Source organism: Pseudomonas sp. PMCC200344, from assembly GCF_030053095.1.
In the GTDB taxonomy this organism is placed as follows: domain Bacteria; phylum Pseudomonadota; class Gammaproteobacteria; order Pseudomonadales; family Pseudomonadaceae; genus Aquipseudomonas; species Aquipseudomonas svalbardensis.
Window position 1 is genome coordinate 687,558 of record NZ_CP125618.1, and the last position, 230,686, is coordinate 918,243.

The window sequence follows — 230,686 nt, forward strand, 5'->3', positions numbered from 1 at the left end:
CGTGCCGGGTGTCTGCTCGATGCTCGGCGGTGCTTCGGTGCTGGGCGCGCCGCTGGTGTATCGCAATCAGAGCTTGTCGGTCCTGTCGGGTGTATTGCCCGCCGACGATCTCAAGCGTCGTCTGGCCGATGCCGATGCCGCCGTGATCATGAAGCTGGGGCGCAACTTTCCCAAGGTCCGTCAGGTACTGGAAGAACTCGGGCTGGCGGAACGTGCGCTGTACGTTGAACGCGCGACCATGGCCAATCAGAAAATTGTCCCGCTGGATCAGGTCGAGCCGATGTCGTCGCCGTACTTCTCACTGATCATTGTTCCCGGTGAAAGGTGGCAAGGCTGATGTCCAGTCCAGTTCCGGCGATTGTCATTCTGGGCAATGGCAGCCTCGCCACCGCGCGCAGGATCCAGCAGGTGTACCCCGGCGCGTTGATTCATGGCCTCACCGAACGAGTGCAAGGCGCGGACCGCGTCTATCACGAGTTCGGCGCCACCTTGCGTGAGTTCTATCAGCAGGACACGCCGATCATCGCCTTATGCGCTGCGGGCATCGTGATCCGCACGCTGGCCCCGCTTCTGCTGGAAAAAGGCGCCGAGCCGCCAGTGCTGGCCGTGGCTGAAGACGGCAGCGCCGTGGTGCCGCTGCTCGGCGGCCTCGGTGGCGTGAACGTCATGGCGCGCGAGATTGCTGCCGGTCTCGAGGTTGCTGCGGCGATCACCACCAGTGGTGAATTGCGCTTCGGCACCTGCTTGCTCAATCCACCCAGCGGTTACGCCCTCGGCGATTTGGAACTGGGCAAGCGCTTCGTCTCGGATTTGCTCGCCGGCCAAAGCGTACGCGTCGAAGGGGCTGCGCCGTGGCTGGCGCAGGCGCAGTTGCCGCAAGATCCTCAAGCGCATCTGTCGATCCATGTCGGCCATGCCGAGCGGACACCGGCAGCCAATGAATTGATGATTTACCCGCGCAATGTGTTGGTGGCGGTGAGCGGTGAGGTGACGGGTCTGCCAGACGCCATTCGCGCGACCCTGCATCAAGCGAAAATCGCCGTGCAATCGGTGGCGTGCCTGTTGGCGAGCGATCTGGACATGGCTAGCGCGGCATTGCGCGAAGCGGCACTTGAACTGGGTGTACCTCTGCGGTTTGCGTCGGTCAGCGGCGGCGTTAGCGAGTTGTCCCGCCACACCGTGCCGAACGCTACCATCGTGTCAGCGGATACCGGCATTGCCATCGCGGTGGCCACTCAGCCGCTGGACGCTGCGCAGATCGGCCGTGCACGCGGTCGTTTGGCGGTGATCGGCCTGGGCCCTGGCGCTGCCGAACTGATGGTGCCAGCGGTCAAGGCCGAACTGGCCAGGGCCACCGACGTACTCGGTTACGAAACCTACGTGCGCATGGCCGGGCCGTTCCGTGAAGATCAGGTGCTGCATTGCACTGACAACCGCGAAGAGATGCAGCGTGCCCGCCACGCCTTCGAGCTGGCGGCGCAAGGCCGTTCGGTGATTGTGGTTTCATCCGGCGACCCCGGAGTGTTCGCCATGGCGGCGGCGGTGCTTGAAGCGTTGCATGAGTCGAGTGAGCCGAGCTGGCACAGCGTCGATCTGGAAATCCTTCCGGGTGTTTCCGCGTCACTGGCGACGGCTGCTCAAGCAGGCGCGCCCTTGGGCCATGACTTCTGCGTGATGTCGCTGTCGGACAACCTCAAGCCTTGGGCGATCATCGAGAAGCGCCTGGACCTGGCCGCCGAAGCCGATCTGGCGTTGGCGTTCTACAACCCGATCTCGCGGTCGCGTCCTTGGCAGTTGGGTCGGGCACTGGAGATTGTCGCGCAACACCGCACTGCAGAAACGCCCGTGGTGTTGGGACGAGACATTGGTCGCCCGGGCCAGACCTTGCGCGTGACTACGCTGGGGCAGTTGACCCCGGATCAGGTGGACATGCGCACCATGGTGTTGATCGGCTCGTCCACCACCTGTGCATTTCCTCGTGCCGAGGGTGGTGAGTGGGTGTATACGCCGCGTTGGTACGGTATCAAGCCTGCCTCCTGAACCACAGCGGCCCCGCGTGGGCCGTTTTTCACTTGATACATTACCGTCTGCTGGTTTGGCACTTTCACTTTGGCGTTGATGCGTCATTTACTTCACCAGTCGTTGTGGGATTTATGACTCTCGCCACGACGAATCAATACTGTTTTCTGTCGCTGATTTCTTCCTTTATGCAGTGCTTTTTTTTTAGTCGATAACTTCGGCGTTGCGCATGAGTCACAGCGCCGCCTGTTTGTTGATGGTCCCGACCATTTTTGTTTGTCTAAGTGCGATTATTTAAGTCGGCAATATAAAGTTTTATTATTTTCAAATTTGATTGTATTGAAATTAATTGAATTTCATCGGGTTTGAAGTGCCTGCTTTTACGATTTAGTTTTGTCTCGTGTGAAGTGGTTGCTTTGCATAGTGGTTGGGTCTCGTTCAAAAATACGAAATGGTTGACGTTGTCGTCGAGCGGTATTTACGCGGCTGGCTTACAGAACTTAATTGCATGTATTGAAGCTGGAGAGTGCCTTGTCTAATAGTCATTTGGATGTTCCGTATGTCGGTGAATATGTAAAGTTCGCAAAACTTTTTAATCTTAAAGATCTTGAACAGGCGTTAATTTCGCACAAAGGTACCGATGAGTATGACGACGTCTTCAGGTATTACTCAGGCTGCATCGACTTGCTCGATTCGCCCAGGATGCTGGAGCCGCTGGGCCTGTTGAAACAGGCTTTGGCCTCTTTTGTCGGGCCTGAGGGTCGACCACGACGAACGACTGAGTCGCTTCCTCCCGAGCGCGCGGCCCCCGACGTGACAGGCATCTACGAACGGCTCGAAGGTTTCGAGGCTCGTTTGTCGAGCGGCGTGCAGCAATTGCAAACTCCAAAGACCGACGTTCCGGACAATCTGCACTTCGTCTGGCTCGGCGGTGGTATAGGAAATATCCAGCGCGACTACATCAATATCTGGAAGCAGACACTGTCTGGGCAGAACTACACCCTCAAACTCTGGTACGACAGCGATGCATTGCTGGCCTACGAAACCAATCGAATTATTGTCGAGGCGGCCAAGGCTGACGCCATGCTTAATGGCGGGCAGGCCAGTAGTACCGCTATTGAGCTAGGCGATAAGTATGAACCGCGGGTCATTGCTCTCAAGCAGCAGATGTTTGCGCACATTAATAAAGCGGTAGAGCGCGGTGAGAGCGCCGACGACGCCAGGATAGATCTGTTGGTTCGAGCCTATAGCCAAGATGAAGGACGGTTGAAAGTACTCAGGGAAAAAAACCGCCAGAGTCTGTTGTCGTTGAACGAGGGCGCTATTGTTCTTCGCGATCTCGCCACCGAGGCGACACCGTTGTACTTGCAGGACATCTACGAGCGAGAAATCAGCTTGCGTGGCAACTTTGCTGCCGCCTCCGATGTTGTCCGCGCCGAGGCGCTGTTCGCCGACGGTGGCAGTTATGCAGACGTGGATAACCTGCCGCCGCTGTTAGAAAACCTGGGCGGGGTGGATATCAGCCGGTTTGGCTCGGATGCACGCCTGGGTGTTTTGCAGCTGATACTTGACCACAGCCCTGAGTGGATGCCGGGTCGGCAGGTTTTACGCAGCAGGTACACCAGCTATTTCGAGCAAATTCCCGAGGAACACCGTGAGGCGCTGGAGAATTTTGCCAAGAGCAGCCCTGATATCAGCAGTGTTTTCCGGCGCCCGGTAGAGCGCCAAGTGCGACCGGATGGACTGCGTGCCGTCGCCGAGCAAAGCACGTTGAGTAATGCGTTCATGATGGCTCATCCCGGCTCTGCGATGCTCAAGGCCGTTCTCGACCGTTTCAGCTTTAACTATGAGGTGCTTGATGCCACTACTCGGTTAGCCCTTGAAAGGAAGATTGCTCCTTCCGATTCTCATGCTGTGGCCGACCTTGGCATGGAGATTATCGAGAAAAGGTTAAGGCTCTTGGGCGAGCTGTCGGCGGAGGAGTTTCAGTCCGCCGCATTTCTGACTGTAGCGGTTGCAAAGTACTTCAGGGACGGTATTCGTCCCGATAGCGAGGTGACGATTTATTTGACCGGACCCGCCGCCATGCGTGATGGCATCGCGGATTACGCAAAGATGCATTTCACGCAACAGAGTGCTGAAGCCTCGCGAGCGGATGTCGCCATCCCAGCCATCGCAACCGTCAACCTGGCGACCGAGGAGGAGCTGGATCACTCTTGGAAGGAGAACGAGAATGATTTCACTCAATGGCTGAGCAGAGAAAAAATACGATGGGAAACGGGGCAATTCAAGGCGCGCTATGCCGGCGATGTCACACAGCTGCTCAAGTACCAGCGTATTGATTTCGAAGAAGGCTGGCCGGTGATCGAAGGTCGTCATGTGTTGATCACCGATCTGTTGCAGCAACTGGCCGATGATCTCGGTGAGCCATTTCGCCAGGCAATGAGTCAGCGCCATAACGGCAGCGTGACGTTTGATAAGCCGTTGTCCCTGAGCTTCGATGACCGGCAAGCGATCATTGCTCAGGACGCCAACATCCGCCCCCCGGCATCCCTCCCGGACGCGGCGACACAAAATCTGTCGGTGGATGAACTGCTGAGCCAGGTCGCCAAAGACCCACTTCTCACCGTGAAGCTAAACCCGCTGCAACGTCTGTTGCTGGGTGGGCTATTGGGGGTCAATGCCCTGGATAACCATCATTTTGATGCCGCCAGTGCAACGCTTGAAAACCTTGCCAATACGATGTCGGAGTTGGGAGTCATCCACCGTTACGGGGCCATTGAGCGGGAGTTGTTCAAGCAAAGTCATTCGGCTTTCCTTGCCGGGTTGACGCGTGCTTCCAACCCGCCTGTCGCCTTGTCCGAAACGAGTGTTGATCTCAAGAAACAGGCACTCGAACGTCCGCTGACCCTGGTGGAATGGGGACGTTTGGTCGCCAGGATTCAGCAAGTGGCGAAGCTCGAATACCGCGACCGTATTGGCGAGCGAATCGGTGAAGTGCTGGAGAGCTTTGATCACGGCAGTTTCAAATTGGTGCCCCAGGACTTGTTGCTCGAAGGATCGGGCGATCGGGTTGCCGGACGCTGTTACCCACTGGCACTGGCCATGGCTGCTGCGCTCCACAAAGGCAACAATGCGGCAAACACTTTGAGAGAACGCTTTTACCTGGCCGTCATCGAGCCTGAGGCCGCGGACTCAAAGGCGTTTGTGAGCATGATCGAGGAGTTGCGTGACGCGCCTGTCAATGACATAGGCAAGCCACTGATGCGCTCTAATCTGGCTCAGGTCGTAGCGATACTGGAAGAAAAAACGGCCAGTACGACCGTAATGCTCAATTCGGACAACCACTCGATGCTAGTGGCGAAAATCTTTGAAGGCGAGCACAGCATTTACCTGCTCTACGACCCGAATTTAGGGATCTTCGAGATTGTTACGTCGTTGGCGTTCAGTGACGCATTGACGCACTTTTTCCTGCGCAAACAAATGGCGGCGCACTACGCAGCCTTTGGCGATGCGCAACGGCCGACCTTCGATCTGATCGAGCTCGATGGCGCCAAACTGAACAAGCTAGTGCTTGCCTCCGGCAGTGAGGTATCAAGCCTGTCCGAGCCGGGTGCTTTGCCTGAACAAGCGCTGCCCAGGGTTCGGCAACGTGTGGCCAGTGCCCGTGGACAGTCGCTGGTCAACAATGCGGCGCTGGGCAGTTCATTGCTGGAACTGGACGCGCACTGGTGGGGTGGGCAGATCGCGCAGGCGACGCGGCAGTTGCAGGAGCAACACGGACTGGCGTCGGATTCTGTTGCGTTGTTCGAGACACTGGAGATAACCCCGACAGGGGAATACACAATCAGTCTGGTCAACACCGATGCCGGGCAGACCATTGAGCGTGTCACCACCGGCGATCACCGGTTTCTGAGAATTAAAAACTTCCTCTCCGAAACCTTCCATTCATTGGCCGCGCGCCCGCGTGCGTCGGTCAATCCGCTTGATCCGACGGACGCCGGCAGCGTTCATACGCTCAATGCCGGGTTCACCGTACAAGCCTTGATGAACGTACTGCGTCGTCACGAGAGTGCAGCGAGCGGTGGCGACAAGGCCCTGACCACCGCCATTCGCCTGCATGCCTACGTCAACTATGCCCAACTGGCCCATGGCAACGTGGTGGATGTGATTGGTGTTGTGAAACTGGTCCGCCAGGCACTGGACGATGAAAAGCTGATCGCCCGCACCAGCGCACCGTTGGTGCAAAAGGCCTTGGGGCATATCGCCAATGAAGGCGTCGGTACTGTGCTGGGGCTGGTGAATGTCGGGTTTGATATTTACCAGTTGAGCCATGCCACCAATGAGATTGAAAAGGCGCAGTTCGGGACGCAGTTGGCCTTCGACTCCGCGAGTACGGTGTTGGGCGCAGCGGGTCTTGGGGCAGCCCTGGCTGGTGCGGGTACGGTGGCCGCGGTGCTGGGGGGCGCCGGGGTGATTCTTGGCGGGTTGGCAGTGGGCGTTACTGCGCTGGCCGAAGGTTTTGCAACGATTGCGGAGGAAGCCAAGGAGGTCGCGCTGTTTTTTGATGGGCTTGAAAAGGCGTATGTACAAGGCGGCTATTACCTGGACAGGGCGTCGAATGCCTGGATTGCGCACCCCTTGCTGGTGTTTGCCGATTTGGATTTGCGCGCATCCACCGTCCATTTCGACAGTCCGAAATTGTTCCCGCTTCGGGACCATTTCGGGGTCCCGGATTACGATGTGGATTACACCCGAGCCGTCGATATTCGCCAGGGCCTCGGGTTGCCGGATTCGGCGCGTTTCTCACCACAGACAGGACAGACAATCGTTCTGCCCGGCAGACCCAGGACCTGGTACGGCTACAGATACAAGTTGCTGCCGTTCGTCACGTTTCGTCACGCCGGCGGTTACGACACGGCACGTCGACTGGAGAAAAAGAACGAACAGGGGCAATGGCAGTTTCTGTTTTCGTTCTTCTCGTTTCCCGGTGAGTACGTGATCAACCAGCTGATCCCGGCCTACAAACCAACGGTATTCAATGTTCGTCTCGATAACGTCGAGCGTTCACTCGCAATACCTGCGCTGCCGAAGATGTGGCACGGGCTGCTGTCCTACCGGATAGAAGGCGCAGGTGCTCAATGTTCCGTGCTGCTTACCCCCGGGGTGCGCCTTGAACTCGCCGCACCCGGTCACATTGCTATGGAATGGGTGCTGCGCACCCCATGGTTGACGGAGACAGACATCCGGGTAGAAGCCGGTGGGCGTCTTGTTTCGAAGACGCTGGATGTGACATTCAATGGCGGTGGCGTTCACCATGTGTTGCTTCAGCTGGCGGGTAACAAAATCGTGCAAGTAGATCTTGTTGCACGGCGGTTGGAGGTTGTCGAAGAAGACGCTGATCCGGCCGTCGGGGAACAAGCGTTGCTGGATCACTTCAAGACACTGACCCATGAACATCGCCTGGCCACGTCTTACACCCCCGTTCGCAACTTCGTGGTGCCGTTCGAAAAGCCGGGAGAACCCAGGAAGGTAACCGCGTATTACGACTCGGCGCAGGATCGTTTTCTGTACATCCGCGATCCGAATGTCCTGTCTCCCGATGAGGTGATACTGGGCGCGGTGGTGGAGGGCTCGGCTTACTTCTATCACCCCGGGTCTTTCTATGTCTGGCAGGTCGATGCGATCACCGGCACGCTGGTTCAGCGCTATCGTTTGCTTATTGGAGATGGCCTGGCGATTGTCCGCTTCGAGGCCGTGACCAATGGCGGCATTCAAGTCGTGCAGCAGCTCACTGGAAAGGACGGCCAGCGCAATGAGCTGACCTATGTGGTCCATGACCGGGCCATGTTGCTCAGCTCGATCACCCGCGGTCAGGATCCTGCGTTGCAGCTCGTTTTGGAGGCTGACACGCTGAGGGACTGGAAGCAGGTGCTGGGCGACTATGTGTTGCTCGCAGAGTCCGCCACTACAGTGAACTGGCGTCCCGGTGCACTGGTTTCGATTTGTTGGCAGATCAATGACAAGTTGCGGGATCTGGTCTGGGTGCGCAGCAGTGATGGGTTGATTATTCGGGCACCTGCCAGGCGTCACCATGCGCGGGGATGGCCAGACTCGATCAAGGCCTTGAATGAGCTTCTGCTCACCACTCCCGCCGGTGTCGAGGGCGACGTGTTTGTTACCTACGACAAACCTCGTCAAAGCCTCATGTGTCAGCAAAGGTCGATGGTGGATGGTCGCGCACAATGGTCGTCCAGCAACATCTCCCCCCCAGGGCTGAAAAATGTTATCGCCGTTGGGCGGGGTTATCTCGCGTTGACCGACTCGGGTCTGTTCTTTGACTTTACGCCGGACGGGGATCTGAGCTTTGGCGGGCTGACCGAACACTGGTTCAAGGATCGGGCTCAGTGGTGGTCGGTGCTGGAAACGGTTGCGGTGCAATACCCGGTGTCGAGTTTTGCCATCCTGGGTTTGACCGGTTTCAAGGGAGATGCCTTGTGCGCCTGGTACCTGGATGGTCGGCTGCTGCTCGCTGAAATGGGGCACGGCAAAGAAGTACGGTTGCTGAGTATTACTCCAGACAATCAGGCCACCTGGCTGTTTGATCTTTCAAACGGCAGGATTGTCCGTCAGGGTTTTATCGATCCAGACCGCTTGAGCACGGCATTTGCCCAGGGAACGAAACTCTTACTGGCTGAGGCATTGCCAGCCCCGACGCAGGAATGGGCGAGCTGGACCTTTAGCGACGTAACTGTGGAAGGCTCTGGCCTGAGGGCAACGACGCTTGAAGGTGTGGAGGTGGATTTGCAGTACAACGAACCGGTACGGATTACCGGCGTTGACAGCCATTGGGTCGCTGCACAGGAAGATGAATTGAGTGAGGGCCTGGCGGCGCTGGCGAACGAACATCGATGCGCCGATTTTCTGTCCGTCAAAGACCCTGACTACCAACAATGGTACGTGGTCCGGACCGGACGGTTGATCCGCATTCCGAAGACCGCGATTGCTGCGCCATTCACGCTCGTCGGCACCCAGCATCAAACCAATGTGATGCTGCATGACCACGGGAATGGTTTTTTGCACACCTATCCGCAGAACAACAAGGTCGGGCCGCTCGGCTATGTCCAGCGAAACGCCGAAGTCCTGGTAGTCGAGGGGGCGAAAACGAGGACGGACCTGCTCCCGTTGATTGCCGATGATGTCAGCATCCTGGTGCTCAAACTGGGTCAAGGTTCAACGACCTGTCGGCTCACCCGAGCCGCGTGGTTGAAACTTGAATCGGTCATCGTCGATTGCCGCCATTCGCTTGACCACTCGCCCTCGGTTCCGGGAAAACTGATCTGGGATATCGTGGTTGCGGATCAGTTGTGGGCGAGCCGGGTCGATGAGCACTTGGTGATTGTGGATGCGGACAGCGGACACAGTTTGATCTTTCGCGACGTGTTCTCGACCGATGTCGTTTTGCAACGGAACGTATTTCTGACGATGAGCAGCTATCAGTCCTTCGCGGTGTCAACACTGGTGAGTGCCCTGGCCAGGAAGGGCAGCACGAACAGTGTGTTACTCAAAGACATTTTGCCCACCGCAATAGTTGAAAAAATAGAAGATTGAGTTCTGACAGCCACTGACACATTGAACCTGTTCGATGTGTCAGTGGCTGTCTTTTTTTTTCATAAGGATATGAAAATGAAAAGTACAACGACGGGAACGCTAAATCAGACTGACACTATTTCCACGCCGTTTGATCGCAGCGAGTTGGAGTTTGCGTTGAGCGGTTTCAAAGACATGCCGGAGCATGCAGCGGCCTTGCGTTACTTCGACGGTGCTACCGAAGCGTCGAGTCTTGACGCCCAACTGACGCCGATAAGCCTATTGAAGGAAACCCTCGAATCAATAAACCCGAAAGGTTCGGCTGCCACACTGCAAAAAGTCCGGGATAAATTGACGGACTATTTCCTGCGTTTGAGTACAACTGTCGAACTACTGAATACAGCCAAACCCGTCCCTAAAAAGTTGCACTTTGTCTGGGTGGGCGGGGGCATTGGCGCTATTCAGGGAGACTACATCAATGTCTGGAGGCAAATGCTTGCCCCACAGGGTTACAGCCTCAACCTGTGGTATGACAGCGATGCTTTGCTGGCCCATGAGACCCATCGCATTATCGTCGAGTCAGCCAAAGCGCTGGGGGCGATTTCTGCGCCACATGGCGCAGTCGATACGTCTGCTGCGCTGGCTCGTCGTTACATCGAGCGAACTCGAGTGTTGCGACAGCAGATGTTCGAGCATATCCAGACTGTCACTCAGGCGGGCGGGAGCGCCGATCAGGCGCGGATCGATCTTTTAGTCAGTGCCTATGGCCAGGACGAAGGTGCGCTCAAGGCGCTCAAGGCCCGCAATCTTCAATCTCTGCAACGCGTGGAAATTACCCATCGAGACATACACGTAGAGCTTATCGATCAACCGTTGTTCGATATCTATGAGCGCGAAATCTCGTTTCGCGCCAACCTGGCAGCCGCATCCGATATCACACGTTTACAAGTTCTGAATGTCGAGAGTGGAACCTATCTTGACGCTGACTTGCTGCCGTCTCTGCATAAAGTGCTCGGCGGTGTGGATCTCGTCGCCTTCAGTGCCGAAGAACGTATAGGTGTGATGCAGGTATTGTTCGATCACAACCCGACACTACTTCCGAATCGGGGGCAGGCCTATGCGGATTTTCGCCCCAAGGTGGCTGAACAACACAGAGAGGCGATAACAGCATTTGCCAAAAGCATGCCGTCCCTCGGCGATATTTTTGCGCCGTTCAATGACGTCATGGTTGCAGCGAACGGGCTGCGCGTCGGGAACAAAAACATGCTTGACTCGATGCCTGATCAAATCAAGACGCCATTCAACGGATTATCCAATGCCCTGTTGAGTGGGCATGCGGGTTCTGCGCAACTCACCGCCGTTATGGAAAAAATTCGCAGCAACTATCAGTTCCTGGACCGGGTCGTTGCGCAGGCCTTGAGCAGCAATGTATCGCTTCAGGATCACCGGGTATTTTCCGATCTGATTGTCCGGGCGCTGGAGAGAAACCACGGTTCGATTTCAAGTTGGGAGGCGAATATGCAAAGCCTCACCAGTTTTGCGCAGGCGATCAATGACTATGATGCCGACGGCATCAAATTCGGCGCCCAATCGGCCATTGCGATGAGCGGGCCGACGGCGGTGTCCAGCGGTTTGAGTGACTTTGTCGAAGACCATGCGGTGCTTGAAAGCCGCCAACTGATCAGCGACAAGGTTGACCTGTTCGACGGCTTTAACCTCGCCACCGAAGAAGAAACCCATCACAGCTGGAAAGACAATGCCAGGACTGAGGCGGCCTGGTTCGAGCTTGAAACAACCAAAGCGAGCCAGGGCGGCTATAAGGCCCATTTCAAAGGCAACATCACGGAGCTGCTTAAAGGTCGGCTTATGACGTTTGAAAAGGGTTGGCCTGTGATTGAAGGCCGTCCCGTTTTACAGACCGACCTCTTGCAGCAACTGATGGATGACCTCGGTGTCCCCTTCATCCGGGCCATGAACGAAAAACTCAGCGGCGACCTGAGCTTCGATAAGCCTTGGTCCCTGAGCTTCGATGAGCGTCAGCGGATCCTGGCGCAAGCCCGTGTCGAACTTCCGGTCTCACACGGTTTTGAGCCGATCGGTAACTTGAACGAAATGATTGCCCGTATTGGCCACGGCTCTCTGCCGCTTGATCAGTTGAGCCCGGTGCATCGAGTACTACTCGGGGGGCTGTTCGGCGCGCAGACGCTGGATAATGCCGGATTCGACGATGCCTGGCGGCGCACCCGAACCCTCGCTCAGAGCACCGCCGACCTGGGTTTCGCCCAGCGTTATCTGGCCATCGAGCAGGCCTTGCTCGCACGCAGGCATCCTGCATTCGAAGCCGGGTTTGTAGTTGCCCAGGCATCGGTTGAGCCATCGAAAAACAGCGCTCAGGTGCTCAAGGCCCTTGCGTTCGAGAAGCCGTTGACCTTGCGTCAATGGGGCGAGCACATGGCCCGCATCAGGTTTCAGGCCCAATACGAACTGCGCCAGCACATCTTCCAGCGCAGCGCCACGGTGCTGGAAACCTTCATCGCGCAAGGTGCTTCGACGGGGAGGTTGATGCCCCAGGGGTTACTGGTCAGAGGTGAAGGCGATCCCGGAAGGCGCTGTTATCCACTGGTGTTGGCTATGGCGGCAGCCCTCGAAAAAGGCCCCTCGGCCGTGGACGCTTTGAGCGGCAGGTTGGCCAATGCCAACCTTGCGCCCGACGCCAATGAAACCCATGCTTTTCTGCGGACCCTCGATGAGCTGCGAACCGTGCCAATGGCGCGGTCGGGCACTTTGTCAGGAGAGTCCGGGCTGAATCAGGTCATGCAGACACTGGAAGCCAGGACTTCCACCAGTACCTTGATGCTCAACACCGAAAGCCATTCCCTGTTGGTGGCAAAAGTCGTCAATGGCGAGTCGAGTGCCTATCACTTCTACGATCCGAATTTCGGTGTCTTCGGATTTGACCAGGCGCAGGACCTGCACCGTGGTCTGGAGCGATTTCTGAGCAGCCCTGAGCTGGCCAAACTCTATGAGATCAGTTACTTGATGGAAGCGACGTTCAACGTCGTCGACCTCAATGGCCCGCGTATTGCCGATCTGACACTGCCGTCGCAGATCAATGTGTCGGGTTTGCTGAGCCATGATCCGATCAGCACCGGTGTAACGGTGGCGCCATGGGAACACCATGCTGAGTTACGGGCCCGTTCATTGGCGGAAAATGCCCGACTGGGGCGTGGACTGAACGAGCTGGACGCCCGTCACTGGGCGCAGCAGATTCAGCACAGCGCTGATCGCCTCCACGCGGAAAGTAACCTTGGGCGAGACTTTGTTCCGGTGTTCGACAGTGTGCGAGAGGTGTCGGGTGGACACTATGAAATCAGCCTGGTCAATCTCAAGGACCCCACGCGCACCGTCAGGGTGTCAAGCACCGACGGAGTTCTGTCGCGGATCCGCTCCTACCTGACGGAGACCTTCCAGACACTGTCGGTCAAGCCGTCCGTACCGGGTTATGTCGACCCGACCGATGTCAGCGCCGTGCATACCTTGAATGCGGCTTTTACGGTTCAGGCGCTGCTGGTGGCGCTCCAGTCCCATGAGCAAATCAGCGACATCAATGAAGACCGGAGCCTGACGACTGCCGTGCGAATGCACGGTTACCTCAGTTACGCGCAACTGGCCCATGGCAATCTGCTCGACATCGCGGATCTGGTCAAACTGTTCAGGGTGGCGTTAAACGACGCACCGCTGGTCGCCCGGACCTCCTCCTCGGTAGTGGTCAACGCGCTGGGACATATTGCCAGGGATGGTTTGGCCACGGTGATGCAGCTGGCTACTCTGGGTTTCGATATCTATCTGCTGGCCAATGCCAAGGACGATCTGCAACGGGCGCAATACGGCACGCAGTTGGCGTTCGATTCCGCGGGGTTGGCACTGTCTGCGGCCGGCATAGGCGCCGGCCTGGCAGGTGCCAGTACGGCAGCTGCGTTTCTTGGCGGGGCCGGTGTGATTCTGGGCGGGCTGGCCATTGGCGTGAGCGCGCTGGTCGAAGGGTTCAACGGCACATTGGAGCGAGGACGGCGGATCGGTCAGTACCTGAACCGCGTCGATAAGGCGTATCGCTCGGGCGGTCACTCGATCAGGGAGGGTGTGTTTTATCCGAGTCCTTATGCGGTCATCCGCGAGATTGATTTGCGCAACCAGCGACTGACGTTTGGTAGTCAGGAAATTTTATCGGCCAACACCTCCGTGCTGCACCCGCCGAATGACAATCCTGATCGTTCGAAAGCCATCAACATTCGACAACACCTTAAGTTGCCGGAGCATGCGGCTATTGGCGATTTGACGACCTTTCAGGCCATTGTCCTGCCGTGTGTGGCCAACACCTGGTTCGGTTTCAATTACTCGGCCCTGCCGTTTTCGACCACGCGTTCCGAGCATTTTGAAACTGCGCTGAAGCTGGAGTACGACACAGCAGGCAATCGCCAGTTCTGGTTCACCTTTTACAAGTTCCCCACCGAGTACATCTTGCACAACTTGTATCCGAAAGAGGTCGAGACGACGATCAGTGTCTTGCTGGATAAGGAGCCGCGTTCGTTGCTGGTGCCCGAGCTGCCCAAAATGTTGCACGGCAAGCTGTCCTACAGTGTTGAAGGGGTGGGCGGTCATTGTGCGCTGACACTCGCCCCGGGCGTGCGATCGGTCAATCTGTCGCTGGCACAGAAGGCTCGCCCCATGGCCTGGACGCTGCGTGCGCTCTGGTTGAGCGAAGAGGACATCGTTGTCGGCGAAGGCCTTTTGAAGGTGGGAACTGTCGACGTTCACGTCATGGGTACGCCTGAATTGGTTATCCAGACTTCGCATAACTCGTTTCGAGTCAACTGGGCAAAACAGCAGTTGCTGCTCGAAGAGCTGGAGAACGATCCGACTGTCGACACTGCGATTATCCAGGCCCGAGTCAGGAAACTGGCCCGCACCAATCGTTTGGCCAGCCCATTCACAGCGGTACAGAATTTCCCGGTTCCGTTCGCAGACCCACAAGAACCACAACTCACCACGGCTTTTTATGAGCAGGCCCGTGATCGTTTTATCTACGCTCGCGACCTCCCATCAGCACTGGCGAACCAAGCCAGGCTGGGCGCGGTGATGGGTGGGCAGGCGTATTTCTATTGCTCCCGGGAAGCACTCATCTGGCGCTCTGACGTGGTCACCGGGCAGGTCAATCGATTCTATAGGCTGATGGATCCGGTGCCCGGTTCGAGCATTTCGGTGTTCCAGGTCCTGGGGCCGGGGGTCATTCGGATTGTCCAGCAAGTGACCCAGCGCACTGGGCGTGAAGCCGAGGTGGTCTACCTATTGGGTGAGGACGAAGTCTTGCTGCTGGCGATTGCAGGTCATCTGACCGACCGTCAGCAAGACCTGCTGCTCAAGGGCGCCATGCCTGGGTGGTCGAACTTCCTGTGGGATTACGAACTGTTGGTCAAGGACTCGAAACTTTGGCCTTTGACCCAAGTGATAGTCGTGGATTATCAGCCAGCGGCGTTTGTCTCGATAACACCTTTGACCCAGGGCAGAAAGGAACCGGTCAGCACGTGGGTCCGTGCTGCTGATGGCCTGCTGATTCGTCCCAATGTGCCGCAGATTGAGGGGCCGGGCGGCGCGGTCAGCCCGATGTTGCTGACACCCGCGACCAGCACGGGCGATACCGTCCTGTTCTTTGACAAGCACAATCGGACCCTCTATCGCCAGAAGATCGGGATGACTGTCACCGGTGTGGATGCCCAGGCTGAGCGTATCGGGCCCTGGAATGTGATTGAAGTCATCGCCAATGAAAAACGCTACGTTGCGTTGACCAGGGAAGGGCTGTATTTCGATATCAACGAGCAAGGGCAGTCGCAGCTGGCCGGAGTCTCCGAAGACTGGCTGGAGGATGCCAGAGGGCCGTTGGGCATTGGCTTTGAGTTTTGGACCGACGTTGAGGCGCTTGCGAAGGCGCATCAAGCGTCGAGCTTTTCGATTCTTGGTCTGGGCACCGGCGTACGGGATGAAAAACTGTGTGCCTGGTACGTCGACCATCGATTGCTGATTGCTGATGTGGGCCCCGGCAAGGTAGTGCAGTTGGTGGCAACGCCTCCAGATGAGGAGGCGGGCTGGCTGCTGGATATTTCCGTTGGGCAACTTTACCGCCAAGCGTTCCTTGAGCCTGAAAAACTACCGACACTCTTTGATAATGGTCTTCAGCTTCTGCGGAAGGACCTGTTGCCTGTGCTACAAAAGGTCTGGCCCGAATGGTCTTTTGCGCAGGTATGGACACAGGGTGCCGGTCTGCGAGGGCGGACGCTTGAAGGGGTTGAACTCGAGATGATGTTCGGTGAACCGGCACGTATTGTCGGCGTCACGGGAGACTGGGTTCTGGCGCAACAGGGTACGAATTACCCATACGATGCGGGGGTGAGGCAAGCGTTAAAGGCGCTGGTGAGCAAGCATCCCCACGAAGCATTTGTATCGGTTGGCGGTTACTCGGGCTACCAATGGTACGTCGAGGGCATCGATCGTGTGGTGGGTGAGGTCAATACGAGCCTGGAAACCCGACTGCTGGGTGTTCGAAACAAAGCTGTTGCCTTGTTACATGAAACGCCCAGCCAACTGACATACAGCGCTTCGAAGGATGTGTGGCTGGAGAACAGCGTTGCACGTCGTGAAGCCGAGGTGTTGATGCTGGAGTTTCAGGGTGAGCTCAATGACGTTATGCCGTTGATACCTGACGGCGTTACCCAGTTGATCTTGAGTTATGGGCCCAGAGCGATCAGCTGCAGCGTATCGAGCACTGTCTGGCAGCGGCTTGAATGCATTGTGGTTGATTGTCGTCGTTCGTTGAGCGCTGAGTCTCTGATGCCTGGCACATTGATTCTGGATACCGGGGCGCAGGATGTGTGGCGGGTCAGCCTGGTTGAAAGGCAGTTGCTGTTCACCGATCCGAACACCGGGCACAGCCTGATCTTGCGCGATCACTCCGACGATTTGGCCGAGCGCCGCGCGGTGAGCCTGAGTCTTCAGGTTCATGGCACCACAGTGACCGTAACCCTTGATCAGCTAGTGCAGGCACTGGCCATCGATGGCGAGGACAGGCAGCTCGCCGCGCTAATGACGAAGGTGGGCGTCACGGAACCAGATAGCCCTTCACCCCGGTAAAGATGATCTGCGCCGCCAATGCGCAGACGAACAACCCCATCAACCGGCTGACGATCTGCAAGCCCTGGTCACCGAGAATCCGCTCGATGCGGTTGGACAGATAAAGCACCACGCCGACCGTAAAACTGGCCAGGGCAATACTGAGAATGGCCGTGAGTTTGTCGTCCCAATGAGGCTGACTCACGCCCATCACCAGCAAGGCGCCGATGGTGCCGGGGCCGACCGTCAGGGGAATGGTCAGCGGGACGATGGTCACGTCCTGCTGCACGTTGTCGGTTTGCACCGCCGACTTGCCCTGGGCCATGCCCAGCGCCGAGATAAACAACACACTGCCGGCGCCGATGCGGAAGGCGTCCACGGTGATGCCGAAGACACTGAAAATCACTCGCCCGAACAGGTACAGCAAGACGCTGGAGACCAGCGTGGCTGTCGCCACTTTCCAGGCCAGTCGACGCTGTTCCTTGCGCGAATAACCGCGGGTCAGGCTGATGAAGCAGGACAATACGAAGAACGGGCTGTAGAGCACCAGCATCTTCAGGTAAACGCTGAACAACACGTGGAGCATGGTGCAAGCTCACTGGCGAGGGAAGTCGAGGGGGAGTCTATCAGGCGCTGCGGGGTCTGTCGGCTCAGGACGTTTGAGTCGCTGCCCGGATCTGCTGATCGCGCTGGGCCACCCAATGCTCGATCAGGTCACGCAGTTGCGACAGCTCGACCGGTTTGGCCATATGCCCGTCCATACCGGCCTGGCGTGCACGTTCTTTGTGCTCGGCGAGGATGTGCGCAGTCAACGCCACCACCGGCGTGCGAGTCCGCTGATTACCGACTTCCCAGGCACGCAATTGCTGAGTTGCGGAGAAGCCGTCGAGGATCGGCATTTCGCAATCCATCAGGACCAGGTCATAACGCTGGGTTTTCATCGCCTGCAAGGCTTCTTCGCCATTGCTGGCGGTATCCGGTTGCAGGTTGAGCTTGCCTAGCATGCCGCGAATCACCTTGGTCGAGATGCTGTTGTCTTCGGCCACCAGGATGCGGAAATCGCTTGGCACCTTCACCGGTAAGGTCGGGCCGATGGGCAGGTGCTGTGAGATGGAGAGGCCCTTGTTTCGCTGGTTCAACTCGTCGGCCAACGTCGTCTTGAGGGTGTAACCGGCCACCGGTTTGGCGAGGATGCGTTTGATCCCGGAGTTGCGCGCGATGATCTTGCTGGGCGCATTGCTGATGCCGGTGAGCATGATCAGCAGGATGTCGTGGTTCAGGCTCGGGTCTTCCTTGATCTTGGCCGCCAGTTGCATGCCGGTCATGCCGGGCATGTTCTGGTCCAGCAAGACCACGTCGAAGTAATCGCGCAAGTGAGCCTTGGTGCGCAGCAGCGCCAGCGCTTCCTTCCCGGACGCTACGGCACTAACGTTCAGGCCCCAGGCGGTGCACTGTTGCACCAGCACTTTGCGACAGGTGTCGTTGTCGTCCACCACCAGTACCCGTGCACCCTGCAGGGGGCCATCAAGGTCAGATGTCGGGTGTTCGAGGCGGTCAGGGTCCAGCGGCAGGGTCAGCCACAAGGTGCTGCCCTGGTTGGCGCCGCTCTTGATCCCGAACTCCCCTTGCATCAAGCGAATCAGCTGACGGGCGATCACCAGTCCCAGGTTGCCTCCCAGACGGGTGGCCGAGAGGAAGTGCTTGCTGTGCAGTTCGGCGTGCATCAATGCGTCGCGCTCTTCGGCGTCCATCGGCTCACCGCTGTCCTGCACGGCAATGCGCAAGCGCGGTTTGGCACTGCGCTCATCGAGCGCGACGACGATCAGGATTTCGCCTTCGTCGGTTTTCTTCAGGGCGTTTTCCAGCAGGCTCAGCAAGGTCTGACGCAGGCGAGTCGGGTCACCGCTGATGACGCGCGGCACTTGCGGCTGGATAAAGCTGATCAGCTCGACGTTCTGCTGTTCGGCCTTGGCGCGGAAGATGCTCAGACAATCTTCGATCAGTGCGTTGAGGTCGAACTGCACATCGTCCAGTTCGATCTGCCCGGATTCGAGCTTGGAGATGTCGAGAATCTCGTTGATCAGTGTCAGCAGTTCGTTGCCGGCACTGTGGATGGTCTGTACATAGTCGCGCTGCTTGACCGAGAGCGGCGTGCCCAGCAGCAGCTCGGTCATGCCCAGCACGCCATTCATCGGGGTGCGGATTTCGTGGCTGATTTTTGCCAGGAATTCGGCCTTGGCGTTGATCTCGGCGTTGCTGGCGGCCAGGTCGCGGCTGACGCTGAAACGGTCTTCGGTGATGCTGCGCTGACGTTCGCTCAAGGCAATGCTCATCAACAGGCCACTGATACAGATGAACACCAGCAACGTGGTGATCAGACCTTGAGGCTCCACCAGGGTCAGCCCCAGCAGGGCGGGCAGGATAATCAGCGTACCGGCGTTGAACACCACCATTGCCGCCACGAAAAGACGTGCCGGACGATAGCCTTTTTGCCAGTGATAGGCGCTGACGAACAACATGGTCAGGCCCGCGAGGGCGACCAGCGCGTAGGTAATGATGTTCAGCGGTAGCGTGTTGACGAACAACAGCAGCAAGCCGCAGACACTGATGAGCAGGATGTCGCCCAACAGCAGCTTGTTCAGCGGGTGCGGGCCGAGCGGGGCGAAGAAACGATAGGCGAACATCAGGCCGCAGGGTGCCGTCAGCAGCAGGGCGAGGTAAGCGCCCGGTGTCTGGACCGCGTGCCAGTTCGGCAACCACGGGCCGGCCAGGTTCAGCAGCAGGACCAGGCTGAGCATCAACAGCCCTTCGCAGCCCGCCAGCCAGAGACTGCTGCGTGAACGGGAGTAGGCATAACGAATGAGGTTGTGCAGGATCAGCATCGCGATACAGCCGAACAACAGTCCGTAGATCAGCGTCTGATTCTGATTGGCCGCGGTCATGACCGCCGACTGCAGGGTGATGTAAGGCCTCAATTGATGGTCGGAGACCAGTCGCAGGTAAACATCGAGAGGTTTTTCGTTTTGCGGCAACGGCAACATGAAGTCGCTGCTGGGCAGTGGCCGTTCAGCCTGGGGCTGGCCGGTGCCGGTGTTCAGTTGCTCGATCAGCGTGTCGCCGTCCAGCACATACAGATTGAGGTGCGACAGGTCGGGCGCGGATACCCGCAGCAACTGTTCATGCTTGCCGGGAGCGAGTCTGAAACGCAGCCATAACGCGCCATCGGGCTCGGCGGCGGTGAGGCGGTCGAGTTCAATGGGGCTGAATTGATTGGTGTAGCGAGCGGAACGGATGTCGCTGAGCTGCAAGTCGCCCTGTTCGTCGAGCAATACCGCCCAGCCACTGCCTTGCGCGGCCTGGGCCGGGAGCATGCAGAGCAAGGTCAGCAGAGTGACGGTGAAACCTATGGCAATCCTGAGCCAGCGCACGGCGAAATCCCTTCGTAGGTTGATGCCAGAATATAACTATGCGCGGCGCCGGAATAGTCCGGCAAGGGCCCGAAGCCCTTGCCTGGCCGAATGGCGTTCTTATTCCTGATTTTCGCCACGCTCGCGGGCAATGGCACGGTAGCCAATGTCCTTGCGATAGAAACAGCCTTCCCAGTCAATTTTGGCCGCCAGCTTGTAAGCCTGCTGCTGAGCGGCATCGACGCTGGCACCCATTGCCGTGGCGCAGAGCACCCGACCACCGGCCGTCACCACTTGACCGTCCTTGAGTGCAGTACCGGCGTGGAAGACTTTGCCTTCCAGTGCGGCAGCTGCATCGAGGCCGTTGATGGCAACGCCTTTAGCGTAGTCACCAGGATAGCCGCCAGCCGCCAGCACGATGCCGACGCTCGGACGCGGATCCCATTGTGCTTCGACCTTGTCCAGGGCTTGCGCCAGCGCCGCTTCGACCAGCAACACCAGGCTCGACTGCAAACGCAGCATCACCGGTTGGGTCTCAGGGTCGCCGAAACGGCAATTGAACTCGATAACTTTTGGGTTGCCGGCTTTGTCGATCATCAGCCCGGCGTACAGGAAACCGGTGTAGACGTTGCCTTCCTCGGCCATGCCGCGCACGGTTGGCCAGATCACCAGGTCCATGACGCGCTTGTGCACTTCGCTGGTGACCACCGGCGCAGGGGAGTAAGCACCCATGCCGCCGGTGTTCGGACCGGTATCGCCGTCGCCGACGCGTTTGTGGTCCTGGCTAGTGGCCATCGGCAATACGTTTTTGCCGTCGACCATGACGATGAAGCTGGCTTCTTCGCCGTCCAGGAACTCCTCGATCACTACGCGTGAACCGGCGTCGCCGAATGCGTTGCCGGCCAGCATGTCGCGCACGGCGTCTTCGGCTTCGGCCAACGTCATGGCAACGATCACGCCTTTACCGGCGGCCAGGCCATCGGCCTTGATCACGATCGGTGCGCCTTTTTCACGCAGGTAAGCCAGGGCAGGCTCAATCTCGGTGAAGTTCTGGTAGTCGGCGGTCGGGATCTTGTGGCGCGCCAGGAAATCCTTGGTGAAGGCTTTCGAGCCTTCCAGCTGAGCAGCGCCAGCGGTCGGACCGAAGCAGTCCAGGCCACGGGAGCGGAACAGATCGACGACACCCGCGACCAGCGGCACTTCCGGGCCGACGATGGTCAGGGAAACGTTTTTCTCGGCGAAATCTGCAAGCTGTTCAAGGGCCAGCACATCGATAGCGACGTTCTCGCACTTGGCTTCAATGGCGGTGCCGGCGTTGCCGGGCGCCACGAAAACTTTCTGCACACGCGGATCCTGAGCCACTTTCCAGGCCAGGGCGTGTTCACGGCCACCGCTGCCAATGATCAAAACATTCATTTCAAAAACCTCGGATGACGCTAATTCTGTTTTTAGAACCTAAAGCGCTTCACGCTGTAGGAGGGCGCAATGAAGTCGGTAGATGCAAGGCGGAGTCGACCTCGATGAGCGGAGTTGCCTTTTGGCAATGAGCATCATCGAGGTCGGCTCCAACGCAGCAGATGCCGGCTTCAGTGCGGCCGTCGTCTAGTTAGTGACGGAAGTGGCGCATGCCGGTGAATACCATGGCGATGCCGGCCTCGTCAGCCGCAGCAATCACTTCGTTATCACGCATCGAGCCGCCAGGCTGGATCACCGCAGTGATACCGACCTTGGCCGCGTTGTCGATACCGTCGCGGAACGGGAAGAATGCATCCGATGCCATAACCGCACCTTGTACCTGCAAACCAGCGTGTTCAGCCTTGATCGCAGCAATGCGTGCGGAATTCACACGGCTCATCTGGCCAGCGCCGACACCGATGGTCTGACGGTTCTTGGCGTAGACGATGGCGTTGGACTTAACGTATTTGGCGACTTTCCAGGCGAAGATCAGGTCGTGGATCTCTTGCTCGGTCGGGGCGCGCTTGGTCACGACTTTCAGGTCGTCGGCACCGATCATGCCGATGTCGCGGCTCTGCACCAGCAGGCCACCGTTGACGCGTTTGTAGTCCCAGGCAGCGGCGCGATCAGCCGACCACTCGCCGCAAACCAGCAGGCGCACGTTGGCTTTTGCCGCCACGATGGCGCGAGCTTCTGCGCTGACGGAAGGGGCGATGATCACTTCGACGAACTGACGCTCGACGATGGCCTTGGCGGTTTCAGCATCCAGTTCGCGGTTGAAGGCGATGATGCCGCCGAACGCCGACTCGGTGTCGGTGGCGTAGGCCAGTTCGTAAGCCTGGCGGATACCGCCTTCGGCGTCCGGGCTCACGGCCACGCCGCACGGGTTGGCGTGCTTGACGATCACGCAAGCCGGTTTGACGAAGCTCTTCACGCATTCCAGCGCGGCGTCGGTGTCGGCCACGTTGTTGTACGACAGCTCTTTGCCTTGCAGCTGGGTGGCGGTGGCGATACCGACTTCGGCCGGTTTGGCTTCAACGTAGAACGCCGCGCTCTGGTGCGGGTTCTCGCCGTAGCGCATTTCCTGAGCCTTGACGAACTGGCTGTTGAAAGTGCGTGGGAACTCGCTGCGACCTTCGGTGCTGAGGGTGTCAGCCGCCTGGTTCACGGTGCCCATGTAGTTGGCGATCATGCCGTCATACGCTGCGGTGTGTTCGAAGGCCTTGAGCATCAGGTCGAAACGCTGAGCGTAGGTCAGGCCGCCAGCCTTGAGGCTTTCGAGGACGCTGGCGTAGTCGCTGGCATTCACCACGATGGCCACGTCTTTGTGGTTTTTTGCAGCCGAACGGACCATGGTCGGGCCGCCGATATCGATGTTTTCGATCGCGGTCGGCAGGTCGCAGCCTGGCTTGTTGATGGTGGCTTCGAACGGGTACAGGTTGACCGCTACCAGGTCGATCGGCTTGATGCCGTGCTCGTTCATGATGGCGTCGTCGATACCGCGACGACCGAGGATCCCGCCGTGGATTTTCGGGTGCAGGGTTTTCACCCGACCGTCCATCATTTCTGCGAAACCGGTGTAATCCGCGACTTCCACTGCGGCAACACCGTTGTCGCGCAGCAGCTTGAACGTTCCGCCGGTGGAGAGGATCTCGACGCCCAGGGCTTCAAGCTCTTTGGCGAATTCGAGGATCCCGGTCTTGTCGGAAACGCTGATCAAGGCGCGGCGGATCGGCAGGCGGGTAGTCTGGTCGGTCATTTCAATTTCCATCAAAAGCAAAGGAGTCAGCAAAAAAGGCGACCGTTTTTACGCGGGCGCCTTTCTGGTTTGATTGAATGCTTACAGCAAATCGTACTGCTTGAGTTTCTTGCGCAGCGTGCCTCGGTTCAGCCCGAGCAGCTCGCTGGCCTTGGTCTGGTTGCCCTTGACGTAGTTCATCACGCACTCGAGCAGGGGAGCCTCGACTTCGGAGAGCACCAGGTTGTACACATCCGTGACGGCAGCGCCCTCAAGGTGGGCGAAATAATTGTGCAGCGCCTTCTCGACACTCCCGCGAAGGGTCTGACCTTCTTCGCTCGGCGTATTGAGGTGCTGTTTCAAATTCACGTTGTCGCTCACGGGTGTTGTTCCACTCACTAAAGTCTCGGTCATCATCGTCATGCGGCCACCTCGTCTCCGTCCCCTGTCAGGCTCTTGTAACGTTCGGCGAAGAAGCCCTGAACGTTGGCGCATTGTGCTTCCGTATCTTCCAAACGATTGAAGTGGGCGCGAAACTCCCTGGCGCCCGGCAAGGTTGCGAGATACCAGCCCACATGCTTTCGAGCAATGCGTACGCCCATGACGTCTCCATAAAAGACGTGCAGCGCAGCCAGATGCTCTAGCAGAATGCGTTCCACCTCGATCAGTTCCAGTGCCGGGAGTTTCTCGCCGGTACGCAGAAAATGATCGATCTCACGAAAAATCCATGGCCGCCCCTGGGCGGCCCGGCCCACCAGCAGGCCATCGGCACCGGTCGCCTCGAGCACGTACCGGGCCTTCTCTGGCGAATCGATATCGCCATTGGCAAAGACCGGAATCGACACGGCCTGCTTGATCGCGGCAATGGTGTCGTACTCGGCTTCGCCGGTGTACAGATCGGCACGGGTGCGGCCATGAACCGCCAACGCCGTAATGCCTGCCTGCTCGGCGATCTTCGCCACGGTCAGGCCGTTCTTGTTGTCCCGGTCCCAGCCGGTGCGGATCTTCAGGGTCACCGGCACATCAACCGCAGCCACTACAGCCTGCAGGATCTCGGTCACCAGTGCTTCATCCTTCAACAGCGCGGACCCGGCGGCCTTGTTGCAGACCTTCTTCGCCGGACAGCCCATGTTGATATCAATAATCTGTGCGCCCAGTTCGACGTTGGCCCGGGCTGCATCGGCCAGCATCTGTGCATCACCACCGGCGATCTGTACCGAGCGGGGCTCGGGATCACCTTCGTGGATCATGCGCATCCGCGATTTGCGGGTGTTCCACAAGCTCATGTCGCTGGTGACCATTTCCGAGACTACAAGTCCTGCGCCCAGTCGCTTGCACAGCTGACGAAAGGGTTGGTCTGTGACCCCCGCCATCGGGGCGAGAATCAAGCCGTTGTGCAATGTGTAAGGACCGATGCGTACCGCCGACATAGGACTTCCCTGTTGTGGGGTCGGATCATGAGAGTTCGAAAAAGGGTTGGCATGATACCCGCTCTCGATGACTGGATAAAGGCTGAATTGAACAAAATCTGAACAGTTATTCTGTTATCGCCAGCGGTTAGGTATGAGCGGTCAAAGTCAGAAATATGCCGTCAAAGCCGTAACACTGAACCGTTTCACTCGGGCGAATGGAAGCTCAGGCTGTAATTCACCGCTTTGGTACCTGGATCGAGGATATCCAGTGCGATGTGGATCGGCGTTTGCGGAGGCATTTCCGCCATCCCTTCGAGATCGCCGTTGAGGTACTCGCCGGGCTTGAAGCGACGGCTGGCGATCAGGTGGCCGTTGAGGTCGGCAAAACGCAACTCCAGCAGCGGGAAAGGCTGGGAGAAGGGCGCGCGGTTGTAGATGATCGCGTCGACCACCAGTGCACCGTTGAAGTCCGGGTGACTGCGGACCACCAGGTTGCTGCTTTTGATTTTGGCGATGTCGACTTTGGATGGCACGGTGCAGCCGATTTGCGGACACACTTGCTGGAACCACGGACGGTACTGGTCCTGACGCGCCAGTTCCTCGAAATGGTAGGCGATGTACTGACCGGCGAGCGCGGCGGCGCCGAGCAGGACCAGCAGCAGCCAGAAAAATCGGCGACCCCAGGGTGAACGGCGCTTTTGCCAGTCCAGCTGCAGTGGGTCATCGGTCAGGTCTTGCAGGGCTTCGGCGCGGACAGCCGGCTCACGCTTTTTGCGCTGAGGCTGGATCGAGGGCCGATCGTCGTCGATATCATCGGTCGCCGACAGGCGTTCGTGATGCATCGGTGCGTCTAGCGGGTCGTGCAGGCGCAGCTGTGGTGGTAGAGACTTGTCGTCCAGCTCCACCGGTTCCAGGGACAGCAAAGGTTCGGTGCGCGAGTATTTGCTCGGATCGAGTTCCAGCTCCGGCAAGTCGGCTTCAGTGGTCTGCGCACGATCGGCAGCCGATTCGCTGAACAGGCTGTCGGGCCACGGCGCTTCTTCGTGCTCGACGGTATCCCGGCTGGCACTCAGGTTGTCTTCGCGGGGCCGGCCGAATTCCGTGGTCGGCTGGATCTCTCGTTGTTCGAGGCGGGCGAGCTCTTCGTCCAGGTCCAGACTGTCCAGATCCAGCTCGGCCGCGGTCCATTGCTTTTGGCTGATGGCTCGCGGCTCCGGCGGTTCGACGATGACCGGGGCAGCCGGCGTGATCACGTCCTTGCCGGACCGTTGCTCAAGTAGCTGCTTGGCGGCGTTGAACACCTGCAAGCACGAGCCGCAACGAACCACTCCGCGGGCCACGCTCAATTGAGCATGGCTGACGCGGAAACTGGTTTGGCAATGCGGGCACTGGGTGACGAAGCTGTCGGTCATGCGGCGATCCGGTTTATACAGGCGTTCATTCTAGCGCCGACGGCCAGTGATGCGCACCCAGCCATCGCGATTGGTGATCGGGTCCAGATCGAAGTCCTGGGCGTAAGCCTTGGCGACTTCTTCACCTTGCTCGGCGAGGATGCCCGACAGCGCCAGACGACCACCGGATTTGACCAGGCTGGATAATTGCGGCGCCAGGGAAACCAGCGGGCCGGCAAGAATGTTGGCCACCAGCACGTCGGCCTGAACCTGCGGCAGATCTTGCGGCAGATACAGCGGGAAGAGCTCTTCGGCAATGTTGTTGCGCCCGGCGTTGTCACGGGAGGCTTCCAGGGCTTGCACGTCGATATCGGTGCCGACGGCTTCCTTGGCGCCCAGTAGCAGGGCAGCAATCGCCAGAATCCCCGAGCCGCAGCCGAAGTCCAATACGTTGCAGTCCTTCAGGTCCTGGCCGTCGAGCCATTCCAGGCACAGCGCGGTAGTCGGGTGAGTGCCGGTGCCGAACGCCAGGCCCGGATCCAGCAGCAAATTCACCGCGTCAGGCTCTGGCGCGGCGTGCCAGCTTGGAACGATCCACAGGCGCTGGCCAAAACGCATCGGCTGGAAACCGTCCATCCAGCTACGTTCCCAGTCCTGGTCTTCGATGACTTCGCTGTGATGTTCGGGCAGCGGACTGCCGGTCAGCAATTCAAGGTGGGCCAGCACGGTGGCGGCTTCGGTGCCACCTTCGAACAGGGCCAGCAGGTGCGTGTGCGACCACAGTGGCGTGGTGTTGAGTTCCGGCTCGAAGATCGGTTGATCTTCGGCGTCCATGAAAGTCACCGATACGGCGCCCACTTCAAGGAAAGCGTCTTCGTAGGTTTCGGCTTGTTCTGGGCTGATGGCGAGACGGACTTGCAGCCAAGGCATGGCGGGCACCTTTGAAAAATATTGATTGCAGCCTAGCGGGCTGCGAGAAGCGCGCAAGTTTACGCGAGCGCGGGGCTTTTGTGGGAGCAGCCTTGTTCGCGTGCAGATTATGAAACCTCCAGAAACAACAAAGCCGCTCGAAAGCGGCTTTGTTGGTATGGATCACATTTTAGTGCTGATTCCCTGCATTATTGGCTGTGAGCCATTGCAGGCCTTTGTTCGTCAGACGATAGCGTTGCGGGCGGCTGTTGGGGTGTTCAGGCAGCGTCATTTCAAGCACCCCGGCGGCCATGGCCGGCAGTATGTAAGCTTTACGGAAATGATCGGCGTTTTTCAGGCCCATAGTGGTCTGAAGTTCCAGCCTGCTCATGTTGCCTTCAATGGCCCTCAGCACCGAAGCGACTTCCATGGTGACTTCCATGGTTGTTTCTTCTGCTCTCTGTGACTGAGGGTGCGCTGGAAGCCGTACGACATACGAAATCCGATCATCGTCGGTTTCAAATAGTGGCGCAGGTGAGCCATTGACCGCCATGACCTTGAGGATTTTCGGGATGCCTGTCGAGCGGCCTTCGGTCAGACTCAGTTCTTTCAGGAACTCACCAATTCGCCGGTTACGGTAGCGGCGGCTCACGGCGCGGCCTATTCGCAGGTCCTCCATCCTCTTCCATACTCAACACTGGAAAGTAAGCAGGCTGAATTGATTGGCAAGCCGCTAGCAGTTCGAGCTGGATCTTGTCGAGCACCTGATCGGAAAGTCCCCGTGGAGGAAAGTTCGGCTGACCATTGGCATCGCAATTCTGCCCAATCACAACGTAACCACCGCCCAGGTTTTCGAAGTCGTTGGCGAAAGCGCAGAGCGTGCGAATGATCGGATCAGGATTCCAGCCCGATTTGTATTCGATTCGCTCACCCTCGACTGTCCTCTGGTGCAGGAGGTCGTTGAGATTGATGGGCAGTTTTTCAGGCATAGGCTGGCTCTGGTTCGTCGGCGTTGCGCTGATTAGAGGGCGATTATGGCCAGCCCGGACAGACCAGTGCCTGCCAGATTAGCCCCGCAGGGACGGATGAAACCTTCAGAAACAACAAAGCCGCTCGAAAGCGGCTTTGTTGGTATGGATCACAGCTTAATGCTTTTCGCCAGCCAGCTTGTGTTCCAGGTAGTGGATGTTGATTCCACCTTTGCAGAAGCCTTCATCGCGGACCAGGTCGCGGTGCAGCGGGATGTTGGTCTTGATCCCGTCGACAACGATTTCGTCTAGCGCATTGCGCATGCGCGCCAGGGCTTCGTCACGGGTTGCGCCGTAGGTGATCAGCTTGCCGATCAACGAATCGTAGTTCGGCGGAACGGCATAGCCACTGTACAGGTGCGAATCGACGCGAACGCCGTTGCCGCCTGGTGCGTGGAAATGCTTGACCGTGCCTGGGCTCGGCATGAAGGTTTTCGGGTCTTCGGCGTTGATCCGGCATTCCAGCGCGTGACCGCGGATGACCACGTCATCCTGAGTGAACGACAACTTGTTGCCAGCGGCGATGCTGAGCATCTCCTTGACGATGTCGATGCCGGTGACCATTTCCGAAACCGGGTGCTCAACCTGAACGCGGGTGTTCATTTCGATGAAATAGAACGCGCCGTTCTCGTACAGGAATTCGAAAGTACCCGCGCCACGGTAGTTGATGTCGATGCACGCCTTGACGCAGCGTGCGAGGACTTCAGCCCGTGCCTTCTCGTCGATGCCCGGTGCCGGCGCTTCTTCGAGAACCTTCTGGTGGCGGCGTTGCAGCGAGCAGTCGCGGTCGCCCAGATGGATGGCGTGGCCCTGGCCGTCGGAAAGTACCTGAACTTCCACGTGACGTGGGTTGGTCAGGAATTTTTCCAGATAGACCATCGGGTTGCCGAACGCCGCGCCTGCTTCGGTGCGGGTCAGCTTGGCGAAGGAGATCAGGTCTTCTTCTTTATGCACAACGCGCATGCCGCGACCACCACCGCCGCCAGCGGCTTTGATGATCACCGGGTAACCGACTTCGCGACCGATGCGCAGAGCAGTTTCTTCGTCTTCAGGCAACGGGCCGTCGGAACCCGGAACGGTTGGAACGCCAGCCGCGATCATGGCGTGCTTGGCCGATACCTTGTCGCCCATCAGGCGAATGGTGTCAGCTTTCGGGCCAATGAACGCGAAGCCGGAGTTTTCGACCTGTTCGGCAAAGTCGGCGTTTTCCGCAAGGAAACCGTAGCCTGGGTGAATGGCGGTAGCGCCGGTCACTTCAGCCGCGGCGATGATTGCCGGGATGTGCAGATAAGAATGCGCGGCCGAGGCCGGGCCGATGCAGACGGATTCGTCTGCCAGACCCAGGTGCATCAGCTCTTTGTCGGCCTTGGAGTAAACGGCGACAGTCTTGATACCCATCTCTTTGCAGGCACGCAGAATCCGCAGGGCGATCTCACCGCGGTTGGCGATCAGAACTTTTTCCAACTTCGCAGTCATCAAAGTCTCTCCGCGGTTCAAACGATGGTGAACAGCGGTTGGTCGTACTCAACCGGCTGGCCGTCTTCGACGAGGATAGATTCGATCACACCGCTGGTTTCAGCTTCGATGTGGTTCATCATCTTCATGGCTTCGACGATGCACAGGGTGTCGCCTTTCTTCACGGTCTGGCCGACTTCAGCGAAAGACGGCGAGCTTGGCGAAGACTTGCGATAGAAGGTGCCGACCATAGGCGAGCGGGCAACGTTGCCGTTCAGCACTGGCGCGGCCGGAGCAGCAGGAGCGGCAGCGGCAACCGGGGCAGCAGCAACAGGCGCCGGCGCCGGAGCATGCATTGGAGCCGGTGCGTAGTACTGCTGAGCCGGGGTCTTGCTGTGACGGCTGATGCGTACGGACTCTTCGCCTTCCTTGATCTCGAGCTCGTCGATGCCGGACTCTTCCAGCAGTTCGATCAGTTTCTTAACTTTACGGATATCCATGAATCATCAACTCCCAAGGGTCGGTCAGGGGCGTTACGCTTGTTGTTCAAGCCGTTGCCTGTCTTTCAAGCAGCTCTAATGCGGCCTCCAGGGCCAGTCGATAACCGCTGGCGCCAAGGCCGCAGATCACTCCCACCGCTACATCGGAGAAGTAAGAGTGATGGCGGAAAGGTTCGCGTTTGTGCACGTTAGACAAATGCACTTCGATGAATGGGATGCTCACCGCCAGCAGCGCGTCACGTAATGCGACACTTGTGTGCGTAAAAGCTGCTGGGTTGATCAGAATGAAGTCCACACCTTCGCTGCGGGCAGCGTGGATGCGGTCGATCAATTCGTACTCGGCGTTGCTTTGCAGGTGCAGCAAATGGTGGCCGGCTTCACGGGCACGGCGTTCCAGGTCCTGGTTGATCTGCGCCAGTGTCGTAGCGCCATAGGTACCCGGTTCACGGGTGCCGAGCATGTTCAGGTTGGGTCCGTGCAGAACCAGTAGCGTCGCCATCTGCTGTTCCTTGTGATCTGTGTGCAATTGTCAGAACCCGGCGACTATGCCGCAAAGCCTTTGTGACTGTCCAGTTCTATGCAATAGCCAGCACGATGGCCGATGTTTGCGCGAAATATGTGACCGGGTTATTAAATCCGGTCATTTGCTTTCGCAACACGTTCGGCGAAGTCGGTGGCGTTGATCTCGCCGATCACTCGCACATCGGTGTGTTCGACGCCGTCCTTGCCGAAAAGCATCAGCGCTGGCGGGCCGAACAGTTTGTAGCGGTCGAGCAGGGCGCGTTGCTCGGCGTTGCTGGCGGTGATGTCGAAGCGGATCAGTCGATAGCCTTTGAGGCGTTCGACGACCTTGGCGTCGTTGAGCACTTCACGTTCGATGACTTTGCAACTGATGCACCAGTCGGCGTACCAGTCGAGCAGCAGAGGGGCGCCTGAAGATTTGGCTTCGGCGAGGACGCGGTCCAGTTCCGCCGGGGTGCTGATGGTTTGCCAGGCGCTGGTGTTTTGCGATTGCTCGGTACCCATGGTGATGCGAGGCTGGCCAATCGGATTGAGCGGATCGGTCTGGCCGCTGAATGCGCCGTACCAACACGCTAGCGCATAAAACAGGAAGAATATTCCCAGTAGTTGGCCCAGGCGTTTTCTCGGCGGTTTGTAGACGAACTCCAGCGCACCCATGAACAACCCGACACCAGCGGCCAGCAAGCCGATCAGCAGCAACGTGATCTGGCCCGGCAGTACTCGACTGAGCAGACCGATCGCCAGCCCCAGCAACAAAACGCCAATCGCGTTTTTCACATAGATCATCCAGGGTCCGCTTTTCGGCAGCCAGGCGGCGCCACCGGTGGCGACCAGCAACAGCGGTGCGCCCATGCCGAGACCGAGCATGAATAATTTCAGACCACCGCCCACTGCATCGCCGCTGGCGCTGATGTACAGCAGCGCGCCGGCCAGCGGCGCCGAGACGCAGGGCGACACCAACAGGCTGGAAACCACGCCCAGCACGGCGGCGCCCCACAACGAACCACCCTCGGTGCGACCGGCGATCCGATCCAGCCGACTGCTGATAGCGTGAGGCAGCTTGAGTTCGAAGACGCCAAACATCGCCAAGGCAAACAGCGCAAAAAACATCGCGAACGGCACCAGCACCCACGCCGATTGCAGCCGCGCCTGAAGATTGAGCTGTGCGCCGAACATCCCCATCAACGCCCCGAGCAGGGCGAAGCAGGCGGCCATTGGCAGCACGTAGGCCAGGGACAGATTGAAGCCGCGCAAACCACCCACTTGACCGCGCAACACCACGCCGGACAGGATCGGCAGCATCGGCAGCACACACGGTGTGAACGTCAGGCCCAGGCCTGCGAGGAAAAACAACGCCAGTTCGCGCCAGCTCCAGGCGGGTGTCGTGCCTGCGCTGCCGTCAATACTCAGGCGTTCCGTTTCGGGTGGGTAACACAACCCTTTGTCGGCGCAACCCTGATAGGTCACGGCCAAGGTAAAGGCGCGTTGATCGGTGCGCGGCAGCTCTACATCGAGAACCCCGTGGTAGACCTCGACATCGCCAAAGTACTCATCGTGTTTTTGTTCGCCCTTGGGCAGTTGCGCGGCGCCCAGGTCAACATCGGCCGGATCTGCGCGAAACTGAAAACGATGCCGGTAGAGGTAGTAACCCTCTGTTGCGATGAAACGCAGCTTGATTGATTGCGGCGTGCTTTCGGCCAGGCTCAGCTGAAAGGCTTCACGCACCGGCAGAAAGTCGGCGCTGTTGTTGATCGAGCCCAACGTCGAACTGGGCCGACTGTCCAGCAACCCGGCGGCGGTGGCCGGCAGGGCGAGCACTAAAAGCAGCAGGCAGAGCAAACGGCGCATGACAATCTCGCGTATCGAAAGTGAAGCCATGATAGCGGACAGTCGCGGGGTGTGCAGGGCGGGAAGTCTTGCGGTGATTGCAATGACGCTTTCGCGAGCAGGCTCGCTCCCACAATGGAATGCGTACCCCTGTGGGAGCGAGCCTGCTCGCGAAGGCGACCTTTCAGACGCGAAAGGCTTGGACGGCTGTATGCAACCGTCCACCCAACACCAGCAAATTCTCTCCCTGTACGCGCCCTTCGCCAATCCGCAGCAAATTATCCCCACCCAATTGGTGAATCCGCTCACTGTGATCGCGGATTTCGCTGACGGCGCCGCTCTGCTGGGCGGTGACATCGGCGATGCGCACGGCGGTATCGGAAATGGTCTGGATCGCGCCGACGATCTTATCCAGCGCACCGTCGGCGGCCTGGGCCTGATTGGCAGTGGCTTCGGCGTGTTCGACTTGGGCGCGCATGCCTTCTACTGATTGTCGTGCGGCGGTTTGCAGTCCCGCGATCAACGTCTGAATCTCTGCGGTGGCGCCGGCGGTGCGTTGCGCCAGTGAGCGAACTTCTTCGGCCACCACCGCAAACCCTCGACCCATTTCCCCGGCACGGGCCGCTTCGATGGCGGCGTTCAGGGCCAGCAGATTGGTCTGGTCGGCAATCGAACGGATGACCGTCAGTACGCCGCCAATGGTTGCCGACTCCTCGGCCAGGTGTTCGATCATTTGCGCGTTGCCTTGCACTTCACCGACCAGCGCGTGCAGCCCGGTGAGGCTCAAACCGATGACTTTCTGGCCGTGTTCCACCGCCAGCCCGGCATGGCGGCTGGCGTCGGCGGCCTGGCTGGCATCGCCGGCAACCTGTTGAATGGTCGCTTCCAGCTCGCCGAGAGAATCACGGATCAGCGCCGTGTCGCCGGCTTGATGTTCGGCGCCGCTGTGCAGGTCATTGCTCAACTCGGCCAGGGTTCGGCTGCTGCCGGCGACCTGTTCGGCGTTGAGGCGAATGGTCCCGACCAAATCGACCAGATAGGCGCGCAAGCGATTGAGCGAAGCTTGAATGTCGTGCAGTTCACGATTGGTAGCGCCTAGTTCAATGTTCCGGCTGAAGTCGCCCTCTGCCCAGGTCGAAAGGGCCGGGGCGAGGTTGGTCAGCGTCCGGGCCAGTTTCCGTTGCAAGGTGTCGATCAGCAAAGCAATCAGCAGAATCAGGCCAATCATCACCCCTTGCATCAGCCGCACTTCGCCCTGGATCTGTCCGTGCTGGGCGCGAACCACCGGCTCCAGTCCGGCAATGGCCTGCTGCACGGCGGCGATTTTCAGGTGAGTGGCAGCGCTGAGGTCGGTGCGTTTCTGGATCTGGTCACGTGTGCGCGCCAGTTCGGCGGGATAGCGCGTCAGCAGGCTGTTGAGTTCGCGTTTGAGGCCGACGCCAGCATCCTCGGCAACGGCCTTTTCGTTGTTCTCCAGACCCATCATTGCCGCGAAATCATCCGTGTTCGATTCACTTTTGCTCGTCACACCCAGCAGCGGCAAGGCGTCCAGCAGCTCGGCCTGGGTGCGGATGTTGCTGACTTCGCGCTCGACATCGGCGGCCAATTCGCTGCGGCCGCTGCTGACCAGTTTGTCCCGGGCCAGAGACAACGTGCCCAAGTGCTGGGAGGCCGCGAGCAACGGCGTCAGATACGCCGCGTTAGCGCTGGCGTACTGGCTGAGCTGATCGAGGCTGGCACCGAGTTCGCGTTCGGCTTGCAGCAGCAGCGCTTGCGGATCGCCCGCGAGTTTACCGGCGGCCAGCAGGTCGGTTTTGCTGAATTCTTCGAGGTTCGACAGGCTCGGGCGCAGGGTGTCGGCCAATGCCGGCGGCAACTCGCCGAGTTCCTTTTGCACCCCGTCGATGGCCTGGCTGGCGCTGCTCAGGCGCAGGGCATCGCCGCTGGCGAGGTAGTCGTCGATGTTACGTGCAACTTCATTTTGAAATTGCTGGGACAAGCCCAAGTAACGCTCCATCAATAGATAGGGGCGTTCCAGGGCTTTTTGCGACCACCAAAGCGTGGCGCCAAGGGCTACGCACACGGCGACTAAAAGGAGGGTGTTGAGATTGGTCAGCAGCTTCAGGCGCATCGCGGGTCTACCAGCGGCAGAATGGTAAGCGCCTGAATTTATTGCGTTTGTGTTACAGGGTTATGACCGAATGGGTCGATTCCGATGAAAAGGTGGCACTTTGCTTTGACGTCCGCGCAGCCTGCACGCGGTTGCGTCCGGCGTCTTTAGCGCGGTACAGCGCTTCGTCTGCCTGGCTGGCCATCATCAGGCTGTCGGAGTGTTCACACAGTTCCACCACGCCGGCGCTGAACGTGCACCAGAGGTCCTGCGGTTGAGCCGGGTAGTGAATCTCGGCAAAGCGTCGACGGATTTCGTCGAGCACTTTGTGGGCCGATTCGAGATCGGTGTCCGGCATGACGATCGCGAACTCTTCACCGCCGTAACGGCCGATGAAATCGGTCTTGCGCAAGCGTTGCTTGAGAAACAGCGCCAGGCTCTTGATCACCCGATCGCCCATGGGGTGGCCGTGGCTGTCGTTGACCCGTTTGAAGTGGTCGATGTCGAGCATTGCAAAGCTCAGCGGCTTGTTCTCGCGACGGGCGCGGAACGAACAGTCTTCGAGCAATTGCAGAATGTGGGTGTGGTTGTACAAGCCGGTCAGGCTGTCGCGCACCATCCGCGCTTTAAGATTGCGTGCCCGCGCCGCGCGGTTGCGCACGGTGGTGATCAGGTGCCGGGGCTTGATCGGTTTGGTCAGGAAGTCGTCGCCGCCCTCGCTCATGGCGTCGAGTTGTTTGTCCAGATCGTCTTCGGCCGACAGGTAAATGATCGGCACACTGACGTAACGGTCGTTGTGGCGGATCACTTTGGCCAGTTCAGTACCGGTGCAGGCCGGCATGTACATGTCGAGGATGATCAGGTCTGGCTGGAAATCCGCGAGTTCGGCCATGGCCTGGATCGGTTCGATCAAGGTCCGCGTGACGATCCCAGCGCTGTTGAGCAGGCGCTCGGTGTGCAAGGCCTGGGCGCGGGAATCGTCGATGATCAGCACTTTATAAGGTTCGTACTGGGCGACGCAGGTCAGGACTTCAATCTTCTCCAGCAGGTTCGAGGCTTCGAGGGTGCCGGTCAGGAATTCCTGGCCACCGGCACGCACGGCGGCGAGGCGGGTCGGGGTATCGGTTTCGTTCAGGCTGAAGAACAGCAGCGGCAATTGATGATCGAGGCCTTCCTGGGCTTCGGCGGCCAGTTTCAGGCCAATGCCGGCACCACTGAAGTCCACGTCCATGACGATCGCCGCAGGCAAGCGCTCGATCATCGAAGAGCGGAACGCCGCAACGCTGTCGAGAGCTTGAGCGCTGAGTCCAAAAAATTCCAGCTGCTTGGCCAGACGCTCGGCGCGGTCGTGATCCTGCAGCATCACGTAGATCGGCTTGCGCAGCGGCGGCAGAAAGGTCTGGTCCAACTGATCGCCATGGCGCAAGCCGGTGCGTGACAGGCGCTGCATCAAACGATTGAGGTCAGTGATCAGTCCGCTGCTCAGGCGTCCGCGATTGGCGTCGACAGCCTCCAGCGACTGACCGATGTGGCGTGCCAGTTGGGTGTGTTCGGGTTGTTCGAAGCGCTCGGCGAAACGCAGCAGGCGCAGGTTGGCCTCGCTCAGTTCCGATAAGTCGGTGGTGGACCACTCGCTGCGTTGCAGGCGCTGCCATATCTCAAGAATTTGACGTGCCTGATGAATTACCCGCTGGGCAAAGTGGTGCTTGAGGCGCTCACGGCTGGGGTCTTCTGGCTCGGTCATATCCTGACTACTAGTTAGGGTGCATGCTGAGATCGACTGGTGGCTCTATGCTAGCACCTCTTTTCCATCGCATGAGTGTCGTACGTCAATTAACTGCAAAGCGACCTTATTCAGTTTCTGACCGACTGGTCGCATAGGATCGAAGCTGTGCTTCATTTATAGTGGCCGTCGATCGTGGTCATTGTGCGGTTAGTGTTTACGCAGGATTTAATGCGCGGCAAACGAGGCACGATGAGATAGGGTTGTGGTCGAACCGATGAACTCAAGTGATTGAAAGGATATCGCCATGCTGGACTGGAAGAACCGCGCGGGCAGCGCGCCTGAACGTACCGCTGAACCGAAATCGGCCACCCGTAGTTACTTGGGTGGACTGTTGTTCAGCCGGGCGCTGGCCACTCTGATTGGCCTTTACTTGCTGGTGGCTATTGCGCTGGGCTGGTACTGGAGCCAGGAACCTGCGCTGTTCCCGGTTCAGCAGAACGCCCAGATGGCCGCCGAGAAAGAAGGCAAGCAAATGGTCATTGGCTACACCACGGTCGAAACCCTCAAGACCGTCGCCGGTACTTTGCTGACCAAACCGGGTGGCTATATCTCCAACGACCGTTTCCCGCCGGGCCTGTGGATGGACAACACGCCGAGCTGGGAATATGGCGTGCTGGTCCAGGTCCGCGACTTGACGCGTGCCTTGCGTAAAGACTTCGCCCGTTCGCAGTCGCAATCTGCCGAAGACTCCGATCTGGCCAAGGCCGAGCCGCGTTTCAACTTCGACAACAAAAGCTGGGTGCTGCCATCCAGTGAGTCCGAGTACCAGGAAGGCATGAATTCCCTGAGCCGTTATCAGGCGCGCCTGTCCGATCCGTCGCAGAAAAACGCGCTGTTCTACGCCCGCGCCGACAACCTGAACAACTGGCTGGGCGATGTGGGTACTCGTCTGGGTTCACTGTCCCAACGGCTGTCGGCCAGCGTTGGCCGGGTCAAACTCAACACTGCGCTGAAAACCGAAGTCGTCGCGCCGGGTCAGGTGCCGCAGGTTGACGAAGAAATCGTCGAAACCCCGTGGATGCAGATCGACAACGTGTTCTACGAAGCTCGCGGTCAGGCGTGGGCCTTGTCCCATCTGCTGCGCGCCATCGAAGTCGACTTCGCCGATGTGCTGGCCAAGAAGAACGCCACGGTCAGCGTGCGTCAGATCATTCGTGAACTGGAAGCCTCGCAGGAACCGGTCTGGAGTCCTATGATCCTTAATGGCAGCGGCTTCGGGGTGCTGGCCAACCACTCGCTGGTCATGGCCAACTACATCTCCCGGGCCAACGCCGCAGTGATCGATTTGCGTCAATTGCTCAATCAGGGCTGAGTCATGGTCGATAGCGCCAGAGAGGTCGCGCACCGCGCGGCCTCGGATGCCGAACAGATCGCCTGGGTTGACGAGCAGGACAACCTGCTCGGCGCCCTGGTCCGCTCCGACCTGCGGGAACGCGGACTGATCGGACGCGGCACTTACATCATGCTGTTCAATTCTGCCGGTGAACTCTGCGTACATCGACGCACGCTGAGCAAAGCCATTTATCCAGGTTTCTGGGATGTGGCAGCGGGGGGGATGGTGCTCGCTACCGAAACCTACGCCGAATCGGCTGCCCGCGAGCTGGAAGAAGAGCTGGGCGTGAGCGGTGTGGAACTGACTGCCCATGATCACTTTTTCTTCGAAGACACCGGTAATCGGCTCTGGTGTTCGGCGTTTTCGGCGGTGTGGGACGGCCCGTTGATCCTGCAACCCGAAGAAGTCCTTGAAGCGCGCTTTATTCCCGTTGATCAAGTCCTGCTGGAAATCCAGCAAAAGCCTTATTGCCCGGACTCTCTGGCTGCGTTGAAGCGGTATCTCCGGGCCCGTGGGCCGGACGTCGCAAAAGAGGCATAAATTGGCGCCGATTGGCTCTTAGCAAGTCGGCTTTTTGCCGTTACACTGCGCGACCTTTTCAAACTGAACCGACACTCCTATTTGTAAGGGCGTCCGGTCAGTAGCGCTGCCCCTGCCTGAGTGGGGCTTCGCGGTCGATGGCACTTGCCCAAGTGCTGCGACCAGTCTTTGTCCTCCCAAGAGGATTGCCGGTGGCCAAAAAAGCCGCATCCTTCGCCGCCCTTGGTGGCCTGGTATTTTCCACCGACGCAGGTCGTCATTGCCCGGATTGCAGTAAACCGGTGGATGCCTGCATCTGCAAACAGACCGTTATCCCGGCCGGCGACGGCATCGCCCGTGTGCGTCGCGAAAGCAAGGGGCGCGGCGGCAAGACGGTGACCACCATCACCGGCGTGCCATTGGCCGAAGACGCACTCAAGGACCTGGCGACCACGTTGAAGAAACGTTGCGGGACCGGTGGTGCGTTGAAAGACGGAATCATTGAAATCCAGGGCGATCATGTCGAGCTACTCTTGGCCGAGCTGATCAAACACGGTTTCAAAGCGAAGAAGTCCGGCGGCTAGCAGCCTCTGTGAAAACCACCCTCGGCTTGATCCAGCCCTGATCCGATTCAGGTTTGGCGTCGTCTACATGGTTTTCACAGAGCCTGTTCTGACCGGTTTCTAAACTCACTGCGGTCAGCGAGGTCTATCCCCTCGTTGACGAACCGTCATTTTCATTCTTTAGACTGCGCCGGCCTGAACCCAGGCGACGCTCTATGACTTCTTTATAGGGGACTTCAATGTCCGTACGACGCACACGTAAAGACGATGGCAGCCAATGGACAGTTGCGGACAGCCGCAGTGTTTACGGGATTCGCCATTGGGGGGCCGGGTACTTCGCGATCAATGACGCCGGTCGCGTCGAAGTTCGTCCGAACGGTCCGACCAGTTCGCCTATCGACCTCTTCGAGCAAGTCGACCAGCTGCGTAAAAGCGGCCTGTCCTTGCCGTTGCTGGTGCGTTTCCCTGACATTCTGCAAGACCGCGTGCGTCAGCTGACCGGCGCGTTCGACGCCAACATCGAGCGTCTGGAATACCAGAGCAAGTACACCGCGCTGTACCCGATCAAGGTTAACCAGCAAGAAGCGGTGATCGAGAACATCATTGCGACCCAAGACGTGTCCATTGGTCTTGAAGCCGGCTCCAAGCCTGAGCTGCTGGCCGTGCTGGCCCTGGCGCCGAAGGGCGGCACCATCGTCTGCAACGGCTACAAGGACCGCGAATTCATTCGTCTGGCGCTGATGGGCCAAAAGCTCGGCCACAACGTGTTCATCGTGATCGAGAAAGAATCCGAAGTCGAACTGGTGATCGAAGAAGCCGCCTCGCTCAAGGTCAAACCTCAGGTTGGCCTGCGTGTGCGTCTGTCGTCCCTGGCGTCGAGCAAGTGGGCCGACACTGGCGGCGAGAAATCCAAGTTCGGTCTGTCGGCGGCGCAACTGCTGTCGGTGGTCGAACGTTTCCGCGCGGCGGGCCTGGATCAGGGCATTCGCCTGCTGCACTTCCACATGGGCTCGCAGATCGCCAACCTGGCTGACTACCAGCACGGCTTCAAGGAAGCGATTCGTTACTACGGCGAACTGCGCAACCTTGGCCTGCCGGTGGATCACATCGATGTCGGCGGCGGTTTGGGCGTGGACTACGACGGTACGCACTCGCGTAACGCCAGCTCGATCAACTACGACATGGACGATTACGCCGGTGTTGTGGTCGGGATGCTCAAGGAATTCTGCGACGCGCAGAATCTGCCGCACCCGAACATCTTCTCCGAAAGCGGCCGTTCCCTGACCGCTCACCACGCGATGCTGGTGGTGCAAGTGACCGACGTCGAGAAGCACAACGACGACGTGCCGCAGATCGACAACAAGGAAGAACTGCCGGAAACCGTGCAGTGGCTGGTTGACCTGCTGGGCCCGACCGACATCGAGATGGTCACCGAAACCTACTGGCGCGCCACGCACTACATGAGCGACATCGCGACCCAGTACGCCGATGGCAAGTTGACCCTGGCCGAGAAAGCCCTGGCCGAGCAATGCTACTTCGCGGTGTGCCGTCGCCTGCACAACTCGTTGAAGGCTCGTCAGCGTTCGCACCGTCAGGTGCTCGACGAGCTCAACGACAAGCTGGCCGACAAGTACATCTGCAACTTCTCGGTATTCCAGAGCCTGCCGGACACTTGGGCCATCGGCCAGGTCCTGCCGATCCTGCCGCTGCACCGTCTCGACGAAGAGCCGCTGCGCCGTGCGGTGCTGCAAGACCTGACTTGCGACTCCGACGGCAAGATCAAGCAATACGTCGACGAGCAGAGCATCGAAACCAGCCTGCCGGTTCACGGTTTGAACGACGGTGAAGACTACCTGCTGGGTATCTTCCTGGTCGGCGCCTACCAGGAAATTCTCGGCGACATGCACAACCTGTTCGGTGACACCGACTCGGTGAACATCTATCAGAACGCTGACGGCAGCGTGTACCACGCGGGTATCGAAACCCACGACACTATTGAAGACATGCTGCGTTACGTGCACTTGTCGCCGGAAGAGTTGATGACCCACTACCGCGACAAATGCGCCAGTGCCCGCATCACCGCCGCCGAGCGCACCCAGTTCCTCGACGCGCTGCGTCTGGGTCTGACCCGTTCCTCTTACCTGTCTTCTTGAGGTAAGGCACCGCTCTCATCAGGTTGTCTGAAAATGTTCCGCACGCTGCGGAAATTTCAGATGACTTGGTGAGATGCCTCTCTGATTTCAAGCGAAATGACTTACATTCTTGGCCATCCAAGCGATGTGGTCTTCTTTTCGCGTAGGTCATTTCCTAAGTTGTACTTCGGCACTCTACTCGGCCAACTCTCTCGGAGAGAATCCCCGACCGCCCCTCCAGTAGAGAATCGCCGATGTTCGATCCAGTCAACGAGCCGTCATTTCGTCTGGATGTAGAGGGCCTGCCCGACCCCTTTGAGGTCTTGGCCTTTACCGGTAGAGAAGCCATCAGCGAGCCTTTTGTGTTCGACGTGGATCTGCTGATCGATGACCCGACACTCGACCTTGCAAGCCTGCTGTACCGTCCGGCCTTTTTGCATGTCGGGCCTGCGGGAAACGGCTTTCACGGACAATTGCATGAACTCGTCCAGCGTGACCATGACTTGGCTGTCAGGCTCTGTCGCGTACGTCTGGGGCCGAAGCTGGCGTGCCTTTCCCTGCGCTTTAGTCAGCGAATTTTCAGCGCACGCTCGGTGCCGCAAATCCTCAGTCAGGTGCTCAAGGAACACGGTATTGCCGGCATGAATCGGCGCTTTGAGCTGGGTGGCGATTACCCGCGCCGTGATTTCTGTACGCAGTACCGGGAATCAGACCTGCAATTTATCCAGCGTCTGTGTGCCCAGGAACGGCTTCACTACCATTTCGAACACGGCCAGCGCGGGCATTGCGTGGTCTTTGGTGAGGGGCAGGGGCACTTTCGTTTCGGTGAGCGCGCGGTCTTCCAGGTCGAGAGAGAGCAGCCGGCCGTGCGTCAGTTCAAGCTTCTGGGGTGCGCTGGGCAACGAACCGCGCCGATTGCCGAAGGTCGGACGGACCTGACGGCGCTGCGCAGCGGTCAGTTGATGCCGCTGTCCGGTCATCCAATCGCCGACTGGAATCATCTCTGGCTGCTGACCCATGTGGAGCATCAGGGCCGCCAGGATTTAGCGGCGTCCTACAGCAACCAGATCCGCGCGATTCACGGGGAGGTGCCATTTGTGTCACCTCATTCTGCAGTGAAACCCAGAATGCACAGCCTGCAACGGGCCTGGGTGGTCGACATTGATGAGTCATGCCCCGATCCGTCCAGACCGGTTGCCGTGCAATTTGACTGGCTCTATCAGGGCGAGGGCGCGGTGCCCAGCCACTGTTGGCTGCCGGTGGCCGCTGAACTGGGCGACGCGGCAGTCACGCAGTTGAGTGAGGGGGCCGAGGTGGTGGTGAGCTTTATCGAGGGGGATCCGGATCAGCCGCTGATTACCGGGATTCTTCACACCCCTTCGTCCGTTGAAGAGGCTGATGAGGTCGGCTCGCCGCGCACACCCGCGACAGATGATGTCGAGGGCTTGCTGGAGCTTCTGCAATCGAGCGAACCCTTGATGTTGCTATGTCTGCTGCCCGGTGGCGGCAGTTTCAACCATTGCACGCAGGCCCTCTGCACCTGCCGGGCGGCGATGCGGTTTGATCAGAGCGGTGCGGCATGATCGCCGCGACCCCGCAATGGCTATTGCTGGATATACCGGGTGCGTCACAGGCGGGGGCGATGCTGCAACAGCAATTTGCGCATGCCCGTTGGTTCTGGTTGTTCGAAGGCACTGAGTGGCATGCGTTGCGTGAACACGGCCCGGCCCTGATCGACCTTTGGACATGCCCTGCGCTGGCCGGGTTGTGTGACAGCGAAGTGCCCCTCTGGCGCGGCTTGCTGATGGCCAGCGAGGTGTCGTCGTCGCAGCTGCTGGAGCATTTGCGCCGCATGCTCACGGTCACGTTCGGTCTGCATCACCGAGCCTTGTTGAGTTACTACAACCCGCAAACGGCCAGTTACTTGTTCGATGCCTGCGATGCGCAGGAGCTGAGTCGCTGGCTGGGTCCTATCAGCCATTTGCGCTGGTTCGGCGGGACGTGGGCCGATCGTGCGATCGGCAGTCAGGGCTGGCAGCAGTTGGTCAATCCGGGTCTTGCCGTCAGCCCTTTGGCGGTTGAAGAAAACCTCAGTCCTCGTCAGCAGGAAAAACTGCAAACCTGCCTGCTGGAGCAGCATGCCTGGCACTGGAGTCGATCCACCGGGACTGACTACAACACGCTGTGGTCCCACGTGCAGGAAGGGTTGGCGCTGGATTTTACTGAGCGCCCGGTACTCGATGACTGGTTGTGGCTACGCTTGCAGTACCCCGGCGCTTTGCCTGGGCACGCATTGCCGGGACTCACCCAGCAGGAGCGTCTCGATAGCCTGCGCAACCTGTGGCAGAACGATCAGCCCTGAACACGAGGTTCAACATCGATGGCGAGCACCACACGGCGGTTGTTCAGCCTGATAATCGGCGGCGTAATGCTGGCTGTGATGACGGCGTGCTCGCCGCTGAAGTTGCTCAATGCGCTGACCCCCGACGCAACCTGCGACAAGACCGAGGGCATTGCCTATGGCGCTGATCCTCGGCAAAAACTCGATGTGTATGTGCCGCGCCCTCCCGTGAAAAACGCCCCGGTAGTGGTGTTTTTCTACGGCGGCAGCTGGAACAGCGGTTCACGCAGCGATTACGCTTTTGTCGGCGAGGCCTTGGCGTCCCGGGGGATTATTGCGGTGCTGGCGGACTATCGGTTGTATCCGCAGGTGCGTTATCCGCTGTTCCTTGAAGATGGCGCCCGGGCTGTGGCCTGGACCCATGAACACATTCGGCAGTTTTCTGGTAATCCGCAGCGGTTGTACCTGATGGGCCATAGTTCCGGGGCCTACAACGTCGCGATGCTGGCGTTGGACCCCGGGTTACTGGGGGCGGTGGGTCTGTCACCGCACAACCTCAGCGGTTGGATCGGCCTGGCCGGGCCCTATGATTTTCTGCCAATCAAAAATCCGCAGGTGCGCCCGGTGTTTTTCTGGCCGGATTCACCGCCGCGGTCGCAGCCGATCAATCATGTCAGTCGCGGCGCGCCACCGGCCTTGTTGATCGCGGCGAGCGACGATGAGCTGGTCAACCCGGCCCGCAACTCCGGTGGTCTGGCGCGCAAACTGCGCGAGGCGGGCGTGCCGGTGCAGGACCTGTATTTCTCGCGCACCAGCCACGCCACGCTGGTGGCGACGCTGTCCCGGCCGATGCGCGGTTTGGCTCCGGTGCTGGATGTGGTCACGGCCTTCGTCAAAGCCACGCCGACTCAGTGAGCTTTGCCTGCGAACCAGCCGTCGTTTTTGTGCAGGTACCAGGCAAACGCGCCGAGAGTCAGGCTGCGCAGCAACATGAACAATAAAAAGGTTATCCACAGTCCATGGTTGCCAAAACCTTGCAGCGCCCAAGCGAACGGCAGCAACAAAACCACGGTCAGCAGCATGCCGTTGCGCATTTCACGGGCACGGGTGGCGCCGATAAACAACCCGTCGAGCAGGTAACTCCCGACCGCAATCAGCGGCAGCGCGGCGAGGTAGGGCAGGTAAATGAACGCCGTGTCGCGCACGCTCTGAATGTTGGTCTGCATCTCGATAAACAGATGCCCGGCGAACAGGAACAGCACGGCAAAACCCAGGCTCGCCAGCAACGACCAACCGCAGGCCACCACCAATGAGCGGCGTAGGGCCTCTCGATCACGAGCACCAATGGCATGCCCACAAAGGGCTTCCACGGCGTGGGCCAGGCCGTCCAGCGCATGGGCGGTCAGCAGCAAACCGTTGAGCAGCAGCGCGTTGGCGGCGACGGTGGCATCACCCAGTCGTGCGCCTTGCACGGTGATCAGGAAAAACACCGATTGCAGCGCCAGGCTGCGGATGAAAATGTCGCGGTTGACCGCCAATAGCGGCCGCCAGCTCTGCCACAACGCCAGCGCGGCCCAGGCGATGTGGCCGGGATAGGCGCGCAGGGCATTGCGGGTCATCAGCAGGCCGATCAGCGCGCCGGTCCATTCGGCGATCACCGACGCTCGGGCCGAGCCGACCACACCCCAATCCAGCCCGAGAACGAACCACAGGTTCAGCGCGATGTTCACCAGGTTGGTGCTCAGCAGAATGGCCAGCGGCGCCCGGGCGTTCTGAGTGCCGAGGAACCAGCCGACCAGCGCATAACTGGCCAGTGCTGCCGGCAGACCGAACAGGCGCGTGTGGAAAAACTCGCGGGTCAGCTGATCCAGCTCCGCCGACGGCTGCATGAAGTGCAGCGCGACGCCGCTCAACGGGACACCCAGTGCTCCCAGGACAATGGCCAGGCCCATTGCCAGCAACAGACCCTGCAGCAAGATCTGCCGCAATGCCGCGCCGTCCCCACGCCCGGCGGCCTGTGCGGCGAACCCGGTGGAGCCCATGCGCAGAAAACCCATGGCCCAGGCGAGAAAGGTATACAGGCTGGCCCCGACCGCGACGGCGCCCAACTGATGGGCGTGGGGCAAGTGGCCGATGACGGTACTGTCGACCAGCGCCACCAGCGGTACGGAAATGTTCGAGAGAATCATCGGCGCGGCGAGCGCCCAGACTCGACGATGGGTAGGGCGGTCGCGCCAGTCGGCGATCAGGTTGGACATGCAGGCTCCTTCGGGGAGCGGGCATTGTAGCGGTTGATTCGGGATTTGCTGTGAATCAGAAATCGACCCCTCACCCCAGCCCTCTCCCCACGGGGGAGAGGGGGAAAGGGAGCCGATCTTCATGGTTTTCAGAACCTGAGTTCGACGCGGAATTTCAGGTCGATGTAGCTCCAAGAACACCTCGGTCAGTCCCCTCTCCCTACGGGCGGTCCGACGTTTCGGGAGGGCTAGGGTGAGGGTTGGATTTCAAGCCGATCAATGAATTATCCAGCTCAACAACCACAACCCCAGCAGCAACCAGATAATCCCCATGATGATCGACGCATTCATGAACGCCCGAATCGCCGACCACAACAGCATCAACCCCAAAATCAGCGCAATGATGCTGATGATCGACGCGTCCATGCCCAGCGCACGGGACAGCCCGTCGACAAAGTTGCTGCCTGCGTGGCTCAACAGATTGAACAAGCCGCTGAGGCCGTCAACGATGAAGCGAATTACTGAACCGAGTGCCTGGCCGAGCCATTCGAAAAAACTTTCTACCTGCATGTCGTGAGCGTCCTTGATGAAAGTGGTGGCGTGGTTGCCGGACTTGAGCCTTGGGCTATCGAGCAGGGTGCCGAGTTCCCTCCAAGCATAGTGGTTTTGCAACGCTTGCCGCTTGCCTTCATTCCTTATCCCCCCGAAGCTATACGCCTTCAGGAGAGCCCGATGAACCTTGTTGAACTGACCGAACGCCTGCACGCCATCCGTGACCGCAAGGACTGGCGGCAATTTCACAGCCCGAAAAACCTGGCCATGGCCGCGAGCGTGGAAATGTCCGAGCTGGTGGAGATTTTCCAGTGGCTGACTGAAGACCAGTCGCGCCAGTTGCCGGCGGACAAGCTCGCCCATGCCGGGCAGGAAATCGGCGACATCGTGCTCTATCTACTGCTGCTGTGCAGCGAGTTGGGGTTGGACATGAATGACGTGGTGCGCAGCAAACTCGCGGACAGCGAACGGAGGTTCAGCTGATGAGCGACCGTCATTTCGATCAACTGGCGACTCGCTTCGCCGAAAAAATCTACGGCGGTGCCAAAGGCGCGATCCGTTTGGCGGTGCTTCAGGCCGACTTGGCCGAAACCCTGCCGGACCGACCTTTGCGCGTACTGGATATCGGTGCTGGTCTGGGCCACATGTCGTTGTGGCTGGCCCAGCGTGGTCATGAGGTCACGCTGGCCGAGCCCGCCGAGCCGATGCTCGAAGGTGCCCGCCAGCGCTTTGCCGACGCCGGGCAAACAGCAACGTTCATTCAGGCGCCGTGGCAGGATCTGCTCGGCCAACTCACCGAACCCTACGATTTGGTGCTGTGCCACGCCGTGCTGGAATGGCTGGCCGAACCGCATGCGATCCTGCCAGTGCTGCATCAATTGACCAAGTCAGACGGCTGGTTGTCCCTGGCCTTCTACAACCGCGATGCGCTGATCTATCGCAACCTGCTCAAAGGCCACTTCCGCAAGATGCGCAAGAACGACATGGCCGGCGAAAAGCAAAGCCTCACTCCGCAACAGCCGCTTGATCCGCGCGAACTGGCGGCGCAACTTGAAGGCTTGTGGCAGGTCGAAACCCAGAGCGGGGTGCGGGTTTTTCACGACTACATGCCGGTGGAATTCCAGGCCCGCGTCGAACTGGTGGACTTGCTGGAAATGGAGCTGGCCCACCGTCGTCACCCAAGCTTTGCCGGGCTTGGGCGCTACTTGCACTGGATCTGTCGGCCGGTCTGATCGGAGCGCGAAATGAACAGTCGTTCGGGGTTATTGGTGATCTGTCTCGGGTTGGTGGCCTGTCAGGGCAGCAATCCTTATGTGGCGTCATCCAACCCTTTGCCACCCGCGCCGCCTCAGGCGGCCAACACCTTTGACCGCAGCGCCTACCCGGCCCCGCCGCGCGACTACGGGCGATACCGCAGCTGGGCCTGGCTCAACGGGCAGCTGCCGCCGGGCACCGCCTGGGCGGATTCAGCGCAGGTCGCCGAAGCCGTCAGCAATGCGCTCGATCAACGTGGCTTGCGCCCGCTGCACGATAACCGCCCGGCCGACCTGTTTGTCAGCGCCGACCTGCACCTGGAAACCCGCCTGCGTCAGGTTCGGGACGACTATGGTTATTACGGCGGTGGTTATGGCGGTTACAACCGCTACGGCAGCGGTTACGGCATGTACAACACCGTGCCGATCGTTCGGACTTATCAGGAACAGGTTGTGGTGGTGCGGGTTGATCTGTTTGATGCCGGCACCGGTCAACCGGTGTGGAGTGCCAGCGCCGAAACCAGTAACCGAGGTAGCCAGAGCGAGCGTGTCGATGCGATACGGGAGGCTGTAGAAAAGGCGATGTCGGCGTATCCTCCTAGTTAGCTTCTGTCGTTAAGAAGCTTTGCGCAGGTTCATGTCTTCTACCGGAGAAATACCATGTTCCGCCGTCTCGCTTTACTGGCTGTGGCCGTGCTGCTCAGTGCCTGCGCCAACCAGGTCAATCATGACTTCGATGCCAGCCGCGACTTCGCCGCCTATCGCAGCTGGAGCTGGAAAGAACCCGCCCTGCAATATCGCCCCGATGATCCACGGATCAAGAGCGACCTGACTGAACAACGCATCCGCCAATCAGTGACCGATCAGCTGGATCAGCGTGGCCTGCGTCCGGCTGCGGGTGGCCAAAAGGGCGATTTGAGCGTGCAGACCTATCTGATCGTCGAACAGCGCCAGCAACAAGTAACCACCAACTACGGCGGCGCTTGGGGTAATCCATGGAACGGCTACTGGGGTGGGCCGATGTACAACGAAACCCGCAACGTCAGCTACAAAGTGGCGATCATCCAGATCGACCTGCTCGACGGCAAGGACGGCAAACTGGTGTGGCGCGGCAGTGACGAGCAGATACTCAGCCGCACAACGAACCCGTCGGATCGCAGCACGGCGATACGCGAAACGGTCGGGCGAATTCTCGCCAACTACCCACCCAAATAAACAGCTGGACGATCTTTTGCTTGTGATCTGCGCGCAGCCCGGGAAAGCGCCAACTACACTGCTGTTCACCCATGGAGGTAGCCTTCGGCTGTGCACCGGCAAAGGAGTGCGCGATGTCTCCCCGTTTGCAGTTTCGCAGCCCGTCCCGGCAACGGGGGGCGATCGGTTTGATGGCGGCGCTGACATTGGGCATGGCCCTGATGTTCTTGCTGGTCGTGGTCGACAGCGGTCGTTTGTACCTGGAAAAACGTGACCTGCAGCGCGTAGCGGACATGGCCGCACTTGAAGCATCCACCCGAGGGGGTGATTGCGCCGCGGGCAACACCGCCACCGTCTATGCCACCGCCAGCGCTAACCGCAACGACTTCACCCTTCCTGACCCCAATCGCAATCTGCTGGTCGCTTGCGGCGCCTTGACCCTGGATGCCAATAACCTTCGGGTATTTGGCGCCGACCCAAGCAAGAGCGAAGCCATTCGGGTGATCGCCAGCCATTCGGTCCAGCAGAGTGTCGCCGGTGGTGTCGGCGCCCTGTTCGGTGGCGCTCCACGCGCGGCGACCATCAACCTGACGGCCAGCGCTGTCGCCGCATTACCGCCACCCCTGGCTTCGCTGACCATCCGCAGTACGGCGCTGAGCGTCGATACCAGCAAGTCCGCCACGCTCAACGCGCTGTTCGGTGGTTTGCTCGGGGGCAACCTGAACATCAACGCGGCGGGCTGGAACGGACTGGTGAACACCAACATCAGCCTGCTCGGCTACCTTGACCGATTGAAGGTCGACCTTAACCTCAGCGCTGCCGGGTATGACCAGGTATTGGGCAATACGATTGCCGTCAGCCAGCTGATTCAGACCGCCGTCAATGTACTGGACCCCGGCGGCACACTCGGCGCGACCGCAACCATTGCGAGCCTTCAAGCGCTGAAGGTCGCGGCAGGCGCAACCACCGTCGTACTCGGCAACGTGCTGCACGTCGAGGCTGGCAGCACCGTGACGGCGCTGGCGACCAACCTGAAAGTGTTCGACCTGATCGAGGCGGTCGTGCAACTGGCCAACAAGAAAAACGGCCTGGTGGCGACGTTGCCGATCAATCTGGCGGGCCTGGCGCAAATCACCGCCCGGGTGCAGGTGCTGGAGCCTCCGCAGCTGTCAGCCATTGGCAATCCGAAAAACGCCGCGCTGGCTCCACTGGGGCCTAACCGCATCTATGTGCGAACTGCCCAGATCAGGACATTGCTGTCGATCGACTTGCCGGTGCTCAATTCCATCGTGGCGCTGATCAATGCGGTGGCTGATCTGGCAGGCCCGCTGACCAACACACTCAACGCCTTGCTCAATCTCAATCTGGTGGGAGTGCTCAATTCACTGACCTGTGCCTTGCTCGTGCCCTGTCAGACTCCCGACATCATCGTGCTGCCGCCACCGATACGTATCGACGTGGGGCTGGACGTCGCCAGCGCCAACAGCTATGTCACTGCCTACAGTTGCGTCAGTACCACCAACAAAACCCTGACCACCAATACCAGCACTTCGCTGGTAAATCTGAAGATCGGCAAGATCGATCCAGCCACCGCTTTCGGCAGCAACACCACGCCACCGGCGGTAGTGGTGCAGCCGTTGAAGGTGATCGATATCGGGGTGAAAACCTGTCTGAGGATTCTGTTCCTGCCCATCTCCTGCGACCCACGAATTCCGGGCGTCGGCGGCAGCATCAGTATCATGGCCGACACGACCGTGGCGCAGAGCGCCAACATGCCGCACGTCTATTCCGCACCGCCGGCCACCAGCCTGCCGGAGATCAACCAGCCACCGTTCTACTATTCCTATTCCACCAGCAATATCGTCAGCAGCCTTACCGACACGGCGACCAATATCAAAGTCAACATGTACGGCCCGACGGGCAGTCTGGTCGGTGGTCTGGGGGCGATCCTAAACACTGTCACCACGTTGCTGGTCAACGCAATCAACAGCGTGCTCAGCCCGTTACTCGACACCTTGATCAACACACTGTTGCTCAGCCTGGGGATCGATCTGAACAAGGTCGATGTCGGCGCCAACCTCAGTTGTCACTCGGGACGAGCGACGCTGGTGATCTGATCGTCGGCGGCAATCGGCAGTTCGATACAAAACCGTGCGCCCTCGACCGAGTTTCTGACGCTCAGTTTTCCGCCCATGTTCTCGACGATGCCGTAACTCACCGACAACCCGAGCCCGGTGCCGACACCCACGGGTTTAGTGGTGAAGAATGGCTCGAAAATCCGCTCCAGCAACCGCGGATCGATACCGCCGCCATTGTCCTCGACCCACAGTCGCACCGAATACTCATCACGTTCGGCGTACACCGAGATCCACGGTTTGAACTCGCGGTCGGCCTCGCGTTTGCCGAGCAACGCATCCCTAGCGTTGACCATCAGATTGATCAACACCTGTTCGAGCTGATCGACGTAACCGCGCACTTGCACGTCAAACCCGGTCTCGTTGACCCGCAGATCGACCCCTTTGCCGCGCATCCCTTCGGCCAGCAGCGACAGCGTGCCTTCGATGGCTTGCGCCGGATTAAACGGATGCTGCTCGATCTCCGAGCGGCGGCCAAACACCCGCATGTGATCCACCACCCGCGCGGCGCGCTGGACCTGTGCATCGATGCGGTTGAGCTTGTCGGTCAGGTAGTCGATCTGCGCATCGCCGTTGCTCAGACGCTTGAGCACGTTGACGATGGCCATGCGCATCACATTCAACGGCTGATTGATTTCATGGGCCAGCCCTGTGGCCATTTCACCGAGGGTGGCCATTTTTGCACTTTGGGTGAGCTGCTGCTGGGCGCGGCGGACCTCGGTGTTGTCGCGACCCACGGCCTGAATCTCCAGCAAATGGCCGTGTTCATCGAACACCCCGCGATCCGACCACACCCACCAGGCATGTTCCCGTCCCGGCAGTTGCAGGTTGATTTCCGCGGTGCTGACCGGGAATTCCGGGCTGAGTCGGCTAAGCCGCTGGAGAAACGCTTCGCGCTGTTCCTGCGACATCCAGCTGCCCAGATTCACCCCGGGCAGTTGCTCGGGCTGGCACTCCAGGTAAGTCGCCAGCGGACGGTTGCCGAAGGTCAGGGACAGGTCCGGGCGGTAGCGGCAGATCATCGCCGGAGAGTCTTCCACCAGGATCCTATAGCGTTCTTCACTCTGCTTCACCTGTTCGGCGGCCAGGGTTGCTTCGGTGACGTCCAGCCACAGGCCGACGGCTTCCACCGGCAAACCAAGGTCGTCGCGCAGTAGCTTGGCTTCATCGAGTAGCCAGTGGTATTCGCCGCGACTGTCGCGCAGCCGATAACGGGCGCGCACCGAACCTTCGCGCAGCAAATGCCGGGTACGTTCGAAATACCGATCGCGGTCCTCTGGGTGCACCCTTTCAACCAAGGCTCCCGTCGCGCAATCAGCCAGTGTCCAGCCGAGCAGCGGCAGTAGGCTGTCACTGAAAAACGTCGGTTGCAGCGCACCTTCAACATAGCGCTGCACGTAGATCACCGCCGGTGAGCTGGCGATCAGATTGTCCAGTCGGGCATGGGCCGCCGCGGCGTTTTGTTCCTGGTTTTTGATGTCGCTGATGTCGAGCATGAAACCCACCAACCGCCGGTTTTTACCGATGCCCAGGACCTGGCCTTGCAGGCGATACCAGTTCGGCGTTTGTGCCAAACGCACGCACAGCAGCAGCGGGGTGCCGTCGCCTTGCAAGGCTTGCAGACGACTGCTCAGCTCTTCACGGTCGGCGGGGTGCACCCGATCAAGCCAGTCGTGCAGCGGCAAACGATCGATCGCAAGGTTCAGGTGACTGGCCAACGACGGCGCCAATTGCACCTCGCGACTGTCGCTGAACACCTCCCACCATCCGGTGCCGAGCAAGGCTTGCAGCGACTCCAGCCGTTCCAGTTGCAGATGGTGCCGGTGCTCGCGCAAGCGCTCAAGTAATGGGCCTGCCAGCGCGGCGGTCAGTTGTAACCAGTCGCGATCATTCAGGTCGGGTGCCTGTTGCTGCACCGGATAAAGGCCACACAGCAACCAGGCGACCACACCCTGGGCATCGTGATAGGGCACCGCGAACCCTTCGGCATTACCGAAGATGCCTTGCAAACGGGGATGTTCAGCGGGCGTCAGGCATTGCGGCGCAGAGCCGTTCAGACTGTCGAGCCCCGTGCCCAGGCGCTGAGCGTTTTGCCACAAGTGGGGCGCGTCGAAGGCCGTGTAATGCTGGTGAATCTGCCAGCCTTCTTCCTGTTCATCGAGTAACGCCACTGCAATGCATGGCATGTGGAAACGCTGGGCCAGGCCTTGCAGCTGTTCCACCAACACCTCGGGCAGGCGCGTCAGGTTGCACCGGCGCAACTGTTCGCCGATCTGCGCTGCGAGTAATTGGCATTGCTCGCGGCTGCGTGATTGCCGGCGATCGAGCAACAAGTCGCCGATGTCCAGCAACTGCAACAGCCAGGCATCGGCCAACGGCTGGACCCAGCCACGCAAGTGCAGGGGTTGTCCGTTGAGGCTGTAAAAGTCCAGGTCCAGACTCTGTCCCTGCCAGTCGACGGGCGAGCCTTCAACGGCGAGGCAGCTGTGAGGCATGAGGAAATCGAGCAGGTGTGGTGCTTGCGCCGCGGGTGTCTGCTGGGCCAGCACATGCCGCAGCGGGCCGGTCAGGTGAATCACTCGACCTTCGGCATCCAGATGCATCTGCAAACCGAAACTTTGCACGCTCAGGGTGTCCACTGGCTGAGGCGGATGGCGGTTGAGCAGGCGCCCGAAGAGTTTGTCTGCGGAACTCAAAATTGCAGGCTCGAACTGGCGGTGAGGTTTGCCGGCAGATTGGGCACTTGGCCAATTCCAGGCAAGGTCAGAAACGGGATGACCTGCTGCAGTTTGCTGGTGGGGTAGCTGATGCTGACCTTCAACACCCCGCCCACGTAGGTGGCGCTGGCGTCGGTGGCGACATTGAAATTCAGTGCGGCAGGAATCCAGGCCAGCTGTCGGCTCAGTTCTGTCGTGGCCACGGTTTTTATCGCGGTGTCGTATCCGGGGGTGCTCGGATCCAGCGCCACGCTTCGGCGCACCGCTTCGGCGGTCGACTGGGTGAACGATTGCATCAGCAACAGCGGCAAGCTGTAAGTGACGATTCCATAGAACACGGCGAAAAAGATGAGAAACACCAAAGCGAATTCAATCGCTACAGCGCCTTTTTGCTTACGGGGGAGGCCTATTTTCATGACTGCGTCTACCCTGATATTCACAACGTGATATCAGCATAGAATCATTCAGCCAAAACGGACGTTTTTTACCGGATGCAGAGCTTTGTATTACTGATCTGGCTGACGCTATGCGCAGCACAGGATGCTCGAGAACGACACATCGCCAATGGCCTGACCCTTGGCGCAGCGGTGTTGGCGCTGGCGTATCTCCTGTGGACGGGCACTACCTGGCTGGGGGCCGAGGCGGTGCAGGGCGGCTGGGCTTTTTTGCTGGCGCTGGCCTTTACCTTGCCCGGTTATGCGCTGAGACGCTTGGGCGCAGGCGATGTGAAACTGATGACCGGCCTGGGCCTGGCGACGGACGGCATGCACCTGCTCGGCGTGTTCATCGGTGCCGGATTGGCCAGTGTGCTGTGGCTGCTGCTGGCGCCAAGAGTCTGGCTTCATATGGGCCAAGGGCTTAGAAATCATCTTCGATATCTGGGGCCTGGAATGTCAAAGAAACAGCCCTTTGCACCCTTTGTATTAGTGGGCCTGTTGCTCACACTCGCCTGGTTTCACTAGTCGACTGTTTTATATACAGAGTCGGAAAGTACGTCTACTTTCAATTCAGTAGTTGTACAGCCTGTGGCTGTCGCTAGAGGAACGGTCAACGTTGACCTTGCATGGAGTCGCACGTGAACAAGCTTTCTTCGGCAGTAAAAATCCTTGTGGTCGACGACCAGCCGTTGATTGTCACAGAGCTCTGTGAGTTTCTTGAAGGTAGCGGTTACCGTTGCGTTCCTTGCGAGACTGGCAAGCAGGCAGTCGAGCGTTTCAATGAAGACGAAGCGATCGGCCTGGTGCTTTGCGAGTTGCACATGCCCGGTCTGGACGGGATTCAACTGGTTCAGGAGCTGCAACGGTTATCCGGCAAGCACCGTGTGTTTGAAGCAATCATGCTCACTGGGCGTGCGGACAAGCAGGATGTGATCAAGGCTTTGCGGGCCGGGTTTGCCGATTACTACCAAAAGCCGATTAATCTGGGTGAGTTGCTCGAAGGGATTGCGCGTCAGGCAGTGGTTTTGCAGGAACGGCAGAAGAATCTGCAGCTGGGGCATCTGGATCAGAAGCTGCAGTATCTTGCCGAGTCGATCGATGATCTGTATCAGGATCTGGATAAGGTTCGGCGTGGGCCGCGGTTGTCGGTTTCCGCTGATGACGATGTCAGTGCTGCGGATCGGGTTGAGATTCCGGCGATTTTCAGTCAGCTGTCGCCAAGGCAGTTGGAGGTGGCGCGGTTGGTGGGGAAGGGGCAGACGAATTATCAGATTGCCTGTGAGTTGGGGATTACCGAGAACACGGTGAAGCTTTATGTGTCGCAGGTTTTGCGGTTGACGCATATGCATAATCGGACGCAGTTGGCGCTGGCTTTGTTACCCAGTCATTCTGGGTTGCGTCAGGGGGTGACTGCGCATTAGGTTTTTGTTGGTGTACCTATCCATTCCGGCGGTAACGACCGCGACTCACTTTTTTATAAGCGCCTGGAATGCCTAAAGCCAGTCAGTTAAGCCGTAACGCGATCTGTAGCAGCAGCCTCGCGGGCTCGGCAGCTGCTACAAAGAGTGTCGCGGTTGGAATTGCCCGGATCAAGACTATCCCCCCGTCCCACCGTCCACCTGCCCGCTCTCATACTGATCAAAGTACTCCGGGATCTCATGCCGATAGCTTTTCAACCAACGCTGCATGCTCAGCTCGCGCTCGGTCGCGGTTGAGGTTTGCGGCTTCTGGGACGCCGCTTTGTTGCTTCTTTGCAGTTGCAGCCAGCCTTCGGTTTCCTGTTGTTGGGCCGAAGCGGGGCCGGGGTCGATGGCGTGAGCGGTGAGGGGCAGGGCCAGCAGGCCGATGCAGCAGACGATGGTCGGTTTCATCAAAAGCCTCTCCCTATTGAAGCGTCGGTGTGGCGGCGGCGACCTGGTTTACGGCGGTCGGGCCGGACTTGCTCGGTGTCTTGAGTCTTTGCGCGCGGGCCTGTGCTTCGGTGACTTGGGCGGGGCTCAGGCCGAGACGGCTGACGAGTTCGGCCGCGCGGCTCCAGTCGTCCTGGTAGATCAGCAGTGTTACCAGATTCAACGCGGCCAGTTGGTCGCTTTGTTTGAGCTCCATGGCCGTCAGGAATTCAAAACGCGCATCCTCGACGCGTAATTGATTGAGGTACACCACGCCGAGGTCGTTGCGAATTTTCTCGTCGGTCGGCGCTAGCCGTGCGGCCCGTTGCAAGTGGGCTTGTGCCAGGCCGTTGTCGCCCTTGGCGGCGGCGAGTTGGCCCAGGCCGTGTTCGGCTTCGGCGGCCAGGCAACTGCCGAGCAGGCTGCGGTACAACGGCTCGGCTTCGCTGCGGCCCAGCAGTCGATAGACCTTGGCCTTGCGCAGGCGCACGTCGGCCAGGTTGTCGGGCAGGCTTTGCAGGTTGGCGAGGCTGGCGTGCAGTTTGCCGTCATTGGCCATGTCATCGGCGAGGTTCAGCGACAGCTGTTCTTCGGAGGTCAGCTTGCCGCAACTGGCCGTGTTGGTCAGGGCGCTCCAGGACGTCGCACCGTTGCTCGCGCAACCGCCTAACAACAGCAGAGTCAAACCGGCAATTATTGCTTTCATAACGATCCCTCTAAGAACCAAAGGCATGGGACAGGGCGGTGAAGCCCGGGCCGGCCAGTACGATCAATAACGCCGGGAAGAGAAACAACATCATCACGACGGACATTTTGGCGGACATCTTGGAGATGTATTCCTGCAAGCGCGTCAGGCGCCGGTCATCGAGCAATTGCTTGAGGGTCAGTAGGGATTTCATCGCACCGCCCCCCTGATGGATCAACTGCTCAAGGATGACGCAGGTGTCGGTGAACTCGTCGACGGCCAGCAATCGGGTGGCTTTGTTCAGTTCTTCGCCCAGTTCCAGGCCGGAATCGACCCGGGCCAATACCAGACGCAATTCATGGGTCAGGGCCGGCAATAATTGTTTGCCTTCATTGCTCAACACGCGCAGCGACTGCTCCACCGCCATGCCCGATTCGAACAGGATGCGCAGCAGCGGAATGAAGGTGGAAATCTCGCTCGCCAGTTGTTTTTGCCGACGCTGCGCGGCAGCAGCCAGCAACCGTTTGGGCAACAGATAGCCGATGCCGGTGGCGAACACCGGGGCCATCCAGTGGTTGTCTGCCTGAGGGAAGAACACGCCCTGGATCAGCAAGGTCAGGGGCAGCGCCAGCACCGGAGCGCCTATCTGGAACGCCGCGAACAGTGAACGTCGCCGGGCGCTGCGCCAGCCGAGACGGTTAAGCAATGCCTGGGTTTCGTTATCCAGGTTGACCGAGCGCTGACCAATTCGGCTGCTGCCCAGCAGCTGTAGCCACTGATTTACCCGGTTGTCGCTCGCCAGTTTGCCGTCGAGTCGTTGCGCCACCTGGCGAACCCGCCGACGGTGTTCCAGCAAACCGCTGAGCAGCAACCACGTTGCCCCCAGAAACAGCAATGCGCAGATCAGCAAAAGCACTTTCATACGCTGCGCAACATGTGCCAGAGCGCCAGGCTGCCGACCACCTGCAAGCCGAACGCGGACGCGAGCATGATTTGCCCAGAATCGTCGTGCCACATGGCGAGCAAGTAATGAGGGTTGGTCGCGAGGAAATAGCCGGCCAGACCAATCGGCAAACAGCCCAGGACCCACGCGGTCACCCGGGTTTCACCGGTCATGGCCCTGAGCTGGCGCGCAGCCTGCTCGCGCTCCCGGATCATCTTGATCAGGTTTTCCAGCAATTCGCTGGCATTGCCGCCATAGCGGTGATTGACCTTCAAACCGAGCGCGAACAAGCGAAGTTCGTCTTTCTCATACAGCTCGGCGAGGTCAGCCGCGGCATCCGGCAGACTGACCCCCAGCTGCACGTTGCGCTGAACCCGCCCCATGGCGTTTTTCAGCGGGTCTTCAGCGGCGTCGATGGCCCCCAGCACCGCATCGGCCAGGGTGCGCCCGGACTTCAGACTGCGCACGGTGTGATCGAGCATTGGTGGCAGTTGTTCGATCATGCGCTGGAGTCGGCGCTGATAACGCCAATTGACATACAGACGCAGCATCAGCGGCGGTAGCAGTAACAGAACCAGCAAGCCGACCCAGCCACCGGTAGCAAATCCGAGCAAGATGCCAAAGGCCCAGAGCAGCAGCCATACCCCCAGACGCTCGGTGGGACGCCCAAGGCCGGCCCGCAGAAAGGCCCGATCCAGACTGACCCAGGAGGTTTTCGCCAGCACCGGCTGCGGTTGCCCCTGGGTCAGGCGTCCCAGTACCCGCTCGGTGCCGGTCTGGCGCAAACCGCGATAAAACAGACGGATCGACAGTCCGAGCAAGACCAGGCAAACGAGGATGAGCAGCACCGGTTTGAGCATGCTGTGGCCTTCAGTACGAAGAGGGAGAGAGCGCCAACTCACGGCGCAGTTTGTCGCCGGCGGGATTGACCGCCTCGCGCATGAATCCGAAACCGCTGCGCCGGTCGAGCCGGAACAACGTGTTGGTGACATACACGTCATCACGCATGCCGATCACCTCCACCACTTCGCTGACGCAGCGGCGACCGTCGGGCATGCGCGTCAGCTGGATCACTACGTCCAGTGCAGCGCAGATCATTTGCCGCAAGGTCCGTTCGGCGATGGTGCGGCCCGTCAGGCCCACCAGTGTCTCCAGGCGCAACAGTGCATCCTGGGCGTTGTTGGCGTGCACGGTACTCATGGAGCCGTCGTGGCCGGTGTTCATTGCGGTGAGTACGTCCACCACTTCGACGCCCCGAATCTCGCCGAGGATGATTCGGTCCGGGCGCATCCGCAGGGCGTTGCGAATCAGGTCACTGGACTTCACTTCGCCGTGGCCTTCGGCATTCGGCGGTCGGGTTTCCAGACGCACCACGTGAGGGTGGCCCAGTTGCAGTTCGGCGACGTCTTCGATGGTGACGATTCGCTCGTGAGGGTTGATCAACTGGCTGAGAATGTTCAGCAGCGTGGTTTTGCCAGTGCCGGTGCCGCCGCTGATCAGGATGTTGCAGCGCTTGCCCACGGCCTCCTGAAGAAAGTCGAAGATCGCCTGATCGATGGTTTGCATCGCCATCAAGTCCGAGCTTTTGAGCATGTCCTTGCGAAACTTACGTATCGACAGGCAGGGACCATCGAGCGCAATCGGTGGAATGATCGCGTTGACCCGGCTACCGTCGGGCAGTCGTGCGTCGACCATTGGCGACGACTCATCGAGCCGTCGACCGAGGGGCGCGAGAATCCGTTGCATGACCCGTTCGACGTGATGCGCATCGATGAAGCGCAGGTCGCTTTGATGCAGTACGCCGTCGCGTTCAATGAACACCCGGTGCGGGCCGTTGACCAGAATCTCCGTCACTGCCGGGTCCCGCAGCAGCACTTCCAAGGGGCCGAAACCGGTGAGTTCGTCGACGATTTCTTCGGCCAGACGCTCCATTTCATAGCGGGAAATCGCCAGGTGCAGTCGGGCGATGTACTCGGCAACCTTGTCGATGACGAACTGCGAGAGCACCTGCCGCGAACCCTCCAGCAGGTTTGTGCCGGACTCCTCGATGGCATCGATGATGTAGCGGTGCAGCACCAGTTTCAGACCTTCGTGGTCGGTGTTGCCAGTGGTGGTGCGCACAGGGGCACCGAAGAGTTTTTCACCGCTCATTGCGCACCCCTCAACCGGTTGAACCAGCCAGACTTGGGCTTGGCCAGGCCCTCGGAGCGCTTGGCCAACCGATCGCCGAGGGCGCGCAGGCTTTGAGTCAGGCCTTCGCGGGGGGCCAGTTCAAACAACGTCACACCTTGGTTCTTGGCGTTAAGCCGCACTTCCGGGCTGTAGACGAGGGTCGCGATGATCTCCATGCCGAAGCTTTTGCTCAGGGTCTCGGAGTCCGGTGCGACGTTGCGCAGGTAGCGGTCCACCAGCAGTTTGGCGTGATCAAGCTTCATGCCTTTTTCACGCCACAGGTTGAGTACCGCCAGGTTGCGACGGCAGTCGAGTACGTTCTGATCGGTGTACCACAGTAACTTGTCGCAATGGGTGACGAAGGTGCGTAGTGCTTCGCTGTCCGGCTGGCCAGTCAGGTTCACTACGATGTGCTGGAAGTGTTGGCGCAGGGCGCTGAGCAGCATGTACAACTCGGCGGTGCTGGTGTGTTCCAGCGGCTCATCGTGGTTGGCGTAGGCGAGGATCCGCAACCCGGCGGCGCAGGTGGTGAACGCGCTGTCGATCAGCGTCGCGTCGAGGCGCCGCAAGTGCCGGAGTGCATCGCCGAAGTGGAACGAACTCTCCAGCCCGAGCAAGGCCAGGCTGTCACCGCGTGGCAGGCCCAGGTCCAGCAACAGCGTTTGCTGTCCGCTCTTCTGCACCACTTGCGCCATGTGCGTGGCGAGCAGCGCGCCGTCGGCGTTGATCTGCACGCCGTAGAGCACCGTCAGGCTACCCAGTTGGGTGTTCGAGGCCACGGGCGGCAGGCGTTTGCTCAGCCGTCGCACCAACCCCGCGACTTCACTGGAACGCGAACCATAGGCCACGAAATCCCGTGCACCGGCGCGCATGGCATTGAGAACGAGTTGGTTGTCCATGCCATCGCCCAGCGCGACGATCGCCAGCATCGGTTTGGCTTCCAGGGCACCTTCGATCAGTGCGCTTTGGGCCACCACGTGTTCGCGGTCCAGACCCACGAACACCAGGCTGGCGAAGGTCACGTCCACCAGGGTCAAGAGTTCATCGAGGTTGCCGCCACCGGCGCTGATCACTCGGCCCAAAGGAGCAAGCGCACCTTGCAGCCACTCGAAGTCGGTGCTGTTGCGCGTGATCGCGAGGAAGGTCTGACTCAGGTTCTGGCTCTGGCTCATTGCGATAATCCGCTGCGTTTATCGAAGTTGCCGTTTTCGAGGAAGTACAGGCGATACCAGTTCGGGTCATAGTTGCGCAGCTTTTCACCCGGCAACGACGGCAGTTGTGCGTTGGCAGCCAACGGTTGGACCAGGTGCGGCGTGACGATCATCAGCAGCTCACGCTCTTCGCGGTTGACCGATGAGTTGCGAAAAAACGCACCGAGAATCGGGATATCGCCCAGGCCTGGAAACTTGCTGACTTGCGAACTGTTGTGAGTGCTGATCAAACCGCTGATGACGAAACTCTCGCCATCGGCCAGCGAGACGCTGGTATCGGTGCGGCGAATGGTGAACGCCGGGACGGTGGTGCCGCCGATGGTCACGCCATTGTTGTAGTCGAGTTCGCTGACCTCCGGCGCCACTTTGAGGGTGATGCGGTCATGGCTGACCACGGTCGGTGTGAGCGTCAGGCGGATGCCGAATTCTTTGTACTCGATGGAGTAGCTGTCGCTGTTGGCGCTGGGCACCGGGATCGGAATTTCACCACCGGCCAGGAAGCTCGCGCTCTGCCCGCTGAGGGCGACCAGGCTCGGCCGTGCCAGGGTGTAGGCGAAGCCGCTGCCTTCCAGGGCGTTGACGATGCCGAGGAATTTGCTACTGCCGCCACCCCAGACAATGTTGAAACTGTCGTTGAGCAGCGGAATGCTGGGCACCGCGATCCGGGGATCAAGGTTGAACAGCGGCACCACGCCCGGCGTCACGGCCGTGTTGGGCACCGTACCGGGTGCGCCGAAGAGGAAGTTGTTCGAACCCTTGCCGAAAATCGACGTGCCGGCCTCTTTCAGTTTGGTCCGGCTGACTTCGACGAAACGAATGTCGGTCTGTACTTGCGACGGTAGCAGTGGGTCATCAGAGGGCAACCGTGTCGCGGTGGTCATCGCCGCGGTGGCCTTGCCCTGAACGAACACCATGCTTTGGCGCGGAGCACTGGCGCAGGCGGTCCAGACCATCAGGCTGGTAGCGCCGGGGGCCATCCCGGTTAGCAAAAACGCTTGATTACCGTTGACTCGCACGTCGGCGATTTTCGGGTCCCCCACTGCCACTCGAGTGATCGCCACCGGCGATTGCACCTCCTGTTGCAGCCCTTCACTGACTTCCAGCACCGCAGGCAACGAACCCAGCGCGGCGCAATTGCCGGCGGCTGCGAATGTTACGCCAAGCGGCACGCCGCTCAGTAAAGAGACCCAGAGCAGGCCTTGAAGCAGGGGCATGGAACGACTGCGCATTTAGATGCGTCCTTGCTCGATTCAGGGGGTTTGTTGGGTGATTTCGTTGCCGCGGATGACTTCCACGCTCGTTTTGCGCGGCGTTGTGCCGCCGTGGGTGGCGACAGGGTTGGGTGGGGGCGTCATGGCCAGTTGGCTGAACTGGATCAACTCGCGGTTGGCACTGGCAAGGTTGGCGGATGAATCGCTTTCGCCGGCCCAGTAACGAGCCAGACGTTTTTCATCGGCGCTGCGTACGGCCAGGCGCAACACGCCGGCCTGGGCCGCCAACATCAGGCGACTCAGTAGTTGTTCGGGGACGGCAAGCAAGACGCTGCGGGCGCTGGCGCGCAATTGTTCCTGCCTGAGTTTTTCTTCGATGCTGCGGGCGGGGCTTGCGGGTTGACCGTCGTTGGTCAACCCCATCTGTTCGCCCACCCCGAGCACCCGCAAGGCCGGCACCACCAGTTGTGCCGACGGCTGAAGGTTGTTGTTGTCCGTGCGCAAAAACAGCAGCACATCGACATAGTCCCCCGGTGTCAGTTGCCCACCGGCATTGATCACTTCATCCACCGCGACGGCGAGGGCGCGTTCATCGGGACGAATCATCCGCGCCAGTCTGCCGCCGGATTCGAAACTTTCATCATTGAGCCAGGTGCCGGCACTGAGGGCGCGCCAGGGCGTTCGGCCAATTGCTTGATCGAGGCGGCTCAGGCTGCCGGCCGGGACGGCACGGAGTTTTTCCAGGGTCACGTCGGCGGCGCTGATCGGCATGAACGGTGGCACATCATGCAGCAACACCACCACCGGTTGGCGGGTGGGGTCGTCCACGGGGGCAGGCGTCTGGGCGATGGGTGCAGGCGTGACGATCCCGGGTTGCACGACAGGCTCGGGAGCGGGTTGGCGGCTCAGCGTGAGGCCCCAGTAACCGGCAATAATGGCGCCCACCAGAAACAAACCGGCCAGGCCCAGAGTGATACGACTGTTCATGACGGCTCTCCCTTTCCTGCTGCTTGAGACCTCGTCGCATCCACCGAGACAACTTCGCAATCAGGCAGCTATGAACATGGAACTATTTCGCTATTTGACGGTAGCTCAGCTAGAGCAAAAAGCCATTAAGGGCCTGAAAATAACTAACGAAAGTAAGTCGTCAGGGCGAAAACGTGACTTTTTTGGCGTCAACGAAGCGACTAATACTTTAGTGATAATTCGTTCTTACAGTTGTGGGTACGGGGAATGCCGACAATGCTGATGCTGGCAAAGGGGAACCATGTTGCGACCGTGCAACACCCGTCGTTGTCCAGGAGTATCGCCATGTCCTTTACGAAAATTGCTCAGAAGATCAAATCCGAAATCGCTTTTTACAAAGGCCTGGCCAAAGATACTGAGGGTGCTTCGGGGATCGAATACGCCATTATTGCGGGCATGGTGGCAGTCGCTTTAGCGGCGTTTGTGACGCCGATCTCCGATGCTATCACCACCATGTTTGACACTATTCAGGGCGCACTATAACGGTGAGGCGAGTTCTTGCCGGCAACTTGCGAATGTGCCAAAGGGGTTCTAACGTCAGCGCTTAGTCCATTGCAGGTGTTGCCCATGAACGCTCCCTCACTTCCACGCCAACAGCTACTTCTGGTCGATGATGAGGAGGATGCGTTGCTGGAGTTGGCGGAGTTGCTCGAGGGCGAGGGCTTCAATTGCTTTACCGCCACCTCGGTCAAGCTCGCGCTGAATCATCTGACGCACCACCCCGATATTGCGTTGGTGATCACTGATTTGCGGATGCCGGAGGAGAGTGGCATGTCGTTGATCAAGCGGTTGCGAGAACATACGTCCCGCCAGCATTTGCCGGTGATTGTGACGTCGGGGCATGCGGACATGGAGGATGTGAGTGACATGTTGCGGTTGCAGGTGCTCGACCTGTTTCGCAAGCCGATTTATCACGTGCGGTTGTTGGAGACGTTGAATAATTTGTTTCCACAGCCTCGCATGGATTTAGTGAGTCCGTGAGGACGGCGAATCCTTGGCATGAGCTAGCAGTGAATTGATCGTTCCCACGCTCTGCGTCCCAAGAGCCGAACGCAGAGCTCGGAAACGTTCGGGTCAGGCAACCGGCCGCCAATGCCCCGCCATATGCTCAAGATCCCCTGCACCCACCAACCTCAAATCCCCACTGGATCCCGCCGCACTGGCCAGTAATGTCACCTCACTGGGCAATCGCACCGGTTTGCGAAATTGCACCGCAATTTCGACATTCGCCGCCGGCAGATGATCGGCAAGCGCCGCCAGGGTTCGGGCCTTGTTCCACAACCCATGGGCGATGGCCGTCGGGAAACCGAAGAGTCTGGCGCTGACGGCACTCAGGTGAATCGGGTTGTAGTCGCCGGACACTTTGGCGTACTGCCGCCCAATGTCCGACGGCGCTTTCCAGCGGGCCACTTCCGACATCTCCAGTGTCGATGCCAACACGTCCTCGACGGGCTCTCCTTCGAGTTTGACCCCGCGGCACAACATCTGACTTTCAGCTTCCCACAACGCCCCCAGCTGATCGTCGAGCGTCGTCACCAGATCGAACGTCGCGCCCTTTTCATGGGGCTGAAGGTTTTGCACTTGAACGCTGACCCGCACACGATTCACACCGCCCATTGGGCGAAAGATACGAATGCGGTTACTCAGGTGAATCAACCCCAGCAGCGGGAACGGAAATTCCTTGGCCGTCAGCAATTGCATCTGCAAGGCGAACGCGAGGATGTGTGGATAGGTGGGCGGCAACAAACCGTTGTCGGCAAAACCGCAGACCTTGCGATAGTCCGCCAGGCGCTTCGGATCGACATTGATCCAGCAGCGCAAACCCGAATCGGGCAGGGTGGTGCCGGTGATCTTGCGTCGCGTCGCGGCCCGCACGTACAGTCCCGACAGGCTTGGTTCGCGGTTGAGTAGGTGCCAATCGATAATCATGCCTAAGCCCCCAAAACACTTTGTCCGCACACCCGCAGCGCTTGCCCGGTGAACGCGCCGGTGCCCGGTTGAGCCAGCCACGCCACCGCTTCGGCGACGTCTTGCGGCAGGCCGCCCTGGCCCAGCGAACTCATGCGCCGCCCGGCCTCACGCACGCCGAACGGAAGATGCGCGGTCATCTGGGTTTCGATGAAACCGGGTGCTACCGCATTGATGCTGATGCCGCGCTCATTCAGCAGCGGCGCCCAGGTCTGAGCCAGACCGATCAGCCCGGCCTTGCTCGCGGCGTAATTGGTTTGCCCGCGATTGCCAGCGATGCCGCTGATGGACGCCAGCAGGATCACCCGGCCGTTGTCGTGCAGGGTGCCGCTGTCGAGCAGTGCCTTGGTCAGCACTTGCGGTGCATTGAGGTTGACCGCCAACACCGCGTCCCAGAATTCCGGGGTCATGTTGGCCAGGGTTTTATCCCGGGTGATGCCGGCGTTGTGGACCACGATGTCGATGCCGTCGGGCAGTTGCTCGATCAACTGCGCGGCGGCGTCTTCGGCGCAAATATCCAGGGTGATGCTGCGACCGCCGAGGCGTGCGGCGAGGGCTTCGAGGTCGGTCTTGGCCGGTGCTACGTCGAGCAGGATCACGTCGGCCCCGTCGCGGGCCAGGGTTTCGGCGATGGAGGCGCCGATGCCGCGCGCAGCACCCGTGACCAGCGCCTTGCGGCCGGACAATGGGCGAGTCCAGTCCGTCACCTGTGTGTCGCAAGCATTCAAGCAAATCACTTGCCCGGAAACGAACGCACTTTTGGGCGAGAGGAAAAACCTCAGCGGGCCTTCCAGTTGATCCTCCGCCCCTTCGCCGACATAGATTAGCTGCAAGGTGCCGCCGCTGCGCAGTTCCTTGGCCAGCGAACGGCTGAAACCTTCCAACGCTCGCTGGGCGCTGGCGGCGAACGGATCGCTCAAGGTCTCCGGCGTGCGCCCCAGAATCACCAGGTGCGCGCTGTGGTCGAGGTTTTTTATCAGCGGCTGGAAGAATTCGCGCAGCTGTTTGAGTTGATCGGTCTGCACCAGGTCACTGGCGTCGAACACCACGGCTTTGAGTTTGGGGCCGTGGCCGGGAATCCACGGGGTGGCCAGTGAAGGCTCGGTGCCGTAGCTGTAAATCGCGTCGGTCAGGCGGTTGGCGAAGGCGCCGATTTTCTCCGTCAACGGGCCACCGCCTAACAACAGCGCCCCCTCGACAGGCCGCAGCCGGCCTGCTTGCCAGCGCTCCAGCCGAACCGGCGACGGCAGACCCAGGGCCCCGACCAAACGATGGCCGATGGACGAATTGGCGAAGTCGATATAGCGGTCAGACATGGAACGCGCTCCAGCAGCTGGGGTTCAAAGTGTGGACCATGAATGGCGATCAGTCGTTCGATCCACGAGATAAGGCCTACGCTTGTGGGTTATGGCCTTCACAGAATAGGAAGCTTTTCATGACTCAGCTGCGCCGCGTTGCGATTATTGGTGGTAACCGTATCCCCTTCGCCCGTTCCAACGGGCCGTACACCACCGCCAGTAATCAGGCGATGCTCACCGCCGCGCTCGAAGGTCTGATCGAACGCTACAACCTGCACGGTTTGCGCCTGGGCGAAGTGGTGGCGGGGGCGGTGCTCAAGCACTCCCGGGATATGAGCCTGACCCGCGAATGTGTGCTCGGCTCGCGGCTGTCGCCAACCACCCCGGCCTATGACATTCAGCAGGCGTGCGGCACCGGTCTGGAAGCGACGTTGCTGGTGGCGAATAAAATCGCGCTGGGTCAGATCGAATGCGGCATCGCCGGCGGCGTTGACACCACCTCCGACGCGCCGATCGGCGTCAACGAAGGCCTGCGCAAAATCCTCCTGCAAGCCAACCACGCCAAAAACACCGCCGACAAACTGAAAACCTTCCTGCAACTGCGCCCCCGTCACCTGATCCCGGATCTGCCACGCAACGTTGAGCCACGCACAGGCCTGTCGATGGGCGAGCACTGCGAGATGATGGCCCAGACCTGGAACATTCCGCGCGCCGAACAGGACCAACTGGCGTTGGAAAGCCACCAGAAAATGGCCGCGTCCTACACCGAAGGTTGGCACAACGATTTGATAACGCCGTTCCTCGGCCTGACCCGCGACGACAACCTGCGCCCGGACCTGACCCTGGAAAAACTCGCGTCACTCAAGCCGGTGTTCGAGAAAAGCGCCAAGGGTACCCTGACGGCGGGCAACTCGACGCCGCTCACCGATGGCGCGTCGCTGGTGCTGCTGGGCAGTGAAGAGTGGGCCAAGGAGCGTGGCCTGCCGATCCTTGCCTATTTGCGTGACGGCGAGACGGCGGCGGTGGATTTTGTCAACGGTGCGGAAGGATTGTTGATGTCGCCGGTGTATGCAGTGCCGCGTTTGCTGGCGCGCAACGGCCTGACCTTGCAGGACTTCGATTACTACGAAATCCACGAAGCCTTCGCCGCGCAGGTGCTCTGCACGCTGAAGTCCTGGGAGGATCCGGAATATTGCAAAACCCGCCTCGGTCTCGATGCGCCACTGGGCCCCATCGACCGCAGTCGCCTCAACGTCAAAGGCAGTTCACTGGCGGCGGGGCATCCGTTTGCCGCGACCGGCGCACGCATCGTCGCGAACCTGGCGAAGTTGCTGGATGCGGCGGGGCAGGGCCGAGGGTTGATCTCGATCTGCGCCGCCGGTGGCCAAGGGGTGACAGCGATTATTGAGCGCTGAGGACGGCGGTGCTTTGTTGGGCCAGCTGCCGGTTGCGGTTGGCGTAACTCTCGGCCATGACCGAGCAGACGATCAGCTGCAACGGGTGGTAGATCATAATCGGCAGCAGAATCAGCCCAAGCCCCGGGTTGGCGCCGAAGATCAGCGCCGCCATTGGCGCACCGGCGGCCAGGGATTTCTTGCTGGCGCAAAATACCGCGGCGATTTCATCGGCCGGGCTGAATTTCAACGCGCGAGCGGTGCGGGTGGTCATCCACAGGATGATCGCCAGCAGGATCGCACTGCCGATCAGTGCCGTGAGGATCACGCTGTTGCCTTGCTTTTGCCACATTCCCGAGATCATCGAATTGCAGAACGCCGCGTAAACCAGCAACAGAATCACCAGCTTGTCGACGATGTTGGTGTAGCGCTTGTGGCGAGCGAAGAACTTGCCGAGGAACGGCCGAACCAATTGGCCGAGCACCAGAGGCAACAGCAACATGGCGCAGAGGTCGAGCAGGGTTGAGCCCAGATCGATGCCGCCCGCGCCGCTGCCAACCACGAAACTCACCAGCAACGGCGTCAGGAAGATCCCCAGCACGCTGGACAGGCTCGCGTTGAGAATCGCCGCCGGAACGTTGCCGCCCGCGCTGCCGGTCAGGGCCACGGACGAGGAGATGGTCGAGGGCAGGGCGCAGAGGTACAGGAAACCCAGCATCAGCAGCGACGGCATGTGTGAACCCAACAGCGTGTCGCTCAGCAGCCAGATCAGCGGAAACACCGCGAAGGTGAAACCCTGGACCATCACGTGCAGCTTCCAGTTTTTCAGGCCGTGAGTGATCTGTTCGCTGGACAGGTTGACCCCATGCAGGAAGAACACCAGGAACACACCGATGTTGATTACGTATTCAGCGTGCATTCCGCCGCCGGTGGCACCGAAGGTCGGGAAGAAATACGCCAGCAGCGTGGCGATCAACATGCCGCACAAGAACCAGTCGGTGACCACGCGTTTGAGGTGTTTGAAGGCATGCATAACAGGCACCGAATACATTTGTAAGAATTGGTGACTTAGCCTAACGTCGGCTCCATCAGCCGTCTTGCGACATAAGGCCAAACAATGCCGACTAACGGACAACTTTCCCTCGAACGGACGATTCCGACGCTGACGGCGCTGCCGCGTCCGCTGTATGCCCGTGCGGAAAGTCTCAACGCCGGCTCATGGACGCCGCCACATCGGCACGATTGGGTGCAGTTTTCCTACGCGATCAGCGGCGTTCTCGGCGTGCACACCGCCGAAGGCAGTTTCTTTGCGCCGCCGCAGTGGGGAATCTGGATTCCGGCTGATCTCGAGCACCAAGTGGTGACCTCGATGCGCGCCGAAATGCGCAGCCTCTATGTGCGCCGCGAGGATTGTGAATGGGCGGACGGGCGTTGCCGGGTGCTGGAAGTGACGCCGTTGGCCCGGGAGCTGATCAAGAGTTTTTGTTTGCTGCCGGTTGAATATCCACAGGGCGACAGCCAGGAATCGCGGCTGGTGAGTGTACTGCTGGATCAGTTGGCGCATCTGCCGGAGGTTGGCTTCTCGCTACCGTTACCGCGCCATGAACGGTTGCTGGGGTTATGCAACGAGCTGATCGAAAGCCCTGAGCGCAATGTGACCTTGCAGGCGTGGGCCGAGCGGTTGGGGACGTCGGAGAAGACCTTGATGCGGTTATTCCAGCGTGAAACCGGGTTGAGCTTTCGAGGGTGGCGCCAGCGGATGCGGTTGCTGTCGTCGTTGAGTTTGCTGGAGGAGGGGGACAGCGTGACCAATGCCGCGCTGTCTTGCGGGTATGACTCGACTTCGGCGTTTATTGCTGCGTTCAAAAGCCTGTTTGGGTTTACGCCTGGAGAATTGTTTCGGCAGTGAGAACCAGCCCCCTCACCCTAACCCTCTCCCCAAGGGGCGAGGGGACTTATTGGGGATATCTCGAGAAAATCTTCGACCTGAAATATCGAGTCGAGCTCAGGATCTGAAAGCGATGGAGATCGGCTCCCTTTCCCCCTCTCCCCTCTGGGGTGTTTGTACCGGACACATGGTGGACACATGTTCGGGGACATGGTGGACGTCTTCAAAGCCGCTTTCCTGATACAACGGTCTGCAAGCTCAAGTCAATTTTGGCAATGCGATGTCTGCTCCAATAGATGTCGTAGATGCCATCCTCGGTCGTTTCTCTGATGGCTATGTGCTCGCCGATGAAGGCCTTTCCAATCGCATACTTGCGGCTTTTCCAGTACATCTCGCCATTGGCCTGAACCTTTCTGATCAAATCCCCTTCGGCGTACTCCAGTGCTTGCCGATGCTCCTGGTATTCACGAGGACTACAGCTGTAGCGAGTCGCTGGAACCTCCATTTCCAATGCTTGATGGGGGCGTTTCTGGTTGTAGATATCGCGCCAGATATCGAAGGCGTTCTGTGCCCCAAGCAGGTCGATGAAGCACTGACCTTGCAAAACTTCAGCCTTGAGGCTGCGGTGAAAACGCTCAAGCTTGCCCTGAGTCTGCGGGTGATAAGGCCTGGAGTGGCCCACTCGGATGCCCTGGCTCATCAGCCAGACCTCTAACGCGGTATAAACCCCGCTCTGATCGCCCCACGGTGCACCGTTATCCATGGTCATGCGCATCGGCAAGCCGTAGCGCCGAAACACGTGGATAAGCTGCTCCTGCACGGTCTGACGCTGCTCGTTGCCACAGGCCGCGATGCACAGCGAGAACCGCGAATGGTCGTCCAATACCGTCAAGGGATGGCAGCGACCATGGCGCATGCCGACATGTCCCTTGAAGTCCATCTGCCAAAGATCGTTGGGGGCTTCATGCTCAAATCGGATAAAGGGTTTGGTATTTGCCGCCTGCGGGTCGATTCGCGAATTACGCTGCAAAATCGCATGCACCGTGCTGACGGCGGGCATCAAATACCCCTCATCCTCCAGATTGCGTTTGAGCTTGCGGGCGCCCCAGGCCGTGTGCTCCACCCCCAAGGCCAGAATCTGCTTTTCAACCGTATCAGCGCAGCGTTTGGGTGAATGTTTTGGGCGCCGAGACTGGTCGTGCAAGCCGTCTGCACCAGAGGTTTCGAACCGGCCAAGCCATTTGTATCCGGTGCTTGGGCTGATATGAAAGCGTCGGCAGAGTTGTCGGATATTGGCCCCTTCTTGCCGAGCTAACAGTACAAATTCGGAACGAAGCTGCATGGTGGACACCTCTTCCCAAGACACAAACCATCTCCTTTCAGATGAGCAATGTGTCTATTTAAAAGTGTCCACCATGTCTCCGAACACCTGTCCACCATGTGTCCGGTACAAACATGGGGAGAGGGCTGGGGTGAGGGGTGGATCTAAAACCACCCCACATCTCAAGTCCTGAACCGCCGAACCAACCCATCCAGCTCATTCGACAACCCCGCCAGACTCTGCGAATCCAGCCGCGCCGAGTTCGCCAGTTCCGCCACCAATTGCGCATCACCATGAATCTGGCTGATGTGTCGATTGATGTCTTCAGCCACCTGATGCTGTTCTTCCGCCGCGGTAGCGATCTGGGTGTTCATGTCGCGGATCACGTCGACCGACTCCCGAATCAGCCCGAAGCTGCTGCGTGCTTCACCGATCCGCGTCACCGATTGCTGGGACACTTCCAAGCTGGCGTGCATTTGCTGAGTCACCTGACTGGTACGTTTGGCGAGGTTGCCCAGCAAGCCGTCGATTTCCGCCGTGGAATCCGCCGTGCGTTTGGCCAGCGCCCGAACTTCATCAGCCACCACCGCAAACCCACGACCCTGTTCACCGGCCCGCGCCGCTTCGATGGCCGCGTTTAGCGCCAGCAGGTTGGTCTGTTCGGCAATCGAGCGAATGGTCCCGAGGATTGACTGAATGTCGTTGCTGTCGCGCTCAAGCTGTTGCATCGACTGGGCCGACTGTTCGATTTCCTGGCTCAAGCGATCAACGCTGGTCACGGCCGCATCAATCTGCTGCTGACCTTCACGCGCCTGACGCTGGCCGCTGTCAGCCGATTCCGCTGCCTGGCTGCAAGAGCGCGCGACTTCGTTGGCGGTGGCGACCATTTCGTGGAACGCCGTGGAGACCATGTCCACCGCTTCACGCTGACGCCCGGCGGCTTCGGCCATGTCGCTGGAGACCTGGGTCGAACTCTTGGAGGTGGCGAGGATCTTGGTCGCGGCGCCGCCAATGCTCTGAATCAGGTTGCGAATCGCTGCCAAAAACTGGTTGAACCAGTTGGCCAGTTGCGCGGTTTCGTCGCTGCCACGGATTTGCAGGTTCTTGGTCAGGTCACCTTCACCTTGGGCGATGCCTTCCAGACCGCTGGCCACGCTGCGGATCGGCCGCACGATAAGGCTGGCGAAACTGGCGCCGACGATGGCGAAGAACACGGCCAGCACGGCGGCGATGATCGCGATCAGCCAGGTCAGTTGGGTTGCCGAACTCATCACGTCGGTCTGCTTGATCAGGCCGATAAAGGTCCAGCCCAGCTGCTCCGACGGCCAGACGTTGGCCATGTAGCGTTCGCCGTTCAACTCGACTTCCACCAGCCCTTTGCCGGCCTTGGCCAGTTGCGCGTAGCCCTCGCCGAGGCTGCTCAGCGCTTTAAAGTTGTGTTCCGGTTGCTTCGGATCGACCAGCACGGTGCCGGTGTTTTCCAGCAGCATCAGGTAGCCGGTTTCACCGAGCTTGATCTGCTTGACGATTTCGGTGAGCTGCTTGAGCGTCACGTCGATGCTGACCACACCGCCATGGGTGCCCAATTTGTTGTCGATGGTGCGCACGGTACTGACGTACGTCGCATCGTCCTGGGCCCAGTAATAGGCCTCGGTGCGGAACGGTTTGCCGGGTTTGGCCTGGGCAGCCTTGTACCAGGGGCGTTGGCGCGGGTCGTAATTGCTCAGCTTCGCATCGTCCGGCCAGGACACATAACCGCCCGCCGCGGTGCCGAGGATGGCATAGGCGTAGGACGGGTGACTGTTACCCAGGTCCTGAAGGAGGCCGAAGACCTTCTTGTCCATCTCGCCTTGGGGAATGCTCTCGGCGTTGGCGCTCATGTAGGTCTTGAGGCTGTCGTCGGAGTTCTTGATCAGCGGTTGGGTCGCCAGGAAATCCACGTTCTGGCTGATGCCGTCAAAGAACAGTTGCATGGCGTTGCTGACCTGACGAATCTCGCGGCCACTGCCGTCGACGAAACTGTCCTTGGCATCACTGCGCAAGTTCAGCACAACCAGGGTAGCGACCAGCACCACCGGCAAGCAGGCGATGATTGCAAACGCCCAGGTCAACTTCTGTTTGATGTTCATCCGCGCTCCAGATTTTTCTTGTAGGCCCACGCAGTGCAGATGACTCGCGGATTATTGGTAGCCGTAAACGTTTTTGATCGACCCGGTTCCGTGATTGCGCCATCGTTGTTGTTGCCGAAACGATTGTCGGACAAATCACTTTGTCTCTGATGACTTCGGCTAGCCGAGGCGGAAATTGAGGCCTATTAAGAAAAATCCTACGAAGGGTATGAATCGAGATGTCAGCCTCTGTCGCAAATACCTGCTTAGCCCTTCAGCAACAAGTGACGCAGGGTCAGCTATGATCTGTGGCGGCCGATGACGACCGGCGGTTGTTGACCGATTAATCCGGCACATTGTGTGCTTGTTGACGGTCACAGGAACGTTCATAGGTCGGCAACCCCTCCCCCGAATGAGTGGATTGCCGTATAACGAATGACTTTCGCGTGTTTGGTAATAAAGGACCCCCAATAAAAGCTGATGAAGACTCCAAAACGCATTGAACCCCTGATCGAGGACGGTCTGGTCGACGAGGTGCTGCGCCCACTCATGAGTGGTAAAGAAGCAGCTGTTTATGTGGTGCGCTGCGGCAACGAGTTACGTTGCGCGAAGGTCTACAAGGAGGCGAATAAACGCAGTTTCCGTCAGGCGGCCGAGTATCAGGAAGGCCGCAAGGTGCGCAACAGCCGTCAGGCTCGAGCGATGGCCAAGGGCTCCAAGTTCGGCAAGAAAGAAACCGAAGACGCCTGGCAGAATGCCGAAGTGGCGGCGCTGTTCCGTCTGGCCGGTGCTGGCGTTCGGGTCCCTCAGCCTTACGACTTCCTTGAAGGCGTGCTGCTGATGGAACTGGTGGCCGACGAGTACGGTGATGCCGCGCCGCGTTTGAACGACGTGGTGCTGGAACCGGATCAGGCGCGCGAATACCACGCGTTCCTGATTTCGCAGATCGTGCTGATGTTGTGCACCGGTCTGGTGCACGGCGACCTGTCGGAGTTCAACGTACTGCTGACCCCGACTGGCCCGGTGATCATCGACCTGCCGCAAGCGGTGGACGCGGCGGGCAACAACCACGCGTTCAGTATGCTGGAACGGGATGTTGGCAACATGGCGTCGTACTTCGGGCGGTTTGCGCCGGAGTTGAAAAAGACCAAGTACGCCAAGGAAATGTGGGCTTTGTTTGAAGCCGGCACCTTGCACCCGGCCAGCGTCTTGACCGGCGAGTTCGACGAGCCGGAAGAGTTGGCCGACGTTGGCGGGATCATGCGCGAGATCGAGGCGGCACGCCTGGATGAAGAGCGCAAGCAAGCGGTGCGTGCGGCAGATGATGCGCCACCGGGCAAAACCGAAGAGCCGCCTCCGCCTTGGATGCAGTGATCGGTTAACGAAAAACCCGGCTTCGGCCGGGTTTTTTGTAGATGCCAGCCACCTGACCTCCAAACGCTGGAGATCAAAGGTGGGAGCCGTAGTTCGATAAATCGCGACACCCACACTCAAGGACTGAATGTGAATTCCACCCGCAACGCCCAACTGATCATCACCGCCCGTCTGGTCTCGGACTTCGGCGCCTTCCTCAACATGGTCGCCCTGGTCACCTACGTCTACCTGCTCAGCAACAGCGCCATGAGCGTCGGGGTCTTTCTCGCCAGCCGCGTGGCCGGTGGAATATTCGCCAGTCTCATCGGTACGACGTTTTATCGCCGCTGGGCCGGGCGCCTGCCGCTGATTGCCTTCGACCTGTTACGCGCCGGGCTGCTGGGTCTGCTGCTTGTGCTACCTGTCGCCCAGCAGATGCTGCTGTTACCGGTGATTGCGTTCGGCCTGGGATTCGGCAACTCGATGTTCGCCATCGGCCTCAACAGCCAGTTACCGCACTTGATCGAGGCTGAGCATTTGCTCAAGACCAACGCCGGGATCACCTCGGCGTCGTCGGCAGCCATGGTCGGCGGAAGTCTGGTGTCAGGACTATTGGTGGCGGCATTCGGCTTTGAAACAGTGTTTGCATTGAACGTGGTCACTTATCTGCTGGCCGCATTGTTCATCTTGCCGCTGCGCTTCTCGAAACCTGCGCCCAGTGACAAACCCAACCACGAACGTGGTGAATGGGCGGCTCTGCTCCAGGGACTGCGCAGCACACCGGTGGTGGCGGCGATGCTCGCGGTGGCCATGGCCGACACCCTTGGCAGTGCCGCGCACAACGTGGGTTTTCCGATTATTTCCAAACTGCTGACGCCCGAGTCCGCCAGCACCACGCTGGGTCTGATGCTGGCGGTCTGGGCCAGCGGAAAACTCATTGGCGCGCGCATCGCCAGCCGGCTGAAAGGCTCGGATAACGTGAACCTGGAGCGGCGATTTTTCTTTGGTGTGTTGCTGATGTCCTGCGGCTTCATTCTGATGTTTCAGCAGCAGACCCTTTACGGGCTGCTGTTGTTTTCGCTGCCGGCGGGATTGGGCGACGGGTTCTCGGAAGTCGGCCTGATGTCGCGCCTGCAGCGTGAACCGGACAGCCTGCGCCTGCCGATTTTCAGCTTCCTGACGCTGTTGCAAATGACCGGGTTCGGCGTCGGCATGCTGATCGCCGCGCCGTTCTATTCGTGGTGGGCGCCGGGTGCCGTGGTGCTGTTGTTCCACGGGATACCCCTCACCACCTTGTTGGTGGTGAAGGGGCTGGCAATCAGGGGCGAGCGGGTTGTGCGCAACAGCCCGACTCCAGGTTCTTGAGGATCGGGCAGTCGGGACGGTGATCACCGTGGCAGTGTTCGACCAGGTCCTGCAGGGTGTCGCGCAGTTGGCCGAGTTCGCGGATTTTCTGGTTCAGTTCGTCGATGTGCTGACGGGCCAAGGCCTTCACATCGGCGCTGGCTCTTTGGCGGTCCTGCCAAAGGGCCAGCAGTTTGCCGACCTCTTCCAGTGAGAACCCCAGGTCCCGGGAGCGCTTGATGAACGCCAGGGTGTGCAGGTCGTCGTCGCCGTACACCCGATAGCCGCTGTCGGTACGATGGGCGGCCTTGAGCAAGCCGATGGATTCGTAATAACGGATCATCTTCGCGCTCAGGCCGCTTTGGCGGGCCGCTTGGCCGATGTTCATCGGTTGTCCTCCAGATCCTTGGGTTTCCAGGTTTTCAACAGTAACGCATTGCTTACCACGCTGACGCTCGACAACGCCATGGCCGCACCGGCCAGCACCGGGTTGAGGAAACCGAAGGCTGCCAGCGGAATGCCGATCAGGTTGTAGACGAAGGCCCAGAACAGGTTCTGACGAATCTTCGCGTAAGTCTTGCGGCTGATCTCCAGCGCCGCCGGTACCAGCCGTGGGTCGCCGCGCATCAGGGTGATCCCGGCCGCGTGCATCGCAACGTCGGTGCCACCGCCCATGGCGATGCCGATGTCGGCGGCGGCCAGGGCGGGTGCGTCGTTGATGCCGTCGCCGACCATGGCCACGACGCCGGTTTTCTTGAGTGTGGCGACGGTGGCGGCTTTGTCCGCCGGCAGTACTTCGGCGTGGACATCCTTGATGCCCAGCGCCTCGGCAACCACTTTGGCACTGCCGCGATTATCGCCGGTCAGCAGGTGGCTGCTGATGTTGCGTGCGCTGAGTTGTTGCACGGCTTGCAGCGCGCCGGGTTTGAGGGTGTCGCCGAAGGCGAAGAGGCCCAATACTCGTGGCTCGGAGCTTTGCTCGATCAGCCAGGACAGGGTCCGGCCTTCGGTTTCCCACGCGGCAGCAGACTCAGCCCATTCTCCTGCGCTCAAGCCGCTCTCTTCCAGGAGACGACGATTGCCCAACGCCAATCGACGACCGTCGAGAGTGCCCGCGATGCCACGGCCGGTCAGGGACTGGCTGTCGCTGACATCGGCCACCGTCAAACCGCGTTCGGCGCAAGCGTCCAGAACCGCCTTGGCCAGTGGATGTTCACTGCCGCGTTGCAGGGCGCCGGCCATTTGCAGCAATGCCGCTTCGTCATTGTTGATTGCGCTCAAATGAGCGATGCGCGGAGTACCCGAAGTCAGCGTGCCAGTCTTGTCGAAGACCACCGCACTGACTTCATGGGCACGCTCCAACGCTTCGGCGTCCTTGATCAGAATCCCGTAGCGCGCCGCCACCCCGGTGCCGGCCATGATTGCCGTTGGCGTGGCCAACCCCAGGGCGCATGGGCAAGCGATTACCAATACCGCCACGGCATTGATCAGCGCCGTTTCCATGGGCGCGCCGTACAACCACCAACCGATCAAGGTTGCCAACGCAATCAGCAGGACCGCAGGGACAAACACCTGACTGACTTTATCCACCAGTTTCTGGATCGGCGCCTTCGCCGCTTGAGCGTCTTCGACCAGGCGGATGATGCGGGCGAGCACGGTTTCCGCGCCCAAGGCCAGGGTGCGAACGAGCAACCGGCCTTCGCCATTGATCGCGCCGCCGGTGACCTTGTCGCCGGGTTGTTTGGGCACCGGCAGGCTTTCGCCGCTGATCAGCGCTTCGTCGGCGTGGCTCTGGCCTTCGACCACTTCACCGTCCACCGGGAAGCGTTCGCCGGGTTTGACCATCACCAGATCATTGAGGCGCAAGGCGCTGATGGCGACATCCTGCTCGCGGCCGTCGATCACCTGAATCGCCCGCTCCGGGCGCAAGGCTTCGAGCGCGCGAATGGCACTGGCGGTCTGGCGTTTGGCGCGGCTTTCCAGGTATTTGCCCAGCAGCACCAAGGCAATCACCACCGCCGAGGCTTCGAAATACAGGTGCGGCATGCGCCCGGCGGCGGTGGCCCATTCGTAGAGACTCAAGCCATAACCGGCGCTGGTGCCCAACGCGACCAGCAAATCCATGTTGCCCGCACCGGCGCGCACGGCTTTCCAGGCCGCGACGTAAAAGCGCGCACCGAAGATGAATTGCACCGGCGTGGCCAACGCGAATTGCACCCAGGCCGGGAGCATCCAGTGCACACCGAACGGTTGCAGCAGCATTGGCAGCACCAGCGGCGAGGCGAGGACGATCGCCATGATCAAGGCCCAACGCTCGCGGTGCAGGCGTTGTTGTTGATTATCGGTTTGCGGGTGTTCGACTTCCCAGACGCTGGCGTTATAGCCCGCCTTGGTCACTGCACCGATCAGGGTTTGCGGATCGATCTGGCCGAGCAGCTCAAGGTGGGCGCGTTCATTGGCCAGGTTGACGCTGACGCTCTTGACCCCCGGCACCTTGGCCAGCGCTCGTTCGACCCGGCCGACGCAAGAGGCGCAGGTCATGCCGTCGATGCTCAATTCCAGACTCTGTTGCGGCACGCTGTAACCCGCCTGCTGCACGGCGTCCATCAAGGCCGGCAGGCTGTCGCTGGGCGCTTGAACCCGGGCCTGTTCGGTGGCCAGGTTGACGCTGACGGCAGAGGCGCCGATGACTTTGCTCAAGGCACGCTCGACACGCCCGGCGCAACTGGCGCAGGTCATGCCGGCAATCGGCAGATCGAAAGTGGTGGATTCGGACATCGGTCACGCTCCCTGTAGAAGATGACTACAGGATCAACCTTGCCATGCGGGCAAGGTCAAGCGCCATGTCTCAGATCAACGATTGATCGTTCCCACGCAGAGCGTAGGAACGATCGATGTGGCGATCAGTAGTCCAGGGCCGCAGGCTTGAGGTACATCCCTTCCTGCGTCATCGCAATCCGGAACTTCAGCACGTCACCGGCCTTGAGCGTGATGTTCTGCGAACCCGGTGCGAGCATGCCCGGATTGCAACCCGGCGCCTGGCCCGGCAGCAGCTTCAGGCGCAAGGACACATTGCCCGGCGGCAGGTTGAACGAGGTGCTTTGTTCCTGGAACAACCGCGCCGACAGCTGATCGTGAATGTACACGCCGATCTCGCAGGAGGTCGCGACTTCCAGGCGCTCGCGGGAAATGATCAGTACGCCATAGTCCTCCCCGGCGGCCTGAACTGAAGGTGTCGCGGCAAATAGGCTGAGAAAGCCTAACAGGCTGAGAGCTGACCAGCGCATGGCTGAATCTCCTGATGTCGAGTCATTGATGGACGCAGCTTGGCCGAGCGCGACGGCGATTGCCAGCCCGGCAGCTCACTTCAGAACTTGACCTTGCCATGATGGCAAGCTCGAGACTGCACACAACTTCACGAAAGGAGTCATCCCATGCAAGTGTTCAGCGTTCAAGGCATGTCCTGTGGTCACTGCGTCAAAGCCATCACCCAAGCGTTGCAAGCCAAGGATCCTGCGGCCAGCGTGCGTATCGATCTGGCCGCGAAAGAAGTCGGTGTCGAGAGTGCTTTATCGGCGGAGCAGGTGATCGCGGTGATCACCGGAGAAGGCTACGAGGTGAAAGTTGCCTGAGACAAAGCGCAATCCCACATGGAATTGCATTCATCCAGTGTTTTTTAATAGTTAGCGACCTAACGGAATGTTCAAGGCGGCCATGCGCGGCTAGACTGTTGGGCTGCCGACCCTGTCCAACTGGATGCCTGATGAATTTCCGTTCCATTTTGATTCTTGGCGCCTTGAGCGCCTTCGGTCCGCTGGCGATCGATTTCTATCTGCCGGCCTTCCCGGCGATGGCGCTCGCCTTCGGCACCGATGAAAAACACGTTCAGCTGACCCTGGCGGCGTATTTCCTGGGCTTGTCCATCGGTCAGCTGGCTTACGGCCCGGTGGCGGATCGCTTCGGGCGCCGCATTCCCTTGCTGACCGGTGTAGGGCTGTTCACCGCGGCTTCCCTGGCCTGCGCCTATGCGCCGAACCTCGAATGGTTGATCGGCGCACGCTTCGTTCAGGCGTTGGGCGGGTGCGCGGGGATGGTGATCGCGCGGGCGATTGTCAGCGATAAATGCGATGCAGTGGGTTCGGCGAAGGTCTTTTCGCAGTTGATGCTGGTGATGGGTCTGGCGCCGATTCTTGCGCCCATGCTGGGCGGGCTGTTGGTCAACACCACCGGCTGGCAGTCGATCTTTCTCGTGTTGACCGGTTTCAGTGCGCTGGCAGGATTGGCCGTGGCGCTCGGGTTGCCGGAAAGTCTGCCGGCCCATGTGCCGCGTCAACCGTTGTCGGGGGCGTTGCGTCAGTACGGTCGACTGTTGTCGGACCGGGTGTTCCTCGGCCACGCCTTGACCGGTGGCATCGCCATCGCCGGGATGTTTGCCTACATCGCCGGTTCACCGTTCGTTTTCATCAAGCTGTATGGCGTGCCGCCCGAGCATTTCGGCTGGCTGTTCGGCACCAACGCGGCGGGCTTCATTCTGGTCGCGCAGCTCAACGCGCGACTGCTGGCCAAGCGTGGCCCGGCGCTTCTGCTGGCGCGCACCGTGTGGATCTACGTTGGCGCCGGTCTGGCGCTGCTGGCCGTCAGTTCGCTGCATACCGCGCAGCTATGGCCATTACTGATTCCGCTGTTTGTCTGCATCGCCAGCCTCGGTTGCATCCTGCCCAACGCCTCGGCCTGCGCCATGAACGGGCAGGGCGCTCGCGCCGGCAGTGCGTCGGCGATGCTCGGTTGCCTGCAATTCAGCGTTGCCGCCGGGGCAGCAGCACTGGTAGGCGTTTTACACGACGGCAGCGCCATGCCGATGGCCATGGTCATCAGCCTGTGCGGAATTCTGGTGGTGAGCGTGGCGATGCTCACCCGGCGTTTGCAAAATGCCCGGGCACTGGTGCAAGCCCAGGTCTGAGGACGGACTCAGCCAGCCGCGCGTTGCTGCTGGTCGGGAAATTGATGAGGGGCGTGCAGGCGCGCTTCAAGGGTTCGGGTGAAGGCGCGGGCTTCGGCTTCGCTACGGAACGTCACAGCATGTTGGTCCAGGCGGACCTGCCACTGGGATTTAGCCACTTCTTTTATCAGGATCTTCATTGCTGACCTCCTTATGTAAAAGATTGCATCGCAGAGGTTTCGATTGTAGACCCGAATACGATCGCAATTATGACAACGGTCAACTCTCTGACTGACGGTGTCGTCCTTTACCGGACGACACGTCTGTCAATGTGTTTCAGAATCCTTCAAGCACAATCTTGCCCCTGGATTTGCCGCTCTCCAGAAGTTCGTGGGCGCGACGCAGGTTGGCCGCGTTGATGGTGCCGAAGTGTTCACCCACCGTAGTTTTCAGCGTCCCGGCGTCGATCAGCCCGGCCACGCGGTTAAGCAATTTGTGCTGCTCGATCATGTCTGCGGTTTCGAACAGCGAGCGGGTGTACATGAACTCCCAGTGCAGCGACAGGCTCTTGCGCTTGAGCTTGGTCACGTCCAGCGCCTTCGGATCATCGATCAGGGCCAGTTTGCCTTGCGGCGCCAAAGCCTCGACCAACTGATCCAGGTGGTGATCGGTCTGGGTCAGGCTGGCGACGTGAGTCACTTGATCGACACCCGCGCGTTTGAGTTCTTCGCTCAACGGCTGGCTGTGATCGATCACCAGGTCGGCACCCAGTTCACGAACCCAGCTCTGGGTTTGCGGACGGGAAGCGGTGCCGATGACTTTCAGCCCGGTGAGCTGGCTGGCCAGTTGCGTGAGTATCGACCCCACACCGCCAGCGGCACCGACGATCAAAAGGCTCTGGCCTTCATCGGTTTTGCCTTCACGCACTTGCAGGCGTTCGAAGAGCAATTCCCACGCAGTGATAGCGGTCAGCGGCAGCGCGGCGGCTTCGGCGAAACCGAGGGTTTTCGGCATATGGCCGACGATCCGCTCATCGACCACGTGCAGTTCGCTGTTGCCGCCCGCACGGGCGATGGAGCCGGCGTAGAACACGTTGTCGCCGGCCTTGAACAGCGTGACTTCACTGCCGACGGCCTTGACCACCCCCGCCACGTCCCAGCCCAGCACTTTCGGCGTGCCCGCTTCAGGCTGGACGTTCTGGCGGACCTTGGTGTCCACCGGGTTGACCGAGATGGCTTTGACTTCCACCAACAGGTCACGCGGGCCGGCAACCGGTTCTGGCAGTTCGATGTCTTGCAGAGAATTTTCGTCGCTGATTGGCAACGAGGCGTAGTAGGCAATGGCTTTCATACGGGCTCCTGAGAAGTAATAAAGAAGGCAGATCAGACGATGGAGCGCAGGCGCTTGAGGTCGAAGTGTTCGAGAAAGTCGCCAGCCTTGGCGCGGAAGTTCTGGATATGCGCGCTGGCGTCATGGGCCTGCAGGGCTTCGTCACTGCTCCATTTTTCGATCATGTAGAAGGCGTGAGGATTGGCGAGGTCCTGGTGCAAGTCGTATTGACCGCAACCAGCCTCGGCGCGGGTCGGTTCCAGCAGCGCACGCAGGTGCTGTTCGAGGGCATCCTGCTGGCCGGCTTTGGCGATGAGGGTGGCGATAGCGGTAAAAGGCTGGGACATGTTCGGCTCCGGGAACAGGGTGAATTCGATGGGACGGATAATTGGCTATTTCTCTGCAAGATAAAACCCGCTAAAAGAGCAGTCTCTTTCAATATTTTTTTGATAATCGAGGCTGAACAATGCTGCGTTTCGATGACTTGCAGTTGTTTGTCCGGGCGGCGGATCTGGGCAGTCTGTCAGCGGCGGCGCGCGGGATGGACATGTCGGCCGCGGTAGCCAGTGCGGCGCTGAAGCGCATCGAACAGCAGCTCGGCGCCCGGTTGCTCGCCCGTTCTACCCGGAGCTTGCGGCTGACCGCTGAAGGCGAGGGATTTCTCGAATACGCTCGGGCCGCCTTGAGCAACCTCGACGAGGGCCGCCGTTTATTGGCCAGCGGTCAGGACCAGGTCAGCGGGATTTTGCAGCTGTCGGCACCTTCGGACTTTGGCCGCAATCTGCTGCTGCCCTGGCTGGACGAGTTTCAGCGAGAGCATCCGAAGCTTACGGTGCGTTTGCTGTTGGGCGACCGCATCGCCGACCTGTTCCGCCAACCGGTGGACATCGCCCTGCGGTACGGCGAGCCGGAAGACTCAAGCCTGGTGGCGCTGCCCATTGCTCCGCAGAACCGCCGCGTTCTCTGCGCCGCCCCGAGTTACCTGGCGCGGCATGGCGAGCCCCGGCAGCTGGAGCAACTGGCTCAGCACAACTGCCTGCTGTTCATGCTCGGCAGCCGGGTCCACGACCATTGGAGTTTTCACGACGGCAAACGAGAGGTCAGCCTGACCGTCAGCGGCGATCGTTTCAGCGATGATGCCGATGTCGTGCGTCTGTGGGCCGTGGCAGGTGCCGGGGTCGCCTACAAATCCTGGCTCGATGTCGCGGCCGATGTGCTGGCCGGTCGATTGCAAGTGCTCATACCGGAACTGCTCTGTGAGCGCGCACCGCTGAATTTGCTGTGCGCCCATCGCGCACAATTGAGTAAGCCGGTGAACCTTTTGCGGGAAATGCTCGCCAGCCGATGCGCCCGCTTGAGTAGCCAATTTCCGACGTTATCGGGCCCCGATCATTAGTCGCAGGCAAATAGCGAAATTTCACTCAGGAACTATCACCACCAATGGTTTCCCAAGGGCAGGAACCGGCGGTTAACCCGCCTATACTAGCGCTCGCCTCATGTACGCACCGTCGATCTCGCAATGGCGAGTCCACATCCGATTCAGCCAGGCCCCATGGTCAATCGCCGCCGCTTTGCGAAACCTGCGAGCAATGGCCTGTGCGATTGGCCGGCTTTGCCCGGTTTATGGCGGTTTCCACGCCTTGGCCGACGACACATTACTGGTCAAGATGTCTCTGAGCAGTAGACGAAACGATTCAACAGGGAGTGAATACATGGAACATGCACCTTGCATCAGCCAGATCGCCACGTTGCTGGCTGACCCCAAGCGCAGCGCAATGATGTGGGCCTTGATGGACGGCTCGGCGCGGCAAACCGAAGAGCTGGCCTTGTTGGCCGGCCTGTCACCGTCTTCGGCCAGTGCGCATCTGGGGCGTTTGTCCGCCGGAGGTCTGTTGAAAGTCGAATTCCGCGGCCGCAAGCGGTTCTTCCGTCTTGCCGCCCCTGAAGTGGGGGTCGCGATAGAGGCACTGGCCAGCGCCACCCTGGCCAGCACGCCTCGGGAAGTCCCGGACGTTTTCAAGCGCACGCCCCCCCTCGCCAAACCTCAGACGGCGCCTTCGTCACTCTTGCGCGCCAGGCTTTGCGACGACCATCTGGGCGGCACCCTTGCCGCCGATCTTTACCAGCGCCTGCTGGATGCGGGTTGGATCGAACAGTTCGATCAGCGGGTCATGATCACTCACAAGGGCGCCACGCAATTGGCGACGAGGGGTGTGTTCATCCAGGCGCTGGCCCATCGCAACAGCCGAGTCGCCTGCGCTTGTCCGGACTGGAGCGAAAGACGCCCGCACATGGGCGGATCACTGGGTGCGGCGTTGCTTCAATTGTTCATGCAGTCAGGTTGGCTGAGCCTGCCCAACGATTCGCGAGCCTTGCAGATCACCGCCTCGGGGCAGCGTGAAATCCATCGATTCGCCAAGGAAACCGAGCTGGAAATGGCGTTGTAGACGCATCGAGATCGACGTCCGAAGCTTCGGGCGTCGTTCAGAGCTGCGAACAGGTCGCATCCAGCAGTAACCCCCAGCAGCTATCGCGCACACTCTTCCGGGGACTTTCGGATTGGGGGAATGTGGCATGGAAACACGAGGCTTCAGCGCGGCAGAACGACTGGAACGGCTGCCCATCAGCGGTTATCACCGGATCATTTTCATCATCATTGCCCTGGCGTTTTTCTTCGACTCCATGGACCTGGCGATGATGACCTTCCTGCTCGGCTCGATCAAAACCGAGTTTGGCCTGACCACGGCGCAGGCCGGATTGCTGGCCAGTTCGAGTTTTTTTGGCATGGTCGTGGGGGCGTCACTGTCCGGCATGCTGGCCGACCGCTTCGGCCGCAAACCGGTGTTCCAGTGGAGCATCGTGTTGTGGGGGATCGCCAGTTATCTGTGCTCCACGGCGCAGAACGTCGAAACGCTGACGTTGTTTCGAATCCTGTTGGGGATCGGCATGGGCATGGAGTTTCCCATTGCTCAGTCGATGCTCTCGGAGCTGATTCCTGCCAAACGGCGCGGGCGTTACATTGCGCTGATGGACGGTTTCTGGCCGCTGGGTTTCGTCGCCGCCGGCGTACTGTCGTACTTCCTGCTGCCGGTAATTGGCTGGCGGGACATCTTCCTGGTGTTGGCGGTGCCGGCAGTGTTTGTCCTGGCGATTCGCTTTTTCATTCCAGAATCACCGCGCTGGCTGGAACAGGCCGGGCACCATGACGTGGCAGACAAGGTCTTGCTGCGCATCGAAGATCGGGTCCGGACATCTCTGGGACGTTCGGATCTGCCTGAGCCGATCCGCCTGCCGAGAGTGGCAAGTACGCCTGGCCATTTCTTTTCCGCATTGCAGCAAATCTGGTCGCCGCTGTACCGCCAGCGCACGATGATGATTTGGAGCGTCTGGTTCTTTGCCTTGCTGGGTTTCTATGGCCTGACGTCCTGGCTCAGTGCCTTGTTGCAGCAGTCGGGTTTTGCCGTGACCCAGTCGGTGTATTACACGGTGTTGATTTCCCTCGGCGGGATTCCCGGTTTCCTGATGGCCGCTTGGCTGGTGGAGCGTTGGGGGCGTAAACCGGTGTGCGTGGTGACGTTGCTCGGCGGCGGGGTGATGGCGTTTCTGTATGGTCAGAGCGCAGTGTTTGGCGGCAATGTCAGCCTGTTGATTGCCTCGGGGCTGCTGATGCAGTTTTTCCTGTTCGGCATGTGGGCGGTGCTTTACACCTACACGCCGGAGTTGTACCCGACATCGGCGCGGGCCACGGGTTCGGGGTTCGCGTCGGCGATTGGCCGCGTGGGTTCGTTGCTCGGGCCAATGGTAACCGGGCTGGTGTTCCCGATGACCGGGCAGGGCGGGGTGTTTGCGCTGGGGGCGATGTGTTTTGCGATTGCGGCGGGGGTGGTGTGGGTGTTCGGGATGGAGACCCGGGGCAAGACGCTGGAAGAGTTGAGCGAGGCAACACCAATCTAAATGTGGGAGCGAGCCTGCTCGCGAAGCGGTGTGTCAGCTGCATCAACATCGACTGACACTCCCTTTCGCGAGCAGGCTCGCTCCCACAGTGGTTATGTGGTGAGTCCTACGGTTTTACCAACCGTGCATCCAGACTGTTCTGCGCCAATTGCTTGGCCTGATCCTGGGTCATGCCCAAATGGGTGTACAACGCGTGGAAGTTCTCGGTGACATAACCGCCGAAGTACGCCGGGTCATCCGAGTTCACGGTCACTTTCACGCCACGCTCGAGCATGTCGAGAATGTTGTGCTGAGACATGTGATCGAACACGCAGAGCTTGGTGTTCGACAACGGGCACACGGTCAACGGGATTTGCTCGTCGATGATCCGCTGCATCAAACGCTCGTCTTCGATGGCGCGCACGCCATGGTCGATGCGCTGGATTTTCAGCAGATCGATGGCTTCCCAGATGTACTCGGGCGGGCCTTCTTCACCGGCGTGGGCGACGGTCAGGAAGCCTTCGTGACGGGCACGGTCAAACACGCGCTGGAACTTGCTTGGTGGGTGACCCATTTCCGAACTGTCCAGACCGACAGCCACAAACGCATCACGGAACGGCAGCGCCTGATCGAGGGTTTTCTCGGCTTCTTCTTCGCTCAGGTGACGCAGGAAGCTCAGGATCAAACCGCTGGTGATCCCCAGTTGCTGCTCGCCATCCTTCAACGCGGCGGCGATGCCGTTGAGCACCACTTCGAACGGCACGCCACGGTCGGTGTGGGTTTGCGGGTCGAAGAACGGTTCGGTGTGAATCACGTTCTGCGCCTTGCAACGCAACAGGTAAGCCCAGGTCAGGTCGTAGAAATCCTGAGAAGTGCGCAACACGTCGGCGCCCTGGTAATACAGGTCGAGAAATTCTTGCAGGTTATTGAAGGCGTAGGCCTTGCGCAGGGTTTCGACATCGCTCCACGGCAGGGCGATCTTGTTGCGTTCGGCCAGGGCGAACAGCAACTCAGGCTCCAGCGAACCCTCAAGGTGCAGGTGCAGTTCTGCCTTGGGCAGGGCGTTCAGCCAGTCGTACATAGTCTTTTCTCATCAGGTGCAGATGGCGAGCATTCTACAGATGCCCGTGGAAACAATTAGCAAAACCTGACCAGCCGGTTCATCACAGCGCTTCCTGTTCCCGTCGATAGGCGTAGGTATCGGCGAAGCGCGAGAGCAGGAATTCGGCGCAGGTGGTGGCCGGATACTTTGCCGGGTGCCGTTCATCCTGACAGCCGGGCAGGCATTCGATGACCGTGTCGGGGTGCGGCTCGGCGAAGAACGGCATCGAGTAACGGTCCACGCCCAGCGGGCTGATCACCCGGTGCGGCGTCGACAGGTAACGGTCGTTGCTCCAGCGCGCCATCATGTCGCCGAGGTTGACCACGAACGTGCCGTCGATTGGCGGTGCATCGATCCACTCGCCTTTAACGTTTCGCACTTGCAGGCCGCCGGCGCCATCCTGATACAGCAGGGTGATGCAGCCGTAATCGGTGTGGGCGCCGGCGCCTTGCTGCTCTTCGGAACTGGCGGTGTGGCGCGGTGGGTAATGAATCATCCGCAGCACGCTGACCGGCTCAACGAAACGGGTGTCGAAAAAGTCGCGCTCGATGCCCAGCGCCACGGTCATGGCCCGTAACAGGGTTTGTGCCAGGGCCTGCATGTCGACGTAGTGCTGCTCCATCAGCGATTCCCAGCCGGGCATCGACGGATGGCGGTTGGGGCCGCGCAGCGGTTTTTCTGCCAACACTTCAGGGTGATCGGCCGGCAGGTGCAGGCCCATGTCGAAGGTTTCTTTCAGGTCGCTGGGTTTGCTCGGGTCGAGTTGTTCGGTGGCGATGGCGCCGTAACCGCGATGGTGACGAGTCTGGGTGATATCGATCTTGAGTTTTTCGGCGACGGGCAGGGCGAAGAAACGTTGAGCGCTGTCGAGTACGGCGTCGATGCGCGACGGGCTGATCGGGTGGCCCTCGATATAGAAAAAGCCCCACTCGCGGCAGGCGCGGTCGATTTGCGTGGCGATGGATTGCCAAGCGTGTGCGTCATCGCTGTAGAGCGGGGCGATATTGATGATCGGGAGCTGGTTCATGCGCAGTCCTTAAGAACGCTGAAAGTCCAATGTGGGAGCGGCGGTGCGGCGATCCGACTTGCTCGCGAAGACGGCAGAGCATTCAACATTGATGTTGGCTGACCCACCGCCTTCGCGAGCAAGTCGGATCGCCGCACCGCCGCTCCCACAGGGTTTTGTGTATGGCTCGGGAATTACTTCGGCATGTCGGCTTTCATGCCTTCAACGTAGTAGTTCATCGATGCCAGCTCCGCATTGCTCGCCGTCGCGCCCGCCGCAATCTTCTCGACGCCTGCCTGATCCTTGATCGGTCCGGTGAAAGGGTGGAAAGCACCGCTTTTGATGTCGGCAATGATCTGCTCTGCCTCGACCTTCACTGCAGCCGGCACCAGATCGCTGATCGGCAGTTCAACCGTACCTTCCTTCAATCCACCCCAGTAATCCTGCGACTTCCACGTGTGGTCGAGCACGCTTTGGGTCGCCTGAATGTAGTGCGGCGCCCAGTCGTTGACGATGGACGTCAGCACCGCTTTCGGCCCGAAGTGCGCCATGTCCGAAGCGTAGCCCACGGCATACACGCCGCGACGTTCAGCTGCCTGGATCGACGCCGGGCTGTCGGTGTGCTGGAACACCACATCCACACCCTGATCGATCAACGCGTTGGCGGCATCGGCCTCTTTGCCCGGATCGAACCAGGAGTTGACCCACACCACCTTGATCTCGGTGCCGGGGTTGTACTTGTTCAGGGCCAGTTGAATGGCGTTGATGTCGCGGATCACTTCCGGGATCGGGAAGGACGCGACGTAACCGATCTTCTTGGTCCTGGTCATCTTCGCCGCGAGAAACCCGCCAACGTAGCGACCTTCATACGTGCGCGCCAGGTAAGTGCCGAGGTTCTTGTCCTGTTTGTAGCCGGTGGCGTGTTCGAAGGTCACCTTGGGAAATTGTTGGGCGACTTTCAGGGTCGGGTTCATGTAACCGAAAGAGGTGGTGAAGATCAGGTCGTACTTGTCCTTGGCCATGTTGCGGATCACCCGCTCTGCGTCGGCGCCTTCAGCGACGTTTTCCACATAGTTGGTGGTGATCTGGTCACCGAATTTTACCGCCAGCGCTTTGCGCCCCTGTTCATGCTGATACGTCCAGCCGTGGTCACCAATCGGACCGATGTAGACGAAGCCGACTTTCAGCGGGTCAGCGGCACTGGCGGTCAGGCTGGCGCTCAGACCGATGGCCGCGACGACGGCGCAAAGCAGCTTCTTCAACGGACGTTTGTGCATGAATTCCAACTCCATGTGGTTGTGAGGTTGGCAACGCCAATGCAAGTTGCTGACCAACAAGACAACAAATACCCAAACTGCGTAACGGCCTTCGCGAGCAGGCTCGCTCCCACAGGAGAACGCATTCCAATGTGGGAGCGAGCCTGCTCGCGAAGTGGCCCTTGAGGCCGATAAAAGTGCATGCCTTGGCATAACTGCCATCCACTGGTGCGCTAAGGTGTAACGAAACGTTAGTGCCGCCCCACAGTCAGTAGCTCATCACCCTGGTTTCGCTTCACACGGCAAAAAAAGGCCCGCAATGCTCACACTCATCAAGCAAGAAAAGTTTCTGTTGCTGGCCCTGCTCGCCGCCGTCGTCGCTTATCCGCTGGAACACTGGATGCTGCACAGCGGCCAGCCCATCGCGTTGACCGCCGGCCTGGTGCTGATCGCATTCATCGTCGTTGCCTCCATGCGCGTCGCCCATCACGCCGAACTGCTGGCCGAAAAAGTCGGTGACCCTTACGGCACGATGATCCTGACCCTGGCCGCCGTGCTGGTGGAAGTGGTGATCCTGGCGATCATGATGAGCAACGAAGCCTCGCCGACCCTGGTACGCGACACGATTTATTCGGCGGTGATGCTCGACATCAACGGCATCCTTGGCCTGGCCGCGTTGATGGGTGGGATCAAGTATGGCGAACAGTCCTACAACGACGACTCGGCGCGCAGCTACAGCGTGATGATTCTCACCGCCATGGGCGTTTCCATGGTGGTGCCGGAGTTCATTCCCGAAGCCAACTGGAAACTCTATTCGGCGTTCACCATTGGTGCGATGGTCGTGCTCTACACCTTGTTCCTGCGCATGCAGGTCGGGCCGCACAGTTATTTCTTCAGCTACAGCTACCCGGAAAAACGCCGCAAGAAAGTCCCGGAGGAAGAACCTGAGCCCATCAATCTGGTGTTGAGTATCGGCACGTTGGTGTTCGGCGTGGTGGTCATCGGCGCCTTGGCCGAAGTGATGTCCAAGACCCTCGACCTGGGCCTGGAGGGGACGGGCGCACCGCCGGTGATCACGGCGATCCTGGTGGCGGCAATCTCGGCGGCGCCGGAGATTCTGACCGCGTTGCGGGCGGCTCTGGCCAACCGCATGCAGTCGGTGGTCAACATCGCCATGGGCGCGTCGCTGTCGACGGTCATTCTGACGGTGCCGGTGATGGAAGCGATGGCGCTCTACACCGGCCAGCCGTTCCAGATGGCAATGACCCCGGTGCAGACCGTGATGGTCTTCCTCACCCTGATCGTCAGCGCAATCAACCTCAACGATGGCGAAACCAATGCCATCGAAGGCATGACCCACTTTGTGCTGTTTGCGACATTCATCATGTTGTCGCTGCTCGGTCTCTAGCCCCACCGCAAAACCAATGTGTGAGCGGGCTTGCTCGCGAAAGCGGTGTGTCAGCCAACAAATATGTTGAATGTCAGTCCGCATTCGCGAGCAAGCCCGCTCCCACAGTTTTTGATGTGTGTTGTGTCAGGTACCGGCAATCAACTGCCGAGCCGCCTGGCTGTGATCCGCAATCAACCCCTTCAAATCCAGTCCTTCAACCTGCCCATCAATCACCCGCCACTTGCCGCCGACCATCACCCGATCCGCCCGATCAGCGCCACACAGCAGCAACGCCGACACCGGATCATGACTGCCGGAGAACCGCAGCTCATCGAGCTTGAACAGCGCCAGATCCGCCTGCTTGCCCACCGCCAGTTCGCCGATATCGGTACGGCCCAGCAACTGCGCCGACCCCTTGGTCGCCCACCCCAGCACCAACTCCGGGGTGATCTTCTCGGCGCCATAACGCAGTCGCTGAATGTACAGCGCCTGACGGGTTTCCAGCATCATGTTCGATGCATCGTTGGACGCCGAACCGTCCACGCCCAAGCCCAGTAACGCGCCCGCTGCGGTCAGGTCCAGTGTCGGGCAAATGCCGGAAGCCAGGCGCATATTCGAACTCGGGCAATGGCAAATGCCGGTACCGGCGGCGCCGAGGCGAGCGATTTCGTCCGGGTTGAAGTGGATGCCGTGAGCCAGCCAGGTGCGTGGGCCGAGCCAGCCGACGCTGTCGAGGTAATCCACAGTGCGCAGGCCGAAGCGTTGCAGGCAGAAGTCTTCTTCGTCGAGGGTTTCGGCCAGATGGGTGTGCAGGCGCACGTCGAGTTTGTTCGCCAGTTCGGCGCTGGCGGACATGATTTCCGGGGTCACCGAGAACGGTGAGCAGGGCGCCAGGGCGATCTGGATTTGCGCACCGTCGCCACGCTCGTGGTACTCGGCGATCAAGCGTTGGCTGTCGGCGAGGATGACTTCGCCTTCCTGCACGGTCTGCTGCGGCGGCAGGCCGCCGTCCTTCTCGCCGAGGCTCATGGAGCCGCGCGTCAACATGGCGCGCATGCCCAGTTCGCGGACGCTCTCGACTTGTACGTCGATCGCATTTTCCAGGCCTTCGGGAAACAGGTAATGGTGATCGGCCGCGGTGGTGCAGCCAGACAGCAGCAATTCGGCCAGCGCGACTTTGCTGGCGAGGGCGAGCTTTTCAGGGGTGAGGCGGGCCCAGACCGGGTAGAGGGTTTTCAGCCACGGGAACAACGGCTGATTGACCACCGGCGCCCAGGCGCGGGTCAGGGTTTGATAGAAGTGGTGATGGGTGTTGATCAGTCCCGGCAGGATCACATGCTCGCGGGCATCGAAGACTTGTCCACAGGGCGCGGAAGGTTGCTGGCCAGCGGCGAGCACTTCGACGATCAAACCGTCTTGCAAAACCAGGCCGCCACGGGCATCGAGGCCATTGGCAGTGAAGATCGCGAGGGGATTTTTTAACCAGGTACGGGTCGCAGGCATGTTGGCCGGCTCCTCTGAAAGTTGGGTTCAGGTTAGCCAGCTCAGTGATTACCCTGTCTGCTGATCCAGGGTCGTCGCGGGGACGAGGTGCGGAGTTTCATTCAAAACCGCGCTGCGGGCAAGCCCGGCCCGACAGGACAACACAAATCCCTTTGTGGGAGCGAGCCTGCTCGCGAAGAGGCCTTCATATTCAACATCAATGCTGAATGACACACCGCTTTCGTCGGAACGCCGCCCGGAGCCGGCTCGCTCCCACAGGGTATTGCGGTGTTACCAGGGAATGGTTTCACCCCGGTAGTTCACAAAATGATGCCCGCCCTTGCCGGTATACGCATTCACCTGATCGACCAACCCGCGCGTGCTGGTGTCCACATCAATGTCAGCGCCTTCACCGCCCATGTCGGTCTTCACCCAGCCCGGATGCAGCGACAACACGGTGAGCTTCTGCTCGCCCAACTGAGTGACGAAGCTGCTGGTCATCGAGTTCAGTGCCGCTTTACTCGCCTTGTACAACGCCAGCTCGGGCGCATCCGGCATGGTTACGCTGCCCAGCACCGAACTCATGAACGCCAGCACGCCGGTATCCGGACGGATCTGCCCGACGAAGCGCTGGGCCAGGTTGATCGGCGCCACGGCGTTGGTGAAAAACAGTTGCCCGACTTCGGCCAGTGTCGCGCCGCCCGGCGTTTGAACTTCCGGGCCTTTGACCCCGGCATTCACGAACAGCAGGTCGAACACTTCGCCCTTGAGCTGCTGGCTGAGGGCGATGACTGCCTGCTGATCGTCCATGTCGAGTTTTTCGATCCGCACCTTGCCCAAGGCCTGCAAGGCTTCGGCGTTCTGCAGGTTGCGCACGGTGGCGGTGACTTGCCAACCGTCGGCCAGCAGGGTTTTCACCAAACCGAGGCCCAAGCCTCGGGAGGCGCCGATGATGAGTGCGGTTTTTGCCGTAGACATAAGTGGCTTCCTTGATAAATGAGGATCACGGATTCAATGGACAACGCTGGCCGAGCCGTTGCTGCAACTCCTGACGCAGCGCGCCGAGTTCGTCGATTCGGGTTTCGATCAGTTTGAGTTTGTCTTGCAGCAATTGCGTGACGGAGCTGTCCGGATCGGGCGACTGCCCTATCGCGGCGACGCTGTTGCCGATCTCGCCGAGGGTAAAGCCCAATCGCTGAGCGGTCTTGATGTACAGCACCAGTTGCACCATGTCCGCCGGATAGTCGCGATAACCGTTGGCGCTGCGTTGTGCCGCAATCAACCCGCGTTGCTCGTAGAAGCGCAGCGTGTCGCGGCTGACGGCGCTGGCCTGGGCTAATTCACCGATGCGCATCATGACGTCTCGAGAGGGCTTGACCCTGGAGCATACTCCAGGCTTTAGCCTTGTTGCTCCCTGAATTTATGGAGCAAGACGGATGTGGACTTCAACGCAATATCGCCGGTTGGTGAAGGGTAGCGCCTGGTATGACTTGATCGTCATGGTGGCGTTTGTCACGCCGTGGAGTTTTGCGGCGTTACATAGAGTTTTGTTGAGCGTGAGTCATGCTTTCAATTTGCCCGGTGAGTTGCCGCCGTTCGAGCCGATGCACATGCTGATGGCCAATCTGTTGGGGTCGATTGTCTGCGTGTGGGCGGTACTACGGATTCGTGATCCGCAGCAGGTGTTTGGGCGGTATGACGCGGTCGGTAGATTTCTGTTTTCGGCTTGGCAGTTGTATGCCTTGCTCCATGGCGCGAGCTCTTTGTTGGCGATTTTCCTGTTCTTTGAATTGGCGTGGGGCGTTGTTCAGGTGTTGCCAGTTCGGACGCTTTCGCGAGCAGGCTCGCTCCCACAGGGGATCCGTGTCGACCCGCAATCCTGAGTTAAACCCGGACTACTGTGGGAGCGAGCCTGCTCGCGAAGAGGCCGGTGCGGTCAACCTTAATGCCCGGCCCGCCACGGCTGCCCCAATGACACTGGCGCATACAACCGTGTGCGCAGCGCATCCCGAGACAGCAGCACCAACACCACAATGGTCGCGACATACGGCAGCATCGCCAGCAGACTCGACGGAATCGCCAGCCCCAACCCCTGCGCCACCAAATGCAGGATGCTGGCGAGCCCGAACAGATACGCCCCCAGCAGCAACCGCCACACCCGCCAACTGGCAAACACCACCAGTGCCAAGGCAATCCAGCCACGCCCGGCGCTCATGTTCTCCGCCCACATCGGCGTGTAGGCCAGCGACAAATAAGCCCCGGCCAATCCAGCCATTGCCCCGCCAAACAGCACCGCCAGCGTGCGCACGCCCAACACCGGCAAGCCCATGGCACTGGCCGCATCCGGATTTTCCCCGACCGCCTGAATGATCAGCCCGACGCGACTTTTCACAATCACCCAGGCCACCAGCGCAAACAGCGCGAACGACACATACACCAGCAGATCCTGCGCAAACAGCATCCGTCCGATCAGTGGCATCTCACTCAGATATGGAATCGCCACCGGCTCGAAACCCGCCAGCGGTTTACCGACCCACGCCGCGCCGACAAAGGTCGACAGGCCCACGCCGAAGATCGTCAGCGCCAACCCGGTGGCCACCTGATTGGCGTTGAACACCAGCGCCACCAGCGCAAACAGGGACGACAACAGCATCCCGGCAAGCATCGCCAGCAACACGCCGAGCCACAGGTTGCCGCTGCTCAACGCGACGATAAAACCGATCACGGCACCAAACAGCATCATGCCTTCCTGACCCAGGTTGAGGACGCCGCTCTTCTCGCAGATCAATTCACCCAAAGCCACCAACAGCAACGGTGTGCCGCAGCGGACCATGGCGTAGAAAATATTGCTCAGCAGATCGATATCCATCACAGCGCTCCTGCTTGTACGACGGTGGCTTGTGCACGACGGGACCAGCGCAGGTTCAAGCGTGGTCGGTAGAGAATCAGCACGTCACTGGCCAGCAGGAAAAACAACATCATTCCCTGGAACAATTGGGTGATTGCCTGGGGCAGATTCATGCTCATCTGCGCGCTCTCGCCGCCGATGTACAGCAGCGCCATCAGCAGACTGGAAAACAGAATGCCGATGGGATTGAGTCGCCCGAGAAACGCCACGGTGATCGCGGCATAGCCATAACCGGGCGAGACTTGCGGCACCAGTTGGCCGATCGGCCCGGTGACTTCACACACGCCGGCCAGCCCCGCCAATCCTCCGCTGATCAATAGCGCCAGCCAGATCAGCCGCTTCTCGCGAAAGCCGACGAACCCCGCTGCGCGCTTATCCAGCCCGAGGACTTTGATCTGGAACCCGATAAAGCTTTTCTGCAGCAACACCCACACCGCCACCAACGCGAGCAAGGCGAAATACACCCCGGCGTGAACCCGACCGTCCTCGATCAACAACGGCAAACGGCTGGCATCACCGAACATCGCCGACTCGGGAAAGTTGAACCCGGCCGGATCCTTCAGCGGCCCATGCACGCAGAACAACAACAGGTTCAGGGCGATGTAATTGAGCATGATGCTGGTGAGGATTTCATTGGCATTGAAACGCGTGCGCAACCACGCCGTCAGCCCGGCCCACCCGGCACCGGCCAGGGTGCCGACGAGCAGGATCAACACCAGCGCCCAGCGACTTTGCAGGTCGATGATGTTCACCGCCAGCGCACTGCCGGCCAGCGCGCCAAGCAGCAACTGACCTTCGGCGCCGATGTTCCAGATTCGTGCTTGGTACGCCACGGCCAGCCCCAACGCGCAGAGCAAAATCGGCAGCGCTTTGACCAGCAGTTCGGAGACGCCATACAGGTCGCTGATCGGTGCGATGAGCAAGGTGTGGAGAGTGAGTAGCGGATCATGCCCCAGTGCGATAAACAGCAGCGAGCCACAGCCCAACGTCAGGACAGCCGCCAGCAATGGCGAGCACCACAGCATCAGGCGCGATTGCTGGCCACGGGGTTCGAGAGAAAGCAGCATGTGAAACTCCGTTAAACCGTTGCACGTGATTTAGGCCCGTCGAACTGGCCAGCCATCCAGCCGCCGACATCGATCAGGCTGGTGTCGACCGTGGCCTTGAGCGCCGACAGCCGACCGCTGCACAAGGCGCCGAGGCGATCGCTGATCTGGAACAGTTCGTCGAGGTCTTCGGAGATCACCAGAATCGCCGCGCCGGCATCGCGCAAGGAAATCAGCGCCCGGTGAATGGTCGCGGCGGCGCCGACGTCCACGCCCCAGGTCGGGTGCGCGGCCACCAGCAGTTTCGGTTGCTGCAGGATTTCCCGGCCGAGGATGAATTTCTGCAAGTTGCCGCCGGACAAGCTTCGGGCCGGTGTCTGGGGGCCGGGCGTCTTGACCCCGAAGCGATGGATGATTTCTTCGGCCAAGGTTTCGACCTTGCCACGCTGGATCAGGCCGTTGCAGACCAGCCCTTGTTGAAAGGCAGTGAGCAGGGCGTTGTCCGCCAGGCTCAGGTCCGGCACCGCGCCATGGCCCAGACGTTCCGCAGGGACAAAGGCCTGGCCGAGTTTGCGCCGTGCATCCGGCCGCAAGTGCGCTACCGGTTGGCCGCCGAAATTGATCGTTGCGCCGTCGTTGCGGCTTAGCACTTCTTCGCCACTGAGCAGGGCCAGCAACTCATCCTGACCATTGCCCGCGACCCCGGCGATGCCGACGATTTCACCTCTGCGCACTTGCAGATCAATGTCATTCAGCGAGCAGCCGAACGGGTCCGGGTTGTGCCAGGACAATCCCGTCACGTTCAGGAATGCATTAGCCCCAATGACTTTCGGATAATCCGTAATCAGCGCGGCGGCTTCACCCACCATCAACTGCGCCAGTTGCCGATCCGAACACTCGGCCGGCACGCAATGCCCGGCCACCCGACCGCCGCGCAACACCGTGGCGCTGTGACACAACGCGCGAACCTCACCGAGTTTGTGGCTGATAAACAAAATGCTGCAGCCCTCGGCAGCCAGTCGGCGCAAGGTGACGAACAATTCGTCGGCTTCCTGCGGGGTCAGCACCGAAGTCGGCTCATCCAGAATCAGCAGACGGATGTCCTGCATCAGGCAACGAATGATTTCCACCCGCTGGCGTTCGCCGATCGACAGGCTGTGGACAAGTCGCTCCGGCTCCAGCGCCATGCCGTAGCGTCGGGAGACTTCACGAATCTTTGGCTCAAGCTGTTTCGGTGTACCAGCCGCCGCGCCCATCGCCAAGGCAATGTTCTGCGCCACGCTCAAAGTCTCGAACAGCGAGAAATGCTGAAATACCATGCCGATCCCCAGCCCCCGAGCCTGAGCCGGGTTGCGCATAGTCACGCGTTGCCCTTGCCAGATCATCTCGCCGGAATCTGCATGGGTGACGCCGTAAATGATCTTCATCAGCGTACTTTTGCCCGCGCCGTTTTCGCCGAGCAGGGCATGGATCTCGCCGGGTGCAATGCTCAGGTCGATGGCGTCGTTGGCCAGGCAACCGGGGTAGCGCTTGCTGATTCTGCGCAGTTGCAGACGAGGTGTTGGATCGGGGATCGGCACGGGGTTGGGCATGACAGGCTCGGGTCGATTGAAGTGATGCCTGTGGACAAAGCAATTTCCTGGCCATTGAGTCAGGAAAGCTCAAAAACGTTACAGGTGAAGGCTTTGCAGACGGCGCCTCGCCCTATGTCGATCCCGAACCAGGCACCACTTGAGAGCAAAGCCGTTGATCAGGCTCCAGTTTTGCTCTGGGTGTTTGGTCAAAAAACGAGCAGCTGACGGCAAGCCATGCCGGACATGGGGCCGCGACGGTCATGAACGGGTTATCCACAGATTGCTCCACAGTATTTGTGCGCAAGCCCGAAGCTCGGGCATAAGCACTGTGTGGCTTTCTTCTAAAGGTGATAAACCGCGCTAACTGATTGTTTTCAGGTGGATTTAGTTTTTTTGATGGCAGATTGGACGAAAAATGAGCAAAGCCCGCAAAGCCGCATGACAGAAGGGTTACAGCCGGGTGTGCTCAGGTTATCCACAGCCGGGTGCACAGTAGATGTGGGCAAATGCACCGGTTCGACGAAAGGGCTGTGGACGATATTGGTGCGATTAATGCTGCAACAAAATGCGCCCGCGGCTCAAATCCGCCAGCTGCGTTTGCAGGGTATCGACCTGGCTTTCGCCGATCGCCAATTGCAGCTCCACGCCGTTGGCCGTGAACGTTTCTTCCACAACCAATCCACCCAGTTCCGCCACCCGAAGCTTCACCAGCGGCAACTCTGCAAAAGCACAGGCACAACTCACCGGCACCCGACTGATCAGTTCAACCTTTGCCGCCGCTTGCAGGCACTTGTTGGCGCCGCCGCCATACGCCCGGGCGAGGCCACCGGTGCCGAGTTGAATACCGCCATACCAACGAATCACCAGCACCGCGACCTGATCGCAATCCTGCGCGTCGATTGCCGCCAGAATCGGCCGGCCAGCGGTGCCGCCGGGCTCGCCGTCGTCAGCGCTGCGGTATTGGTCGCCAAGCTTCCAGGCCCAGCAATTGTGCGAGGCATTCAAATCGCTGTGCTGTTCGATGAACGCCTGGGCTTCAGCGGGGCTGCTGATCGGCGCGGCGAAAGTGATGAAGCGGCTTTTGCGAATCTCTTCGCGGTACTCGCAAAAACCGCTGAGGGTAAAAGGCATAAGAGTCTTAGATCGTTGGCGTCAGGCCGCAGCCCTTGAGGATGATGCGGATCAGGTTGTTGCCGGCGTCTTCCATGTCCTGCTTGGTCAACTTAGTGCGACCGCTGACACGACAGATCTGCGTGGCGAAATCGGCGTAATGCTGAGTGCTGCCCCACAACAGGAAGATCAGGTTCACCGGGTCTACCGGATCCATCTTGCCGGCATCGATCCACGCCTGGAACACGCCGGCCCGGCCCTGGAACCAGGCGCGATAATCCTGGTTGAAGTACTCGGTCAGGCACTCGCCACCGCTGATCACTTCCATCGCGAAGATCCGCGAGGCTTGCGGCTGACGACGGGAGAATTCCATCTTGGCGCGGATGTAACGCGTCAGCGCTTCGGCCGGATCATCATCAAAGGTCAGGGTGTTGAAGGTGCTGTCCCACAACTGGAGGATGTTGCTCAACACCGCCACGTACAAACCGAGTTTGTTGGTGAAGTAGTAATGCAGATTCGCCTTGGGCAACCCGGCATTCAGGGCGATGGTGTTCATGCTGGTGCCTTTGAACCCGTGACGGGCGAACTCGTCTTCGGCGGCTTTGATGATGGTCTCTTCGTTCTTTTGACGAATGCGGCTGGCAGGTTTGCCGCCGTGAGCGGGGACTTCAAAGGTCATAGGCACTTCCGAACAGGTGGGTGGGTGCAACCAGTGCGTTGATAGCGCACCCACCGGCATCAGACAAGTCCTGACGCAATATAACCTAGCGTGTCGCAGCCAGGCTCTCCAAAAAGCTTTCCAGCACCAAATGCGGGCGACGGCCCTTGCGCGTGACCGATGCAAGGCTCAGGTCATAAAAACGCACCTTTGGTTTCAGCGCACGCAACCGGCCTTGCTGCACCCAGAGGCTGGCGTAGTGGTCCGGCAGGTAGCCGATGTAGCGTCCGGTGAGGATCAGGAACGCCATGCCTTCACGGTCCGAGGCACTGGCGGTGCAATTGAGCGCCTGGTAATGGGCCTGGATTTCCGCGGGCAAACGGAAAGTCGGCGCGATGGCGTCCTGGCTATTGAGGCGCTCGTCATCCAGTTGTTTATCGTCGACATAAAACAACGGATGACCGACCGCGCAATACAGCAGCGAGCGTTCGCTATAAAGCGGCTGATATTCCAACCCCGACAGCGCGCTGGCTTGCGGCACCACGCCGACATGCAATCGACCGTCGAGCACGCCTTGTTCGACTTCATTGGGCGCGATCATGCGGATCTGAATCTGCACGTCCGGCCCGCGTTCCTTCAATTGCGCCAAGGCGTGGGTGATGCGCATGTGGGGCAGGGTGACCAGATTATCGGTCAGGCCGATGGTCAATTCGCCGCGCAGATGTTGGTGCAGGCCGTTGACCTCGGTGCGGAAGCTTTCCAGCGCACTTAATAGCTGCAACGCCGATTGGTAAACCTCGCGACCTTCTTCGGTCAGGGAAAACCCGGCGCGACCCCGTTGGCATAAACGCAGACCGAGGCGCTGTTCCAGATCGCTCATTTGCTGGCTGATGGCCGAGCGGCCGATCCCCAGCACCGATTCCGCCGCGGAGAAGCCGCCGCACTCCACCACACTGCGAAATATCCGAAGCAGGCGGATATCAAAGTCACTGACTTGCGCCAACGGATCGGGGCGGCGGCTGCTCATAGTTTAGTGGTGACCTGACTGAACGTTAGAAGAGTTGGATTTCACCGACTTTATCCCCGTGGCAATTTAGCTGCAAGAACGCTTTTGATCTCTATGCCGCTTATTGCCCTGCGAGGTTTTGCCCATGAACTTGCCTGAAAACAACCCGACTTCCCTGGCCAGCCAGCTCAAGCTCGATGCTCACTGGATGCCCTACACCGCCAACCGTAATTTCCAGCGCGATCCGCGACTGATCGTGGCGGCTGAAGGCAGTTGGCTGATCGATGACAAGGGGCGCAAGGTTTACGACTCGCTCTCCGGTTTGTGGACCTGTGGCGCCGGGCATACCCGCAAGGAAATTCAGGAAGCGGTCGCCAAGCAATTGGGCACCCTCGATTACTCGCCAGGCTTCCAGTACGGCCATCCGCTTTCGTTCCAGCTGGCTGAGAAAATCACCGACCTGACCCCGGGCAATCTCAATCACGTGTTCTTCACTGACTCGGGATCCGAGTGCGCTGACACGGCAGTGAAGATGGTGCGTGCTTACTGGCGCCTGAAAGGCCAGGCCACCAAGACCAAGATGATCGGCCGTGCCCGTGGTTATCACGGCGTGAACATCGCCGGCACGAGCCTCGGTGGCGTGAACGGAAACCGCAAAATGTTCGGTCAGGCGATGATGGACGTCGATCACCTGCCTCACACCTTGTTGGCGAGCAATGCTTATTCCCGTGGCATGCCGACAGAGGGCGGTATCGCCCTGGCGGATGAACTGCTCAAGTTGATCGAGCTGCATGACGCTTCGAACATCGCTGCAGTGTTCGTCGAGCCAATGGCCGGTTCCGCTGGCGTACTGGTTCCACCACAGGGCTACCTCAAGCGTCTGCGCGAGATCTGCGATCAGCACAACATCCTGCTGGTGTTCGACGAAGTGATCACCGGTTTCGGCCGTACCGGTTCGATGTTCGGTGCCGACAGCTTCGGCGTGACCCCGGACCTGATGTGCATCGCCAAGCAAGTCACTAACGGCGCGATCCCGATGGGCGCGGTGATTGCCAGCTCCGAGATCTACCAGACCTTCATGAACCAGGCGACGCCGGAGTACGCGGTGGAATTCCCGCACGGCTACACCTATTCCGCGCACCCGGTGGCTTGCGCTGCTGGCCTGGCAGCACTCGACCTGCTGCAAAAGGAAAACCTGGTGCAGAGCGTGGCCGAAGTCGCGCCGCATTTCGAAAATGCGCTGCACGGTCTGAAGGGCTCGAAAAACATCATCGATATTCGTAACTACGGCCTGGCCGGCGCAATCCAGATCGCGCCTCGTGACGGCGACGCCATCGTGCGTCCGTTCGAAGCAGGCATGGCGTTGTGGAAAGCCGGGTTCTACGTGCGCTTCGGCGGCGACACCCTGCAGTTCGGCCCAACCTTCAACAGCAAGCCGCAAGACCTTGATCGTCTGTTCGACGCGGTCGGCGAAGTGCTGAACAAAATCGACTGATTTCTCCCTCTATTCTCTCTATATAAAGACGGGCGCCCCTTGAAGGGCGCCTGTGGACAACTTTTCAGGAGCCCCGCATGAGCCTTATCCCGCATTTGATCAATGGCGAACTGGTGACCGAAGACGGTCGCACCGCTGACGTGTTCAACCCGTCCACCGGCCAGGCTATCCACAAGCTGCCATTGGCCAGCCGCGAAACCATTCAAAAAGCCATCGACTCGGCCAAGGCTGCGTTCCCGGCCTGGCGCAACACTCCGCCGGCCAAGCGTGCGCAGGTGATGTTCCGCTTCAAGCAATTGCTGGAACAGAACGAAGCGCGTATCGCTCAACTGATTAGCGAAGAACACGGCAAGACGCTGGAAGATGCTGCCGGTGAATTGAAGCGCGGTATCGAGAACGTCGAGTTCGCTTGTGCAGCACCGGAAATCCTCAAGGGTGAATACAGCCGTAACGTCGGCCCAAATATCGATGCCTGGTCGGACTTCCAGCCTTTGGGCGTGGTGGCCGGTATTACGCCGTTCAACTTCCCGGCCATGGTGCCGCTGTGGATGTATCCGCTGGCGATCGTCTGCGGCAACTGCTTTATTCTCAAACCCTCCGAGCGTGATCCAAGCTCCACGCTGTTGATCGCTCAATTGCTGTTGGAAGCCGGTTTACCTAAAGGTGTACTGAGCGTAGTGCACGGCGACAAGGCTGCGGTGGACGCGCTGATCGAAGCGCCGGAAGTCAAAGCGTTGAGCTTCGTTGGTTCGACGCCTATTGCCGAATACATTTACGCCGAAGGCACCAAGCGCGGCAAACGCGTTCAGGCACTGGGTGGCGCGAAGAACCATGCGGTGCTGATGCCGGATGCGGATCTGGATAACGCGGTCAGCGCGCTGATGGGCGCGGCCTATGGTTCTTGCGGTGAGCGTTGCATGGCGATCTCGGTGGCTGTGTGCGTCGGTGATCAGGTGGCGGATGCGCTGGTGGCCAAGTTGGTACCGCAAATCAAGGCGCTGAAAATCGGTGCCGGTACTTCATGCGGTCTGGACATGGGGCCGCTGGTTTCCGGTCAGGCTCGCGACAAAGTCAGTGGCTATATAGAAGACGGTGTTTCTTCTGGTGCGACCTTGGTGGTGGATGGTCGTGGTCTGAGCGTGGCCGGTCATGAGGAAGGCTTCTTCCTCGGTGGCTGCTTGTTCGATAACGTCACGCCAGAGATGCGCATCTATAAAGAAGAGATCTTCGGGCCAGTGCTGTGCGTTGTTCGGGTTAACAGCCTGGAAGAGGCGATGCAGCTGATCAACGATCACGAGTATGGCAACGGCACCTGTATCTTTACCCGTGATGGGGAAGCGGCACGGTTGTTCTGCGACGAGATTGAAGTCGGTATGGTCGGCGTCAACGTACCGCTGCCGGTACCGGTGGCTTATCACAGCTTTGGCGGCTGGAAGCGCTCGCTGTTCGGCGACTTGCATGCGTATGGTCCGGATGGCGTGCGTTTCTACACCCGTCGTAAGGCCATTACCCAGCGCTGGCCACAACGGGCGAGCCATGAAGCTTCGCAGTTCGCATTCCCTAGCTTGTAAGTAGAAGGGAAGAAGGCCGGCCCCTTGGGGCCGGCCTTTGCGTTTCAGGGGTGGTAACCTATATGACAGAATTGTGAAAATAGGTGTTGACGGCAGATTCTGGAAGTCTATAATTCGCCCCACTTCCGGCGCAGTCGAAACGGAAAACTCCTTGGTAAACAATGAGTTATGCAGTTTTCGACAGCGAGTTGCTTCAGGTCATCGAAGCCCAGAAGGAGTTGAAAGAGTGGTGTTGTTTGGCTCTTTTAACGGTTCGATCTTCTCGGTCGAAAGCGGAACAAAAGAGGTGTTGACAGCAGCGAGTAACGCTGTAGAATTCGCCTCCCGCTAACGAGAGATCGCAAGCGCAAGTGGTTGAAGTTGCAAAGGAAACTTTGAAAGCTTCGAAAAATAACCGCTTGACAGCAACAGAGGCTGCTGTAGAATGCGCGCCTCGGTTGAGACGAAAGATCTTAACCAACCGCTCTTTAACAACTGAATCAAGCAATTCGTGTGGGTGCTTGTGGAGTCAGACTGATAGTCAACAAGATTATCAGCATCACAAGTTACTCCGCGAGAAATCAAAGATGTAACCAACGATTGCTGAGCCAAGTTTAGGGTTTCTTAAAAACCCAAAGATGTTTGAACTGAAGAGTTTGATCATGGCTCAGATTGAACGCTGGCGGCAGGCCTAACACATGCAAGTCGAGCGGCAGCACGGGTACTTGTACCTGGTGGCGAGCGGCGGACGGGTGAGTAATGCCTAGGAATCTGCCTGGTAGTGGGGGATAACGCTCGGAAACGGACGCTAATACCGCATACGTCCTACGGGAGAAAGCAGGGGACCTTCGGGCCTTGCGCTATCAGATGAGCCTAGGTCGGATTAGCTAGTTGGTGAGGTAATGGCTCACCAAGGCGACGATCCGTAACTGGTCTGAGAGGATGATCAGTCACACTGGAACTGAGACACGGTCCAGACTCCTACGGGAGGCAGCAGTGGGGAATATTGGACAATGGGCGAAAGCCTGATCCAGCCATGCCGCGTGTGTGAAGAAGGTCTTCGGATTGTAAAGCACTTTAAGTTGGGAGGAAGGGCATTTACCTAATACGTAAGTGTTTTGACGTTACCGACAGAATAAGCACCGGCTAACTCTGTGCCAGCAGCCGCGGTAATACAGAGGGTGCAAGCGTTAATCGGAATTACTGGGCGTAAAGCGCGCGTAGGTGGTTTGTTAAGTTGGATGTGAAATCCCCGGGCTCAACCTGGGAACTGCATTCAAAACTGACAAGCTAGAGTATGGTAGAGGGTGGTGGAATTTCCTGTGTAGCGGTGAAATGCGTAGATATAGGAAGGAACACCAGTGGCGAAGGCGACCACCTGGACTGATACTGACACTGAGGTGCGAAAGCGTGGGGAGCAAACAGGATTAGATACCCTGGTAGTCCACGCCGTAAACGATGTCAACTAGCCGTTGGGAGCCTTGAGCTCTTAGTGGCGCAGCTAACGCATTAAGTTGACCGCCTGGGGAGTACGGCCGCAAGGTTAAAACTCAAATGAATTGACGGGGGCCCGCACAAGCGGTGGAGCATGTGGTTTAATTCGAAGCAACGCGAAGAACCTTACCAGGCCTTGACATCCAATGAACTTTCCAGAGATGGATGGGTGCCTTCGGGAACATTGAGACAGGTGCTGCATGGCTGTCGTCAGCTCGTGTCGTGAGATGTTGGGTTAAGTCCCGTAACGAGCGCAACCCTTGTCCTTAGTTACCAGCACGTAATGGTGGGCACTCTAAGGAGACTGCCGGTGACAAACCGGAGGAAGGTGGGGATGACGTCAAGTCATCATGGCCCTTACGGCCTGGGCTACACACGTGCTACAATGGTCGGTACAGAGGGTTGCCAAGCCGCGAGGTGGAGCTAATCCCAGAAAACCGATCGTAGTCCGGATCGCAGTCTGCAACTCGACTGCGTGAAGTCGGAATCGCTAGTAATCGCGAATCAGAATGTCGCGGTGAATACGTTCCCGGGCCTTGTACACACCGCCCGTCACACCATGGGAGTGGGTTGCACCAGAAGTAGCTAGTCTAACCTTCGGGAGGACGGTTACCACGGTGTGATTCATGACTGGGGTGAAGTCGTAACAAGGTAGCCGTAGGGGAACCTGCGGCTGGATCACCTCCTTAATCGACGACATCAGCTGCTCCATAAGTTCCCACACGAATTGCTTGATTCATTGAAGAAGACGATAAGAAGCAGCCCTAACAGGTTGTAGCTTAGTTGGTCGGAACGCACCCATGCTCTGTGGTAGAGAGCAGGGTGAGGTCGGCCTTAAAGCTCGAAATTGGGTCTGTAGCTCAGTTGGTTAGAGCGCACCCCTGATAAGGGTGAGGTCGGCAGTTCGAATCTGCCCAGACCCACCAATTTTGTGTGGGAACCTGTAGAAATACGGGGCCATAGCTCAGCTGGGAGAGCGCCTGCCTTGCACGCAGGAGGTCAACGGTTCGATCCCGTTTGGCTCCACCACTACTGCTTCTGTTTGTTGAAAGCTTAGAAATGAGCATTCCATCGTAGGATGGTGAATGTTGATTTCTAGTCTTTGGCTAGATCGTTCTTTAAAAATTTGGGTATGTGATAGAAAGATAGACTGAACGTTACTTTCACTGGTAACGGCTCAGGCTAAGGTAAAATTTGTGAGTTAAATTGCGAATTTTCGGCGAATGTCGTCTTCACAGTATAACCAGATTGCTTGGGGTTATATGGTCAAGTGAAGAAGCGCATACGGTGGATGCCTTGGCAGTCAGAGGCGATGAAAGACGTGGTAGCCTGCGAAAAGCTTCGGGGAGTCGGCAAACAGACTTTGATCCGGAGATGTCTGAATGGGGGAACCCAGCCATCATAAGATGGTTATCTTAAGCTGAATACATAGGCTTAAGAGGCGAACCAGGGGAACTGAAACATCTAAGTACCCTGAGGAAAAGAAATCAACCGAGATTCCCTTAGTAGTGGCGAGCGAACGGGGACTAGCCCTTAAGTGGCTTTGAGATTAGCGGAACGCTCTGGAAAGTGCGGCCATAGTGGGTGATAGCCCTGTACGCGAAAATCTCTTGGCCATGAAATCGAGTAGGACGGAGCACGAGAAACTTTGTCTGAATATGGGGGGACCATCCTCCAAGGCTAAATACTACTGACTGACCGATAGTGAACTAGTACCGTGAGGGAAAGGCGAAAAGAACCCCGGAGAGGGGAGTGAAATAGATCCTGAAACCGTATGCGTACAAGCAGTGGGAGCCCACTTTGTTGGGTGACTGCGTACCTTTTGTATAATGGGTCAGCGACTTATTTTCAGTGGCGAGCTTAACCGAATAGGGGAGGCGTAGCGAAAGCGAGTCTTAATAGGGCGTCTAGTCGCTGGGAATAGACCCGAAACCGGGCGATCTATCCATGGGCAGGTTGAAGGTTGGGTAACACTAACTGGAGGACCGAACCGACTACCGTTGAAAAGTTAGCGGATGACCTGTGGATCGGAGTGAAAGGCTAATCAAGCTCGGAGATAGCTGGTTCTCCTCGAAAGCTATTTAGGTAGCGCCTCATGTATCACTGTAGGGGGTAGAGCACTGTTTCGGCTAGGGGGTCATCCCGACTTACCAAACCGATGCAAACTCCGAATACCTACAAGTGCCGAGCATGGGAGACACACGGCGGGTGCTAACGTCCGTCGTGAAAAGGGAAACAACCCAGACCGTCAGCTAAGGTCCCAAAGTTATGGTTAAGTGGGAAACGATGTGGGAAGGCTTAGACAGCTAGGAGGTTGGCTTAGAAGCAGCCACCCTTTAAAGAAAGCGTAATAGCTCACTAGTCGAGTCGGCCTGCGCGGAAGATGTAACGGGGCTCAAACCATACACCGAAGCTACGGGTATCACTTAGGTGATGCGGTAGAGGAGCGTTCTGTAAGCCTGTGAAGGTGAGTTGAGAAGCTTGCTGGAGGTATCAGAAGTGCGAATGCTGACATGAGTAACGACAATGGGTGTGAAAAACACCCACGCCGAAAGACCAAGGTTTCCTGCGCAACGTTAATCGACGCAGGGTTAGTCGGTCCCTAAGGCGAGGCTGAAAAGCGTAGTCGATGGAAAACAGGTTAATATTCCTGTACTTCTGGTTATTGCGATGGAGGGACGGAGAAGGCTAGGCCAGCTTGGCGTTGGTTGTCCAAGTTTAAGGTGGTAGGCTGGAATCTTAGGTAAATCCGGGATTCTAAGGCCGAGAGCTGATGACGAGTTACCCTTTGGGTGACGAAGTGGTTGATGCCATGCTTCCAAGAAAAGCTTCTAAGCTTCAGGTAACCAGGAACCGTACCCCAAACCGACACAGGTGGTTGGGTAGAGAATACCAAGGCGCTTGAGAGAACTCGGGTGAAGGAACTAGGCAAAATGGCACCGTAACTTCGGGAGAAGGTGCGCCGGTGAGGGTGAAGCATTTACTGCGTAAGCCCATGCCGGTCGAAGATACCAGGCCGCTGCGACTGTTTATTAAAAACACAGCACTCTGCAAACACGAAAGTGGACGTATAGGGTGTGACGCCTGCCCGGTGCCGGAAGGTTAATTGATGGGGTTAGCTAACGCGAAGCTCTTGATCGAAGCCCCGGTAAACGGCGGCCGTAACTATAACGGTCCTAAGGTAGCGAAATTCCTTGTCGGGTAAGTTCCGACCTGCACGAATGGCGTAACGATGGCGGCGCTGTCTCCACCCGAGACTCAGTGAAATTGAAATCGCTGTGAAGATGCAGTGTATCCGCGGCTAGACGGAAAGACCCCGTGAACCTTTACTATAGCTTTGCACTGGACTTTGAATTTGCTTGTGTAGGATAGGTGGGAGGCTTTGAAGCGTGGACGCCAGTTCGCGTGGAGCCAACCTTGAAATACCACCCTGGCAACTTTGAGGTTCTAACTCAGGTCCGTTATCCGGATCGAGGACAGTGTATGGTGGGTAGTTTGACTGGGGCGGTCTCCTCCTAAAGAGTAACGGAGGAGTACGAAGGTGCGCTCAGACCGGTCGGAAATCGGTCGTAGAGTATAAAGGCAAAAGCGCGCTTGACTGCGAGACAGACACGTCGAGCAGGTACGAAAGTAGGTCTTAGTGATCCGGTGGTTCTGTATGGAAGGGCCATCGCTCAACGGATAAAAGGTACTCCGGGGATAACAGGCTGATACCGCCCAAGAGTTCATATCGACGGCGGTGTTTGGCACCTCGATGTCGGCTCATCACATCCTGGGGCTGAAGCCGGTCCCAAGGGTATGGCTGTTCGCCATTTAAAGTGGTACGCGAGCTGGGTTTAGAACGTCGTGAGACAGTTCGGTCCCTATCTGCCGTGGACGTTTGAGATTTGAGAGGGGCTGCTCCTAGTACGAGAGGACCGGAGTGGACGAACCTCTGGTGTTCCGGTTGTCACGCCAGTGGCATTGCCGGGTAGCTATGTTCGGAATAGATAACCGCTGAAAGCATCTAAGCGGGAAACTAGCCTCAAGATGAGATCTCACTGGGACCTTGAGTCCCCTGAAGGGCCGTCGAAGACTACGACGTTGATAGGTTGGGTGTGTAAGCGCTGTGAGGCGTTGAGCTAACCAATACTAATTGCCCGTGAGGCTTGACCATATAACACCCAAGCAATTTGCTGACTTCGAGCTAAAAAGCGAAAGAGCACCAGATTGCGGTGTGTGAAGACGACACAAGTCGAAAATTCGCAACGCAACACACAAATCTATCACCTGCCCATTCGCTGGAGCGTGATCCGCAAGGAGAACGACCTGGCTACTGAATTTCTTGACGACCATAGAGCATTGGAACCACCTGATCCCATCCCGAACTCAGCAGTGAAACGATGCATCGCCGATGGTAGTGTGGGGTTTCCCCATGTGAGAGTAGGTCATCGTCAAGATTAAATTCCAAAACCCCTATCTGCGTATGCAGGTAGGGGTTTTGTTTTGGCCGCAGGAAAGTTCGCACAGCATTACCGGACGGCTCCCGGCTGTCACAGTCTCCCGACAATGCTAAGGTTCGGCCCTAGCTTTTGTATTTTCCCAAGGAAGCCTTTATGCCGGACGCGACGTCCCTCAGTGCTGGTTTTATGGTGGTTCACGGCAATCGCCTGGACGAGTTGCGCAGCCTGGTGGTCAGCTGGATGCGGCGTTACCCGTTGGCTCCCTTGGAAAATGAAATTGCCCTGGTTCAGAGCAACGGCATCGCCCAATGGCTGAAGCTGGCACTGGCAGAAGACCCTGAAGACGATGACATGGGCGGCTGCGGAATCGCAGCCGCCATCGATGTGCAGTTACCGGGTAGCTTCATGTGGCAGCTCTATCGCATGGTGCTTGGACGTGACGAAATCCCGGTCAAATCCCTGCTCGATAAAGCTCCCTTGACCTGGCGTCTGATGCGTCTGCTTCCGCAGTTGATCAACCAACCGCACTTCGAACCCCTGCAGCGCTTCCTGACGAATGACACAGACTTACGTAAACGCTATCAATTGGCGGAGCGACTGGCGGATCTGTTCGACCAATACCAGGTGTATAGGGCCGACTGGCTTGAAGACTGGGCAGAAGGTCGCCATCAATTACGAAATGGTAGAGGTGAAACCAAACCTCTGACCCCGGCTAACTGCTGGCAGGCAGAGTTGTGGCGTGCGCTGTTGCTGGATGTGGGTGAACAGGGCATGGCGCAAAGCCGAGCCGGCGTCCATCAACGGTTTATCGAACGCATCAACAGCCTCGACGTCGCCCCCAGCGGGTTGCCTTCACGGGTAATCGTTTTCGGGATTTCTTCACTGCCCGCTCAAGCCCTGGAAGCACTGGCGGGGCTGGCCCGGTTCAGCCAGGTTCTGCTTTGCGTACATAACCCGTGTCGTCACCATTGGGCAGACATCGTCGCCGATAAAGACCTGTTGCGGCATCAATACAAGCGTCAGGCTCGCAAGAGCGGAATGCCGGTTGTGCTCGACCCACAAACCCTTCACCAGCATGCCCATCCACTACTGGCTGCGTGGGGCAAGCAGGGGCGGGACTATATCAATCTGCTCGACAGCTACGACGATCCCAACAGCTATCGCTCGGCATTCCGCGATGGCCGTATCGACCTGTTCAGCGATAGCCAGCCACAGAACATGCTCAATCAATTGCAGGACGACATTCTTGAATTGCGTCCCTTGAACGAGACTCGCGAACGCTGGCCAGCTGTCGATCCGGCAAAGGATGAGTCGATCCGTTTTCACATTGCCCATAGCGCCCAGCGCGAAGTGGAGATTCTCCACGACCAGTTGCTTGCACGTTTCAGTGCTGATCCGGAATTAAGGCCTCGCGATGTGATCGTGATGGTCCCGGACATCGACAGCTACGCACCGCATATTCGTGCGGTATTTGCTCAGCTTGAACGCCACGATCCGCGTTTCATTCCCTTCACGCTCGCAGATCAAGGCCAGCGTGGTCGTGACCCGTTACTGATTGCTATCGAACATCTGCTCAAACTGCCCGACAGCCGTTTCCCCGTGAGCGAGATCCTCGATCTACTGGATGTTCCTGCACTACGCGCTCGCTTCGGTGTAGAGGAACGTGATCTGCCGACCCTGCACCGTTGGATCGAAGGCGCAGGCATCCGCTGGGGCATGAATGCCAAGCAGCGCGCGGGTCTCGGTCTACCGGAGGAGCTGGAACAAAACAGTTGGCGTTTCGGCCTGCGACGGATGCTGCTCGGTTATGCCGTGGGCAGTGCCAGTGCTTGCGAGGGTATCGAACCCTACGACGAGATCGGTGGTCTGGATGCCGCGCTCATTGGGCCTTTGGTCGCACTGCTGGATGCATTGGAGATTGCCCACCAGGAACTCACTCAGCCCGCAGCTCCCAAACAATGGGGCTTTCGATTGCACGCGCTGGTTCAGTTGTTTTTCCTGGCCAGTAACGAGCATGACGACTACGTGTTGGCCCAACTCGAAGAGCTGCGTGAAACCTGGCTTGAGACGTGCGAGTCAGTTGGCTTGCATGATGAGCTGCCGTTGACCGTGGTCCGTGAAGCCTGGCTCGCCGGTCTCGACCAAGGCCGTCTGTCCCAGCGTTTTCTGGCCGGTGCGGTTAACTTCTGCACCTTGATGCCCATGCGAGCGATCCCGTTCAAACTGGTCTGCCTGCTGGGCATGAATGACGGGGACTACCCGCGTGCACAGCCGCCACTGGACTTCGACCTCATGGGCAGTGATTACCGTCCTGGCGATCGCTCCCGACGTGAAGATGACCGTTATCTGCTGTTGGAAGCCCTGTTGTCGGCACGTGACCAACTCTATATCAGCTGGGTCGGTCGCAGCATTCGCGATAACAGTGAACGCCCTGCGTCGGTACTGATTGGCCAATTGCGAGATCATCTGGCCAGCGGTTGGCGACTGCATGACGTCGACGAAGATCTGCTTGATGCCATCACTCAGGAGCATCCACTGCAACCGTTCAGCGCCCGCTACTTCCATGAAGGCGATGATTTGTTCAGCTACGCGAATGAATGGCAGGTGCTGCATCAAACCAGTGAGCCGTCGACTGATATCGAGGTCCTTGATCCCTACGTTCAGGAGGAGCCGCTGAGTCTCGGTCAACTGCAGGACTTTCTCCGTAATCCTGTGCGGCATTTCTTCAGTCAGCGACTGAAGGTGTATTTCGAGGCGGCTGAAGTGCCCTTGGCTGATGAAGAGCCATTTGTACTCGATGCGTTGCAACGTTACAGCCTCAGCGACAGCTTGCTCGAAGCGGCGCTGGGACATCTGGATAGCACCGATCAGATACTGGAAGCGCAGGCAAAACGTCTGCAAAACAGTGGGCTTCTGCCTATGGCCGGATTCGGCGAATGCCTTCAGCGAGAGTTGATCGAACCGTTGCCGGATCTGTTGCAGCGTTACCAACAGCTTTTGGCGTTATGGCCAACGCCGCTCACCAACGCTCTGCCAGTGAATCTGGAGTTGCAGGGGCTGCGCCTGGAAGGTTGGCTCAGCGGCTTGCATCAACGTGCGGACGGTGGTTTGCTATCGGTCACTACAATCCCCAACAGTATCGGTTCAATCAAGTCGCGCAAATGGCATCGGCTGACACGGCCATGGGTCAATCATCTGGTTGCCTGCGCCAGTGGTATGGCGATGACCACCGCGTTGGTGGCCAGCGACGACAGTCTGCTGCTCGGTCCGATGGCGGAGGATGCAGCGTTGCGGATACTGGGTGACTTGTTAATGGCTTGGCAAACCGGCATGTGTCAACCGCTGCCAATTGCAGTGAAGACCGGCTTCGCTTGGCTTGGTCAAACTGATCCGGTCAAAGCCCAGGCCGCAGCCCGCAAGGCCTATGAAGGTGATGGGTTGACCACCGACGGCGAGCGTCGCGAAAGCCCGGCACTCGCCCGGCAGTTCGCCGACTTCGGCTCGCTTACCGCAGACGAAACGTTCCCGGATTGGTGCAACGCGTTGTACCGGCCGCTGCTTGAAGCGCCTTGGCGTTCATTGAGCAGCGAGGAGGCGCGCGCATGACCACAAAACCTCTGGCCTTGGCATTCCCCCTGCGCGGTAGCCAACTGATCGAAGCGAGCGCCGGGACCGGCAAGACCTTCACCATTTCCGCGCTGTATCTGCGCCTGGTCCTTGGCCACGGCGCAGAGTCGAGCGGCTTCGGACGTGAACTGTTGCCGCCGCAAATCCTCGTTGTGACGTTCACCGATGCCGCGACCAAAGAATTGCGCGAACGTATCCGCACGCGTCTTGCTGAAGCTGCACGGTTTTTCCGTGATGAAACACCGGCGCCCGATAGCCTCATCGCGGAACTTCGTAACGAATATCTACCCGAGCAATGGTCCGGGTGCGCGAACCGCCTGGACATCGCCGCGCAGTGGATGGACGAGGCGGCAGTTTCGACTATCCACAGTTGGTGCCAGCGCATGTTGCGCGAGCACGCGTTCGACAGTGGCAGTCTGTTTACACAGACCCTGGAAACCGATCACAGCGATTTGCTGGGCGAAGTTCTGCGCGATTACTGGCGCCTGTTTTGTTACCCGATGCAAGGTGATGCGCTGAACTGGGTGCGCGGTAATTGGGGCGGCCCAGCAGCATTGCTGCCACGAGTACGTGGTTTGTTCGCCAGTGAGCGAGACAGTGTTGAAGGTAAAGAGCCTGCCGAGCTGATCTCGGAGTGTCTGCAAGAGCGACGGGCTGCGTTGCTCGAGCTCAAGATGCCCTGGCGCCAGTGGGCGGACGAATTGCTTGCCATCTGTCACCAGGGGGTTGCGAGCAAAAGTGTCGATGGTCGAAAAATGCAGGCACGCTATTTCGAACCCTGGTTCGAAAAGATCAGGACCTGGTCTGAAGACGAATCCCTTGAGCAACTTGATATCGGCACCGGATTCACGCGCCTGACTCCCGAGGGTATGGCTGAAGCCTGGAAAGGCGAAGTACCCAGTCATCCAGGACTGGATGCCATGCCCGGCCTCAAGGCCAGTCTCGATGGATTGCCGACACCTGATGCCGCCGTGCTGCAACACGCCGCCCAGTGGGTCGGTACACGGTTCGAGGAAGAAAAGCGTCGCCGTGCGGAGATGGGCTTCGATGACATGCTGTTGCGCCTCGATGCAGCGTTGCAGTCTGATGGTGGTGAGCGGCTGGCGACCCTGATTCGTGAGCAGTTTCCGGTGGCACTGATCGATGAGTTCCAGGACACCGACCCGGTGCAGTACCGGATTTTCGAGAGCATCTATCGCATCGAAGACAACAATCCCGAATGCGGTCTGTTTCTGATCGGCGACCCCAAACAAGCGATCTACGCATTCCGCGGTGCCGACATCTACACCTACTTGCGCGCCCGTCAGGCCACCGCTGGCCGATTGCATACTCTGGGTACGAATTTCCGTTCCAGCCATGGCATGGTCAGTGCGGTAAACCATGTGTTCGAGCGTGCCGAGTCTCGCGAGACCGGGCGAGGCGCGTTCCTGTTTCGTGAAAAGAACGGTGAGAACCCGGTACCGTTCCTGCCCGTCGAATCCCAAGGGCGCAAAGACGTTCTGCACATCGACGGCCAGGTCGTGCCCGCCCTCAACATCTGGCACCTGTCCGCCGATCAGCCGCTGTCCGGCGCGACGTACCGACAACAACTCGCCGCCGCCTGCGCCAGTGAAATCACCGCTTTGCTCAACGACGGGCAACAAGGTCGCGCGGGTTTCATACAGGACGGCAAGGACTTCAGAGGGCTGCTGCCAGCGGATATCGCGATCCTGGTCCGCGACGGTAAAGAGGCCCAGGCTGTGCGCGGCGAACTCTCCACACGTGGCGTGCGCAGTGTCTATCTGTCGGACAAGGACTCGGTGTTCGCCGCCCAAGAGGCCCACGATCTGCTGACCTGGCTCAAGGCCTGTGCCGAGCCGGATGTCGAACGCCCGCTGCGAGCCGCGTTGGCCTGCATCACGCTGAACCTGCCACTGGCTGAACTGGAACGCCTCAATCAGGACGAACTGGCCTGGGAAGCGCGGGTCATGCAGTTCCGCCATTATCGCGAGCTCTGGCGCAAGCAGGGCGTGTTGCCCATGCTGCGGCGATTGCTGCATGACTTCCAGCTGCCTCAGACATTGATCATGCGCAGTGACGGCGAGCGGGTGCTGACCAATTTGCTGCACCTGTCCGAATTGCTGCAACAGGCGGCCGCCGAACTCGATGGTGAGCAAGCGCTGATCCGCCATTTGTCCGAGCATCTGGCGTTGTCCGGTCAGGCCGGCGAAGAGCAAATCCTGCGTCTGGAGAGTGACGAACAACTGGTCAAAGTCGTGACCATTCACAAGTCCAAGGGACTTGAGTATCCCTTGGTGTTCCTGCCGTTCATTTGCTCGGCGAAACCGGTGGATGGCAGCCGTCTGCCGCTGCATTACCACGACGCCACGGGCAAGGCCCAAGTGACCTTGAGGCCGACGGCCGAGTTGATAGTTCAGGCGGATGATGAGCGTCTTGCCGAGGATCTGCGCTTGCTTTACGTAGCCCTGACCCGGGCGCAACACGCCTGCTGGCTCGGAGTGACTGATCTCAAACGCGGCAATAACAACAGCTCGGTGCTGCACCTGTCAGCATTGGGTTATCTGCTGGGCGGCGGAGCACCGTTGGCCGAGTCGGCAGGTTTGAAGCGTTGGCTGGAAGACCTGCAGCAGGATTGTGCAGCGCTGAACTACGGTGAAATGCCTGAAGCGACCGTCGAGCACTACCATCCGCCGCACAACGATGCGACGTTGCTTGCTCCGCTGATACCCAAACGCAAGGCCAGCGAAAACTGGTGGATTGCTTCCTACAGTGCCCTGCGCATTGGCGACAGCATGAGCGTGGGCACTGATGAAGCGCCGGAGAGCCCGCAGGCGCAAAAGCTCTTCGACGACGAACGCCTCGATCCCCAGGCACCACGAGAAGTGGTGGCCGGCGGCGCTGATATCCATCGATTCCCTCGTGGGCCGAACCCCGGCACCTTTCTCCATGGTTTGCTCGAATGGGCCGGTGACGAAGGTTTTGCCGCCACGCCGCAAGCGGTGGAAGACGCCATTGCCCGTCGCTGCAACCGCCGTGGTTGGGAGGGCTGGATAGCCGCCCTGAGCGACTGGCTGCAGCATCTGCTTACGTCCCCGCTGCATATCGGCGGCGGGCAGGCCCCCGTGGTATTCGAGCGGCTCACCCAATACCGCGTCGAGATGGAGTTCTGGTTCGCCAGTCATAAGGTCGATGTGCTCAAGCTCGATGAACTGGTGCGTCAATACACCCACAACGGCGTGGCCCGGGTGGCTGCCGAGCCGGTGTTGCTCAATGGCATGTTCAAAGGCTTCATCGACCTGACGTTCGAGCACGACGGCCGCTATTACGTCGCCGACTACAAATCCAACTGGCTGGGCGTCGATGACGCGGCCTATACCGAGCAGGCCATGGAGCAGTCGATTCTCGACAACCGTTACGACCTGCAATACGTGCTTTACCTGTTGGCCCTGCATCGCCAGCTCAAGGCGCGACTTGCCGATTACGATTACGACCGGCATGTCGGTGGTGCGCTGTACCTGTTCCTGCGCGGTACACGCGCTTCCAGCCAGGGTGTGTATTTTGCCCGTCCTCCAAGAGAGCTGATCGAGCGTCTGGACCGGCTGTTCCAGGGCAAGCCAGAACCCAAGGCCGAACCCGCCTGGGAACAGGGAGTTTTGCTATGAGTCGCACCTTCGCTGATTTGCTGCCCACTTCGTTGACAGCCGAAAGCCTGGCGGATCTGGCGCCGTTGAGTCGCGCCGATGACTTGCTGTTGTTGCTGACGCGCTGGGTTGAGCGCGGCTGGCTGCGAGCGCTGGACAAAGCCTTCGTTGCTTTTCTTCATGAGCTCGCTCCCGGCGATGATCCACTGGTGCTGCTGGCCGCTGCGTTGGCCAGTCATCAACTGGGTCACGGTCATGTGTGCCTGGATGTGTTCGAGACGCTCAAGGAACCGGACTTCGCCCTGTCGCTGCCACCGGAAGGCGATCTGCAAAGTGGTGCGATGTTGTTGCCGTCGCAACTGCTTGAGGCGCTGGACGGTGCCCATTGGTGCAAGGTCCTGGCCTCCAGCAGTCTGGTCGCTTTGGCGGTCGACGGTCGCGAGGCGGCGCAGCATCGGCCATTGGTGTTGTCGGGCAAACGCCTGTACTTGCGTCGCTACTGGGCTTACGAACGGCGTATCGACAACTCGCTGCGCCAACGCCTGGTGGAACACGAAACCACGCCGGATGATTTGTCCCAACGCCTCACCAGCTTGTTCGGCCCAGCCAAGCCCGGCGAAGTGATTGACTGGCAGAAACTCGCCTGTGCCCTCGCAACCCGCAGCGCTTTCAGCATCGTTACGGGTGGGCCGGGGACCGGCAAGACGACGACGGTCGTGCGTTTGCTGGCGTTGCTCCAGGCACCGGCGGTGGAGGCGGGCAAGCCGTTGCGTATTCGTCTCGCGGCACCCACCGGCAAGGCTGCAGCCCGGCTGACGGAGTCCATCAGTCAGCAGGTCAGGACTCTGGAAGTCGATGAAACCGTACGAGTGAAGATCCCGTCAGACGTCACCACCGTGCACCGTCTGCTCGGCAGTCGTCCCGGTACTCGACACTTCCGTCACCACGCCGGTAATCGCTTGCCGCTGGATGTCTTGGTGGTGGACGAAGCCTCGATGATCGATTTGGAGATGATGGCCAACCTGCTCGATGCGTTGCCGGCCCATGCCCGTCTGGTGCTGCTCGGGGACAAGGACCAACTGGCATCGGTGGAGGCTGGCGCCGTGCTGGGCGACCTGTGCCGCGACGCCGAGGCTGGTTGGTACAGCCCACAGACTCGCCTATGGCTGGAAGCGGTCAGTGGTGAAAACCTGGATGCCAGCGGTTTGCAGGAAGACACCCAAGGGACTCATCCGCTGGCCCAGCAAGTTGTGATGCTGCGTCATTCACGTCGGTTCGGCGAGGGCAGCGGCATCGGCCAACTGGCTCGTTGGGTCAACCAGCAGCAACCCGAGGAAGCCCGCAAGTTGTTGGCAGCGCTAAGCCATGACGACGTGTTTTCCCTGTCCCTCAAGGGGGAACAGGACCGGGCGTTGGAACGCTTGCTGCTTGAGGGGCATGGCGATGGACCGCAGGGTTATCGCCATTACCTGAGTCTCTTGCGCAGCCTGCGGCCACCGCTCGACAGCACGCTTGATGATCCCTGCTGGACCGATTGGGCCCGGCAGGTGTTGCAAGCCTTCGATGCCTTCCAGTTGTTGTGCGCCGTACGCAAAGGGCCGTGGGGCGTTGAAGGTTTGAATCAACGAGTGACCGCCGCGCTGCTCAAGGCTCGGCTGATCGACAGCGACCAGCAGTGGTACGAAGGTAGGCCAGTGCTGATGACCCGCAACGACTATGGTCTGGGTTTGATGAACGGCGACATCGGCATTGCCCTTAAGCTGCCGGAACGCGAGGGGCCAGAGGTTGGGAAGCAGGTGCTGCGTGTAGCGTTCCCGAGAAATGATGGTCAGGGCGGCGTACGGTTTGTTCTGCCGAGCCGGCTCAATGATGTCGAAACCGTGTACGCCATGACGGTGCACAAATCCCAGGGCTCGGAATTTGCCCATACGGCGTTGATTCTGCCGGATGCCCTGAATCCAGTACTCACCAAGGAACTGATCTATACCGGGATTACCCGGGCGAAAAACTGGTTCACCCTGATCGAGCCTCGTCCCGGCGTATTTGAAGAGGCGGTGCGGCGCAAGGTCAAGCGTTTGAGTGGGTTGATGCTGGAATTAGATGAGGGTGTTGAATCAAGGGGTTGAAAGGGGCGGCGCCTCGGCAGCAGTGAGCCGGTTACCTCCAACGACACGCCGGCCGGCCGTACCGAGAACCGCCGGGTGTCGATCGTGGTGAGCGCCGACTAATCGGCGAACAGAGTCTCCCGACTTTCACCCATCAACAGACCCTGATTCTGTTCAGTGACCGCGCGGATGTAATCCCACAACAGGGTAATCCGCTTGAGCTTGCGCAGGTCCTCGCGGCAGTACATCCAAAACTGTCGAGTGATGTTGATTTCCTCTGGCAACACCGGCAGCAATCGCGGATCCTGGGCCGCCAGGAAGCACGGCAGAATTGCCAGCGACCGCCCTTGCTGCGCGGCCACGAATTGCGCGATCACGCTGGTACTGCGCAGGTTGGCGCTGGCGCCGGGCAACACATTGGCCAGGTACAACAGCTCCGAACTGAACGCCAGATCGTCGACATAACTAATGAATGAATGTTTACCCAAGTCAGCCGGGCGGCGGATCGGTGGGTGCTTGTCCAGATAATCCTGCGTCGCGTACAGCTGCAATCGGTAGTCGCAGAGTTTGCAGCAGACGTACGGACCATGCTCCGGACGCTCCAGCGCGATGACGATGTCCGCCTCGCGCTTGGACAGGCTGATGAAGTGCGGCAGCGGCAGGATGTCCACCGAGATCGCCGGGTAGGCATCGACGAAATGGCTCAGCTGCGGGGTGATGAAAAAGCTGCCGAAGCCTTCGGTGCAGCCCATGCGCACATGCCCGGACAACGCCACGCCAGAGCCTGAAACCTGCTCGCAGGCCATGTGCAGTGTGCTTTCAATCGACTCGGCGTAACCCAGCAACCGCTGGCCTTCGGCGGTCAGGACAAAACCGCTGGTCCGGGATTTCTCGAACAGCAAAGTTCCCAACGCCGCTTCCAGAGAGCTGATGCGCCGCGACACGGTGGTGTAGTCGACCGCCAGGCGCTTCGCCGCGGTGCTGGCCTTGCGGGTGCGGGCGACTTCAAGGAAAAACTTGAGGTCATCCCAGTTCAACGAGCCTAGAGACGTGATGTTTTTTTGCATGATGGACCGGCTTTTATGTGCGTTCTTATTAGAAGTTTGCACATCTATACTCCAAAAACAGTCCGACAACCAATTCGCGACATACGTCTCATCTCAAGGCGACTTTCTCGCCTTGGCTCCCCAGATAGCTCTCTAAATAAGAACAACGTCCCGGAGACCCAACATGAACGCATCGCTCACGCCAAACGAAACCACTGTCCAGACGGTAAAGCTGTTGATCGACGGCGAGTGGGTCGAGTCCCAGACCACCGAGTGGCACGACATCGTCAACCCGGCGACCCAGCAAGTGCTGGCCAAGGTTCCGTTCGCGACCGCGCAGGAAGTGGACGCCGCGATCAGCGCCGCCCATCGCGCCTTCCAGACCTGGAAGCTGACGCCGATCGGTGCGCGGATGCGCATCATGCTCAAGCTCCAGGCGTTGATTCGCGAACACTCCAAGCGCATCGCCGTGGTGCTCAGCAACGAGCAAGGCAAAACCATCGCCGACGCTGAAGGCGATATCTTCCGCGGCCTGGAAGTCGTCGAACACGCCTGCTCCATCGGCAGCCTGCAAATGGGCGAGTTCGCCGAGAACGTTGCTGGCGGCGTCGATACCTACACCCTGCGTCAGCCAATCGGCGTTTGCGCCGGCATCACGCCGTTCAACTTCCCGGCCATGATTCCGCTGTGGATGTTCCCGATGGCCATCGCCTGCGGCAACACCTTCGTGCTCAAGCCGTCCGAACAGGACCCGATGTCGACCATGCTGCTGGTGGAACTGGCGATCGAGGCCGGTGTTCCGGCGGGCGTGCTCAACGTCGTTCATGGCGGTAAAGACGTGGTGGATGCGCTCTGCACCCACAAGGACATCAAGGCTGTTTCCTTCGTCGGTTCGACCGCCGTCGGCACTCACGTCTACGACCTTGCGGGTAAACACGGCAAGCGCGTGCAATCGATGATGGGCGCGAAGAACCACGCCGTTGTGCTGCCGGATGCCAACCGCGAACAAGCGCTCAACGCGTTGGTCGGTGCCGGTTTCGGTGCGGCCGGGCAACGCTGCATGGCCACATCCGTCGTGGTGCTGGTGGGCGCGGCCAAGCAATGGCTGCCTGACCTGAAGGCGCTGGCGCAGAAACTCAAAGTGAATGCCGGCAGTGAGCCGGGCACTGACGTCGGTCCGGTGATTTCCAAAAAGGCCAAGGCGCGGATTCTGGATCTGATCGAGAGCGGCATCAAGGAAGGCGCCAAGCTGGAACTGGACGGTCGCGATATCACGGTTCCAGGCTTCGAGAAGGGCAACTTTGTCGGCCCGACCCTGTTCTCCGGCGTAACCCCCGAGATGCAGATCTACACCCAGGAAATCTTCGGTCCAGTGCTGGTGGTGCTGGAAGTCGATACCCTCGATGAGGCTATCGCCCTGGTCAACGCCAACCCGTTCGGTAACGGCACGGGCCTGTTCACCCAAAGCGGTGCGGCGGCGCGTAAATTCCAGACTGAAATTGACGTTGGCCAGGTTGGCATCAACATCCCGATTCCGGTGCCGGTCCCGTTCTTCAGCTTCACCGGTTCGCGCGGGTCCAAACTCGGCGACCTCGGTCCGTATGGCAAGCAAGTGGTGCAGTTCTACACTCAGACCAAGACTGTCACCAGTCGCTGGTTCGATGACAACAGCGTCAACGACGGTGTGAACACCACCATCAACTTGCGTTAAGGAGCCGGACATGAAAATCGCTTTTATCGGTCTCGGCAACATGGGCGCGCCAATGGCGCGCAACCTGATCAAGGCTGGCCATGCACTGCGGCTGGTCGATCTGAACAAAACCGTTCTGGCAGAGCTGGAGCAACTGGGCGGCAGCATCAGCGCTTCGGCGCGTGAAGCCGCTCAAGGCGCAGAACTGGTGATCACCATGCTGCCAGCCGCGGTGCATGTGCGCAGCGTGTGGCTGGGTGAAGACGGCGTGCTGGCGGGTATCGGCAAGGGCGTGCCGGCAGTCGATTGCAGCACCATCGATCCGCAGACGGCGCGTGATGTTGCCGCGGCGGCGGCCAAGCAAGGCGTGGCCATGGCAGATGCGCCTGTGTCGGGTGGTACGGGTGGTGCGGCAGCCGGGACCCTGACGTTCATGGTCGGCGCTACCCCTGAGCTGTTCGCCACCCTGCAACCAGTGCTGGCGCAGATGGGCCGCAACATCGTCCATTGCGGCGAAGTCGGCACCGGGCAAATCGCCAAAATCTGCAACAACCTGCTGCTGGCGATCTCCATGGTCGGTGTCAGCGAAGCCATGGCGCTGGGCGATGCTCTCGGCATCGACACGACGGTGTTGGCCGGGATCATCAACAGTTCCACCGGTCGTTGCTGGAGTTCAGAGATGTACAACCCGTGGCCAGGCATCGTCGAAACGGCGCCGGCCTCGCGCGGCTACACCGGCGGTTTCGGTGCCGAACTGATGCTCAAGGATCTGGGGCTGGCCACGGAAGCGGCACGTCAGGCGCACCAACCGGTGGTGCTCGGCGCGGTAGCCCAGCAGTTGTATCAGGCGATGAGCCAGCGTGGGGAAGGTGGCAAGGACTTCTCGGCGATCATCAACAGCTATCGCAAACCCCAATAAGGGGTTTTCCGGGAACCCGCGTCGGGCGGGTTCCCGGTTTTTGCATCAGGCAAACACGAAATACTTGCGCACGGTTTCAACCACTTCCCACGTGCCTTTCATGCCCGGCTCAATGACGAAAATATCACCGGCGCGCAGATGGATCGGCTCCTTGCCTTCTGGGGTGATGATGCAGTACCCCTCGCGGAAATCGCAGTATTCCCACTTCACGTATTCCACATACCACTTGCCCGGCGTGCAGATCCAGGTGCCCATGATTTTGCTGCCGTCTTCGCTGGTGTAGGCGTTGAGGTTGACGGTGTGCGGGTCGCCTTCGAGTTTTTCCCATTTGCAGGCGTCGAGCACGGGCAGTGGATGGGTATCGCGAAGAACGGTAATAGGTGCGGTCATGTGGACTCCGGGGCAGTGGACTAGAGAACTGAAGTCGCACCCTATAGCGCCCCGCCCTCGGTCAGTTGTCTGTGCTCGACACTCAGTTACCCAGAAGCGCTGTGCCGGTTTGCCCGGATCGGCGTGCAAACCATTTAACGGCTGCGCTGAAATAGAACAATAGTTATGAAGTTATAACTATTTTACTTGACCCGTTTTTATTCTTTGTACGTGTGTGCCGTAAATCGGAAGTTAGCACTTTCGGCTCCCTCCCTATTTAGCCCGCTATACAGTGCGTGCCCCCCACCATACGCAGCCTTTGTTAAGTAAATATGTCGACTGGATACGAGACTTCGCACCATCCGAGTGCAATGCGCAAGCTCGTTCGAATGACCTTCTCAAGTTGCTAAAAAACTTTAAATAGTTCGTTGACTCTCCCCTTAAGGGCAGAGTTTAGATTTCCGCCGCGTGAGAAGTTGCTGTGGGAATAGTTACTTCTCACATGCGGAATTTATGAAGCAATCACCATATATAGGGAGATCGAGATGAACAATCCATTGGAGTTGGAAAACGTCATTGCCAGCACCCGCGAGATCCTCGCGCAATTGTTGGTGATGAGCGCCGATGATATCGATGAGAACAGCAGTATCGTCGAGGACCTCAGCGCCGATTCGCTGGACATCGTCGACCTGAGCTTTCAGCTGGGTCGTCAGTATGGCTGCACTTTGCCCAAAACCAGCGTGCTGGATCACGCCATCGCTGTCTGCGGCGACGCCAGCGAGTTCCTGGCCAGCGGTCGCATCACCAAGAACGGCAAGGCCTTGCTTGAACAGAGCCTGAGCGCCTACTCCCCGGATCAACTCAAGGCCGGTATGCAACCGGCGCAGGTATTTGCCGCCACCACCGTGCGCAACTGGGCGCAACAGTGCCGCAATCTCTTCAACTATCTGCCGCAAAGCTGCCCCGATTGCGGCGCTCATCAAGCCGTGCTGAACGAGCGTCAGCAAGTGGTCTGTGGCGCGTGCAGTGCGCGGCTGGTGCCGGCCGATGGCGATGAGGTTTCACGCCGACTGGTGGAGCAATTTTTGGCCGCTCACGCCCAAGAGGCGGTGTAGTTCTCATGCGGGCACGAGAAGTCTATGTAACCGGATTCGGTCTGGTGGCGCCTATGGCGCTGGACGCCGCCACGTTGTTCGAGCGGATCTGCCAGAAGCAGTCCTGTGTTCGCGAACATCCACGGTTCAAGGCGTTGGGGTTCAACAACAGCGCTGCCGGGTTTATCGACGACGGCCAGTGGCAGCAGATCGCCGCCGGTTTCGGCGGCAATGCCGCGCTGCATCCGCGGCAAAGTGTGCTGGCCGAATTTGTCGCCCGACAAGCCTTGCAGCACGCCGGCCTGACCCCGGTTGCCTTTGCTCACAGCCGCAGCGGATTGTTCCTTGGGGCCAACAAGTACTGCGCGGACAGTCACGATCTGCATCGGGCCAGTCGCTGCATGGATGAGGCAGGGCGTGTCGATCTGGATCAACTGCTGGATAACCCGGCGGCGTCGAGCGCGGTCTTCGGGCGCCGGGTCGATCAGCAGACCCTGCACCTGGCCGAGACGCTCGGTATCCGCGATCACATTTCGACCCATTCCGATGCCTGCGCCGCCGGTACGATGGCGATCGGCAGCGCCTACCGGGCGATCGAGCGCGGTGAGATCGACCTGGCCATTTGCGGTGCCGTCGAACTGATGGCCAACGAGTTGCCGTATTACATGTTCAACAGCCTCGGCGCGCTGTGCCAGGCTAACCTGCCGGCAAGCGAGCAGAGCCGGCCGTTCATGCCGGACCGCAGCGGCTTCGTGATCAGCGAGGGCGCGGCCATGGTCATTCTCGAATCCGCCGAACATGCCCAGCGTCGCAAAGCCACGCCATTGGGGCGTGTGTTGGGTTACGCGAATGTGTGCGAGGCACAAAAAATGACCTCCAGCAGCCGGGATGGCAGCAAATACGAGGAATGCATGGAAGCTGCAATCGAGGACGCCGGGCTGCTCAGCAGCGCCGTGCAACACGTCAATACCCACGGTACGTCCACCCAGGCCAACGACAGCTGCGAGGCCTTGGCTTTGCAACGGGTGTTCGGCGAGTGCCAGGAACACGTGACGTTCACTGCCAACAAATCGGCCATTGGTCATTCCCTGGCGGGCAGCGGCGCGATTGAAGCGGTGCTGTCGCTGATCAGTCTGCGGGATGGCATGCTGTTGCCGACCTTGAACTACGATCACGACCGCGCCGAATACCCCTCGCTGAAATTTCTCAGCGAGCCGATGCGCCAGTCGATCAACGTGGTGATGTCCAACTCGTTCGGTTTCGGCGGCGTCAACAGCTCGCTGGTTCTGGGGAGGGCATGACATGAGCATAGCCGTTTACATCCATTCGGCGGCCGTATTGAACGCCGCCGGCAGCGAATGTACCGATCTGCTCGGGACGCCACCCTCGCCGCAACCGCTGGCATTCGACGCGACGCGTCGGGCTTATCCGCTGGCAGCACCGCGCCTGGCCAGCGATCTGTTCGACCGCAAGATCCAGCGCAGCGTCGAACCACAAGGCTTGCGTCTGTTGCATTGCGTGGCACGTCTGGCGCCCGCGCTGGCGGCCCTGCAACTGCCGCCGGCACGGATTGCCCTGACGGCGGCCATTCCTGAGGTCGACGCGCCAAGCCCTTGCTGGGACGCGGTGCAAGCGATCGGCGAGCAACCGGAAAAGCCGCTGGCGCAACTGTTGGCCAACACACCACCGCTGCATGCCCTGACGCTGCTCAACAGCAGCGTGATGGCCTACGTGGCCGAAGCGTTGCAATGCCATGGCCCGATGGGTGGTTTCTGTTCCCAGGACAATGCCGGGCTCGATGCCCTGATCGAAGCGAGCCAGCAGATTGTCGAGCAGCGCGCTGACGCCGCGCTGGTAGTCAGCAGCAGTCCGAACCTGACGCCGGCCCTGTATCTGCGTGAACCCCATCTGGCAGGCGAGGCGATTTATGGCGAGGGTGCCGCCGCGCTGCTACTCAGCTCGGCACCTTCACGCAACACTCCGCACGCGCTGCGCATCGCCGGGTTCGCTCGGGGTTACAGCGCTGATCCGCAACGCGGCGCAGCGGTTGCCCGGCGAGTCATCGACCAGGCGCTGAGCCTTGAAAAACTGTGCCTCGGTGACGTCGAGCAGATCGTCGCCAATCCAGAGGATCCGCAACTGATGAGCCTGTTCGCCGAACATCCTCGGGACGTTCGCAGCGTCCGTGCCATGACCGGCGATCTTGGCGCCAGCGCGTTGCTGACCGAGATTGCGCTGGCCTTGCACCACAACCACAACGCTTCGGCGACACCGGGCTACACGCTGTTTGTCAGCCATAGCCGCGCCGGTCATTGGGGCGCCTTGCTGCTGGCCAGTGAAACCATGGAGAAGCACGCATGAGCGCAACACGGATTGTGATCACCGGCATGGGCGCCGTTACCGGATTCGGTTTCGAATGGCAGACCCTCTGGGAAAAAATGCTCGGTGCCGAACATTGTGTACGTCCATGGCAGCCCGACGGGGTGGAAAACGGCACGTTCCCGGTGCGCTACGCCGCGGCCGTGGACATGAGCCTGTTGCCCAAGGCCTTGCAGGACCATCCGGCCTGGACCGTTGCACTGGAAAAACGCAGCCGCTTTGGCTGGGTGGCTGCCACCCAAGCGGTGACCGACAGCGGACTCGCACCTGAGCAGCTACGTGAAGCCGCCGTGCTCTGTGCCTCGGGTGCGCCGCAACACATGCTGGCCGACATGCTGTTGACCCAGGCACCGGATGGCCGCGCCCCTGGCTGGCAACACCTGATGTCCCGTGCCGGGCAGGTCAATGCCGAGGGTTCGCTGCGTCAGAGCAATGATCGACTGGCGCGAGTGATTGCCGACGGATTGGGCTGCGAAGGCCCCGTGATCAATATCAGCAGCGCGTGCGCCGGAGCCTCCCAGGCCATCGGCAATGCCTTCCAGATGATTCGTCGCGGTGAAGTGAGCGTGGCGATTGCCGGTGGCGCCGATTCGGTGCTGAACCTCGACACCATGGCCGCGTTGTACCTGCTCGGCGCGGCATCGAGCGAACAGCGCTGGGGCGTCGATCTGTGCCGGCCTTTCGACCGTGATCGCAGTGGCCTGATTGCCGGCGAGGGCGGTGGTTTCGTGGTGCTGGAAAGCCTTGAACATGCGCTGGCGCGAGGTGCGACGCCCTATGCCGAAGTACTTGGCTTTGGCAGCAGCCTGGACGCCTACAAAGTTACTGCCCCGCAACCCGAAGGCCGGGGCGCGGCGCTGGCGATGCAAGCCGCGCTGGACGACGCGGGCCTGCGTGCGCAACAGATCGATCTGATTAACGCCCATGGCACTTCGACGCCACTCAATGACGTCGCGGAAACCTTGGCGATCAAAAGTGTGTTCGCCGAGCACAAGCACTACCGGTCCCTGGCCGTCAGCGCCAACAAGTCGCAGTTCGGGCACTTGATTGCCGCCGCCGGGGCGCCCGAATGCATGGTCACGGCTCTGGCGTGCCTGAACGATCTGGTCACGCCGACGGTGAACCTGCATGACGTCGATGAACAGTGCGACCTGGACTATTGCGCCGGGCAAGCAGTCAGCCGCCGAGTGGATTTTGCCTTGAGTAACTCCTTCGGTTTTGGTGGCCTCAACACCTCGCTGGCCCTTGGTAAATATCGGGAGCACGGACAATGAATGGCGCTACTGTGCGTGTTGCGATCGCCGGCAGCGGTTGCGTATTACCCAGCGGCTGGGGCGTGCAACGCTTCTGGTCGGCGGCCAGTGAAGCCCGCAGCGGCATTACTTTGCTGCAGTCGAAATTGTTTCACAGTGAGCGCGTGACGGCCTTCGGGCATGTCAGTGATCAAGACCATCAACGCAGTCGCCAGGACGTGGCCCAGAACCTCCAGCGCTACTGCCCGCCGGCAGTGATCTGGGGTGTAAGCGCGGTGCGTCAGGCCCTGGCCGAGGCCGGGCTTGAACCGGGCAATGACGGTCTGCGCTACGGCCTCTATTGCTGCCAGGGCGGCCACACCCATCCGTCATTGGCGGCCTACGGCGAGTTGCTTCACGAGTGCCGCGACGAGTCCGGCGCCGACATGCGGCGCCTCGCTCAACGGGTGCTGCAGGAGCGCGCGCTAGACCCGTTTCTGGTACTCAAAAGCCTGAGCAATGGCTTGCTCGGGATTGTCAGCCTGGCGCTAAAGCTGGAGTGCGAGTGCAACGCTTACATGCAAGGCGTGGCCGGCAACCTGGCGGCGTTGCGCGAGGCGTGCGCAGCGCTGCAAAGCGGTCGTATCGATGCAGCGATTGTGGTCGGTGCCGGCAGTGAACTCGATCCGTTGGCTCTGGCCGCGCTCGCTGAGGCCGGCGTGATCAGCACTGACGGTTCGCAAACCTTGCGTGCATTCGATCGCCAAGGCACGGGTGGGATTGCCGGTGAAGGGGCGGCGGCATTGATTTTGCGCCGGGCCGACGACCTGCCGGATGGGCCGCAGACCTGCCTGTCGGGACTCTCCGCCCATCCGCGCCTTGGGTCGTTGAACCTGCCGGACAAGCAGGTCGATCTGTTGATCAGCAGCGCCAGCGGCGATCCGCACAAGGACGCCGACCTGGCCCGCACGCTGGCCCGCGCCGGTGCCGCGCACATCACCAGTGGCGTGCCGGTGACCGGCATTCTCAGCGCCGCGCCGAGCCTGGTCGACCTGATCCTGGCCCGTCATGCACTGCATACCCAGAGCGTGCCGCCGATCATCGGATTGCAGCAGTCAGTCGATCCGCACCTGCCGTTTGTACTCGGTGAGCGACGGGACGCGGCGCTGCGCGACTGCCTGATCATCAACCGCGACGACAACGGTTTCAGCGCCTGTTACCAGCTCGATTATCAGGCGGCCAACTAGCCGTTTGAGTGCATTCAATCGCTTCTATTTTTTAAATCATAGGATATGACTGTCATGGATTACCGCGATTACGTACGGCCGAAATTCGTTGAGCTGATGCAGGCCCTGGGCCTGGAGTGCCAGTTCCACCGGGCATTGGGCAGCAAGCTGTTTTACCGCGACAAGCATGGCTGCGATGTGACCGTCACCGACTTTCTCGGCGGTTACGGCGCGGCGTTGTTTGGCCACAATGACCCGCAGTTCGTCGATCAACTCTGCGGCCTGCTGCGCGCCGATGTGCCGTTCAATGCGCAGATGTCCGTGCGTGGCGCGGCCGGTCAGTTGGGGCGCGAACTCAGCGAGGCATTCAATCGGGAGTTGAACAACAACGAGCGCTACATTTCGACCTTCTCCAACAGTGGCGCCGAGTCGGTGGAAATCGCCGTCAAGCACGCCGAGTACCGTCGGCAGAAAACCTTGCAGAAGCAGTTCGACGAACGGGATTTTGCCCTGGCCAACCTGACCGCCAGCGACAAGGCCTATGTTGAACTGGACGTCGACGACCTCGACCTGCCCGCCGGGTTGCTGCCGGACAACCTGTCTTACGTGACCGTGCGCCAAGTGGTGGAAGCGGTGCGTCAACACAACCTCGCGCAGCTGCATGTCGAGCCGGTGTTCGTCGCCCTGCGCGGCAGCTTCCACGGCAAACTGGTGAACACCGTGCAGCTGACTTACGGCAAACAGTACCGCCAGCCGTTCGCCCGTTTTGGTCTCAACGTCGAGTTCATCGATCCGCTGCAACCCCAGCAACTCCAGGACTTGCCGGCGCGTCACACGCGGCATTGGCTGAGCCTTGCGTGGAGCGGCGAAACCTTGCAGGTGCGCCGTGAAGCCTTTAGTGCGATCACGGCGGTGTTGCTGGAGCCGATCCAGGGTGAGGGCGGCATCAACGAGTTCGCCAGCGAGTTCTACCTGGGCCTGCGTCGCCTGTGCAACGAGCAGCAATGCCCGCTGATCATCGACGAAGTGCAATCGGGTTTCGGCCGCACCGGCACTTTGCTCGGCGCCAGCCATTTCAACTTGCAGGGTGATTACTACTGCCTGTCCAAAGCGTTGGGCGGTGGCCTGATGAAAATTGCCGCGACAGTCATCCGCGCCAGCCACTACGAAAACGATTTCAGCTACATCCACAGTTCGACCTTCGCCGAAGACGATGCATCGTGCCATATCGCCCTGTCGGCATTGCGCCGCTTGTTCGAAAACGACAACGCGATGCTCAAGGACGTGAACAAGAAAGGCGAATACCTCAAATCGTCGTTGCTCGAACTCAAAGCCGCGTACCCGGACGTGATCGCCGATGTGCGTGGTCGCGGGTTGCTGCTGGGGTTCGAACTGCACGACCTGACCGGCACCAGTTCGCTGGTCCAGGCGTCCGCGCAGTACAACGATGCACTGGGTTACATCATCGCCGGCTACCTGCTGCAATTCGAATCGCTGCGGGTCGCGCCGTCGGGCAGCAACGCCAACGTGATTCGCCTGGAGCCACCGGTGTGCATCACCTTTGAGGAAATCGACGGCCTGATCGGCTCGCTGCAAAAGGTCTGCGACATGCTGCGTCGCCGCGATGCCTTCCCGCTGGCAGCCGGGGTGTGCGCCGACAGCATCCACGAAGTACCGGCGCGCGAGGTGAGCTTCAACGAGCCTGAAAATCTGCCAAAGCCTGATGAGAGCGTTCGCGTGGTAGCGCGCGTGGCGTTCATCAATCACCTGATCGATTCGGACATGCTCAGTGATGTCGACCCGTCGCTGTCCACCCTCAGCGCCGAACAGAAGCGCGAGTTTATCAAGCGCATGGCACCGGAGCGGCGTGCCGCGCCAATCGGCCCGGTGCTGATTCGCTCAAAACTCGGCACCGCTGTGGAGTTCACCCTGTACCCGTTGTGCATGGACTCCGATGCCATGGCCGCGTACATCGCCAGTGGTGACCTGGACACCATCCGCGACGAAGTCGGCAATCGCATCCGTGATGCCCGGGCTGATGGCTACAGCGTGGCCGGTTTGGGTATGTACACCTCGATCGTCACCAACAACTGTCAGGCGCTGAAGATCCCCGACATGGCACTGACCTCCGGCAACGCGCTGACCATCGGCATGGGCCTGGAAGCGATCGAGCAGGGCTGCAGGCAGCAAGGCCTGGAACTGAGTCAACAAACAGCTGCGGTGGTCGGCGCGGCCGGCAACATTGCCTCGACTTACGCCTCGTTGCTGTCCACCAGTGTCGAACACCTGATTCTTATCGGTAGCGGTCGCGACGGTTCCCTGCGGCGTCTGGAGAAGACCGCCCAGCTGATTTACGCCGAGGCCGCCCGCGCGATTCTCAAGGGCGTCGCCGAGCACGACCGGCTCGCCAGCCGCTTGCAGAAACTCGACGGCATCGACGCTTTATTGCAGGCCCACGGTGCCGGCGCCGACCTCGGTTTGCGAGTGCAGCGCCTGGTCGAAGAACGCCTGGGCGCGAATGCGTTCATCACCGTCAGCAATGACCTTGATGTGCTGAAACAGGCACGCATCGTGCTCTGTGCGGCGAACGCGCCACAACCGTTTCTCGGTGCTGAAAATTTCGCCGAAAACAGCGTGATCTGCGATATCGCGGTACCGCTGAACGTCGATCAGAACCTTTCCAGCCAACGGCCCGACGTGCTGTACATGCACGGCGGGATTGTCCAGACACCGCTGGGCGATGGCCTGATCCGCAACGTGCGCGCCTACCTCAAGGAAGGTCAGCTGTATGCCTGCATGGCGGAATCGGTGTTGATGGGCTTGTCCGGGATGAAACAGCACTACTCCTACGGCGATATCAGCCGCGAACAGGTGCAGCAGATTCGTGCCCTGGCCGCGACCCACGGCTTCAGCCTCGCGCAGTTCAAGACAGACAACTCACTCTAAGGAATGGTCATGCCGAATAAAGTAGCAGTGGTGACCGGTGGCAGTCGTGGCATCGGTCGGGCGATCGTCCTGGCTCTGGCCGGAGCGGGTTATCAGATTGCGTTCAGTTATGTGCGCGACGAAGTGGCTGCCGCGTCCTTGCGTGACGAGGTCCAGGCGTTGGGCCTCGAGTGTCTGGCGCTGCAATGCGATGTCAGCAGCGGCGACAGCATCAAGGGCTTTTTCGAACGAGTCGACCAGCATTTCCAGCGCGTCGATCTGCTGGTCAACAACGCCGGCATCACCCGTGACGGGTTGCTGGCGACGATGCCGAGCCGCAACATCATCGAGGTGATCCAGACCAACCTGATCGGCACCTTGCTCTGCTGTCAGCAAGTGGTTCCGTCCATGATGCGCCAGCGCAGCGGTTGCATCGTCAACATCAGTTCGGTGGCCGCGCAGAAACCCGGCAAGGGCCAAAGCAACTATGCCGCGGCCAAGGGCGGCGTCGAAGCGCTGACCCGAGCCCTGGCGGTAGAGTTGGCGCCGCGCAACATTCGGGTGAATGCGGTGGCTCCGGGCATCGTCAACACCGAAATGAGCACGGCACTGATTGGCAGTCAGGAACAGGAAATCCAGTCGCGCTTGCTGATTAAGCGTTACGCCGAACCCCAGGAAATTGCCGAGGCGGTGCTGTACATCGCCGATCGCGGTTTGTACCTGACGGGTGAGGTCCTGCCGGTCAACGGCGGGTTGAAAATGCTATGAGTCGGACCATTCTGATTACCGGTGCCGCCAAAGGCATCGGCCGCGCGGTGGCAGAGAATTTTGCCGCCGACGCCGAGCACCGCTTGATCCTGCTGGACCTGGATTTGCCGGAACTGCAACGCTGGGTCGACGAGCAACACGGGCAGATCAAGGCTCGGGTCGAAACCCATGCAGCGAACATTGCCGACCTGCCGGGCATGGAAGCATTCTTCAAAATACTGGCCAAACAAGTGGATTACGTCGATGTGCTGGTCAACAGCGCCGGCATCTGCAACGAGAATGAACCGGAAGATTTGCACAACTGGCACAAGGTGATTTCGGTCAACCTCAACGGTACGTTCTACGTCACCTCGTTGTGCCTGCCGTTGATGCCGGATCGCGGACGGATCATCAACATGTCGTCGATCCTCGGCCGCGCCGGCAAGGTCCGCAACACCGCGTACTGCGCTTCCAAGCACGGCATCGTTGGCATGACCAAAGCCCTGGCGATGGACCTCGCGCCACGGCTGATCACCGTCAACGCGATTCTGCCCGCGTGGATCGATACGCCAATGCTGCAAGGTGAACTGGCGGCGCAAGCGGCCATTGCCGGGCTGACCCAGGAGCAGATCCTGCGCAACGCCAAGAAGAAACTGCCGATGCGACGCTTCATTCAAAGCGAAGAAGTCGCGGCGATGGTGCGTTACCTGGCCAGCCCTGAAGCGGGTGGGGTGACAGCCCAGAGCCTGGTGATCGACGGCGGTGTCGGGTTGGGAATGTAGCCATGCAGGGATCACACATCAGCCGCACCACGTGGGCGGTATTGGCCTGCATGGCCGCGCAGCCGGCGTTGGCTGAATTGACGGTCGAGGACTTCAAACCGGATTACGCCGACGCCGAAGTCGGCGTGGCCACCGCGTTGCGCTTGCACGGCGACGATCAGGTAACCCAGAAGGCGATGTATTTCAAGGCCAACCTGGAAGACAACTGGGACGGCGGTTACTACAAGGCCAAGGGCCGGGTGCGTTACGACGCCCGCTACGACGGCAACAATCCGTACAGCGAACGGGCGCGAGACAAATACCGCTTCGACGCCGACTGGCGGCATTTGTACTGGGGCCAGTCGGTGGGCGACGGCGAGGTGACTCTCGGCTGGCAGCAAGTGGTCTGGGGCCGTGCCGATGAGTTGCGGGTGCTCGATCAGATCAACCCGCTGGACTATCGAGATGGCCTGACTCCGCTGCTGGAAGACAGCCGGATCGCGGTGCCCATGGTGCGATTTGCGCAACCCGTGGGCGAGTGGGAACTGGAGGCGCTGTGGGTCACCGATTTTGTCAAAAACCAGCCTCCGGTGGCGGGCAGCGAGTTCGACGCGCCGTTGTTTGCCGTGCCGGATCCACAGTATTTCCTGCTGGATTCCAAGCCCGGCTACGACGGTGACAAGGGCTTTTCCTATGGCTTGAGCGCCAACGGCCGGATCGGTTCGGTGGACACCAGTTTCGTCGCACTGAACGCCCGTCAACAGGACCCGGTGTACGCCGTCGAAGGCCTGGCCGATGACGGCCGCACGCGACTGGAGCGCCAGTTTCCCCGTTACACCATGGGCGGCGCGGGGCTGGCGATCGACGCCGGTCACAGCATCGTGGTGCGCAGCGAAATTGCCTGGTTCGACAACTGGCGGGTGACCAATCCGACCCGTGCCTACGGCGCCGACAGTACCTCGATGGTCAAGTCGTTGCTGGGTGTCGATTACCTGCTGCGCGACTGGCTGATTTCCCTGCAATGGCAGGAGCAGCAACTGCTCGATTGGCAGGACGGCATGTTGCAAGACAAGCGCGACCACTTGTTCACCCTGTCGGCCGAGGGCACCCATTGGCAGGACCGACTCAAGAGCCGGCTGGTGGTCGCTGCCTCGCCACCGTTCAAGGACAATGCGCTGTTGCAAGGCATCTTCACCTACAAACCGGTGGACTGGATCAAGCTCGGGCTGGAAGTGGATGTGTTCTTCGGCAAGCCCGACAAACCTTTCGGCGAGTACGACAAGCGCGATCAAGTGCGTCTGTCCGCCGGTTACCTGTTTTAACCCCATGACGCCTGCGTGCCCCTGGCGCATTGGCTCGACCATATTCATCTGACGAAAAGGGAAGTTCCCATGTTGCCGCTATTCAAAAGTCTGACCACTGCCGCACTGATCCTGAGCGGTGCTTGCGCCACCGCTGCCAATGGCAAGAATGCCGATGAAATCATCCGCCAGGTGCGTGATCGCAATGACGGTACAAGCTTCATGTCCCAGGTGTCGTTGATCCTTCACGACAAGAAGGGCAATACCCGCGTTCGCGAGTTCACCTATCTGCAAAAGGATTACCCCGACAGCGACAAATTCAGCATGTATTTCTCCGCCCCCACTGATGTGCGCGACGTGGCTTTCCACATTGAAAACCCCCACGAAACCCTGGGCCAGGAAGACAGCCAGTGGATGTACTTGCCGGTCAGCCGCCAGACGCGGCGGATCTCCACCACCGACAAACGCGGCTCGTTCATGGGCAGCGAGTACTCCTACGCCGATCTGGACAAGATCCGGGTCAAGGATTACACCCAGACGCTGGTTGGCGAAGAGCAGGTCAAGGGCCGCGACTGCTACGTGATCGAGCGTGAACCGGCGTCGCCCGAGGTGCTGGCCAAGACCGGCTACAACAAACTGAAGGTGTGGATCGACAAGCAGAATTTCCTGGTCATGCGTCAGGACTTCTTCGACGTCAAAGGCGTGCTGGTCAAGCAGATGCGCACGCAGAAAGTCGACACCATCGACTCGATCGACAGCATCGTGTTGAGCGAAACCGAACACTTCATCGACGGCACGCGCTCAGAGATGCGCTTCAACCACCTGCAATACAACGTGCAGCTGGAAGACCGTTTGTTCACCCAGACCGCCATCAAGCGCGGGCTGAAAACCGGCGACGTGCCGGACTTTGCCGTGTCTGCGCGCTAAGCGCCGACCCTGACGACCCTGGAACGCATGATCATGGAAAGATACCTGAACTTCGTCGAGCGCTATGCGCGGGCGATCGTTTTCCTGCTGGTGGCGGTCACTGCGTATTTCACCTATACGCTGGGCGCGCTGATCTCCGACACCAACCCTTACTTGCTCAAGGAAACCCATCCGGCGCGCAAGACCATCATCGATCTGCAAAGCGAATTCACCGGCACGTTCGACTCGGTGATGGTGGCGCTGAACAACCCGCAGACGGTGTTCAACAAGCCGACCCTCAACGCACTGTTTTCGATGTCGCAGTCAGTGCGCAAGATGATCCTGGCCAACGACGCCGACAAGGAGCAGTTGGCGCAAATTGTGGCGAAGTATCCGCACGACAGCCGTGCGCAGTTGTTGACGCGGGACATTCTGGAAAACGGTTTTTCCCAGAACGATTACGCCCAGGCCAAGGCCCTGCGTGATTACGCCCAGAGTCAGAACTGGGATACCCATGATCAGCTGTTCCTGACCTTTCTCGCCGAGCGGATCAACCCGATCCGCGAAATGGCTTCCATGGGCGACCTGGAAAACATCGTGCTGACCCACGATGGCGAGTTGCTGATCCACAAGACCCTCAACGCCTACGACATGGACCCGGCGTTGGTCGAGTCGCAGATCATGGGCAACGAGCTGATGGTCGACGGGGTGGTGTCCAAGGACAAGAAAGTTGCGATGCTGGTGGCCGAACTGGGCACCAAGCAAGACGATGCCCAGGCGCAACTGCGCGCCTACCAGATTGTGCGCGGCATCGTCGCGGACTATCAGGCCGCGCACCCCGAGTTCAAGGACGAGATCTTCATCGCCGGTATGCCGATCTTCATCGCGGCCCAGCAAGAAATCATCGACCATGACTTGGCGGTGCTGTTTCCGATCGTCTTTTTGCTGATCACCCTGCTGTTGATTTTCTTCTTCCGCAAACCGCTGGGTGTGCTGTTGCCGCTGTTCAACATTCTGTTCTGCACCATCTGGACATTGGGCCTGATGGCCCTGTTGCGGGTGCCGTTCGACTTGCTGACCAGCGTACTGCCGGTGTTTTTGTTCACCATTTGCTGCTCGGATGCGATCCATGTGATGGCCGAGTATTACGAGCAGAAAAATGCCGGTAAAAGCAACCGCGAAGCCAATCGCGAGACGCAACGGCTGATGGTGGTTCCGGTGGTGTTGACGACGGTGACCACGATTGCCACCTTCATGATTTCCACCACCAACAACATTGTCAGCATCCGCAATTTCGGCGTGTTCATGTCCATCGGCCTGACGGCGGCGCTGATCATTTCGCTGTTGCTGATTCCAGCCTGGATCTCGATCTGGGGCAAGGACCAGACCCCGAAAACCCTCGCTGCGGTGCACAAGGAGTCGATCATTTCGCGTTATCTGGTGGCGTTTTGCGCGCGATTGATTCAGTGGCGCAAACCGATCCTAATGGTGACGCTGCCATTGCTGGCCCTGATGTCGGTGTTTACCTTGCGCGTCGATATCGAAGACTCGGGCATCGCCTATTTCAAGCCCGAGAGCCATGTCCGCGTTTCGGACCAGTTCATCAATCACGCCAAGGTTGCGGGCACGGCGCCGGGCTGGATCGCCATCGACAGCAAGGAACCGCGCGGCGTGCTGACCACGGAAGTGGTGCAGTTCATCGACAAGCTCGACCACTTCATCAAGCAGCAACCGCATGTCAGTTACGGCTACTCCCTGGCCACTTACGTCAAGCGCATGAACCTGGTGCTCAACGACATGAACCCAGACTACTTGCGCGTGCCCCAGGCACTGGAGCAGGTCACGTCGGTCAATGACGAGGGACAAGTCGAGCGGTTCGAGGTGCCGGGCAACTCGCTGATCGAGCAACACGTGATGCTGTTCGAGAACGGCGGCGGCTCGGATCTCAACAACGTGCTCAACGCTGACTATTCCAAGGCGCTGACGCTGTACACCATGACATCGTCGGTGGCCAGCGACTATCAAGGCATGCTGGATCGGCTCGATGCCTGGTTGCTGGTGAATAAACCGGCCAACCTCGAAGTGACGCACGCCGGCACCCCGTTGATCTGGACCGGCGTGTTGCAGGAAATCACCCAGGGCCAGGTGCTGAGTTTTTCCCTGGCGTTGCTGGTCGTCACGCTGATGATGATGTATTGGCTCAAATCGGTACGACTTGGGGTTCTGGGTATGCTGACCCTGTTGACCACCTCGGTAACAGTCTACGGATTCATGTTCCTGTTCGGCATCGAGCTGAACATCGGCACGACACTGGTGACGTTCCTGGTGGTCGGCGTGGTCGATTACGCAGTGCACCTGTTGTCACGGATCAAACTGCTGGTGGAGCAAGGGATTCATGTTGATGCGGCCATTTTGCAGGCGATGCACAGCGTCGGCCGTTCGACCGTGGTCAACGTGGTGATTTTCTCCGTGGGCTTCATGGCGCTGCTGTTTTCCGACTTCAAGCCGATTGTCGATCTGGGCGCACTCGTAGCGATGGCGCTGTTTTCCAGCGGTGTCATGACCATTCTGCTGGTGACGCTGGTGTCGCCGTGGTTCTTCGCGGCGATTGTTCCGGTCGCGCCGGTGCCTGGACAAGATCGAGCAGCGGGGGAGCCAGCGTTGAGCTGATCTGATGACCGGCAACGCGGGCGCGCAAGTGACCTGCGAGCCGGGTCATCCAGCGCAGCAAAGTATTCAGTTCAGTGTATTGCTCAGGTTTTTTTCGCCATAGCGGGCGATACGCTCGAACTGACATTCTTCTCGAGCATCGTTGAGGCTGTTTTCAAACGTTTCGAGGCCGATGTGCAATTGCTGTAGAGCGCCGATCTGGGAGACCAGCTCGGCCTTTTTTTCGGCGATCGCTTTTTGTGCCATGTCCCACGGGAATTCGTCCCCGTGGTAGTTGTTCAACATCACCTGCAGCTCTTTGAGCTTGAAGCCCAGTTGCTGGGCGCACTTGATGAACGTCAACACCTCGACACTTTGCTGGCTGTAGATGCGGTATTTGCCTTCACGTTTGGGCTCGGGCAACAGGCCGATTTCTTCGTAATGGCGAATGCTTTTGACTGTGGTGCCCGACAGCTGGGCGGCTTTGCCGATATACATAAAGATCCGTCTCGATGAACAAACAGGGCGTAGCGCGACCAGACCTCATGCCTGATCGGAGCGAATAATATAGTGAATAACATTCAAAGGTTGCAGCCGCGTGTAAATGACACGCACAAGCGACGAACGACCGCTTGAAGGGGACGTGGGGAGGGGCTGACGACGAGGGCGCGCCGTCAGCAAGCAGCGAGGGGGGCGTCAGCTGCCGGCGGTGACTCGGGCCTGTTCCAGCCAGGCGTCGCGCTGGGTCGACTTGGAGCCCAGGATCGGCCCGAAGGTCAGGGTCTTCAATGGCTTGATGCCGCAGAACTCCAGGGTCGTCTTGCGCATCTGGTGCAGGCCGGGCATGCGATAGACCCATTTGTAATACCAGGGCGGCGTGTCCATGGTCACCAGCAGATGCGCGGTCCGGCCCTTGAGCAGTTTGTCGGGGAAGGCCTTGCCCTCACGATACTTGAAGGCAAAACCAGGCAGGAAAATGCGGTCGAGAAAGCCCTTCATCAAGGCCGGTATCCCGCCCCACCAGATCGGATAAACGAACGTCAGGTGTTCGGCCCAGGTTATATCGGCCTGGGCTTGCAACAAGTCTGGCTCCAGCGGCTGGATCGTGTGATAGCCCTCGTGCAAGACCGGATCGAAGTCCAGCGCATCCAGACGCAGCAGGCGCACGTCATGACCGGCATCCTTGGCGGCCTGGACGTACGTTTCGCTCAGCGCCCCGCAAAAGCTGTCGGTGGAGGGGTGACCCAGAATCACGAGCATTCGTTTGCTCATCGTGTGTACTCCTGAAATGGAGCTCGCAGCATAGAGTCTGCCCCTAACGGTAGAGTCAAGGCGTTCCCGGCGTCAGTGCCTCCAGCAAGGCCCGGGCGTAACCGGGCAGGCTGTCGAAGTCACGGGCACAGAGTTTCAGTGTGCGATTGGCCCAGTCTTCGCGAAGAGGTCGGGTCATGACCGCTTGCGCCGGCGGCCAGCGCTCGATGGCCACCCGCGGCACGATGGCCAGCCCGGCACCGCGAGCGACCATGCGAATGACCCCGTCGAAGCCGTCGGCGCGAATGCGGATCGGCATGCGCTGGCCGATGTGCAGGGCCTGTTCTTCCAGGTGGATGGCCAATGCACTGCTGGCGTCCAGGGCCACGTAGTCATGAATCAACGTGTCGGCGAAGGTCAGTGACGGCTGTTCGGCCAGGGGATGGTCCGGCGGCAGGATCAGTACCAGCGGATCGTCGCGAAACGGACGGGTCTGCAGGCCATCGGTGTCCACGGCGTCAGAGACGATGCCCAGGTCTGCCGCACTTTGGCGCAAGGCATGAGTGATGCGTGCACTGGGCAGTTCTTGTAGATCGATGTCGAGGTTGGGGTGGCTGCGAAGAAAGTCCGCGAGTAACTCTGGTAAGTACTCGGTCATCGCTGTGGTGTTACACAGCAGCCGCACCTGGCCTTTGACGCCGTTGGCGTACTCCGCCAGATCCTGCTGCATGCGTTCAGCCTGTTGCAGCAGGACGCGGGCGTGTCGCGCCAGGGCCTTGCCGGCCGGGGTCGGGCTGACGCCGCGGCGACCTCGCTGCAGAAACTCGATCCCTAATGAAGCCTCCATGGCGCGGATGCGCGCACTCGCCGCCGCCAGGGACAGATGACTACGAGCCGCGCCTGCGGTGATGTTGCCGCTGTCGAGGATGTTCAGGTAGAGGCGCAGGTCGGTCAGGTCGAAGTGCATGGTGTGTCCCGAAGGTCGAGCCTCTATCAAAACAAGAGGCTGCCTCAGTATATGGCAGATTTTCAAGCAGCCGATCCAGGCTCACCATAGCGCCATGAATACTCTCGCCGCGTTCTATCAAAACCTCGGTCTGGCCCTTTCATTGATGGTCGTCGTGACCTTTCTGCTGGCCGGCATGATCAAGGGGGTGATCGGCCTCGGACTGCCGACCATCGCGATGGGCTTGCTCGGTCTGGCTATGGCTCCGTCGCAGGCTGCCGCGCTGCTGATCATCCCCGCGACGCTCACCAATGTCTGGCAACTGGCATTTGGCGGGCATCTGCGGGGGTTGATAAAACGATTGTGGCCGATGCTGTTGGCGATCTTCATCGGCACCGGGGCCGGCACGTTGTGGATCGGCATGGCCGGTGGTCATTGGGTCGTGCGGGGAGTGGGCGCGGCGCTGTTGCTCTATGCGTTGAGCGGATTGTTTCTGCCGACCTTGCGTGTCGGCCGTCACACCGAGCGTTGGCTCGGTCCGCTGTGCGGCCTGTTGACTGGCATCATCACCTCGGCCACCGGCGTCTTCGTGATTCCCGCCGTGCCTTATCTGCAAGCCTTGGGCTTGAGCAAGGATGAGCTGGTGCAGGCGCTGGGTCTGTCGTTCACCGTCTCGACCCTGGCCTTGGCCGCCGGCCTGTTATGGCGCGACGCACTGGGCGGTGGTGAGTTAATTGCGTCGTTGCTGGCGCTGATCCCGGCGGTGCTCGGCATGTTGCTGGGGCAATGGCTGCGCCAGCGGATCAGCGCCGAGCTGTTCAAGCGTGTGTTCTTCATCGGCCTCGGCGTGCTCGGCGGCCACTTGCTGATCAGCGGGTAGCGGACGACGGGCTGAGCATGTCGATGGCGCGGATATCGAAATCCCGTTCCAGGTACTCATCGCGCTGCTCGAGGAACTGCTTCATGTGCGGCAGATTCGAGTGCACGTCGAGGTGAGCCTGGGACTGCCAGATCTCGTAGAAGATAAACAGCGTCGGGTCCTGTTTGTCGCGCAGCATGTGGTACTCGATGCAACCCGGCTCGGCGCGGCTCGCTTCAACATAAGCGCTGAAAAACGCTTCAAAGGCGTCGGATTTTTCCGGGCGAGTCTTGGCGTGCAGGATGAAACCTTGCATTTCACTCATCAGAAACTTCCTCAAGTTCAGAATCGGCGCAAGTGTATGGCAACAATCGCCTGTCGATTCGTGCGTATTGGTCAAATGAATTTTGTGAATTCAGCGCTTATTCCGCGCGAGGCAGATCGCTACGCTGCCGCCATCGAATTCCAACCTTCCGAGACTTCCCATGAAAAAAGTCCTGTTGCTCAATGGCGGCAAAAAATTTGCCCACTCCGATGGCCGCTACAACGCCACCCTGCATGAAGCTGCGCTGAGCGTGCTGGATCGCGGCGGTGTCGACGTGAAAGCCACCTTCATCGATGAGGGTTACGACGTCGCCGAAGAAGTCGCCAAATTCCTCTGGGCCGACGTGATCATTTATCAGATGCCTGGCTGGTGGATGGGCGCGCCCTGGACCGTCAAGAAGTACATCGACGAAGTCTTCACCGAAGGCCATGGCAGCCTGTACGCCAGTGACGGTCGAACGCGCTCCGACTCGTCGCAAAAGTACGGCAGCGGTGGTCTGTTGCAGGGCAAGCAATACATGTTGTCCCTGACCTGGAACGCGCCGCAGCAAGCCTTCGACGACCCGACCGATTTCTTCGAAGCCAAGGGCGTTGACGCGGTGTACTTCCCGTTCCACAAGGCCAACGAGTTCCTCGGCATGACCGGTTTGCCGACGTTCCTGGCCGTCGATGTGATGAAGCGCCCGAATGTCGAAGCCGATGTCGCACGTTATGAGCAGCATTTGACCGAGGTGTTCGGCCTGCCGGCGTAAGGTTCCTTTTGCCCCGCGTCCAGCTACTATCAAGCCAGTTTTGAATGAGGGGCATCCGTGAAAGCCAGATCCGATGAGTTGCAGATTTTCGTCTGCGTGATTGAATGCGGGTCGATTTCCGCTGCGGCCGAACAGGTCGGGCAAACGCCTTCAGCGGTCAGCCGTACGCTCTCGCGGCTGGAGGCGAAACTCGATACCACGCTGATCAACCGCACCACGCGGCGCATGGACCTGACCGAAGAGGGCAAGTACTTCTTCGAGCACGCCAAGCTGATTCTCGATCAGATGGACGAGCTCGAAGAACGCCTGACCTCACGCCAGCAAACGCCGTCCGGGCGTCTGCGGATCAACGCCGCATCGCCGTTCATGCTGCACGCCATCGTGCCGTACATCGACGAGTTCCGCCGGCTCTATCCGGACATCCAGCTGGAACTCAACAGCAACGACTTGATTATCGATTTGCTGGAGCAGAGCACCGACATCGCCATCCGCATCGGTACGCTGGCCGACTCGACTTTGCACGCTCGATCTCTGGGTTGCAGTCCTCTGCACATCGTCGCCAGCCCGGTCTATCTTGAAAAACACGGTGTACCGGCTGAAGTGGCGGATTTGTCCGGGCACACGCTGCTGGGCTTTACCCAGAACGAAGGCCTCAACCAATGGCCGCTGCGTTACGTTCACGGTGATCGCTGGCCGATTCAGGCGTCAATCAACGCCTCCAGCGGCGAGACAATCAGGCACCTGGCGCTGGAGGGACAGGGCATTGCCTGCCTGTCGCACTTCATGACGATTGATGACATCCGCGCCGGACGTTTGCAGGTGCTGCTGGCGGATTTCAACAGCGGCTATCGTCAGCCGATCAATGCTGTGTACTACCGCAACTCGCAACTCGCCCTACGGATTCAATGCTTCCTGGACTTCATCCAGGGCAAATTGGCGGCTTATGCGAACGCGGATTTCAAGGGCTGATTCGTGACCCCTGCGCAAGAGTGAATTGGGCAACGCTGTCTGTTTCCACAAGCATCGGTCCTCGATACTGGATGCATCACTTATTAATGCAGGGAGTTTCTCCATGAACGTATTCGTTACCGGCGCAGCCGGTTTTATCGGCGGCTCCATCGCCACGGGTCTGGTCCGCGCCGGCCACAAGGTCACCGGTCTGGTGCGCAGCACCGAACAAGCTAATGAATTGCGCGAACTGGGCATCACCCCGGTAATCGGTACGCTTGACGACAGCGCACTACTGGTCGAACAAGCCCGCGCTGCCGACGCCGTGATCAACGCCGCCAGCAGCGACCATCGCGGCGCGGTAGAAGCGTTGCTCGATGCACTTCGCGGTTCCAACAAAGTGTTCCTGCACACCAGCGGTTCAAGCATTGTTGGCGATGCGTCGGGCGGCAAATCCAGTGACGTTATCTATTACGAAGACAACCTGCCGGCACCTACCGTCGACAAGGCTGCGCGCGTGGCCATCGACAACCTGATCCTCGGCGCAGCAAAGGACGAGGTGAACTCGGCAGTCATCTGCAACACCCTGATCTACGGCCATAGCCTGGGCGTCAATCGCGACAGCGTGCAGCTACCGCGCTTGCTGAAACAGGCGCGTAAAAATGGAGTGGTCCGGCATGTCGGTACCGGCCAGAACATCTGGTCCAACGTGCACATCGAAGACGTGGTTTCCCTGTACCTGCTGGCGCTGACCAACAACGTACCGGGCACCTTCTACTTCGTCGAAAGCGCTGAAGCGTCGTTCATCGACATGACCACTGCGATTGCCCAGGCGTTGAATCTGGGTGAGCCACAAGACTGGCCGCTGAAAGAGGCCGAAGCCGAGTGGGGTTATGAAATGGCCAACTATGGCCTGGGCTCCAACAGCCGGGTTCGCGGAAAACATGCGCGTGAATTGCTGGGCTGGGCACCGAAGCGGACATCGGTGATTGAATGGATTCGTGACGAGATGGTGTGAGTTCGCGTTAGACCGCGTCGCTGCCTTCGCGAGCAAGCTCGCTTGTATGTTTAGACTTGAAGGGGTGGGCGGGACTAAAAGCTCGATTCTGACTCTGACCAGTACAGACCGTGGGAGACTTCTCATCCCGCCCCTTCTACCCAAAGCGCCGATAAGGAATTCATCGGTAAAACCGACGATAGAGGCAAGCCAGCGCAACGGTAGACCCCGACAAGCTCTTAAACCCTAGCTCCGAGGATTCGTCATGACAATCCTTACTTCGCAGACGGTGGTTGGCGTCGATATCGCCAAGGCCGAAATAGTTGTCTATCGCTCCGACCGGCTAACCACTGACACCATCAAGAACGATCGAACAGCCCTCAAACGCTGGCTTAAAACATTGCCCGCCCAAAGCGCTATCGCCGTTGAAGCCACCAACATCTACCACCTGGACACCGTCGAGCTGGCCCATGCGATGGGGCACCAGGTCTATGTCGTGGATGCTTATCGGGTGAGCAACTATCGCCGCGGCATCGGCCAACGAGCCAAGAACGATCCCTGCGATGCCCGTCTGCTGGCGCGTTATTTGACGAACGAACAAGACGGACTGCGGATCTGGAGCCCACCACCCAAGGCCTACACCTCGCTGAAAAGCCTGCTCCACAGACGTGCAACGCTGATCCAGAACCATGCCGGTCTGATGCTGAGCTGGGCCAATGAACCCTTGTTGAAGAAAGTACAGAGCGCCCAGCAAAAGGCCTTCAAGCAAGCGGATCAGGCCATTCAGAAACTGCTGCGCAAGGTCAGCAAAGAGGCGGGTATTGAAGAGAATATCGACCGCTGCAAAGCCATCGAAGGGGTTGGCGAACTGACTGCAACCGGGTTGGCGACGACCTTTATGCGCGGTGATTTTGCCAATAGTGATGCGTTCATCGCGTTTCTAGGGATGGACCTTACGGTCGATGACTCCGGGAAGAAGAACGGCCCCCGGCACCTGACAAAAAAAGGGGATCCGGAAGTCCGCCGGTTGGCTTACAACGCCGCAATGGCAGCCTGTCGCTCAGCTAAATGGAAACCGTTTTACGAGTCGTATTTGGCAAGAGGCTTCTCGAAAACCCAGGCCTTGGTGGCCCTTGCCCGGAAACTCTGCCGGGTGGCATTTGCCCTGATGAAAAATCAGAGCGAATACCACCCGGCCTGAGGTTGCGGGGTTGCCCTGCAACATAGAATCTCCCACATTTTGATCTGCACAGGACACAGATTTTGTGTCCGACGAAGATCCACTGTGGGAGCGAGCCTGCTCGCGATTGCGTTTTCAGCAGCCCAACAACTGGCCGGGCCGCCCTCAATTCCGTAACATCCGCCCCCTCTTTTCCCGCCTGTATTTTAGGTCAGCCATGAAACCCATACGTCTGCGCGCCGATGTCCTGGCCGGGCTCACCACGTCTTTCGCTCTTCTACCCGAATGCATCGCCTTCGCGCTGGTTGCTCACCTCAATCCATTGATGGGGCTTTACGGCGCTTTCATCATTTGCACCCTGACCGCGCTGTTCGGTGGACGGCCGGGCATGGTGTCCGGCGCCGCCGGGTCGATGGCGGTGGTGATCGTTGCGTTGGTGGTGCAGCACGGCGGGCAGTACTTGCTGGCCACCGTGTTGCTGGGTGGGTTGATCATGCTGGCGTTCGGGTTGCTGAAACTTGGCAAGCTGGTGCGCATGGTGCCGCACCCGGTGATGCTCGGCTTTGTCAACGGCCTGGCGATCATCATTGCCCTGGCGCAGCTGGAACACTTCAAGAGCGGTGACGTCTGGCTCAGCGGCACGCCGCTGTACCTGATGGCGGGGCTGGTTGCCGTGACGATGGCCATCGTTTACTTGCTGCCGCGCCTGACGCGCGCCGTGCCGCCGGCGCTGGTGGCGATTCTGAGTGTTGGTCTGGCGGTTTATCTGCTCGGTCTGCCGACCCGCACCTTGGGCGACATGGCGCACATTGCCGGCGGTTTGCCGACGTTTGCGCTGCCAGACATCCCCTGGAGCCTGGAAACCCTGTGCATCATCGCGCCCTACGCGATATTGATGGCGTTGGTCGGCTTGCTGGAAACCCTGCTGACCTTGAACCTGACCGACGAGATCACCGAGAGCCGTGGCTTCCCGGATCGTGAGTGCGTGGCGCTGGGTGCGGCCAATATGGTCTCCGGCGTATTGGGTGGCATGGGCGGCTGCGCCATGATCGGCCAGACGGTGATCAACCTCAGTTCCGGCGGTCGCGGTCGGCTGTCTGGTGTAGTGGCCGGGGTGATGATTTTGCTTTTCATATTGTTTTTGTCACCGTGGATCGAGCATATCCCGCTGGCCGCATTGGTTGGGGTGATGTTTGTGGTGTCGCAGCAGACCTTCGCCTGGGCCTCGTTGCGGGTAGTGAACAAGGTGCCGCTGAACGACGTGTTGGTGATCATCGCGGTAACGGTCATTACGGTGTTCACCGATCTGGCCACCGCCGTGCTCTGCGGGATCATCATTGCGGCGCTCAACTTTGCCTGGCAGCAGGCCCGCGAGCTCTATGCCGACAGTCATCTTGAAGTCGACGGCAGCAAGCTCTACCACCTGCATGGCACGCTGTTCTTCGCCTCGACTACGCCTTTTCTCAACCAGTTCGACCCCGCCAACGACCCACCCGTAGTGACGATCGATTGTCGCCATCTGAGCTTCGTCGACTACTCGGCGATAGCCGCGCTAAAAATGCTGCGTGAACGCTACGCCAAGGCCGGCAAGCACCTGCGTGTGCTGCACTTGTCCGAACGCTGTAAGAAGCTGCTCAAGCGCGCCCGCGTGAATCACGACTAACGCCAATCCCCGCAGGTGTAATGAAAATCCACCTGCCTGATTTTCATTACCTACGACCTCCCATACCTCTGCGCGACAACCCTTATCCCTCCACGAAAATTACTTTCACCTCGTTTGAAAATCACACCTCGAAATGTTTTATGAGTTTCACAACCCATTCGACGTGACCCTTTCGAGGAGTACCGCATGACACCGCCCTTCGGCTATTGGCTGCTGGTTTACGCCGCCATCGCCATCATCGCGCTGATCGTTCTGATCGCCCGTTACCGGCTCAATCCGTTCATTGTTATCACCTTGGTATCCATCGGCCTGGCGCTGTTGGCGGGGATGCCGCCGTCGGGAGTGGTAGGCGCGTACGAGGCGGGTGTCGGCAAGACGCTGGGCCATATCGCGCTGGTGGTCGCACTGGGCACGATGCTCGGCAAGATGATGGCCGAGTCCGGCGGTGCCGAGCAGATGGCGCGAACGTTGATCGACAGCTTCGGTGAGAAAAATGCCCACTGGGCGATGGTCTGCATCGCTTTTCTTGTTGGACTGCCGCTGTTCTTCGAGGTCGGTTTTGTACTGCTGGTGCCGATCGCTTTCACCGTGGCGCGGCGCGTGGGCGTTTCTATTCTGATGGTCGGTTTGCCAATGGTCGCCGGGCTCTCGGTGGTTCACGCCCTGGTGCCGCCACACCCGGCGGCGATGCTGGCAGTGCAGGCCTATCAGGCCTCGGTGGGGCAGACCTTGCTCTACGCGATTCTGATCGGGATTCCGACCGCGATTATCGCCGGTCCGCTGTACGCCAAGTTCATCGTGCCGCGCATTCAACTGCCGGAAGATAACCCACTGGAGCGTCAGTTCCTTGAGCGTGAACCGCGCGACCGCCTGCCGGGTTTCGGCATCACCATGGCGACTATTCTGCTGCCGGTGGTGCTGATGCTGGTCGGTGGCTGGGCCAATCTGATTTCCACGCCGGGCAGCGGTTTCAATCAGTTTCTGTTGTTCATCGGCAATTCGGTGATCGCCTTGCTGCTGGCGACCTTGCTGAGCTTCTGGACGCTTGGCCTGGCCCAAGGCTTCAACCGCGAATCGATCCTCAAATTCACCAACGAGTGCCTGGCACCGACCGCCAGCATCACCTTGCTGGTCGGCGCGGGCGGTGGCTTGAACCGGATTCTGGTGGACGCTGGCGTCACCGATCAGATCGTCAGCCTGGCCCAGGTGTTCCACCTGTCGCCGCTGTTGATGGGCTGGCTGTTTGCTGCGTTGATGCGCATCGCCACCGGTTCTGCCACGGTGGCCATGACCACCGCGTCGGGCATCGTCGCGCCGGTGGCCATTGGTCTGGGTTATCCCCATCCAGAGCTGTTGGTGCTGGCGACGGGCGCGGGGTCGGTTATCTTTTCCCACGTCAATGACGGCGGCTTCTGGTTGATCAAGGAATACTTCAACATGACCGTCGCCCAGACCTTCAAGACCTGGACGGTGCTCGAGACCATTATCTCGGTCGTCGCCTTCGGTCTGACCGTTGGCCTTTCTTACCTGCTTTAGCCGGAGCCGCCCGCCATGGACATCCTCTACCAGATCCGCGCCCGTCAGGATTCCTTCAGCGCGGGCGAAGGACGCATCGCTCGGCTGATGCTCGACGACGTAGGATTTGCCTCCGCCGCCAGCCTCGATGAACTGGCGCTGAGAGCGGAAGTCAGCACCGCCACGCTCTCGCGTTTTGCTCGCACCGTCGGCTGCCGCGATTTGCGCGATCTGCGCCTGCAACTGGCCCAGGCCAGCGGCGTCGGCAGCCGTTTTTTGGACCCGGCGGGCACGCCCGAGCAGTCGGCGTTTTACGGGCAGATCGTTGGCGATATTGAATCGACCTTGCGCCAGCATCTGTCGGCCTTCGACGAATCACGTTTTGCCGATGCGGTGAAACTGCTGGGCAAGGCGCGGATGATTCACGCCTTCGGCATGGGCGGTTGCTCGACCTTGTGCAGCGATGAACTGCAAGTGCGGCTGGTGCGATTCGGCTACCCGATTGCGGTGTGCCACGACCCGGTGATGATGCGCGTTACCGCCGCCAGCCTTGATGCGGAACGCGCAGTCATTGCCTGTTCGCTGACAGGCATCACCCCCGAACTGCTCGAGGCCGTCGAGCTGGCGCGCAGTTACGGCGCACGAATACTCGCCATCACCCGGGCCGACTCGCCACTGGCGCAATTGGCTGATGTGCTGCTGCCGCTGCAAGGCGTCGAAACCTCCTTTATCTACAAACCCACGGCTGCGCGCTACGGCATGTTGCTGGCCATCGACGTACTCGCTACCGAGCTGGCGCTGGCCAATCCTGAAGACAATCAAGAGCGTCTGCGGCGGATCAAACTCGCCCTCGACGATTACCGCGGCGGCGACGATCATTTGCCGCTGGGAGACTGACATGATGTACGACACGCTGATTCGCAACGCCCTGATTATTGACGGCAGCAACGCGCCCGGTTATCCCGCCGACGTAGCGATTCTGAACGGCCGCATCGAGCGTATCGGCGACTTGCACGATGCCAGCGCCACCGAAGAAATCGACGCCGCCGGCCGCGTGTTGGCACCAGGTTTCATCGACGTGCACACCCACGACGATACCGTGGTGATCCGCCAGCCGCAGATGCTGCCCAAGCTCAGCCAGGGCGTGACCACCGTGATTGTCGGCAACTGCGGGATCAGCGCTTCGCCGGTGAGTTTGCGCGGCGATCCTCCCGACCCGATGAACCTGCTCGGCACCGCAGCAGCGTTCGTTTATCCGAGGTTCAGCGACTACCGCGCAGCCGTCGAAGCGGCGAACACCACGCTGAACGTGGCCGCACTGGTCGGCCACACGGCGCTTCGCAGCAACCACCTCGACGACCTGTTTCGCACCGCCACACCCGATGAAATCAGCGCGATGCGCGAGCAACTGCGCGACAGTCTTGAGGCCGGTGCGTTGGGCCTGTCCACGGGGCTTGCCTATGCCAACGCCTTCTCGGCTTCCACCGACGAAGTCATGCAACTGACTGAAGAGCTGACCGCCTTCGGCGCGGTCTACACCACCCATTTGCGCAGCGAATTCGAGCCGGTGCTGGAGGCCATGGACGAGGCGTTCCAGATCGGCCGTCATGCAAAATCGCCCGTGATCATTTCCCACCTCAAATGCGCCGGCGCCGGTAACTGGGGACGCAGTCCGCAACTGCTAGCGTCCCTCGAACACGCGGCGAAAACCCACCCGGTGGGCTGCGACTGTTATCCCTACGCGGCGAGTTCATCGACGCTGGACCTCAAGCAAGTCACCGACGCTCATCGCATCACCATCACCTGGTCAACGCCGCACCCTGAAGTGGGTGGCCGTGACCTGATGGACATCGCCGCCGAGTGGGGCGTGCCGCTGCTTGACGCCGCTCGACGCCTGCAACCGGCCGGCGCGGTGTATTACGGAATGGACGAGGCGGACGTACGAAGAATCCTCGCGCATCCGCTGTCGATGGTCGGCTCTGACGGATTGCCGGAAGACCCGTTTCCCCATCCGCGCTTGTGGGGCGCATTCCCACGCGTGCTCGGACATTTCAGTCGCGATGTAGGGCTGTTTCCGCTGCACACCGCCGTACACAAGATGACCGGGTTGTCGGCGGCGCGATTTGGCTTGAAGGAGCGGGGCGAAATCCGTGAAGGACATTGGGCGGATCTGGTGTTGTTCAATCCTGTGACGATTCGCGATGTGGCGGATTTCAATGATCCGCAACGGGCGGCGGAAGGTATCGATGGGGTTTGGGTCAACGGTGTCTTGAGTTACAGCGAAGGCCAGGCAAATGGAAGAAGAGAAGGGCGGTTTCTGGCGCGGCAAGGGGACTTGCGTGACGGATTCCAGTAGACATTCCGAGTGTTGCGTCACAGTGATGGCACATTGAGACTAAAGAAAGCCATCGCCAAGCCGAAGCGCTGACATCTCGCCCAGCTACATTCTGGGCCTTATCAGTCTGGGAGCAACTCCATGAGCTTCGGCAAAACCACCCCGATCCTGCGAATTTTCGATGAAATCAAGGCCGTGGAGTTCTACGTCGACTTCCTGGGATTCAAGATCGACTGGCAGCATCGCTTCGAGCCCAACTTTCCGTTGTACCTGCAAGTTTCCCGTGGTGAGTGCGTGCTGCATCTGTCCGAACATCACGGCGACAGCACACCGGGCTCGGCGTTGCGGATCGAGACCGATGAGCTTGAGGCATTTCAGCAGCAATTGCTGGCCAAGGAATACCGCTTCGCCCACCCACAGATTCAGGCCATGCCCTGGGGGAGCCAGGACATGGCCATCAGCGATCCGTTCGGCAATCGGTTGGTGTTTACCAGTGCGATCAGTGTTTGAGCGAGGACTGTTTTGCGTTAGCGACTTCTGTGCCAAAGACAGTCAATGCTCAGTACCCCTGATGTGCAGGACATGAGCATTGAACGATTGATAGTCTCTAATACTGCGCCCGGTCGGGATATTGATGCCTTGAGGAATGATGCCGCTGCAATTGTGACAGGCAGGAAATGCCTCGGGGGCGCTACCTCTCATTAAGGTATCCGTGAACAGGTGTAAGTCAGTAAGCAACCTTTCAGCACGGTTTGGATAGAGTGCTACTACCGAGTTCAAGAGCCTGACTTCTGAGTGAGCCCCTGGACCGCCAGCTCTTATCGGAATGATTCCGTCGCTGTGCTCGATATGCGTTGCGATAAGGTCTCGCGTATCCGGTTGTAGTTCATGGCTTTGACTGATAGTCCTGCTCAGGGTTGGCTCAGCTATCAGTTCAGCTTCGGTGAAGCTTTTTTTATGTAGCGGGTCGTCTTTCGCTGCGCTGTATCGCGTGGATAAATCCGTCAAGTACTCGGCAGCATCATTGATTTTGTAACTTCCGAAGTTCAGGTAGAACTCGGTGCTCGTAGCGCTGCCCTCATAGCCAGCGTCTACACCTTTATAGTCAGTCGGGCCTTTTTTGGGCGCTGCGATGTTGAAAAAGTCCATAAATGTTTGCTCATGCACTGGGTTTACCGCATAGGAATGAGCAACAAGATGATCCTTCAGCACGCCTTTGGTGAATTTGTAGTCCGGGTTCGTTCCGATATGTTTCTTGCGGAAACTCTCCCGCTTCGCCGGTGTTGCGCCGGGATACTCGTGAAAGGCTGATGACATGATCTGTTGTGATCTGGCTCTGCCCAGAGCCTCATAACTCTTGACGATATCGTCTTTCCCCAGGCCTTGGTGATCGACGAATCTCACCGGGTTATTCCCGACCATGCAATACAGATTCAACCCGTCTACCGGACCTGCCGGATCGGGACTGACCCAGCGCTGTAACCATGGCGCGTAATACCGTTGGCCGTAGTAATACAACCCACTGGCATCGCGCTCCTTGCCTGAGTAGCGAATGGTTCTGTACTTCGCTTCCAGTACTGTACGGGCAGCCCTCCAGGCCGTGCCGCCATAGGGGTAATAACCTTCCTCGCTGATCAGGTTGCCTTCGGCGTCCAGCTCCATTGTATTGGAGCCCAGGTGGTCATCGAAGCTGTAACGCAAAGCGTCATTGGTGATAGCCAAGGGAGTTCCCAGGCTCCAATGCAGACAACGCACACTGCAGCGCCCTGCTTGCACAGTGATGACATCGAGTGTCTGCGCAGTGCTTTCACGGATTTCCAGGCCCGGCAAATAGGTGACGTCATTGCTGTGGAGGAGCGCGTGTGCCTTTTGGGTTTGTCGTTTGCGAACGCGTTGACCGTTGCCGTCGTAGAGGTAGCTTTCCGTATCCGCTGCTTGCTCTGTGCGTTCGACCAGTGTCACGCGTTGTAATTGGTTGCGTGCGTTCCACTCCATAGGTTGCCCGGCGTGCAGCAGTTGTAGATTGCCGTTGGTGTCGAATCCCTTTTCAAAGTCGGGTGTCGGATCGCCCGTTGTCCATAACAGCCCGCGATTGCTGTCAGGGGCGATGCTCATCTCACGGGTGTAATTATTTCCCGCGCGCTGATGTTGCAGCTTGATCAGATTTGCGCGCTCATCATAGGTGTAGCGCTGAGTGAAGTTGAGTAGACGGCTCTGGTCACCCGGTCTCGACAACCAATCGGGGAGCGATGCGTGAATGCGGGCTCCCTGCTCTTCACGACCCGAAGCCTGGGTCAACTGATAGAGGCTGTCGTAGACATAAGTGCTGACCGGTTGTATGCGTTGGTTGGCGTGGTGCTGTTCGGGTTTGGTGTGATCCTCGACGTTCAACACATTGCCGACAGCGTCATAGGCGTATTGCAGCTCTTGGAGAACCCTTCCTTCTCGCGATGTTTTCAGTTGGTTCATGCGGCCATTTTCAGGCGTGTAAAGCGCTGCACTGGTGATCTTTCCACCCAGGGTCTGCGATTCGATCTGACCCTGGGCGTTGTAGCTGACCTGATCGAGAATAAGCCTGCGTTCGATGGCACCATTGAGTTGCAGGGTGACTTGTTTGAGTTGTCCGGCGATATCGAACCAGAAGCATTGCGTGTGCCCTTTGGCATCTTCTTGTTCGAGGATCTCGCCAGTGGGTGCGTACTGCCAGTGGGTGGTGTACTCGGTGTCGTTTTTTAGCAGAACATCACGTTTGCCGAGTTCTTCCGGCCAGTCCGCTGTTTGTTGATCTTTCAGGAACTGTCGCGTTTCGCTGAGCAACTTTCCCGTCAGGTCATACTCGGATAAAAGCAGTTTGCCTGCCGGATCATCATGGCGAATCAACCGACCGCACTGGTTCGTTTTCGCATAGTCGGTTGAGTTGTCTGCATACGTAAAACGCTCGATGGCCCGGAGGGTTTTTCCGGCGGGTTCTTCGTAAATCACCGTTGGGCGCAACTGATTGTCATGGTGCGTCTGCCAATGGTTACCGCGAGAGTCCCACTTTTGCGCCGCCTGTCCCGCTTCGCCGAAGAAGGTCAGGCGCCAGCCTGCATCTATGCTTTGGGTCAGTAACAAAGCTCCCGACAGACTGCTCAACTGCTTTGAGTCAGCTGTTATTACGCTGGCGCTGCTGCGTTGTTCAACGACCTGACCATTGATTTCATGTACGTAACGAGCAATACGGGCCTGAGGTTGTGCGATGGATTCATTGCACAGGTAGGTGACTTCGCGGACCCGAAAGCCACGGCCGTCGACGACGTTCAGTGTCGGGGTGTGATGATGAATGTTGGTACTCATACTTCGCCTCCATGCGTAGTTGAATCATTGAGCGATGTGTCGGGCCGGGTGTCGTTCTCGTCCTCGGTGATGGAATACCAGGAGTGGTAGGTGTACCGACGCTCGTCGCCCTTGGCATTGATGACGCGAATGAGTCGGCCCAGTGGGTCATGGAAATGCTGATCGCAAAGTCCTGACTGACGTAGGGACTCATCGTTGATGTACCGATGCCGGTCACTGAAGTAGGGTCGATAGGTACGAATGACCAGGCCTTTATTGTCGTATTCGATACGCTCGCTGACACGCCAGCGAAGATCGACTTTGCGTTCTTGCGGTTTGTCATTCAACCGCGTCAGTGTGCCGCCTTCATTGACGATCCAGGCCATTCCCGACTCGACTTTTTGTTTGCTTTGTAACTGCCGGCCAAAACCATCCCAGCAAACGACGGCGATGCGGGTTTGTCTTTCAGAGTCGCTGTGGAATCGGTCTGCCTGCATCGTGGCGCAGTGCACCGGTTCGCGCTCCACGCGTTCTATCAGCGTCTGGAGTGTTTGCTCGTAAGGTGTTTTGGTACTGAGGTCGGCCAGGCGAGTACGGGCGCTGGCGCGGACATGCCCGCTGGGCAACAGATCGCCTTGTGCAACGGCTTGCTTGCGCCACTCCTGCTCTTGCGTGGTGGTGGCCGCAATATGTCCCATCCAACTGAGCGGAGAGTAAAAGTAGGCGCTGGCGACATTCTGGAGTGCCCTGCCGGGATTTTCGATGGCGATGTCGGGCCGCTCATCGTAATGGCGGGTATAGGTGGCAATGGGATGGAAGCCGATATCCTCACCAGAGATGCTTTTGTGGTAACTGACGGCTTGAACTTGTCCGGCTACATCGTACAACGCTTCCTGGACATTACCGTTGGGGTCGGTGATCTGTTTTGGCTGGAGTGTTCGGTAGTCAATATTTGATGCTGTGGTGGTGCAGTTGTCCGGTAGTTTGACAGTGGTGGTCAGGCAGTAATAAGAGTCGTAGGTGATAGCCGTTGGGCCATGCTGTTGGCTTTCCTTGAATGTCAGCGCCCTGAAAAAACCGTCCACTTTTGCATATGTGGTGAAACCGCGTCGTACTGACCAGAGGTTGCCCTGTTTATCCCACTCCTTGTCGGCGGCTAAAGCGATGGGCATTTTTTTGTAGCCACTGTCCTGAAGTTTTTTCGTCATATCAAAAGACGCGTTGCCCGATTGAAGTTTGAGCACGTCGTAGGCCTTCAACGCCAGCTCATTGAGTTCGGCTGCTTCCAGGTGATCAACCAAGGCTTCGACGCTGGCCTGGCCATCAGCGAAGGTGTCGCTTGCGTCTGGTTTTCTGTAACGCTGTAAAGACAGGCCGGTCATGACCCGCCTGGTTTTCCAGGTCGCTGAATTGCTCAGTTCAAGTATGTTTTCATAGTTGATGGCTTTGGGGTCCAGGCCTCCGGTCGAGGGTGCCTTGGGCAACCTCAACGCGTTGGTGCGTTGCAGGTAACGCAGGCCCAGGTGCCTGCCCTGCTTGTTGACGTTGATGAATTGAGCTTTTGTTTCGTTCAGGTAGTAATACTGCTGGTCCTCGTCATGGGCATCGCCCCACCATTTGTTTTGCCAGGTATCCGTGAAAGGGGGGGAATCGGTAGCCGTTTTACGCCGTGCGTAACTGATCTCCAGGCTGTGGGTGAGGTGACCGTATGAGTCCCATTCCAGATTTAGCGTGTGGGTGCAGCGAGGATCATCAGGAATGCGCTCGTACTGATAGTTAATGGACTCCACGACCGCGGGATGCACGATTGAATAGGGGCTGTGTTTACCCAGGCCTCTGAGCTCGCGTATCAGGTACCGATGTTGTTGCACCGAGTAAGGGTGCTTTGCTTTCGGGTCCTGGTCCTGACCGTACGTTTCTACCCGCAAAGTGTGGCCGCTCAACGCTCGAGCGAACTCGCGCATTCGGGCCTGCCTGTGACGGACGACGTCAACGACCGACGTGTGTTCGGCTGACCCCCAGATTTCTCCCATCTCGAGAACTGTTGCCTTAAGGGCTGCGGCTGTCGTATCGCTACGGTTGTAACCAAGGTTGGACGGGTCTACCTCTTCACCGGTGTGGAACCAGGTCTTGGTCAGTGTCGCTGAGGTGTGAGGACTGTTCTCTGTGCTGCCACGGTTGGTTGGGCTATCGGTTTGCTGGAGCAGGCCGAAACCCCGGAACTCTCGTTCGGTGTTGTCGTAGAAGCCACGTCGATATTTGAACCGCTGGGTCAGCCGATTGCCGGTGATTTCGTCGTGCTGGGTCTGTTGTTTGACCAGGAACAGAGGAAATGGCAAACGTGAGATCGCTGGTTTTTTGTTCTTGAGTAACTGCTTTTTTTCGTCCAGCCACTCTTGTGCAGAACTGCGATAGCTGACGCTGCCGCTAGCGCCCATGTTGTTGTTGGTCGACTTGAGCAAGTAGGGTTTGGTGTCAATGAAGTCATAGCGCCAATGCCGGTTTTCCTCTCCGGGTACGCTGAAAACCAGACTGGAGCAGCCAACCCCCTGCAGGTCTGCGGCGCTGACCTTGCAAAGCCGGTCATGGCGCAGGCCTTCGGGCCAGGGTAAGTCGACCGCAGGCCCCAGTTTGTTGCCGCCGTGGTTCATGAAAATGCGCGCGCAATCAGGTTGCAGATAAATAAGGTCAGCGGCCCCCGAGCCGTCCAGGTCGGCCAGCAGGACGCGTGATGCATCGAATTGCTCGTATGAGAAATCCAGGGTGGCGATCACCCGCCCCTTCCCGAAGCGTCCATGGCCCAGGTTGGGCCAGCATTTCACCTCGTTGTGACGAATACGGATCAGGTGCTGTTGGCCACTGCCCAGAAGATCGCTGAAGGCCACCAGTTCACCGGGTGAGTTGCCGGGCTGCGGCAGATCATCTTCATCGGTGTGGCGTGACACCTCGGTTGCGGGGGCGAAGCCAGTTTTGTTCTGGTTGGCGTACAGGCGCACACTGCGCGGTCCGATCATGATCAGATCGCTGCGCCCGGCCCCCATCAGACTGGCCAATTGTCCTTGAGGATGGAAAATCTCGGTCGGAACAGCGGTGAATGAGGTGAAATTCGACCAATCTCCTTCCGAACTCAGCGTGAAGAAACCGCTGAACTCGGGGTGTGCCACGACCCAGTCCGGACGGCCGTCACCGCTGAGGTCACCGAGAAATTGTCGAGGAGATTTTCGGCTGTCGGCCAGCGGGATTCGTGGCAGCTCGCGCCATGGTGCGTACATGACGTGATCTCCTGCGTTGTCGTCCCGCAAAGGCTGGCTGTAGCGCCAGCTTTTGTCTGTTCGATGAAGAATGCCCGGCAGTCCTTCTCCCAGTAGATCGACGAACTGAAACCGCTCCTGGTGATTGAGCCTGGCCAGCGCCTCGAAGGGTTTGAAGTGGCGAGCCTGAGGCTTGAGCGTGAAACCGGTGTAGGTGAACTCAAGTGGAGGTTGGTATTCATTGGTATTGTCGCCAAAGGCTTGGTTCAACGCTGCGCTCAGGCAGTTATAGGATAGAGCGCCGGTTTGATACTGGAGCAGGAGGCGGCGCACCAGTATTGGTTCGCGGCCCATCGATGTTTCATCCGGGAAGTAATGAAACATCAGAATCTGTTGGCACAAGCGTTGAGTGCCCAATCCAAAACCGTAGGCGAACTCCGAGAACGGATCACTGCGTACAGAGCACGGCAGCGTCCCTTCGTACCCAGGCGTGTCTTCCAGGCTAACGCTGCGTTCGCCATAGTCGAAACAAAGCTCGAAATGCCATTTTTTATCGTTGAGGCCATCGACTTTGCACAGGTACAACTGTGAGTCAGCGTGGAAGTTGCCATAGCGCACGCGGCTCAGGTAGCGCTGGGCGCGGTAATCGGCGGAGCTCTGAGTAGCGGCCTCATCAGCGGTGTACTCATAAAGAATATGCTCGCCATGAGCATTCATGCTTTCTTCGAGCAACCACTCGCCTACCCGTACTGATGCGTCGGGATCTGCGCGATGTGCCGACGGTGTTTTTCCGTACAGGTGTTGGCTGCCGTCGGCGCCGTGTATCAGCCAGAAGCCCGGTTTGTTTGTGGCGCAGGACCAATGCTCGATCAAATCGAAGGCGACTTCGATCCGAGGTCGATAACGCACGACAGCATGTTGCACCAGCTGTTTGCCGTCGCTGCACATCTTGTGGCTGGATTTGATTGCGCCTGTTGTTCTGTCCCGCTCAGGCATCCAGACCTCACCACCGGGGCCGACGAACAAATCATCGTGGGTGTAGGCCGGGACGCCCAGACGGGTGTGTCGTGTAACGGTAGGCAGGGACAATTTCCAGCCGAGGCCGAAAATACCGTTGCCTTGAGCACTGCTGTAGTTCAGGGCCAGAGCAGGGGCATATCCGCGACCCGGTGAAACAGGCAGCGGGATCTCACTGGAAGCCGCACCGCTGGAGCCTACCGGGCCTAAGCCATTACCAATGCTTTGAATCGCCCCGCCGCCCTTGGGCAGGGCCGGAAGATCGACAGGTATGGAGGTTTGTTCGCTCATCGGGCACCCCCATCAGCCTTGGCGGTGTACTGCACCTGCACGATGATATCGGTGAGCGATTCGAGCATGGCTTTCTGAGCGGTGTGATTAGGGAACGACAGCTTCCATTTTGAAATTGCGCCGGTGTACTCGAAGGGTAGATAGCGTTCGTCCTGAAAGTTCAACGTGAACAGACCGCTGTCGTCGATACCGGTCGAAAGGGCTATTTGCTGACTGGCTCGTCGGCTACTCATCTTGCTGCCGTTGGGCATGACAACATCGCTGCTGGCCTGGGTCAGGGTAGCGCGGATATCCTCATAAGGGCCCAGGATCGCCGGCAGGGAGATGCTGATGCTCTTGATGCGGCGCAGGCAGTGCCCTGGGTAGTCATTGTCAAACAGGGGCTGGGTCAGTTCGAATTCACATGAGCCATTACTTATAAGACCTGACTTGAGGCCTGTGACCGAAGGTCTCCCACCCTCCACGGGCGTATCGTTCCAGGGCTTATTGATGGATGCAGGGGCCTTGTCCTTGTCTTTGAGCAGGCGTAACGACACGGTCTTGCGAATTTCCAGCTCGCGCTCATGACCCAAAAGGTAGGCGCTCTTCATCTTCAGCAAGCCCAGCTTCATCGACTCCCCAGGGCCGAGTCCGCGATAGGTACTGTTCCAGCCCTGAGGCTGGAAGAACGGCTGTGTCGAATACTCGGCCATCTCGTAGCGCCAACACGACTCGGTGAGTTGGCACAGCGACAAGGCTTCGTCATACGCTTGGTAATAGAAGATGGACAGCTGGCCAGTGAACCACTGGTAAAGCTGCGAGCTGGTAAAGCGCTTGCTGAGGAAGTCGTAGGTGGTTCTGGCTTGGTTGAGTGCCGTTTGAGTCTGTCGCAACAGCAGCAGGGAGGCTGTCTCCCGTTCGGCTTCAAGTGCCAGTTGTGCATCGAGTTGTGCGATTTCGAGTTTTGCCTGATCGCGAGCGAGCGTCCACTCCTGATGGCGACGACGGTATTGCTCAGCACGTTCGAGGGATTCGCCAGCGCCATGAGCAGCTGCTGCCGCGCCTTGAGCTCCGGCCATGACCGCAAAGGGCACCCCCTCGACGCGATGACCGCCGTCAGCCAAGCCAAAAATGTTGGGGAGGACCTTCAGGCCGTGGCCGGCCACCTGGGCAGCGTAGGCAGAGGCTTCAGCAATACGCCCTGTGAGGTGCAATGTGGCGGCGGCGACTTCTCCAGGGTTGACCACCTCATTGACCAGTTGACTGTAATAATCCACACGCCCCTCGACAATGGCTTTACTGGCAAGCAAGGCCTCCTTGTTCTTTTGGTCGATCTTCAACGCCTGGGTTTGTAGGTCGACGGTAATGTTTGCCAAATCCCAGAGGTGTTGCTGCTGAATTTCCTGATAGATGGCTTGCTCGGTACGCTCGATGAATGACAACAGCGATGTACCGAACTGAATCACGGTATCTACCGCGCTTATGGCATGGGCATGCAGGGTGCTGAAGCGGTAGGGCGGGATATCCAGACTCGGGCGTCGGTCAATGCCGGGTTCTGCCGCACGCTGAGGATTGGAGCGCAGTAAGTCGCCTGGTGCAGCGGGCGCCGTGAAGAGGGAGAGACTCAGTGGCTTGCCGACAATGTCGAGATTATGTCTAAGGTTGTGCAAGCGACTTTCCAGCTTTTCCCAGCGCGAGATCAGCACCGGGTTGAACGGTAGACGCAAGTGTGGCGTGTCAATCGCGTGTACCGAGGGGGGCGGTGCATACGGACGCACGCACACCTCGGGCGCAACGTTGGAGGAGGTTGTTGTCGGTTGATTTTTTTTCTTTATGCCAAGCTCATTCTCAAAAGCGCGCAGTGTGCTGTTGGTCTCGTCACTGAATTTTTGCAGTGTGACGGTAGACCAGAGGTCGGTTTGTCTTAGATCCGGGCGAGGGCCCAGCAGGTCCAGTGCGCGGATGTACCAGAGCTTGGCTTCCGCCAGCCCATCGGAGGTCAACGTGCGGTATGCCGTGTCACCGCGATTGGCCAGGATATCGATGTAGAGCATGTACAAGGCTTTGCGAAAGTGCACGGGATAACTAAGGGCAATCTGATGCGGGTCTTGTGGGCCCTGGATGGCGTAGCTGGGTTGGCCGGGGGCTGGAGTGGCGCTGATCAATGGCACGGCATTCCAATAGTCGGGGTTGCCTTCATTGATTTTTTTGCGGCCAGGGTTGAACACGTATTGCAACCAGCGTTCGGCCTCACCGTATTGGCGCTCCAGGTTAAAGCGGTGTGCCACCAGCCATGGAAGATAAAGGAACAACTCTACAAAGTAGCGACCATAGGCGCCGTAGAAATCCATTTTCTCAGGCGTACCGGTTGCTTCAAAAGCAGGCTCCTGCAGGTGCTGAGTCTCCCAGCTCAGCAGTTTGTCCATGCCCGTTTCGGCGCGCTCGATCAGATGCCTGGCGAAGGTGATGTTCATTCGGATGGGAGTGCGATCTTTGGTTACCGAGCCGTCACTTTTTTCTATTGCGGACTTTGCAAAGTCAATAAATTCTGTCGTGCCTGAATTATCGGCCAGGCGAAAGTCAAATCGAGGGGCTTTAAGTTTGTCGCTGTCCGCGTTTATTCGGCTGAACTGGAGTGTTCTTTTGTTTGCCTTATTCCACTCGCTGGCAGCCGTGAAAGGAATACCCGAATGAAGAAGCTTATGCATTATTGCTATGGCAAGTTCTTCAGTGTTGGATCGTGTAGGACTCGTTGTGATATTCGAGTCTTTATCGATATCCATCGATAGTTGGAACTGCGGCGCAATATCTGACCTGGGGAGCTGGTCGTTTACATACAGGCCAATGTGCAATGAATGCGTTGAGTGATGCTCGTCATTGAGGGCAATGGTGTGTGTGTCCAGCTTGATATCGGCCAGGTTCTTACCGTGAAACAATGCACGTGAAGCGTAACCCTGTAGACAGGTCTGCGGGGTGCTCCAGCTCTCATCATATTTTTTGTAGCACAGGTTCAAACGAAACAGCGGATTGGTTTCAGGTCTTTCTGTGCTGTCTTCTGCCGTCTTGGTGACCGCCGTACCATCCTGAAAGATGCACTCGGCCCAGATCACGTACAGACGATTGTTGAACATGACCGGGCGAATGGTATGTTCGATGGCGCTTTCGGAAATCGGCAGGTTGGCGCGTTTCCAGTCCGACCAGGCCTCTGGCTCGGGGGCATCGTACTTGGCGGACGCCACAGAGTTTCCCATATGGGGACGCTTGGCCATGTCCAGCGAGCGCCAATAGTAAGTATTCGCGGCGCGGGATTTGGCAATGAAGTAATAGGTGCTGTTGGCGAAATCGTTTCCGTCGATGTAACCATTGAGTATGGTCAGGTTGGCAACTTCTTCGAGTCTTGTCAGGTAGGCCAGGACGGCCGTCTGAACGGACTCGGAGGTGAGTTGGTTCTGGTTGATGTCGTTTTCCAGTTGCTGAAAACTGTCGGTCCTGGTCTTGCGAAGGGTCGGGTCCAGATAGACCGCAGGGAAATAATGCAACTGCTGGTTGGCCGCCCAGGTCGGATAGTGATGCATCACGGTACGCCAGGTCTCGACCTGGTCGGCCGGGATGTTCGCGGTGTGATACCCGGGCTCCATGTTGGCCAGAATGCTGTTGATGTATTGCTGCAGGCTGGCAATGGCGCAAGCCACCGGGCTGGTGGGTACGTCCTGGCTGACCAGCACATCGAGAAGCCAGTAGTGGTAGAGGTCGTTAGGCGTCTTGAGATGTTCGGCGATCTTCAGTGACTTCAACATCTCGTCTTCAGGTACGATCGCTGACAGATAGAGTGCGAGCTGAGCATCACGCAAACTTTCATTAAGTTGCTTTTCAATGGTGATAGACATGTTCATTCCTTGAGCATGTAACAGGATCAATGACTGGCGGCCATGACGGCTTCACCGACCTTCTTCCAGGCGTCTGACGCGCTTGCGTTGTTCAGGGCGGTTGCGCTGAGGAGTGAGGTGGCGCTCAGCCCCGTGGCCTTGCAGGTTGCATGGCAACGCATTACCCAATCCACATTCTTCATTGTTTGGGCTTTGCGGGACGCCAGCGTTGCGGTCACCACACTGACTTCAGTCGGCGTCCAGCCCAGCAATTTGGCCAGGAAACTGTTCGTTGTCGTGGTGGCGGTGGTCGAATTGGCAAGCCCCAGATAGCTCAGAAGGCTTTCTTCCGGGTGCTGATGGGTGGTCATGCAATGGTTGAACCTATCCAGTAGGTACAAGCTGCTGAGTGTCAGTTTCAGCTGCGTGTTTGGTGTTTCCAGCCACTCGGGATGGCTCAGGAACAAGCGCAGGGCGCTGTTGCTCAGATGCAGCTGAACGGCCGCATCAGCGTGGCGCAGAACCGGGTGGAGTGCTGTGGGGAGCGTGGTCGAGTGTGCATCACTCAGCGCCGCAGTCAGGACCTCGTGGCCCGAGGAGTTTGCCCATAACAGCACCCCCTTTGCGCAGTTCATGGGGAGCTGAGAGGTTTCCTGCAAGAACTTCTCTATCAGGTGCTGCTGTCGATCGTGGGCAAGCAGCAGCAGGTCTTTGAGTTTTTTCTTGCAGTCGTCTTTGAGCACGTTGCTCAGCGGTAGTGGGTCGATAACGGCCTCCAGGGCGGTGGCCAGTTTCTGCGGCACATCGTCTTCGATTGCAGGCGCGAAGTTTTTCACCAGGCCTTTGTCATCAAGCAATGTTTTAGCCAGGAGGACACGCCACTCGACGTCTTTTGGAAGCGATCGCTCTGCTATTTCTCGTGGGGTTACCACACACTGGAGGGTATCGCCGTTCAGCTTGGTGAGATGTTGCCGCAAATCTCGAAACGAATGATCATCGCTGCCCATGGGCTCCAGGAGGCGTCGCAGCTTGGGAATGTCGTAGGCGGACTCCCTGAGCCAGTTAGTGATCCAGTCCATTTGCATCAGCACGTCAAGCAAGTTGAGTGTATCGAGCCCCTGAGGCTCACTCTGTGTGAGCTTGACATTGTTGTAATCCAGAGCGCGCTCGAGGTTGTTCTCGGGGAGTTGTGTCATCGATGCCAGAACAGGCTCATCGCTTAGCATCTCATCGAAATTACCGTTGAACACTGCGATTCCAACTCCCTCTAGAGACACCACTTCATCATGGGCAACGGTAGGAATGTCGAAGATTTTGATCTTCCTCTGCCGGGTCGGGAAATTGTCGGGAAAGTGGATGTAAAGATCATTGATAGTATCTTTGTTGGCATACCATGAAGTACTGGTTGTCAGTGTTGATCCAGGCAAGAGCTTGGGGGGGGAGTTTGTATCGAACTGACTGGGGACGCGAAAGTGTGCGACCACTTCGACAGTCTGCGTATCCTTCTTGGCAACTATGTGGATTGTACGAATGCTTGCGTTTACATTTACCAGACATCTGGAAATGCGTTCCCCTCCCAGCAAGTTCGCCAGCATCGCATTGTCAGCAATCGAGATACCGAACATTCGAGCGATCCGCGCCTGCCGGTAGATTGAGGACAGCGTGTCTAAATCACACTTGAGCGGACCAACATACCGCTGCGTGTTCCTGACGATCAGTAATAGCGAGTCATCGGTCAGAGGCAGGCCAAGGCTGGCACTCAAGTGCTGGAGGACGGTGTGCGAGGCCCGGTCCGAGTCGTCAGTAGAGAATGATCGATCATCGAGTACCAGCGGCGTATCGAACAGTCGGGCCGGATTGAATACCCGGTCGAATAAGGCGGGGACATCTCCGGTGGCAGAGGGGGATACTCGATAAAGCAAAGCAGCAAACTCTTCGGCGTTGATCGAGTACCGACGGTTAAAGTAGCGATAAACACCCAAAGTACGCACCGTATAAGCGTCGAGTTGCATGAGCGTGTTACGCGGCACTTGTGATTCAAACGCGCCGATGATCAGGGTATCCAATTCGGCGAAAGGGATATCGAGCCAGCGTTGCAAGCGGATCATCCGTTGCAGGCGTACGAGTCGCTGGTCTGTCGCCTCGGCTATCTTTTTAACCCCCTCATTTTTGATGATTGTCATGTTGTTGGCGGTGGTTGTGCCGACCGGGAAAGGACCGTTTATATAACGAGCACCATACGGGCCGGGAAGTGAAACGGCCGTTGGGTCATTGCTGGATTGGCGTGGGGCATGTTTGCCTTGCGAGAGCAGCGCTTCGATTTGCCCTGCATTCAGTTCGGTGCGCTCCATAAAGCTTGCCATGTTGTTCAGGCTGGCAGGTGCGTCGGTGCCATAGAGGCTTTGCCAATACTGCTTATCCTTTCCGGGGACTTCTGTCAGTAATGCCTGCTGCTGTGGACTCAGCCCGGACAACAGTTGTTGGGCTTCGATAGCAGTGGATGTCCGTACCTGGCCATACTGAATGTTGACTGTCTGGGTGATGGGGAGGTGGGGGCTGATGAGGTAGTTCAATTCTCCCAGCGAAGGTGTTTTTCCACTGAGGCCCAGCAGGCACTGATGATGAAAAATGTTGTAAGGAAGAACGAAGGGATAACGTCGTTGCGCCAACACGTCATACGTTGATTTGTTTTTGTCGACGGTACGCTTCAGTGCCTCCTGAATATTCGTGTTCAGGATGTCATTGACGATCTTGAGCATGGGCTGTGCAGTGAAGGTATTTTGCTGGTCGATCGACAGAGCTTCGAGATCCGGGCGTCGTTTTTTCAGCAGGATTCGGTCGACGGTCTCATTTGCTGATTGCGAGGCACTGGTTTCCAGTTGCTTGGCAAACAGGTACAGCGCTCTGAGGTAAGCGACTGGTGAGTCGATTGCCGCGATCGAATCGACTTTGCAGGACTCGTCCCAGTTTTCCTGAAACAGATTGGTATAGGTGGGGCCTTGTTTCTCGACGGCACGAATACCTGGGGGGTGCCAATGGTGTTGCGTTTGTCCGGATGAGAGTTGTTGTTCCCGGTACAAATGGCTGACCTGGGCGGCAAGACACTTGGCGTTGTCGTAGAGCGTCCCGATGTCGATGCTGGAGGCGTGCCCTTTGAGCGTACTGTCACGGTTGATCGCGTCCCCGACTTTTTTCTTGAAGCTGGCTTCGGTCAGTCGGGTGATATCGAACACTGAAGTGAGCTTCAGTGTGTCTTTGAAGAGTTTTTGCAGATCCCGGTGTTTCTCGGGACTGTTGGCCGTGATAAGTGCCTGGAGTAATGGATAGCCGTCCATGCCGATAAATCTCCTATGAAGTGGAGTTATCGACATTACTGCACGGGAGGATTGAGAACTGTCAGCCGTCCATTGCATGGAGAGCTGGAAAAGTCGCCGTTTGGACGCAAGAAACGCCTATTAACCTGTAAGAGTTCGACACGCTTGCTCCCCCGGTCGGCACGAGTGCTGGTGGGGGGAGCAAGCTGAGGCTCACACCTTGAAGTGGCTAACCATCATCTGCAACTGATTACCCAGCCGCGCCAGTTCAACACTGGACGCAGCCGTTTCGTCGCTGGCGGCGGCGGTCTGTTCGGACACGTCGCGCACGTTGATGATGCTGCGGCTGATCTCTTCAGCCACGGCGCTTTGCTGCTCGGCGGCGGCAGCGATCTGCTGGTTCATCGACTGGATGTTGGACACCGTGCGGGTGATGTTTTCCAGTGACACGCCAGCCTTGCGAGTCAGCGCGACGCTGCTGTTGGTGAGGGCGCGGCTGTTGTTCATCACCGCCGACACTTGTTGAGTACCGTTCTGCAAACCGGCCACCAGGCCTTCGATTTCTTCGGTGGATTTCTGAGTGCGCTGAGCCAGGCCACGGACTTCGTCGGCAACCACGGCAAAGCCACGACCGGCTTCACCGGCACGAGCCGCTTCGATGGCGGCGTTGAGCGCCAGCAGGTTGGTCTGTTCGGCCACGGCCTTGATCACGTCCATGACGCTGCCGATCTTGTCGCTTTCCTGTTGCAGCACGCTCATGGCTTCGGTGGAGCGCGCCACTTCGGTGGCCAGACGTTCGATCTGGGCGATGGCTTCGTTGACAACCTTGTCGCCTTCGCGGGCTTCGCCGTCAGCAGCGGCCGCCGCCTGAGAGGCTTCTTCGGCGTTGCGCGCGACTTCCTGCACGGTGGCAGTCATCTCGTGCATGGCGGTGGCCACTTGATCGGTTTCGATCTTCTGGCTGTTGACCCCGGCGCTGGTTTGCTCGGTCACGGCAGACAATTCTTCGGCGGCGCTGGCGATCTGGGTGACGCCGTCGCGGATGCCGCTGATCAAGTCGCGCAGGGTCACGCCCATGCGAGCGATGCCTTGTTGCAACACGCCGAGTTCGTCGCGGCGAGTCACTTTGACGTCCTGGGACAGGTCGCCGCTGGCGATGCGTTCAACCACGGCCAAAGTGTCGCGCAGTGGGCCGGTAATCTGACGGGTGATGATCACGGCAGCAATGATGCCCACCAGCAACGCGAGCAAGGTGCTGATCAGCTGTAGTGTGCGAGCCTGGGCGCTTTCGACGTCACGGCGGTCGAGCTGGATCTGATACAGCTGATCGCTCAGGGTCACGATGGCGGCGCCCTGGTCGGTCATTTCCTTGCGCGCCTGCACCGCATCGCTGTTGGCCGCTTTATAAGCCTGCAAGGCGCTGCGGTAGTGGGTCAGTGCGGTTTCCAACTGACGCAGGGCGTCTTGCTGAGTGTCGGCGAAATGCACATTGAGGGGTTTCAGGCTGGCGATCGCCACGTCCAGTTGGCCAATGGCTTTTTGCTCGGTCTCGGCGTTGGTGGTCGCGGTGTAGCCGCGCACTTCGTAGCGGGCCAGCAAGAAGGCTTCCTTGGCCGCCGTGATGGCCTGGAACTGTTCGAAGCGTTGGTCGCTCAGAGGCATTTGCTGCACGCGGGTGTTGATGGCGTTGATCAGCGTGTTCGCGGTCTCGGCATTAGCGCCCATGGTGTCGCGCGCGCTGTTACCGGTGCGGTACGCGCTGCGCATTTTGTTCAGGGACGTCTTGTAGGCGTCGATGACGGCGCCTTGCTCTTTGAGCAGCTTGAGGTTTTCCGGGCTCTTGAATTTCACCAGCAGCGCTTGTTGCTGAGCGGAGAACGCCTCGAGCGTGGTCTGGACGTTCTGTGCGGCGGTTTCGTCGCCGTTGGTCAGCATGTATTGCAGGCGAACCACACGCAGCTTGGTCAGGCCGGCATTGAGCTGGGTGATGTCGCTCATCCAGTTGCTGCGGTCAATCAATCCGCCCAGGCTCGTCCAGCCGGTCAGGGCGAGGACGCAGGTCAGTGCCAGGACCAGGCCGAACCCCAGGCCCAGCTTCATGTTCACGCTGATATTGCCGAACCAGCTATTCATCAAAAGTCCTCCAGGAACGTTGTGCATCTTGATCGTCGGTTGGCTGGAAGATTGTTGTTTTTGGTCGCCAGCAAGGTGTGTCGCAGGTGTATATCGGCAGCAATTGCGAGAGCTGAATGGTTTTTGTAGGACAGATGTGTAACAAGACTTTCGTGCAGGTCTTAAGCTTTTTTTCACATGAGTTTCACCGGCCGCCGACGCCTGCCTCTCTAACCTTGCGGCATCGAATGACAGTGATGCGTGCCGGCGAGGCGGCTTGATGTGGAATTGAGACTGAGTCTGTTCGGGGTAAAACGCTCGATTGATCTGAGCCGTTGTGCCCGCTATCGCAATGTGGCTGTCGTGCTTGCCTCGGCGTTGTTGGTGATTCCGCTCACTGTGTGGCTGTTGCAGCCGGCCGCTGTACCGGACCTGGCCCATGGCAATGTGGCCGGCGCCCGGGCGTTGGCGGCCGATTGGGCCAAAGGCAACGTGATCGTGCTGGTGCGCCATGTCGAACGCTGCGATCACTCCAGCGCAGCCTGCCTGAACGGCAACGATGGCATTACCGATCGCTCTCGCAGCGTCGCGGTGGGTGTTGGTGCGCAGTTCGAACAACTGGGGCTGAACAAGGCCGACATCTACAACAGCCCCGTCATTCGCACAGCCCAGACCGCCGGGTACATGTTCAACAAGGTCGGGGTCGGTGAAGACTGGTTGATCAATTGCAAGGGCACGATGCTGCGTGACGCTCTGGCGCACAAGGTGGCCGGGCGAAACCTGATTCTGGTGACCCACAGCGAATGTATGTCGCAACTGGAGAAAGACCTCAAGTTGCCTGCCTCTACGCTGGGCTACGGCGCTTCTTTGTTTATCTCGGCCGAAACGCCTCAGGCACCCCGCATGCTCGGTTTCATCGAAGCCTCGGATTGGCGCTCGGTGACCGCCGAATGAATTCACTTTCCGAATCAGGACTCACGATGCTGACTTCCTCCCGTTACCGCTTCTATTGGGTGAACTTCGGCATTCCGCTGGCCTGTGCGGTCGTGGTTTTCCTGCTGTTCGACCTGACCAAAATCGACATCGCTTTCAATGATCTTTTTTATGACCCGGTCACGCAGACGTTTCCGCTGGATCATGTCCATCTGTTCGAAAAGATCACCCATAAATGGGCGCGGATCATCCCGAACTGGACCGGAGAATTAGCGATTGTCGGTGCCTTGCTGTCGTTTCTCTGGCCACGTCTGAAGGCCGAAAAGCATTCGAAAATCATCGCATTCCTGGAAAAGACCAAAGCCGCGCCAGTGCTTCGGTTTGCCAGCAAGCACCGTCGGGATTTCCTCTACGTGGTGTTCGCGTTCTCCATCAGCACCGGGGTAATCCACTACCTCAAGGGCCACACTAGCGTGTACTGCCCGATCGAAACGACCCAATACGCGGGGACGGTCGAGCATAAGGAGTGGTATCAGAATTTCGACCTGCTGAAAGTTGCGGGTGATGGTCGCTGCTGGCCGGGCGGACATGCCTCGGGCGGTTTCACCATGCTGGCGTTGTACTTCGTGGCGCGTCGTTACCGCTGGCGCTATTCCAAAGCGGTGATGTATGGCTCGCTGCTGCTCGGCTTCGTCTACGGCACGACGCGGGTTCTGCAAGGCTGGCACTACATGTCCCACACCTTCTGGGCCGGGATTTTCGTATGGCTGGCGTGTTTGCTGACAGCGCTGGCGTTCTATGGGCGAGCGCGGCTGGAGCAACCGCTGGACCAGCGCTGTTCCGGTGCTTCAAAGCGATCATTGATCAACGCCGTCAACACATGATCCTGCCAGCGCCCGGCGATACTCAGGTAGGCCTTGGCGTAGCCCTCACGTTCAAATCCCAGGCGCTCCAGCAGACGCGCACTGCGTTCATTGCCAGGGATGTAATTGGCCATGATCCGGTGCAGCTTCTGCTCATCGAACATGTAGCCGATCCCCGCTTCCAGAGCTTCCTGCATCAAGCCCCGGCCCTGATGAGATTCGTCGATGTGGTAACCGAGATAGCAGGCCTGAAACGCCCCGCGAGTGATGCCGCTGAAGCTGCAGGCGCCGATCATCTGGCCGTTGTCCGGATCCAGCAACGCGAAATGCACCGCCAGACCGGCCTGGAAAGCGCTGGCTTGCACCTCAAGGCGCGGGCGGATGCGTTCAGGGCTGTGATAATCGACGGGGCGAATCGGCGACCACCGGGCGAGATGCCTCAGGTTGCGCCGGTAGAAGTCGCTTTCCAGCGTAGCCTGTTCAGGGTCGAGCACCGCCAGCATCAAGCGTTTACAGGGCAGGGACAACAGCGGCATAGGGCGCTCCGGTTCGCGGGGATCGTCGCGCAAGCATTACGTGGTCTGCGGAAAAACTCAAACTGCCAGCGGTAACGTCACGATAAAGGTACTGCCCTTGCCGTCACCGTCGCTCATGCCGATGACCGTGCCGCCATGGGCTTCGACCAGCTCGCGAACCACTGTCAGACCAATACCAAGGCCCGCACCACTGAAGCCGACCGCGTGAACGTCCTGCACAAACGGCTCGAAGATAAACGGCAGCGCCTTGGCGGAAATACCGATGCCGTCATCGCAGATGCTCATCTGCAGCACGTCCGCTTCAGCGGTGACCGACAGTGTGACATTGCCGCCCGATGGCGTGTATTTGGCCGCGTTGCCCAGCAGGTTGCCGAGAATCTGCGTGAGGCGTACCGGGTCACCCTCCACCGCCAACGCGCACTCGGGCAATTCAGCGGTGAAGTGCAAATGGTGAGCAGTCATCACCGCGGTGCACACGTCGATGGCCTGATGGATGATCTGCACCATGTCCACTATTTGGCAATCGAGGCGCAACTTGCCGGTGCTGGCGCGGGAGACGTCGAGCAAATCGTCTACCAGTCGCGACATGTGTTGCACCTGGTTTTCGATCAGAGCCTGCATGCGCGGCAATTCTTCACTGGGCACGCGCACCAGGCGTCTGGCGATCATGCTGATGGGCGTCAGCGGGTTGCGCAGTTCGTGAGCCACCAGGGTGAGGATGTTGCGTTGTTGTTCCAGGCTATGTTCGGCTGAGGCTTGCAGGTCTTGCGCGCTGAGGGCCGCGATCACCAATTGCGCGTTGGCTTCACGCATTTCCAGGAACAGCCGCTGTTCTTCCTGCGTGCGTTTTGGTTTTTCTGCATCGGACTGTGCCACCAAAATCGCCAGCACCAATTGCTGATTGGCCTCGATCAGTTGCTCGATCTGCTGGCTATCGACCAGCCGGGTGTTGGCGTCGCTCAGCTCTTTTTGCAGCGCCGCCAGAACTGCCCGTGCCTCAACAGTTTTCTGGCCGAGCAGGAACAGTTCGCGAGCGGCAGTGGCCATCGCTTCCTCGTTCTTGCTATCGGCCGTGCTCATGACCTTGACTCACGCATTGTCTTTTCCGCGGCGTTGCCGAGTTGGCCGGCCGCCGAGTAAGCCTTCCTGGTCCGGCAACATCTCGCCGATCTGCAAACCGTTATTGTCGATGCGGTAAAGCCGTAACTCATCGGAGTGGACGCTGGCCCGCACCTTGACCACGGCCATGATGCGCAGCAAACGGCTCTGCACTTCAATGTAGCGCTGAACGATGATTGCGTCGGTGAGAAATGCCGTGCCGTATGGGCTGAAGCGCAGGTCGGTGTAGCGGTCTTCCAGCTCTGAGGTCATCAACACGCTTACCCCGGCGCTCGTCAACGCAGTGACCATGCGCGACAGCGACTCGCGATAGTCTTCGCGGAAGGTCGGCGCGAGTGCCAGTTCAAAACCTGATAGCGAATCGATGACCACGCGGGTCGCTTTCAATCGGGTGATTTCGCTCAACAGCAAATGCACGATTTCATCGATGGACAGGTCCGGGGCGCGGCTGTCCACCAGACCGATCTGTCCGCTCTCGATCAGGCCCGAAAGGGTGGCGTTCTGGGAGTGATTAGGCCGTTGTTCAAACACCGCGATCACACCGGTTTCGCCATTGCGCGCGCCTTCGGCCAGGAAGGTCGCTGCCAGAATACTTTTGCCCGAGCCCGACGGCCCGGCCACCAGCAAGGAATAACCACGGGGCAGGCCGCCGCCAAGCATCTCGTCGAGCTGTGGCACGCCCATTTTCAAGCGCTTGATGGGGAACTCCAGCGGTGCTTCAACCGAGTTGAATGCCGCAGGCGCAAAGACCTTGATCCCCGACGTCGCGATGCGGAAGGTGTGCAGCCCCGGCAATGTCGGCTGGCCGCGCATCTTCATGATTTCCATCTTGCGCACCATGGAATTGCGCTCAACACTCTGGCGCAGCCAGATCAGGCCATCGGCCACGGTGAAAATCGGGTTGGTGTCGGTTTCGGTGAAATACTCGCCAATCAGGAAGGTCGTCGCCTGCCAGGTGGTCATCAACATGCCCAATTGCTGAACGAACTGCGGCAGGTTGTTGTTGGGGTTGTCCTGGGTCTGGCTGGCCAGCACCACCGAACGGAACGAGTCGACGAACACCAGTGACGGAGAGTGAGCCTCCACCTCGCTGACGATGCGCCGCAGCACTTCGTCCAGATTCCCGGCGAGGGTATCGTCAGCCAGGTTGATGTAGCGGATCGACTGGTTGATCGCTTCGCTGTCGAAAAAATCGAATTGCTGCTGATAACGCAGCATCTTCAGCGGCGGCTCGCCCAGTACGGTAAAGAACAGCGCCGGGCGCTCAGGTGTCGCCAGGGCGAACATCATCTGATGCGCCAGGGTGGTTTTGCCACAGCCAGGCGGGCCGGCGATCAGGTTGAACGAAAACTCCGGCAATCCACCGCCCAGCACCTCGTCCAGTCCTGGCACGCCGGTGGCCAGACGGTTGATAGTCACTTTGGTGCTCATGGCGAAATTTCCTGCGAAGGGGTGTCGCTCAAAGAAGGTTCCCACATGTCACGAAGCAAACGTTCGGTGAGCGAGGGCCCGATGAGCGTGGTCAGCAGCTCGTAAAAGGTAGTCAGCAACACTTCACCGAAAAACAGCGCATCGGCGTCGCTTTGCTCAACGATTACGGACTTGAGGGCAGTCAAATCCATGCCGGACGGCACTCTGTCATAGGTGCGGGCCAGACGCGGATGAGTGGAGGCGCACAGGTGGAGGCTGCGGCGATACAGCGCTGCAACCCCTTGGTGGCCGATGATGGGCGTGAGGGCTACATCCATATCCCGCAAGGTTGAAATGATCGCCTGGGCGATCCTTGCGATGTCAGCGTCGGGGCCAACACGGTGCGCCAGAGAAGCTACGATCTGGCGGCTCTCTTCGCTTAGCGTTGACATGGCTAACTGATATCTGATGGACAGAGCTTGATGGTACACCCTATGGGGGCGCTGCGAGTGATTTGCGTCAGAGGATTGCGGGAAGGCCTGAACACCGATGAAACAAAGCCGCAGGCAAAAAAAAGCCCGCGGGAGGGCGGGCAAACCGTAGTTTCTTGAATGAGCAAGCGCAATGTACCCGTTGGTGGAAGGTCGTGGGGTGAAGAAAAATTCATGTCGATGAGTGCCCGCAGCTTCACACCCTGAGACACGCCTAAGGCAAATGATCAGCCGCAAAGTCCGCTTCCGAGCGCGCCCGCAAACGGCCCTTGCGGCAGGCCTGCTGGAATTGTTCGAAGTCGCGCTCATTCTGCGCGGTGTAGCTTTGCGCGTACTTGAATAGCGCGTCGGCCAGCGCATCGCCCTTGCCGATGTAGCCGCTGATCTGCGCGGAGTGCCCGGACGATTTGGCATGGGCGCGGGCCAGAGCGCGGCCACAAACGCGTCCGTAGGCGGCGAAGGTGTCCGCGTCGAACGTCTCGAGTTCAGCCGAGACTTTCATGTCGCGCAACTGACGCACATAGAAGTGTCGACCGCTGGGACCGGTGGTCCAGCCGAGAAACAGGTCACTGGCCGCTTGCATCAGCCGCTGTCCATCGACCACGCGCTGACCGTTATGCCGCACACGCGATTTGGTCTTCACGTAACCGGCGAGCACCGAGCGACGTGCCTCTTTGAATTGCAGGAACAGCGGGTTTTCCTGATCGTCGGTCAACAGCGCGACCAGGCAACGAGTCCCGACACTGCCCACACCGACCACCTTGAACGCCATGTCGTGGGCATGAAAACGCGACAATAGCTCGCGGCGGTCGGCTTGCAGCGTGCCGGGATAGTCGCGCATGAACGCGTCGTAAAGCGGCCGCCAGTCCGACAGGCGCAGCCAGTCGTCGTCGGCATCCAGCAGCGTGGTGTTTTTGTGTAAATGGAAAATTTCCGGCAGATCATCGCGAATGATCAGTCGGCCATGTGCGTCACGTTCACTGATTTTCGGTAGCAGTTCAGCATGGGTACGCCGTTCGGCTTTTTCGATAGCTCGCTCTAAATGCTCCAGGGTCGCTTTGCTCGCTTGCTGGCGCAGGTCGTTGTAACTAATGGATTCGTACCAGGTTTCCAGGGTGCTTTGTTCGGCGCACTCGAGCATAGTCTGTTGGTAGGCGCCGACCACCTGGCGGCAGACCGTTTCTTCGACCGTGTCGCCATGGCGCAGATCGCGCGCTGCCACCACGAAACTCGCCACCAGCCGTTTCAAGTCCCACTCCCAAGGCCCGGGATGGGCTTCGTCGAAATCGGCGACGCTGAACAGTAGATTGCGTTCCGGCGTTGCGAAACCACCGAAGTTCATCAGGTGACTGTCGCCGCAGATTGGCGAAACCAGGCCCATACTGGATGTTCCGGCCAAGTCGTGAGCTTGCAGCAGCGCGTTGCCGCGAAAGAAGGTGAAGGGCGAGACCAGCATGCGGCCGTAGCGCAACTCGACCAGTGACTTGATGCGGCCTTCACTGGACGTTTTGATCAGCGGCAGCGGGTCGCGATTTATTTTCCCCATGGTCGCCTGCGAACTGCGGGAGCAGTTCTTGCGAGCATCCTTGCCTTGCTTCAAGCGGTCTTTGAGGGTGGTCATGGGGGCTCGATTGGTGAGTGTTTTCGAACGTGTGAGAGGTGAGTGTAGAAGGGCTTCGGGTCTTCATCCGAAGTGTTTGGGCTTTGACCGTGGGGGCGAACGGGAGCAACTCACCAACGAGCATCCTTCAATACTCAGTCGTCCCCAAAGCCCTCAAAACCCACCCGGCCTCACCAGGCATCAACGTGTACTGAACCTGCCGAATTTTCCCCGTCCTGCCCGCATCGGCATCCGTGCTGTCATAAACCGGGAACCGCTGCACCAACGCATTTTCCACCACGGCAAACTCATCCTCACCTTGGTAGCCCACCGCTGTTTTCGGGTTCTCGCTGACAGGGGGTAGATAAATCTCGCTCAGCGACTTCTTGCGGTTGGCAGCGTAAGCAATGAGCTCGCCCGGCATCCCGCGCCCCGGTGACCTGATGAATACGTAAATCTCTGGAGAGCCATTGCGATCAAGGTCGGCGGCCTCTGCTCGGACGATGGTGCCGGTGAGGGGGCGTACGATCTCTGAGTTATCGATTTCCAGACCTTGGGGAGCAATGCGTAGAGCACGATTTCCAGCGACCGACACGCTCGTCACATGAAAGCCAATGCCCTGCAATTCAAGTGTTTGATCGAACGGCTGGTTGCTATCCGTCGCATCACCCGAGGTCAGGTTTAACGAAAGGCTGTAGTTGGCCACTTCATTGCGCCGAGCGGCGTTGCGCATCAGGTATACCTGAACCGTATATTCGCCATCGGCGGGCAATGGTCCCAGAAAGTGATTGCCCATGATCGATCCGTTAAACAACGCATAGTCCGCACCTTTCGCGGTGATGTTGAAGTAGGCAAAGGCGTTGGAAGACTTGAAGTCCACGGTCATCATTTGGCCGGCCTTGGCGTTTAGACGGTATTGCGCGGTGAGCGGGCCTTTGATGGCTCGGGTGAACCTGATGGTGTCGGAGCCCTTTTTGAAGGTGACCTGCTCGACACGAGGAGCGATCTCGGTGGCGGCGTGTATTGGCACAGAAGCCATGGCGGCCAGGACGGCTGCGATCCATACGTTCATGTTGATCTTCCTGAGTGCGTTGGTTGCTCAAGCGGTTGCAGGTAAACCGCAGCATAGGTCCGGTTGCGTGGAATCGCCGACCAATACGTTGATTACTGCTCACTCGATTTGAGCGTGTGCTTGAAATGATGCCTCCAGAGTCTGACACCCAACTCTCCGGTCCGATCCAGCGATGAGCCCACCGTCAGATCAGTGATCAACGTCGGCTCCAACCCCGCATCAAACAAAGCAAACCCCGCCGCCAGGCAGCAGGTCTCGGTTTGGAGACCGCAGACGAGCACGCGATCCACCTTCAAGCTTTTCAAATAGTCGATGGTTTCCGGCGAAGGCGCGTAGCCGTGCTTGATGAAGATGCAGTCGGCCTGAATCAGGCTGTCATCGTCTGGTGCGGGATGCCAGCCGAGTTGTTTCTGGAACGGGTTTTTGGATTCGTCGTGACGCTCGACCGTGGCGACGCTGGGCAGGGTACCGATGAGTGTCTGAATACCTTCGATGAGCCATTGAGGTGGGGCGAAACTGGGCTGGACATCGATGATAAGGAGGGCTTGGCGCATGGGCATCTCCGTGGCAGGTCGCGACGATGATGGTGGCTTGGCCGCGGGGTTTTTTGTGGTGGTCTTGCGAGCCTTGTCGCGGGCAGGCCTGCTTTTGCCGGGGATGGTGATGCTGCCTATAGAAATGACCAAACCCCAGATGCAACAAAACCCGCACTTGGCGGGTTTTGTTTTGCTTCGTATTTGGTGGGCCGGGGTAATCTGAACAGGTTAAGTAACCTACTGATTTATAGATTTTTTTTGGGTAATAAAAAAGGCGTGGAATACCTTTTGGAATACCTGTTCGATGTGCGTGGCTCTGAGTGCGTGATTGTTTTATCTGAGGATATTTCACCTATTCAGGCACCTTCCATCGCTGATACCAATCCCGGTTACTAGGCGCTGGTCTCGCCGTTCGCTCTGAGGACCCGCGAAACGAGAATCTGCTGCCTACAGATTTCTCCAGAGAAAAGTCACAGCATTGTGTACGACTGATCGGCCTATCCTCATCAGCGGTGGAATAGCGAGCTTGAAGCCCCTTAAAATCGGTAGATTCATGATAATCGACTTGAGACCCTCATGCGCCCAGATCATTCACACCTATCATTTCTCACTGTAAACCAGGCTCTTGAGAATCTGAAGACGATGACGAGGCAGCCCATGACGGAAGAGGATTTGCTAACTCAATGTGAGGAAGGACATTGCAAAGCCTACGTGAGGCTGACAGGGGGGCGAGGACTGACACAGGTCTCTGGCGAGCCTGGTGATGAACCCGAATCCGTTTTTGTGGCCGGGATACAACGGGTCCTTAATCCTCAGAATATTCGGTTAGCCCGATCTGGTGCCCCGGTTTCCCTAAGGCTATTCGGCCCGGTATTCAGAGAAGCAGATGATAGCTTTGATGAGGTAACCCGCGTGTGGGATGCGGTTGTCGATTTGAAAAATGGTGATCTTGCATTTAAACCAGCTGATGTCGCTGCGCTCGCTGACACCATCAATGGCGTGATCCCCGAAGCTTACGACCTAGACGCTAAAGAGGAGGCCAGCGCAAGCGCCATAATCGCAGTGCTCGCATATATGTCAGGTTTGGATGTCACGAAGCCCTATGCTGCTTACGAGACGATGAAGACAGCGGCCCCACTTGCGAGGGTTGCGATCCCTTCACCGGGGACCATCAAGAAATTTTTCGATCTGGCGGCTGATCGAATCGTACCTGCACCCACCAAATGAGGTTTTGCCCAACCTCAATTGGGACTCTGATTCAGGCCTTCTTATTACATTGCTAGCCACCACACAGCGCCAACGAGCGCCAAGGAGCAATGTAATGGAAACCGGTTTTAGCAACGCCACGCCTGAACGTCGAATTCTCCGTCTGCCCGAAGTGCAGATCAGAATAGGATTCAAAAGAGCGCACATCTACAACCTCATCAGCCAAGGTCGTTTTCCGAAATCGGTTCAGCTTGGTCCGAGGGCAGTCGGCTGGGACTCCTTCGCAGTAGAAAAGTGGGTTGAGGATCGCATTTCTGGTGGTGCAACCACCCGTTACGATGCAAAGGGAGAAATCCTATGACCGCGCTTGCCTATTTCCTCGTTGGCAATGATGGCCAGGAAACTCTGCCTAAGTTGGGGGCTATTGAGAAGGCAGTCGACGATGTTCATTGGTTCGCAGATATGGCGTCTAGTGAATCGATCAAGGCGCTAGCGCGCCCTGGCTTCAGTGAGCTCCACCAGTTTGCGAAAAAGGGCGACGTCTTGGTCATTTCCACACTCGATTGCCTAGGCACAATTGCCACAGAATTGGATGAGGTATTCCGAGCGTTCAAAGCGAAAGGCGTGGCGGTGATCACTGTACGAGAAGGCCTCCATTTGTTTGCTTCTAACGGTGCGACAGTCGGAGAGCAGTTGGCAGAGGTCCTTACGGGCGAAAAGCATGTGCGTTTCGAGCGACTCGGTTAACGGTTGCGATCCGGAAATTCCCTGGCTCAAAGGGTGTACCTTTTGAGCCAAAGCAATCATCCATCACTATCAAAGAAGTAGACGTAAACGGTAGTTCGATAGCCGCCCATCAATGACTATCAAATATCTATTGATGATAGGCGTATGATTCATCTATCATAGGTCTATAGAAAAGAATGCTAAAGGATAGTAAACCATGAATGCCCACCTCTACCTCCGAGCGTCAACGAAAGAGCAGGATGCCAGCCGTGCTCGGGTAGCACTGGAGGCTTTCGCCGCTGACAAGGGCCTGAGCATCGTTGATGTGTACGCTGAAAATATCAGCGGCACCAGGCTCGACCGCCCTCAGCTGCTCGCCCTGCTCGATACAGCCGAGAAGGGCGACGTGTTATTGGTCGAGTCAGTAGACCGCCTCAGTCGCCTCTCACAGGCTGACTGGGACACTCTCAAGGCGACCATTAAGGCGAAGGGACTTCGTTTGGTTGTAGCTGATCTGCCCACCAGCCACATGCTGGTCGAAGCGCATGGGATCACAGGTCAAATCATGGACGTGATTAACAACATGCTGATCGATTTGATGGCAACCATGGCACGCTTGGATCAGGAGAAGCGCGTGGAACGCATCAGGCAAGGACTGGAAAACAAGCGAGCTGCCGATCCTGAATGGAAGCCAGCGGGCAAAAGTAAGAACGCTGCAAAATGGGCGGAGGTGCAGTCGCTGATGGAGAAGCATCCTACGATGTCTGCTGATCAGATTGCTAAACTGGCAGATTGTGGTGTTGCAACCGTCTACCGCATCAAACGCACGCTGCAACCTACAGCGCCCCACATGTTCGACAGTGAGGAGGCGTGATATGTCCGGTAAAAAGGCGACACCAGATCAAAGCACTCAAGCCGTCATACTCCGGGAAGCAGGCTATACACTGCCGGCGATAGCGACTCGACTAGAACTAAGCATCAGCACCGTGCAACGCATCCTAAAAACCAACAAGACAGTTGCTGGCGCTTCAACACAGGCTCTCATTGAGAAAGCCAGGGAAGAAATGCTCAACGCCGCCTATGCGCTGGAGCAAGTTCAGCGCACTGCGGCGGCCTTGGTATTGGACGATTTGGCAATCAGTCAGCAGATCAGAGCCAAGCTCTCGGATTGTGTTGATCAGATTGATCCAACTGACTCCGGCTCCCTTAGAGCGCTCGCCGCCAGCGCAACAACGTTGAAACTCACCCAGGACGTCACACGGCGTGCCCTGCCCCTTGAAAAGCTGAATCAAGCCCTCTCATTTGAAGAGCTCCCGGAGCTCAAGATTCACATCATGACTGATCGTGATGTGGCGGAGATGCGTGCGCAACAGCGACTGGAAGAAGCTGAGCGCAATGGAGACAGTGAGGGCATTGAAGACGAGCTAGAAACGTTGCGCTGGTTCGAAAGCAGGCAGCTGGCGCAATTAGATCAACTGGATGACGACATAATCTGTGAAGGCTTTGACCAGCACTTGCCCGGATCATGACCGGGCAATCGTCAAACCCTTAGAGCGCGCTGTAAGTATTGAACACACTGGCGTCATCCAGTAGGCAGCCATTTTGAAAATCGTCCTCGCAAAGAGGCAAGAGCCCACCATGATAACGGAACGCGAAACCGGATCAGCATCTTCTCAGGGAGGCGAAGGCCTCTCACGCGAGCTCTCAGGCAGCCCTGAGCAGATCCAAGAATTGAACAGCTCAATCGGGGACATTCCTCATGCCGATGTGCATTCGGACAAAGTGGCACATGCCGTCGAGCCGAAGCAAAAAACCGTAAAAAGTCGATCAATTAAAAAGCCGTCAACGACAGTAGCCACGGTGCATGCGAAGGAATTCGCTATGCACAAGAGAAGTATATTAACTAATAAAACTCCTCATATCCCTGGATCAAAGATGAGAGCTAAGACTCTCCTTGATCAACCTTCTCCTACCGAGACAAACCTAAAGCGGTGGAGAGACGTTGACGAGTTTACAAAGCTAGCAGCAGCGGCAACCCCTTTGTATTGGATGGCAGATAAAAAAGGATGGGAGCTGAAGACCTTTACTCTCATCCTTAGCAAAAAGCTCAATGACCGATTAGACAGGGCCGACTCCACAGCAACGCAATACATCCGGGATCAACTCACACGAGTCATTCCGGAAGCTTTGGGTGCTGGCGCAGAGTTTTTGTATGGACTAGAAAAAGCTCCGGGCGCCTTGGCTGATGGGTCCAGCCGGAGACGTTGGCATCTGCATGGTCTAATTATCGGGCCAGCAGGATTCTCTGCTTCAGGTAAGACACCTCTTCGCAAGGCTCTCCAGCCCCTCAAAGGGGAAGCCGACTCAGACCTGATGCTTCAAACACCGGGAACAAAGATTGAGCAAGACCCGAGACACTCAGCAATTCGCTGGTGCTTCTACGCTGCCAAAAATGGATTGTCAGTACAGGTCGATCCGGCATTGGCTGGCGCTTACAACTTGCCAGCCGGGAAACAGACCTTCATCTCGACTCAATTGAGACGGGAGGCAGAACGCTGGTATCGTGGCAGAGTCGCCGGTCTGACTTTCCCTCAGCTCATTCAAGATGCTCCAGCGGGGCTCTACGCGCTCGCTGCTGATCTACCGACAACGTGGGCTAGCTGAAGCGCTCAGAATGCCTGAGACTCCATCTCGGACCGGTTCCCGGCTTTGGTTCAAGGCAAGTGGCAGGAGGCAACCAGTAACGTGTGCGCAGCTCTCCATGCGTTGGACTAGAACCTTGAGTTCATTAGGCTTGGTATTGCTAATGTGGTAAACGCCAGAAAAACAGCTAAGCCGTACGTATCTCAGATCGGTTCGTGAAAATATCTTGTTTTTGTTCCTAGACGGGCTGCTTCCGCTTAAGAATATCAGCCATATGACAACCTGAGTTCGGAGAGAACTGATGGACCAGACCCTTTGCCCGTACACAGCAAAAAAGCTTTGTGACCTTCCCAGTGTGAACGACGAGCATGTGCTTCCCGTAGCGATAGGTGCTCCAAAGCGTTTTTTTGTTCGAGCGTCAGAACAGGACAACTCTCGCTTAAACGATTTGGTAGATGCCCCCTTTTCAAATAATGACCTAGTACGTTTTTTTGCCATGAGCCAAGGCGTTGTATCTCGGTCAGGACCTATTACTGCCAAAGTACCGGCAACAGTCGTGAAAAGTGGTGACGCTATTACCACCGGATGGAGCAAGGAGGGATTACAAATACGATTCAACAACCCAGTTGTGCTTGATGAAGAGACAGGGCAAGTTGCAGGCGTGAAGGGTTATGGTGAAGAGGCCATGAAGCACGCCGAAAGGATTAAACGAGACTATGCCAAAAAAGGCGTAACCGTCGAACTTGGGCCAACCATAAGCGATCCAAATCCAGAAATACACGTTCGACTTGGTGTCGACAGTGACATCGTTTTTAATGAGCTTCTGAAGACGGCCTATCTGGCAACAGTATGGGTATTCGGTGACGACGCAATAAATTCGAAGAGTGGAGAGATGTACAGAGAGGCTCTAGATCGCCTAGCCCCCGACACATTAAATGAGCTAGGTTTTCGATGTGGTGGAGGCTTGCCAACGGGCTTCGATGGAAGCATTAGCTCTGACGAACACCAGTTGATCAGTCTTATCTTAGGTGGGGATGTAATTACTTCCGTAAATCTATTTGGGGTTTTTGCAGCATTTTTTATTACCTCGGCGGAAGGGTTCTCTTGCCCTGAATACACCGGGATGGCAATAAAAATCAACGTTGTAGAGGGATCGCTGAATGTAGAAGACCCAATTCAAGTCCTGCATCAAAATGTAATACGGAGCCAGTACCAGTCCTGAAATATATTACTCCGCTCGCACAAACTTCTATAAAGAAGCCTGTGCTGAATCTGAGGGGCTGTCAGTTAATTCGCTGGTAATGCCGTTTACGAGGGTACTTGTAGCCATTGATCGGTAACATTCTTGAACGATTCTTGAATGTCCGCTCGGCCGCACAGCTTGCGATCACTAAGAAATTCGTACGTGCGATTGAAAGCCTCCGCCAATTCGTCGCGACGAAGTTCTGCGCAGAAAACCGTAAAGAAATCGGTAATGTCAATGACAGCTAAATCGAAATGTAAGTGGCCAACGAAATTCATAAGGCTATGCGCAGGGTGAAGATTTTTGTCGCTCCTGACATTCGAGGCAATAAGTATGTATTTTGAAAGATTTCCTTTTTTGGCTTTCTTTCCGAAGTCAGCAAGCCTGTTTTTCCAGTCGTCTCGAACGGTTACCTCATATGCGGCGACTAACACACCATCCCGAAATTCTTCAATATCACCTGTGGTTCCGTCAAAAGTATCTGATGCATGTGGGTGATGCGTCACTGTGCTGTGGCCGTAACGCTTTCTGTGAATTTCAAGAAATGCAGCCACGAGAAACTGCTGTACGTGCCCCTCAGATTGTATTGCAAGTATTTTTTCGCACAGGTCAAGGCACCTAGCGTATGAGAGATAAGTTGCCGGAAGTGGAGGAAGTGCTTGCGGTACAACTCTCGATGAACACATTTGCCATATGGCATGATTCAACAGTATTTCGCGCTCTGCGGTGCTGAGTGCTGCCAAGGCGGCTAGATATGCCGAGAAACGAGGGTCGGTGGATAGATCAAAAGATCTTACATTTCCTTTCCATCCAAGGTTTTCCCCAAAGGCAGTTATGTTTTTATGCAAAGTCACATGCCTATCGGTTAACGCTCCAGCGAGGCGCTTGTCTCCATGCTGTCCGCGAATTCCGATGGGTACGCTTTTATAATCCCAGGTGAGCTCGGTAATTGAATATGATGTTAGAAACACAGAGGCTAGGCGGGCGCTGCCGCCTCCAGGCATTACATGGGTGGAGAATATTGCCTGAAGATGTGGTGATGCTGGGCGCCCTAGGGCGCCGCCGTTAATCAAAATATCCAAGCGCTCTAAAATTAATTCAACAGCATTCTCTACATTTACATTCCGTGGCATAGCAGAAGTTCGCCTTGAGTTATCGGTGTTTCAAAGTGGGGGTCAATTAATTTTGGGGTTGTGTGTCCCGCTAGCTGGCTGTGAACAGCACCAGCAATTGCAAATGCAAGGTCTGGTGGGACGGCATCACCAACTTGTTTGTATTGCGCTGAGCGTGTTCCTGAAAAACAAAAGCCCTCAGGGAATGTTTGGATCAGAGCGCACTCTTCTACGCTCAAGCGTCGTGCCCCAGGAACAACCCCCGCTCTCGGAGCACCGCCAGCCATCAAGTGAGCGTGATACTCCGGAACGATATTTAGAGTGTCTATCCAGTGGGTTTTATTTCCTCCGGATGACGCGAGGATCGTATGGCAGGGGCCATTCGGATCAAGTGGGCGCCCGCCGCCATTGAAAACATGCCCTGCATAGGGGCTCGGACGAGTATCTGGCGACTTGGCAAAGAATACTGAGCTGTTTGGGGCGTCGCCTATCGGATCAACACCAAGCACTGAAAAAGCGGTGACATGGGGAACGCCAGCTTCCAATCCATGTGTTGGTGCAGGGAAACGAAGGGTTTTATGTTTGCAGCCCAAAACAAAAAGTCTTTTCCGCTTTTGAGGAACCCCATAGTCGGAAGCGCTTAGCAATGCCCAATTGATGAAATAGCCGCACGCTGCGAGCTGGGCTAATGCCCACTCGAAATACGGTCTTGTCCTTTTGAGGGTAAGCCCAGGCACGTTCTCCATAATGAAGGCGGCAGGTTGAACCTCTCGAAGGCAACGAATGTACTCAGGAATCATGTCCCGGGAGTCACTAGATGATTTTCTCAATCCACCAATAGAGAAGGGTTGGCAAGGTGGACCTCCTGCAAGAAGATCTACTTTTCCTCGGTATCGTGTAAACGAAACCGATTGAATATCTTGATTGTAATGTTCTGAGGTTACGTCATGGGACACGTACGTTGCCATTGCGTCTTTGTTGAGTTCAACATTGGCAATGACACTGAAGCCAGCTCGCTTTAGGCCTAGAGAAAGGCCGCCCGGCCCGGAAAAAAGATCAATCGCACGCATTCGCGGCCCCCAATAAAATAGGGCGCAATATATCAGTTTGAGAAGGGTCTGGTTAAAGGCATGACGGATGGGCCTAAGCCCAGCCGCACATGCCAGCGCTACATTTAAGCTTGTCCGGCATCGGGGAAAAGCAGAATTGGGAAGTTAGCGTGGTAGCTCACGTCGATCCATGCAGTCCTCGAATGCCCTAGGCTCGGTAGCGCCGAAGCCATTATGGGTATGGCTTCGTAGGCATGCAAGGGCGTACGCCTATTCAAATTAGACCGACTGATTGCTGAAATCGATGAGTGACTTTTTGAGATGCATGATGGTTGAAAGCGGCGTGCTGATGGATGCGCTGTGTATGGGCTCACGTATGGGCTGGGTAGTTGTTGGTAGCCATGTCATTGACTTTGTTGAATTTTAATCATTAAAAAGCCGGCTTGTGGCCGGTTTCATTTTACTGAAACGACAGCTGGCGATTAGCTTCGCGAGCGAGTCAGCATGCGGACTTAGCGCTGGTGGCTGTGAAGCATCCGCTTTGCATTGCGAGCTAGGCACTTGCCTATGCGTGCTTGCTAGTCAAAATTACTAGCGGCACGGTAAGCCGTAGCGAGCGTTGAATTCCCTGCACCAATGATTGCTGACATCGAAAGACTCCCGGTAGCTGCTCCCTGGATGTGTTCGCTCCACCATTTCATCATCGGACGCCTGCGCTCGATGTAGTCAGCCCGGTTATAGGCGCTGCGCACCTCGTCCTTATCAACATGCGCGAGTGCAACCTCGATCAACTCCGGGTCCCAGCCATGCTCGTTCAGTATGGTGCTCGCCATTGACCGCATACCGTGGCTGACTAGACGGCCCGCGAATCCCATCCGCTTAAGCGCCATATTGGCGGTCTGGCTGTTGCAATGGGTGCGAGGATTTCGATCTGCGGGGAACACATACTCACGGTGTCCACTGAAAGGCTTGATAGCTTCCAGAAGCTCTAGAGCTTGCTGCGTGAGCGGGATTATATGCGTGCGACGCTTTTTCATCCGCTCCGGAGGGATCGTCCATATCTTCCTTTCGAGGTCGATGTCCGCCCAGCGAGCGGTAGCAGCCTCCGCTGGGCGGGTCATGGTGTGGAGCTGCCACTCGATCAAGCAGCGCGTAGTCCTTTTGATGCTGGCATTGGCGACTGCTAGCATCAGTTCTCTCAGCTCATCCGGCGCAAGTGCCGCCATGTTTTGCTTCTTCGGTTTTTTGAAGACAGAGCGGATGCCACTAAGCGGATTTGAAAAAATTAAGCCAGCATTCACTCCGTAAGTCATGATTTCGTTGAGACGCTGGCTAAGCCGCTTAACCGTCTCTAGGCTGCCCTTTGCCTCAAGAGGTCGCAGCAATTTAATCACCGCTGGCGCAGTGATCGCTGAAATCGGAGTCAGCGCTAAGTCGGGAAAGACGTGCAGTGTTAAAGAGCGCCAGATGTCTTCAGCGTACGCAGTGGTCACTGAGTCTTTCTTGAGATCAAACCAGGCGGTGGCCACATTTTTGAAAGTGTGCTCCGTTGTCGCCTTTAACGTTTGCCGGTCCGCGTCCCGCTTCTCCTTCGGGTCGAGCCCTTGGGCAACCAGCTCCCTGGCTTCAACTGTGCGTTTCCGTGCTTGAGCTAGGCCTACCTCGGGGAAAGTACCCAAGCCCATGTTGACCCGTTTCTTGGTCACCGGGTGGATGTAATTAAAATTCCACAGCTTCGAGCCATTGGCTCTAACCCTCATCTGGAGGCCATCACCATCAGTGAGGATGTAGTCCTTTTCCTTTGGTTTGGCGGCCTTGACTTTGACGTCTGAAAGCCTCGCGGCTTGAGCTCCCATGGTGTATTCCAAGCTGTTCATGTATTCCAAAAAATAGCAGGCGGGAGCTTGGAATACCACTTGGAATACACGAGCGTCTGGATGGCTATGGACGCATCGAGACGATTATGGAGCCTAAACCCCTGTATTCACTGGATTTTAGGCACAAAAAAAGACGTCCTTGGACGTCTTTAGATGTTGAAGTGGTGGAGCCGGGGGGATTTGAACCCCCGTCCGCCAGTACTCCGCTGTCGGTACTACATGCGTAGCCGTGTCTATTAAGTTAACCCTCAGCGACCCGACGGGCAGGGTGCTTTGGGCGAGTTGTGTAAGTTTTAGCCGCTTCGTCCACAACGTACTGCACGGCGATTCTGTTCTATATGACAATCACTTTGGGTTTACAGACATCCCCTGATGATTGCTGGACCCGAAGGTACCAGGAGGGAAGGGCTAAGGCTGCTTACGCAGCGAGAGCGTATTCCCCGTAGGTTTCGTCATTGGCAACTATAGAAAGTTGCAACAGTGGATTTACGAGTTCTGTTACCAACTCGGCATGCACCTAAAGTTTCGCAACCGGCGTCGAATCCTAAACGGCCCCGAGCCTGTTGCTCTGTGAATCAAAGTGAGCAACAAGCCTGCGCAGTGTACGCCAACGTGGCTCAGAAGGCCAACCCGAAGGTTGGCCTTGAGCGGCTATCAGGTTTTACCGCCTTTGTTCGCGTTCTGGATTTCCTGGATGGTTTGGGTGGTTTCCGAGATGCACTTCTCGGTGCCTTCCTTGGTGTTCATCGCTTGGTGGGCCTTGGCTTGCTGGACGCTGGCTTCGACACGGGCACTGATTTCCGGTGCTTGAATTTGTGACTTGGCATTGGCGATGGTCTGCAGGTTGGTTTCACAGAGATCTTCTGAGCCGCCGGCCGCAAACGAGGTGGACGCCATCAGTGAGGCAGTAACGAACAGACCTAACAGTACAGAACGTTTCATGAGTATCTCCTTGAACTGAGGGTCCAGGCATCGCTGGCCGTCAGGACGGGCTGCCGAGTTTGGGTAAAGCCCGGTAATTTCCGGGCTTACTCTGTGGACTACGACAGCGCATCAGGGTTCTATTTTTCGTACATAACCCTCGCCTGCGTTACCCGATCCACCAGATAGACTAGCCCGTGGTAATCAATTCCGCCGTGTTGTGTCAGACCTATCTCACACGTGCGGCTGGTAGAAATCCCCTCGCTGCATTGCCGAACCGCGTCCTTGAGCGTTCTTAGCGAATGAGCGTTCAATTCCGGCGTAGTGAAACCCTTGTCCCCGGCAAATCCGCAACAGTGAATGCCTTCGGGGATGACCACCGTTTTGCTGCACTTGCGCGCCAGATCGATCAACGCCTGACTTTCCCCAAGGTGCTGGGTGCTACAGGTGACGTGCACTGCGATTGGCGCTTCCTGGGGCGTGAAATCCAGGCGATCCATCAGATGCGTACGAATGAAACGCACCGGGTCGTACAGGTCCAGGCGAACATCGGCAAGGTCCTGGGCCAGTCGCAAGGTGCAGGGGCTGGTGTCGCAGTAGATCGGGTCGAGCCCGCCGCGACTGGCGTGCAGCAAGGCGCCGATCAGTTCCTGGCGTTTGTGTTCGGCCTGTTCGGCGTAGCCCTTGGAGGCGAACGGTTGCCCGCAGCAGAGGTTGTCCAGATTGTCCGGAAAGACCACTTGATAACCGGCCTTTTCCAGCAGCCCACGGGTTTTGTCGTACAGCGACATTTGCTCTTTATCACCCGCCGCCGGACCCATTGCCCGCGACACGCAGGCCGCCAGGTACACCACTCGAGGGCGTTCGTCCGACACGGCCGGGCTGAAGCGAATGGCTTTTTCCGGTTGGGGCATGGCGTTGGTCCACTGCGGGACCTGACCTTGGGATAGGCGCGTCAACGTTGCCGAAAGCTTTGCCAATCGTGGCGCCCCCAACAGCATCCGTGCACCGTTGGCCACGTGCAGGGTGAAACGCGCGCCTTGCAACGCAGTGGCGAAATTACCTTCCAGCCAATTGGCGGTTTTCGTATGAGTTGCCTTCCGGCTGCGGAGCTTTTTCACTAGCTCGCCGGTGTTGATTCCTACAGGGCAACGCTGCGCGCAGAGGCCGGTGGCGGCGCAGGTGTCGATGCCTTGGTATTCGTAAGCGGCTTCGAGTTCGGTGGTGTCCACGCCAGCGCGTTTCTTTGCCTGAATGTCACGCCAGATCACGATGCGCTGGCGCGGGCTCAGGGTCAGGCCTTTCGACGGGCAGACCGGTTCACAGAAACCGCACTCGATGCACTTATCCACAATCTCATCGGCGGCCGGCAACGGCTTCAGGTGCTTGAGGTGGATTTGCGGATCCTCGCTGAGCACCACGTCCGGGTTGAGAATGCCGTTGGGGTCGAGCAGACGTTTAAGCTGCCACATCAACTGGTAGGCATCGGTGCCCCATTCCAGTTCGACAAAGGGCGCCATGTTGCGACCGGTGCCGTGTTCAGCCTTCAGCGAACCGCCGAATTCCACCGCTACTAGTTGCGCCACGTCGTCCATGAACGCCTGATAGCGTGCGACTTCTTCCGGGTTGTTGAAGCCTTGAGTGAAGACGAAGTGCAGATTGCCTTCCAGGGCATGTCCGAAAAGGATTGCTTCGTCGTAGTGATGTTTGTCGAACAGCTCAATCAGACGGTTTACGCCGATGGCCAGTTGTTCAACCGGGAAGGTCACGTCTTCGATGATCACCGTGGTGCCGGTTTTGCGCACGGCGCCGACGGCGGGGAAGGTGTCCTTGCGGATTGCCCAGAGCCGGGCGTTTTCCACCGGGTCTTCGGTGAAGTCGACTTGTTTTTCCACCGGGAAAGAAGTCAACGACGCCATGATGTGCGCCAGTTGTTCCTGTAGCAAAGTGGACGATGCGGCGCGGGACTCGATCAGCAGCGCGCAGGCATTGTTCGACAGCTGTTGTACGAAAGCGGGCATGCCGGGTTTGTCCTGCACCGAACGCAGACTGCGCCGGTCGAGCAGTTCCACGGCCGACACCGGTTGGCTTTTCAGTACGGTGACGGCGTTGCAGCAGGTTTCCACATCAGGAAACACGATCAACGCCGAGGCCTTGTTCGGATGATCGATCACCGTGTCGTAAGTCACCGCGCTGATGAAAGCGAGGGTGCCTTCGGAGCCCACCAGCAAGTGGCTCAAGATATCCACAGGCTCGTCGAAATCCACCAGCGCATTGAGTGACAGCCCGGTGGTATTTTTCAGACGGTATTTGTGGCGAATTCTCGCCGCCAATTCGGCATTGGCGCGGGTTTCGCGGCCCAACGTTGCCAGGCGTTCAAGCAGCGAAGCGTGGCTCTCACGAAACGCCGCAACACTCGCCGCATCTTCGGTATCGAGACGGCTGCCGTCGGCCAGCACCAGACGAATGCCAGCCAACGTGTGATAGGTGTTTTGCGCCGTGCCGCAGCACATGCCGCTGGCATTGTTGGCGACTATGCCGCCGATTTTGCAGGCATTGATCGACGCCGGGTCCGGGCCGATCTTACGTCCGAACGGCGCCAGCCACGCGTTGGCCTGCGCGCCGATCACGCCCGGTTGCAGGCGGATTTGCGTGCCTTGGCCACGGATCTCGCGACCGTTCCAGTTATCCCCCAGGACGATCAACACCGAGTCACTGATGGCCTGGCCGGACAGGCTGGTGCCGGCGGCGCGGAAGGTTACCGGGACTAGATCCCGTTGCGCCAGTTTCAGCAGCGCGACTACTTCATCTTCCGACTCGACACGAATCACCAGTTTCGGAATCAGCCGGTAGAAACTGGCGTCGGTGCCGAAGGCCAAGGTCGACAGCGGGTCGTCGAAACGTCGCTCCTGGGGAATCAGTTGCTGCGCATCTCGCAGGAAAGCCGCGGGTAGATTCATTGGTCCTCCAGGATCATGACCACGAGGTCTTTCGGACCGTGAGCGCCGTAGGCCAGGACCTGCTCGATATCGGCGGTTTTCGACGGGCCGGACACCAGCAGGGCGTTGGTCGGCATGCCTTGGACCCACTCGAATTCCTGCTGCACTTGATAGAAGTTGTCGCGGATTTCACTGGCCTTGAGCAGGGCGAAATGCACTGGCGGCACCAAGCTCATCAGGCGCGGTTCTTCCCGCGTAGGCCAGAGAATCAGACTACCTGTGGCGGCGATCGCACCGAGGGTGCCGGTCAGGCTGGCCGGCGTGTCGTTGAACAATTCGGTCTTCCATTCTTCAACCGGACGGTCGTAGGACTTGAGCGTTGGCAGATCAGGATTTTTCGCCCAGTGCTGAGTGACGCGTTGACCGTGAGGTGTAGTCGGTGCGATCAACAGACTCGGCAACTGACGGTCCCGCAACAACTGAGCAAGCAATGAAGGCCAACCTTCGTCGGACGTCAGATGGATTTCGGTGTGCACCGCTTCCATCAGTTTGCGCAGCTGCGGGATGCGTTGCTCGGCGGTGTACGTGTAGGGCGCTGTCACCAGTTCGACGTCAAATTCGTCAGGCACCGGCGTGGTACCCGTCAGACTTTTCCGTAACTTGGCGAGGATATTTTGCTTGGCGCTCATCAACGATCTCCCTGTTCGGCCAGATGCTCGCGGGCCATGTCATGCAGTGAGCGGGCAGCGGGTTTCGGTGCGCTGTGGTTTTGCGTCCATGGGCCGACATTGCTCGGCGCCAGTGCGCGCAAGCGTGTGGCGAAGAAGCCGAACAGTCGATAAAGCGTGGGTGAACTGTTGAGTTTCGCCCAGGCATTCCAGATAAACCGTTCTTTACGCGAGTACTTGCTGCCCTGGCCGCGCATCACTTGATGAGGGCTGTCCGGGGCTTTGACGTTCTCTTCCCGTAGACGACGCAGCAGCGCCGGAATCGGAATTTTTACCGGACAGACTTCACCGCAGGCGCCACACAGCGACGAGGCACTCGGGTGGTCCGGGACTTTCGCCAGGCCAACCATGTGCGGGGTGATGATTTTTCCGATAGGCCCAGGGTAAACCTCCCCATAGGCGTGGCCGCCGATTCGGGTGTAGACCGGGCAATGATTCATACAGGCGCCGCAGCGGATGCAGTTCAGGGTCTGGCGCAATTCGCTGTCGGCGAAGGCCTGGCTGCGACCGTTGTCGAGCAATACCAGGTGCACTTCCTGCGGGCCGTCGAGTTCATGTTCCTTGCGCGGGCCGGAAATCATGTTGACATAGGTGGTGATCGGCTGGCCGAGGGCTGAGCGGGTCAGCAGTGACAGCAGTGGCACCACATCGCGCAGGTTTTCCACGACTTTTTCGATGCCGGTGACGGCGATGTGCACCGGAGGCACGGTGGTGGTCATGCGGCCGTTGCCTTCGTTTTCCACCAGCAGCAGGGTGCCGGTTTCGGCCACGGCGAAGTTGACGCCGGAGACGCCGATGTCCGCTTCGAAGAATTTCTGCCGCAAGACCTTGCGGCCGATCTGAATGAGTTGGTCAACGTCCTTGGTGTATTCCACGCCAAGTTTGTCGTGGAACAAGGACGCGACCTGACCGGCATTCTTGTGGATCGCCGGCATAATAATGTGTGAAGGCTTCTCGTGGTCGAGCTGGACGATGTACTCGCCCATGTCCGATTCCAGGCATTCAATGCCCTGTTCAGCGAGGAAATGATTCATTTCCATCTCTTCGCTGACCATCGATTTGCCCTTGATCACTTGCCGCCCCTCGTGAGCGCGGATGATCGAGAGGACGATGCCATTGGCCTCGTCCACCGTTTCCGCCCAGTGCACTGTCACACCGTTGCGGGTCAGGTTCTGTTCAAGCTGCTCGAGCAGGTCGGGCAACTTGGATAACGCACGGGCGCGGACAGCATTGCCCAGCGCTCGCAAATGTTCTCTTTCGTGGGCATCGCTGAAGGACGCTGCCCGTTTTGTCATCAGCGAATCCATCGCCGTGCGAAAGTTATTTCGCAGTTGCTCGTCACCCAACGCCTTTTGAGCCCGGGTGCGAAAATCTTCTTCCACGGCAACCGTAGGAATAATCGCGGAAGCGTTCATAGCACACCTCCGGTTCGCTGCCAAAGGAAGCTGGCCAGGTGTTGGCCGCGCAATGCTTCCTTCTGTTTCTCCAGCGAGCCGTTGATGTTCATCAGACAACCGCAGTCGGCACTCAGTACCTTGTGCGCGCCGGATTCCTTCAACGAGCGGGTCTTGTCAGCCACCATCGCGCCGGAAATGTCTGGCATACGGACGCTGAAAGTCCCACCGAAGCCACAGCATTCACTTTCATGGTTGTGGTCGACTCGCTCCACGTTACGGAGCTGCGCCAACAACTCGCGACCATGCAAGTGGGTGTTCATCTCACGGCGTGCCGAGCACGACGTGTGCAGCGCTACTTTGACTGGCTCGCCACTGTCCTTGAGCTGCACCTTGCAGACAAACAGCAGAAACTCGGCCAGTTCATAAGTCCGGGCAGCCAGCGCCTGAACCTGTTTCAAGGTTTCCGGCTCGTCCTTGAACAAGTCGGCGTAGTGTTCGCGCAACATCCCGGCACACGATCCCGACGGCACCACCACCGGATAGTCTTCGGCAAACAGCGCCAGTTGCGAGCGTGCCACGGTCCTCGCCTGCTCGGTGTAACCCGAGGTGTAGGCCGGTTGCCCGCAGCAGCTTTGCCCCTGCGGATATTCGACACGAATGCCTTCGCGTTCCAGCAAGTGAATCGCGTCCATCCCGGCGTCCGGGTAGAACAAATCCACCACGCAAGTTCCGAACAGGTAGACCCGTGACGGTTTTTGGCTGGGGTATTGCCGAGGCTGGGGCAGTGGCGGGGCGACGCGGGTCGCATTCGGCACAGCGTTGTAAAAAAGCTCGCTCATCAGGCGTGTCTCTCGGCCGGTTATCCGCCTGTGAGGCTGCTGAATATAGAGAGGCAAGCTTTCAGCAGCCTTACAGACCGGGTTGTGAATAGCTGACGCCGGAATCGTGGTCCGGCGTCGGTTTTTGCTTTTTATCGTGTAGTACTTAGTGCACCAGCATGCCGGTGAACCAGTAGGCCTGAGCCAGCGTGATCAGGCCGACGATCGTTGCAAAGAATAGGCTGTGTTTGAGGGTGAAACGGAACAGGTCCGATTCCTTGCCCACCAGACCAGTCGCGGCGCAGGCGACGGCGATCGATTGTGGCGAGATCATCTTGCCGGTCACGCCACCGCTGGTGTTCGCCGCAACCAGCAACACATCGCTCACACCGATCTGGTGCGCAGTGGTCGCTTGCAGCGAACTGAACAGTGCGTTGGACGAGGTGTCGGAACCGGTCAGGAACACACCCAGCCAGCCGAGGAACGGCGAGAAGAACGGGAATGCTGCACCGGTGCCTGCCAGAACCAGCGCCATGGTCGAGGACATGCCCGAGTAGTTAGTGACGAAGGCAAAGGCGAGCACCATGCCGATGGACAGAATCGGCCAGCGTAGTTCGTAGAAGGTCTCTTTCAAAGTGGTCAGACCAATTTTGACATTGATCTTCAGTACCAGCATCGAGATCAGCGCAGAGAAGAAAATCGCCGTGCCGGTCGCGGAAATCGGGTCGAGTTTGAACACCGCCGGAATAGCGGTCGGGGCGGCCACGATCGGTGCGACCTTGATCACCATTTGGTCCAGGTGCGGGATGGCGAAGTTGAACACCCAGCTGTACATCGACCCGCCAGCGGCAAACATCGCCTTGAAGGGTTTCAACGTCCAGATGGTCACCAGCACGGTGAGGATCAGGAATGGTGACCAGGCTCTGAGGATTTCACCGAGGCTGTAGGGCGAAGCCACGGTGCTGCGCGGCAGGCCGAAACCGCCGGTGCTGGCGCTCACCACGGAAGCCGAGACGGCACCGACGATGTGTTGGCCTGCGGCGCGCTTTGGCTGCCAGACTTTCAGGAACAGCGTCAGGGAAATCAGGCTGGCCAGGGCCGAGGTGATGTCCGGCAGTTCCGGGCCGATGAAGTTCGACGTGAAGTATTGGGTAATGGCAAAGCTCAAACCGGCTACCAGCGCTGCCGGCCAGGTTTCCCGCACGCCGCGCAGGCCATCCATCATGAACACCAGCCAGAACGGCACGAACAGCGACAGCAGCGGCAGTTGGCGGCCCGTCATGGCGCCGATCTTGAACGCGTCGATACCGGTGACTTGCCCGGCAACGATGATCGGAATCCCCAGGGCTCCGAACGCAACCGGCGCGGTGTTGGCGATCAGGCACAGGCCCGCGGCGTACAGCGGGTTGAAGCCCAGTCCTACCAACAGTGCGGCGGTAATCGCGACCGGCGCACCGAAACCGGCAGCACCTTCCAGGAAGGCGCCGAAGCAGAAGCCGATCAGCAGCACTTGCAGGCGCTGGTCGTCGGTGATCGACAGCACCGAGCTGCGGATCACTTCGAACTGACCACTCTTGACCGTCAGTTTGTAGAGGAATACCGCCGCCACGATGATCCAGGCAATCGGCCACAGACCGTAGGCGAAACCATAGCCGGCGGCGGCGAAGGCCATGTCGACCGGCATCTGGAAGGCGAAGATCGCCACGGCAATGGACAAGGCCAGCGTGATACTGCCGGCCACGTGTCCTTTGAGTCGGAACACGGCCAATGCCAGGAAGAAAAACACGATGGGGATAACGGCCGCGAGCGCGGACACGCCGAGACTGCCGAGCGGAGAATAAAGCTGTTGCCAGGTTTGCATATGGGGTGGCCCCTAATTGTTGTTGGTCAGGCACTGGTCAGCGTTCTTGGATAATTGGTAATACCAATTTACAATCGCTGTTGGGTAGGGTAAAAGCCTTGTAGGCGGCGTGTCAATTTGCCGCCCTAAAACTTTTGTCGAATACGTGGTGCAGAAGTCATCTGGTCCGCTCGACGACATGTCGTCTGGCAGGTGCTGATGCAGCGCTGATAGGCCAGAATAGAGACCCCGGCGAGCCGTCGGGATCGTGGAGAAATGAGTTATGGGGTTTGATCAGATTCGTCAGCGCCGTTTGTCTGACGATATTGTCGAGCAGCTCGAGGGAATGATTCTCGAAGGCACGCTGAAGGCGGGTGAGCGCTTGCCGGCCGAACGTGCGTTGGCCGAGCAGTTCGGCGTGTCACGCCCTTCGTTGCGCGAAGCGATTCAGAAACTGGCGGCCAAGGGCTTGCTGGTCAGTCGCCAGGGCGGTGGCAATTATGTGGTGGAGTCGCTGGGGTCAACCTTCAGCGATCCGCTGCTGCATCTGCTGGAAAGCAACCCTGAAGCGCAGCGCGATCTGCTGGAATTTCGTCACACCCTGGAAGCCTCCTGCGCCTATTACGCAGCCATGCGTGCTACGGACGTTGATCGCGAGCGATTGACCGCGGCCTTCAACGAATTGCAGGACTGTTATACGCGTCACGACGAGGTGAGCCGGGCGGAAGAAGGGGCGGCGGATGCGAAATTCCACCTGGCAATTGCTGAAGCCAGTCACAACGCGGTGTTACTGCACACCATTCGCGGGTTGTTCGATCTGCTCAAGCGTAACGTGGTGACCAACATCGGCGGAATGTACAAACAGCGTACGGAAACCCGCGACATGCTGATCACACAGCACCGGGAGTTGTACCTGGCGATTATTGAAGGAAGGGCCGAGCAGGCGCGGGAAGTCTCCAGCCGACATATCTTGTATGTGCAGGAAGTGCTGGAAGAAGTGCGTCAGGAAGTACAGCGCATGGCTCGGGCGGAGCGGCGCAAGGGAATGTAGTCAGGAGGTTTGATCGTTCCCACGCGTGGGAACGATCAGGTAAGGCGAACTCAAGGCAAAGAGTTAATCTTCCTTGCCCTTGTTGCGCACCGCACGCTGCAACTCGCGACCGGCGTCGCGTTCGCGTTCGGTATCACGCTTGTCGTATTCCTTCTTGCCCTTGCCCAGAGCGATCTCGCACTTGACCATGTGCTTGCTCCAGTACCAGGACAGGCACACGCAGGCGTAACCTTTTTGCTGCACGGCCGTGGCCAGCTTTTCCAGCTCGCGCCGGTTGAGCAGCAATTTTCGGGTGCGGGTCGGATCAGCGATGACGTGGGTGCTGGCGGTCATCAGTGGCGTAATGTGGCTACCGAGCAGCCAGGCTTCGCCATCCTTGAGCAGCACGTAACTGTCGACCAGTTGCAGCTTGCTTGCCCGCAGACTTTTTACTTCCCAGCCGGCCAGGACCAGACCAGCCTCGAACTTGTGCTCGATGAAGTAATCGTGTCGCGCCTTTTTGTTTTGCGCGATGGTCCCTGTTGGGTGTTTCTTCTGTTTAGCCATAGGGGCGGCATTATAGGGAGTTGCACGCGAGTCGGCTACGGTATCGCTACGTGCTTGAGCACGTTGATTGAATCCCGGACAATGCGGCCTCTTTTTTGAACGCTTGGGCGTGATAACGATGTCGACAGACAAGGTTTCTGTCCACGGCAGTTGGGCTAGCCGCTGGGTCTTCATACTCGCCGCGACCGGCTCGGCCGTGGGCCTGGGTAGTATCTGGAAATTCCCGTACATGGTCGGCGTCTACGGCGGCGGCGCCTTCGTGCTGATGTTCCTGGCCTGTATCGCGCTGATCGGTGTGCCGGTCATGCTGGCCGAAACCCTGATCGGCCGCCGCGCCCGTCAGAGTCCGGCCAACGCCTTGAAGGTATTAGCGCTGGAAGCCGGGCATTCGGGTAAATGGTCCTGGGGCGCATTCGCCGGGATGATCACGGCGTTGCTGATCTTGTCTTTCTATAGTGTGGTTGGCGGCTGGTCGCTGGATTACATCATCGACATGGGCCGTGGCGACTTCCAGGGTGCAACACCTGATCAGGTCGGCGCGTACTTTGGAAATGTGATCGCCGACCCATGGCGCCTGACACTTTGGCACACGATTTTCATGCTGCTGTCGGCCGTGGTCATCGCCAAGGGCGTGGTCGCCGGCCTGGAGCGCAGCCTGCGGATCATGATGCCGCTGCTGTTCGTGATGGTGATTGTTCTGCTGGGCTACAGCATGACCACCGGCCATTTCATGGAAGGCGTGCATTTCATGTTCGACTTCCACCCGGAAAAAGTACTCGACGGCTTGCTGCCCGCCATGGGGCACGCGTTTTTTTCCCTGAGCGTGGGCGTCGGCTCGATCATGATCTACGGCGCCTATATGCCGAAGAATTCATCGATTTCCGGCACCATCGTCGGCGTGGCACTGCTCGATACCTTCGTTTCCCTGGTAGCTGGTCTGGCATTGTTTCCGATCGTGTTCGCCGCGGGCCTGAACCCGAGCGAGGGCCCTGGCCTGATGTTCGTAAGCCTGCCATTTGCCTTTGGTAACGTAGCGTTTGGCCAGTTGATGGGCGTAGTGTTCTTCGTGCTCGTAGCGATTGCAGCCTGGAGCTCGGCGATTTCCTTGCTTGAGCCGATGGTGGCTTACCTGGTTGAACGTACGAAAGTCAGCCGCGCCTGGGTGACCTTTTGGCTGTCATTTATCTGCTGGTTTGTCGGTCTGGGCACGGTGTTTTCCTTCAATATCTGGAAGGAAGCCAAATTTTTCGTGAACGAAGGCGGAATGTTCCACCTCTATCAATGGGGTGCGGCCGGTGGGCTGGACTTCTTTGGTGTGATCGATTTCTTCACCTCGCGGATCATGTTGCCACTCGGTGGTTTGTGTTTCGTGGTGTTTGCAGGCTGGGTGATGGGGCGTGAAGCGGTACGCGACGAGTTGTCGATCCGCAACCCTGCGTTGTTCGCCCTGTCCTTGTTCTTGATGCGCTATGTGGCGCCCATCGGCATTCTCGTAGTGTTTGCCGCCCAGCTGTGGAAGTGACGCTGACATGACGACACACATTCAACGTTCGGCCCTGCTGCCGTATCCGGCACAAGCGCTGTATGACCTGGTCAACGACGTGGCGCGTTACCCGGAATTTCTGCCGTGGTGCTCATCGGCCGAAGTCCTGGAGAGTTCTTCTGAGCATATGCGCGCTAGCGTAGGTGTTGCCAAGGGTGGGCTGAGCCAGCATTTCGTGACGCGCAACACGCTGGTGCCTGGGCATTCGATCGAGATGAATCTCGAGGAAGGCCCATTCAATCAATTGCATGGCGTCTGGGTGTTCAAACCGTTGGGCGAGAAAGCCTGCAAGATCAGTCTGGATCTGTCGTTCGATTACGCCGGGTCGATTGTCCGCGCGACCTTGGGGCCGTTGTTCAATCAGGCGGCCAATACGCTGGTGGATGCCTTCTGCCAGCGCGCCAAGCAAATGCATGGTTGAGGCCGTGATCGACGTTGAGGTGGTGTATGCCGCCATTGATCGCCAAGTGCTTCTCTCGGTGGCGGTTCCAGCAGGAACGACAGTGCGGGCAGCTTTGCTGAAGTCAGGCATCGGCGAGGCGTTTTCCGAGCTGGATCTGGCCAGTTGCCGGGTGGGGATCTTCGGTAAAGTGATCGCTGATCCGGACAAGCATCCTGTCCAGGCTGGAGATCGCATCGAGATATACCGGCCATTGCTGGCTGATCCGAAAGAGGTTCGTCGGTTGCGCGCAGCCAAGGCTGCTGAGGCCAAAACCCGGAATCAGTGATTCGCTCAAGCGCTGGACAATAAAAAACCCGGACATGCCGGGTTTTTTATTGCGTCGCAAATTATTGCGGTGAGGTTTCCAGAGGTTCTGGAGTCGGGACTGGAACGGTTTCTACACCGTCGACATCCTTCTGGATCTGGTCCAGCAACGAACCTGGCTTGACCGGTTTTTCTGGTTTCGGCTTCTCGGCGTTTTCTGCTGGCGCATCAACTGTAGTGCCGCTGTCCTTGCCGAGAATGGCTTCGTCGCGGCTCACGCCTGGCATGAAATCACCAGAGAGGCTGACAAGTTGGTCATTTGGGTTGAAGATAACGCTAATGCGTTCCTGTTGGCGTTCACCGCCACCCGGTTGCAGGCTGTACAGATAATCCCAGCGATCGGCATGGAACGTGTCGGTCAGCAGAGGGTTGCCCATGATAAACCGTACTTGCTTGCGGGTCATTCCCGGGCGTAACTGGTCTATCATGTCCTGCGTGACGACATTGCCCTGCTGGATGTCGATTTTGTAAACCCCGGGGAATGAACAACCGGCGAGTGCGAGCAGTCCCACAAAGGTGAAACTGGTTAGCAAGAGCTTGGTGTTTTGCATCGGTGGGCGACTTCCACTATCTTGGCTGGGACAACGTAAACGCCGATCATACCCGCATTAAGAGAAGCTGCGAAGCAGCATCGCGAGAAAGCTGACCATGGTTGAAAATAGCGAACTACGCAAAGCCGGCCTCAAAGTGACCCTTCCACGGGTCAAAATTCTGCAAATGCTCGATTCCGCCGAGCAACGCCACATGAGTGCCGAGGACGTCTACAAGGCGCTGATGGAAGCTGGTGAGGACGTCGGTCTGGCCACGGTTTACCGTGTCCTGACCCAGTTCGAGGCAGCTGGCCTTGTGGTGCGGCACAACTTCGACGGGGGCCATGCGGTCTTCGAGCTGGACGACGGCAAGCATCACGACCATATGGTCAACGTCGAGACCAGTGAAGTGATCGAATTCTTCGACGAAGAAATCGAGCGACTGCAGAAGGCAATCGTCGACAAGTATGGCTTCGAGATGGTTGATCACAACCTTGTACTGTACGTACGCAAGAAAAAGTAAGCATGTCGCGCGAACTTAAGGTTCGCGAAACGAGCGAAGGCGACCCCAGGGTCGCCTTCGTGCTTTCTGCCGGTCTTAAATTTTCGCGGTGACGACCATTTTCCTGGCATGAGCCAGAGATTCCTTGGTGAGGTCGATGCCTCCCAGCATCCGCGCCACTTCTTCGACACGATCGTTCTTGCTCAGCTTGGAGACGGCTGTGTGAGTGGCATCTTCGCCGCGCACTTTGTGTACGAATAGATGTTGATGTCCCTGCGCTGCTACTTGCGGCAAGTGAGTTACCGTCAATACCTGCCCGCGCTCCCCAAGTCGACGCAGCAATTGGCCCACGATTTCGGCGGTCGGACCACCGATGCCCACGTCCACTTCGTCGAACACCAGGGTCGGTACGCGGGAGGTCTGCGCGGTGATCACTTGAATCGCCAGGCTGATCCGTGACAATTCGCCGCCGGATGCCACTTTTGCCAGCGCTTTCAAAGGTTGGCCCGGGTTAGCACTCACCAGCAGCTCTACCTGCTCAAGGCCATTGGGTAGCAGTTCTTCGCTACTGTTGGGGCGCAGCTCGATAGTGAAGCGCCCACCCGGCATGCCCAGTCGCTGGATCTCATGCTCCACGGCGCTGGCCAGGCTGTTCGAGGCCTGGTGGCGCAAATCGCTCAGCTCACGAGCCTTCTCCTGATAATGACGGGCATAGGAAGACAGTTCATCACTCAGTCGCTCGATGGATTCGTCGTTGGCATTCAGGGTTTCGATTTCATCCAGCAAGCGCTGCTGCATCTCGGCCACTTCGGTCGGTTGGATGCGGTGTTTGCGCGCCATGGTATAGATCGCATCAAGGCGTTCCTCCAGGTACTGAAGACGTGCTGGATCGGCGTCGAAGTTATCAAGGAAGCGGTTCAGTTCTCCCACGGCTTCTTCGACCTGGATCTGCGCACTCGTCAGCAGGCTGCTGGCTTCACCCAGGGCCCCAATCGAATTGTTGACGCTCGAAAGGCGATTGAGGCTGGCGGTGAGGGCGTTCAGCACATTTCCGGAATCACTTTCGCTGCATTGCTCGACCACCTGCCGGCAAATGCCCAGCAGGGTTTCGGCGTTGGTCAGGTTCTTGTGTTCCTGTTCCAGCTGCTCCAGCTCGTTTTCGCCGAGGCCGAGGTTTTCCAGCTCTTCGAGTTGATAACTGAGCAATTGATGGCGAGCGCGCTGCTCGTCGCCGGAATTGGAAAGGCGTTCCAGCTCCTGGCGGGTCTGGCGCCAGCGTTGCGCGGCCAGGTGTACCTGGCGGGCAAGGTCCGTTGCACCGGCGTACTCGTCGAGCAGACGGCGGTGCGTGTCGGTCTTGAGCAGGGATTGATGTTCGTGCTGGCTGTGGATATCGATCAGCAGTTCACCCAGGGCTTTGAGGTCGCCGAGGGGGCAGGGCGTGCCGTTGATGTAGCCACGCGAGCGTCCTTCAGCGGTGATCACCCGGCGCAGGATGCACGGGCCATCGCTCTCCAGGTCACGCTCGGCCAGCCAAACGCTGGCTTCTGGAATATCGACCAGGTCGAAGGTTGCCAGGATATCGGCCTTGTCGGCGCCGGGACGGACCACGCCGCTGTCGGCGCGATCGCCCAGGGTCAGGCCGAGGGCATCGAGCATGATCGACTTGCCGGCGCCGGTTTCCCCAGTGATCACGCTCATCCCGCGATCGAGTTCGAGATCGAGATGTTCAACGATGGCGTAGTTATGTACGGACAGGTGCACCAGCATAAAGGCCGCTCCCAGGCTTTAGGTCTGGTTATTTATACAGTGTTTTGTTTCTGGCTGACAATGCCCTCCCTTAGCTCGATTTGCTTGATCCGACGAAATCTTTAGTGCGCCTGGGAATGACAATGCAGCTGTTTTTTGTAGGGTTAATAAATAAGCGCCCCTTGAAGCTGAATTTTGCGGCCCCATATAGCTGGGCAGAAGCGCGAGTTGAGCTCGCGGACGATATTGAAAGGAGAAATCTATGGCTGACGAACAGACAGTGGATACGCAAAATCTAGACGCCGATCAGGCTGCCCAGGATTCGGGTGATGAACTGGCGACTCGTGTTCAAGTGCTCGAAGAGCAATTGGCTGGCGCTCATGATCAGGCTTTGCGTGTAGCGGCTGATCTGCAGAACGTCCGCCGTCGCGCCGAGCAGGATGTAGAAAAGGCTCACAAGTTCGCACTGGAGAAATTCGCCGGTGACCTGTTGCCGATCATCGACAGCCTGGAGCGTGGTCTGGAGTTATCCAGCCCGGATGACGAAAGCATTCGTCCAATGCGCGAAGGCATCGAGCTGACCCTGAAAATGTTCCAGGACACCCTGAAGCGTTATCAGCTGGAAGCGATCGATCCGCATGGCGAACCGTTCAACGCCGTTCAGCATCAGGCAATGGCCATGCAGGAAAGCGCCGACGTCGAGCCGAACAGCGTGCTCAAGGTGTTCCAGAAGGGCTATCAGCTCAACGGTCGCCTGCTGCGCCCGGCCATGGTCGTGGTCAGCAAGGCTCCGGCACCGGTTTCGCCTTCGATTGACGAGCAGGCTTGAAATTAGCCGCAAGGCCCCCATTTAGAAGTCAAGCGTTTAAGTGCTACCGCAGTTAGCCACCACTGCTGCGGCAACCAAATCCAAAGTTTCGGGAGAGTGAACATGGGCAAAATTATCGGTATCGACCTGGGGACTACCAACTCCTGCGTCTCCGTGCTTGAAAACGGCGTAGCCAAAGTTATTGAAAACGCTGAAGGCACGCGTACCACGCCGTCGATCATCGCTTACGCCAACGATGGTGAAATCCTCGTTGGCCAATCGGCCAAGCGTCAGGCTGTGACCAATCCGCACAACACCCTGTATGCGGTGAAGCGTCTGATCGGTCGTAAGTTCGACGAAGAAGTCGTACAGAAAGATATCAAGATGGTCCCGTACAAAATCGCCAAGGCTGACAACGGCGATGCATGGGTTGAAGTGAACGGCCAGAAAATGTCGCCGCCACAAATCTCGGCTGAAATTCTGAAGAAAATGAAGAAGACCGCCGAAGACTACCTCGGCGAGCCAGTGACCGAAGCGGTGATCACCGTTCCGGCCTACTTCAACGACAGCCAGCGTCAAGCCACTAAAGACGCCGGCCGCATCGCGGGCCTGGACGTAAAACGTATCATCAACGAACCAACCGCCGCCGCTCTGGCTTACGGTATGGACAAGGCGAAGGGCGATCACACCGTAATCGTTTACGACTTGGGCGGCGGTACTTTCGACGTTTCCGTGATCGAAATCGCTGAAGTCGATGGCGAGCACCAGTTCGAAGTACTGGCCACCAACGGTGACACGTTCCTGGGCGGTGAAGACTTTGACATTCGTCTGATCGACTACCTCGTCGACGAATTCAAGAAAGAAAGCGGGATGAACCTTAAAGGTGACCCGCTGGCCATGCAGCGCCTGAAAGAAGCCGCTGAAAAAGCCAAGATCGAACTGTCTTCGAGCAATTCGACCGACGTGAACCTGCCGTACATCACTGCAGACGCTACCGGTCCTAAGCATTTGAACGTGAAAATCTCCCGCGCCAAGCTCGAAGCGCTGGTAGAAGACCTGGTTCAACGCACCATCGAACCTTGCCGCATCGCTCTGAAAGACTCGGGCATCGACATCGGCGCCATCAACGACGTGATCCTGGTCGGCGGTCAGACCCGTATGCCACTGGTTCAGAAGCTGGTGACCGAGTTCTTCGGTAAAGAAGCGCGTAAAGATGTGAACCCGGACGAAGCGGTTGCCATGGGTGCTGCTATCCAGGGCGCGGTATTGGCCGGTGACGTGAAAGACGTTCTGCTGCTGGACGTCAGCCCGCTGACTCTGGGCATCGAAACCATGGGTGGCGTGATGACCGCGCTGATCGAGAAAAACACCACGATTCCTACCAAGAAATCGCAAGTGTTCTCGACTGCCGACGACAACCAGGGCGCTGTGACCATTCACGTGCTGCAAGGTGAGCGTAAGCAAGCCGCTCAGAACAAGTCTTTGGGCAAGTTCGACCTGGCCGAGATTCCACCAGCACCACGTGGCGTGCCACAAATTGAAGTGACCTTCGACATCGACGCCAACGGCATTCTGCACGTAGGCGCCAAAGACAAGGCTACCGGCAAGACTCAGTCGATCGTGATCAAGGCCAACTCCGGTCTGTCCGAGGAAGAGATTCAGCAGATGATTCGCGATGCTGAAGCCAACGTCGACGCAGATCGCCAGTTCGAAGAGTTGGCCGCCGCTCGTAACCAGGGCGATGCGCTGGTTCACTCGACGCGCAAAATGGTCGCTGACGCTGGCGACAAAGTGACCGCTGAAGAGAAGACTGCAATCGAAGCCGCAGTAGTTGCCCTGGAAGCCGCCGTCAAAGGCGACGACAAGGCTGCTATCGACGCCAAAGTTGAAGAACTGTCGAAAGTCTCCGCGCCAGTGGCTCAGAAAATGTACGCCGAGCAGGCTCAGCCCGCTGAAGGCGCTGCACCGCACGACGAAAAAGCTGAAAAGGCTGACGACGTTGTCGACGCTGAGTTTGAAGAAGTCAAAGACCACAAGTAAGTTGTTGGTCGCCCGGTTGACTGCCTTCAGGCGGTGACTGGTAGGATGTCGCCGCGCGGGAGCTTGCTCCCGCGTTGGCGTGTCTGGAGTTAGCGAATTTTTACAGCATGCGACAAGGCTCGTGTGTTGGCGGTATGGCCGGGAATGCTCCTGCTTTTCGAGCCGAAAGTACCGCATCGAATCAAAGACCAGGATCGTTGAATTGACGTGAGTTGGGTCCGGGCCTGTATTGGGGCTCAACGAGTTTGGCAAGGCTCAGGAGAGGTTTGCCGAACGTCCTTAAGAGTGCAAAGACTTATGGCAAAGCGTGACTATTACGAAGTATTGGGTGTTGAGCGTGGCTCAAGCGAAGCAGACCTGAAAAAGGCCTACCGTCGCCTGGCGATGAAGCACCACCCGGACCGTAATCCCGATGACAAAGCGTCGGAAGATATGTTCAAGGAGGCCAACGAGGCCTACGAAGTGCTGTCCGATTCCAGTAAGCGCGCGGCCTACGACCAGTACGGTCATGCCGGTGTCGACCCGAGCATGGGTGGCGGCGGTGCCGGGTTTGGCGGTCAGAACTTCTCCGACATCTTTGGTGATGTCTTCAGTGACTTCTTCGGCGGCGGTCGCGGCGGTTCTCGTGGCGGCGCTCAGCGCGGCAGCGACCTGCGCTACACCCTGGAACTGAATCTGGAAGAAGCGGTGCGCGGTACAACCGTGAATATCCGTGTTCCGACATTGGTCAACTGCAAGCCGTGCGACGGTTCGGGTGCCAAGAAAGGCTCCTCGCCGATCACTTGCCCGACGTGTGGCGGTATCGGTCAAGTCCGTATGCAGCAGGGCTTTTTCTCGGTGCAGCAGACGTGCCCGCGCTGCCATGGCCAGGGCAAGATCATTTCCGATCCGTGCGACTCTTGCGATGGTCAAGGTCGTGTCGAAGAGTACAAAACCCTCTCGGTGAAAGTGCCGGCCGGTGTCGATACCGGTGACCGAATTCGTCTGTCCGGCGAAGGCGAGGCGGGTGCTCAGGGTGGTCCGACTGGCGACCTGTATGTGGTGATCAACGTGCGTGAGCACGCGATCTTCCAGCGCGACGGCAAGCACCTGTTCTGCGAAGTGCCAATCAGTTTTGTCGATGCCGCGCTGGGTGGTGAGCTGGAGATTCCGACCCTTGATGGTCGAGTCAAACTGAAAATCCCTGAAGGAACTCAGACCGGCAAGCAGTTCCGTGTTCGCGGCAAGGGCGTTGCGCCAGTGCGCGGCGGCGGTGCTGGTGACTTGATGTGCCGAGTGGCTGTCGAAACCCCTGTCAATCTGGGGCGTCGTCAGCGCGAACTGCTGGAAGAGTTCCGTAGCTCGCTGGCAGATGACAACAGCCATTCGCCTAAAACCACTGGTTGGTTCGAAGGCGTGAAGCGCTTCTTCGGCGATTTGTAAGGAGTCGGCATGCGACGTATAGCTGTGATGGGCGCTGCCGGGCGCATGGGCAAGATTCTGGTCGAGGCGGTGCAGCAACGCGCGCCGCTGACCGGGCTGACGGCAGCCATCGTACGCCCCGGCAGTACGCTGATTGGCGTGGATGCTGGTGAGCTGGCGTCGCTGGGGCGTATCGGCGTTCCACTGTCCGGCAATCTGGACGCGGTGACTGATGAGTTCGACGTGCTGATCGACTTCACGCTTCCGGAAGTCATGCTGAAAAACCTGGCGTTCTGCCGTAAGGCGGGTAAGGCCATGGTGATCGGCACGACGGGGTTGGACGCCGCACAGAAGCAGTTGCTGGCCGAGGCCGGCAAGGATATTCCGATCGTGTTCGCGGCCAATTTCAGTGTCGGTGTAAACCTGTCGCTGAAGCTGCTCGACATGGCTGCTCGTGTGCTGGGTGACGATGCAGATATAGAGATCATCGAGGCTCATCATCGGCACAAGATCGATGCTCCTTCAGGTACGGCTTTGCGCATGGGCGAAGTTATCGCAAGCGCCCTGGATCGTGATCTGCAGAAGGTTGCGGTCTATGGCCGTGAAGGTCATACCGGTGCTCGCGAGCGTGAAACGATCGGCTTTGCCACTGTTCGCGGTGGTGATGTGGTCGGCGATCATACGGTGCTGTTCGCCTGTGAGGGTGAGCGACTGGAAATCACGCATAAAGCGTCCAGTCGCATGACCTTCGCCAAGGGCGCGGTACGTGCTGCGTTGTGGCTGGACGGTCGTGAGTCGGGTCTTTACGACATGCAAGACGTACTCGATCTGCGTTAAGATGCGCCCGAAATCGGGTTCAAATAGTGTGTTTGAGCCCGGTTTTACTCCGTCAAGCGACGTCCTGTCGCATTCCCCGGCCTTTAAGGCTCATTGGCGGTAGACCAGAAATGCCTTTTTCTGTAAGCTACAGCTTTAGTGTGTCCACTAAAAGCGCGCAGAATTATTCGGTGAAGAAGCGGGGTGACGTGTCCATACGTCACTCCGCTTTTTTACAACCTGCGATCGCCCTTTCAGGCTTTATTTACGGGAGGTCTTCTTGACTAAGCCAGCCATACTCGCCCTTGCTGATGGCAGCATTTTTCGCGGCGAAGCCATTGGAGCCGACGGTCAAACCGTTGGTGAGGTGGTGTTCAACACCGCAATGACCGGCTATCAGGAAATTCTTACCGATCCTTCCTACGCCCAACAGATTGTTACCCTGACTTACCCGCACATCGGCAACACCGGCACCACGCCGGAAGACGCCGAGTCCGACCGCGTCTGGTCCGCGGGTCTGGTTATCCGTGACCTGCCACTGGTTGCGAGCAACTGGCGTAACACGATGTCTCTGTCCGACTACCTGAAAGCCAACAACGTTGTGGCAATCGCTGGTATCGACACTCGCCGCCTGACGCGCATCCTGCGTGAAAAAGGCGCGCAGAACGGCTGCATCATGGCCGGTGACAACATTTCCGAAGAGGCCGCCATCGCCGCCGCTCAGGGTTTCCCTGGCCTCAAAGGCATGGACCTGGCGAAAGTCGTCAGCACCAAAGAGAAGTACGAGTGGCGCTCGACTGTCTGGGATCTGAAAACCGACAGCCACGCAACCATCGAAGCCTCTGAGCTGCCGTACCACGTGGTTGCCTACGACTACGGCGTCAAGCTGAACATCCTGCGCATGCTCGTCGATCGCGGTTGCCGCGTGACCGTAGTGCCGGCTCAAACTCCAGCTGCTGAAGCTCTGGCTCTGAAACCGGACGGTGTGTTCCTGTCCAACGGCCCTGGTGATCCGGAGCCTTGCGATTACGCGATCCAGGCGATCAAGGATGTGCTGAAAACCGAAATTCCGGTCTTCGGTATCTGCCTTGGTCACCAACTGCTGGCCCTGGCCTCCGGTGCCAAGACCCTGAAAATGGGTCACGGCCACCACGGTGCCAACCACCCGGTCCAGGATCTGGATACCGGTGTGGTGATGATCACCAGCCAGAACCACGGTTTTGCGGTAGACGAAGCGACCCTGCCAGCCAACGTTCGGGCGATCCACAAATCGTTGTTCGACGGCACCCTGCAAGGTATCGAGCGTACCGACAAGAGCGCCTTCAGCTTCCAGGGTCACCCTGAAGCCAGCCCTGGCCCGAACGACGTAGCACCACTGTTTGATCGCTTCATCAATGAAATGGCCAAGCGACGCTGATCGCTCGCCTTGATGCAGCAAAGCTTGAGGGTGGTCCCGACACACGGTGGCCCCCTCAGGTCTTCAAAGATTGAACAAGACGGCTTGCCGACTGACCTGCGGATTTGAGTGACAAACCCATGCCAAAACGTACAGACATTAAAAGCATCCTGATTCTCGGCGCTGGCCCGATCGTGATCGGCCAGGCCTGCGAATTCGACTACTCCGGCGCCCAGGCTTGTAAAGCCCTGCGCGAGGAGGGTTACCGCGTCATCCTGGTGAACTCCAACCCAGCGACCATCATGACCGACCCGGACATGGCTGACGCCACGTACATCGAGCCGATCAAATGGCAGACCGTTGCCAAGATCATCGAGAAAGAGCGTCCGGACGCGCTGCTGCCGACCATGGGTGGCCAGACCGCTCTGAACTGCGCACTGGATCTGGAGCGCGAAGGCGTTCTGGAGAAGTTTGGCGTAGAGATGATCGGCGCCAACGCTGACACCATCGACAAGGCTGAAGACCGTTCGCGCTTCGACAAGGCGATGAAATCCATCGGCCTGGATTGCCCGCGTTCGGGTATCGCCCACAGCATGGAAGAGGCCAACGTGGTCCTCGAGAAGCTCGGCTTCCCGTGCATCATCCGTCCGTCCTTCACCATGGGCGGCACCGGTGGCGGTATCGCTTACAACCGTGAAGAGTTCGAAGAAATCTGCGCCCGCGGCCTCGACCTGTCGCCGACCAAAGAACTGCTGATCGACGAATCCCTGATCGGCTGGAAAGAGTACGAGATGGAGGTTGTCCGCGATAAGAAGGACAACTGCATCATCGTCTGCTCTATCGAAAACTTTGACCCGATGGGCGTGCACACCGGTGACTCGATCACCGTTGCTCCGGCACAAACCCTGACGGACAAGGAATACCAGATCATGCGTAACGCCTCGTTGGCGGTACTGCGTGAGATCGGCGTGGAAACAGGCGGCTCCAACGTTCAGTTTGGCATCTGCCCGGACACTGGCCGTATGGTCGTGATCGAGATGAACCCGCGTGTATCCCGCTCTTCGGCGCTGGCCTCGAAAGCCACTGGTTTCCCGATTGCGCGTATCGCTGCCAAGCTGGCGATCGGCTACACCCTGGACGAACTGCAGAACGAAATCACCGGCGGCGCTACTCCTGCATCCTTCGAGCCGTCCATCGACTACGTCGTGACCAAGCTGCCACGCTTCGCCTTCGAGAAATTCCCGAAAGCCGACGCGCGCCTGACCACTCAAATGAAGTCGGTGGGTGAAGTCATGGCCATCGGCCGGACTTTCCAGGAATCCCTGCAGAAAGCTCTGCGCGGTCTGGAAGTGGGCGTTTGCGGCCTGGACGAGAAGCTCGACCTGAGCAATCCGGAAAGCATGAGCATCCTCAAGCGCGAACTGACCGTGCCGGGTGCCGAGCGTATCTGGTACGTGGCTGACGCCTTCCGTGCCGGCCTGTCGGTCGAAGACATCTTCGGCATGAACATGATCGACCCGTGGTTCCTGGTGCAGATCGAAGATCTGATCAAGGAAGAAGAGAAGGTCAAGACCTTGGGTCTGGCCAGCATCGACCGCGACGTGATGTTCCGCCTCAAGCGCAAAGGCTTCTCCGACATGCGTCTGGCCAAGCTGCTGGGCGTGACCGAGAAGGCTCTGCGTCGCCACCGTCACAAACTTGAGATTTTCCCGGTCTACAAGCGCGTTGACACCTGCGCGGCCGAGTTCGCCACCGACACCGCTTACCTCTACTCGACGTACGAGGAAGAGTGTGAAGCCGCGCCGTCGGGCCGCGACAAGATCATGATCCTCGGCGGCGGTCCAAACCGTATCGGCCAGGGCATCGAGTTCGACTACTGCTGCGTACACGCGGCATTGGCCCTGCGCGAAGACGGTTACGAGACCATCATGGTCAACTGCAACCCGGAAACCGTTTCCACCGACTACGACACCTCTGATCGCCTGTACTTCGAACCAGTCACCCTGGAAGACGTACTGGAAATCGTCCGCGTCGAGAAGCCGAAAGGCGTGATCGTCCAGTACGGCGGCCAAACCCCGCTGAAACTGGCTCGTGCCCTGGAAGAAGCTGGCGTGCCGATCATCGGCACCAGCCCTGACGCCATCGACCGTGCCGAAGACCGTGAGCGCTTCCAGCAAATGGTCGAGCGCCTGAACCTGCGTCAGCCGCCAAACGCCACCGTGCGCAGCGAAGACGAAGCGATTCGTGCGGCCAGCAAGATCGGTTACCCGCTGGTGGTTCGTCCGTCCTACGTACTGGGCGGCCGCGCGATGGAAATCGTTTACGAAGAAGAAGAGCTCAAGCGCTACCTGCGTGACGCGGTGAAAGTGTCCAACGACAGCCCGGTGCTGCTCGACCACTTCCTCAACTGCGCCATCGAAATGGACGTAGATGCAGTCTGCGACGGCACCGACGTGGTGATCGGCGCGATCATGCAGCACATCGAGCAGGCCGGCGTTCACTCCGGTGACTCCGCGTGCTCCCTGCCGCCGTACTCGCTGCCTGCACACATCCAGGACGAGATGCGTGAACAGGTCAAGAAAATGGCCCTGGAACTGGGCGTTGTCGGCCTGATGAACGTTCAGTTGGCGCTGCAAGGCGAAGACATCTACGTCATCGAAGTCAACCCGCGCGCTTCCCGTACCGTACCGTTCGTATCGAAGTGCATTGGTGTTTCCCTGGCGATGATCGCGGCTCGTGTGATGGCCGGTAAAACCCTGAAGGAAATCGGTTTCACCAAAGAAATCATTCCGAACTTCTACAGTGTGAAAGAGGCGGTGTTCCCATTCGCCAAATTCCCTGGTGTGGACCCGATCCTGGGCCCAGAGATGAAGTCCACTGGTGAAGTGATGGGCGTGGGCGACACCTTCGGTGAGGCGTTTGCCAAAGCCCAAATGGGTGCCAGCGAAGTGCTGCCGACCGGCGGTACCGCGTTCATCAGTGTGCGTGATGACGACAAGCCACTGGTTGCAGGCGTGGCTCGTGATCTGATCAACTTGGGCTTCGAAGTGGTCGCCACTGCCGGTACTGCCAAGCTGATCGAAGCCGCAGGCCTGAAAGTGCGTCGTGTGAACAAGGTGACCGAGGGTCGTCCGCACGTGGTCGACATGATCAAGAACGACGAAGTCACCCTGATCATCAACACCACCGAAGGTCGTCAGTCGATCGCTGATTCGTACTCCATTCGTCGTAATGCCTTGCAGCACAAGATTTACTGCACCACTACCATTGCTGCTGGCGAAGCTATCTGCGAAGCGCTGAAGTTCGGTCCCGAGAAGACCGTGCGCCGCTTGCAGGATCTACACGCAGGATTGAAGGCATGATCAAATACCCAATGACCGTCCAGGGCGCTAAAGCCCTGGAAGAAGAACACGCTCACCTGACTAAGGTCGTCCGTCCGAAGCTCAGCCAGGACATCGGTACGGCCCGAGAGTTGGGTGACTTGAAAGAAAACGCCGAATACCACGCTGCTCGCGAGCAGCAAGGTATGGTCGAGGCGCGGATCCGCGACATCGAAGGCCGCATGCAAAACGCGGTGATCATTGATGTCACGACCATTCCTCACACCGGCAAGGTGATCTTCGGCACCACCGTTGAAATCGCCAACGTCGAGACGGATGAAAGCGTCACTTACCACATCGTTGGTGAGGATGAGGCTGACTTCAAGCTCGGCAAGATTTCGGTCGGCTCGCCATTGGCCCGCGCCTTGATTGCCAAGGAAGAGGGTGATGTGGTTGCCGTGAAAACGCCTGGCGGCGTTATCGAGTACGAGATTGTCGAAGTTCGCCACATCTAAGCGCAGGCGCCCGCTACGTGCGGGCGCCATGCTTTGGCAGCTGACTCAGATGTTGTGGGTTGGTGGTCTGTGGCTGTTGCACATCGGTCTGCTGCCGGTGCTGGGCAAAATTGGCCTGGCACCGCTGCTGATCGACGAAATCGCAGGCATGCTTGATGCGCTGATGGTGGGGTTCGCCGCAACGTGTGTGATTTTTCAGGCTTTGGTGCTGGTTCAGACCGAGGGCCTTGCCAGTCTATGGCGCGATATTCGCGGGCAACTGCTGCTGATGGCGCTTTATGCGTGTGCGATGTATGCCGCGGTGCTTATTGGCTGGCCAGATGCCGTGCGTTGGCAGGTGTTCAGCTATCTTGTTCTGGGCTTTTCCGGGCTGGTGCTGGTGTTGCAGCCGGTGCCTGGATGGAGTGGCAGGGTGCGCGAAGCACACCCTTGACCCTTGCCATCACTTGAAGCGATGGACGTTCGACAGCTGCTTGTTGACGCTGAAGTTCTTGCGGTAAATCAGTGCCATCTTGCCGATGACCTGAACCAGGTCCGCTTTGCCGACCTTGCACAGTTCTGCGATGTTCGCCAGGCGCGACTCGCGATCGAGGATGTTGAGCTTGATTTTAATCAGCTCGTGATCCGCCAAAGCGCGTTCAAGTTCGGCTAACACACCTTCAGTCAAACCGTTGTCAGCCACAGTTAAAACTGGTTTCAGATGGTGGCCAATGGATTTGTATTGTTTCTTCTGCTCTTGAGTGAGCGGCATAATCTGACCCCTGCGTCTGATCTTGTAAAAAGCGGCGGCCAGTTTACCCGAGCGAGTCCGGGACCGCCCAGTTAATCACGACCCGTTTTATTTTTTGAGGTGGCCCGTGGCCCGTTCCAAGACAAGCCTTAAATGGCTGCAAGAGCATTTCAACGACCCATTCGTGAAAATGGCGCAAAAAGACGGGTATCGCTCCCGTGCCAGCTACAAGCTGCTGGAGATTCAGGAAAGAGACCGTTTGATCCGTCCAGGCATGAGCGTGATCGACCTGGGCGCCGCCCCGGGTGGCTGGTCCCAGGTGACCAGTCGTCTGATTGGTGGGCAAGGCACGCTGATCGCTTCCGACATCCTGGAAATGGACAGCATCCCGGATGTGACCTTCATTCAGGGCGACTTCACCGAGGACGCCGTACTGGCGCAGATTCTCGAAGCGGTCGGAAAAAACGAGGTGGACCTTGTGATTTCCGATATGGCCCCCAATATGAGTGGATTGGCGTCTGTTGATATGCCTCGATCGATGTTCCTGTGTGAGTTGGCACTGGATCTTGCGACTCGGGTGTTGAAGCCAGGTGGTGATTTTTTGATCAAGGTCTTCCAGGGTGAAGGCTTCGATGAGTACCACAAGAGCGTGCGCAAGCAGTTCGAGAAGGTCACGACGCGCAAGCCGAAATCGTCGCGCGACCGTTCCCGAGAGCAGTACCTGCTGGGCCGTGGTTTCCGTGGTCGCAGTGAGGAATAAGAGGTTTTTGACCGGGGTGATAGGTTTTTCGTATTTCGCCCCGTGAGCATTAGCGAATATTGTGCAGAAAGTGTTTCACAAAGGGTTACAGACGGCGCCTGCCAGAGCCGTAGGTAATGTAGTAAGTTAGGCCGGTGAATATCATGCGAAGCGCGCGCCATTAGCGGAGCTTGCTTCAGAGGGTAGTTAATTGAACGATATGGCAAAGAATCTGATCCTGTGGTTGATCATCGCGGCTGTCCTGGTGACAGTGATGAACAACTTCTCCAGCCCTAACGAGCCGCAGACCCTCAACTATTCCGACTTCATCCAGCAGGTCAAGGATGGGAAGGTCGAGCGCGTAGCGGTTGACGGCTACGTGATTACCGGCAAACGCAACGATGGCGACAGCTTCAAGACCATTCGTCCGGCAATCCAGGACAACGGTCTGATCGGCGACCTCGTGGACAACCATGTCGTAGTCGAAGGCAAGCAGCCTGAACAGCAAAGCATCTGGACTCAGCTCCTGGTGGCAAGCTTCCCGATCCTGGTGATCATCGCCGTGTTCATGTTCTTCATGCGGCAGATGCAGGGCGGCGCCGGTGGCAAGGGCGGGCCGATGAGCTTCGGCAAGAGCAAGGCGCGCCTGCTCTCCGAGGATCAGGTGAAAACCACCTTGGGTGACGTTGCCGGTTGTGACGAAGCCAAGGAAGAAGTCGGTGAGTTGGTCGAGTTCCTGCGTGATCCGGGCAAGTTCCAGCGTCTGGGCGGCCGTATTCCACGCGGCGTGCTGATGGTGGGACCTCCGGGGACCGGTAAAACGTTGCTCGCCAAAGCGATTGCAGGCGAAGCAAAAGTACCGTTCTTCACCATTTCCGGTTCCGATTTCGTCGAAATGTTTGTCGGTGTCGGTGCCAGCCGTGTTCGTGACATGTTCGAGCAGGCCAAGAAGCACGCGCCATGCATCATCTTCATCGATGAGATCGACGCCGTCGGTCGTCATCGTGGTGCCGGGATGGGTGGCGGTCACGATGAGCGCGAGCAGACTCTCAACCAGTTGCTGGTAGAGATGGACGGCTTCGAAATGAACGACGGCATCATCGTCATCGCTGCAACCAACCGTCCGGACGTACTGGACCCTGCGTTGCTGCGTCCAGGCCGCTTCGACCGTCAGGTAGTCGTTGGTCTGCCAGATATCCGTGGTCGCGAACAGATTCTCAAGGTTCACATGCGAAAAGTGCCAATGGGTGACGACGTCGCTCCGGCTGTGATCGCTCGTGGTACCCCTGGTTTCTCCGGTGCCGACCTGGCTAACCTGGTGAACGAAGCGTCGTTGTTCGCGGCCCGTGCCGGCAAGCGCATCGTCGAAATGAAAGAGTTCGAATTGGCCAAAGACAAGATCATGATGGGCGCCGAGCGCAAATCCATGGTCATGTCCGAAAAAGAGAAGCAGAACACCGCTTACCACGAGGCAGGTCACGCTATTGTTGGGCGCGTTGTGCCTGAGCATGACCCGGTCTACAAGGTGTCGATCATCCCGCGCGGTCGTGCGCTGGGTGTGACCATGTTTCTGCCGGAAGAAGATCGCTACAGCCTGTCCAAGCGTGCATTGATCAGTCAGATCTGCTCGTTGTACGGCGGTCGTATTGCTGAAGAAATGACCTTGGGCTTCGACGGCGTCACCACCGGTGCGTCAAACGACATCATGCGTGCCAGCCAGATTGCACGGAACATGGTAACCAAGTGGGGCTTGTCGGAAAAACTCGGCCCGTTGATGTACGCAGAAGAAGAGGGCGAAGTGTTCCTTGGTCGCGGCGGTGGCGGTCAGGGTGCAAGCTTCTCCGGTGAGACAGCCAAGTTGATCGACTCCGAAGTGCGCAGCATCATTGATCAGTGCTACGGCACGGCGAAGCAGATCCTCACCGATAACCGTGACAAGCTCGACGCCATGGCTGATGCCTTGATGAAGTACGAAACGATCGACGCTGATCAGATCGACGACATCATGGCGGGTCGTACGCCTCGTGAACCTCGCGACTGGTCAGGCGGCACCGGTACCTCCGGAACTCCTCCGGTGGCACAGGATCCGCGTCCGGAAACACCGATCGGCGGTCCGGCTGCTGACGTTTAAGGTTTGAAATGACTTCTGTTCAGTCCTCGACCCGATTGCCTTGCGGCAATCGGGTTCTTGATTTAGCCCTGACGCACGTCATGGGTATTCTCAATGTCACTCCCGATTCCTTCTCTGATGGCGGCCAATATAGCCAGCTCGATGCGGCCTTGCGCCACGCTGAGGCTATGGTGGCGGCCGGCGCGACGTTGATTGATGTCGGTGGCGAATCGACCCGGCCGGGTGCCAGGGTGGTTTCACCGCTGGAAGAGCTTGAGCGCGTAGCTCCGGTCGTCGAGCGAATACACCGCGAGCTGGATGTAATTATCTCGGTCGACACTTCCACGCCAGCTGTGATGCGCGAAGCCGCACGACTTGGCGCGGGGTTGATCAATGATGTGCGCTCGCTGCGGCGCGATGGCGCGCTGGATGCGGCCGCAGCCACTGGCCTGCCGGTCTGTCTGATGCATATGCTCGGTGAGCCGAGCGACATGCAGGATAATCCGCAGTATCAGGACGTCACGAAAGAGGTGGGCGAGTTCCTAGCCGAGCGCATGGCTCAGTGTGCGTCGGTAGGAATTACAGCGGATCGGATCATCCTTGATCCGGGCTTTGGCTTCGCAAAAAACTTGCAGCACAATCTAAGCTTGTTCAAGCATATGGAGGCCCTGCATGCCTTGGGGCGGCCCCTGTTGGTCGGGGTCTCGCGAAAGAGCATGATAGGTCAGGCATTGAATCGTCCAGTTGGCGAGCGTCTGCATGGTGGTCTGGCGCTTGCAGCGCTGGCTTCGGTCAAGGGCGCGCGTATATTGCGCGTCCATGATGTGGCCGAAACCGTCGATGTGGTGCGGATGATCGCTGCAGTGGAATCAGCCGAATAAGAATGATGGAGTACTTATGACTAAGAAATACTTTGGCACCGACGGCATTCGTGGTCGGGTCGGAGAATATCCGATTACCCCTGACTTCATGCTCAAGCTTGGCTGGGCTGCTGGTATGGCGTTCCGCAAAATGGGCGCCTGCAAGGTGTTGGTGGGCAAGGACACTCGGATCTCCGGATATATGTTCGAATCTGCGCTCGAGGCCGGGCTTACTTCGGCAGGTGCTGATGTCATGCTCCTGGGGCCGATGCCGACACCGGCCATCGCCTACCTGACTCGTACCTTCCAGGCCGAAGCGGGCATCGTGATCAGTGCCTCGCACAACCCTCACGATGACAATGGCATCAAGTTTTTCTCCGGGAAGGGCACCAAGCTTCCGGATGAAGTCGAGCATATGATCGAAGAATTGCTCGATACCCCAATGACTGTGGTTGAGTCGAGCAAGATCGGCAAGGTATCGCGTATCAACGATGCTTCAGGCCGTTATATAGAATTCTGCAAAAGCAGTGTCCCGACCGGCACCAGCTTCGCGGGCCTGAAGATCGTGATCGACTGCGCCCATGGCGCTACCTACAAGGTGGCGCCTAGTGTATTCCGGGAGCTGGGGGCCGATGTCGTTGTGCTTTCTGCTCATCCTAACGGCCTGAACATCAATGAAAATTGCGGTTCGACCCATATGGGGCCGCTGCAAGCTGCTGTATTGGCCGAGCATGCTGATTTGGGTATCGCCTTTGATGGTGATGGTGACCGCGTTCAGATGGTTGATCATACCGGTACTGTTGTCGACGGAGATGAGTTGCTGTTCATCATTGCTCGCGACCTGCATGAGCAGGGTAAGTTGCAGGGGGGGGTGGTCGGTACGCTGATGAGTAACCTGGGGTTGGAATTGGCCCTGGCGGATCTGGCAATTCCTTTTGTGCGGGCCAATGTTGGCGACCGGTACGTAATCTCCGAGTTGCTGGAGCGCGATTGGCTGGTGGGTGGTGAAAATTCGGGCCACATTGTCTGCTTCAACCACACCACCACCGGTGACGCGATCATTGCCGCATTGCAGGTATTGATGGCGCTGAAGACCCGCTCCGAGGGGCTGGCACAATCGCGTCAGGCGCTGCGCAAGTGCCCTCAGGTGCTGATCAATGTACGATTCGGCGGCGGTGCGAGCCCTCTTGATCATCCGTCCGTCAAGGAGGCAAGCGAGCGCGTTACCAAGGCTATGGCTGGTCGTGGGCGCGTGCTGTTGCGCAAGTCCGGGACGGAGCCTCTGGTGCGGGTCATGGTCGAAGGCGAGGACGAAACACAGGTTCGCGGCTACGCCGAAGAGCTGGCAAAACTGGTTACTGAAGTTTCTGCCTGATTTCGGCTTGCCAGCCATGATTGTGTTGGGTAACATCTGCGCCCACTTTGACCGACGAGGTACAGCATGCGTCGCCCTATGGTAGCTGGTAACTGGAAGATGCACGGTACCCGCGCCAGCGTCGCTGAGCTGATCAATGGCCTTCGTCATCTGGCCTTGCCGAGCGATGTTGATGTAGCGGTATTCCCGCCTTGCTTGCATATCAATCAAGTGATTGATGGCTTGGAAGGAAAGTCGATTTCGGTCGGCGCGCAGAACTCTGCGGTGGAATCCATGCAAGGTGCGTTGACCGGTGAAGTTGCGCCGAGTCAGTTGGTGGATGCAGGTTGTTCCCTGGTACTTGTCGGGCACTCCGAGCGCCGCCAGATAATGGGTGAGCAGGGCGGAGTGCTGATTCGCAAGTTCGCAGCGGCACAGGCATGCGGCTTGATTCCGGTGTTGTGCGTAGGGGAAACCCTTGAAGAGCGCGAAGCTGGAAAAACTCTTGAGGTTGTCGGGCGTCAGCTAGGCAGTATCATAGAGGAGTTGGGTGTTGGTGCCTTTGCAAAGGCAGTAATCGCTTACGAGCCGGTCTGGGCCATTGGTACCGGGCTGACTGCTTCGCCGCAACAGGCGCAGGATGTGCATGCAGCCATTCGCGCTCAGTTGGCGGCAGAGAATTCTGAGGTCGCACAAGGTGTGCGGCTTCTATACGGCGGCAGCGTGAAGGCGGCCAATGCGGTCGAACTGTTCGGCATGCCGGATATCGATGGGGGGCTCATTGGTGGAGCTTCCCTGAATGCAGATGAGTTCGGTGCGATTTGTCGCGCCGCGGGAAACTGAAAAAATGCTGGAAACAGTCGTAGTCGTTTTTCATCTGCTGGGTGCGTTGGGCGTAGTTGCTCTGGTATTGCTGCAGCAGGGTAAAGGTGCGGATGCTGGCGCGTCTTTCGGAGCAGGTGCTTCAAATACTGTGTTCGGAAGCCAAGGTTCCTCTACCTTTCTCAGTAAGTTTACTGCTATACTTGCCGCCGGTTTCTTCATAACCAGCTTAGGGTTAGGTTACTTTGCTAAAGAGAAGGCTCAACAGCTGACTCAAGTAGGTTTGCCAAATCCAGCGGTGTTGGAAGTTCCAAAGCAACAACCGGCTTCTGATGATGTACCGGTGCTTCAAGAGCAAAAGTCGGCTACTCCAGCGACTGACGTGCCTCCAGCTCAAGAGCAAAAGTAAGAAGGGTTTCAAACGTAGTATTGCCGAGGTGGTGGAATTGGTAGACACGCAACCTTGAGGTGGTTGTGCCCATAGGGTGTAGGGGTTCGAGTCCCCTTCTCGGTACCAATTATCAGGAGAGCCCGCTGTTGCGGGCTTTCTTGTAGGTGGAAGGTTACATTGACCCTGTCAGGGATCGGTCGTATACTTCCGCCCCAGCTTTGTCGCGGGGTGGAGCAGTCTGGTAGCTCGTCGGGCTCATAACCCGAAGGTCGTCGGTTCAAATCCGGCCCCCGCAACCAGTTTAAGGAGCCCCTTTTAAGGGGCTTTTTGTTAGCTGGATACTTTCAACGCCGCTGTTCGACGGCGTTTCAAGGATGGGCGTTTCGCCCATTTTTTTATTTTGCACAGCATGCACATACATGCACGAGGGGGTTCAGGTGTCGAGCAAGCTAGAAGAGTTGCAGGCCTTGCTGGCCCCGGTGGTCGTGGCCCTAGGCTATGAATGCTGGGGTATTGAGTTTTCGGCTCAAGGTCGCCACTCAATGTTGCGCGTTTATATCGATAAAGAGGGCGGTGTGCTGGTGGACGATTGTGCCATTGTCAGCCGTCAGATCAGCGGTGTTCTGGATGTTGAAGATCCAATCGCCGTTGAATACACCCTTGAAGTTTCCTCGCCTGGCATGGAACGCCCGCTGTTCACTATTGAGCAGTTTGCAAAATTTGCCGGTGAACAAGTGAAGATCAAGCTGCGCTCGCCTTTTGAAGGCCGACGCAACTTTCAGGGCCTTCTGCGCGGTGTAGAAGAGCAGGACGTCGTGGTGCAGGTAGAAGACCATGAGTTCCTGTTGCCGATCGATATGATCGACAAGGCCAACATTATTCCCAGTTTTGACTGAGACGCGGATCCCGCGGATCCAATGGCTTGCGAAAGGCGAGGCGTACGATGAGCAAAGAAGTACTGCTGGTTGTTGAGTCGGTATCCAATGAAAAGGGCGTACCGGCAAACGTAATTTTTGAAGCGCTGGAGCTGGCTCTGGCCACTGCTACCAAAAAACGTTTCGAGGACGAAGTCGATCTGCGTGTGGAAATCAATCGCCACACCGGTGCTTACGAGACATTCCGTCGCTGGACTGTCGTCGAAGAAGCAGACCTGGACGATCCGGCCATCGAAACCTGGCCGAGCAAGGTTGCAGAAACGCATCCTGGTGCTCAGGTTGGTGATGTAGTCGAAGAAAAGATCGAGTCCATTGAGTTCGGCCGCATCGCTGCACAGACTGCCAAGCAAGTCATCGTGCAGAAAGTTCGCGAAGCCGAGCGCGCTCAAGTCGTTGATGCCTATCGCGAGCGCCTGGGAGAAATCATCTCCGGCACCGTGAAGAAAGTGACCCGCGACAACGTGATCGTCGACCTGGGCAACAACGCCGAAGCGTTGCTGGCTCGTGAAGACATCATTTCTCGCGAAACCTTCCGGGTTGGCGTGCGTCTGCGTGCGCTGCTCAAGGAAATCCGCACCGAGAACCGCGGCCCGCAGCTGATCCTGTCGCGTACTGCGCCGGAAATGCTGATCGAGTTGTTCCGCATCGAAGTGCCGGAAATCGCTGAAGGCTTGATCGAAGTAATGGCTGCGTCCCGTGATCCGGGTTCGCGCGCCAAGATCGCGGTCCGCTCCAAGGACAAACGCATCGACCCGCAAGGCGCTTGCATCGGTATGCGCGGTTCGCGCGTCCAGGCAGTGTCGGGTGAGTTGGGCGGCGAGCGTGTGGACATCGTCCTGTGGGACGACAACCCGGCTCAGTTTGTGATCAATGCAATGTCGCCGGCTGAAGTGGCGGCAATTATCGTTGACGAAGATGCCCATGCAATGGACATCGCCGTTGGCGCAGACAATCTGGCTCAGGCCATTGGTCGGGGTGGTCAGAACGTGCGTCTGGCTAGCCAGTTGACTGGCTGGACCCTGAACGTGATGACCGAATCGGACATCCAGGCTAAGCAGCAAGCAGAAACCGGCGACATCCTGCGCAACTTCATCGACGAGCTGGAAGTCGACGAAGACCTGGCACAGGTGCTGGTAGATGAAGGCTTTACCAGCCTGGAAGAGATTGCCTACGTACCGTTGGAAGAAATGCTCAACATCGACGGCTTTGACGAAGAAACCGTCAACGAGCTTCGCGCTCGCGCCAAGGATCGTTTGTTGACCAAAGCCATCGCTACTGAGGAAAAGCTGGCAGACGCCCATCCGGCCGAAGACCTGCTCTCGCTTGAGGGTATGGACAAGGATTTGGCGATGGAACTGGCGGTGCGCGGCGTAATTACCCGCGAAGACCTGGCCGAGCAGTCTATTGACGACCTGCTCGACATCGACGGCATTGACGATGATCGTGCCGGCAAGTTGATCATGGCCGCCCGAGCCCACTGGTTCGAGTAATTAGGCGCGGCCTGAGGAGAGAAGTGCATGACGCAAGTCACGGTGAAACAACTGGCCGATGAGGTCAAAACACCGGTAGAGCGCCTGTTGCAGCAGATGCGTGAGGCAGGTCTGCCGCACACCGCCGCCGAAGAACATGTGACTGACAGTGAGAAGCAATCTTTGCTGACTCACTTGAAAAGCAGCCACAAGGCGAAAGTGGAAGAACCACGCAAGATCACACTGCAGCGTAAAACCACCAGCACCCTGCGTGTTGCTGGCAGCAAAAGCATCAGTGTTGAAGTACGTAAAAAGAAAGTTTTCGTACAGCGCAGCCCGGAAGAAATCGAAGCCGAGCGCAAACGCGAACTGGAAGAACGTCGAGCAGTAGAAAATACTGCACGTCAGAAGGCTGAAGAAGAAGCCAAGCGTCGCGCCGAAGAAGAAGCGCGTCGCCAGCCTGCTGCTGCGCAATCCGCTACTAACGACGCCGTTGCAGCACCTGCTGCAGTTGCCGAGCCAGTACGTGAAAGCGCGCCGGTTGTGGCTGCTGCACCAGCGCCGTCTGCCGATGTTCGCAACAAGCAGAACGAACAGCGCCGTCCGGACAAACCACGTGCCGACGATAACAGTCGTCGTGGCAGTGGCGATGGCGAGCGCAAAAACGCTCCGCATCGTGCTTCGGTCAAAGAGAAAGCGCCTGCTCCACGCGTTGCCCCACGTACTACCGACGAAGAAAGCGATGGCTTCCGTCGTGGTGGTCGCGGCAAGGCCAAGCTGAAGAAACGCAACGCTCACGGTTTCCAGAGCCCAACCGGCCCTGTCGTGCGTGATGTGCAGATAGGCGAGACCATCACTGTCGGCGATCTCGCCCAGCAGATGTCGGTCAAGGCTGCTGAAATCATCAAGTTCATGTTCAAACTGGGTACGCCAGCGACCATCAACCAGGTGCTCGATCAGGAAACTGCTCAACTGGTAGCTGAGGAGCTGGGCCACAAAGTGACCCTGGTCAGTGACACCGCCCTGGAAGATTCCCTGGCCGAGTCCCTGAAGTTTGAAGGTGAGACGTTCTCCCGTGCACCGGTCGTGACCGTAATGGGCCACGTTGACCACGGTAAAACCTCGCTGCTCGACTATATCCGTCGTGCCAAGGTAGCTGCAGGCGAAGCCGGCGGTATTACCCAGCACATCGGTGCGTACCACGTTGAAACTGATCGCGGCATGGTCACGTTCCTCGATACCCCGGGTCACGCTGCGTTTACCGCAATGCGTGCTCGTGGTGCCAAGGCAACTGACATCGTGATCCTGGTCGTTGCAGCGGACGACGGCGTAATGCCGCAGACCATTGAAGCGGTCCAGCACGCCAAGGCTGCCGGTGTTCCACTGGTAGTTGCAGTGAACAAAATCGACAAGCCGGGCGCTGATCTCGATCGCATCCGTAGCGAACTGTCGGTTCACGGTGTGACCTCGGAAGAGTGGGGCGGCGACACCCCGTTCGTATCGGTTTCGGCGAAAGTCGGTACGGGTGTGGACGAGTTGCTCGAAGCCGTTCTGCTGCAAGCCGAAGTTCTGGAACTGAAAGCAACGCCTTCGGCTCCTGGCCGTGGCGTCGTGGTTGAATCGCGTCTCGACAAGGGTCGTGGTCCGGTTGCAACCGTTCTGGTTCAAGACGGTACCCTGCGTCAAGGCGACATGGTATTGGTCGGTTCGAACTATGGCCGTGTACGTGCCATGCTCGACGAGAACGGCAAGCCAATCAAAGAAGCGGGTCCTTCCATCCCTGTCGAGATCCTCGGCCTGGACGGTACCCCGGACGCTGGCGACGAGATGAGCGTGCTGTCGGACGAGAAGAAAGCCCGCGAAGTGGCTCTGTTCCGTCAAGGCAAGTTCCGCGAGGTCAAACTGGCTCGCGCTCACGCCGGCAAGCTTGAAAACATCTTCGAGAACATGGGCCAGGCAGAGAAGAAGACGCTTAACATCGTCCTCAAATCTGACGTCCGTGGTTCGCTGGAAGCGTTGAACGGCGCCTTGAACGGCCTGGGTAACGACGAAGTGCAAGTGCGTGTTGTCGGTGGCGGTGTCGGTGGTATCACCGAGTCCGACGCCAACCTGGCACTGGCCTCCAACGCTGTACTGTTTGGCTTCAACGTGCGTGCCGATGCTGGCGCTCGCAAGATCGTCGAGCAGGAAGGTCTGGATATGCGTTACTACAACGTAATCTACGACATCATCGAAGACGTCAAGAAAGCCCTCACCGGTATGCTGGGCAGCGATGTTCGCGAGAACATCCTGGGTACCGCTGAAGTGCGTGACGTGTTCCGTTCGCCGAAGTTTGGCGCGATCGCCGGTTGCATGGTTATCGAAGGTGTTGTTCACCGTAACCGTCCAATCCGTGTACTGCGTGAAGACATCGTTATCTTCGAAGGCGAGCTGGAATCCCTGCGCCGCTTCAAGGATGACGCTTCCGAAGTACGTGCCGGCATGGAATGCGGTATCGGCGTGAAGAGCTACAACGACGTTAAAGCTGGCGACAAGATCGAAGTCTACGAGAAGGTTCAGGTTGCTCGCAGCCTCTAACTCGCGCACTTCAAGGGCCACGGCGAGCCGCCGCATGCAAGTGCGCGGCACGGCGTCAGGACTCTAAACGCAACGCCCGGTCTGGCTTTTGTCAGGCCGGGCGTTTGCCGCTTTCAGACCCTTCGGGTTTCACCGTAGGGCAGTAACAGGTAACAAGACATGGCAAAAGAATACAGCCGTACCCAACGTATCGGCGATCAGATGCAGCGTGAGCTGGCACAGCTGATCCGTCGTGAAGTCAAAGACCCGCGTGTCGGCCTGGTCACCATTACCGCTGTTGAAGTCAGCCGTGACGTCGGTCACGCGAAGATCTTCATCACCGTGATGGGGCAGGACAACGCCGAAGACATCGCGCAAAGCATCAAGGTGCTCAACTCCGCCGCCGGTTTCCTGCGCATGCAGTTGGCTCGCGAAATGAAGTTGCGCAGCGTTCCGCAGTTGCACTTTCACTACGACGAAAGCGTCGTGCGTGGTGCTCATCTGTCGGCATTGATCGAACGTGCAGTAGCTGAAGACAATCAGCATCCGGTTGCGGCAGAAGCCGAAGACACCAAGGAGTAATCGGTGGCTCAGGTCAAACGTATCCGTCGTAACGTCAGCGGCATCATCCTGCTCGACAAACCACTGGGGTTCACCTCCAATGCGGCGTTGCAGAAGGTCCGCTGGCTGCTGAACGCCGAGAAGGCCGGGCACACCGGCAGTCTCGATCCGCTGGCCACCGGCGTGTTGCCGTTGTGCTTCGGTGAGGCCACCAAGTTTTCGCAGTATCTGCTCGATTCCGACAAGGGTTACGAAACCCTGGCGCAACTGGGCAAGACCACCACCACGGCCGATGCCGAGGGTGATGTGTTGCTGGAGCGCCCGGTGACCGTTGGTCGCGCCGATGTCGAAGCAGTACTGCCGAAATTTCGTGGGCAAATCAGTCAGATACCGCCCATGTACTCGGCGCTCAAACGTGATGGCCAGCCGTTGTACAAGCTGGCCCGGGCAGGTGAAGTAGTGGAGCGCGAACCGCGTTCTGTTACTATTACGCGCTTGGAATTACTGGCCTTTGAAGGTGATACTGCGCGGCTTGCAGTGGATTGCACCAAAGGTACCTATATCCGCACCCTGGTGGAGGATATCGGTGAGCAACTCGGTTGTGGCGCTTACGTTGCTGGACTGCGACGTACCCAGGCCGGGCCTTTCACGCTGGCCCAGACGGTCACGCTTGAAGAGTTGGAAGCGGTGCATGCCGAAGGCGGCAACGAAGCGGTCGATCGCTTCCTGATGCCATCGGACAGCGGTCTGCTGGATTGGCCACTGTTGCAGTTCTCGGAGCACAGCTCGTTCTACTGGCTTAACGGCCAACCGGTACGAGCCCCGGATGCACCGAAGTTCGGCATGGTACGGGTACAGGATCACAATGGTCGCTTCATCGGTATCGGTGAGGTGAGCGAAGACGGGCGCATCGCGCCACGTCGACTGATTCGGTCAGAATGACCGAACGAGGGTGGCTGTTAACAGGCACGGTCACTACTCATTTTTAGATACAGGGATTTGTCCCTGGCCTGTTGAAGCTGTTTCTTTGAAACAGTTTCCTGATAAAAGGATTGCCTCATGGCTCTCGACGTTCAAGAAAAAGCTCAAATCGTAGCTGACTACCAGCAAGCTGTTGGTGACACTGGTTCGCCAGAAGTGCAAGTTGCACTGCTGACCCACAACATCAACAAGCTGCAAGGTCACTTCAAGGCCAACGGTAAAGATCACCACTCCCGTCGTGGTCTGATCCGCATGGTAAACCAGCGTCGTAAGCTGCTGGACTACCTGAAAGGCAAGGATCTGGGTCGTTACCAGGCTCTGATCGGTCGCCTGGGTCTGCGTCGCTAATAAGCGATTGCGCTAGAGGTTGGTTGTCTGTCGTACGTCAGTGGGTTTCCCGCTGGCGTATGGCAGGCTCCCAGCCTCAAGTTTTATCTGGATACCTGCTTTACCTGGACAATGACAGTCGGGCCGATTCCCGGTGTTGCCCAAGAATTTCGCAAGAAGACAAGTTCCCCAAGAGCCACAAAAGAAGGTAGGACACCGTGAACCCGGTAATCAAAAAATTCCAGTTCGGTCAGTCGACCGTTACCCTCGAGACTGGCCGTATCGCCCGTCAGGCCTCCGGCGCAGTATTGGTCACCGTTGACGACGACGTCAGCGTATTGGTGACTGTGGTCGGCGCCAAGCAAGCTGATCCAGGCAAGGGCTTCTTCCCTCTGTCTGTTCACTACCAGGAAAAAACTTACGCTGCCGGTAAGATCCCTGGCGGTTTCTTCAAGCGTGAAGGCCGTCCTTCCGAGAAAGAAACCCTGACTTCCCGACTGATCGACCGTCCGATCCGTCCGCTGTTCCCAGAAGGCTTCATGAACGAAGTGCAGGTTGTCTGCACCGTCGTTTCCACCAGCAAGAAGACCGATCCGGACATCGCTGCGATGATCGGTACCTCGGCTGCGCTGGCCATTTCCGGCATTCCTTTTGATGGCCCGATCGGCGCTGCCCGCGTTGCGTTCCACGAAAGCACCGGCTACCTGCTGAACCCGACTTACGAACAACAGAAAGCTTCGAGCCTGGACATGGTCGTTGCCGGTACTTCGGAAGCCGTGTTGATGGTTGAATCGGAAGCCAAAGAGCTGACTGAAGACCAGATGCTGGGCGCGGTACTGTTTGCTCACGACGAGTTCCAGGTGGTGATCAACGCCGTTAAAGAACTGGCTGCCGAAGCTGCCAAGCCAACCTGGACCTGGGCTCCTCAACCAGAAGCCACCGCTCTGCTGGGCGCTATCCGTGCCGAGTTCGGCGACGCGATCTCCCAGGCTTACACCATCACCATCAAGGCCGACCGTTACGCTCGTCTGGGCGAACTGAAAGACCAGGTGGTTGCCAAGCTGTCCGGTGAAGAAGGTCAGCCTTCCTCCAGCGAAGTCAAAGCGGCTTTCGGCGAAATCGAATACCGCACCGTTCGCGAAAACATCGTAAACGGCAAACCACGTATCGACGGTCGCGACACCAAGACCGTACGTCCTTTGAACATCGAAGTCGGTGTTCTGCCGAAGACCCACGGTTCGGCGTTGTTCACCCGTGGCGAAACCCAGGCTCTGGTCGTTGCAACACTGGGCACCGCCCGTGATGCACAGCTGTTGGACACCCTGGAAGGCGAGAAAAAAGACCCGTTCATGCTGCACTACAACTTCCCTCCGTTCTCGGTAGGTGAGTGTGGTCGCATGGGTGGTGCTGGTCGTCGCGAAATCGGTCATGGCCGTCTGGCCCGTCGTTCGATTGCAGCCATGCTGCCTGCCGCTGACGTGTTCCCGTACACCATCCGTGTTGTGTCGGAAATCACCGAATCCAACGGTTCGAGCTCCATGGCTTCGGTCTGCGGCGCTTCCCTGGCTCTGATGGATGCCGGCGTTCCGATGAAGGCACCGGTTGCCGGTATCGCCATGGGGCTGGTTAAAGAAGGCGAGAAATTCGCCATCCTGACCGACATCCTGGGTGACGAAGACCACCTCGGCGACATGGACTTCAAAGTAGCCGGTACCGCCAAAGGTGTTACCGCGCTGCAGATGGACATCAAGATCAAGGGCATCACCGAAGAAATCATGGAAATCGCTCTGGGCCAAGCCCTGGAAGCGCGCCTGAACATCCTCGGTCAGATGAACCAGATCATTGGCCAGTCGCGTACCGAACTGTCGGAAAACGCTCCGACCATGATCGCGATGAAAATCGACACCGACAAAATCCGTGATGTCATCGGTAAAGGCGGCGCGACCATTCGTGCGATCTGTGAAGAGACCAAGGCTTCGATCGATATCGAAGACGACGGCTCGATCAAGATCTTCGGCGAAACCAAGGAAGCGGCTGAAGCAGCACGTCAGCGCGTTCTGGGCATCACCGCAGAAGCTGAAATCGGCAAGATCTACGTTGGTAAGGTTGAGCGCATCGTCGACTTCGGCGCATTCGTCAACATCCTGCCTGGCAAGGACGGTCTGGTTCACATCTCGATGCTGAGCGACGCTCGCGTAGAGAAAGTGACCGACATCCTGAAAGAAGGCCAGGAAGTGGAAGTACTGGTACTGGACGTGGACAACCGCGGCCGTATCAAGCTGTCCATCAAAGACGTAGCAGCAGCCAAGGCTTCGGGTGTTTAATCACTCCCACGCCTGACCGCTTCAACGTTGTAAAAAATGCCCCGCAGTGAAAGCTGCGGGGCATTTTTTTGCCTGCAAAAAAATGAGACGAGGCATGAAGTTGCCTGACCCCAAAGTCAGTGCTAGGTTTAGCCCACTGCCCGTGTAGCTCAGTCGGTAGAGCAGCGCACTCGTAACGCGAAGGTCGCAGGTTCGATTCCTGTCTCGGGCACGAGCGACACGTTGTTTTCAGATGATCCCGAATGGTTCTGAAGGCCAGGCAAACCGGGCTTCAAACGGTTTTTTTGCGTCAGAGAGATCCTTGATGATCCAGATCCATCTTCCATTCCCCAGATCAAAGAGAACGCCATGACCGTTAAAGAATTGACCCAAGAAGCCAGACACGCAGAAGCGCTGAAGAAGTACTTGCTGGAATCGCCCCAGCTAGCTGAAGAGATCAAGGACTTGCCAGCCGATGATCAGAAAGACCAGATCCAGTGGGCGTTCGAGGATGAGGCAGAGTCTCAGGGCTTGCAGCCGTGGGAGCTGACGCTCAAGTACACCTCAACCCCTGAAGAGTTCGAGGCTGCGCGCCTTGTTCTGCACAAGGAGGCTGCCGAGGTGTTGGGCGTCGAGTGGGAAGAGTACTGCGAGATGAATAATCTGGTGGTCTGATAAAAACGCCAGCCTCACGAGGCTGGCGTTTTTCATTCACACCGGCGTAATCAAAGGCTCAGGCGCATCGACAGATCGACAGCCTTCACATCCTTGGTCATCGCACCAATCGAGATGTAATCCACCCCGGTTTCGGCGATTGGTAGTAGCGTGCTTTCGTTGATACCGCCGCTGGCCTCCAGTTTCGCCTTGCCGCCGTTCAGGCGCACGGCTTCGCGCATATCATCCAGACTCAATTCATCGAGCATGATGATGTTGGCACCGGCCGCCAGGGCTTCCTTCAGCTCCTCCAGGCTTTCCACTTCGATCTCCACCGGTTTGCCCGGGGCAATCTTGTGCGCGGCTTTGATGGCCTCCGGGATGCCACCGCAGGCGGCAATATGGTTTTCCTTGATCAGGAAGGCGTCGTACAGGCCGATGCGGTGGTTATGGCACCCGCCGCAGGTCACGGCGTACTTCTGCGCCAGACGCAGCCCCGGCAAGGTTTTACGGGTGTCGAGCAACTTCACCTGAGTCTCGGCAACGTAATCCGCCAGGTACTGCGCACGCGTGGCCACGCCAGAAAGCAACTGCAGGAAGTTTAGTGCACTGCGTTCGCCCGTCAGTAGCGAGCGCGCCGGGCCTTCGAGGTGGAACAGCACCTGATTGGGTTTCACCCGCTCGCCATCGCGCACCTGCCAGTGCACCGCAACACGTGGATCCAGCTGCCGAAACACTGCATCAACCCAGGCTGTGCCGCAGATGACGGCAGCGTCGCGGGTGATGATCGTGGCTTTGGCCAGGCGTTCGGCCGGGATCAGCTGAGCGGTGATGTCGCCGCTGCCGATGTCTTCGAGCAACGCACGGCGCACGTTGGCTTCGATTTCGGCGGTCAAATCGGCGAGACGTAGATTCGGCATAACGGACTCCACAAACAAAGTGGCCCGATTATAGGGCCATGGCGCTGGGCAACCCAAGGCATCAGAGGCGTTCCCATCGCTCTGAAACCTGCATTTGGTCGATTCGCCTGAGCAATCGGCACTAAGTCAGCGCCTGCCATAAGCGTCTATTTCAATGGGAAACGCAGAGTCTGCTGGTAGAGGGGGCATCTTTTGCAAGATAATTCGCCTTGCTTTTGACGTCATGGCTTTGACGTGGATTTGGATTGACGACTATTCGAAGACTCACCGTTTCAGGAGGCCTGAATGCACAACGACGGGAATGTAGTGCCTTTGCACAAGGTTGCTACCGACCAGGCGACTCACTCGCCGCTCGCCCGCCTGCCTGTGATTCTGCTTCAGGTTCGCGACAAGGCCGCCCAACAGCTCAGGCGTGGTTTGCAGGAACTGTTCGATAACGCCGACGACACGCTGTTCGAAATGGCCGACCGGGCCCGCAATGACGTCGAACAGAACATCTTCTTCGAAGCCATGCGCGACTTGCGCCTCAAGCGCAAAAACATCGAACGCGGCTTTCTCGAACAATTTTTCGAGGCTTTTGTCAGCCTCACCCAGTACGACATCACTCAGTCTGCCTCGCCCCAGTCGTTGGCCTTCGACACCTCGGTGGCGCTGCCCAATGACGACGTGGAGCGCAGCGTGGCGGTGGAGGCGATGGTCAGCAAAGTGCTGAACCGCGACGGCTTCGCCCTGGACCAACTGACCGCCCGACTCAGCGCACTGCTGGGCAGGGAACTGCTCGATCTGCACAACCCCATGGGGCCGGCGATGCTCTGCGAGTACTTTTTGCAGGCCGGGCGTAACCTGGGGGTGGAGATCAAGGTCAAGCTGATCATCCTCAAACTGTTCGAACGCTATGTGCTCAGGGATGCCAAACAGCTCTACGCCGAAGCCAATCAGTTGCTGGTCGCCACCGGTGTGCTGCCTGACCTTAAGCCCGCCCCTGCGCGTCGGGTCACGGATCGTACGACTGCCGGCGTTGGTACTGAACCCGCACAGGCCAACACTCGCGTCGGTGGTCCGCCGATCGACGACAGCGTGCAGGAAGTCTTCGCCGCGTTGCAGGAGTTGCTGCTTCACGTGCGTGGCAGTGTCGCGCCGACCCTT

179 protein-coding genes, 5 tRNA genes, 3 rRNA genes, 1 other RNA gene and 1 pseudogene (2 of these 189 only partly in view) are annotated in these 230,686 nt (G+C 58.5%); 105 read left to right on the forward strand and 84 right to left on the reverse strand.

Features of this window, described 5'->3' with window-relative positions; all coding sequences use genetic code 11:
• From QFW87_RS03070 to QFW87_RS03085, 4 genes are all read left to right on the forward strand, one after another.
• Positions 1-337, forward strand: partial view of a precorrin-2 C(20)-methyltransferase gene (locus QFW87_RS03070; RefSeq protein WP_033053597.1) — the final stretch only. Its footprint begins 395 nt before the window's first position; 337 of the gene's 732 nt are visible here — the last part of the coding sequence; the start codon falls outside the window, past its left edge; it ends in the stop codon at positions 335-337.
• The gene (cobJ, locus tag QFW87_RS03075) at positions 337-2,040 is read left to right on the forward strand and encodes a precorrin-3B C(17)-methyltransferase (RefSeq protein ID WP_283189782.1); all 1,704 of its coding nucleotides are present in this window, start codon (positions 337-339) and stop codon (positions 2,038-2,040) included. The genes QFW87_RS03070 and cobJ overlap by 1 nt, the downstream gene beginning before the upstream one ends.
• 681 nt (positions 2,041-2,721) lie before the next feature.
• Entirely contained in the window at positions 2,722-9,630 is a 6,909-nt protein-coding gene (locus QFW87_RS03080) for a TcdA/TcdB pore-forming domain-containing protein (RefSeq protein ID WP_283190874.1), read from the forward strand.
• Positions 9,631-9,705: 75 nt separating this feature from the next.
• The gene (locus tag QFW87_RS03085) at positions 9,706-16,791 is read left to right on the forward strand and encodes a TcdA/TcdB pore-forming domain-containing protein (protein ID WP_283189783.1); all 7,086 of its coding nucleotides are present in this window, start codon (positions 9,706-9,708) and stop codon (positions 16,789-16,791) included.
• On the opposite strand, the gene QFW87_RS03090 is transcribed toward QFW87_RS03085, so the two are convergent.
• The 16 genes from QFW87_RS03090 to gcbA form a co-directional block, all read right to left on the reverse strand.
• Positions 16,760-17,356: a MarC family protein gene (locus QFW87_RS03090; protein ID WP_007937197.1), complete on the reverse strand. Its 597-nt coding sequence runs from the start codon at positions 17,354-17,356 to the stop codon at positions 16,760-16,762. The genes QFW87_RS03085 and QFW87_RS03090 overlap by 32 nt on opposite strands.
• A 64-nt stretch (positions 17,357-17,420) precedes the next feature.
• Positions 17,421-20,198 (reverse strand): hybrid sensor histidine kinase/response regulator, encoded by a 2,778-nt coding sequence (locus QFW87_RS03095; protein ID WP_283182784.1) that lies wholly within the window; start codon positions 20,196-20,198, stop codon positions 17,421-17,423.
• 99 nt (positions 20,199-20,297) lie between these two features.
• Complete coding sequence (purD, locus tag QFW87_RS03100; RefSeq protein WP_084319205.1) at positions 20,298-21,593, reverse strand: phosphoribosylamine--glycine ligase; 1,296 nt, start codon at positions 21,591-21,593, stop codon at positions 20,298-20,300.
• 190 nt (positions 21,594-21,783) lie between these two features.
• The gene (purH, locus tag QFW87_RS03105) at positions 21,784-23,391 is read right to left on the reverse strand and encodes a bifunctional phosphoribosylaminoimidazolecarboxamide formyltransferase/IMP cyclohydrolase (protein WP_283182785.1); all 1,608 of its coding nucleotides are present in this window, start codon (positions 23,389-23,391) and stop codon (positions 21,784-21,786) included.
• An 81-nt stretch (positions 23,392-23,472) separates the two neighbouring features.
• Positions 23,473-23,793 carry a DNA-binding transcriptional regulator Fis gene (gene fis / locus QFW87_RS03110; protein WP_007907419.1) on the reverse strand — a complete coding sequence of 107 codons (321 nt, stop codon included), beginning with the start codon at positions 23,791-23,793 and terminating at the stop codon, positions 23,473-23,475.
• Positions 23,790-24,800, reverse strand: a complete 1,011-nt coding sequence (gene dusB / locus QFW87_RS03115; protein WP_283182786.1) for a tRNA dihydrouridine synthase DusB — start codon at positions 24,798-24,800, stop codon at positions 23,790-23,792. The genes fis and dusB overlap by 4 nt, the downstream gene beginning before the upstream one ends.
• Positions 24,801-24,985: 185 nt before the next feature.
• The gene (locus QFW87_RS03120; protein ID WP_283189784.1) at positions 24,986-26,194 is read right to left on the reverse strand and encodes a DUF3426 domain-containing protein; all 1,209 of its coding nucleotides are present in this window, start codon (positions 26,192-26,194) and stop codon (positions 24,986-24,988) included.
• Positions 26,195-26,224: 30 nt separating this feature from the next.
• Positions 26,225-27,103 (reverse strand): 50S ribosomal protein L11 methyltransferase, encoded by an 879-nt coding sequence (prmA, locus tag QFW87_RS03125; RefSeq protein ID WP_283189785.1) that lies wholly within the window; start codon positions 27,101-27,103, stop codon positions 26,225-26,227.
• A 169-nt stretch (positions 27,104-27,272) separates the two neighbouring features.
• Entirely contained in the window at positions 27,273-27,761 is a 489-nt protein-coding gene (locus QFW87_RS03130; RefSeq protein ID WP_283189786.1) for a Fic family protein, read from the reverse strand.
• Positions 27,715-28,071: an ATP-binding protein gene (locus QFW87_RS03135; protein ID WP_283189787.1), complete on the reverse strand. Its 357-nt coding sequence runs from the start codon at positions 28,069-28,071 to the stop codon at positions 27,715-27,717. The genes QFW87_RS03130 and QFW87_RS03135 overlap by 47 nt, the downstream gene beginning before the upstream one ends.
• Before the next feature lie 156 nt (positions 28,072-28,227).
• Entirely contained in the window at positions 28,228-29,586 is a 1,359-nt protein-coding gene (gene accC / locus QFW87_RS03140) for an acetyl-CoA carboxylase biotin carboxylase subunit (RefSeq protein ID WP_283189788.1), read from the reverse strand.
• A 17-nt stretch (positions 29,587-29,603) separates the two neighbouring features.
• Positions 29,604-30,065 carry an acetyl-CoA carboxylase biotin carboxyl carrier protein gene (gene accB, locus QFW87_RS03145; RefSeq protein ID WP_283182790.1) on the reverse strand — a complete coding sequence of 154 codons (462 nt, stop codon included), beginning with the start codon at positions 30,063-30,065 and terminating at the stop codon, positions 29,604-29,606.
• Between the two features lie 46 nt (positions 30,066-30,111).
• Positions 30,112-30,564, reverse strand: coding sequence for a type II 3-dehydroquinate dehydratase (gene aroQ / locus QFW87_RS03150; protein ID WP_129438831.1), 453 nt, complete (start codon positions 30,562-30,564; stop codon positions 30,112-30,114).
• 131 nt (positions 30,565-30,695) lie between these two features.
• Complete coding sequence (locus QFW87_RS03155) at positions 30,696-32,435, reverse strand: protein-disulfide reductase DsbD (protein WP_283182791.1); 1,740 nt, start codon at positions 32,433-32,435, stop codon at positions 30,696-30,698.
• 163 nt (positions 32,436-32,598) lie between these two features.
• A complete protein-coding gene (locus QFW87_RS03160) occupies positions 32,599-34,545 on the reverse strand; it encodes a methyl-accepting chemotaxis protein (protein ID WP_283189789.1) in 1,947 nt (648 codons plus the stop codon).
• Positions 34,546-34,597: 52 nt separating this feature from the next.
• On the reverse strand, positions 34,598-36,268 hold the full coding sequence (gene gcbA, locus QFW87_RS03165; RefSeq protein WP_283189790.1) for a diguanylate cyclase GcbA: 1,671 nt from the start codon (positions 36,266-36,268) through the stop codon (positions 34,598-34,600).
• Between the two features lie 286 nt (positions 36,269-36,554).
• Between gcbA and QFW87_RS03170 the strand changes: the two genes are divergently transcribed.
• The 7 genes from QFW87_RS03170 (at position 36,555) to QFW87_RS03200 (ending at position 44,113) form a co-directional block, all read left to right on the forward strand.
• Positions 36,555-37,622: a DUF2333 family protein gene (locus QFW87_RS03170; protein WP_283182794.1), complete on the forward strand. Its 1,068-nt coding sequence runs from the start codon at positions 36,555-36,557 to the stop codon at positions 37,620-37,622.
• A 3-nt stretch (positions 37,623-37,625) separates the two neighbouring features.
• Complete coding sequence (locus QFW87_RS03175; protein WP_283182795.1) at positions 37,626-38,183, forward strand: NUDIX hydrolase; 558 nt, start codon at positions 37,626-37,628, stop codon at positions 38,181-38,183.
• A 191-nt stretch (positions 38,184-38,374) separates the two neighbouring features.
• Complete coding sequence (locus QFW87_RS03180) at positions 38,375-38,746, forward strand: translation initiation factor Sui1 (RefSeq protein ID WP_033059567.1); 372 nt, start codon at positions 38,375-38,377, stop codon at positions 38,744-38,746.
• 218 nt (positions 38,747-38,964) lie between these two features.
• Positions 38,965-40,878 (forward strand): arginine decarboxylase, encoded by a 1,914-nt coding sequence (gene speA / locus QFW87_RS03185; protein ID WP_283182796.1) that lies wholly within the window; start codon positions 38,965-38,967, stop codon positions 40,876-40,878.
• A gap of 233 nt (positions 40,879-41,111) precedes the next feature.
• A complete protein-coding gene (locus tag QFW87_RS03190; protein WP_283182797.1) occupies positions 41,112-42,440 on the forward strand; it encodes a contractile injection system protein, VgrG/Pvc8 family in 1,329 nt (442 codons plus the stop codon).
• Positions 42,437-43,219 carry a DUF4123 domain-containing protein gene (locus tag QFW87_RS03195; protein ID WP_283182798.1) on the forward strand — a complete coding sequence of 261 codons (783 nt, stop codon included), beginning with the start codon at positions 42,437-42,439 and terminating at the stop codon, positions 43,217-43,219. Before QFW87_RS03190 ends, QFW87_RS03195 begins: the two co-directional genes overlap by 4 nt.
• 18 nt (positions 43,220-43,237) lie before the next feature.
• Positions 43,238-44,113: an alpha/beta hydrolase gene (locus tag QFW87_RS03200; RefSeq protein ID WP_283189791.1), complete on the forward strand. Its 876-nt coding sequence runs from the start codon at positions 43,238-43,240 to the stop codon at positions 44,111-44,113.
• Here the strand turns inward: QFW87_RS03200 and QFW87_RS03205 are convergent.
• Together QFW87_RS03205 and QFW87_RS03210 are read right to left on the reverse strand one after the other, a co-directional pair.
• Entirely contained in the window at positions 44,107-45,456 is a 1,350-nt protein-coding gene (locus QFW87_RS03205) for an MATE family efflux transporter (RefSeq protein ID WP_283182800.1), read from the reverse strand. The genes QFW87_RS03200 and QFW87_RS03205 overlap by 7 nt on opposite strands.
• A gap of 255 nt (positions 45,457-45,711) precedes the next feature.
• The gene (locus QFW87_RS03210; RefSeq protein ID WP_283184513.1) at positions 45,712-46,005 is read right to left on the reverse strand and encodes a hypothetical protein; all 294 of its coding nucleotides are present in this window, start codon (positions 46,003-46,005) and stop codon (positions 45,712-45,714) included.
• Positions 46,006-46,167: 162 nt separating this feature from the next.
• Between QFW87_RS03210 and QFW87_RS03215 the strand changes: the two genes are divergently transcribed.
• From QFW87_RS03215 to QFW87_RS03235, 5 genes are all read left to right on the forward strand, one after another.
• Positions 46,168-46,470: a MazG-like family protein gene (locus QFW87_RS03215; protein ID WP_283182801.1), complete on the forward strand. Its 303-nt coding sequence runs from the start codon at positions 46,168-46,170 to the stop codon at positions 46,468-46,470.
• Positions 46,470-47,219, forward strand: coding sequence for a methyltransferase domain-containing protein (locus tag QFW87_RS03220; RefSeq protein WP_283182802.1), 750 nt, complete (start codon positions 46,470-46,472; stop codon positions 47,217-47,219). Before QFW87_RS03215 ends, QFW87_RS03220 begins: the two co-directional genes overlap by 1 nt.
• Before the next feature lie 12 nt (positions 47,220-47,231).
• Positions 47,232-47,846 carry a DUF4136 domain-containing protein gene (locus QFW87_RS03225; protein ID WP_283189792.1) on the forward strand — a complete coding sequence of 205 codons (615 nt, stop codon included), beginning with the start codon at positions 47,232-47,234 and terminating at the stop codon, positions 47,844-47,846.
• Between the two features lie 54 nt (positions 47,847-47,900).
• Positions 47,901-48,455: a DUF4136 domain-containing protein gene (locus QFW87_RS03230; protein ID WP_283189793.1), complete on the forward strand. Its 555-nt coding sequence runs from the start codon at positions 47,901-47,903 to the stop codon at positions 48,453-48,455.
• Between the two features lie 113 nt (positions 48,456-48,568).
• Entirely contained in the window at positions 48,569-50,551 is a 1,983-nt protein-coding gene (locus QFW87_RS03235) for a pilus assembly protein TadG-related protein (RefSeq protein ID WP_283189794.1), read from the forward strand.
• On the opposite strand, the gene QFW87_RS03240 is transcribed toward QFW87_RS03235, so the two are convergent.
• Positions 50,521-53,265, reverse strand: coding sequence for a PAS domain-containing sensor histidine kinase (locus tag QFW87_RS03240; RefSeq protein WP_283189795.1), 2,745 nt, complete (start codon positions 53,263-53,265; stop codon positions 50,521-50,523). The two genes, QFW87_RS03235 and QFW87_RS03240, sit on opposite strands and share 31 nt — an antisense overlap.
• The gene (locus QFW87_RS03245) at positions 53,262-53,702 is read right to left on the reverse strand and encodes a TadE/TadG family type IV pilus assembly protein (RefSeq protein ID WP_283182807.1); all 441 of its coding nucleotides are present in this window, start codon (positions 53,700-53,702) and stop codon (positions 53,262-53,264) included. Before QFW87_RS03245 ends, QFW87_RS03240 begins: the two co-directional genes overlap by 4 nt.
• A 75-nt stretch (positions 53,703-53,777) precedes the next feature.
• Between QFW87_RS03245 and QFW87_RS03250 the strand changes: the two genes are divergently transcribed.
• Positions 53,778-54,248, forward strand: coding sequence for a prepilin peptidase (locus QFW87_RS03250; RefSeq protein WP_008156575.1), 471 nt, complete (start codon positions 53,778-53,780; stop codon positions 54,246-54,248).
• Positions 54,249-54,361: 113 nt separating this feature from the next.
• A complete protein-coding gene (locus QFW87_RS03255; RefSeq protein WP_283182808.1) occupies positions 54,362-55,144 on the forward strand; it encodes a response regulator transcription factor in 783 nt (260 codons plus the stop codon).
• Positions 55,145-55,318: 174 nt separating this feature from the next.
• On the opposite strand, the gene QFW87_RS03260 is transcribed toward QFW87_RS03255, so the two are convergent.
• The 8 genes from QFW87_RS03260 to cpaB are packed head-to-tail and all read right to left on the reverse strand — an operon-like array spanning position 55,319 to position 62,821.
• Complete coding sequence (locus tag QFW87_RS03260) at positions 55,319-55,594, reverse strand: DUF3613 domain-containing protein (RefSeq protein WP_283189796.1); 276 nt, start codon at positions 55,592-55,594, stop codon at positions 55,319-55,321.
• Positions 55,595-55,607: 13 nt separating this feature from the next.
• Positions 55,608-56,318, reverse strand: coding sequence for a hypothetical protein (locus QFW87_RS03265; protein ID WP_283189797.1), 711 nt, complete (start codon positions 56,316-56,318; stop codon positions 55,608-55,610).
• Positions 56,319-56,328: 10 nt separating this feature from the next.
• Positions 56,329-57,219 carry a type II secretion system F family protein gene (locus QFW87_RS03270; RefSeq protein WP_283189798.1) on the reverse strand — a complete coding sequence of 297 codons (891 nt, stop codon included), beginning with the start codon at positions 57,217-57,219 and terminating at the stop codon, positions 56,329-56,331.
• The gene (locus QFW87_RS03275) at positions 57,216-58,100 is read right to left on the reverse strand and encodes a type II secretion system F family protein (protein WP_283189799.1); all 885 of its coding nucleotides are present in this window, start codon (positions 58,098-58,100) and stop codon (positions 57,216-57,218) included. Before QFW87_RS03275 ends, QFW87_RS03270 begins: the two co-directional genes overlap by 4 nt.
• A gap of 10 nt (positions 58,101-58,110) precedes the next feature.
• Positions 58,111-59,391, reverse strand: coding sequence for a CpaF family protein (locus QFW87_RS03280; protein WP_283189800.1), 1,281 nt, complete (start codon positions 59,389-59,391; stop codon positions 58,111-58,113).
• Positions 59,388-60,584: a pilus assembly protein gene (locus QFW87_RS03285; RefSeq protein ID WP_283189801.1), complete on the reverse strand. Its 1,197-nt coding sequence runs from the start codon at positions 60,582-60,584 to the stop codon at positions 59,388-59,390. Before QFW87_RS03285 ends, QFW87_RS03280 begins: the two co-directional genes overlap by 4 nt.
• Positions 60,581-61,852: a type II and III secretion system protein family protein gene (locus tag QFW87_RS03290; RefSeq protein ID WP_283189802.1), complete on the reverse strand. Its 1,272-nt coding sequence runs from the start codon at positions 61,850-61,852 to the stop codon at positions 60,581-60,583. The genes QFW87_RS03285 and QFW87_RS03290 overlap by 4 nt, the downstream gene beginning before the upstream one ends.
• A 21-nt stretch (positions 61,853-61,873) precedes the next feature.
• A complete protein-coding gene (gene cpaB, locus QFW87_RS03295; protein WP_283189803.1) occupies positions 61,874-62,821 on the reverse strand; it encodes a Flp pilus assembly protein CpaB in 948 nt (315 codons plus the stop codon).
• A 324-nt stretch (positions 62,822-63,145) separates the two neighbouring features.
• Between cpaB and QFW87_RS03300 the strand changes: the two genes are divergently transcribed.
• Positions 63,146-63,343, forward strand: coding sequence for a Flp family type IVb pilin (locus QFW87_RS03300; protein ID WP_283189804.1), 198 nt, complete (start codon positions 63,146-63,148; stop codon positions 63,341-63,343).
• An 84-nt stretch (positions 63,344-63,427) separates the two neighbouring features.
• Positions 63,428-63,841, forward strand: coding sequence for a response regulator (locus tag QFW87_RS03305; protein ID WP_283189805.1), 414 nt, complete (start codon positions 63,428-63,430; stop codon positions 63,839-63,841).
• Positions 63,842-63,934: 93 nt separating this feature from the next.
• Here the strand turns inward: QFW87_RS03305 and QFW87_RS03310 are convergent, their stop codons facing one another.
• A complete protein-coding gene (locus QFW87_RS03310; RefSeq protein ID WP_283189806.1) occupies positions 63,935-64,789 on the reverse strand; it encodes a MaoC/PaaZ C-terminal domain-containing protein in 855 nt (284 codons plus the stop codon).
• A 2-nt stretch (positions 64,790-64,791) separates the two neighbouring features.
• On the reverse strand, positions 64,792-66,144 hold the full coding sequence (locus QFW87_RS03315) for a 3-oxoacyl-ACP reductase (RefSeq protein WP_283189807.1): 1,353 nt from the start codon (positions 66,142-66,144) through the stop codon (positions 64,792-64,794).
• A 119-nt stretch (positions 66,145-66,263) separates the two neighbouring features.
• Here QFW87_RS03315 and QFW87_RS03320 point away from each other — a divergent pair, with 119 nt between their 5' ends.
• Positions 66,264-67,541 (forward strand): acetyl-CoA C-acetyltransferase, encoded by a 1,278-nt coding sequence (locus tag QFW87_RS03320; RefSeq protein ID WP_283189808.1) that lies wholly within the window; start codon positions 66,264-66,266, stop codon positions 67,539-67,541.
• Here QFW87_RS03320 and QFW87_RS03325 read toward each other — a convergent pair.
• Entirely contained in the window at positions 67,528-68,553 is a 1,026-nt protein-coding gene (locus QFW87_RS03325) for a bile acid:sodium symporter family protein (protein ID WP_283189809.1), read from the reverse strand. The two genes, QFW87_RS03320 and QFW87_RS03325, sit on opposite strands and share 14 nt — an antisense overlap.
• An 84-nt stretch (positions 68,554-68,637) precedes the next feature.
• On the opposite strand from QFW87_RS03325, the gene QFW87_RS03330 reads away from it, so the two are divergent.
• Positions 68,638-69,429: a helix-turn-helix transcriptional regulator gene (locus QFW87_RS03330; protein WP_223433439.1), complete on the forward strand. Its 792-nt coding sequence runs from the start codon at positions 68,638-68,640 to the stop codon at positions 69,427-69,429.
• A gap of 202 nt (positions 69,430-69,631) precedes the next feature.
• Here QFW87_RS03330 and QFW87_RS03335 read toward each other — a convergent pair whose 3' ends face one another.
• Positions 69,632-70,750 carry an IS481 family transposase gene (locus QFW87_RS03335; protein WP_283182018.1) on the reverse strand — a complete coding sequence of 373 codons (1,119 nt, stop codon included), beginning with the start codon at positions 70,748-70,750 and terminating at the stop codon, positions 69,632-69,634.
• 161 nt (positions 70,751-70,911) lie between these two features.
• Positions 70,912-72,858 (reverse strand): methyl-accepting chemotaxis protein, encoded by a 1,947-nt coding sequence (locus QFW87_RS03340; RefSeq protein ID WP_283189810.1) that lies wholly within the window; start codon positions 72,856-72,858, stop codon positions 70,912-70,914.
• Positions 72,859-73,317: 459 nt separating this feature from the next.
• Between QFW87_RS03340 and QFW87_RS03345 the strand changes: the two genes are divergently transcribed.
• Together QFW87_RS03345 and QFW87_RS03350 are read left to right on the forward strand one after the other, a co-directional pair.
• Entirely contained in the window at positions 73,318-74,211 is an 894-nt protein-coding gene (locus tag QFW87_RS03345) for a PA4780 family RIO1-like protein kinase (RefSeq protein WP_123369234.1), read from the forward strand.
• Positions 74,212-74,340: 129 nt separating this feature from the next.
• The gene (locus QFW87_RS03350) at positions 74,341-75,555 is read left to right on the forward strand and encodes an MFS transporter (protein WP_283189811.1); all 1,215 of its coding nucleotides are present in this window, start codon (positions 74,341-74,343) and stop codon (positions 75,553-75,555) included.
• On the opposite strand, the gene cueR is transcribed toward QFW87_RS03350, so the two are convergent.
• The 3 genes from cueR to QFW87_RS03365 all read right to left on the reverse strand — a co-directional run bounded on the left by cueR (position 75,509) and on the right by QFW87_RS03365 (position 78,821).
• Positions 75,509-75,922 carry a Cu(I)-responsive transcriptional regulator gene (gene cueR / locus QFW87_RS03355; protein ID WP_283182824.1) on the reverse strand — a complete coding sequence of 138 codons (414 nt, stop codon included), beginning with the start codon at positions 75,920-75,922 and terminating at the stop codon, positions 75,509-75,511. The genes QFW87_RS03350 and cueR overlap by 47 nt on opposite strands.
• Positions 75,919-78,312, reverse strand: a complete 2,394-nt coding sequence (locus QFW87_RS03360; RefSeq protein WP_283182825.1) for a heavy metal translocating P-type ATPase — start codon at positions 78,310-78,312, stop codon at positions 75,919-75,921. The genes cueR and QFW87_RS03360 overlap by 4 nt, the downstream gene beginning before the upstream one ends.
• Before the next feature lie 125 nt (positions 78,313-78,437).
• Positions 78,438-78,821, reverse strand: a complete 384-nt coding sequence (locus tag QFW87_RS03365) for a hypothetical protein (RefSeq protein WP_283182826.1) — start codon at positions 78,819-78,821, stop codon at positions 78,438-78,440.
• Between the two features lie 147 nt (positions 78,822-78,968).
• On the opposite strand from QFW87_RS03365, the gene QFW87_RS03370 reads away from it, so the two are divergent.
• Together QFW87_RS03370 and QFW87_RS03375 are read left to right on the forward strand one after the other, a co-directional pair.
• The gene (locus QFW87_RS03370; protein WP_283182827.1) at positions 78,969-79,166 is read left to right on the forward strand and encodes a cation transporter; all 198 of its coding nucleotides are present in this window, start codon (positions 78,969-78,971) and stop codon (positions 79,164-79,166) included.
• Between the two features lie 131 nt (positions 79,167-79,297).
• The gene (locus tag QFW87_RS03375) at positions 79,298-80,494 is read left to right on the forward strand and encodes a multidrug effflux MFS transporter (RefSeq protein WP_283182828.1); all 1,197 of its coding nucleotides are present in this window, start codon (positions 79,298-79,300) and stop codon (positions 80,492-80,494) included.
• A gap of 8 nt (positions 80,495-80,502) precedes the next feature.
• Here QFW87_RS03375 and QFW87_RS03380 read toward each other — a convergent pair whose 3' ends face one another.
• From QFW87_RS03380 to QFW87_RS03390, 3 genes are all read right to left on the reverse strand, one after another.
• Positions 80,503-80,673 (reverse strand): hypothetical protein, encoded by a 171-nt coding sequence (locus QFW87_RS03380; RefSeq protein WP_176471512.1) that lies wholly within the window; start codon positions 80,671-80,673, stop codon positions 80,503-80,505.
• 136 nt (positions 80,674-80,809) lie between these two features.
• Positions 80,810-81,823 carry a zinc-binding alcohol dehydrogenase family protein gene (locus QFW87_RS03385; protein WP_283182829.1) on the reverse strand — a complete coding sequence of 338 codons (1,014 nt, stop codon included), beginning with the start codon at positions 81,821-81,823 and terminating at the stop codon, positions 80,810-80,812.
• A gap of 32 nt (positions 81,824-81,855) precedes the next feature.
• Entirely contained in the window at positions 81,856-82,149 is a 294-nt protein-coding gene (locus tag QFW87_RS03390) for a putative quinol monooxygenase (RefSeq protein WP_134421269.1), read from the reverse strand.
• 119 nt (positions 82,150-82,268) lie between these two features.
• On the opposite strand from QFW87_RS03390, the gene QFW87_RS03395 reads away from it, so the two are divergent.
• From QFW87_RS03395 to QFW87_RS03405, 3 genes are all read left to right on the forward strand, one after another.
• Positions 82,269-83,198, forward strand: a complete 930-nt coding sequence (locus tag QFW87_RS03395) for a LysR family transcriptional regulator (RefSeq protein WP_283189812.1) — start codon at positions 82,269-82,271, stop codon at positions 83,196-83,198.
• Between the two features lie 316 nt (positions 83,199-83,514).
• On the forward strand, positions 83,515-84,249 hold the full coding sequence (locus QFW87_RS03400; RefSeq protein WP_283189813.1) for a helix-turn-helix transcriptional regulator: 735 nt from the start codon (positions 83,515-83,517) through the stop codon (positions 84,247-84,249).
• A gap of 127 nt (positions 84,250-84,376) precedes the next feature.
• Positions 84,377-85,756, forward strand: coding sequence for an MFS transporter (locus tag QFW87_RS03405; protein ID WP_283189814.1), 1,380 nt, complete (start codon positions 84,377-84,379; stop codon positions 85,754-85,756).
• Positions 85,757-85,862: 106 nt separating this feature from the next.
• Here QFW87_RS03405 and QFW87_RS03410 read toward each other — a convergent pair whose 3' ends face one another.
• From QFW87_RS03410 to QFW87_RS03420, 3 genes are all read right to left on the reverse strand, one after another.
• The gene (locus QFW87_RS03410; RefSeq protein WP_283182832.1) at positions 85,863-86,816 is read right to left on the reverse strand and encodes an adenosine deaminase; all 954 of its coding nucleotides are present in this window, start codon (positions 86,814-86,816) and stop codon (positions 85,863-85,865) included.
• An 82-nt stretch (positions 86,817-86,898) separates the two neighbouring features.
• Positions 86,899-87,864, reverse strand: coding sequence for a 2-oxoglutarate and iron-dependent oxygenase domain-containing protein (locus QFW87_RS03415; RefSeq protein WP_283182833.1), 966 nt, complete (start codon positions 87,862-87,864; stop codon positions 86,899-86,901).
• 173 nt (positions 87,865-88,037) lie between these two features.
• Positions 88,038-89,120: a BMP family ABC transporter substrate-binding protein gene (locus QFW87_RS03420; RefSeq protein ID WP_283189815.1), complete on the reverse strand. Its 1,083-nt coding sequence runs from the start codon at positions 89,118-89,120 to the stop codon at positions 88,038-88,040.
• 298 nt (positions 89,121-89,418) lie between these two features.
• Between QFW87_RS03420 and QFW87_RS03425 the strand changes: the two genes are divergently transcribed.
• Positions 89,419-90,507: a calcium:proton antiporter gene (locus QFW87_RS03425; protein ID WP_283182835.1), complete on the forward strand. Its 1,089-nt coding sequence runs from the start codon at positions 89,419-89,421 to the stop codon at positions 90,505-90,507.
• Between the two features lie 126 nt (positions 90,508-90,633).
• Here QFW87_RS03425 and QFW87_RS03430 read toward each other — a convergent pair whose 3' ends face one another.
• The 3 genes from QFW87_RS03430 to QFW87_RS03440 all read right to left on the reverse strand — a co-directional run bounded on the left by QFW87_RS03430 (position 90,634) and on the right by QFW87_RS03440 (position 93,325).
• A complete protein-coding gene (locus tag QFW87_RS03430) occupies positions 90,634-91,992 on the reverse strand; it encodes an 8-oxoguanine deaminase (RefSeq protein ID WP_283189816.1) in 1,359 nt (452 codons plus the stop codon).
• A gap of 270 nt (positions 91,993-92,262) precedes the next feature.
• Positions 92,263-92,949 (reverse strand): SDR family oxidoreductase, encoded by a 687-nt coding sequence (locus QFW87_RS03435; protein ID WP_283189817.1) that lies wholly within the window; start codon positions 92,947-92,949, stop codon positions 92,263-92,265.
• Positions 92,950-92,974: 25 nt separating this feature from the next.
• A complete protein-coding gene (locus tag QFW87_RS03440) occupies positions 92,975-93,325 on the reverse strand; it encodes a MerR family transcriptional regulator (protein WP_283190875.1) in 351 nt (116 codons plus the stop codon).
• Positions 93,326-93,407: 82 nt separating this feature from the next.
• Between QFW87_RS03440 and QFW87_RS03445 the strand changes: the two genes are divergently transcribed.
• Positions 93,408-93,854: a hypothetical protein gene (locus tag QFW87_RS03445; RefSeq protein ID WP_283189818.1), complete on the forward strand. Its 447-nt coding sequence runs from the start codon at positions 93,408-93,410 to the stop codon at positions 93,852-93,854.
• Between the two features lie 59 nt (positions 93,855-93,913).
• On the opposite strand, the gene QFW87_RS03450 is transcribed toward QFW87_RS03445, so the two are convergent.
• The 6 genes from QFW87_RS03450 to QFW87_RS03475 all read right to left on the reverse strand — a co-directional run bounded on the left by QFW87_RS03450 (position 93,914) and on the right by QFW87_RS03475 (position 100,294).
• Positions 93,914-94,840, reverse strand: coding sequence for an ABC transporter permease (locus tag QFW87_RS03450; RefSeq protein WP_283189819.1), 927 nt, complete (start codon positions 94,838-94,840; stop codon positions 93,914-93,916).
• Positions 94,840-95,946 carry an ABC transporter permease gene (locus QFW87_RS03455; RefSeq protein ID WP_283189820.1) on the reverse strand — a complete coding sequence of 369 codons (1,107 nt, stop codon included), beginning with the start codon at positions 95,944-95,946 and terminating at the stop codon, positions 94,840-94,842. Before QFW87_RS03455 ends, QFW87_RS03450 begins: the two co-directional genes overlap by 1 nt.
• A gap of 11 nt (positions 95,947-95,957) precedes the next feature.
• Entirely contained in the window at positions 95,958-97,517 is a 1,560-nt protein-coding gene (locus QFW87_RS03460; RefSeq protein ID WP_283189821.1) for an ABC transporter ATP-binding protein, read from the reverse strand.
• A 531-nt stretch (positions 97,518-98,048) separates the two neighbouring features.
• Positions 98,049-98,630: a YigZ family protein gene (locus QFW87_RS03465; protein WP_283189822.1), complete on the reverse strand. Its 582-nt coding sequence runs from the start codon at positions 98,628-98,630 to the stop codon at positions 98,049-98,051.
• 7 nt (positions 98,631-98,637) lie between these two features.
• A complete protein-coding gene (locus tag QFW87_RS03470) occupies positions 98,638-99,288 on the reverse strand; it encodes a TetR/AcrR family transcriptional regulator (RefSeq protein ID WP_056746120.1) in 651 nt (216 codons plus the stop codon).
• An 85-nt stretch (positions 99,289-99,373) separates the two neighbouring features.
• A complete protein-coding gene (locus tag QFW87_RS03475; protein WP_046044702.1) occupies positions 99,374-100,294 on the reverse strand; it encodes a LysR family transcriptional regulator in 921 nt (306 codons plus the stop codon).
• Positions 100,295-100,418: 124 nt separating this feature from the next.
• On the opposite strand from QFW87_RS03475, the gene QFW87_RS03480 reads away from it, so the two are divergent.
• The 10 genes from QFW87_RS03480 to recD all read left to right on the forward strand — a co-directional run bounded on the left by QFW87_RS03480 (position 100,419) and on the right by recD (position 118,648).
• Positions 100,419-101,768 carry an aspartate aminotransferase family protein gene (locus QFW87_RS03480; protein WP_129438726.1) on the forward strand — a complete coding sequence of 450 codons (1,350 nt, stop codon included), beginning with the start codon at positions 100,419-100,421 and terminating at the stop codon, positions 101,766-101,768.
• A 77-nt stretch (positions 101,769-101,845) separates the two neighbouring features.
• Entirely contained in the window at positions 101,846-103,339 is a 1,494-nt protein-coding gene (locus tag QFW87_RS03485) for a CoA-acylating methylmalonate-semialdehyde dehydrogenase (protein WP_095127264.1), read from the forward strand.
• Between the two features lie 623 nt (positions 103,340-103,962).
• Positions 103,963-105,501 (forward strand): 16S ribosomal RNA (locus QFW87_RS03490).
• Positions 105,502-105,661: 160 nt separating this feature from the next.
• A tRNA-Ile gene (locus tag QFW87_RS03495) sits at positions 105,662-105,738 on the forward strand.
• A gap of 27 nt (positions 105,739-105,765) precedes the next feature.
• Positions 105,766-105,841 (forward strand) — tRNA-Ala (locus tag QFW87_RS03500).
• Positions 105,842-106,076: 235 nt separating this feature from the next.
• Positions 106,077-108,968, forward strand: a 23S ribosomal RNA gene (locus tag QFW87_RS03505).
• A 167-nt stretch (positions 108,969-109,135) separates the two neighbouring features.
• A 5S ribosomal RNA gene (gene rrf, locus QFW87_RS03510) occupies positions 109,136-109,251 on the forward strand.
• Together the 16S, 23S and 5S rRNA genes with 2 tRNA genes alongside form the textbook arrangement of a ribosomal RNA operon.
• A 156-nt stretch (positions 109,252-109,407) precedes the next feature.
• Complete coding sequence (gene recC / locus QFW87_RS03515; protein ID WP_283189823.1) at positions 109,408-112,860, forward strand: exodeoxyribonuclease V subunit gamma; 3,453 nt, start codon at positions 109,408-109,410, stop codon at positions 112,858-112,860.
• Positions 112,857-116,543, forward strand: a complete 3,687-nt coding sequence (gene recB, locus QFW87_RS03520) for an exodeoxyribonuclease V subunit beta (protein WP_283189824.1) — start codon at positions 112,857-112,859, stop codon at positions 116,541-116,543. Before recC ends, recB begins: the two co-directional genes overlap by 4 nt.
• Complete coding sequence (gene recD, locus QFW87_RS03525) at positions 116,540-118,648, forward strand: exodeoxyribonuclease V subunit alpha (RefSeq protein ID WP_283189825.1); 2,109 nt, start codon at positions 116,540-116,542, stop codon at positions 118,646-118,648. The genes recB and recD overlap by 4 nt, the downstream gene beginning before the upstream one ends.
• Positions 118,649-118,746: 98 nt before the next feature.
• On the opposite strand, the gene QFW87_RS03530 is transcribed toward recD, so the two are convergent.
• Positions 118,747-119,694, reverse strand: a complete 948-nt coding sequence (locus QFW87_RS03530) for a LysR family transcriptional regulator (RefSeq protein WP_282374820.1) — start codon at positions 119,692-119,694, stop codon at positions 118,747-118,749.
• A 163-nt stretch (positions 119,695-119,857) separates the two neighbouring features.
• Here QFW87_RS03530 and QFW87_RS03535 point away from each other — a divergent pair, with 163 nt between their 5' ends.
• Together QFW87_RS03535 and mmsB are read left to right on the forward strand one after the other, a co-directional pair.
• Positions 119,858-121,384: a CoA-acylating methylmalonate-semialdehyde dehydrogenase gene (locus QFW87_RS03535; protein WP_033058216.1), complete on the forward strand. Its 1,527-nt coding sequence runs from the start codon at positions 119,858-119,860 to the stop codon at positions 121,382-121,384.
• 10 nt (positions 121,385-121,394) lie between these two features.
• Positions 121,395-122,282: a 3-hydroxyisobutyrate dehydrogenase gene (gene mmsB / locus QFW87_RS03540; protein ID WP_283189826.1), complete on the forward strand. Its 888-nt coding sequence runs from the start codon at positions 121,395-121,397 to the stop codon at positions 122,280-122,282.
• A 45-nt stretch (positions 122,283-122,327) separates the two neighbouring features.
• Here the strand turns inward: mmsB and QFW87_RS03545 are convergent, their stop codons facing one another.
• Complete coding sequence (locus tag QFW87_RS03545) at positions 122,328-122,672, reverse strand: cupin domain-containing protein (RefSeq protein WP_007946320.1); 345 nt, start codon at positions 122,670-122,672, stop codon at positions 122,328-122,330.
• Positions 122,673-123,196: 524 nt separating this feature from the next.
• On the opposite strand from QFW87_RS03545, the gene QFW87_RS03550 reads away from it, so the two are divergent.
• The 11 genes from QFW87_RS03550 to QFW87_RS03600 all read left to right on the forward strand — a co-directional run bounded on the left by QFW87_RS03550 (position 123,197) and on the right by QFW87_RS03600 (position 137,892).
• Complete coding sequence (locus QFW87_RS03550; protein WP_283182847.1) at positions 123,197-123,766, forward strand: acyl carrier protein; 570 nt, start codon at positions 123,197-123,199, stop codon at positions 123,764-123,766.
• Positions 123,767-123,771: 5 nt separating this feature from the next.
• Positions 123,772-125,046: a beta-ketoacyl-[acyl-carrier-protein] synthase family protein gene (locus QFW87_RS03555; protein WP_283189827.1), complete on the forward strand. Its 1,275-nt coding sequence runs from the start codon at positions 123,772-123,774 to the stop codon at positions 125,044-125,046.
• Position 125,047: 1 nt separating this feature from the next.
• A complete protein-coding gene (locus QFW87_RS03560; RefSeq protein WP_283184515.1) occupies positions 125,048-126,106 on the forward strand; it encodes a beta-ketoacyl synthase in 1,059 nt (352 codons plus the stop codon).
• Positions 126,103-127,398: a beta-ketoacyl-[acyl-carrier-protein] synthase family protein gene (locus tag QFW87_RS03565; RefSeq protein WP_283189828.1), complete on the forward strand. Its 1,296-nt coding sequence runs from the start codon at positions 126,103-126,105 to the stop codon at positions 127,396-127,398. The genes QFW87_RS03560 and QFW87_RS03565 overlap by 4 nt, the downstream gene beginning before the upstream one ends.
• Positions 127,395-128,603, forward strand: a complete 1,209-nt coding sequence (locus tag QFW87_RS03570; RefSeq protein ID WP_283189829.1) for a beta-ketoacyl synthase N-terminal-like domain-containing protein — start codon at positions 127,395-127,397, stop codon at positions 128,601-128,603. The genes QFW87_RS03565 and QFW87_RS03570 overlap by 4 nt, the downstream gene beginning before the upstream one ends.
• Before the next feature lie 54 nt (positions 128,604-128,657).
• The gene (locus tag QFW87_RS03575; RefSeq protein WP_283189830.1) at positions 128,658-131,528 is read left to right on the forward strand and encodes an aminotransferase class III-fold pyridoxal phosphate-dependent enzyme; all 2,871 of its coding nucleotides are present in this window, start codon (positions 128,658-128,660) and stop codon (positions 131,526-131,528) included.
• Positions 131,529-131,537: 9 nt separating this feature from the next.
• Positions 131,538-132,275 (forward strand): 3-oxoacyl-ACP reductase family protein, encoded by a 738-nt coding sequence (locus QFW87_RS03580; RefSeq protein WP_283189831.1) that lies wholly within the window; start codon positions 131,538-131,540, stop codon positions 132,273-132,275.
• Positions 132,272-133,036: an SDR family NAD(P)-dependent oxidoreductase gene (locus QFW87_RS03585; RefSeq protein ID WP_283189832.1), complete on the forward strand. Its 765-nt coding sequence runs from the start codon at positions 132,272-132,274 to the stop codon at positions 133,034-133,036. The genes QFW87_RS03580 and QFW87_RS03585 overlap by 4 nt, the downstream gene beginning before the upstream one ends.
• Positions 133,037-133,086: 50 nt before the next feature.
• Positions 133,087-134,337, forward strand: a complete 1,251-nt coding sequence (locus tag QFW87_RS03590; RefSeq protein ID WP_283190876.1) for a DUF1302 family protein — start codon at positions 133,087-133,089, stop codon at positions 134,335-134,337.
• A gap of 69 nt (positions 134,338-134,406) precedes the next feature.
• Positions 134,407-135,243 carry an outer membrane lipoprotein-sorting protein gene (locus QFW87_RS03595; protein WP_283182854.1) on the forward strand — a complete coding sequence of 279 codons (837 nt, stop codon included), beginning with the start codon at positions 134,407-134,409 and terminating at the stop codon, positions 135,241-135,243.
• A gap of 33 nt (positions 135,244-135,276) precedes the next feature.
• Entirely contained in the window at positions 135,277-137,892 is a 2,616-nt protein-coding gene (locus QFW87_RS03600) for an MMPL family transporter (protein WP_283189833.1), read from the forward strand.
• A 66-nt stretch (positions 137,893-137,958) separates the two neighbouring features.
• On the opposite strand, the gene QFW87_RS03605 is transcribed toward QFW87_RS03600, so the two are convergent.
• The 3 genes from QFW87_RS03605 to QFW87_RS03615 form a co-directional block, all read right to left on the reverse strand.
• A complete protein-coding gene (locus tag QFW87_RS03605; RefSeq protein ID WP_283182856.1) occupies positions 137,959-138,369 on the reverse strand; it encodes a MerR family transcriptional regulator in 411 nt (136 codons plus the stop codon).
• Positions 138,370-138,567: 198 nt separating this feature from the next.
• Positions 138,568-139,143 (reverse strand): NAD(P)H-dependent oxidoreductase, encoded by a 576-nt coding sequence (locus tag QFW87_RS03610; protein ID WP_046045752.1) that lies wholly within the window; start codon positions 139,141-139,143, stop codon positions 138,568-138,570.
• Between the two features lie 55 nt (positions 139,144-139,198).
• Positions 139,199-140,089, reverse strand: coding sequence for a LysR substrate-binding domain-containing protein (locus tag QFW87_RS03615; RefSeq protein ID WP_283189834.1), 891 nt, complete (start codon positions 140,087-140,089; stop codon positions 139,199-139,201).
• A 94-nt stretch (positions 140,090-140,183) separates the two neighbouring features.
• Here QFW87_RS03615 and QFW87_RS03620 point away from each other — a divergent pair, with 94 nt between their 5' ends.
• The gene (locus QFW87_RS03620) at positions 140,184-140,948 is read left to right on the forward strand and encodes a sulfite exporter TauE/SafE family protein (protein ID WP_283189835.1); all 765 of its coding nucleotides are present in this window, start codon (positions 140,184-140,186) and stop codon (positions 140,946-140,948) included.
• On the opposite strand, the gene QFW87_RS03625 is transcribed toward QFW87_RS03620, so the two are convergent.
• Positions 140,938-141,252, reverse strand: coding sequence for a putative quinol monooxygenase (locus QFW87_RS03625; RefSeq protein ID WP_283182860.1), 315 nt, complete (start codon positions 141,250-141,252; stop codon positions 140,938-140,940). The two genes, QFW87_RS03620 and QFW87_RS03625, sit on opposite strands and share 11 nt — an antisense overlap.
• Positions 141,253-141,412: 160 nt before the next feature.
• Between QFW87_RS03625 and QFW87_RS03630 the strand changes: the two genes are divergently transcribed.
• The 9 genes and pseudogenes from QFW87_RS03630 to QFW87_RS03670 all read left to right on the forward strand — a co-directional run bounded on the left by QFW87_RS03630 (position 141,413) and on the right by QFW87_RS03670 (position 151,151).
• Positions 141,413-142,003: an NAD(P)H-dependent oxidoreductase gene (locus QFW87_RS03630; RefSeq protein ID WP_283182861.1), complete on the forward strand. Its 591-nt coding sequence runs from the start codon at positions 141,413-141,415 to the stop codon at positions 142,001-142,003.
• 57 nt (positions 142,004-142,060) lie between these two features.
• Positions 142,061-142,972 carry a LysR family transcriptional regulator gene (locus QFW87_RS03635; protein ID WP_283182862.1) on the forward strand — a complete coding sequence of 304 codons (912 nt, stop codon included), beginning with the start codon at positions 142,061-142,063 and terminating at the stop codon, positions 142,970-142,972.
• A gap of 103 nt (positions 142,973-143,075) precedes the next feature.
• Positions 143,076-143,969, forward strand: coding sequence for an NAD-dependent epimerase/dehydratase family protein (locus QFW87_RS03640; protein ID WP_283182863.1), 894 nt, complete (start codon positions 143,076-143,078; stop codon positions 143,967-143,969).
• Between the two features lie 244 nt (positions 143,970-144,213).
• A pseudogene (locus QFW87_RS03645) lies at positions 144,214-145,175 on the forward strand (IS110 family transposase).
• Positions 145,176-145,345: 170 nt separating this feature from the next.
• On the forward strand, positions 145,346-146,791 hold the full coding sequence (locus QFW87_RS03650) for a SulP family inorganic anion transporter (protein ID WP_283189836.1): 1,446 nt from the start codon (positions 145,346-145,348) through the stop codon (positions 146,789-146,791).
• A gap of 186 nt (positions 146,792-146,977) precedes the next feature.
• Positions 146,978-148,327 carry a GntP family permease gene (locus tag QFW87_RS03655; RefSeq protein WP_283189837.1) on the forward strand — a complete coding sequence of 450 codons (1,350 nt, stop codon included), beginning with the start codon at positions 146,978-146,980 and terminating at the stop codon, positions 148,325-148,327.
• A gap of 15 nt (positions 148,328-148,342) precedes the next feature.
• Positions 148,343-149,203 carry a MurR/RpiR family transcriptional regulator gene (locus QFW87_RS03660; protein WP_008149080.1) on the forward strand — a complete coding sequence of 287 codons (861 nt, stop codon included), beginning with the start codon at positions 148,343-148,345 and terminating at the stop codon, positions 149,201-149,203.
• Between the two features lies 1 nt (position 149,204).
• A complete protein-coding gene (locus QFW87_RS03665) occupies positions 149,205-150,662 on the forward strand; it encodes a D-aminoacylase (RefSeq protein WP_283182866.1) in 1,458 nt (485 codons plus the stop codon).
• A 120-nt stretch (positions 150,663-150,782) separates the two neighbouring features.
• Positions 150,783-151,151 carry a glyoxalase superfamily protein gene (locus QFW87_RS03670; RefSeq protein ID WP_283182867.1) on the forward strand — a complete coding sequence of 123 codons (369 nt, stop codon included), beginning with the start codon at positions 150,783-150,785 and terminating at the stop codon, positions 151,149-151,151.
• A gap of 42 nt (positions 151,152-151,193) precedes the next feature.
• Here the strand turns inward: QFW87_RS03670 and QFW87_RS03675 are convergent, their stop codons facing one another.
• The 5 genes from QFW87_RS03675 to QFW87_RS03695 form a co-directional block, all read right to left on the reverse strand.
• Positions 151,194-153,977 carry an RHS repeat-associated core domain-containing protein gene (locus QFW87_RS03675; RefSeq protein ID WP_283189838.1) on the reverse strand — a complete coding sequence of 928 codons (2,784 nt, stop codon included), beginning with the start codon at positions 153,975-153,977 and terminating at the stop codon, positions 151,194-151,196.
• The gene (locus tag QFW87_RS03680) at positions 153,974-158,515 is read right to left on the reverse strand and encodes a SpvB/TcaC N-terminal domain-containing protein (protein ID WP_283189839.1); all 4,542 of its coding nucleotides are present in this window, start codon (positions 158,513-158,515) and stop codon (positions 153,974-153,976) included. The genes QFW87_RS03675 and QFW87_RS03680 overlap by 4 nt, the downstream gene beginning before the upstream one ends.
• Positions 158,512-162,381 (reverse strand): neuraminidase-like domain-containing protein, encoded by a 3,870-nt coding sequence (locus QFW87_RS03685; protein ID WP_283189840.1) that lies wholly within the window; start codon positions 162,379-162,381, stop codon positions 158,512-158,514. The genes QFW87_RS03680 and QFW87_RS03685 overlap by 4 nt, the downstream gene beginning before the upstream one ends.
• A gap of 26 nt (positions 162,382-162,407) precedes the next feature.
• A complete protein-coding gene (locus QFW87_RS03690) occupies positions 162,408-165,695 on the reverse strand; it encodes a Tc toxin subunit A (RefSeq protein WP_283189841.1) in 3,288 nt (1,095 codons plus the stop codon).
• Positions 165,696-165,887: 192 nt separating this feature from the next.
• Positions 165,888-167,807: a methyl-accepting chemotaxis protein gene (locus QFW87_RS03695; protein ID WP_283189842.1), complete on the reverse strand. Its 1,920-nt coding sequence runs from the start codon at positions 167,805-167,807 to the stop codon at positions 165,888-165,890.
• A 261-nt stretch (positions 167,808-168,068) separates the two neighbouring features.
• On the opposite strand from QFW87_RS03695, the gene QFW87_RS03700 reads away from it, so the two are divergent.
• The gene (locus tag QFW87_RS03700; protein WP_283189843.1) at positions 168,069-168,740 is read left to right on the forward strand and encodes a histidine phosphatase family protein; all 672 of its coding nucleotides are present in this window, start codon (positions 168,069-168,071) and stop codon (positions 168,738-168,740) included.
• A 26-nt stretch (positions 168,741-168,766) separates the two neighbouring features.
• Positions 168,767-169,603 (forward strand): phosphatase PAP2 family protein, encoded by an 837-nt coding sequence (locus tag QFW87_RS03705; RefSeq protein WP_283189844.1) that lies wholly within the window; start codon positions 168,767-168,769, stop codon positions 169,601-169,603.
• Here the strand turns inward: QFW87_RS03705 and QFW87_RS03710 are convergent.
• The 7 genes from QFW87_RS03710 to QFW87_RS03740 form a co-directional block, all read right to left on the reverse strand.
• On the reverse strand, positions 169,516-170,118 hold the full coding sequence (locus QFW87_RS03710) for a GNAT family N-acetyltransferase (protein ID WP_283189845.1): 603 nt from the start codon (positions 170,116-170,118) through the stop codon (positions 169,516-169,518). The genes QFW87_RS03705 and QFW87_RS03710 overlap by 88 nt on opposite strands.
• Positions 170,119-170,175: 57 nt before the next feature.
• Positions 170,176-171,198 (reverse strand): HAMP domain-containing sensor histidine kinase, encoded by a 1,023-nt coding sequence (locus QFW87_RS03715; protein ID WP_283182876.1) that lies wholly within the window; start codon positions 171,196-171,198, stop codon positions 170,176-170,178.
• Between the two features lie 9 nt (positions 171,199-171,207).
• On the reverse strand, positions 171,208-172,668 hold the full coding sequence (locus QFW87_RS03720; RefSeq protein ID WP_283189846.1) for an ATPase domain-containing protein: 1,461 nt from the start codon (positions 172,666-172,668) through the stop codon (positions 171,208-171,210).
• On the reverse strand, positions 172,665-173,099 hold the full coding sequence (locus QFW87_RS03725) for a hypothetical protein (RefSeq protein ID WP_283182878.1): 435 nt from the start codon (positions 173,097-173,099) through the stop codon (positions 172,665-172,667). Before QFW87_RS03725 ends, QFW87_RS03720 begins: the two co-directional genes overlap by 4 nt.
• Positions 173,100-173,352: 253 nt before the next feature.
• Positions 173,353-174,759 carry a DUF2252 domain-containing protein gene (locus QFW87_RS03730; RefSeq protein WP_283189847.1) on the reverse strand — a complete coding sequence of 469 codons (1,407 nt, stop codon included), beginning with the start codon at positions 174,757-174,759 and terminating at the stop codon, positions 173,353-173,355.
• A gap of 127 nt (positions 174,760-174,886) precedes the next feature.
• Positions 174,887-175,810: a hypothetical protein gene (locus tag QFW87_RS03735; RefSeq protein WP_283189848.1), complete on the reverse strand. Its 924-nt coding sequence runs from the start codon at positions 175,808-175,810 to the stop codon at positions 174,887-174,889.
• A gap of 92 nt (positions 175,811-175,902) precedes the next feature.
• Entirely contained in the window at positions 175,903-176,364 is a 462-nt protein-coding gene (locus QFW87_RS03740; protein ID WP_283189849.1) for an isochorismatase family protein, read from the reverse strand.
• On the opposite strand from QFW87_RS03740, the gene QFW87_RS03745 reads away from it, so the two are divergent.
• From QFW87_RS03745 to QFW87_RS03780, 8 genes are all read left to right on the forward strand, one after another.
• A complete protein-coding gene (locus tag QFW87_RS03745) occupies positions 176,363-176,569 on the forward strand; it encodes a hypothetical protein (RefSeq protein ID WP_283189850.1) in 207 nt (68 codons plus the stop codon). The two genes, QFW87_RS03740 and QFW87_RS03745, sit on opposite strands and share 2 nt — an antisense overlap.
• Positions 176,570-177,003: 434 nt before the next feature.
• Positions 177,004-177,573, forward strand: coding sequence for a hypothetical protein (locus QFW87_RS03750; RefSeq protein ID WP_283189851.1), 570 nt, complete (start codon positions 177,004-177,006; stop codon positions 177,571-177,573).
• A gap of 94 nt (positions 177,574-177,667) precedes the next feature.
• Entirely contained in the window at positions 177,668-177,913 is a 246-nt protein-coding gene (locus QFW87_RS03755) for an AlpA family transcriptional regulator (RefSeq protein ID WP_283189852.1), read from the forward strand.
• On the forward strand, positions 177,910-178,299 hold the full coding sequence (locus tag QFW87_RS03760; RefSeq protein WP_283189853.1) for a recombinase family protein: 390 nt from the start codon (positions 177,910-177,912) through the stop codon (positions 178,297-178,299). Before QFW87_RS03755 ends, QFW87_RS03760 begins: the two co-directional genes overlap by 4 nt.
• Positions 178,300-178,495: 196 nt before the next feature.
• Positions 178,496-179,152 (forward strand): recombinase family protein, encoded by a 657-nt coding sequence (locus QFW87_RS03765; RefSeq protein WP_283189854.1) that lies wholly within the window; start codon positions 178,496-178,498, stop codon positions 179,150-179,152.
• Position 179,153: 1 nt separating this feature from the next.
• Positions 179,154-179,807 carry a helix-turn-helix domain-containing protein gene (locus tag QFW87_RS03770; RefSeq protein WP_283189855.1) on the forward strand — a complete coding sequence of 218 codons (654 nt, stop codon included), beginning with the start codon at positions 179,154-179,156 and terminating at the stop codon, positions 179,805-179,807.
• 109 nt (positions 179,808-179,916) lie between these two features.
• A complete protein-coding gene (locus QFW87_RS03775; RefSeq protein WP_283189856.1) occupies positions 179,917-180,942 on the forward strand; it encodes a hypothetical protein in 1,026 nt (341 codons plus the stop codon).
• Between the two features lie 280 nt (positions 180,943-181,222).
• Entirely contained in the window at positions 181,223-182,143 is a 921-nt protein-coding gene (locus QFW87_RS03780) for a hypothetical protein (RefSeq protein WP_283189857.1), read from the forward strand.
• 86 nt (positions 182,144-182,229) lie between these two features.
• Here QFW87_RS03780 and QFW87_RS03785 read toward each other — a convergent pair whose 3' ends face one another.
• The 10 genes from QFW87_RS03785 to QFW87_RS03830 form a co-directional block, all read right to left on the reverse strand.
• A complete protein-coding gene (locus QFW87_RS03785) occupies positions 182,230-183,297 on the reverse strand; it encodes a hypothetical protein (RefSeq protein ID WP_283189858.1) in 1,068 nt (355 codons plus the stop codon).
• Complete coding sequence (gene dcm, locus QFW87_RS03790; RefSeq protein ID WP_283189859.1) at positions 183,282-184,346, reverse strand: DNA (cytosine-5-)-methyltransferase; 1,065 nt, start codon at positions 184,344-184,346, stop codon at positions 183,282-183,284. The genes QFW87_RS03785 and dcm overlap by 16 nt, the downstream gene beginning before the upstream one ends.
• 557 nt (positions 184,347-184,903) lie before the next feature.
• Positions 184,904-186,181 (reverse strand): integrase domain-containing protein, encoded by a 1,278-nt coding sequence (locus tag QFW87_RS03795; protein WP_283190877.1) that lies wholly within the window; start codon positions 186,179-186,181, stop codon positions 184,904-184,906.
• Between the two features lie 183 nt (positions 186,182-186,364).
• Positions 186,365-186,758, reverse strand: a transfer-messenger RNA (tmRNA) gene (gene ssrA, locus QFW87_RS03800).
• 98 nt (positions 186,759-186,856) lie between these two features.
• On the reverse strand, positions 186,857-187,144 hold the full coding sequence (locus tag QFW87_RS03805) for a hypothetical protein (RefSeq protein WP_283182895.1): 288 nt from the start codon (positions 187,142-187,144) through the stop codon (positions 186,857-186,859).
• Between the two features lie 119 nt (positions 187,145-187,263).
• Complete coding sequence (locus QFW87_RS03810) at positions 187,264-190,083, reverse strand: FAD-binding and (Fe-S)-binding domain-containing protein (RefSeq protein ID WP_283182896.1); 2,820 nt, start codon at positions 190,081-190,083, stop codon at positions 187,264-187,266.
• The gene (locus tag QFW87_RS03815) at positions 190,080-190,751 is read right to left on the reverse strand and encodes a lactate utilization protein C (RefSeq protein WP_283182897.1); all 672 of its coding nucleotides are present in this window, start codon (positions 190,749-190,751) and stop codon (positions 190,080-190,082) included. The genes QFW87_RS03810 and QFW87_RS03815 overlap by 4 nt, the downstream gene beginning before the upstream one ends.
• Positions 190,751-192,205: a LutB/LldF family L-lactate oxidation iron-sulfur protein gene (locus QFW87_RS03820; protein WP_283182898.1), complete on the reverse strand. Its 1,455-nt coding sequence runs from the start codon at positions 192,203-192,205 to the stop codon at positions 190,751-190,753. Before QFW87_RS03820 ends, QFW87_RS03815 begins: the two co-directional genes overlap by 1 nt.
• Positions 192,202-193,026: a (Fe-S)-binding protein gene (locus QFW87_RS03825; protein WP_283189860.1), complete on the reverse strand. Its 825-nt coding sequence runs from the start codon at positions 193,024-193,026 to the stop codon at positions 192,202-192,204. The genes QFW87_RS03820 and QFW87_RS03825 overlap by 4 nt, the downstream gene beginning before the upstream one ends.
• Positions 193,027-193,171: 145 nt before the next feature.
• Complete coding sequence (locus QFW87_RS03830) at positions 193,172-194,866, reverse strand: lactate permease LctP family transporter (RefSeq protein WP_283182900.1); 1,695 nt, start codon at positions 194,864-194,866, stop codon at positions 193,172-193,174.
• Between the two features lie 262 nt (positions 194,867-195,128).
• On the opposite strand from QFW87_RS03830, the gene QFW87_RS03835 reads away from it, so the two are divergent.
• The gene (locus QFW87_RS03835) at positions 195,129-195,896 is read left to right on the forward strand and encodes a GntR family transcriptional regulator (RefSeq protein WP_008149047.1); all 768 of its coding nucleotides are present in this window, start codon (positions 195,129-195,131) and stop codon (positions 195,894-195,896) included.
• 63 nt (positions 195,897-195,959) lie between these two features.
• On the opposite strand, the gene smpB is transcribed toward QFW87_RS03835, so the two are convergent.
• Entirely contained in the window at positions 195,960-196,442 is a 483-nt protein-coding gene (smpB, locus tag QFW87_RS03840) for an SsrA-binding protein SmpB (RefSeq protein WP_008149046.1), read from the reverse strand.
• A gap of 118 nt (positions 196,443-196,560) precedes the next feature.
• Here smpB and QFW87_RS03845 point away from each other — a divergent pair, with 118 nt between their 5' ends.
• Genes QFW87_RS03845 through QFW87_RS03855 form a run of 3 tightly spaced genes read left to right on the forward strand, consistent with a single transcriptional unit; the run spans position 196,561 to position 198,713 of the window.
• On the forward strand, positions 196,561-197,964 hold the full coding sequence (locus tag QFW87_RS03845; protein ID WP_283189861.1) for a sodium-dependent transporter: 1,404 nt from the start codon (positions 196,561-196,563) through the stop codon (positions 197,962-197,964).
• Positions 197,965-197,971: 7 nt separating this feature from the next.
• Entirely contained in the window at positions 197,972-198,406 is a 435-nt protein-coding gene (locus tag QFW87_RS03850) for a type II toxin-antitoxin system RatA family toxin (RefSeq protein WP_283182901.1), read from the forward strand.
• A complete protein-coding gene (locus QFW87_RS03855) occupies positions 198,399-198,713 on the forward strand; it encodes an RnfH family protein (RefSeq protein ID WP_283189862.1) in 315 nt (104 codons plus the stop codon). The genes QFW87_RS03850 and QFW87_RS03855 overlap by 8 nt, the downstream gene beginning before the upstream one ends.
• A gap of 61 nt (positions 198,714-198,774) precedes the next feature.
• Here QFW87_RS03855 and QFW87_RS03860 read toward each other — a convergent pair whose 3' ends face one another.
• Entirely contained in the window at positions 198,775-199,302 is a 528-nt protein-coding gene (locus QFW87_RS03860; RefSeq protein WP_283182903.1) for an outer membrane protein assembly factor BamE, read from the reverse strand.
• Between the two features lie 97 nt (positions 199,303-199,399).
• On the opposite strand from QFW87_RS03860, the gene fur reads away from it, so the two are divergent.
• Positions 199,400-199,804: a ferric iron uptake transcriptional regulator gene (gene fur, locus QFW87_RS03865; protein ID WP_003197684.1), complete on the forward strand. Its 405-nt coding sequence runs from the start codon at positions 199,400-199,402 to the stop codon at positions 199,802-199,804.
• A 75-nt stretch (positions 199,805-199,879) separates the two neighbouring features.
• Here the strand turns inward: fur and recN are convergent, their stop codons facing one another.
• On the reverse strand, positions 199,880-201,553 hold the full coding sequence (recN, locus tag QFW87_RS03870; protein ID WP_283189863.1) for a DNA repair protein RecN: 1,674 nt from the start codon (positions 201,551-201,553) through the stop codon (positions 199,880-199,882).
• A 241-nt stretch (positions 201,554-201,794) separates the two neighbouring features.
• On the opposite strand from recN, the gene grpE reads away from it, so the two are divergent.
• From grpE to QFW87_RS03910, 8 genes are all read left to right on the forward strand, one after another.
• On the forward strand, positions 201,795-202,361 hold the full coding sequence (grpE, locus tag QFW87_RS03875) for a nucleotide exchange factor GrpE (RefSeq protein WP_283182904.1): 567 nt from the start codon (positions 201,795-201,797) through the stop codon (positions 202,359-202,361).
• 102 nt (positions 202,362-202,463) lie between these two features.
• A complete protein-coding gene (dnaK, locus tag QFW87_RS03880) occupies positions 202,464-204,380 on the forward strand; it encodes a molecular chaperone DnaK (RefSeq protein WP_283182905.1) in 1,917 nt (638 codons plus the stop codon).
• Between the two features lie 297 nt (positions 204,381-204,677).
• Positions 204,678-205,802, forward strand: coding sequence for a molecular chaperone DnaJ (gene dnaJ, locus QFW87_RS03885; protein ID WP_008149037.1), 1,125 nt, complete (start codon positions 204,678-204,680; stop codon positions 205,800-205,802).
• A gap of 9 nt (positions 205,803-205,811) precedes the next feature.
• Positions 205,812-206,618, forward strand: coding sequence for a 4-hydroxy-tetrahydrodipicolinate reductase (dapB, locus tag QFW87_RS03890; RefSeq protein ID WP_283189864.1), 807 nt, complete (start codon positions 205,812-205,814; stop codon positions 206,616-206,618).
• A 259-nt stretch (positions 206,619-206,877) separates the two neighbouring features.
• Positions 206,878-208,014 (forward strand): glutamine-hydrolyzing carbamoyl-phosphate synthase small subunit, encoded by a 1,137-nt coding sequence (carA, locus tag QFW87_RS03895; RefSeq protein ID WP_283189865.1) that lies wholly within the window; start codon positions 206,878-206,880, stop codon positions 208,012-208,014.
• Positions 208,015-208,133: 119 nt separating this feature from the next.
• Complete coding sequence (gene carB, locus QFW87_RS03900) at positions 208,134-211,355, forward strand: carbamoyl-phosphate synthase large subunit (protein WP_095129503.1); 3,222 nt, start codon at positions 208,134-208,136, stop codon at positions 211,353-211,355.
• Positions 211,352-211,828: a transcription elongation factor GreA gene (greA, locus tag QFW87_RS03905; protein ID WP_223487885.1), complete on the forward strand. Its 477-nt coding sequence runs from the start codon at positions 211,352-211,354 to the stop codon at positions 211,826-211,828. The genes carB and greA overlap by 4 nt, the downstream gene beginning before the upstream one ends.
• A gap of 28 nt (positions 211,829-211,856) precedes the next feature.
• On the forward strand, positions 211,857-212,261 hold the full coding sequence (locus QFW87_RS03910) for an MFS transporter (protein ID WP_283182909.1): 405 nt from the start codon (positions 211,857-211,859) through the stop codon (positions 212,259-212,261).
• A gap of 9 nt (positions 212,262-212,270) precedes the next feature.
• Here the strand turns inward: QFW87_RS03910 and QFW87_RS03915 are convergent, their stop codons facing one another.
• Complete coding sequence (locus QFW87_RS03915; RefSeq protein WP_008005472.1) at positions 212,271-212,579, reverse strand: YhbY family RNA-binding protein; 309 nt, start codon at positions 212,577-212,579, stop codon at positions 212,271-212,273.
• Positions 212,580-212,685: 106 nt separating this feature from the next.
• On the opposite strand from QFW87_RS03915, the gene rlmE reads away from it, so the two are divergent.
• The 17 genes from rlmE to QFW87_RS04000 all read left to right on the forward strand — a co-directional run bounded on the left by rlmE (position 212,686) and on the right by QFW87_RS04000 (position 228,641).
• Positions 212,686-213,318, forward strand: coding sequence for a 23S rRNA (uridine(2552)-2'-O)-methyltransferase RlmE (gene rlmE, locus QFW87_RS03920; RefSeq protein WP_003177853.1), 633 nt, complete (start codon positions 212,686-212,688; stop codon positions 213,316-213,318).
• Between the two features lie 199 nt (positions 213,319-213,517).
• The gene (gene ftsH, locus QFW87_RS03925) at positions 213,518-215,428 is read left to right on the forward strand and encodes an ATP-dependent zinc metalloprotease FtsH (RefSeq protein ID WP_033053619.1); all 1,911 of its coding nucleotides are present in this window, start codon (positions 213,518-213,520) and stop codon (positions 215,426-215,428) included.
• An 8-nt stretch (positions 215,429-215,436) separates the two neighbouring features.
• Entirely contained in the window at positions 215,437-216,288 is an 852-nt protein-coding gene (folP, locus tag QFW87_RS03930; protein ID WP_283182910.1) for a dihydropteroate synthase, read from the forward strand.
• Between the two features lie 16 nt (positions 216,289-216,304).
• The gene (gene glmM, locus QFW87_RS03935) at positions 216,305-217,642 is read left to right on the forward strand and encodes a phosphoglucosamine mutase (RefSeq protein WP_134422046.1); all 1,338 of its coding nucleotides are present in this window, start codon (positions 216,305-216,307) and stop codon (positions 217,640-217,642) included.
• A 66-nt stretch (positions 217,643-217,708) separates the two neighbouring features.
• Positions 217,709-218,464, forward strand: a complete 756-nt coding sequence (tpiA, locus tag QFW87_RS03940; protein ID WP_283189866.1) for a triose-phosphate isomerase — start codon at positions 217,709-217,711, stop codon at positions 218,462-218,464.
• A gap of 4 nt (positions 218,465-218,468) precedes the next feature.
• On the forward strand, positions 218,469-218,852 hold the full coding sequence (gene secG, locus QFW87_RS03945) for a preprotein translocase subunit SecG (RefSeq protein WP_010463489.1): 384 nt from the start codon (positions 218,469-218,471) through the stop codon (positions 218,850-218,852).
• A gap of 22 nt (positions 218,853-218,874) precedes the next feature.
• Positions 218,875-218,960: transfer RNA gene (locus tag QFW87_RS03950), tRNA-Leu, on the forward strand.
• Positions 218,961-219,056: 96 nt separating this feature from the next.
• A tRNA-Met gene (locus tag QFW87_RS03955) sits at positions 219,057-219,133 on the forward strand.
• A 138-nt stretch (positions 219,134-219,271) separates the two neighbouring features.
• Positions 219,272-219,730 (forward strand): ribosome maturation factor RimP, encoded by a 459-nt coding sequence (gene rimP, locus QFW87_RS03960; RefSeq protein WP_010463487.1) that lies wholly within the window; start codon positions 219,272-219,274, stop codon positions 219,728-219,730.
• A 47-nt stretch (positions 219,731-219,777) separates the two neighbouring features.
• Positions 219,778-221,259, forward strand: a complete 1,482-nt coding sequence (nusA, locus tag QFW87_RS03965) for a transcription termination factor NusA (protein ID WP_008024459.1) — start codon at positions 219,778-219,780, stop codon at positions 221,257-221,259.
• Between the two features lie 27 nt (positions 221,260-221,286).
• Positions 221,287-223,815, forward strand: coding sequence for a translation initiation factor IF-2 (infB, locus tag QFW87_RS03970; RefSeq protein ID WP_283182912.1), 2,529 nt, complete (start codon positions 221,287-221,289; stop codon positions 223,813-223,815).
• A gap of 159 nt (positions 223,816-223,974) precedes the next feature.
• The gene (rbfA, locus tag QFW87_RS03975; protein WP_008149016.1) at positions 223,975-224,376 is read left to right on the forward strand and encodes a 30S ribosome-binding factor RbfA; all 402 of its coding nucleotides are present in this window, start codon (positions 223,975-223,977) and stop codon (positions 224,374-224,376) included.
• A 3-nt stretch (positions 224,377-224,379) separates the two neighbouring features.
• Positions 224,380-225,297 carry a tRNA pseudouridine(55) synthase TruB gene (gene truB, locus QFW87_RS03980; protein WP_283182913.1) on the forward strand — a complete coding sequence of 306 codons (918 nt, stop codon included), beginning with the start codon at positions 224,380-224,382 and terminating at the stop codon, positions 225,295-225,297.
• A 117-nt stretch (positions 225,298-225,414) separates the two neighbouring features.
• Positions 225,415-225,684 (forward strand): 30S ribosomal protein S15, encoded by a 270-nt coding sequence (gene rpsO, locus QFW87_RS03985; protein ID WP_003176135.1) that lies wholly within the window; start codon positions 225,415-225,417, stop codon positions 225,682-225,684.
• 197 nt (positions 225,685-225,881) lie between these two features.
• A complete protein-coding gene (gene pnp / locus QFW87_RS03990) occupies positions 225,882-227,987 on the forward strand; it encodes a polyribonucleotide nucleotidyltransferase (RefSeq protein WP_007942868.1) in 2,106 nt (701 codons plus the stop codon).
• A gap of 138 nt (positions 227,988-228,125) precedes the next feature.
• Positions 228,126-228,198: transfer RNA gene (locus QFW87_RS03995), tRNA-Thr, on the forward strand.
• 137 nt (positions 228,199-228,335) lie between these two features.
• Positions 228,336-228,641: a DUF6388 family protein gene (locus QFW87_RS04000; protein WP_046046051.1), complete on the forward strand. Its 306-nt coding sequence runs from the start codon at positions 228,336-228,338 to the stop codon at positions 228,639-228,641.
• A 50-nt stretch (positions 228,642-228,691) separates the two neighbouring features.
• On the opposite strand, the gene nadC is transcribed toward QFW87_RS04000, so the two are convergent.
• Entirely contained in the window at positions 228,692-229,540 is an 849-nt protein-coding gene (gene nadC, locus QFW87_RS04005) for a carboxylating nicotinate-nucleotide diphosphorylase (protein WP_283182914.1), read from the reverse strand.
• 285 nt (positions 229,541-229,825) lie between these two features.
• Between nadC and QFW87_RS04010 the strand changes: the two genes are divergently transcribed.
• Positions 229,826-230,686, forward strand: partial view of a DUF1631 domain-containing protein gene (locus QFW87_RS04010; RefSeq protein WP_283189867.1) — the beginning only. It continues 1,350 nt past the right edge of the window; the window shows 861 of its 2,211 coding nt (coding positions 1-861); it begins with the start codon at positions 229,826-229,828; its stop codon lies off the right edge, out of view.

Bases quoted from the DNA above. Each gene is read 5' to 3' on its own strand.
- QFW87_RS03340 (WP_283189810.1), bottom strand. From the start codon at position 72,858: ATGAACATCAAACAGAAGTTGACCTGGGCGTTTGCAATCATCGCCTGC.
- QFW87_RS03860 (WP_283182903.1), bottom strand. From the start codon at position 199,302: ATGCAAAACACCAAGCTCTTGCTAACCAGTTTCACCTTTGTGGGACTG.
- QFW87_RS03910 (WP_283182909.1), top strand. From the start codon at position 211,857: ATGCTTTGGCAGCTGACTCAGATGTTGTGGGTTGGTGGTCTGTGGCTG.
- QFW87_RS03745 (WP_283189850.1), top strand. From the start codon at position 176,363: ATGGGCATCTCCGTGGCAGGTCGCGACGATGATGGTGGCTTGGCCGCG.
- QFW87_RS03290 (WP_283189802.1), bottom strand. From the start codon at position 61,852: ATGCGCAGTCGTTCCATGCCCCTGCTTCAAGGCCTGCTCTGGGTCTCT.
- QFW87_RS03270 (WP_283189798.1), bottom strand. From the start codon at position 57,219: ATGAAAGTGCTTTTGCTGATCTGCGCATTGCTGTTTCTGGGGGCAACG.
- QFW87_RS03310 (WP_283189806.1), bottom strand. From the start codon at position 64,789: ATGATTATCGATTGGCACCTACTCAACCGCGAACCAAGCCTGTCGGGA.
- QFW87_RS03305 (WP_283189805.1), top strand. From the start codon at position 63,428: ATGAACGCTCCCTCACTTCCACGCCAACAGCTACTTCTGGTCGATGAT.
- QFW87_RS03390 (WP_134421269.1), bottom strand. From the start codon at position 82,149: ATGTCCCAGCCTTTTACCGCTATCGCCACCCTCATCGCCAAAGCCGGC.
- QFW87_RS03345 (WP_123369234.1), top strand. From the start codon at position 73,318: ATGAAGACTCCAAAACGCATTGAACCCCTGATCGAGGACGGTCTGGTC.
- QFW87_RS03640 (WP_283182863.1), top strand. From the start codon at position 143,076: ATGAACGTATTCGTTACCGGCGCAGCCGGTTTTATCGGCGGCTCCATC.
- accC (WP_283189788.1), bottom strand. From the start codon at position 29,586: ATGACTGCGAAGTTGGAAAAAGTTCTGATCGCCAACCGCGGTGAGATC.
- QFW87_RS03405 (WP_283189814.1), top strand. From the start codon at position 84,377: ATGGAAACACGAGGCTTCAGCGCGGCAGAACGACTGGAACGGCTGCCC.
- cpaB (WP_283189803.1), bottom strand. From the start codon at position 62,821: ATGAACAGTCGTATCACTCTGGGCCTGGCCGGTTTGTTTCTGGTGGGC.
- QFW87_RS03335 (WP_283182018.1), bottom strand. From the start codon at position 70,750: ATGCAGCTTCGTTCCGAATTTGTACTGTTAGCTCGGCAAGAAGGGGCC.
- QFW87_RS03820 (WP_283182898.1), bottom strand. From the start codon at position 192,205: ATGAACGCTTCCGCGATTATTCCTACGGTTGCCGTGGAAGAAGATTTT.
- QFW87_RS03845 (WP_283189861.1), top strand. From the start codon at position 196,561: ATGTCGACAGACAAGGTTTCTGTCCACGGCAGTTGGGCTAGCCGCTGG.
- glmM (WP_134422046.1), top strand. From the start codon at position 216,305: ATGACTAAGAAATACTTTGGCACCGACGGCATTCGTGGTCGGGTCGGA.
- QFW87_RS03410 (WP_283182832.1), bottom strand. From the start codon at position 86,816: ATGTACGACTGGCTGAACGCCCTGCCCAAGGCAGAACTGCACCTGCAC.
- QFW87_RS03210 (WP_283184513.1), bottom strand. From the start codon at position 46,005: ATGCAGGTAGAAAGTTTTTTCGAATGGCTCGGCCAGGCACTCGGTTCA.
- QFW87_RS03395 (WP_283189812.1), top strand. From the start codon at position 82,269: ATGCTGCGTTTCGATGACTTGCAGTTGTTTGTCCGGGCGGCGGATCTG.
- rbfA (WP_008149016.1), top strand. From the start codon at position 223,975: ATGGCAAAAGAATACAGCCGTACCCAACGTATCGGCGATCAGATGCAG.
- prmA (WP_283189785.1), bottom strand. From the start codon at position 27,103: ATGCCTTGGCTGCAAGTCCGTCTCGCCATCAGCCCAGAACAAGCCGAA.
- QFW87_RS03085 (WP_283189783.1), top strand. From the start codon at position 9,706: ATGAAAAGTACAACGACGGGAACGCTAAATCAGACTGACACTATTTCC.
- QFW87_RS03360 (WP_283182825.1), bottom strand. From the start codon at position 78,312: ATGTCCGAATCCACCACTTTCGATCTGCCGATTGCCGGCATGACCTGC.
- QFW87_RS03665 (WP_283182866.1), top strand. From the start codon at position 149,205: ATGATGTACGACACGCTGATTCGCAACGCCCTGATTATTGACGGCAGC.
- QFW87_RS03815 (WP_283182897.1), bottom strand. From the start codon at position 190,751: ATGAGCGCCAAGCAAAATATCCTCGCCAAGTTACGGAAAAGTCTGACG.
- QFW87_RS03735 (WP_283189848.1), bottom strand. From the start codon at position 175,810: ATGAACGTATGGATCGCAGCCGTCCTGGCCGCCATGGCTTCTGTGCCA.
- QFW87_RS03715 (WP_283182876.1), bottom strand. From the start codon at position 171,198: ATGAGCACGGCCGATAGCAAGAACGAGGAAGCGATGGCCACTGCCGCT.
- QFW87_RS03315 (WP_283189807.1), bottom strand. From the start codon at position 66,144: ATGTCTGACCGCTATATCGACTTCGCCAATTCGTCCATCGGCCATCGT.
- QFW87_RS03480 (WP_129438726.1), top strand. From the start codon at position 100,419: ATGAACTTGCCTGAAAACAACCCGACTTCCCTGGCCAGCCAGCTCAAG.
- purD (WP_084319205.1), bottom strand. From the start codon at position 21,593: ATGAATGTTTTGATCATTGGCAGCGGTGGCCGTGAACACGCCCTGGCC.
- recB (WP_283189824.1), top strand. From the start codon at position 112,857: ATGACCACAAAACCTCTGGCCTTGGCATTCCCCCTGCGCGGTAGCCAA.
- QFW87_RS03245 (WP_283182807.1), bottom strand. From the start codon at position 53,702: ATGAAAATAGGCCTCCCCCGTAAGCAAAAAGGCGCTGTAGCGATTGAA.
- grpE (WP_283182904.1), top strand. From the start codon at position 201,795: ATGGCTGACGAACAGACAGTGGATACGCAAAATCTAGACGCCGATCAG.
- QFW87_RS03455 (WP_283189820.1), bottom strand. From the start codon at position 95,946: ATGCTGCTTTCTCTCGAACCCCGTGGCCAGCAATCGCGCCTGATGCTG.
- QFW87_RS03160 (WP_283189789.1), bottom strand. From the start codon at position 34,545: ATGCGCCTGAAGCTGCTGACCAATCTCAACACCCTCCTTTTAGTCGCC.
- QFW87_RS03775 (WP_283189856.1), top strand. From the start codon at position 179,917: ATGATAACGGAACGCGAAACCGGATCAGCATCTTCTCAGGGAGGCGAA.
- ftsH (WP_033053619.1), top strand. From the start codon at position 213,518: ATGGCAAAGAATCTGATCCTGTGGTTGATCATCGCGGCTGTCCTGGTG.
- QFW87_RS03565 (WP_283189828.1), top strand. From the start codon at position 126,103: ATGAGCGCAACACGGATTGTGATCACCGGCATGGGCGCCGTTACCGGA.
- folP (WP_283182910.1), top strand. From the start codon at position 215,437: ATGACTTCTGTTCAGTCCTCGACCCGATTGCCTTGCGGCAATCGGGTT.
- QFW87_RS03545 (WP_007946320.1), bottom strand. From the start codon at position 122,672: ATGACCGCACCTATTACCGTTCTTCGCGATACCCATCCACTGCCCGTG.
- QFW87_RS03190 (WP_283182797.1), top strand. From the start codon at position 41,112: ATGTTCGATCCAGTCAACGAGCCGTCATTTCGTCTGGATGTAGAGGGC.
- QFW87_RS03435 (WP_283189817.1), bottom strand. From the start codon at position 92,949: ATGTCTACGGCAAAAACCGCACTCATCATCGGCGCCTCCCGAGGCTTG.
- QFW87_RS03250 (WP_008156575.1), top strand. From the start codon at position 53,778: ATGCAGAGCTTTGTATTACTGATCTGGCTGACGCTATGCGCAGCACAG.
- QFW87_RS03275 (WP_283189799.1), bottom strand. From the start codon at position 58,100: ATGCTCAAACCGGTGCTGCTCATCCTCGTTTGCCTGGTCTTGCTCGGA.
- QFW87_RS03485 (WP_095127264.1), top strand. From the start codon at position 101,846: ATGAGCCTTATCCCGCATTTGATCAATGGCGAACTGGTGACCGAAGAC.
- QFW87_RS03465 (WP_283189822.1), bottom strand. From the start codon at position 98,630: ATGCCTTTTACCCTCAGCGGTTTTTGCGAGTACCGCGAAGAGATTCGC.
- QFW87_RS03430 (WP_283189816.1), bottom strand. From the start codon at position 91,992: ATGCCTGCGACCCGTACCTGGTTAAAAAATCCCCTCGCGATCTTCACT.
- QFW87_RS03595 (WP_283182854.1), top strand. From the start codon at position 134,407: ATGTTGCCGCTATTCAAAAGTCTGACCACTGCCGCACTGATCCTGAGC.
- QFW87_RS03765 (WP_283189854.1), top strand. From the start codon at position 178,496: ATGAATGCCCACCTCTACCTCCGAGCGTCAACGAAAGAGCAGGATGCC.
- dapB (WP_283189864.1), top strand. From the start codon at position 205,812: ATGCGACGTATAGCTGTGATGGGCGCTGCCGGGCGCATGGGCAAGATT.
- QFW87_RS03375 (WP_283182828.1), top strand. From the start codon at position 79,298: ATGAATTTCCGTTCCATTTTGATTCTTGGCGCCTTGAGCGCCTTCGGT.
- QFW87_RS03720 (WP_283189846.1), bottom strand. From the start codon at position 172,668: ATGAGCACCAAAGTGACTATCAACCGTCTGGCCACCGGCGTGCCAGGA.
- QFW87_RS03585 (WP_283189832.1), top strand. From the start codon at position 132,272: ATGAGTCGGACCATTCTGATTACCGGTGCCGCCAAAGGCATCGGCCGC.
- QFW87_RS03770 (WP_283189855.1), top strand. From the start codon at position 179,154: ATGTCCGGTAAAAAGGCGACACCAGATCAAAGCACTCAAGCCGTCATA.
- QFW87_RS03755 (WP_283189852.1), top strand. From the start codon at position 177,668: ATGGAAACCGGTTTTAGCAACGCCACGCCTGAACGTCGAATTCTCCGT.
- QFW87_RS03740 (WP_283189849.1), bottom strand. From the start codon at position 176,364: ATGCGCCAAGCCCTCCTTATCATCGATGTCCAGCCCAGTTTCGCCCCA.
- QFW87_RS03195 (WP_283182798.1), top strand. From the start codon at position 42,437: ATGATCGCCGCGACCCCGCAATGGCTATTGCTGGATATACCGGGTGCG.
- QFW87_RS03170 (WP_283182794.1), top strand. From the start codon at position 36,555: ATGCTGGACTGGAAGAACCGCGCGGGCAGCGCGCCTGAACGTACCGCT.
- QFW87_RS03460 (WP_283189821.1), bottom strand. From the start codon at position 97,517: ATGCCCAACCCCGTGCCGATCCCCGATCCAACACCTCGTCTGCAACTG.
- QFW87_RS03600 (WP_283189833.1), top strand. From the start codon at position 135,277: ATGGAAAGATACCTGAACTTCGTCGAGCGCTATGCGCGGGCGATCGTT.
- QFW87_RS03280 (WP_283189800.1), bottom strand. From the start codon at position 59,391: ATGAGCGGTGAAAAACTCTTCGGTGCCCCTGTGCGCACCACCACTGGC.
- purH (WP_283182785.1), bottom strand. From the start codon at position 23,391: ATGACCGACCAGACTACCCGCCTGCCGATCCGCCGCGCCTTGATCAGC.
- QFW87_RS03225 (WP_283189792.1), top strand. From the start codon at position 47,232: ATGAACAGTCGTTCGGGGTTATTGGTGATCTGTCTCGGGTTGGTGGCC.
- QFW87_RS03590 (WP_283190876.1), top strand. From the start codon at position 133,087: ATGGCCGCGCAGCCGGCGTTGGCTGAATTGACGGTCGAGGACTTCAAA.
- QFW87_RS03200 (WP_283189791.1), top strand. From the start codon at position 43,238: ATGGCGAGCACCACACGGCGGTTGTTCAGCCTGATAATCGGCGGCGTA.
- QFW87_RS03285 (WP_283189801.1), bottom strand. From the start codon at position 60,584: ATGAGCCAGAGCCAGAACCTGAGTCAGACCTTCCTCGCGATCACGCGC.
- carB (WP_095129503.1), top strand. From the start codon at position 208,134: ATGCCAAAACGTACAGACATTAAAAGCATCCTGATTCTCGGCGCTGGC.
- QFW87_RS03695 (WP_283189842.1), bottom strand. From the start codon at position 167,807: ATGAATAGCTGGTTCGGCAATATCAGCGTGAACATGAAGCTGGGCCTG.
- QFW87_RS03380 (WP_176471512.1), bottom strand. From the start codon at position 80,673: ATGAAGATCCTGATAAAAGAAGTGGCTAAATCCCAGTGGCAGGTCCGC.
- QFW87_RS03425 (WP_283182835.1), top strand. From the start codon at position 89,419: ATGCTCACACTCATCAAGCAAGAAAAGTTTCTGTTGCTGGCCCTGCTC.
- QFW87_RS03370 (WP_283182827.1), top strand. From the start codon at position 78,969: ATGCAAGTGTTCAGCGTTCAAGGCATGTCCTGTGGTCACTGCGTCAAA.
- QFW87_RS03685 (WP_283189840.1), bottom strand. From the start codon at position 162,381: ATGTCTATCACCATTGAAAAGCAACTTAATGAAAGTTTGCGTGATGCT.
- QFW87_RS03325 (WP_283189809.1), bottom strand. From the start codon at position 68,553: ATGCATGCCTTCAAACACCTCAAACGCGTGGTCACCGACTGGTTCTTG.
- QFW87_RS03365 (WP_283182826.1), bottom strand. From the start codon at position 78,821: ATGCGCTGGTCAGCTCTCAGCCTGTTAGGCTTTCTCAGCCTATTTGCC.
- QFW87_RS03630 (WP_283182861.1), top strand. From the start codon at position 141,413: ATGAAAAAAGTCCTGTTGCTCAATGGCGGCAAAAAATTTGCCCACTCC.
- QFW87_RS03535 (WP_033058216.1), top strand. From the start codon at position 119,858: ATGAACGCATCGCTCACGCCAAACGAAACCACTGTCCAGACGGTAAAG.
- QFW87_RS03830 (WP_283182900.1), bottom strand. From the start codon at position 194,866: ATGCAAACCTGGCAACAGCTTTATTCTCCGCTCGGCAGTCTCGGCGTG.
- secG (WP_010463489.1), top strand. From the start codon at position 218,469: ATGCTGGAAACAGTCGTAGTCGTTTTTCATCTGCTGGGTGCGTTGGGC.
- QFW87_RS03205 (WP_283182800.1), bottom strand. From the start codon at position 45,456: ATGTCCAACCTGATCGCCGACTGGCGCGACCGCCCTACCCATCGTCGA.
- QFW87_RS03915 (WP_008005472.1), bottom strand. From the start codon at position 212,579: ATGCCGCTCACTCAAGAGCAGAAGAAACAATACAAATCCATTGGCCAC.
- tpiA (WP_283189866.1), top strand. From the start codon at position 217,709: ATGCGTCGCCCTATGGTAGCTGGTAACTGGAAGATGCACGGTACCCGC.
- QFW87_RS03445 (WP_283189818.1), top strand. From the start codon at position 93,408: ATGTGGACTTCAACGCAATATCGCCGGTTGGTGAAGGGTAGCGCCTGG.
- cobJ (WP_283189782.1), top strand. From the start codon at position 337: ATGTCCAGTCCAGTTCCGGCGATTGTCATTCTGGGCAATGGCAGCCTC.
- QFW87_RS03730 (WP_283189847.1), bottom strand. From the start codon at position 174,759: ATGACCACCCTCAAAGACCGCTTGAAGCAAGGCAAGGATGCTCGCAAG.
- QFW87_RS03670 (WP_283182867.1), top strand. From the start codon at position 150,783: ATGAGCTTCGGCAAAACCACCCCGATCCTGCGAATTTTCGATGAAATC.
- QFW87_RS03420 (WP_283189815.1), bottom strand. From the start codon at position 89,120: ATGCACAAACGTCCGTTGAAGAAGCTGCTTTGCGCCGTCGTCGCGGCC.
- fur (WP_003197684.1), top strand. From the start codon at position 199,400: ATGGTTGAAAATAGCGAACTACGCAAAGCCGGCCTCAAAGTGACCCTT.
- QFW87_RS03260 (WP_283189796.1), bottom strand. From the start codon at position 55,594: ATGAAACCGACCATCGTCTGCTGCATCGGCCTGCTGGCCCTGCCCCTC.
- accB (WP_283182790.1), bottom strand. From the start codon at position 30,065: ATGGATATCCGTAAAGTTAAGAAACTGATCGAACTGCTGGAAGAGTCC.
- QFW87_RS03675 (WP_283189838.1), bottom strand. From the start codon at position 153,977: ATGAGTACCAACATTCATCATCACACCCCGACACTGAACGTCGTCGAC.
- QFW87_RS03615 (WP_283189834.1), bottom strand. From the start codon at position 140,089: ATGCACTTCGACCTGACCGACCTGCGCCTCTACCTGAACATCCTCGAC.
- cueR (WP_283182824.1), bottom strand. From the start codon at position 75,922: ATGAACATCGGCCAAGCGGCCCGCCAAAGCGGCCTGAGCGCGAAGATG.
- QFW87_RS03625 (WP_283182860.1), bottom strand. From the start codon at position 141,252: ATGAGTGAAATGCAAGGTTTCATCCTGCACGCCAAGACTCGCCCGGAA.
- QFW87_RS03795 (WP_283190877.1), bottom strand. From the start codon at position 186,181: ATGGGAGCTCAAGCCGCGAGGCTTTCAGACGTCAAAGTCAAGGCCGCC.
- gcbA (WP_283189790.1), bottom strand. From the start codon at position 36,268: ATGACCGAGCCAGAAGACCCCAGCCGTGAGCGCCTCAAGCACCACTTT.
- QFW87_RS03400 (WP_283189813.1), top strand. From the start codon at position 83,515: ATGGAACATGCACCTTGCATCAGCCAGATCGCCACGTTGCTGGCTGAC.
- QFW87_RS03220 (WP_283182802.1), top strand. From the start codon at position 46,470: ATGAGCGACCGTCATTTCGATCAACTGGCGACTCGCTTCGCCGAAAAA.
- QFW87_RS03655 (WP_283189837.1), top strand. From the start codon at position 146,978: ATGACACCGCCCTTCGGCTATTGGCTGCTGGTTTACGCCGCCATCGCC.
- QFW87_RS03215 (WP_283182801.1), top strand. From the start codon at position 46,168: ATGAACCTTGTTGAACTGACCGAACGCCTGCACGCCATCCGTGACCGC.
- QFW87_RS03135 (WP_283189787.1), bottom strand. From the start codon at position 28,071: ATGCCTGAAAAACTGCCCATCAATCTCAACGACCTCCTGCACCAGAGG.
- QFW87_RS03550 (WP_283182847.1), top strand. From the start codon at position 123,197: ATGAACAATCCATTGGAGTTGGAAAACGTCATTGCCAGCACCCGCGAG.
- QFW87_RS03300 (WP_283189804.1), top strand. From the start codon at position 63,146: ATGTCCTTTACGAAAATTGCTCAGAAGATCAAATCCGAAATCGCTTTT.
- QFW87_RS03235 (WP_283189794.1), top strand. From the start codon at position 48,569: ATGTCTCCCCGTTTGCAGTTTCGCAGCCCGTCCCGGCAACGGGGGGCG.
- dusB (WP_283182786.1), bottom strand. From the start codon at position 24,800: ATGTCGGCGGTACGCATCGGTCCTTACACATTGCACAACGGCTTGATT.
- mmsB (WP_283189826.1), top strand. From the start codon at position 121,395: ATGAAAATCGCTTTTATCGGTCTCGGCAACATGGGCGCGCCAATGGCG.
- QFW87_RS03780 (WP_283189857.1), top strand. From the start codon at position 181,223: ATGGACCAGACCCTTTGCCCGTACACAGCAAAAAAGCTTTGTGACCTT.
- QFW87_RS03330 (WP_223433439.1), top strand. From the start codon at position 68,638: ATGCCGACTAACGGACAACTTTCCCTCGAACGGACGATTCCGACGCTG.
- QFW87_RS04000 (WP_046046051.1), top strand. From the start codon at position 228,336: ATGACCGTTAAAGAATTGACCCAAGAAGCCAGACACGCAGAAGCGCTG.
- QFW87_RS03620 (WP_283189835.1), top strand. From the start codon at position 140,184: ATGAATACTCTCGCCGCGTTCTATCAAAACCTCGGTCTGGCCCTTTCA.
- QFW87_RS03575 (WP_283189830.1), top strand. From the start codon at position 128,658: ATGGATTACCGCGATTACGTACGGCCGAAATTCGTTGAGCTGATGCAG.
- QFW87_RS03120 (WP_283189784.1), bottom strand. From the start codon at position 26,194: ATGACCGACAGCTTCGTCACCCAGTGCCCGCATTGCCAAACCAGTTTC.
- QFW87_RS03090 (WP_007937197.1), bottom strand. From the start codon at position 17,356: ATGCTCCACGTGTTGTTCAGCGTTTACCTGAAGATGCTGGTGCTCTAC.
- QFW87_RS03530 (WP_282374820.1), bottom strand. From the start codon at position 119,694: ATGCAAAAAAACATCACGTCTCTAGGCTCGTTGAACTGGGATGACCTC.
- QFW87_RS03805 (WP_283182895.1), bottom strand. From the start codon at position 187,144: ATGAAACGTTCTGTACTGTTAGGTCTGTTCGTTACTGCCTCACTGATG.
- QFW87_RS03760 (WP_283189853.1), top strand. From the start codon at position 177,910: ATGACCGCGCTTGCCTATTTCCTCGTTGGCAATGATGGCCAGGAAACT.
- QFW87_RS03175 (WP_283182795.1), top strand. From the start codon at position 37,626: ATGGTCGATAGCGCCAGAGAGGTCGCGCACCGCGCGGCCTCGGATGCC.
- infB (WP_283182912.1), top strand. From the start codon at position 221,287: ATGACGCAAGTCACGGTGAAACAACTGGCCGATGAGGTCAAAACACCG.
- QFW87_RS03155 (WP_283182791.1), bottom strand. From the start codon at position 32,435: ATGCGCCGTTTGCTCTGCCTGCTGCTTTTAGTGCTCGCCCTGCCGGCC.
- QFW87_RS03835 (WP_008149047.1), top strand. From the start codon at position 195,129: ATGGGGTTTGATCAGATTCGTCAGCGCCGTTTGTCTGACGATATTGTC.
- nadC (WP_283182914.1), bottom strand. From the start codon at position 229,540: ATGCCGAATCTACGTCTCGCCGATTTGACCGCCGAAATCGAAGCCAAC.
- QFW87_RS03320 (WP_283189808.1), top strand. From the start codon at position 66,264: ATGACTCAGCTGCGCCGCGTTGCGATTATTGGTGGTAACCGTATCCCC.
- QFW87_RS03710 (WP_283189845.1), bottom strand. From the start codon at position 170,118: ATGCCGCTGTTGTCCCTGCCCTGTAAACGCTTGATGCTGGCGGTGCTC.
- QFW87_RS03080 (WP_283190874.1), top strand. From the start codon at position 2,722: ATGCTGGAGCCGCTGGGCCTGTTGAAACAGGCTTTGGCCTCTTTTGTC.
- QFW87_RS03415 (WP_283182833.1), bottom strand. From the start codon at position 87,864: ATGAACCAGCTCCCGATCATCAATATCGCCCCGCTCTACAGCGATGAC.
- QFW87_RS03725 (WP_283182878.1), bottom strand. From the start codon at position 173,099: ATGTCAACGCTAAGCGAAGAGAGCCGCCAGATCGTAGCTTCTCTGGCG.
- QFW87_RS03230 (WP_283189793.1), top strand. From the start codon at position 47,901: ATGTTCCGCCGTCTCGCTTTACTGGCTGTGGCCGTGCTGCTCAGTGCC.
- QFW87_RS03475 (WP_046044702.1), bottom strand. From the start codon at position 100,294: ATGAGCAGCCGCCGCCCCGATCCGTTGGCGCAAGTCAGTGACTTTGAT.
- dnaK (WP_283182905.1), top strand. From the start codon at position 202,464: ATGGGCAAAATTATCGGTATCGACCTGGGGACTACCAACTCCTGCGTC.
- QFW87_RS03470 (WP_056746120.1), bottom strand. From the start codon at position 99,288: ATGACCTTTGAAGTCCCCGCTCACGGCGGCAAACCTGCCAGCCGCATT.
- QFW87_RS03450 (WP_283189819.1), bottom strand. From the start codon at position 94,840: ATGGATATCGATCTGCTGAGCAATATTTTCTACGCCATGGTCCGCTGC.
- greA (WP_223487885.1), top strand. From the start codon at position 211,352: ATGATCAAATACCCAATGACCGTCCAGGGCGCTAAAGCCCTGGAAGAA.
- recC (WP_283189823.1), top strand. From the start codon at position 109,408: ATGCCGGACGCGACGTCCCTCAGTGCTGGTTTTATGGTGGTTCACGGC.
- QFW87_RS03580 (WP_283189831.1), top strand. From the start codon at position 131,538: ATGCCGAATAAAGTAGCAGTGGTGACCGGTGGCAGTCGTGGCATCGGT.
- QFW87_RS03610 (WP_046045752.1), bottom strand. From the start codon at position 139,143: ATGAGCAAACGAATGCTCGTGATTCTGGGTCACCCCTCCACCGACAGC.
- QFW87_RS03560 (WP_283184515.1), top strand. From the start codon at position 125,048: ATGAGCATAGCCGTTTACATCCATTCGGCGGCCGTATTGAACGCCGCC.
- speA (WP_283182796.1), top strand. From the start codon at position 38,965: ATGTCCGTACGACGCACACGTAAAGACGATGGCAGCCAATGGACAGTT.
- recD (WP_283189825.1), top strand. From the start codon at position 116,540: ATGAGTCGCACCTTCGCTGATTTGCTGCCCACTTCGTTGACAGCCGAA.
- smpB (WP_008149046.1), bottom strand. From the start codon at position 196,442: ATGGCTAAACAGAAGAAACACCCAACAGGGACCATCGCGCAAAACAAA.
- QFW87_RS03555 (WP_283189827.1), top strand. From the start codon at position 123,772: ATGCGGGCACGAGAAGTCTATGTAACCGGATTCGGTCTGGTGGCGCCT.
- QFW87_RS03680 (WP_283189839.1), bottom strand. From the start codon at position 158,515: ATGAGCGAACAAACCTCCATACCTGTCGATCTTCCGGCCCTGCCCAAG.
- QFW87_RS03690 (WP_283189841.1), bottom strand. From the start codon at position 165,695: ATGGACGGCTATCCATTACTCCAGGCACTTATCACGGCCAACAGTCCC.
- rpsO (WP_003176135.1), top strand. From the start codon at position 225,415: ATGGCTCTCGACGTTCAAGAAAAAGCTCAAATCGTAGCTGACTACCAG.
- QFW87_RS03385 (WP_283182829.1), bottom strand. From the start codon at position 81,823: ATGAAAGCCATTGCCTACTACGCCTCGTTGCCAATCAGCGACGAAAAT.
- recN (WP_283189863.1), bottom strand. From the start codon at position 201,553: ATGCTGGTGCACCTGTCCGTACATAACTACGCCATCGTTGAACATCTC.
- QFW87_RS03785 (WP_283189858.1), bottom strand. From the start codon at position 183,297: ATGCCACGGAATGTAAATGTAGAGAATGCTGTTGAATTAATTTTAGAG.
- QFW87_RS03705 (WP_283189844.1), top strand. From the start codon at position 168,767: ATGCTGACTTCCTCCCGTTACCGCTTCTATTGGGTGAACTTCGGCATT.
- nusA (WP_008024459.1), top strand. From the start codon at position 219,778: ATGAGCAAAGAAGTACTGCTGGTTGTTGAGTCGGTATCCAATGAAAAG.
- fis (WP_007907419.1), bottom strand. From the start codon at position 23,793: ATGACGATGATGACCGAGACTTTAGTGAGTGGAACAACACCCGTGAGC.
- QFW87_RS03265 (WP_283189797.1), bottom strand. From the start codon at position 56,318: ATGAAAGCAATAATTGCCGGTTTGACTCTGCTGTTGTTAGGCGGTTGC.
- QFW87_RS03810 (WP_283182896.1), bottom strand. From the start codon at position 190,083: ATGAATCTACCCGCGGCTTTCCTGCGAGATGCGCAGCAACTGATTCCC.
- QFW87_RS03855 (WP_283189862.1), top strand. From the start codon at position 198,399: ATGGTTGAGGCCGTGATCGACGTTGAGGTGGTGTATGCCGCCATTGAT.
- QFW87_RS03570 (WP_283189829.1), top strand. From the start codon at position 127,395: ATGAATGGCGCTACTGTGCGTGTTGCGATCGCCGGCAGCGGTTGCGTA.
- QFW87_RS03825 (WP_283189860.1), bottom strand. From the start codon at position 193,026: ATGAGCGAGCTTTTTTACAACGCTGTGCCGAATGCGACCCGCGTCGCC.
- dnaJ (WP_008149037.1), top strand. From the start codon at position 204,678: ATGGCAAAGCGTGACTATTACGAAGTATTGGGTGTTGAGCGTGGCTCA.
- QFW87_RS03850 (WP_283182901.1), top strand. From the start codon at position 197,972: ATGACGACACACATTCAACGTTCGGCCCTGCTGCCGTATCCGGCACAA.
- QFW87_RS03440 (WP_283190875.1), bottom strand. From the start codon at position 93,325: ATGCGCATCGGTGAATTAGCCCAGGCCAGCGCCGTCAGCCGCGACACG.
- QFW87_RS03650 (WP_283189836.1), top strand. From the start codon at position 145,346: ATGAAACCCATACGTCTGCGCGCCGATGTCCTGGCCGGGCTCACCACG.
- QFW87_RS03130 (WP_283189786.1), bottom strand. From the start codon at position 27,761: ATGGAGGACCTGCGAATAGGCCGCGCCGTGAGCCGCCGCTACCGTAAC.
- aroQ (WP_129438831.1), bottom strand. From the start codon at position 30,564: ATGGCGACGCTACTGGTTCTGCACGGACCCAACCTGAACATGCTCGGC.
- QFW87_RS03605 (WP_283182856.1), bottom strand. From the start codon at position 138,369: ATGTATATCGGCAAAGCCGCCCAGCTGTCGGGCACCACAGTCAAAAGC.
- dcm (WP_283189859.1), bottom strand. From the start codon at position 184,346: ATGCGTGCGATTGATCTTTTTTCCGGGCCGGGCGGCCTTTCTCTAGGC.
- QFW87_RS03750 (WP_283189851.1), top strand. From the start codon at position 177,004: ATGACGGAAGAGGATTTGCTAACTCAATGTGAGGAAGGACATTGCAAA.
- QFW87_RS03660 (WP_008149080.1), top strand. From the start codon at position 148,343: ATGGACATCCTCTACCAGATCCGCGCCCGTCAGGATTCCTTCAGCGCG.